We start from the raw sequence: 222358 nt of genomic DNA, 5'->3' as shown, positions 1-222358 counted from the left end.
AATCCAAGAGAGCCAGTCTCACAGATTAATCAGAGTTCAGGAGAGGCGGAATAATCCAAGAGAGCCAGTCTCACAGATTAATCAGAGTTCAGGAGAGGCGGAATAATCCAAGAGAGCCAGTCTCACAGATTAATCAGAGTTCGGGAGTGGCGGATTAATCTGAGAGAGCCGGTTTCACAGATTAATCAGAGTTTGGGAGTAGCGGAATAATCCAAGAGAGCCGGTCTAATACAATAATCAGTGTCTAGGAGAGGCGAAATTTTCCTTAGTTGAATGTCCCAAATTTAATAGTTGCTAAAACTAATGATGTTAGTTAAAATAAAACTAATGATATTAGTTTTAGGGGGCGTGGAAATGAGAATAATTCATGAGGGCGAGTTGTATCAATTAACGACAATGCCAAGAGTTTTTCCAGTCAATTGTTACCTTGTAGAAGAAAAAAACGGGCTGACACTGGTTGATGCCGCAATGCCATTTTCCGCAAAGGGAATAATAAAAGCTGCAGAAACCATCGGTAAGCCGATCACAAGCATCGTTCTTACTCATGCCCATGAAGATCATGTTGGGGCGCTGGATAGTATCAAAGCTGCGTTTCCCGATGCATTGGTCCATGTATCCGAGAGAGACTCAAGGATCATGGAAGGGGACCGATCACTTGATGTGCATGAAGAGCAAACCCCAATCAAAGGCGGTATTCCCAAAAGTCTCAAGACTAGGGCGGATGTACGTTTGAAAGAAGGAGACAGGATTGGTTCGCTGCTTGCTGTAGAGTCACCGGGACACACACCAGGCTCAATGTCATTTTTGGACACCCGCAGCAATGCATTAATTGCTGGCGATGCATTTCAAACAAGAGCCGGCCTGGCGGTAGCTGGCGACAAAAGATTGCTATTTCCATTCCCAGCCTTTGGAACCTGGAGCAAGGCAACGGCTTTAAAAAGCGCAAAAAAGTTAGCCGAACTAAAACCGTCAATCCTTGCCACCGGCCATGGAGAAATGATAAAAAACCCCGTGGAGCGGATGGAAGAAGTTATTCGGAGATTCGAAAATAGTATGTAGGAGAGATCGTATGTCACCCAGACCGAAACAAGCGCTGGAGCTAAAAACCATTCTAGAAACAGCCGCAAAAATTGCAGATGAATCAGGGCTGACTGAAGTCACCCTTGCCAACCTCGCCAAAGAACTGAATATCCGCCCTCCATCTTTATACAATCATTTTGATGGGTTATCAGGGCTGCATGAAAATATAGCATTGTACGGGATCAAGCAGCTATATAACTCCCTTGTAAATGAAGCTGTAGGCCTTGCCGGGGAAGAAGCGGTAATGAATTTAGCAAAAGCGTATGTTGATTTTGTCCGAAGGCATCCAGGTTTATATGAGGCAACAATTTCAACACCAAACGTAATGAACGAAGAATTTCACGAGGTTGGGAACAACATAGTTGACCTTACTAAACGTGTCCTTAAAGCATATGGCATGGAGGGGGAAAGTGCAATTCATGCTGTCCGGGGGCTCCGCAGTATCCTTCATGGATTTTCCTCGCTCGAACAAAAAGGCGGCTTTGGACTTGACTTGGACACAGACCTTAGCCTAAACGTCATCATCAAAACCTATCTAAAAGGCATCGATAAGATGAACGCAAACTAGGAAAAAAATTGCGTGCTCGGGAGTTTAGTGAAACACCAATAGACCTATCAACCTTTCTTATAAGAGTGACATATAAAAAGAAACTGTGTTAAGGTTAAATTGTCTAAAAATTGCAATATAATTTGCAGGCAATATTTATTTGGGAGGTAGATAGCATGATTAACAAAAAATACGAAGGTACCAAAAATTCAAAGGGGAATACGCCTAAATAAATTTTCATAAAGCGTTCCCCACTTTTGAAAGGGGAAAAACATGAATCAAACATTATTAATCATTGATGCCCAACAAGAATTAATTGATGGGAACCAAGAAGAAAGTAAAGTCTTTAATAAACAACAACTGATTATGAATATCAATATCGCAATTGAAAAAGCGGCAAAAGCTAAAGTTCCAATTGTCTTTGTTAGAGATTTGGATGTAGCTGAAGGTAAGGGAAAAGGCTTTGAAGTTCACGAAGAAATTAATGTCCCGAAGGATGCTAAGATTTTTGATAAAGCTGCAACTAATTCCTTTCATGGGACTGGACTTCTGAATTTTTTAAAAACCCAAGAAATCGAGCATGTTGTTATTATGGGCTGTAAAACCCAGCACTGTATAGATAGTGCAGTCAGAACAGCAACGATCAGTGGATTTGATGTCACATTAGTCGGTGATGGACATTCAACCACGGACAATGATAGTTTAACCGCGGAACAGATTATAAACCATCATAATGAAACTCTTCATGGACATTACAATGTTGACCATTTTTCAATTGTCAGGAAGGCAGAGGAAGACCTGTTTCTTCCGACCCATAATTCGTATAAGTAATTTTTAAATACTGCCCAGAATGTTATACCACGGACAATCCAATCTACTGACACAATGGCAAATCAGGGAAGGTTCTCGTTGCCAGACAAAGAGTTTCGGACTTACACATAATTATTCTATTCCGTGCTGCCTGAATTTTATTTCAGGCAGCCTTTTTGAGATTATCCGAATTGCCCCGCTCTCAAACCATTTACCTACTATTAGCAAAACCAACATAGAAATTTTACCAAAAATTAATATCCCGAATGTAGTTCTTCGCTATGGTAAAGGTAACAAATAGAGAGTAGGGGGAATTTAGTTGAACAAGAAAAGTAAGTATAGCCTGTTTAGTAAAGCATTTATGGCGGGGAGTATCCTGCTTCTAGGCACCCCAGCCAACGTACATACTGTCAGTGCGGAAACTGCCATTCCAAATTCATTTGACGTCAAGAAAATTGCCGGATATAGCATGGGCTTGAGCAATGAAGATGGCGGAGTCGCAGAAATCGTTAAATACAACGCGGACAATAAGAAGTTTTACGTAATTAACGGGTATGGGCAAACAATCGATATCGTAAGTCTCAAAAACCTGAAAAAGTCCTCAAAAGAACAACAGCAACTTCAAAAGGAAAAATCGATTCAAATTGCAGAAGCAGTAAATTCGGATACCTTTACATACGGAGACGTAACCAGCATTGAAATTGATAGAAAAAGGGATGTCATTGTTGCAGCGGTTCAAGAAGCTGATTATACAAAAAACGGCAAAATCGTCGTAATGAATTACGATGGCAAAATCCTCAAAACATACGACGCAGGTGTACAGCCTGATATGGTAAAACTAACAGAAGACGGAAAGTATATTTTATCCGCTGATGAAGGGGAGCCTAGGGCCGGTTTTGATGGCGAGGACCCTCAAGGTTCAGTAACAATTATCGAAGCGAAATCAGGAAAAACCACTCGTGTGCTATTTAATGACCAGAACGCAATTGCTGACGATGTTCATATTCGCAACCACGGAACCAAAGCGGATGCTGTTAAAGACTTTGAACCTGAATATATTGCGGTTTCAGCTGATGGGAAAAAGGCATTTGTTACCCTGCAGGAGAATAATGCAATTGCAACAATTGATATTAAAAATGGAAAGATTCTTTCTGTAAAATCTCTTGGCTATAAAGATCATTCTTTACCTGGAAACGAACTGGATGCAGCGAGAAATGGAAAAATTGAACTCGAACGCCTTCCGATTCTGGGGGCATATATGCCGGACTCTGTTGCCTATGTGAAAATTAAGGGTGATGAATATCTTGTCACTGCAAATGAAGGGGATGCCACTGAGTGGCCTGAAGAGGATCCTGCATTTATAAACGTAGCTGATTTTAAAGATATAAAGAATACCATTAGACTAAATCCGGACCGAATTAAAGGTATGACAGCTGAAGAAGCACAAGCAGCCTTTGATAAAATGAAAAATTCTGATGCGTATAAGAAACTCGAAGTACTAACCGATCGCGGCAACGATGCAATTTACACATTAGGAGGACGTTCCTTCTCAATTTGGAAGGCCGATACAATGGAGCTTGTCTACGACAGCGGCAGCGACTTCGAAACCATTACTGCTCAACGGCTGCCAGATGTGTTCAACTGGTCAAATGATGATGACGAATTCGAAAAACGCAGCGCGAAAAAAGGACCTGAGCCAGAAGATGTGAAAATCGGCATAGTCGGCGGCGAAGTTTTTGCCTTTGTCGGACTCGAGAGAATTGGCGGCGTGATGACCTATAACATTACAAATCCCGAAAATGCCCAATTTGCCAACTACTTTAACAGCAGAGACTTCTCACAGGCAATTGCAGGTGATGTTTCGCCAGAAGGCATTGAGTTTATTGATGCGAAAGACAGTCCAACAAAACGCCCGCTTATTTTAGTAGGCAATGAGGTAAGCGGGACCGTTTCTGTAAATGAACTTTATGTCCAGCCTGGGAAGGAAAAAAGCACACCGGCAAAATTTAATTAAATCGAAAGAAAATCTAAATAGAATAGTGAACTGACCATATTCAATGAACTGATTCTTTAGAAACGGCATAAACCTGGAATAGTATAATGTTTCTAAAATATGGTAACAGGCTTCGATAATAGCGATTAAAATTTGAATTTGAAATGCATTTCCAAGTTGCAAGGGTACAATGGCTGTTGTACCCCTGCAATTTAACCCACAATTTAATAGATAAATCTTCGGCTCTTTTCGCAAAAAATGTTACTTTTGAATAATAAAAGAAAATCATAGAGTTATGATTACATACAAAATAGATTAAGAGAGAAATTTTTGTTATTTTGCAAGGGGGCGTAGGAATGATTGAATGGGTTCAACAAGCAAATGGGATTTGGCAATACATTACCTTATTTTTAATATCAATATTGCCATTATTGGATGTTTTTTATATTATTCCAGTTGGTATTGTGTTGGAGATGTCACCTGTAGCTGTTGGAATAATTGCTTTCTTAGGAAATTTTATTATGGTATTAGTCTTTGCACTGTTCTTTAAACAAATTTCCGAATGGAGAAACAAACGGAGAGAAAAAAAGGGTAAATTAAAGGCTTCAAAAAGAGAAACCAGAGCAAGACATATTTGGGAGAAGTATGGTCTTCCGGTATTTGCATTGCTTTCACCCTCGTTACTAGGAACAGATATAGCTGCATTAACCGCTCTATTGCTAGGGTCATCTAAAGTTAAAGTAATTACTTGGATGGGAGCCAGTTTAGTCATTTGGTCGATTCTAATGACAGTTGGCTCTGTATATGGACTTAAATACATTAATTGGATATAAAAATTTAGACACCAAAATAAAACTAGCTTAGTTCCTCACGGAGCTGGGCTATTTTTATTGAAAACAAAGGAATTGTTGACTTCCAAACCCTCCCATTTCGCACTCCAAAACAACTAGTTTGGTCACCACACCAAGGTCCCGGTTCAAGATGGGAATCTATGCCTTTTTATTCATTTCTCACTATTTCAATGGATATGGTTAGACTTTAGCAAGCTAGTTTCCTATTTTGATAGTAGTTGCAAGATTCGACAAATGCTTGCAAAAATCTTGCTTTGGAGGGAGAAGAATATGGTAAATAAGAGAAGGAATGAGATAAAAAAAAGACCGGTACTAGGGATTGTATCCAAAGGGGTTATTGCGTCTGCCATCTTTGCCAGTTCTTTGGCTTCAACTGGTGTTCCATTTAGCAGTCCACCTGTTGCAGAAGCGGCGGCTCCAGCCTATACAGTTAATGCGTCGAGCTTAAACGTCAGGTCAGGCCCAGGTACCGAATATGCCAGGATTGGCGGATTGCCGAGGGGCAGCAGCATTAACGTCATTGAGAAAGTAAGCAACGGCTGGTACAAAATTAAGTATAATGGCAAAACTGGCTATGTTGCAGGGCAATATGTAGCAGTCAACGGCCCTTCAGTGAAAAGTACATATCGGGTCACAGCTACAGCTTTAAACGTAAGGACTGGGCCGAGCACAAAATACGCGAGAATCGGCCTTCTAAAGAACGGAGCCACGGTGAATGTAGTCAAGAAGGAAAGTAATGGCTGGTTCAAAATTAACTACAATGGCAAAACTGGCTATATTTCAGGGCAGTATGTAGCAGTCAACGGCACTTCAGTGAAAAGTACATATCGGGTCACAGCTACAGCTTTAAACGTTAGGACTGGGCCGAGCACAAAATACGCGAGAATCGGCCTGCTAAAGAATGGCGCGACAGTGAATGTAGTCAAGAAGGAAAGCAATGGCTGGTACCGGATTACATATAACGGAAGGACCGCCTATGTTGCCGGCCAGTACGTTGCAGCCGGAACAGCCACTATCCTCAATGTTCCATTGATCGCCCAGCGCCCTGTGCTTCCGGCCGGCTGTGAAGTAACAGCCCTGGCGATGGCGCTCAATTATCATGGCGTAAACGTAAGCAAAACAACCCTCGCAGATAAAATGCCGTATGATAAAACGCCTCTTACAAGGAACTCAAACGGCTCGATCAAGACGTGGGGGGATCCGGATGTTGGATATGTCGGCACACCATATGGCAACGGGCATACGATTAACCCGGGTCCACTGAAGAAACTCCTCGATCAGTACCGTCCGGGAGGAGTGAACCTTCACGGCAAGGATTTTTCTCAGGTTGAAGCGCACGTCAAAAACGGGGCACCGGTGCTTGTCTGGTTTACAATTAACCATGAAATGCCGAATAAGCGCACATGGAAGACTCCTACCGGAAAAACAATATCAGCCCCAACTCCGCTTCACTGCATCGTTGTTACAGGTGTAGATGGAAAGTATGTATACTTTAACGACAGTGAAGCTGTAAAAAAGAATATAAAAATGGAAAAATCGAAGTTTATAAGCATTTACAATGCAATGGGAAAACGAGCATTGGCTGTAAAATAACATTAAGCTGCAGCAGCTCCTTTTAAAAGGGGATGTCTTTGCTCATACAAAAAGGAGATTGGGTCTAATTCTCTCTGCCAGGAAGGTAGTTTAGTTGGCTATTAATACTATACTTTCTTAATAAGTGGGGAAGTAATTTTTATTAGGGATGAAGATTGGAATTCAAAGATGTTAACTTCCCACCTAAATCAATATGGGTAAATATGGATAGTTAAGTAAGCAGGAGTTGCTGGATTAAATTCTTGGATGCGGGAATCTTTTTCTTAAAAAGACTGCTGGCAAACTCATTTTCTTTTGAGTTTGTCAACAGTCTGAAGAGTTCTTTTGCTTAAACAAAGTTAAGCCTTTGACACCATTTCGTAATCCTGCACTGTTACATTTCGTTGAGCAAAAACTCTTTTAACAACGGCAAGAGCGTTCAAAACACGAGGGAAGCCTGCATATGGAAGCATGTGCATAACAGCTCCAACAATTTGTTTTGAAGTCAATCCAATATTAAGTCCATTGTTGATATGCAATTCCAATTGCGGTTCTGTACCTAGAGTTGTAAGACCAGAAAGTGTGACAAGGGTACGTTCTTTATCCGATAACCCTTCACGTGAATAAATATCCCCAAAGCCAAATGAAACAACAAGTTCTTCTAAATCTGGTGCAAGATCTCTATATGCGTCTCGTATTTGTTGTACTGATGAGATTTCATCATTTCCTTCTAAAGAATACTTTTTGATAATATCCAAACCTCTTTGGTATCGATTTGTTTCCATGTTTGTTTTCCTCCTAAAAAGTCATTTAGGAATAACTATAACGCAGCTTTTACTATTCGTAAAATACATATAACTCATGAAATGTATTCCTATTTTTCATAATTTGATAGGCAATTGTGCTGAAATGTACTGAATAAATTCTCGAACTGCTGGTGAAGCATGTTTCCTCTTTTTTGATATCATTCCTAAATTCCAGGGAAGGCTTGGATTATCGATGGAAATGACCTTGATTAAATCTTGATCCATTTTTTTAGCAATCGGTTGTGGACAAATTGATATCCCAATGTTTTCGCCAATCATTTCACTAATAAAACCCCACTCAGAAATTTCATAAGCAGTGTTCGGACGAAAACCAGCTCGTAGGCATTCTTGGATAATGAGGTCATGAATCAGTTCTTGCTTAAATAGAATAAAGTTTTCGTTTTCCAACTCTATCAATTCAACTTTTTCCCTTTCTGCAAATGGATGGGTATGATGGACGAACACCGCAAGTTCTTCATAAACAAAGGGAATAACATCAAACTCCTTTTCATCCACCGGTTGCATAACCACACCAAAATCCAATAATCCGTCTTTGACTTGTTGTTTAACTTTATTTGAATCATCTTCGGAGATCGTAATTTTTATATCCGGATACAGATTATTGAACCCTTTAATGATTTTTGGAAAAAATAAAAACCCAATGATCGGCGGTATGCCGATTTTTATTTTTCCTTTTTTTAAGTTCAATAAATCATATAGGTTGAGGGATAAATCATTTAACGATTCCATAATCATTTCCCCTTCAGCCAAAACGATTTCACCAGCTTCGGTTAAATCAATTTTCTTTGCGGAACGGTCAATCAATTCTACATTTAATCCTTCTTCCAAGCTCTTGACTGCTTTACTCAGTGTAGGTTGTGACAGGTGGAGAGACTCGGAAGCTTTTGTAAAACTTTTGTATTTCGCTACTTCTATAAAATAAGTGAGGTGACGTATATCCATGAATGTACTCTCCAATCTATGAAAAAAATACATACTTTAAATTCTTATTATTCATTTTACTCATTTTGAGAATGGTAGTATACTCTAAATGTGAACAAATTGTGAACTAAAAATAAAAGGAAGGAGTGAAATCAAAATACAAAGTTTTAGAAACAGTGATTACGTAGTAGCGGGTGAAAGGATTATTTTTTTATTATATATCATTAATTCGAGACAAATTAATTAAAAATTTATTAATTAATAATATATAAAAATAAATTTAGGATGCTGGTGTATTCATTATATCTTGGATTCAAAAATTAGTGTTTCAGTGAGATATATATTGTTTAGTATGGATTGCTAAACGAGAAGGTTCTAAGGAAGTATGAATTATCCAGGATAAAAGTTGCCTACTTAATATACTTAACAACTAGAGAATAAGGGGTAGGATCAAAATGGATATATTAGGAATAGTCGGGATATTGTTAGGTATCCTAACAATCATTCTCTTTATTATTAAAAAGTTCAATATCATCATAGCTGCACCAATCGCGACGATTGTCGTGCTGCTGTTTAACGATGTACCTATACTAGAAACCGTATTTGGCAAAGAAAATTCTTATATGACGGCGCTTGCCGGATTCGTTGCTTCCAATTTCGCAATCTTCTTATTAGGTTCTGTACTCGCGAAATACATGGATAAAAGCGGGGCAACGGTTTCAATAGCAAACAAAGTACTGTCGGTAGTAGGAACCAAGAACCCGTACAACGCATTAGTTGCACTATTTATTATTTCAGCCATTCTTACTTACGGTGGTATTAATGTATTCGTCATCATATTCGCATTAATTCCGATGGCTAAACCGATCTTCAGACAACTTAATATTTCGTGGAAATTAGTTACCATTCCTGTGTTTGGTGGTACTTCAACGTTCACGATGACGATGTTGCCAGGGGCACCTTCATTACACAATGTTGTGCCATCAACGGCTTTGGGAACGACATTAACTGCTGCTCCGTTAATCGGGATTGTCACTTCCATCGCAGCAATTGTCTTCATACTAGTATTTATGAAATTCTCATTGTCCAAAAGCTTGCGTAAAAACGAGACGTTTAATGTGAATGAAAAGGTTGAAAGTAGTGATGCGACTTCAAAACTTGAACTCCCATCATTCATAATCAGTTTACTGCCTATCATCGTGTTATTAGCCATAATCCTGCTATTTAGTTCTGTAAGTAACATCATTATTGTAGCTTTAATAGTTGCTATTCTTTTGAGTGCTTTGTTATTCCGTAAACAAATTGCACAGCAAAAAGAGGTATTGAATCAAGGTGCTAACGAATCGTTAATATCAACAATCACAACTGGCAGTACAATTGCATTTGGTAGCATTGCAACAGGTGTTCCTGCGTTTAAGGGTGTATTTCAATTGATTCAATCCATTCCTGGACCTCCCGTACTCTCATTAATGGTTGGTACAGGTCTGATTGGCGGTATTACTGCATCAGCTGTTGGAGCAATTGGCATTTCAGTTGCGAATTTTGCCCCAATTTATTTGGAAATGGGACTAAATCCTGAAACGGTTCACCGCGCAATCGCAATTGGATCTGGAGCTCTATCAATTGTTCCTTACTCTGGATTCTTAATTATATTTAACAATTTAACAGGATTAACGATGAAGGATACCTTCAAAAATGGTTTTATCAGTATAAGTGTTACCCACTGGCTCGCAATGGCCGTAATCGTTGTTATGGCTCTATTAGATTTAGCTTAACATTCATTAAATAATAAAAAATAACAAAGTATACGTTTAGTAAAAGGATGTCGGGTTGCTTAAAACTAGGATGTTGGCTTGGAAGCAGCCACCATTTAAAGAGTGCGTAATAGCTCACTGGTTTGACCGACTCGCACCAAAATTATATATAGGAGGAATTCATTGTGAGTAAAAAAATTGGATTTATAGGTCTAGGAACAATGGGTTTCCCAATGGCTGTCAATTTAAAGAAAGCTGGTTTTGAAGTAATCGGCTATGATGCCTTTAAAGGTGTTTATGAAAAGGCAGCAGCTGCTGGAATCACAATGGTAGATACCCAAAAAGAAGTGGCGGAACAAGCTGACGAAGCAATTATCTCAATGGTTCGTGACTATGCTCAAAATGTTGACGTTATTTTTGGTGAGGATGGTTTATTAAGTGCACAACCTAAAAATAAAACCATTATTGTTATGAGTACACTTGACCCTGAAACAATGAATGGATTAGGCAAAAAAGTTGAAGAAGAAAGTGATTTGAGATTAATTAGCGCTGCGGTAAGTGGTGGTGCTTCAGGTGCTCAAGCTGGAACATTGTCAATCATGACATCTGGTTCAGAAGAAATCGTGAAATCATTCCAACCATACTTTGATGCGATTGGATCAAATGTATTCTACTATGGCGCGGAGCCAGGCAACAGCCAAGTAGCAAAATTGGTTAATAACATGATTCTAGGTGTTAACATGAACGCGGTGGCTGAAGGACTTAAATTAGGAAAACACTATTACTTACCTGAAGAAGAGATATTAAACCTGTTGAAAGTAAGTACTGGTGATAGCTGGGTAGTTAGAAACTGGAGCGATGTTTCTGAGTGGACAGCAGAAACTGCTCTATCCGTTCTACTTAAAGACCTAATCGCAACTTACAACCAAGGGATTAAACATAATGTATCTATGCCATTTAATGCCCTATCATCTACACAATTGTTTAACTCTATGGGAAAAGAGAAACCAAAAGCTTAAATTATACAATATAGTGCAATATATCCAATAGTGCAATATATCCAAACTATCTAATGAAAAGTGTTCTGTGTTGAACAGAATGCTTTTCTTTTTTGTTATAGCTGCCTGATTATTTTAGCGGCGTTGAACGTGTGTGGAAGGAAGCACTAGAAGAATGAAAAGATAAATAACTTAATAAGAAAGCCCAAATGATTTGCCTGCCTTCGGGACATCATAAGAATCGCTTTAGCGATTTTGTTTTGATACGATAATAATCAATTCTATTGAAATTCCGATTGTGTACCAAATGGAAATCAACTAAATGGTTACTGGAAAAGGAGCATTCAGTGTATGAGACAAACACCTAACTCTGTCTCTCCCAAATTCCCATCCATTATAAAACAGGCATTAACTGTTAATAGGAGGCCTTTTCCGTGGGTAAAGGCGTTTTCTGCAGGATTGGCAGCATTTTTGCCAGTCTTTATTGGATTATTATTTGGGAGTCTGGAATATGGACTGATATCTGGTATGGGGGGCTTTGCTTATCTTTATGTATTCAATATCCCCTATGCTCAAAGAGCTAAAAAGATATTTTTTGTCGTCCTTGGGATGACTTTGGCCTCTGCTTTAGGGACTCTTGCTGCCCCTTACCCACTTGCGGTAGCTATTTTGATGGGGATTATTGGAGCTGCAGCTATTTTTATTTTTGGAGCTTTAAAAATTAAGGGGCCATCAGCGATCTTTTTTGTTTTAGTTTTTGCTATGACAACTGGTATGCCTGTTCAACCAGAACTTGTCTGGCTTCGTGCGGGTCTTGTATTTGTAGGAGGGGCACTATCGTGGGTGATTGCCATGATTGGGTGGTTTTTTAATCCCCATGGCCCGGAAACAGGTGTTGTAAAAAATGTATATTTAGAATTGGCTAAGTTTCTTGATTCAGTGGGTACAGAGAAATTTAATGAGGCAAGACACAGAGTCATGTCAGGCTTGAGGGAAGCAGATGGAACACTGGCAGCAGGTTATATACCTTGGAGAAACACGGACAGATTTAATCGATTAGTCATCATAAACGATCATGCAAACACGATATTTTTGTATGTAGTTGAAAATTTTTCAAAGATTAACGTAAAATTGCCGCCAGTACTAGGGGAAAGTATCCGGGAAATTGCAAATTCGCTTGATCAGAAAAATAGGAAGGAAAGTGTTTCTGAAAAAATCCTTCTGCCGGAAGAAATGGATGAATCAGTTCTAAAGTTATTCAAAATAATTACCGATGCGGATGCCATCATGAATGAACCAACTTCAAAGATTAATCAAGTGATTCACATTTCCAAACCATCACTCAAGACTATTTTTTTGGGGGCTTTTGATAAAAACTCCATTGTGTTTATTACTTCTGTACGATTCGGTATTTTTACCATTATTGCTGCTATTATAGCGTATCAGTTTGACTTCATACGGCCCTTTTGGGTACCGTTATCGTGTGTAGCAGTTATGTCAGGCTTTACGATTGTCGCTACCTATCATCGTGCGATTCAAAGAGCAATTGGTACAATTCTCGGTATATTGATAGCAAGTGTAATTCTTATGGCTCAACCTAATGGATTCATCATCGCTGTCTTTATTCTGCTTTTGACCTTTATTACAGAGCTGTTTATTGTAAAAAATTATGGTCTTGCTGCGTTGTTCTTTACACCGAGTGCTTTGCTTATGGCCGAAAGTACGAGTCATGGAAGCTTTACCTTTACTTATTTTGCATCCGCCAGAATAATTGATATTTTAATCGGCAGTGTCATTGGCCTGATAGGAGTATTCTTCGTAGGAAGACGGTCGGCCTCTAGTCGAATACCGCATTTAACAACTAAAACAATCCGAAGTCAGGCGCAATTTTTATTGGTTCTTTTCTCTGACAAAGGGAATGGTTTTAATGCGAGAACAAGCAGAGAAAGAATGAAAATGCGAACAAATTTAAATAATTTAAAAACACTATATGATACAGCTGCAGGTGAGATCCCAGTCGATAAAAAAGCACTTGAATATTACTGGCCAGTCATATTTTCTATAGAGAATTTAGGATATTTGCTGGAAAATTGCTCTAAAATTGAAAATCGACCTATTTTATCAGATGCAGCCCTTTCGCAATTGCTTTATGTTTGTGAAACGATGGCTAATGCGGCCGATCGACAACAGTCACCCTCAATAAAAAACGTCCCTGAAATTGAAGAGTTCCCAAGTATACAGAATGAGATTATACACTTGCAAAAATCTCTTCAAATAGATAAAAGAGTTTCTTAAAAAATTGGGTAGTGACACGCACTTGCGGCGATGCGGTTATAGGTTCCGGAATGGGATGGGGCGCCGTTGAAGAGAAATCAACTAAAAGGCTCCTTATGTACAATATTCCTTTAAACTGAAAGCTCGGAGTTTGTAAATCTCCGAGCTGTTTCCGGTACTGTTTATTGTATAGATTAGCTTGTAATTTTATCACGTTTTTAGCCGCGAACTGTCCAAGACAGACTTCGTTATGAAAACGATTATTCGCAGCGCTTCCGATTAATAACCATTAAAGCAAACTGCGCCGATAATGATTAAAAGAATGAACAAGACAACGATTAAAGCGAAACCGCCGCCGTAACCGCCATATCCACCGAAAAAGCCCATAGAAACACCTCCATTCAAAGAAAAATTATTTACTCTTAATACCTGCTGCCAACAAATGAAGATCCTATAATGATCAATAAGATAAACAAGACTACGACTAAAGCAAATCCGCCACCATAACCTGCTCCATCACCAGACATATCAACCCCTCCTTCGGTGCACTTAATAACAGAGTATGTGAAACTGAAAAATTGGGAAGGGCACAAGTAAATGAGGACTAGACAAAGATGTAGTAAAGTCCAGATAATGCTTTTACTCAAAAAATAAAAAAACCCTGGGTAGGGGCATTCTTTGGCATTACATATGGCCTCAGACTAAAGTTGTTAAATAAAATTCGCTCACTACTGGCTGGTAGTGGGCACCTGTAAGCTTAAAATAGAAAAAACCGACAACTAGACATTGTCGGTCGACTCTTCTTTATCAACTGTCTTAATCCCTTGTTCACCATTTTCCACAATATGCTTAAGAACAGAAAGCCTGTTTTCCCAAAACCTTTCGTAAAAGGACAGCCATTGCTTCAGCTCTGTCAAAGGCTCCGGGCGAAGCTGGTAAATCTTTTCCCTGCCAACTTTCCGGCCGCTGACTAACTCTGCCTCTGAAAGAACTTGGAGGTGTTTAGCAATCGCAGTTCTGCTCATTGGAAAGTGGGAGGTAATTTCGGAAATTGGACGTTCCTTTTCTGCCAGTAATCGTAGAACCTCTCTACGTGTTGGATCGGCTATGGCCTGAAAAACATCATGCTTTTGAGCAGAGGATGACACCTTACTTCTCCACAATACCGCGTAGATTTTCTACAATGCCAGTCCAACCATGAGACATTCTGTCGCGAATAACGGAGGATTTTTCGCCAGCCTTACCAATAATTTCATCTGCCTGCTTCCAACCGCCATGGATTAAGGTGAATTCGGTCTGATCGCCGAGTTCCTTTAATTCAAAGGTTAAATACCACCCGTCAGTGTCCCAATCAAATGAAAGACGGTGGGGTGGTTCATATTCGGTAACCTTACATGGCGACGGACCAAAGGGTGACTGTATGGTAAATTCATATCCTACTTCTGGTTTAAAATCATTAGGCATAAACCATTCTGAGATGCCCTCTGCAGTTGACACATGATCCCAGACTTTTTGAATCGGTGCATTAAAGACAACGGTTTGTTTAATATCCTGCAATCTGTTTTCCATAAAAAATCCCTGTTTTCCTTTTAAAAATAACACCTTTTAGTTTCACTTTTTCAGTATACGAAACCAAATGGTTTCATGTCAACCACCTATAGAATATCCTCTAGTTTTCCTTTTTCACAAATTAAAAAACCTTTCCTAAGATGGTATAAAATTATTTCAGAATATTCTCATCAAATGATATAGTTTTTTTATAAGGAGTGATGGATTTGGAATTCAATGATGTTATCCACGGACATAGATCAATACGCGAATATGAGGACAGGGAAGTTAGCCAGGAGCTGCTGGATCAAATACTGGATGCGGGCATTCGCGCCTCATCAAGCGGCAATATGCAGACATATTCGATCATCGTCACGAGAGACAAAGAACTTAGGGAAAAATTATACACCGCACATATGGAGCAGTCGATGGTTGTCGATGCACCTGTGTTACTAACATTTTGTGCTGATTTTAATCGGATGAGGAGATGGCTTGAGCTTAATGATGCGCCTATCCATTTTGATAACTTCATGAGCTTTATGATAGGTGCGATTGATGCAACGCTGGCAGCGCAAAACTGTGCCTTGGCAGCGGAAAATGCGGGGCTTGGCATCTGTTACATGGGCTCAACGCTAGCAAACTGTGATCAAATCGGCGAGCTGCTAAATCTGCCGCCCAACGTCGTGCCAGTTGTGGGATATTCATTAGGATATCCAGCCGAAAACCCGTCACCACGTGATCGGCTGCCACGGCATGGACTGGTTCACTACGACCAGTACCATGATTACTCAGATGAAGATATCCTCGAAATCTATAAAGACCGAAACGAAAAAGGATGGGACCGCTATATGGCCAACCCTAGGCTAAAGGAAATGACCGAGCAATTGGGATTAAAAAACCTGGCGCAAATCTATACAATCGCCAAGTATACGAAAGAATTCCATACGGAATTCTCCCAGACAGTGCTGAACTACCTTGAGAAGCAGAACTTTATGGAGAATTGGTGAGGATTGTATTTGATTGGCATCGTTCCAGGATAATGGAGCAACTACTTGGAGGTACTTTTGGGCTAAACTGCATAAGCTCCAGTCATCTTCTTGGTAAAGGATATAAACCCAATAAAAAGGAGACTGTATCAATTTTTTAAAACAGCAGTACAAAAAGGAAACATACCCCTTTCCCCAATAACAGCCTAGACACATAGGCAGACGCCTATTCCCCTTCCAACATGGACACATACACTGTCTTTGTAATGATTTGAGGAGGGAACTTAAAATGGATAGACAATTCTTTGGAAGTGGTATGGGTTATGGCGGTTATCCAGGTTACGGTATGGGCCATGGAGGCTATGGCGGTTATCCAGGTTATGGCATGGGTTATGGAGGCTATGGCGGTTATCCAGGTTATGGCATGGGCCATGGCGGTTATGGCGGTTACCCAGGTTACGGTATGGGCCATGGAGGCTATGGCGGTTATCCAGGTTACGGTATGGGCCATGGAGGTTATGGCGGTCATCATGGCTATGGTATGGGCCATGGAGGCTATGGCGGACATCATGGCTACGGTATGGGTCATGGGGGCTATGGCGGTCATCGTGGAGAACAATATTAATCAACTAACGGACTCTTATGTTAATCTTAGGTATGCTAAAAGCTCGGAGTAGATCCGAGCTTTTTCAGTGACTTCATAGTTGCTGTCATATCCTAGCCCAGAAGTAGTGCTTCCTTTTAGCATTTGTAGCGGTGACCACCTGAATAAGGATAACTCCCCATAGTGGAAACCCGCCCAGCTGAAAGTAGCCCCCGTCCATATTATTTGCAACTACGATTGGCCGCTTCCAGGACCATCTCCGCCGGGAGTGGTAAAATATGTGTCAGTTTTTGCTAAGTCTTGCTCAATACGATAGTTATCTGTATCTAATTTAGGGTCGCCGGCACCTTTCTTTTTGTCTAAATATATAACGACAGGAATTAAAATAATAAGCGGTGATAATAGTAATAACCACATCATATAAGTACACCTCCAAATTTTAATAGTGATTTCCGTAAAAGAGCCTAATCGAAAAGAAGAGCAGTTTGTATGAATTTACAATATAGAAAGGTTCTGAAGTGAAAGCCGTTTTTGATCTGCATGTGTGGGTGTTTAATGGATGAGTTGACCAGAAAGGATGAGTACACTCCTTATTTAGCAATCATACAGGGTGGTTAAGGAGCATGTTTCTCTGTAGCGTTGTAAAGAACAACCGACTACTTTTAGTGGAGAAATGCGTACAAAAATACTGTCAGTAAAAACAAGCTGGATCCTGCATTAAAAAAGTTGACTTGTACTGATTCCATGGTATAGGGCTCAAGATAGATTATAAAGTGTTTGAGATTGCTAAAAAAATACACAGATAATAAGGTTGAAAATACTCCAACAAAAAACATTACATCAATCAGTGGTAATTCGTACTTTATTGATAAAAGGTAACTGATTCCCAGTAGAAAGGCATTTGTCATAACGGTAAGGATGCTAAATCGTACTATTTTCACGTTACCAACCCTCCTTTATACAATTATACAAAATTATGTTAAAATTGGGAATAGCAAGCTAATTCTCTTTTATGTATGTAGGAATACTAATTAAAGTAAAGGTCCGTATTGGGGTACCTTTTGTGGAAAAGCCCCCTGGTGATTACTGAGACTTCTTGAAGCGGATGGGGGGACGAGGCTTTTACAGTCATCATTGTTACAATTGCTCACGATTTAGGGCATTATGATCAGTTGGGCAGAGGGTGTAAGAAGGATATCTTATCCTTGTAGAAAAAAATAAATAACATCAAAACAAACGGGTTGTTCCACAGTTAGATTGATCGAAAGGGGGGCGGTTTCTTGGTTACAGAGATTGTGATTTTCGGGATTGTTTGGGGTGTATTATTGATTTACTTCTTAACACCGTTTAAAAGCATGATGATTTTTGAATCTCAAAAAGATACTAAACTAGCATTCATAAACGTTTTTAAAGATAGTTTAATTAAAATTATCAAGCATAAAAAAGCTATTCTTGCTCTAATAATGTTGATAATCACTTTAATTTATATCTGGTATTATCACTCACAACTTGAATGGTATAATCAAGCTCATGGTGTGGAAGAATTGTCCACTAAACCAAAACAACACGCAATATATTACATAGTCAGTGTAATAGTATATTCGGTAATACTATATATTTTTGTAGCGCTAAGAAGAACACTTATATTAATAAAAAAGTTTTAGTAAGCGAATTGTTGTGATGTTTCAATAACGAATACCGCAGGGGAAGGTAAAAGGAAAAACGAATCAAGGGCACAAGGGAACTCTCTAGTTTCAGCCAATACAGGTTAGCGAAAATAGATAAATAAAAGCGTGCCGGAGTTAATAGTTCCAACACGCTTTTTTAGACTATTTTTTTTATCGGGTTTTATCGTTTTCATAAAGCGGTTCTTTCCCAAGGACCAGTAAAGTATAAAGCTCATTGAAAATTTCGGTTTGATTATTGGTGAATTTATAGGTGTCAGCATCTTCAATAACTAAATAGCCCAGTTCATTGACACCCACTCTATAGTGTTGCAACCCATCATAAAAGATTCGAAATGATAAATATCTGCCTTCATTTCTTATATTTTTATGTGAGACCCTGGTATATTCATTTTTGGAGACTGCATCCAATAGTTTGTTTATTTCTGTCGTATCTTCAATTTCATAATTGTAGATATTATCCCATTTCTCATCTATATACTCACCGTAATTAACTTTTTCCACACTGTCCATTCCTTTTAATACACTTTCAGCAGATAAAGGGAGCTTAAAATACCATAATAAAAATAAGGCTGAAATGACAATGGCAGCAAACGTCCCAATGTAATAACTCTTCCTTTTATTCTTCATTTACTTAGGTGAGCCCCCTTTCTGTAAATATTTTATCAACAATCCCCAATATGGTATATATGTAAATTTATGGTCGCGGTTTCTTCTTTCTTTTTATGAAAGAAAAACGCAAATGTCTGCGAAGAAAGCTCTTAATGCAAAGGGCACGGAATAGGTATCTATTTGTGTAATCCTATTAAGCGAAACCGCCAGTTGGTTATTAAATGAAAAGTAGGATTAAAGTTAAGAAGTCATATTCGTTTTGACACACAATACAGTATAATGACAATATATGGAACTATATAATTAAAAGGGGTAATGAAAATGGACGTCAATTTTGGCGATATTATTTTTCAACTGTTAACCTTACTGATTGCAATTATCTTTATATTGTTGATATTTTCCGTATCCCGCTCTGTAAAAAGAAACAGAGAGCAATTAAATCGGATAGAGGCTAAATTGGACGCAATTTCTAATGAAAAAAATAAATAAAACAATAAATATATAGATAAGGAACGAATTGAATAGGGGAAGTTTATATTTATAAGAAAAATATGATGTTGGTAATTGTGGTTTTAGTCCTTACAAATTTAATCACACTGTCTTTCTTGTGGCTAAAAAAGACGGATGAAACTCAATATGCTTTTCTTGTTTTAAATGGAAAAACTTCAAATTGGATATGAAGTGTACTATATGCCAGATGGCTCCTCCTATAGTTATGGTGGTGGAAGTTAGACTTATATAGGACCTGATAAAGATCCTAATCCAATTGATGTGGAAGTTGATTATTATAACCATAAAAACAAAAAAGTCAGCTCCGACAAAACAGAGGGTATCTCAAAATACTTAAGCATTCGGTTAGGGAAAAATAGTGGTAACACTATAAAACCTCCCTCTTTCCACAATGGGTTCAAAAAATACAAACCGGACTAAATAAATCACTTTACTACTTTGAAGGAATTGCCACTCGTTTTAGTGAATTTCTATTAACTTGACCAGGTCAAATGAAAAAGTTTCGGAGGGGAAAGATGGTAAAATATTTGGATGATATTCGTAGGCCAATAAAAATGTCATTATCAAATAAACTTCTATATTCTACTTTAATTTTTATCGCAGGGGTTTTTTTAGGGGTAACTTCCAAGGTATTTGATGAAACTCCCAGCAATATATTGCCATACTTTGTTGAAGTATTGGATTTAAGGAACTTCTTTTCTCGGATTGGAGTTTGGGTTTTCTTTGCGGTGCTAATTTCTGTTTATAGTAAAACACCGGTTAGGTCTGCCATAAATGTTTTTTTATTTTTTATAGGAATGGTAAGTAGCTATTATCTTTATACTGTTGTGGCAGCTGGTTTTTTCCCTAGATCATATATGATGATTTGGATTATTATGACTGTTATATCTCCATTTTTGGCATTTGTATGCTGGTATGCAAAGGGGAAGGGAATAATTGCACTTTCTATTTCAACAATTATATTTATAGTAATTTCAAGACAGGCTTTTGCATTTGGAGTTTGGTATTTTTACATAAAATATAATTTGGAAATATTACTCTGGATAGCAACAATTTTTGTTTTATATCAGTCTCCAAAGCAAATAATTAAAGTGGTTTCCATAGGTTTGATTCTTTGCTTTATGGCCGGTGAAATCAATATAATTTGGGAATTGTAGCAAGGTTGCTTAACTATGATCGAGGATCAGTTCAATTTCGGTTTCGATGCAGGAGTATGGGTTGATGGCGGCTTTTGAACCTTGCAGCATATTGCGAGAACAGCGGCAGAACAGGTGGGGCTTAAATGTATTGCACCTTTTAGCAGGCCCTTTAGCAGCAGCTAAAACAGGCACATAAAAAGCTCAAACCTTTGTCTGAGCTTCTTATTATAGTACTGTATATAATCACCTGTTTTAGCTACCCATATTTCTTTGCATTTTCAGCTTTTCAATTACAATGGTTGCTCCAAGCAGGATGAGGGCGAAAATGACTAAAAATGGTGGAAATAGATTCATGCTGAAACCTTGAAACAGTACTCCTGCTAACGGAGGTAAGACGGTTATTCCAACATAACCGAAAGCCACTTGAAGCCCAATTATTGCTCTCGAATTGCGCTTTCCAAACCTTCTTGGGGTTTCGTGAATCATCGTTGGAAAAATTGCAGCGCACCCGAGGCCCACGAGTGTAAATCCGACATACATAACGCTGCCTTTTCCAAAAGCAACTGTAAGAATCCCTAATAGTAGGGTAATTTCGCTATACAACAGCAGCTTTTGATTCGAAAGCCAAAATGTGATAAATCCGGATACAATCCTTCCCATCGTTAAACTTGCAAAAAACATCGATATGATAAAACTTGCAGTTGCTACGGATAAGGATTTTACTTCAATTAAGTAGCTACTCCCCCACAGAAAAATAATTCCTTCTAATCCAACATAAAACACAAAGGATAAAAGAGAAAAGACCACTCCTCGTTGTTTCAATACTTCCACAAAAGGGGCTGTGGTTTCTTCAGTTTCAGTGGATACTTTTTGTTCGCTTTGCCTCCAAAGGGGGAGAGAAAGGAACAGTATCATAGCTAGCATCAATTGAATGCCGCCAATTATCAAATAACCGTTTCTCCACGAAACATCATTATTTAAAACAATCCCCATAATAATGGGTCCAAGCGTTGCTCCTACTCCCCAAAAAGCATGTAGCCAATTCATATGGTGTGCCTTGAGGTTGACAGACACGTAGTCATTTAAAGAGGTATCAATAGCACCAGCTCCTAGACCTAAAGGGAGAGCCGCAACAATTAATAAAAAGAAATTTTGTGTAAATGCAAATCCGATCAAGCCACTTGCAGTAAGCAATACACTGCCTAAAACGAGTTTGCCTGTCCCAAATTTTTTTGTAAATCGTACAGTCTGCAAGCTAGCAATAACTGTACAAATAGCAATGGTCATTGAAATGATCCCAGCCGCACTGTGTGCAACATGAAATTCTCCCACCATCTTCGGCCATGCCACTCCTAAAAGAGAATCAGGTAGTCCTAAACTTATAAACGAGGTGTAAATTATGAACAAAAAAATTAGCTGGCGCACAGAGCTTTCCCCCATTTTTGCATATGTATAAACTTAATAATAGAAATCACAGTCTTTGTCTTCTTTTGTCTAACATTATTAAAGTATAACAAAAGGGGAGGGAAGATTGGTGATAAGCCAAAGATCTATTTATCATGTTGAAAAGAAATTATTCCTAAAGAGGCACGCCGCCAAACGGAGGCTGCCAGAGCAGCTGAATATAAAATAGAGTGGTTAGTTTCAGACCAGAAAGCCGTTGAACAATTGACGAGGTAATTCCAAAGTGAAGGGCTTCCTATTACAGTAAAATTCTATCCTGAATAAGGTGGTCAAATGAATATTATCACGAAAGAACAACTTGAAAATTTGTTTAACACAGTGAATCCTAAACTGGATTTATCTGCTATTATCACCGTTGACGATAAAGAAATAGAAAAGGTGCTTCATTATTTTCTATTCTTACAGGAATACAAGGATGAGATAGTAGCCGGTTCCTCTTTTACCAACGAACAGGTACTATACAGCCAGTACTATTGGTTTGTTTATTTTAAAAATCATTACTTTGCTAATTATGGGTATGATGGTGGCATGGATCAAAAGGCTTTTCAACTAATAGAAGAGCTAACGTATAAATTAGATGGGGAACTAGATTGGAATTTACTCGAACGAATCACGAATGAGCTAAATATTGATTAGCAGGCTCAATCTAAATTAAACTATGGAATTTGAGCAGGCCTTCTATAAAAAGTTCTAAAAACGCTTGTTGAGATCTCATAAGTGAATAAGGTCATTTATTTTCTACTTGGAAACAGTCTAATTAGTGTGATTAGGCTGTTTTTTTATTGCTGTTGTAAAGGAAATTGAGGTTAATTTATTTGGTTTTATAGGGAACGGCGAGATTTAAATTATTTAAATATAACAATTACTGTTTATTTCTTTTTGAAGATGAGATATAATCGTTCGTAAATAACAAAAAATTAACCTAGTATTTAATAAAAATAATAGTTTTATTAAATCAAATTCGAACTTACCTTTTAATTATTGGTTAAATGTTCGTGTTTTAGGTTAGTGATATTGGAGGGAGTAAATAGATGAACAAGTTTGAAAATAAATGGATTCGTGCTGTACTTCCAGCTTTATTGATTCACTGCAGTATTGGGACGGTTTACTGCTGGTCATTGTTTAAGGGCGATATTGCCTCTTACATTGGGAAACCAGTAGGGGAAGTGGAATGGGCATTTAGTATAGCCATTTTTGTTCTTGGTATGTCTGCAGCATTCGGTGGTAAATTTGTCGAAAAGGATATACATAAGTCGTCCCTGCTTGCAGCGATATTTTTTGTAGCCGGGATGGCAGGAACAGGTTTCTTTATTTATCAAAAGTCATTGATCGGTATTTACTTTTCTTATGGAATTGTAATGGGCATTGGACTCGGAATCGGTTATTTAACACCGGTGAAAACATTAATGCTTTGGTTTAAGGAGCAAAAAGGGTTAGCGACAGGCCTCGCTGTTGCAGGCTTTGGCTTAGCGAAGGTAATTGCGAGTCCTTTAATGGAGGAGCTGCTCGGAGAAAGAACCAGTGAAGGAAATTTAGTAAATGCCGCAAATATATATACAATGTTTTATATTTTAGCAGGCATATATTTAGTAATGATGGTTGTGGGGCATTTATTTTTGAAAAAACCAGCTGGTTATGAAGAAGAAAGTGTACAAAACAAGAGCTTTAGTTATAGAAAAGTGTTAACAAATAAAACATTTATCGGTATTTGGTTCATGTTCTATATTAATATTACATGTGGATTGGCTTTAATTTCACAAGAAAAAGGGATTTTGGCATTCATCGGATTTGGGGCGATTGGTATAGTCAGTTCGTTAACAGCTGTTTTCAATGCAGGCGGGCGGATCGTTTTCTCTTCATGGGGAGACCGTTTAAAAGATCGTAACTCAATCTATAAAATGATATTTATATCATCAATTACAGCCATTCTATTAACCGTTGTGTTTGATGGTATTAATAATTCTATCGCCATCTTGATTATCGCAATGCTTTGTATCGTTAATGCAGGTTACGGCGGCGGATTTTCCTCTTTACCGCCATTATTATCTGACCGCTTTGGTATAAATAGTATTTCAACAGTGCATGGATTAGCTTTATCTGCCTGGGCATGGGCAGGGCTGACAGGGAATCAGCTAAGTGCACTTGTCCTGGAAAAGACACAATCCTATGACATGGTGTTATATGTCATTATGGGCTTGTTCACGATTGCGACTTTAATTAGTATTTTCGTTGTTAAACCTGAGAAAGTAAACTTGGAAAGTGAAGAATTCAATAGAAAAGAAGAAGTGGTAATAGGATAAGTAGTTATTTTTGAAAAGTAAAAGGGATGCCTTGTTATATAGAAGGCATCCCTTTTTATAATGATTTATTACTTGATTTATCACTTTGGATGAAGACAATAGGAACCGGAAACTTGACTTTTATATTGATAGGATTAAATTTAATATGTAAACGCTTTATAAAAACTAAAACATTTTCGAGAATTATATAAAAACAACTTTTTAATTTTTTTGTCGCAAAACTAAAACGGTGGAAAGCGAAGCGCCTCGTGACAGGCAAAGAGCGCCTCGCGACAGGCAAAGAGCGCCTCGCGACAGGCAAAATGCGCCTGTCTCTGCGATGTTAATTCTCAGGAGCTCCCCTTTGTGCAGCGGAAATCGACATACTTTTTTAATAAGCCTTTTATTAAGAAATCTCTTTGAAAAGAAAGGAAACGACAATGAAACAAAATCCGAAAGCTTTCATATTTGATTTAGATGGGGTTATCACAGATACTGCTGAATTTCATTATTTGGCATGGAAAAAGCTTGCCGAACAACTTGGCATAACGATCGATAGAGAGTTTAATGAGCAGCTTAAAGGGATTAGCCGGATGGATTCCTTAGAACGGATCCTGGCATTAAATCCAGCTTTAAACGATATGCCTCAGGAAGAAAAAGAAAAACTCGCGGATCAAAAGAATGAACATTATAAGAATTTGATTAAGCTGATTAAACCAGAGGACGTTTTACCGGGTATTGAAGAACTCTTTAATAAACTGAAGGAAAATCATATTAAAATTGCCATCGGGTCGGCCAGCAAGAATGCCCCAGTGGTAGTGGAACAGCTTGGTCTCACCGATTACATTGATTATATTGTGGATGCTGCGAAGGTAAAGAAAGGGAAACCAGACCCGGAAACATTTACAACCGCTGCCGATTATCTTAACATTCCTTATGATGAATGTGTTGGTCTGGAAGATGCAGCTGCCGGGATTCAAGCTATAAATCAGGCAGGTATGTTTTCGGTAGGGATTGGAGACAAGGAACATTTGTCGGCTGCTGATTATTTAGTGAGCGATACTACTCAATTAGACCTGGAAGAAATTTTAAAACAATATCACTTAAAATAACTTACTACAGTGAACGGAGCCGCAGGCGGTGACGGCTATAAAGAGAAAGCCTATCGTTATTTTAATGAAACGTCCCGCCTAGATTTAGATAATACTCATGGAAATACAATAGATGGTCTCCACCTGGCAAATATGGGTGGAACGTGGATGGCGATTGTATTTGGATTTGCTGGTTAGAGAGTGAAGGAAAGCGGTTTGTCGCTTTCTCCATCTCTTCCTGAGGAATGGACTTCGCTCCAGTTCCAACTTCAATACCAGAACAGAGTCCTTCGTGTACATATTGAAAAGGATGCTGTCACTCATCAGATTTTAGAAGGGGAAGATTTGGCCATTACCCATAATGGCGAGGTAATTTCTCTTGTGGAAGGGAAAGAAGTTAGGTCTGTATAGGTGCCTTCACTCCCCGGTTATTGCCGAATTTATGACATAGGCGAAGTCTTACTATTCAAAATACAATCAGTTAAATGAAAACGGAGTGCCAAAGAATTGGCGCTCCGTTTTTTGTTCATGTTCTATAATTACATTTTAGTAAGGAGAGTACGGAATGTTATAATTTGGATATTATGAGTATGGATATGGATATGTTGGTTAATAATGCTCCATATCCCAGACTTGGGGTTAATAGTGCGGTATTCGTTGATCATTGACACCAATTATTTCCTGACTAAATGCATTATTCAAGGCAAATCCCTTTTTTTATAAACTAAGGGATATGCAAAACAGCCTGTTGGGGTTGGGCAAAGGGCTTAAAATAAGAAATTTAAGCAAATGATTATAGAAGCGCGGTCTTTTCTTCTTATGAACGAAATACAATTGTTACGAATCAATAAGACATAACTTTATGGAGCCATACAATACATTTATGGTGCGTGATTTTTTCAACACATAACAATAATTTTATAGGGAGTGGTTTGGGCTGGTATGCTCATTGTGGTAGGGCCATATACAACAAGTAAATTTCGGTTTGCAGGATTTAAGTTGAAGGGTTGATCGTTCGGTAAAAATATCGGGGTAAAATTGGAAAGATTTAATTGTAACTGATTATCGCTGCTCACCAGTTGACTGTCAAAATAGTCTACTTTTACATTTTGATAAGGATTCTCTTTTGAGATAATGAGAGCTTGATATTGTGGAGGGTAAATAAGAATAACAGGTACATTAATATCATAAAAACCAGTTACTCGGTCTCCGATTGAAACCGTCACATGGTCAAGAAAATAAGTTGTTGGACTAATAACGAAATTTACTATCGAACCATCTCCTATTAATAAGGACATTAATTTAAAACACCCATTTAATTCCTCATCAGAACCTACTGAATAATCTTGTATCATGGTAACCGTACCATAAAAAGAACTGAATTTTTTCATTTCGTCCCCTCCATTTTAGTTAACTATTATTTAAATTGAATTCTTTATCAACTGTGGTGTAGAAGCTTTACAATGTCTAATAAATTTCAGTTAGACTTATAAATTTTATGTATTAAACGAATTGATATTACTTTATAAATAGCTAATTTAAAAACAGGAATAATTCTATTTTAACGTAAGGAAATGATAGATAGTCAACGTGAAAAGGAGTATGTAATGTATAATTATTATTCTATGACTACTATGAATCAGCCAAGAATTGTTTCCTTTGCACAGGGGGATGTTACAGGGGATAAAGTACCTGATAATGTCTATTTAACCGGAACAATGACTTCTGCGAGTCCATTTATCCAAAATATTACCCTGCTCGTTCAAGATGGAAGAACTGGAGAGTTAACAAGTATCCCAATTCGTGAAAATTCAGGCTACAATCCTACTATATTATTGGGGGATTTTACTGGGAATGGAGCAGATGATATTTTTATAAGTATTGCTACAGGTGGCAGTGGCGGAATTATGTATCATTATATTTATTCCTTTATGAATAATACAGCACAATTATTATTTGATTTTAATGTATATAATGAGCAGTACCAATATGAGGTTACTTATCAAGATTTTTACAAAGTGGAAGTTGTCAGCATGGTAAATAGTAAAAAGTATATTATCGACATTTCTACAAAAGGCATCGATTATCTAAATGAAATATATGATGCAAACGGCAAACTGAAGACTGCCATTACTGGTTTTGTTAATCCTCTTAGTGGCTTATATCCTGTAGATTTTGATTTAAATAAGCGGTATGAGTTATTGGCCTATCAGAAAATTGCGGGGAGATATAATGCTGATTCATTAGGGTTTGTTTTAAATACTTTGGCATGGTTGGATAATAGGTTTGTTTTGCAGAATCAGTATGTCGCTATATTGGGATCATAGGAATTACCTCATTTAGATACATGACGGTGAATCGTATCATAAATAAGGATTTAACTCATAAGGGGTTCTCAGCAAAGGTAAAACCCATGAAACTCCGAAAAATCATCATGGATTGTAGGTACAGCATATATATTGATGGCGGATAATCTAGGATGAATTTTTGAGACACTGATTCAAGAAAGCCATGAGATTAAATGAGGAATGGCATAGCTAGTAAAGTAACGCACAACAGATCTTCATGCCTTTTTTATATGCAAATAGTTACCCATTGTTAATCTTATTTCATCACTTTCAATTAAGTCCAGCTGCCAGCTGGGCCTTTTTTTTTGCAAAAATAAAACATTTGTTAAGTTTTGGTATCATTTACGTTTTATAGTTCTAAAGTCATGGGTGATTAGGTATAATCTTCCTGGACTGGAAGGAAAATGAATTAGGGGGATGTTTATGACATGGTTCACAAAATGGGCATTGCGGAATAGGGCGGCGGTTGTTTTTTCCGTAATTGTCTCGATGCTTTTCGGTGTTTTTAGCTATACCACTATTCCGATGGAGCTTATGCCGTCAGCAGATCAACCATACATAACGGTATCAGCAGTGGGCAATGGCTTGGACGCCGTCACGATGGATGAACAGGTAACACAGCCTATTGAAAAAGCATTAACCGGCATTAAAGGGAAACGCAATGTGGTCGCTGAAACAGGGAATAATTTTACTCAGATGACCATCACGTTTGAATCCGACACAGATTTAAGAGAAGCAAAGCAACAGATTCAAGAAAACCTCTCGATGGTCAATTTACCGCCTGGAGTCATGAAACCGTACGTGGTACTGCTAAATACCTCACAGATCCCGGTTGTCTATCTTGGGCTTACCTTTGATAAGGAAATTGAGAACAAAGAAGTAAATCTCGTAGAAAACGAGATTCTCCCGAAGCTAAAGTCTATCAAGGGTGTTGGAAATGTCATGGCTTACGGAGCAAAAAACCAGCAGGTCATGATAAAGGTCGATCCGGCAAAACTTGCTGCTGCTGGGATCTCACTTGAAAAAATGTATACGCTCCTTCAGGGGAAAAATGCAACGGTCGCTGTAGGAGAACAGACCCTGGATAACGAGGCAACGAGCCTCATTGTAACCGGAAAAATACAGAGCATTGAAGAAATGAAAAACCTTCAGTTAAACTCTTCCATTAAACTGAAGGACGTGGCTCAAGTAACAATGGAGAAGGATACAAAGAGCATTACGCACATGAATGGAAAGAATTTCATTCAACTCATTGTGCAGAAAGATTCAACGAGTAATGCGGTCACAATGGGTAAACAGGTAGAGGAAGTAGCCAAGAAGATTAACGAGGACTATAAAGGAACACTGGAAGCTACGGTATTCATTAATTTGGCAGATACCATACTTGATTCTATCAATGCAATGACAAGAGAAGTACTTACTGGTGCTTTATTTGCCGCCTTGATTATCTGGCTGTTCCTAAAAAGCTTCCGTATGACCCTGATCACGATTGTCAGCATTCCCCTTTCGCTGTGCATAACGATGATTTTACTTTCCTTTTTTGGGGTAACGCTAAACATTCTCACATTAGGCGGAATCGCGGTATCGGTCGGAAGGCTTGTAGATGATAGCATAGTGGTTGTTGAGAACATTTACCGGAGAAAAAGGGAAAAGGAACTCACTCCTGCTTTTATTGTCGAAGCAGTTAAAGAAGTCTCGGCAGCGATTACCTCATCCACACTAACGACTGTCGCAGTATTTCTTCCAATGCTGCTTGCTTCCGGTGGTTTAAGAGATTTAATCGGGCCGTTTGCAATTACCATTACCTGTTCACTGCTTGCATCCCTGTTAGTATCTCTGACCGTTGTACCGATGCTCAGCCAGCGTATGATGAAAAAAGTGAAGGTGAAAAAGCATAAAAATGGATCGTTTTATCCGAAAGTACTGAGCTGGTCCTTGAATCATAAATGGCTTCCCATCCTGATATCCGTTATGGTAATTGTTGGCTCGATTGTGCTGTTTGTGACGATGCCAAAAGGTTCAGTCGACCAAAAGGACAGCGCATATCTTTCTATTTGGCTGCGCTATGAAAGTGGAACGCAATTCGAGGATATTGAAAACGGGATTAAAAGGATGGAAGACATTCTTTCTGAACAGGAAGACGTTGTCAACCATATTGTCCAAGTCGGGAATAATGCCGAAGCAGCGCAGTTTGGAGAGCTTCAGGATCCAAATCAAGTCCAGTTCATGGCATTCGTGAAAGAAGGAGCCGATTCTGTTAAAATAGTTCAGAAACTGAGGGACGAAAAAGACCAATTCCCTGGGGCGGAACTAACCGCCAATACATCCGGACTAATGGGAGAGAATAAAACAACCGTATCTGTTGATGTCATCGGCAATAATGAGGGGGACATACAACAAGCAGCGGATGAAATCAAGAAAACGTTCGAAGGTATTGATGGTGTCCAAAAAGTAGAAACAAATGAAGAAAATCAAAAGCCGACAGTGACGGTAACTGTAAACCCAACCATCGCAAATGCTCAGGAAATATCCCAGTCAATCCGTGGAATGATCAGGCCTGCTATGATCGGCAGTGTGGAAATCGACGGCCGTACCACAATGGTGCAGCTTGGCGCGCTCCAAGAAGTCAACACGGCAGACGATTTGAAGGATCTTCAATTGATGACACCCGAAGGACCGGTTGTCTTGTCAAGCATCGCAACAATAAGTGCGTCCGACGAACCGGGAACCATCTTTTCAAAAGATGGGCACCATTACCTTCAAGTCAACGCTGTTGTCGATGCAAAGAAAATGGTCGATGTAGCGGCAGAAATCAATAAGCATTTGGCTGTCTGGAAAAAAGACAACTCGTTTGGCGCCGATACCACTGCTGAAATCACCGGATCCGCCATGCAGTCATCCGATGATTTAATGGAGCTCGGGAAACTCGCTCTATTCTCGATCGGAATTGTGTTCATGATCCTACTTATCACTTTGAAATCATTCCGGGCGAGTGTTGCGATTTTATTGACTCTGCCACTTGCGGCGATTGGTTCGCTTTTAGGGCTTGTTGTATCAAAATCAAGCATTGATATTTCATCCGGAATTGGAATGCTGATGCTTGTGGGAATCGTTGTAACCAATGCAATCGTGCTTGTCGACCGCATACGCCACAATGAAAAGACGATGAACATCAGGGAAGCAATAATGGAAGCGGGAACCGTTCGCTTAAGGCCAATCTTGATGACCGCGCTTGCCACCGTTTTTGCAATGGTTCCGCTCCTATTTGCGCACGAATCCGCGATGAGCTTGAATCTTGTGGGCAAGGGGCTTGCGGTCGTGGTTATTTTCGGTCTGCTTGTATCTACTTTCCTGACACTGATTGTGATTCCAACATTCTATGAATTGTTCCATTTCCGAAAGGCAAAAAAACAAGTACAAAATATAAGTCCTGTATCCATTGACTTAACATGATGTAAAACTTCTTACAGTGTAAATGAAAATGGCAGTGAAGCAGCCCAATTATTCTGGGCTGCTTCTTTGCGTTCTCTGATGGACCGTTTTGCAGCGGGCGAATATGCTTATTTTGCGCTTTATTTTTTTAAACAGGTGATACGTATGATGTTTTGGTAGGTTCCATTTAGGGAGAATGGGTTAGGCTTGGGAAACAAGATATATTGAATGGTTTCATTTAGTTAGGTAGAATTATATTAAGCAATTACGGAATGGAGATAAGTTATGGCTGATAAGAGAAGAGAGAATGAAGAGGTTAATCAATTTATTTTGGAATTACCTGAAGACATTCAAAACATTGCATCTGCTTTAAGAAAAATAATCCTCAATTCTTCGGGAGAACTTCAAGAAGAGTTTAAATGGTCTATGCCTAATTATTCTTATAACGGATTAGTATGTTATATCCAAACTGCCAAAAGCCATGTTAATCTTGGCTTTCATAGAGGTAATATACTCCAGGAAAAAGATACTAATAAGTTATTACAGGGTTCGGGTAAAGCATTGAGATACATTAGAGTGAAAAAGATGGAAGAAATTCAACCAGAAGCGATAGTAGCACTAATTCAAGAAGCAGTGAGTTTGAATGAGGAATTGCACAACGAGTAAGGGTACGAGGTCCTGTTCTTCGGGCCTTTTTGTTTTGGCTGATATTCTAAGGCAGAGTCCCGTTTAATTATTTATACAGTTGGGAATCTTTATGGAATCATGAACTTGCCTTACAATCAAAAGAAGTCATTGATGCAAAAATACAACCAGTAATTCGCTGGGCGATTTAAAAAATCTTAAGTATAATTGGTAAAAATGGCTAATAGGACGTGAATGATAAGTTGAAAAAAATTACGGTTGAAGATTTGGCTAAAAAATTCTCACTTAAAGTGCTGGCTGGTGAAGGCCAGTTACAAAAAAAGATTACCCAATCACGGGTACATCGTCCGGGGCTGGAATTCGTTGGCCACTTTGACTTTTTTCCAACAGAACGAGTTCAAATATTAGGAAGAAAAGAAATTACCTATTTACATAAATTAAGTGAAGAAGAACGTAAAATCCGTATCGGAAATATTGTCCACTATCATCCTCCATGCTTTATCGTAACAGCTGGTGAACAAGGACTTACTTACTTGATTCACCATTGTACAGAGCAGGGCATTCCTCTGTTAGTCGCAAATGTACCTGAGACGACTTCAGAGTTTATCACCAAATTGGATACATATTTAGTGAAAGAATTAGCACCAGAAATGACGCTGCACGGAGTTTGTATGAATGTATCAGGCATTGGAATTTTACTTCGCGGAGCTTCCGGAGTAGGGAAAAGCGAAACGGCGCACACTTTAATTCGCAGGGGTCACCGGCTTGTTTCGGATGATATTGTTGTTCTAAAGAAACTTAGTCACCAAACCATTCTCGGGACCCATGAAGGAAAAAATAAAGAGTTTTTGGCTCTGCGCAGCATTGGCTTGTTGAATGTGGTCCGCTTATACGGCCGCAAGGCTTTTCAAGAAGAAACAAGAATTACCCTGGATATCCATTTAACGAAATGGGAAAAGGATGCTTTGTATAATGATTTAGAACAGGAATTTCACTATACGGATTATATGGGAGTAAAAGTACCTTCCATTGAGATTCAACTCCAGCCTGGGCGTGATGTTGCAGGGTTAATAGAGGCAGCAGCAAATAACTGGTTTTTAAAGCAGCAGGGATACAGTGCAGCAGAGGAATTCATGAGCAGGATTGAGACTGATATGATGACAAAATCCGGGAAGAAATACTTTTAGGCACTGCTGTCTGTGGTTTGTTGCAGAACGTTGGACTCCGATACAAGTTGTTGTACTCGAAGACGGTATCATGAACCTAGTTATAGTTGAAAGGAAGTAAGTACAATGGATTTGCTTTTACAAGGGAAAAATATACTCATTACTGGCGGCTCAAAGGGAATTGGAAAGGCGATTGCTGCGGCGTTTGTGGCGGAAGGGGCGAATGTTGCCATTTCGGCCAGGGGGATGGATGCACTGGAAAAAACAAATGAAGAACTAGAGGGCAAAGCCACCATTTTTCAAGCAGATATCACCAACCCGGAAGAACGAGAGAAACTGATCATGTCCTTTGTTGAAAAATATGGAACCATTGATGTGCTCATTAATAATGCAGGCGGAAGCAATGGCGGGAACGCAACAGAAACAGAAATGGATTTATATTACGAGGCGATGGAGTTGAATTACTTTTCAGCTGTCCATTTAAGTAAATTGGCTGTTGAGCATATGAAAAAGCAACAGTCAGGTTCGATTATTAATATCACCTCCATTTTCGGCAGAGAAAGCGGAGGAAAGGTTACCTATAACAATGCAAAATCCGCCTTGATCAGTTTCACCAAGTCACTGGCTGATGAGGTCATTTCAAGTGGAATTCGAGTCAATAGCATCGCACCCGGAAGTATACTTCACGAAACAGGTAATTGGAAAAAGCGTCTAGAGGCTGACCCGGAAGGCATAAAGGACTTTGTAAAGAAGGAGATACCAGCCGGACGCTTCGGCACCCCTGAAGAAATCGCAAATGTTGCCGTATTTCTCGCCTCCGAAAAAGCATCCTGGATTGTTGGTGCCAGTATAAATGTAGATGGCGGACAATCCAGAATGAATTTCTAACCAAATCATCTTACTATGAATCTAGCAGGTTTAAATGAATAGTGTCACTTGGGTTCTCCCCGGAATACGTTAAATGGAGAGAGGAGGACCCATGTATGACCCTTTTTACAAAGGATTCCGTGCTTCAATCTGGAGTTGATACATGGAAAAAAGATGCTGTCGCCCTATTCTCTGCAAAAATGCAGGACCGGACAAAACCTTTCCCCTGCATCCCGGCGACCCTGGGCCATCAGCTTGACCATTTCCAATACGGCTTCCTTCCTGATCCCTTCGACGTTTCGGCAGCGTCTGAACTTGCCCGTGCATTGGAAGAGTATTCAACTCACTATAGGGAACTGGGGAGGTATACATCCCTTGTCCTTTTTTATAAAAAAACGGGAAAGGATTCTCTTACGGTTGAGGAGTATGAGCAGATTTTTTGGGAGCAACTAAGCCGAAGCAGTCTTCTTGATAAGCTGGATTGGCCCGAGCCTATTCCTGCTGAACCAGAAAATACGTTATGGGAATTCTGTTTTCACGGAGAACAGTATTTCGTCTATTGCGGTACTCCGGCACATAAAAACCGGCAGAGCAGATATTTTCCATATCTTATGCTGGCTATAACCCCGAGGTCGGTGCTGGTAGAGTTCAATAAATCACCGGACAGGGCGGCAAAAATCAAATCATCCATTCGGGAACGCCTTGCCAATTATGACAAGGCCCCGATTCACCCAGATTTAAATATGTATGGAAAAGAAGACAATTATGAATGGAAGCAATATTTTCTAAGAGATGATGAAACAACCATCTCCAAATGTCCTTTTCATCACTATCTGAAAAAAACAAGTAAAAATGAGTAAAAAAGCATGCCTAATCCGGCATGCTTTTTTTACTCTTAAGGGTCAGTAAACGTCTGGTGAAATAAGATTTTCTTTACGCTTCAATCTTAGAATCAATTTGGGTTAATGCTCAATTAAAATACCAAACTCCCACCTGATCGAAGGTTAATTTTATACGGATAAACGAGTGAACTGTGGGAAAAATAAGGAAATAATCTGGATGGAGGGGTAAGTTTGATACAATTGATTAACCTGCCAGCATTGCTGATTTTAGACGTCCAAAACGGGTTTGATGACACTTATTGGGGGGAGCGGAACAACCCTCAGGCAGAGGAAAACATTTACCGCCTGCTGACAGAATGGAGAAAGCGAAAAGGAATTATCATCTATTCTCAGCATTTATCGCTGCTGCCGCATTCTCCATTAAATTATAAAGACGCCAAAAAAGTTCGAATCAAGGATGTAGTTAGTCCAAAAGAAGGCGAGGAAGTGTTCACCAAGAACGTAAACTCAGCATTCATAGGCACCCCGCTTGAAAGCTTTTTAAAAGAAAAACAGGTAAAATCGCTGATTATCACGGGCTTATCAACACAGCACTGCGTCTCGACGACAGTACGAATGGCAGGCAATCTTGGTTATTCAAATTTCCTCGTGTCTGATGCGACAGCTGCCTTTGAAATCACTGACCACAAAAATAAACGGCACATGCCAGAAGTGGTGCATGAATTGGAATTGGCTGCCCTGCATAAGGAATTTGCTACAATCGTTACAACGAACCAAGTGCTTGACTCCCTATCAAAAACGCCATAAAAGGTGTAAAGGATGTCCCTTTACACCTTTTTATTTCAGGCCGCGCTTATTAACGGCCTTTTTAGCTGTGCAATCAATTTTAATTTTAGCCCCATCCACCCTCAGTTGTATAAAGCAGAACCTAAAAGGACCTCATTTGTACGCGTCATTCCAATCAATTTCGTCAAATCTTATAACCGGACTTCCCATATGGTTTTATCTCAATTTATTTGTATTACTAAGATAAAACTGAAGACCGAGTTAAACAGGACATTTACTTACATTTATTTTTCTTTAAGGCTCTGTTAGTATTTATTGTTGATTTTTGTTGAGGTATGAGAATAATTAGGGGGAGAATTTCCGGCTATTGTACGCATGGGCACCTGAATAAGAAGAAATAAGCGGATAAATTCCCCTTAACTTCTCAAAATAAGTCAAAATTTATAGATTCCGGGATGATAAGCGGAAAAACTCCCCTTAGGTTTACGGGGAATATGGGTATTTCCCGACTTAATCGGAATTTCTCCCCTTATTTTTTAATCAACATTCAGCTATAACAGAGCCTTCTTTAAAAGGAAGAGCGAAACTATTTTTTACAACACCATCACCTTTTTTAAGGGGTGAAACAGAGCCATTGAAGTAAAACGATGCTTTTTCGTTTATAAGCGGGTAAAGGTGGAATATTGCAATGAGGGATAGAAAGTTTGAATTTTTAGTATTTTTTTAAAGAGGATGCGGAATCAAGGTGTCTTGGTTAAGTGAATAAGGTGTAAGCAACAAACATAGTTAGGAGGAATAGGATGAGAGTGCTTGTAATCGGAACGGATGATTTGGCAGGGGAACACGTTGTTAAGCTTCTTGCTGAAAAGCAGCATGAGGCAGTTGTGATGGCAAGCTCTGAAAACCGGGCCGAAGAATTGAAGCGGCTTGGTGCGACAGAGGTTGTCCTAATAGATGAGAAGGAGATTTCTGGCGCTTTCTCAAGCTGCCAAGCTGTCATCTATTTAGGAGGGGCAAGCCCGAGGACCGGGGAGAGCAAGCCGATATTGATTGACCATCAACTTGTTGTTGGTTCGATTCAGTCAGCTGTGAAGCACGGGGTTGAGCGCTTTGTGCTGCTTAGTGCATTAAAGGGCGAGGAAAGTGACACGAGCGGAACTGGTACAATCGGAGCGAAACAAATGCCGGAAGAACTATTGAGGCAGGAAGACCTTGCCTATACGATTATTAGGCCGAGCACGCCTGTGGACAAGCCGGGGAAGGGGAAAGTGGCCGTTTCGGAAACACTCACCACTGAAGAAGGTGAAATTCCAAAAGAAGATCTCGCATCGGTACTTGTCCAAGCGCTGGAAGTGGAAAAAACGATTGGTAAAACGATCACCGTGACAGAGGGTGAAACACCAATCGGCCAGGCGCTGACAGAATTATAGAATCATAGAAAATAAACGAAGGGTGATACGATGGCAGAGAAGAAAAAGTTTCTTCCGGCATTTTTAAAAGGAACGGCCGTACTGGGAGCAGCAGCGGCAGCGACGTATCTCTATCGGAAGGACGACACACAAAAGCAGCATTCAATTCTCAGGAATTTCCCGCTTCTTGGCAGAATCCGCTATATGACCGAGCAAATCGGCCCCGAGCTCCGGCAGTATTTGTTCCAGAGTAATCTTGAAGGCACGCCTTTCCCAAGAAAGGAATTCGAGGATATCGTCAAGGCGGGCAAATATAAGGAGCGTTTGATTGGCTTCGGATCGGAACGCGATTTTTCAAAAAGCGGCTATTATATTCGGAATAGCATGTTCCCGAAACAGCGGGAAGAACTGCGAATCGATAACAGCCAGAAAATCAATACAATGGTTTATAAAGTCGATGAAGAAGGCCTGGTAACCCGGAAGGAGCACCGGGAAGAAAGACAGGTAGATCCTTTTTTCCTGACAGATGAGGATGCTGTTGTGATTGGCGCTGATTCATGCAGGAAACCGTTCAAGGTAAAGGGGTTAGTCGGGCAGTCGGCGATGAGCTACGGCGCGCTCGGGAAAAATGCGATTACCGCCTTATCTAAAGGGCTTGCCCTGGCAGGCGGTACATGGATGAATACAGGGGAGGGCGGGCTGTCTGATTATCATTTGGCAGGGAATCCCGATATTATCATGCAGATTGGACCGGGGTTGTTTGGAGTACGGACACCGGGTGGGGAATTTTCCTGGGAAGAGTTCAAGCGGAAGAGTGAAATTAAACAGGTAAAAGCGTTTGAACTTAAACTTGCCCAAGGCGCGAAAATCCGCGGCGGCCACCTTGAAGGCGATAAGGTAACCGAGGAAATCGCGCGAATCCGCCTCGTCGAACCAGGGAAAACGATCAACAGCCCGAACAGATTCTATGAATTCAACGACTACCATGAATTGTTTGAGTTTGTGGAGAAAATGAGGGACCTGGGTGGAAAGCCAGTCGGGATCAAAATCGTTGTCGGCGACCTTGATTCGCTTGAAGAGATGGCTTCAATTATAAAGGATACTGGAATGGGGCCTGATTTTATAAGCGTTGATGGCGGGGAAGGCGGAACCGGCGCCACCTACCAGGAACTTGCCGATGCAGTCGGGCTTCCAATTCAATCGGCGCTGCCGGTCGTTGATGAAATGCTGAAAAAGTATGGTGTGCGGGACAGGGTGAAGCTGATTGCCTCCGGGAAACTGATTACACCGGACAAGATCGCAATTGCACTCGCGATGGGCGCGGACCTTGTCAACATCGCACGCGGCTTCATGATTAGCGTCGGCTGCATTATGGCGGGCAAATGCCACACAAACGCCTGCCCGGCGGGAGTCGCAACGACTGATCCGAAGCTTCAGGACGGCCTGGTGATTGAGGAAAAAATGTACCGGGTGGCCAACTATGTCATTTCACTGCGCGAAGGCCTGTTCAATCTTGCAGCCGCGGCGGGCATTGATTCCCCTGTTAAATTTGAGCGGAAGCACCTCGTCTTTAAAGACGAATGGGGCAGGGTAGCTTCGGTGGGAGACATTATCCTCACGCCTGAGAAAGTCGATGCTATCAGGGAGAAGGAAAGAGCGTGAAGGTAAGAAGAAGCAGGGGATGCCCCTGCTTCATTTTTTGTTTTCGTTCAGTTAACAAGTGTATGTGCGACTTGAATTCGCACCTATTTTGCCAAAATGGTAGAAGTTATTATAATAGTGCAAATACATATGCTATGCTTTTAGTTATGATGTTAGTGAAAAAATAAAGATCGTAAAATAACTTCAAAAGGGAGTGGAGAATATATGAAATTAAAAATTATAGATTCAACTTTTTCCGTTGTGAAATTTCCTCCAGCAGAAACAATACCATTATGGGCATTGAACTGCGAGGTGTTTTCTATTACTCGCACCGATGAGGAACTTTCAGTCGTATGTCCTTCCGAATGTTTACCGAGTAGTGATCAGCTTAAGGAAGTTGAAAATGATTGGAAATGTATAAAAGTAGAGGGCGTTTTAGACTTTAGCTTAACTGGAATATTATCTTCGTTAGCTACTACATTAGCAGAAAATAAAATTAGTATCTTTGCTATTTCCACTTTTAATACGGATTACCTACTCGTTAAAAGTCAATCAATTGAAAAGGCAAGAATTGTATTAGAGAATAATGGTCACTCTTTTTGCAATATTTAACGGAGTTTATGCACAACGAAGTAGGAATGTAATTAACTTTGATTCTCTGTGGTGAGTTCTGCTACATAGCTAGCGGTGCAGGTTTGTTGAATAAGATCCTACGGATTATAAAGAAATGAGGAGAAAAGTTGTTTCCAACATTAGAAACAGATAGGTTGGTTTTAAGAGAAATATCCAAAGATGATGCTAAGGGAATATTTGCTTGTTTTTCTAATGAAAATGTAACGAGATATTATGGCCAAGAAACTTTAAAAAGTATAGAACAAGCAGAAGGATTTGTTGATTTCTTTGCAAACAGTTATAAGGAGAAAAGGGGAATACGTTGGGGTATTGAAAGGAAAGGAACTCAGGGGATAATTGGAACCATTGGTTTTAATGCTTGGTCTCCAAAACATAAACGAGCAGAAATAGGATATGAAATCCATCCCGAATATTGGAGAAAGGGTTATACTTCTGAGGCAGTATTAAAGGTAATTCAGTATGGTTTTGGTGACTTGGGACTTACTCGTATAGGAGCCGTCGTTTTTATAGATAATGAAGCTTCTACTAATTTGCTCTCCAAAATGGGATTTCAAAAAGAAGGCGTTCTAAGGGATTATATGTACCAAAATGGACAGGCTTTTGATACATATGTTTATTCGTTACTTAAAAATAAGAGATAATGTTGTTATTCATGCGGGTGCTTTGATCCAAAAGGATTAACCGCCTTTTTTATTGAATTCCACATTAAACTCACAAAGAGTTGGCAAAACAGGATTTTTACATTTCTCCGGACCTCTTCATTTTAAAAGTGGAGGTCCTATCTACTCAAAAATGTCCCAACTAATGAAATGAAAAGGTTCTGTTAAACGATATGGTTTATTTTTCTATTAAAAACTAGTATGTTGCTATTGTATAATTATAAAAATAAGTTTATTAATATGAAGTATTTCGTATAGTGGTGTTCGCTTTTAAATCAGCTTAAGATTTACTTGTTGGAGCCATGATTAGTGGTTTTCCACAAGGGATTTTGGTGATATTCAATACAGCACGCTTAATAGATGCCATTATGACCATGCGTCAAAAAGCAATTTGTATGTGTTTATAGTAGCTATTTTAATATGAACCGTTTTAAAAAAGAAGGGGATTTTACATCGTGAATGAACTATTAGTAAAACAAGCAATAGAAGACCGCCGTTATCTTCACCAGCATCCAGAGTTATCCGGGGAAGAATATGAAACGTGTAAATTTATACGCAGCCGCCTGGAAGCGTTAAATATTGAAATCTTGGATTTCCAGCCGCCAAGTCTAGTTGGTTTTGTCAAAGGAACAAAAGGAGACAAGACAATTGCCTTACGGGCCGATATTGATGCTCTCCCAATTATGGAAGAAGGCGATAAGCCGTTTAGTTCGAAAAATCCTGGTGTTGCACATATGTGTGGACATGATGGCCATACGGCTATTCTTTTAGCTGTATCAGAATGGATAGCAAAAAACACAAAAGACATCGAACCGAATATTGTACTTATTTTTCAATCAGCTGAAGAAATTTCACCGAGTGGAGCTGATAAACTTGTACAACAAGGGGTTTTGAAAAATGTCGATGCAATTTTCGGTATTCACCTATGGCAAGGAATGGATAAGGGGAAAATCGGTTTAAAACCTGGTCCGATGATGGCTTCGGTTGATGACTTTGAAATAACAATACAAGGGTATGGGGGCCATGGATCCATGCCTCATGAAACAGTCGACCCAATTTATGTAGCAACACATGTTATTCAATCCTTACAAAGCATCATAAGCCGCAAAGTGAATCCAATGGATCCAAGTGTTATTTCAGTTGGAAAAATAGAATCAGGAACAACTTATAATATTATACCTGATTCTGCTAAGATCATAGGTACTATTAGGACGTTATCACCGGACGCTGTTCGGACCATTCAAAGTCAAATGGTTCAATTGACGGAAGGCATTTGCAAGGCATTCGGCGCGACAGCCAAAGTCGATTTTATAATTGGAACGCCTCCGCTAGTTAATGATCCTAAAGAATCCGAATTTGTTGAATCGATTATTAGAAGAACATTTGGCAATGACGTATTTGAGTTAGTCGAGCCAGTAATGGGTTCGGAGGACTTTTCCTATTATCTGAAAGAAAAACCTGGGGCTTTTATTTATGTAGGCATGAATGGAAAGAAGAGTATGTATCCTCATCATCATCCCAAATTCGAAATTGATGAAGAGGTTTTTCCAGACGCCATCCAATTGTTTATTGAGATCATCAAAAACTATAGGTAAAGAAATGTCTTCAAAAAAGCTGTCTTTAGACCAAATCTTGGTGGATATTTGGGATATCAAGGAGCATGAGAACGAAATAGTACTAAATTGAGAAAAGCAATAAACAAATTAAAACCCGCACCCATCTCGGTGAGAGAAAGGAGCGGGTTCTTTTTTATAATCCAGGCAAGGCAAGCTTGTTTATTAGATGTCCAATCTAATTCTCGAAAATTAGTTAGTGCTTAACTTTTTAATTTCTTTAGTATTAAAATCAATAGTATACCTAGCTCTTACTTTAATTTCTCCATCAACCGTCTCATAAATTCTAAGATAATATTTGGTGCCAGATTCTTTCTCGTAATCGACCGTATATTTTTCTTTTTCCTCTTTGCTAAGGGTATCCCAAATCATTACTTCCGCTTCATCCTGAGATAGTATTCCTTTTTTTTCTGCCTCAATATCGCTTAATGTTTTACCTGAACAAGCAATGGTAATAATAGAAAAACTTAAAATTAATAGAAAAAGATAGAACTTTTTCAATCAAACTACCTCCCCAAAATCCTTTTATCATAAAAGGTATACAAAGTGGAAATACTAATTTAAAAACCCATAGCTTTATAGTTTCAGAATAACATAGCTTACTTGAATGAACACTGCCGGCGGACTGGTTTGTCCTGAATATCTGAAAGTCTGTCCTGTATCGTTTGGGAAATGTCCTGAAAAATCCGGGAAATGTCATGAAAATCTAAAAAGGTGTCCTGTATATAGAAAAAGTTGTCCTGAATGGTTTAGCTACCTGCGTGTTTCAGGTGGGGATTCACTCATCTCGATGACAGAATGACAGAATCAAGTTTTTATGGATTAATTTTTCTAATCAAAGTCACTTTTCATTCAAAAAGCCGAAGCCAGACTAAATTTTATATTTTTAATAGGTAGCTAAATGACAACGATTTCACTTTAGTAGAAAAACGTTTACATTGTATGTTAGTATACTAGTATACCTAAAAAATAAAAAGTTAAGAGGAGACTTCGACCATGACTAAAGAACAGCTAGACTCAGAACTGAAAGAGTCGGATACAAATTCGTTCCCATGGATGGATCAATCATTGTCGCCGCGTGAACGTGCTGAAAAGCTCGTAGCTGCGATGACTCTGGAACAGAAGATTGCCCAGCTTCACGGCGCAATGGAGACAATCAATATCTATGCCTTACCGACTGCTGATGAAATGAATGCAATGGATGCGGAGGAACAAGAAAAACTAATGGCTCAGCTTCAAGTACAGCGCCATGTGAAGGGTATTGAAGAGCTGGGTATCCCGCGTTTCCGAATCACCAACGGCCCTGTTGGTGTCGGTATGGGCGATGGACATCCGAGTCCGCCTGCTACCGCATTGCCAATGACCATTGCCCTCGCTGCCGGATTTGATCCAGAGCTAGCGCATGACTACGGCGACATTATTGGGTCTGAAACAGCCACACTCGGCCAGCACGTACTGGAAGGTCCAGGAGTTTGCTTGCACAGGACTCCGATTGCCGGCCGTAACTTCGAGTACTTCTCTGAAGATCCGTACCTTTCCGGGGTCATGGGTGTCGAAGTAACGAAGGCGATTCAGGCACATAATGTGATTGCCATGGGTAAGCATTTTGTGGTTAACGATCAGGAATATGAGCGCTTCCGCACCAGTGTAGAGGTGGATGAGCACGTTCTTCGGGAATTGTACCTGATGCCGTTTGAAATGCTGGTTAAAGACGCTAAGATTGCTGCAATCATGAGCGCCTACAACCGAGTCCGCGGCGTTTATGCAACTGAGAACCGCTATCTTCTTAATGACGTTCTCCGCAAAGAGTGGGGTTTCGAAGGTTATGTGCAATCCGATTTCTGGTCAACGCGCTCTGCTGCTCCGTCGCTGAATGCAGGCTTAGATCATGAAATGCCGGACGCTAAGTGGTTAAACGAAACGAACGTCAAGAATGCACTCGAGGACACGAGTCTTGAAATCCAAACTGTAGATCGCGCCCTTGTCCGCCGTTTCACCCAGATGTTCCGTTTCGAACAATTCGAGCGTCCTTACAACCCAGGTGTCATTGATGCGAAGGCCCATGGAGATATTTCTCGAAAAATTGGCGCCCAGACAGCCGTTCTTCTGAAAAATGATGGCGGTATCCTGCCGCTTGACCCCAATGCTTATAAATCCATCGTGATTATCGGCCAGTCAGAATACGTCGATGATGCGTGCAATGGCGGTGGAGGCTCTTCCAAGGTCGACCCGCTTTATACAGTACCGCCGGTAGAGGGGATGCAGGATGTCCTGCAAGGACTTGGATCTGACGCAAAGGTAAGCAAGGTTACCGTAGCCAAAGACTTGTCGAACCTGGAAGAGGCCAAGTCTGCAGCTGCCGGTGCAAATCTTGTCATCTTGATGGCTGGTTTGGTCGCATCCGAGGGTGCGGATTTACCAACTCCAAACATGCTGAATGACCAGGACCGGATGGTTGACGAACTACTCGATGTCAATCCGGACACAGTTGTCGTTTTGAAAAATAGCAGCCCAGTCTTGATGCCGTGGATTAACAAGGCACACGCAGTACTGGAAGCGTGGAACCAGGGAACAGAAGATGGCCATGTTGTTGCAGATTTGCTCTTTGGTGTTGTCAATCCTTCCGGCAAAGTGCCTACAACCTACACGGCATCAGAGGAAGATCTTTTGTACGCTGGCAACCCTGAGCGCTATCCTGGAATCGACGAAGGTGAAGGCTTCCCGGTTATCCGTTATTCCGAGGGCCTTAACATGGGTTACCGCTGGTACCAGTCGCAAGGAAAAAAGCCGCTATTCCCGTTCGGTTTCGGCCTGTCTTATACAACGTTTGAGCTTTCCGGCTTCTCGGTAACACCGTCCCAGTCAGACGGCAAGGCTCCGATCTTGGCAAAAGTGACCGTAACCAACACAGGGAAAGTTGCAGGTGCAGAGGTCGTCCAAGTTTATCTTGGTATTCCTGTCAAAGGTCAGCCGCCTAAACGCCTCGTCGGATTCCAAAAGGTATTCCTTGAGCCTGGGCAATCAAAAGAAGTTACCATCACAATCGATCCGGGTGCCACGAATCATCCAATGAGTGTGTGGGACTACTACGAACATGACTTTGTAGTAAAGCCAGGCGAATACAAGGTATACCTTGGCACCTCCAGCGAAGATACACCGTTCGAAGCTACAGTAGTTGTTGACTGAAGGGAAGTATAAACGAGTAAACATTTCTACTATCTTTAGGGTTATAACGTAGAACAAGTAGCAGTCCAATTCACATTGGGCTGCTTCTTTTTGTTGATAAAGTTTTTATCGTAGTAAAGGTGAATTAGTATGATAATTCGTGTTCCAATTTTTATAAGAGCTAATTGGATATTTATGTTAAAGTGGAAGAAGGACTTATCCAACACAAGGAGGGGGCATTATCGTGTTAAAAGTAAGACCTTTACAAGATAAAGATTATAAATTGATTAAAGAAGCAGAAAAAGTTACGGAATTCGCATTATAAGCACAAAAACCTCTAAGTTTTTTTAAAAAATATGGCTTGAGGAAAGTTCCCCAAGCCCTTAGATTGTTTTTTATTTTTAAAGATGCTAAACACTTCGAAGCATTGAAGTTAGCATTTGCTATAGCCGTAACAACTTGCACCTATAATGATTAGTAAAATAAACAATACTACAATTAGAACAAAATCATTATGATAAGTAGGACAGCCATAACTATAAGCAGGAGCTGCACATCCATAATCATAAACAGGAGCTGTATAGGTAGGCATTGGGGCAGCAATAGGGGCAATATTTGGGGCGACATTTGGAGCAACATTCGGACCAATATTTGGAGCGACATTAGCACCAAGAGTCGGTGGTGCGTTAAGGTTTGGATACATTATCACACTTCCCTTCATGTAAGGAATTTCTCTATATAGTACTCTGGGAGATGTGTTTTGAGCCCGTCTATTAAAAAATGGGTAAATGTCATGGGGTGTGAAATGACCAGATATTACAGTGAATAATAAAGATAGTGAGCATATGAAATGGAATTTTTGTTATGGTGCACGATCGGACGCTGCGGTTTGTATGCTCTGCCGTTTCTAGACCAGCTTGCCACTCTGAATAAATACTTAAAAGAAGGCCTTGTCACCAATTTTGTTAGATAAGCTGATTGCTGGCTGTTCGGGTTTCTTTTTTCATTTAGAATTTGAATCATTTCTTGTGATGTCCGTATATCAAATCCATGTCCAAACAATCGGCCATCATGAAGGACAACAGCATTAATGCCTCTGTACTGTGGCTTTTTTCGATCAAAGTCAGGATTATTAAAGTACAAAACATCTCCGGGTATAAAATGATTGGAATAAAAGGTAATGATACCTACGTCTGTATCCGTATGCCAGCTGTAAAGATATAGATTTTGAAACAGTGAATTAAATAAATTGCTGCCAATACTATTCAATATGGCATGGTAATAGATGATTGGAATAGCTGTTGCACATTCAAATGCATAGAGTGAACTGTTCCGATAAATATCGAGAATTGCATCAGCCGGTTGCACATCGGGTCTTAAAAAGAACCCGCCTGCCCTAGTTAATTGCCAGTACCTGGGGTTGCAGCGGGCATATTCAAAGTAGGTAAACTCTGCTTGACTATTGTTCATTTTTTCCGCACTTTGGATAATGTTCTTCCGCACTTTAAGTTCAAACAATAATTCATACTCGGAATTATAAGAATACAAGACGGGAGCACTCTGCATCTGTTGAATAATTGTTTTTTCAATACTCCCAAGCTGCCAATTTTCCTTCTGTTGAAACGGGACCCCTGATAGTTGGATCATACAATCCCCCATTCCTACACGACTTTTCATTTGCATTCATATCTATCGTATTCTCGTTTTTTTTAATCATGTTTACATGAAGTAATAAAGGTGTGCAAATCAACTATCGTTATTTGTAAAAAAATAGGCTCTGCCTTGGTTTGAGCATCCAAAGAGGCAGTGCGAGTCATTTCCAAAGTGGCAACAATAACTTTCGGACGCCAAGGAGTGTGTGTCAATCCTTTGTTCCCAGGAATCATAGAAACTCCAATGAAACAAAGTTTGTGAACATCGAAAAAATTGCTTGACCAGCTCGTAGCTAAACGCATTTGCAGCCTCGGTGAAATAGGATAGACTTTATCCTGCTTTCTTTTTGAATGAAAGGTTTTACAAACCTTTTACTTTAACCTCATGGAAAATTAATATGATCACTCTATTATAAAAATGTCTTACAACTACTTATATCCGAGGGGGAAGATTTGGACATGAATCGCAATTTGAAAAAGAAATTAGCTGGAATCTCAGTGGCCGCTGCCGTCGCTGTTTCATCTTTAGGTTTTGCTGGTTACAACAATTTAACTGAAGCAAAGGACACAAAGAAACAACCGACCAACGTCATTATGATGGTTATGGATGGAACAAGTGCTGGTGCTACTTCTCTGGCAAGGTGGTACAAAGGCGAAAACCTGGCAATGGATGAAATCGTCATTGGCGGAGTACGTACCCATTCTGCAGAATCTGCGATTACCGATTCTGCACCAGCTGGTACAGCATTAGCAACAGGTAATAAGAGCAACGATAAAATTGTTGGGCTTCTCCCTCGGATTGTGAATACACCTGGTGTGGATCCAGTCGACCCAGAAGATGCATTAAGACCGGTTGCTAACGTTTTAGAGGGCGCAAAATTAGAGGATAAGGCAACTGGAATCATTTCTACTTCAGAAATCCAGCATGCTACACCTGCAGGATTTTCAGCTCACGCATCCCACCGCAGCAATTACCAGGACATTGCTGAGCAGCAAGTTTACCAGGGAATTGATGTTGTCCTCGGAGGAGGAAAAGAATCGCTCGTACCTGGAACAACCAAGAATGCACGTGTTGATGGAGAAAATCTAGTAAACGTGTTAAATCAAAATGGATATGATTTGGTAGAGACAAGGGACCAATTATTAAATTCAAATTCTGATAAAATTTGGGGTTCGTTTGCTCCTTCCGCACTTGCATACGACTTCGATCGTAAGAAAGCAAACAATAGCGAACCATCCCTTGCTGAAATGACCAATAAAGCAATCAATACACTATCCAAGGATGAGGATGGCTTCTTCCTATTTGTGGAAGGAAGTAAAGTTGACTGGGCTGCTCACGCAAATGATACAATCGGTATGATCAGTGATGTATTGGCTTTTGATGACGCGGTAAAAGAAGCATTGGAATTTGCTAAAAAAGATGGAAACACAATGGTTATTGCGGTCAGTGACCACGGAAACAGCGGAATAACAATGGGTAACCAGAACACGAATAGCAACTATCCTGAAATTCCAGTTTCAAGTTACATTGACCCATTGAAGAAAGCATCAATGACAGTTGAAGGTGCATTGAAGCAACTAAAAGCTGACCGCTCGAATATGAAAGAAGTAGCAGAATTATATGGTCTGGATAACCTGACAGCTGCAGAAATTGAAGCTTTAAAAGCATCAAAAACTTTGCAAGCGGATATGGTTAAAATGCTGGCTAACCGTGCAAATATTGGTTTCACTACCGGCGGCCATACTGGTGAGGATGTCTTCCTTTACGCTTACGGTCCATCAAAACCATATGGATTGATTGACAACACAGACATCGCGAAAACAATGGCTAAATTCATGGGCTTTGACCTGAAAAAAACAACCGATAAGCTCTTTGTCAATGCTAGGGAATCATTTGAGAATAAAGGCTACACAACTCGCATTGATGTAACTGATAAAAATAACCCTGTATTCATTGCAGAAAAACAAAATAAAAAGATTGAAATCCCTGTTAACAAAAACATTGCCAATGTAACCCAAAACAAAAAAACGTTCACCAAGACACTTGACGGTGTAACTGTATACAACGGGAAAGATTTTTATGTATCCCAAAACGCATTAAATATGTCTAAATAATAGCTTGAAAAAAGTGCTTCCCCCAGATCATCAGGGGAAGCACTTTTTTATTTTGAAATCCGCCGATTCGGACCATTTTTCCCATTCTTTATTTAATAATCAATGCAAAAAGGCTTGTAGTGGATATGTTCCCTACAGGCCTTTTCTACAAGGTTACGTTAAACAACAATGTTGTTGATTTCCGCTCCAGGCGCTTCGCTTTCCACGGGCGGCCTGGGAGCCTCCTCGGCGCAAGCTCCTGCGGGGTCTCCCACTGACCTTTTCTCCCGTAGGAGTCTTCGCGCCTTCCGCTCCAATCAACAATACTAATAAATCAACAATATCCATTAACACAGCTTTCTATAAAAAGAGAAGGTGGCAAAAATCATGTGTTTCCGAGATGTAAGTTTAGATATTATTTAGTACATAAAAATACTTTATAATCTAAAACCCCCAGATATTTTGCTGTTAAGTTCATATGCTGGTGCATAATCTCATAGAGTTCACGTTCAATATTCTTTGAGTATTGAAATTCGGGCATTGACTGGTTTTCAAGGAGAGGGGGTGCTTTTAAGAAAGTTTCTATTTTTTTAAACCCAGTCTGTTTAAATAAGGTTATCCATTCCTTTTCGGTATGAATAGAATCAAACCCATAAAATTGTTTAATTTCCTCTTCGGAATGCCTCCCAATTCTCCTGCTAAGGGAAAGCTCATTTGCAATAAACCGCCCGTCATTCTTTAATAATCTAATTATTTCCTTAAGTGCCTTAGGCATGTTGACAAAAGACAAAACAGATTCGGAAAGTATAAAGTCATATTTAATGCCCTTAATCGGAAATTTCTCGATAGAGCCCTGAATGATTTTCACTGGTAATCGAGATTTTTTCATTCTGTTTTTGGCTTTTTCCACCATGATCGGATTAACATCCAACCCTGTAATTTTTGCCCCATAATGTGCCGCTAAGTAGGCGGCGGTTTGGCCGGTACCACATCCTACATCTAACACCTGGGAAAATTTGTCAATCTTTTCATACTCGAAAATTTTCTTCGTTAGCTCAATACCACCTGGATGTGCACCACTTACACCAAATTTGGACAGAAAATCTAAATACTTGGAAGCCCCAATTAGAACCACCTGCTTCAACCATTTATTCGCCATAATATGAATATCGAAATAGGATGGTTCCTTTCAAATCTTGTTGGCGACCTGAAGAAAAACCGATTCTTTCAATGATATAAGCATTAGCTGTGTCCACTTTTGCCAAATTAAAAGTCCAATTTCCAAAGAGCATAAAAAGGAAACTGGACTTCTTAAATATATATTTTATGTGAGACAGTTTCTTAAAAATGAAAAGCCCACACAACAATTGGTCCTATAAAAGTACCGATGATTGCACATAATGCCATTGCAACGGAACTCATTGAAAAAGTGAGTTCACTGTATTCGGCAGCTTTAGATGTTCCCATTGCATGTGAGGCACTGCCAAGAGCGATTCCTCTGCCAATAGGGCTATGCACTCGCATAAATTTAAAGATAGCAGGGGCTGCTATTGCACCAAGTATCCCTGCCATGATAACACTAAAAATGGCTATTGAGGCATTGCCTCCCAATCCTTCAGCGACCTCCATGGCAACAGGTGTAGTAAGGGACTTGGGAATGATCGACAGAATTAATGTGTGATTTATCCCCAGTATCTTAGCGAGGAGGCCAATACTGACCATTCCTGAAATCGTCGCAATTAGAACCCCGCTTAAAATGGTGAATAAATGATTTTTTAAAAAGTAGCGTTGTTTATACAAAGGATAAGCAAGTGCTACAACCGCCGGCCCTAAAAGGGAATTAACCCATTTCCCGCCAGCCATATACTGTTTATATGGAATATCAAAGAATAAAAGGATGACGATCAGCAGGAGTGTCGTTGTTACAATCGGAAGTAAATAAAAATAGGAATACCGCTTATATAATTTGGCCATTGCAAAATAAACAACAACGGTTAGGAACATCATGAAGAATGCGAGAAGGGCTTGCTGCATCCTTTATCATCCTTTCTTTTTTGTGCTTTTTTCTCAAAAAATTGAATTGCTGTTCCTGCAATGGCAATTGAAATGATTGTACTTACTAATATGGCTACAACGAGTAATGCGCCATGAATGGAAAGTAACGAAGGATAGTTCATGAGACCAACGGTTGTTGGAATAAATAAAAACATTAATATACCAAGTAAAAAGACTGATCCATTTTCAATCCACTTCACTGGTACAATTTTTAAACATAGGAAAATAAATAGCAATAAAAGCCCTATAATACTCCCCGGAATGACCAGGTTAAACATGTTCTGGATAAAAGTCCCGATGAAGGAAAACAGATATAAAATACCAATTTGTAAAACAATCGCAAGAATTTTCATGTTTTGTTGTCCCTCTATTTGGAACTAATTTTCCCTTCTTTCTAATAAAATGATAGATAATTCTTTTCAATCCACAAGATTTGCTATGATTGCACGATGCGCGTGTTCAAGATGGTTTAAAACAGCATCCGTTGTTTGGTGTAAATTCCTTGCTTTAAGCCCCTCAATTATGAATTTATGTTCGGCATAAACCTCATCTAAGTCTACGCCGGATTTTAGTGCAACGAGGCCATACCAATTAACATGGTCTGTGAGGTTTTGGATTAATTGATGCAGGCGATAGTTTTGGCTTAACTCTGCAAGAAATAAGTGAAAGGATGAATCAGCATACATAAATTGTATGGGGTCTTCCTTAATGTCCAATAACTGTTTATTTACGTTCTCAATTTTATTGATCGTTTCATCATCGAGAAGAGGAATGAGTAGTTCAATGGCCAGAACATCATTTGCCTTTCGCAGTTGAAAAACTTCATCGACATCGTGTTTATTAATCGATTTGACGACAATTCCTTTTCTTGGTACAGATTGAATCCAGCCTTCCAGTTCCAGCTGCTGCAAAGCCAATTTTAATGGGGTGCGGCTAATTCCAAGGTTTTCACTAAGAGAACGCTTGAAGGTAGTTTTGAATGATTATTTTCCCCAACGAAGAACCACTGATCCCCAACCGAGGCCTGCCCCATAACCTACAAGAACAACTAAATCCCCGTCTTTTATCTTACCTTCCTTTACTTCCTCATATAGTCCGATTGCTATGGTGGGTGCTGAGGAGTTTCCGTAATATTGAATGGTTTTGGTGTGTACGTTTTCCATTGGGTACCCTAGTTACTCAATGCCCTTTTCGATGATACGTAGATTGGATTGGTGCGGCACTATAAAATTTATATCTGACAGACTGAGACCTGATACTTCCAACACTTTATACACCGCTTTTGGAAATCTATCGACAGCAAATTCATAAACGGCTCTTCCGTCCATCTTAATGTACTTATTTTCATCAAGGTGTAGGTATTTTCCTCCGCTTCCGTCCATCTGCATATTAATGCCGAGGATACCTCTGTCTTTTCCTACTCGTCCTAGGACAACAGCCGCAGCACCATCAGCAAACAAAAGGGCTGTCTTTTTGTCCATTGGGTTTAAGAGGGAAGAGCATTTGTCGACGGCAATTACTAACACATTTTTGTATAACCCTGTCTGGACGAACTGCGCCCCTGTCACCAAGGCTGTGATAAAGCTAGAACATCCCGAATGAAGGTCTAGACCTGCGCATTGTGTTGCCCCAATTCTATCCTGCACTAACGCAGCCGTGATATGGGTGTCATGAGTGTTTGTCCCGATAATAACCATGTCTATTTCACTAGAGTCGACACCAGCATCTTGTATCGCACGCATACCCGCGATTTCACACATATCCGTAAGAGAAGCAAAAGGAGATTCGTAGCGTCTCTCCAAAATGCCTGTCTTCATAAAAATCCCTTCTTCCGTAATACCGAACCGCTGTGCTAACACTTCATTTGTTATGACTATTTCTGGGATGTTTACTCCAATACCAAGTATGCCTGCACTGTACATTTACCAAAACCCCTAAATAAGTTAACTTTTACCATCATTTTAACACAATATTCGATATTTTGTGAATATTTCTCTCTTTTGGTAAAGAGGTGTAAAAGGGGGTGCTTATTTTGTCAGAGTTGAAACCATTGGACTCTTTATAACTGGGGATATAAAAAGTTTGAAATTAAAAGGGACATGCCTATTGAATGTGCAGATTAGCTAAAGAAAAGAAAAAACTGAATCTTCTCTAATCAAAATGCGTAATAAGATATAATGGAAGAAATTCAGTTATTTTCCTATAGGAAGGAGGACTGTAGGTTTGCGTGAAATTCAAGAGGTAGAGAGGACATTTAAGAACTACCTGAATTATGGTAATGTTATCGGCCCTATCACTATGTATCTAATCATAACTCCTATGGTTAGTTTAATAGTATCCTCAGCATTGCTTTTTATTTTTTTTACTATTCTTCTTTTCATGGAGTTATTCGCTGGCTGGCGTAGTTGGCGAAGCGGAGTGGATAGGCAATCCCACCAGCGAGTGATGGGGTTTTTCATGTTATTTAACTTTGGGCTTCATGCCGTAATGCCATTATTTTTCTTTACCTTTGGTACGATCTTCTTTTATATTTCATTAGCCATTTACTTAATACTTTTAGTATTCCTTTTCACAAAAACAAAAGTCATTGCGGAAGGTATCCATAATCCAGCAGAATCGTGGATCGGAAAAGCGTTTTTAATTGCAGCCGTGATCATTGTTTTCTTTGCGATCCCTGGTGATGCACGTCCAACGGAAGGACTGATTATGCGGCTAATGGATAATAAAGTTAAAGCGATTTATCTACCAACTGCTATGTATTTACTTGGGCTGCTAATCACATTCATATTGCCTGTTTTCTTTCACCCAGTACAATTTGAAGCAGCAGAAGAGCTTCCAAAAGGCCGGCGGAAATTATCAAGAGCAGAGCGAAAAGCACTTAAAGCCAAAAAGGTAAATAAGAAAGCTGAAACAGATGTGTCTTAATACCAAGGAGGGGTAGAGATGAAGCAGCTTTTTATAAAGCAGAAGGTATTCAGCCTAAGCGGCAAATTTACTGTAAAAGATCAGCAGGAGAGGGATGTGTATTATGTAGAGGGCAGTTTTATGAAAATACCCAAGACTTTCTCCATAATGAATACCGCAAGAGATGAAGTTGCACTTATTACAAAAAAGATGTTCAGCTTTTTGCCTCAGTTTCTTGTCGAAGTGAATGGCCGAGAGGTGTTAACAATAAGGAAGGAGTTTTCTTTCTTTAAGGCACGCTATACGATTGATGCAGCAGGAATTGAAGTTGATGGTAATTGGTGGGATATGGATTTTCAAATCATTCAGCATGGCGAGGTCGTCGGCCAAGTAAGCAAAGAGTGGTTTACCTGGGGTGATAGCTACAAGGTCCAGATCGTGAATGAAGAAATGGAAGCCGTCATAATTGCCCTCGTTGTCGCAATTGATTGTGTGAAGGCTGACCAGGCAGCTGCTTCATCAGCAGTGACCACTTAGGTGGGGTTGTAATATCTACAAGCATGGTGATTTATAGAACTTCACTAGGTGCAGCTTAAAGATTGCATATGTTTTTAAAAAAATCTGCTTATCAACTATTAAGGGAAGTTAGTTGAATATGCCTTCGTTGTCACTTATTAGGATTGGAGGGGATAATAATGAAACACGCACTAGTTGTGGGTGGTACTGGTATGTTATCAAGAGTGTCACTTTGGTTAGTAGAGAACGGCTATCATGTGTCAATTATTGCAAGAAGTGCCGAACGAATGAAGCAATTAATAGAAAAGACCAGTTCGTATAGTAATATAACTCCATTATTAGTTGATTATAGAAATAATGACCAATTAAAGGAGAAAATAAATTTAACAATTAAGCAAAATGGAGAAATTGATATTGTTGTTGCATGGATCCATTCAACTGCAGAAAAGGCTCTCCCAATTATTGTGAATGAGGTTTCGAAAGGTAAGTATCATTGGCAATTATTTCATATATTGGGGAGCAGTTCAGACTTAGAGGATATTAAAAATAAGATTCCAGCACCCTCCAGTTGTGGATATTATCAAGTTCAACTAGGGTTTATATCTGAAGGTTCCCAGTCAAGATGGTTAACAAATAACGAAATTTCTGAAGGTGTAATCGAAGCTATTAAGCAGAAAAAGAAATTGCTGACTATTGGTCAAATTCAGCCTTGGGAAAAGCGTCCTAAGTGATCGTTTATAAAGTTGTGAAGGGAAGTGCTTATTTGAATGACTACCATTTCCTAACAAAGTAAGGAAGCACCTAATCTAGTGCCTCCAAACAGGATAATGAACTTGGTGGTACATTGCTAGGAGTTTAATAGCCTCCGCCCATAAATGAAGCACCAATAATGATTAAAAGGATAAATAGAACAACAAGCAGGGCAAAGCTAGTGCCCATTCCTCCCCCACATTGCATTGAATAGCTCATGGTCTCACCACCTATTTATAGTTATTAGCAAGATATGAGAAACATAATTTGATTGAACTGGACAAGAGTGGATTTTTAACCACAAATATATTTATGTCTATGTATCCACAATCTAATGCTAGTGCGCATTACTATGCGACTTGCATTGTTAATTCGCATTTTGTACTTGAAAAGAAGTTCGTGAATCAGGGGTAAGTCTATATAAATGATTAAGGCCAAAGAAACACCCGTCGTATTTGAGGGTGTTCTTTTTTGCGAAAAAAGGAGGAGAACCTAAACAAACCCACCTGTATTTCATATAAACACTTATGAAATACAGGTGGGTCTTTTAATTGTTGGCATATATCTCAACTTTATCATTTTTGTGAATATCTTCTGTACCGGCTTCCAATGCAGTTTTATAGTAATAGCATTTATGGTCGATAAGTTCCATTGTCTTTTTTAATTCTTCCATCTGAGCTTCTACACTGGCTTTCCGTTCCATGAACATGTCAAATCTCTGCTGCAGTGTTGCATCCCCTTCTAAGCACCAATCAATAAAATGTTTAATTTCCTTAATTGGCATTCCGGTGGCTTTCAAACATTCAATCACCTTTAAAGCCTCGATATCAGATTCTTTAAACAAGCGTATTCCACTCGGTGTCCTTTCTACAAAAGGCAAAAGTCCCTCCTTGTCGTAGTAACGCAACGTATATGGTGTAAGATTCAATTCTTTCGCAACTTCACTAATCGAATAGGACTTCATCTTTTATTATCTCCCTTTCTGACTTCATAGACTTCGAGTTAACTCTAGGTATGTGAAATACTAACACCGTATTTTAATGATGTCAAAGCAACTTAAGGAAAAGATGGACACTTAATAAAAATCTTAATCCAGTGCTTGACTTAGAGTTAACTCTAAGGAATACGATTGTTTTTGCAAGAGAGAGCTGGAGGGTTTATTTCATAATCGTATATGCTCATTCTCTTGAAAAAATAAAGTTTATTGGAGGTTTTTTTATGATAACTGTTAAAGCGCGTGCCGTCGATGGTCCTGACAAGCCTTTCCGGGCTGCTGAAATTAAAAGGCGCGACCTTGATTTGCATGATGTTCTAATTGAAATTAAATATGCAGGCATTTGCCATTCGGATATCCATACTGCTCATGGGGAGTGGGGTCCGGTCAATTATCCGCTCGTACCTGGTCATGAGATTGCCGGAATTGTCACGCAGGTTGGCCCCGAAGTGACAAAGTACAAGGTTGGTGATAGGGTAGGAGTCGGTTGTATGGTCGATTCATGCGGGGAATGCGAGAACTGCCGTAAAGGGGAAGAACAGTACTGTCTCAAAGGAAATGTCCCTACCTATGCAGGCGTTGACAAATACGGCGAGCCTACCCAGGGCGGCTATTCAACCCACATTGTCGTTACGGAGAATTTCGTCGTTCGTATTCCTGATAACATTGAGCTTGACGCCGCAGCGCCATTGCTTTGCGCAGGCATTACTACCTATTCGCCGCTAAAACATTGGGGAGCCGGCCCTGGCAAGAAAGTAGCCGTTGTCGGCATGGGCGGCCTTGGCCATATGGCAGTCAAAATCGCAAGTGCAATGGGTGCTGAAGTGACTGTATTATCCCAATCACTAAATAAAAAAGAAGACGGCCTGCAATTCGGAGCAAAGCATTACTATGCCACAAGCAATTCAGAAACGTTCGAAAAACTGGCAAGATCCTTTGATTTAATCATTAACACGGTTAGTGCTAAAATTGACCTGAATGCTTATTTATCACTGCTAACGTTGGATGGAACCTTAGTAAACGTCGGTGCGCCCGCAGAGCCGTTGTCACTGCACGTGATGTCACTAATTGGCCATCGCCGTTCATTTGCCGGGTCCATGATTGGAGGAATCCGCGAAACCCAGGAAATGCTCAATTTCTGTGCAGAGCATTCTATTGTTCCTAAAATCGAGATTGTTACGGCAGACCAAATTGATGAAGCCTATAAACGCGTATTGGCCTCCGATGTGAAGTACCGGTTCGTCATCGATATCAGCACCATATAGTTCAAGTATTAAATAATGAAATCTAAAAAACAATAAACTGAATAAGTATGGTGAGATTGACGGGCAATGCTTTCAGTCTCACCTTTTTTAGCAAATGGAATGTACTTGGTATGGTCCTTCTGGGGACTCGTACCTCTTTGCAAAGAAAGGTGGGTATGAAAAATGAACATGGAAGAGTTTCTGGATTTTTGCAGGAAAGGCAACCCAATTTCAGGTGAGGATAAAGAATTACATGGGTTATTAACTCAATGCAGTTATGAAGCCCAAAGGATCACAATGGAATTGAATAGTTCCTTTCATTCAAAGGAAGAAATAGTAAAGATATTCAGTGAACTGACTGGCACCAAAGTCGACTCTTCTTTTATGTGTTTCCCGCCATTTCATACTGACTTTGGTAAAAATATCACGATCGGAAAAAACGTATTTTTCAACACAGGGTGTTCATTCCAAGACAGAGGTGGTATTACAATCGGTGACGGTTCAATGATCGGTATGAATGTTACGATTGCTACACTTAACCATGGATTGCCTCTAGAAACAAGAAACACAACATACCCCTTTCCCGTTAACATTGGCAAGAACGTCTGGATTGGATCAAATGCAACCATCCTGCCTGGTGTAACGATTGGTGACAATTCAGTTGTGGCGGCGGGAGCAGTTGTTACGAAGGATGTCCCAGCTAATACAGTAGTTGCAGGAGTCCCGGCAAAATTTTTAAAAGAAATAGAATAAATGTAGAGCCCATGAAATCCACTCCGGACCATGGGCTTTTTGAGTGATTCTATAAACTTTTAGCTGCAGCGATGATATCTTGCTGAGCATCGCGATACGTTTTGGAACTATACTGTAAAAACTCGGCATACTCCTTCATTGTAGATTGCATTTTGTGAAGGTCATCGAGGGGGCCTTTTATTTGGGCAACGAAGGCAAGACTATCTTCACCTTCCCAGGCGGTTCCCGTACTTCCAGTTAGAGTAATCAATTGGTTATAAATAGCTTCGCAATCCTTTGCTTGCTGATTAAGTTTGGATGCTGCTTTTTCCAACTGTGCAACGTCTACCATTAACTTGTTCATCTCATACCACCACTTAGTTTCATCTTTGCTTCCAATTCCTCTTGTTTCCTCTCTTCTTCTTCCTGTTTCCTCTTTTCCTCTAATTCTTCTTCTCTCCTAATCGCTTCAGCCGCATCTATGATAGACGTCTCCAACTGATTTAGCGTAACGGCTATAGAAGACAACTCCTGCTGGATTCGGTTGAAAGCCCGATTAACATAGGTCATTTCCTCAGCCTGCCAGTGGCTATTTAAATTGTATTGGAAAGACTCCAATTGATTGGAAATCGCCTTTACTTCATCAGCATTATTGCCCAGAGCCCGCGCCTGCTGCCTGGCCGCACTTACATTCAAACTCAAATCAGCACCTGCTTTCTTAAAAGTTACAAATAAAAGATAGTTAGTTAGTTAACATTTTATCGAAAAAATCAGTAAATGTAAATTTATGGGACAGTGTTTTTAGAAAGAATCTTTACCCTGAGAATAAAGCTAAAAGGAACAGAGATCACGGCCAGGGATTAAATCCATTGTAACCGAAAAAGAAAATACCGCATCAATGATTTTCCGACGAAGTGTATTACTTCAACCTTCAACCTCTCTTTTGGAAAAAGCCAGCCCTTCCGGCTGGCGGTCGACGCCCCAATAAGCATCCAACAACCAGTCGAGCAACGCCCACAGTGGGTACGTACGTAATCAGCAAATAAAGGAGTATAATGAAAACCAAAAAATTCATGATTTAAAATTGGTTCCATCTTCCAATTCATTACAATATAATCAACATTATAACTAGAGTATTCAGAATATTCTTCAGTTCATAGGTGGGGGTAGTTCAAAGAATTATTGAGGCTTATGCAGAGTGTCTAGGCATATTATTTTGATTATAGCAATGAAATGAATACCGTTTGGCGATGAATTATTTTACTTTGTTTTTAATGTTTTTACTTGCTTATATATGCAAGGTTAGCAGTACACTAATAAAGTAATAAGGTTTACTTCAGTAAAATAAGGTATATTATATTTGTTGGATAGATTCTCTTTAAGGACAAGAAAAGTAGGTGAACAAAGTGGGAAAATATCAATTGGATACCAAAGGTAAGGTAGCTGTGACAAAATTTCATGAAAAACAGACTCCTGACAAATTTGATAAAAAGCAGCAACTTGAAAAATTGCGTGCAGAGTATTTGAAAAAGAAGCAAAAACAAACAGATAAATAATATGAATGAAAACATAGGAAGACTAAAATCTCCCTATGTTTTTTTTATTCGAAGTTCTTTTTCCAATTTATGATAAAGTATATTTTCCCATAAATTTCAGATCCGGTGACAAAAAACTCGTCATCAAATATCCATTCCTCACTAAAAATTTTAGTAGCAGAATCAATAGACCAGCGGTTATTTGGATACACCATTAATATCCAGCAAAATTTTCAAAACAATTAGGCGCCTTTTTGTTAATTTTCTTATTAAGCTAAAAGGGCAGGTTTATAGAAAATCATCCACAGCCTTTTTTCGGTAAACTTACATCTGAGCAATGGGGAAAGGGGAATTACAAGCACCTTGACTTCATTTAATACAGTTTGGTGTTTAGTAAACCAAAGTGGATACTTTTTACTAACAAGTGCGACCCAAGAAGGATTTCCATCTTTTTTTAAATTCCTTACTGAACAAACGGGGCAGGTTAGTTTAATAACGTAAATTTTTTAGTCAGCTGGTTTTTATCAAGGTTATTATAAAAGGTGGAAATAGCTGGGCATAAAATTCTCCTTTCCTTCATATACCGTAGTGATATGGAGAGGAAAGGACGGAGATTATGGTAAAACCTTTAGATCCAAAAAGTATTCCTAAATATATAAATCAACTGTTCATCCCACCGGTATATATGCCTACGATTCTAAGACAACCTAACACTGGTCAGGTTATTGGCCATGAATATAAAATTAATGTTAGTGAGTTCCAGCAACAACTCTTACCACCTGGATTCGGTACAACGAAAGTTTATGGTTACGGCGGTATGATACAGGACTCAAACACAGGAAGAGCGGTTTACTTTAGAAGCACTCCAGGCCCTACATTTGAAGCTATTCGAGGAATTCCTGTACATGTTCAATGGATAAACAACCTTACTAGCCCCCTTTTTCTCCCGGTGGATCCGACAATCGTTTGGGCAAATCCAAATTCCCTGGCAATTCCCCGACCACCATTTCCATCATTTCCACCAGGATTCCCCCTAGCACAGAAACCTGTACCTATTGTCACTCATTTGCACGGTGGAGAAACTCCATCTTATTTTGATGGTCATCCTAATGCTTGGTTTACAGCAGATGGAAGGACAGGTATGGCATTTACAACTGATAAGTACACCTACCTAAATTTACAGCATCCTACAACCCTTTGGTACCATGACCATACCATGGGAATAAATCGTTTGACTTTATACGCTGGACTTGCAGGGGGTTATATGCTTCGTGATATGAATGACCCAAATGCCTCGTTTCTTCCTGGTAGAGAAAATGAGATTCCGCTCATCATTCAGGACCGATCTTTTAATACAGATGGTTCTCTTTTCTATGAGCAAGTGGGGGTTAACCCAAGTATTCATCCTTATTGGGTACCAGAGTTTTTTGGAAACACAATAACGGTGAATGGAAAGGTCTGGCCGAACCTTAATGTCAAGCCTCAACAATACCGTTTCCGTATTGTAAATGGCTCAAACGCACGTTTTTATGATTTAAAGCTATCAAATCAACAAAAATTTATCCAGATTGGCAGCGATGGAGGTTACTTACCTCAACCTGTAGAACTGTCCTCACTTTTGATTTCACCGGCAGAACGAGCAGATATCCTTATTGATTTCTCTACTCTGGCTCCGGGTACGACCGTTATTTTAATGAACACTGCAAATGCCCCTTTCCCGGGTGGAACACCAGCCGATCCACAAACAGTTGGTCAAATTATGCAATTTACAGTCACTAATGAAACCGTCCTACCGCCAAAGAAATTACCACCTATTCTCAACAATATGCCGCAATTAAAGCCAACGATAACCAGAACTTTAACTTTATTCGAATTCGAGGGTCCTAATGGCCCGTTGGCAGTTACGTTAGATGGACAAATGATGCGAAATCCCGTTTCTGAGCTTCCACGGGCAGGAACGACAGAAGATTGGCAAGTTGTAAATCTTACCGATGATACTCATCCAATCCATCTTCATCTTGTTCAGTACCAGCTCGTTAGCCGCCACAAAGTCCGATCAGACGATTATTTAAGAGAATGGAAGAAACTAAATCAAACGACACCTCCGGGCACCCCGCCATATTTTACTAAGCCCAAGATTCTGCCGATCAGCCCATATTTGCAAGGTCAGCCTATTCCTCCTCCACTCAATGAGAAAGGCTGGAAGGATACTATACAAATGAATCCAGGAGAAGTAACGACTATAAGAGTTCGGTTTGCATCCCAGGATGGCAGACCGTATCAATTTGATCCTAGCCTTGGTCCTGGATATGTATGGCATTGCCATATTCTTGAACATGCAGGTAATGAAATGATGAGACCGTATAAGGTATTGCCTTAAATATCTACGAAAAATAACTATGGAAAAAATCAATTTTGTTCTTTGGCAAAGTAAGGTGGACTCTTAACATTAGTTATTCCGCTAACAGGTGCGATTCTTCAATAATGAGGGATCGCTTTTTCTATATTCAAGTAACGGGGCAGAATAGTTGAAAAAGAGATTGCATAGAACCGTTTTATAATGTTTATGTAAACCAAGATGACGGAAAACATACTTAGTTTTACTTAAATCCCTTGCTCCCAATATCAGAAAAAGTAAACAAAGCTAATGTTAATCCGATGTTTACCTTTCTGATACGTCAATTTCATTATCCTCTTCTTTTATTTGTCCAATCAATGAAATTACAGAACCAATTGCTTGTATCCAACTGCCACTAACTTCTAATGATTCAGGATTTTTATGTATTTTATAGCCTTTTTGCTCATTTTTTAATTCATAAGTTCCTGCTATAGCCTGTAATGAATTACCTATAGATTGTAACAGATTACCTATAATGTTATATAATTGACCTGAAGCTGTAGGATCCTCTAATTCATCTGCTAGTGAAACAAGTCCACCTAAAGCTTGTATCAAGTTTCCAGAAATTATCAACTTCTGTTCGATTTCTTTTTCAAAGTTACTAATTAGCCCAGAAATTACAGTAACATTTCCAATTGATTGTATTTCATTTCCAAGCTTTTCGAGAGAAACTGCCCCTTGTCCATCCGCTTCTAGAGCATTTCCGGTTGCTTGCAAAACATTCCCCCATAAATCTAGATTTTTTCGCAAATCACTATTTATGAAATGTGATGGTGTACTTCCGATAGCCGAGCTAATTGTTCCGATTGCTGCTATCCATGAACCGAGGATTTCTTTAGATTGATTATTCATGAAATCTACTCTATCTCCCTTCGTAAATACACATATCTACTCGTCCTAGTCCTATATAATATTCACTATGAGCAAGAGATGCTACAAGGAAAAATATGTACTCCGACAATGTCGATTATGCTAACCTCCTCTTGTTTTAAGGGAGGTTTTTTATGGACTGTCTTGTTTAAAAAATATTGGCACATTCTTTTTCAGTTTTAAGTAGTTATCCAGTTCGATAAATATAATAAATATAAAAACGTTAGAAGGAGATTCTTACTTGAACCCATAATTAAAGGGATTCTTCGGAGATGGTGAAGTATTGTACTTAAAGTAACGGGTGCTTTGATCCAAGAAGGATTAAGGCCCTTTTTGTTGAATTCCTTATTAAACAAACGGGGCAGGTTAGTCCAATAAGGTAATGAATTATTAGGGAGAGTATAGAGGGGGATTTTGAATGGATTGGTTATGGGCCTGGTTTGCGTTTTCGCTTGCCGCAGGGGCGTTTTATAACTCCTATGAAGTAAAAAAAGAGAATAAAAAGTTGAGAGACAGAATTGAAAAATTAGAAGAGGAAGTTTATTAATAATTTCAGTTAACAGGTGCGTTGAGGAAAGTAATACTGGAGGCATTATGGACAAAGAAAAATTAATTGAGTATTTACTTGATGAAAACATTGACGATGCAACCAGAGATGACTGTGCCATAGACCTTTCGAATTTTCCAGAAGAGGATGTTATTGCAGCACTTATTAAGGTTGCAAATAATTTAAACGGTGAAGAAATGATACGGGCTAGTTGCGGGGAATCAATAGCTTCTATATGGCTCAAAATTGATAAAATTGATTTTGAAGCTCTCAAGAGCCTTGAGAAACCAGCTTATAGCGAAGCAATAGGACTAATTAGAAACAATAAGCCACATTGGTATTTTGCATACGAAAAATACAATAGAAAACAATAATAACGTTTTAAGTACGGTGCATATGAAGTTACCGTGTTTTTTTGTTAAATTCCTTATTGAACATTCGGGGCAGTTTAGTTGAATAAGAAATGTTAATATTTATGATTAAAAAGGGGGAGAAAAGTTGAAATTTTATATTGCATCTAGTTTTAAGAATATAGATAAGGTTAGGTATGTTAGTGAAATGTTGAAAGAAAAAGGATTCATCCATACATATGATTGGACTCTAAATGAAAACGTTACAACCTTAGAAGAACTAAAGGGGATAGGTCAAAAGGAGACAAATGCCGTAATAGAAGCTGATTTTGTTGTAGTGTTATTACCAGCAGGAAAAGGCAGCCACGTTGAACTTGGTATTGCTATTGGGAATAGTAAGAAAATCTATCTTTATTCATCGAATAATGAAGTAGATAACCTTGAAACAACAAGTACTTTTTATCAATTGCCTGAAATCAATAAGTGCATTGGAACCTTAGATGAATTAGTAAACATAATAGATGTAAATGAGAAAAGTTTATTAAGCTAACGGGGCAGAATAGTTGAAGAAATTTTCCTATTGGAAAAATTCAAAGGCTTTAACTCGATTAATTTTTACATCTAGGGGAGAAATAAGGAAGGGGAAAGCTATATATGGAATATAGGGGAGCAAGCGTGTACGACCAAAAAGATTTCTTTTCAAATTATATGAAGAGAAGGGGAAGAAAGGATAGTCCCAACAATGCTATAGAGAATCCTATCATTTTTGAACTTATCGGTGACATTAAAGATAAAAGTATCTTAGACTTAGGTTGCGGTGATGCATCATTTGGAAAGGAATTGCTAAACCAAGGTGCAGGCTTTTACACTGGAATAGAGGGTTCTAAACAAATGATAGCTTATGCAAATCATAATTTGACTAAAGATAACGGTACTATTCATCACGAGACAATGGAATCATACAGTTATCCAACAAATAGTTTTGATATTGTTACTTCTCGCTTTGCAATACATTACGTCTCAGATATTAACTTACTGTTTCAAAAGGTGCATAATACATTAAAAGATAATGGAAAGTTTGTGTTTAGTGTCCAACATCCACTTACTACTTCGTCCTTTATAAGCAAACAATCAGGAAATAAACGTGGTAACTGGATAGTTGATGATTATTTTATCGAGGGAGAAAGAAAAGAACCTTGGATTGAACAAATAGTAGTGAAATATCATCGGACAACTGAACATTATTTTAAGGCTCTTACTAAATGTGGTTTTTCAGTAGTTGAATTACGTGAAGGGACACCTATACGTGAACATTTTAGCAATGATGAAGAGTTCGCAAGAAGACTAAGAATCCCAGTAGTATTAGCTTTTTCTTGTACAAAGTGAGTAACTGAATATAACAAGGGAACTTTCTACTAAGTGTTTGCTTTTATTTCGTTTTAGGGGTTTCCCTACAGTGAATTTAGTGATTTTGATTTTTACTTAACCTTACCGTAATAGAAACATATTGAACTAAAGGGTGCGTTGATCCAGGAGGATTAACGCTTTTTTTGTTGAACTCTTTATTAAACAAACGGGGCAGGTTTGTTGAACAATAATAAAAGGTTGTTGGAGTAACTAATGACTTTGGAGATGAGGAAAATGCTATTCACAAACGGGCAATGAAATACACTTGTTCTTATTCAACTGGGTGCTTAAGTTGAAGAAGATACCGCTATAAAAAGAGCTCGTATAGGAGTTGTTTTTTTGATGGATTATCAACATTATTGCGTACCAAGGGATAAAAAAGCCGCTTTAAGAAGCGAATTATATTTTTATTTCTGCGAATTTTTTGTAACAGGGTCTATTGGCTGTGGCGGTGAAATACGTTCTAAAGCATCCGCAATCCTTCCTAATTGCTTAATCATTTCTTCGGATTGTTGATCGTTCATATCGATTCACTTCCTCCCCAAGTCGTTTAGACTTAAAGTAAATATAACATAAACCTACTTATTATAAAGGCTCTATAATTGATGTGAACTTCCTTATTTAACTAAGGGTCATTTACTTTAAAAAGGAATTTGTATTTTATATATAGAATTAGTTTTATTACGATCTGGTTAATTTAGGAAAATAGAGGCCCAAGGGATTTTTGGCTTTGTGGGTTATGACGGTTCATAATTTCTAAATCTCATAAAAATATTATGCCCATCTTGGCTTACTGTATAATTTGAAGATCCCGATGGTGATTCACCCCAATAAAAAAGCATCCGATTATTCAGATGCATACTTAATTATTCCATGTAAATAAACGGAGTATTCTCTCTGTACATATTCTCTTAATTTAATTCTTACTTCTGTTTCTAATACTCTAATCAACTCTTGAATCTTTTTTTGATTTTCTTTTGTAGTAGGAATTTCTAATGAAAACATATTACCCCGACTGCTATTTAGTAATTTTTTTAATAACTCAACTTTATTCATTGGATCATCCCCTTTATCTCCTATATTCGACATAAAGGCGACTTTTTCCTTGGAAAATCTTATGATTGTTTCTAGTATTATCTCCTTTCCGCTAAACAATCTGATTACAGGTACTATGACAGGAATGGGGTAGCTTTTTTATTAGCTTTTTTTATAACTACCTTCCACCAATCTAATCATATCACGCCCTGATATTTTTTCTGTTTCATGATAACCTTCTTCATCACGCAAACTTAAGTACCAGCTGCTATCGTTATCTTCATTTAACCTATATAACTTATTGGTAAAAACATTTGTATAAAAATCTCCATTTCTTAGCCTCATACTATACCCCCACTCTAATGTATATAAACCGTATTATGCCCAAGATACTGACCTGGAGCCATTAGACTTTTTCCTTATTCAGCTAACGGGTGCGTTGATCCAGGAGGATTAACGCTTTTTTTGTTGAACTCTTTATTAAACAAACGGGGCAGGATAGTTAAAAAAGGGGTAGCGTCAGGAAAACGCAGATTTACGCCGATAAATAATTCTGAATTTAGGAGCTGTTGTACTTGCAGTTCCTTCTGAGAAGTAAGGTATTATTAATCGAATAAGTAGTATTATAAGCCATCTAACCTACATACAACATTCTGGAACAATCCGATAAGAGGTTGTTCCTTTTTCCATTTATACCTTAGATTATAGAAGGTCATAAAAATCCAATATTTTTTCAAACCAGATGAAGGTTAGCTACGTCTATTATATGTGAGAGGGTGATAACAAGATGAATGGACTAAAACAACTGGCGGTGACAGATGAAAGTATGTTGCTTGAGAGAGAGGAAATAATTGATCAATTAATGCAAGAATATAGCGATGATATCCTGCATCTCGTATATACATATGTTAAAAATCGAACGACAGCAGAAGATTTAACGCAGGAGATATTTTTAAAATGTTATGAAAAGTTAAATCAGTTTAATCAGCAGGCAACACTAAAAACATGGGTATATCGTATTGCTAGTAATCATTGTAAGGACTACTTAAGAAGCTGGCATTATCGCAAAATAACGCTTAGCGATAAAATTTTGGATTATATACCTTCGAAATCAAAACTGGTTGAAGAAGAGATTATCGCGAATAGTGAAGAAACCATCTTAACAAATGCTGTCATGAATTTACCTCTAAAGTACAGAGAAGTAGTATTTCTGCATTATTATGAAGAACTATCTTTAGCCGAAATAAGTAAGATTACGACAGTAAATATAAATACAATAAAAACTAGATTAAAGCGTGCGAAAGAATTATTAAAAGACAAGATGATCGAGGAGGTTTAGGAGATGAATGATCCATTTACTAACCTGAAGAGTTCGATGAAAAAATCAATTTTCAAGGATTTTTCTTTTTCCAATGAAAGAAAAAATGCGGTGAAAGAATCCATTCGTATGAGACAATCTCAATCACAATTTCATTCTTGGAAGATAGAAACCATCACAGCTATATTAGAATCGGTTCAGCATGAATCAAAGGATGGCTACAATATTTCTACCCAACTTTTTCAAAAAAATGAACGTACTTTCCAAAAAAATGAAGGGCAGCTTTATTCACTTCTACATCTACTAGAAAATAAAGAAATTCTTACTTCAAAATGGATAAACAAAAAGAAATATTACTCCTTAAATTCCAAAGGGGAAAAATACTTAGCTACCTATAAACAAGATAAATCAAAACAAGAGTTATCCCTTAAACACTTACTAGAGGAGGCGTCCTTATGAGTTCTCCCAAATTTGAAGAATTTTTAAGTAAAGTAACGTCCAAAGTGAAATCTAAGGATGCCCACAACATGATAAAAAAAGAGCTTATTCATCATCTGCAAGAGTTAAGTCAATCTTACAAAAAGAGAGGGTTTTCTAAAGAGGATGCAGAGGAAAAGGCGATTCAAGAAATGGGAAATCCATTTACCATTGGGGAGAGATTAAATCCCCTACATAAGCCGAAAATGGATTGGGTTCTAATTGTTTTATTTGTTCTTTTTGCTGGTATTAGTTTTCTCCCGTTAGTTGATGGGATTCCTGAATTTTCCCTATCAGGTACCTATTTTATGGGGAGACAGGCGATTTGGTACACCCTGGCTATTCTTGTAATCATTGGATTACTTTTCTTTGATTACCAAAAATTAAAGAACGGATGGATATACTTTTATGCGATAGGCCTATTGATCCATATATATCTTCATCTTTTTGGAATTATGACCAACGGAGCAAAGAAGTGGGTTTCCCTCCCAGGCCTGACGGTCGATGGAACCATGATGAGCTTATTTTTCTTTTTTCTTGCTTGGGTTGGTATTTTTAACAAGATTAATGAGTTTCAAAGTTGGAAGAAACAAGGTTTCCTTTTTGTTTTATTTTGGATTCCCATCTCGCTCTACATGATGGTGCCAGACTTTATGGTTAGTATTATTTACTTCTTCTGCATACTTGGGATGTTTGCTTTCGCTCGAATCCATAAGAAATTAGCTGTAAATCTGGCCATAACAAATCTATTGGCTGGTATCATTTTCATTATTATGTTCTACATGACCTCACGTCAAAGTTATTTGTTAACTAGATTATCTGCTTTTATAAACCCTGCTGCCGATTCAAATGGAGCAGGATATATGTATAAGGCGGTTAGGAATGTCCTATCAGAAGCGGGATGGTTCGGTAACGGACTTTCCAACGAGTTGGATTATCAATTGTTACCAGAAGCACATACAGATTTTGCTTTTCCCTTCCTCGTCTATTCTCTTGGCTGGGCTTTCGGATTAGTTCTATGTTTGATCCTACTGATATTTATTTTAAGGATCTCAAAAAATGCGTTTAAAACAAAGGACCTCTATGGGAGATTGATCGTAATTGGTGGTGCTACATTGTTTGCGGTTCCTACTACCTGGAACATCTTGATGAGCTTTGGTGTCGTGCCTATAATGGGGGTTTCTCTGCCTTTTATTAGTTATGGAGGCAGTGCAATACTCTTTTATGCTGCTGTTCTAGGACTCATTTTAAATGTTTATCGAAGAAAAGATCTTGTAGAACCCACGATTGCAGATGAAATTAAAAGTTAAAGTCGAACATGTAATTGCTGATAAAAAGGGCGACAGCTAAAGTAATAGTTGTCGCCCTTCCCTTATTGAACTATCGGGTGTGTTAATCCAGGAAGGATTAACCGCCTTTTTTATTGAATTCCTTATTAAACAAACGGGGCAGGTTTGTTCAATAAGAATCAAAACTCTATTGAAATTATTAGAAGGAGATAAAGCCAGTGGGTAATATTGATTTAGTTGACTACCAAATTTTGAATGAGGCTGAGGAAGATGGATATTTATCATTTTGGATACTAATTTACTACTTTTCTCAAGAAAACCCAGAATTGAAAATCTTTGAGGTCTATAGGAACACATATAAGAGGGGAAAAATTCGTTTATGGATAGATATGAAGAGTCTTATCACTTTCATGGTGAGGGAATGGTTCGTTTTGAAAATGGTGATTATCAGACATCTTTAAATTGCTTCCTAAAATCTTGTGAACTAAACGAGCATTTTAAAACTTATGCCAGGATTGGTGAGTGTCTTGCTAAATTGGGGAAGCAAAACGAAGCAGTAACCTATATGAAAAAAGCATATGAGTTAAACCCTAATAGCGACAAGGCGTCCTTGCAATATTCGGAAGCCTTGATTATGAGTGGAAATGAGGGCCAAAGAAATACTAATAAGACTATTAGACCGTAATCCATCATATAAACCTGCGAAATGAGTGCTTGATCAAATTAGTCGATCAGATAAGTAAGTGATTCAAGTTTATTATAAAGTGAATTGCCCAAAGCTTGGGTGGTTACTCGTTATTGGACTAACGGGGCAGGTTAGTTGAACAAGGAACTGAAGCCATTCTATCGAATAAAGATTAAATACATATAAAGACGGAAAATGGAGGGGCAAAAATGAAATTTTTCACCGATGATTTTAGTGATATAGACGGATATTTAGACCAATTAAAGCTGTTAAAGCCACGCTTAAATAATGAAGCATATACGTTTTTTTCTAATGATTCCTTTCACGATTCCCACATTTTTTCTCTAAAGGTTAAGAATATATTTAACCCAGATGTAGGAAACGATGAGGATGACCCTACTATAATTGAAGTTCATTTATTGCACAATAGCGGAGATAAGTACCTAGTTAAGTGGGTCGGTGTAAATAAATTTCTAATGGATTATGATATACAAAGAAATACTTGTGCTGATAGCAATGAAATAGTATTTGAAGGTAAAAGAGGTTTAGATGATTGGATATCTTATGAAGTAACATCTTATGATAGTGAATACCTCTGTCACGAAATATTGCTTGCTTCTGATACATTAATAATTCGTTGCAAGAATATAGAAGTGCTTAAATTATAAATACCTTTAACTCACATAATGGATATTGTTTCAAGAGGGATTAACCTGTTTTTTACTATATTTCCTTATTAAACAAACGGGGCAGTTTAGTTGAAGAAGGATTATCCAAAATAATCATTGAATAATAGTAATAGGCATAGTAATTACAGCAATATTAGCCCTAATTGTTCAGCAGGTAGTTAACTTGTTAATCAACTATAGAGGTGTTAGTTAACTTCCTAAAAGTGAAAGGTTGAATTTGAATGCTAAAAGCCAAAAACATAATTCCTAATTTCTGTGTTATTCTGGTCTTATTAATAATATATGTCTCTACTATACCTACATATATAAAATTGTTACTTGCCATATTTTCTGTCTCATTTCTAATACCTAATGCGAGAGAGATAATGTACGAAAATAGACTAAGAAAAGTTAAAGTCGCATTTTATACATCCTTTATTTTCTCTCTTGGATTTACTGTAGTGTCAATTATTGCAGCGTTACCTTCTTTTGATATTGCCAATATTGCAGGATTTCTACTTATTTTATTCTTTAGTTCTATAGGTGTATTTTGCTATGGAATACCCGCTTCCATCATCGCAGAGCTTGTTTCTAAAAGATACCTTGAATACCGTGCTTTGGTTTCGGGACTAATTCATATTGGTTTTGGTCTTTTTACTGCTATTTTTAGCCTAGTTGACTACCTAAACCCGAGCGTTTTTATATTACCAACTATATGTTCTATAATTTTTTATCTAATTGATGAGGTTACAAGAAGAAGATTAAAGGAAAGTCATTCAAATGTGAGTCAGTCTTGTAAAAATTAGATTACTGGATCCGTCATGTCTTTGGCAGGCACACTTATCAATTCTTCTGTTTGGTACTTCTGGTGGGATTAAGAAAGCAAGCAGTTGCCTTTTTTTGAAGACAATAACTTCTAGGAACAGCACCTTTCCAATGTGAAGGTGCTGTTTTTTTTTGTCGCAAAAATATTTATTGGTTGTTTCGATTGATAATCATCTAATGTATTGATAATTCAAATTGCTCCTCCGAAAAATAGCTAGTAAAGTTGGATTGGTATTGTTTGTACATTTAATAAATTGCTTTCTACTTCATCAAAGAAACCTATGTTGGAGGTTCAATTCATGAGTCTTTATCAAAAAATATTTAAGAATTACTGGAATCCTTACATTGCAATCAGCATTGCGGGTTTGGTCAGTGCTTTGTACTTTGGGATTACCGGGACGGTTTGGGCGGTTACCGGGGAATTTACCAGGTTTGGCGGCCATATGCTCGAATGGTTCGGAGCGGATGTTTCCGATTGGGCGTATTTCGGCCTGGTCGGTCTAGAAGGGACTCCGATAAGCCGGACCGACGGCTGGATTGTCATCGGGATGCTGGTTGGCGCGGCGATTACGATTTTGCTCAGCAACAGTTTCAAGATTCGTGTACCGAAACAAAAGCGTCGCCTCGTTCAAGGATTTACTGGCGGAATCATTGCTGGATTTGGAGCCCGGCTTGCACTTGGCTGTAATCTTGCTGCCTTTTTCACAGGAGTTCCTCAATTCTCGTTTCATTCCTGGATTTTTATGGTGACCACTGCCATCGGAACTTACTTTGGTGTGAAAGTCGTCAACACCAAATGGTGGCTCGGGAAACCGTCCTTAATGAAAGGGCCGATGAAACCTTCAAAACCAAAAGCACAAAACGAAAAGGTTCAGCCTGTCATCGGTCTGATTGTCGCGTTGCTTTATCTCGCACTTATCATTTATTTCTTTGCGGCGGGGAAAACCATGCTTGGAGTAGCCTGTATCGCAGGCGCTTTGTTCGGAATCCTGATTGAACGCGGGCAAATTTGTTTCACATCCGCTTTCCGCGACATGTGGATCAGCGGCCGCGCGATGATGTCTAAAGCAATTGCCGTTGGGATGCTGATCAGTGTTATCGTGACATTCTTCTATATTCAAAGCGGCTCACTTGCCCTGATTAAAGTAGCTGCGCCAAGTACAGCGATCGGCGGATTGCTGTTCGGTTTCGGGATCGTCCTTGCAGGAGGCTGTGAGACAGGCATGATGTACCGGGCAATGGAAGGCCAGCTGTTATACTGGGTAGTGTTCGCAGGCAATATCATCGGTGCAACCGCACTTGCATATGGCTGGGACCATCTTGGCATTTACAATGCCCTTGTGGAAAATTATCCGAAAGTAAATCTAATCGAAGAGTGGGGGCCAATGGGCGCGCTATTCGGAACCATTGCCATGCTTGTTGCCTGGTTCCTCCTATCCTCCTGGTGGGAAAAACGATTCCGTTACGGCTCAGGCATCAAGCTTCAGAAGTCCCAGAAGCTTACTCACGTTACAAAGGAGGCATAAACCGTGTCACAAATAATTGATGTTAACTATACACTCGACATTCGGGGCGAGCCTTGACCGTACCCCGTCATTTATGCGCTGGATGCGCTAAAAACTATGAAAATCGGAGAAGTGCTGCAAGTCATCGCAGACTGTCCGCAATCATTCCGCAGTGTTCCTGAAGAAGCCGTCAAGCACGGCTATCAGCTCATGGCAGAACCCGAGAAATACGGGCAGGATATATACTTTTACATTAAGGTAGTAAAATAAATCACTCGTACTCAACCCGGCTGCCATTGCAGCCGGGTTTATTTTCAATGAAATCCGAATCCAAAAATCCCATCCTGGCAATCGGTAATAAGACTATGTTCCCAATACTGAATCACAAATAAGCCCTATCCGTAACAAGGCAGATAGGGCTTTCGAGTATATGGAATAAGTTCAACTGAATGTATTCTTCATGATTCGGGTTTATTACGCATATTTTCTTTCAACCTTGGCTTCAATGACATCCCGATAGGACCATACAAGGGAAGCGAGTATCGTGTCCCACTTTTGGGTGAGGGCAAAGTTTCTTCCTTGCTGTCCCATCGAGCGAAGGAGGGAAGGGTTGTTCATCAATGTTAATAGTGCTTTCTTGAAACTTTCAGGATTGCCGGGCTCGCATAGAAATCCGCTTATCCCGTCTTTGACGAGGTGTTTCACTCCACCTGAATTCGCGCATACAACCGGGGTCCCGCTTGCTAGTGCCTCAAGGACGACATTTCCGAATGTTTCTGTCGGAGAAGGGAAAACAAACACATCTGATATCGAATATACCTCAGCCAGCTTTTCCCCTTTTAAATAACCGGTAAAAAGCATATTTCGGGGAGCCTGTGCTTCTAACTCCTCCCGCTCCGGGCCGTCGCCTACAATGATCCACTGGATTTTCTCCTGAATCGCCTTGGGCAGGGAGGTGGCAACACTCATGAGCGTATTGAGATCTTTCTCAGGCGCCAGCCGTCCGGCATAGCTGAAAATGACTTTATTGCCTGCGTGATATCGCATACGCCCCGACAATTTGTTATAGTTTGGATGGAAGAGGCTGCAATCAACGCCCCTTCCCCAAAGTTCCAGATTAGAGAAACCGCGCTGCTGCAACTGGTTCAATGTTTCTAATGAAGGGACATATAGTTTCTGGAAGGGTTTGTGGAACCAGGCCATATACCTCCATAAATAGTTTGATAAGAATTCAAGATTGTAATAGTTTAAATACTGGTCAAAGTCGGTATGATACGAACCAACCAAAGGGATATTCATTTTTTTTGAAAAATAAGCGCCGCAGAACCCAATATTGAATGGTGTGGCAACATGGATCAAGTCTGGTGAAAAACGCTCGAGTTCTGTCTTTACATTGATAAGATTGGGGAATGCCAGCCGGCACTCCGGATAAAGAAATAAAGAAAGGCTGGCGAACTGATGAAGATTGTCTGCCACATATTCAGATGGACTTTTTGGAGCGAAAATTTTACATGTAATATTTTGGCCCTCCAAATAATCGGAAAGACGCTTCAGTGTCCGCGCAACCCCATTCATATCCGGATGATACGTGTCCGTAAAAATAGCAATTTTCATACTGACCTCCTGGCATCAATCGAATTAGGACATCCTAAATCCAAGCAATACATTGGTGCCTTCAAGCAGGGTCTGGGTGTGAAAATACAGGATAAAATCAGTTAAAAGAAGCGCTTGATTTTTCCTTGAGCAGTGCCGGCCTGCCAATTGATATATACGTAATGGGTTCAAGTCTCATTCTTTCAGGCGAAAAGCAATTACGGCCATCGATAAGGATGGGCTCTTTCATATAAGAAGCAAATACGGATGGCTGAAGATGCCTGATTTGGTCCCAGTCCGTCGCGATGATCGCTGTTTCAGCATCAGATAATGCCTTACGGATATCAAGGGTATAATCGATTGCATCCCCGAACAACCTTTTGGCATTTGGGACTGCTGAAGGATCATAGGCTATCACTTTTGCGCCTTCATCCAGCAGCTCCTGGATAATCCTGATTGAAGCGGACTCTCTTATGTCATCTGTATCAGGCTTGTAAGATAAGCCAAGTACGGCAACCTTTTTTCCGGCAAGTGATCCGGCTGCCTTTTTTGCTTTTGCGACAGGAAGTGAATGCTGTTTGTTGTTAACTTCAATAACGGATTGAAGAAGCATGAAAGGGTGTTCCATATTTCCGGCGAGTTTAAGCAGGGCTTTGGTGTCTTTAGGGAAGCAGGAACCGCCATATCCGATTCCCGCCCGTAGGAAGTGTGGCCCAATTCTGCCATCCATTCCAATTCCGTTGGCTACTTCGTCAATATCGGCTTCGACTTTTTCGCACAGTGCCGCAATCTCATTAATGAAACTAATCTTTGTCGCAAGAAACGCGTTCGCTGCATACTTAATCATTTCGGCACTATTTCGGTCTGTTTTTGCAATAGGAATGTTTAATGGAAGAAAAAGTCCTTCAATCACGTCAGCAGCTTTCTCATTAGCCGCACCAATGATAACTCGGTCACCATTAAAGAAGTCAAAGATTGCAGAGCCTTCACGAAGAAACTCTGGCAGTGAAACTACATGTGCGCGAAGGGGTGGAGGTGTTAATCGAGCAATGATTTCCTCGATTTGTGCATTCGTGCCGACTGGGACAGTACTCCTTGTACAAATGACTGCATCCTTCTCCATATGTGCTGCAATTGTATAAGAGGCTGAAAAAATATATTCCAAATTTACTGATCCATCACTGTTCTCAGGTGTACCGACAGCAATGATGATGACGTCGGCATCGGAATAGGCTTCCCGCGGGTTTAGTGTAAAGCGGAGGCTGCCGGATTTGCTGTTTTTCTTGAGAAGTCCTTCAAGGCCAGGTTCATAAATCGTCGAAATCCCTTTTTGCAATGTGTTGATTTTTGTTTCGTCTGTATCAATGCAAACGACTTCGTATCCCATTTCCGCAAGGCAAACTCCATTTACCAGTCCTACATACCCAGTTCCAGCAACAGTAATTTTCATTCAGTCCCTCCCATAAGTTAGACTTGCTTACTTTCATTTTATGGGATGAATATCGATAGTATCTTGAGGTGGTGTAAAAGGTATGTAAAAAAACTGTAAGATTATTGAATATCGTTGAATACGTCATCGCATTCTGTCCGAGGCAGGCCAAAAAGGTTATCGTTTTCGGAAAGCGTTTCATTCGGAGAAAATATGGGTATCCTCCATGTCAAATTGGTGAAAAATAGAACCATTATCGTTAGTGGAGGAGGGGAAGGCATTGACTTTCAATGGACTCAATCAAACTTACATGAAAGTAGATAATATCAATTTATACTGCGAATACGATTTAAATGATAAACCACCACTTCTTCTAATCCATGGTTTTGCATCTTCGACTTATACATTCCGGAGGATCATTCCTCTTTTGCAAAAGCATTATTCAATTCTTGCCGTCGATCTTCCCGGCTTTGGGAAAAGCGAAAAGCCAACTGCGTATATCTATAGCTTTCAAAATTATGCGGGGTTGCTATTAGAATGCCTTCGCAAGTTTGGGTTTTCCAGCACGTCCATCGTCGCTCATTCAATGGGAGGCCAAATTGCCTTGAATATGGCGCTGATTGCCCCGGAAAAAATAAATAAATTGATTTTGCTCTGCAGCTCAGGTTATTTGAAGCCGGCAAGAAAGCCTCTCATTTATTGCTCCTACTTACCGTTCTTTGAAAAATTCGTTCATTATTATGTTCGAAGAAAGGATGTTAAACATCATTTAAGCAATGTGTTTTTCGATCAAACATTAATCAATGATGAACTGATTCAGGAATTTGGAAAACCGTTGGCGGAAAAAGGGTTTTATCAAGCTTTGATTCGGCTGCTCCGTCATCGCGAGGGTGATTTGCTTCCTCAGCAGCTTAATGAAATCAAAGTCCCGACATTATTGATCTGGGGGGAGGAAGACCGGGTCGTTCCTGTAGAAGTCGGTAAACGGCTTGTTCGGGATTTGCCAGATGCACAGTTGATTACGGTTGAAAAAACAGGCCATTTAATTACGGAAGAACGACCAGATCTTGTTTTTCAAAATATAGTGATGCATACCATCTGAACGTTGGATAGGACGAAAAAACGGGGTTAAATGTTCCTGTAAGAACCATTAGCAAGCCAGTTTAAAAATTGGAATCAGGAAAGTTTTACTTTTGCTTCTTCATAGTATGGCTCCGCAACTTCCAGGATGAACTGCAGAATGTCCTCTGCTGCATTTGTATTAATAAAATCTTGTTGGCTTTTTATGATGCCGTTCAGTTTTTCGCCGTCATTGTTAAGTAATTCGGTTACTGTTTCCTTAATGCCATTTGGATTCCTGCATACCACGGCCAAGTTGAAAGCCTCCGCAAAGGCTGGATTATCTTCCTCCTGGCCAGGCAAGGCTCCAGTAAGGATGAGTGGTGTATTGGTAGCGAATGCCTCGAACATCACATTCGGGCTCGCCCTGGTAAAAGCGATATCAGAAGTCAGCATCAAATCTTGGATATTCGGAGTGAAACCATAGACTTCCACTCTATCCCCATAGTTGGCCTTTAGGGACATCTCCAGCTTTGTTTTGAGTTTTACATTCTTTCCAGCAACAATTTTTACGTTGCAATCAAAATGATCCAGCAAGTTTTCGGCGATTTTCTTCATGTTCCCTACACCTTCACCGCCGCTCATGACCAGGCATGTTAATGATTGCTCCTTAGTATAGGTTTTTGGTTGATAATGATTATTTTGGAAAAACCGGGATCGGACAGGAAATCCGGAAACCTTTATTTTCTCATCGGGGATGCCAAATTCAATACACTTGTTTTGGGCAGCCAGGGTAGGGCTGATAATGCAATCAGCTCTCTTATCCGCCCAAAGGGGATAGATATTTACCAGGTCGGCAATCAGGGTGAAGAATGGGATAACGAGATTATTCTTTTCCAAAATGTTCAAGATTGAGCCATTAAAATTTGGATGAACTGATAAAATGAAATCCGGCTTCACATCGTCCACTAATTTTAGGAAGTTATCCGTTATTAGCAATTCGATAAAATTGTCCACTAAATGGGGCTTTAAAGCAGAAAGCTTCCAAATCATCTTCCAAAGATTTTCTGAATTTCTTGTGATCGGCCCATATGATTTTCCGATAGTTAAGAGCAATCGTTTTCCAAGCGAAAACCCATCTACCACATGAATTTCTACTCCTTTATAGGTTTCGACTTTCTCGCATAGTGATTCTGTTATACTCTTATGCCCATGCCCTGTAATATCGGATGAAATAATCAATAATTTCTTTACCATACAATCAGCCCCTTTTATGGAATAAAGACTTTGTTTACTTTTACTGTGCAGCAGCATCACGGAATGACCGAAACTTTTTTCTCATGCTGGCGTTTTTCAAGTAAAGCCGGGGTGTTTTTTAATTGTCTTATTACCTGCTTGTATTGTTTTAAGGAGTGTACTCTGCCGATAAAACAATTCTGGATTTGGAAATCAGACGATACAACCAGAATGGCAAGAGCGGGGAAAAACTTATTTACACGGAAACGAAGGTCCTTCCAAAAGATTAAATAGCCATTTTTGCTTGAACGAACAAATGGGTAAGCATAATGAGTGCCAGCAAGAAAAGCTGAAACGGAAGGGTGGCTCTTACTGTCAGTAACCAGCTCCGGAAAGTCTATTTTTTTTGAAAAAGAATGTTCTATGGTTAAACTGTTGCGGCCAGAGAAATTGCCAAATAAAAAGTCTTCTTTCGTCTCAATGACGACGTGCCATGTAAACAAGGAAATCCGCGGAATCAGTTTAATATCGAGGGCTTTTCGGAAATGCAGGCTTAACGTTCTCTTTGCTGCGATTTGTGAAAGGGCCCGGACAGCAAGGTAAAGAAAAATGAACATATAAATGACAAGAAACGTTTTTCCGGGTTCATAAAATGGAAGAAGGCTAAAGCCCAGCACATGTACAAAAAGAATAAGGGGATCCACTAAAGGAATTGAATCAAACGCCATCCACTTTTTCGAAAAGGGAAGCAGAACTTGAGTCCCATGGACATTGAATAAATCGAAAAAAACATGCAGAATGACTGCAAGAAATGTCCAAAAGAACAAATGGGAAAACGATATGCCAGGAAAGAAATAATAAATACCACCTGAAACTGCGATACTCCATAAAGGCAAGGCTGGAAGTGAATGAGAAATACCTCGGTGATTACGGACATAGCTATTCTTACCTTTAATACGATAAAGAAAATCAAAATCGGGGGCATTCGAACCAATTACCGTACCGAGCATAACGGCCTGTGACAGGGCAGAATGGCCAGCGACCACTGGATCAAGCTGAGCCAAGGCAGCTACACCAAACCCCATTATGATGTGAGAACTCGTATCCATATCATCACTCCTCAATTAATAAGGAAATTCCACTTCATTATATTAGGAATAAGCATGTTCTTTCATACAGTTAATGTAAAGATTGTTTATAGTTTGTGTATAGAGCAACTAAAAAAGTATCCTTTTGGGAATTTCCTGAAGGATACTTTTTATGTTTACTGATTATTAAGCGTTCTCCATAGTGTACTTCTTGATATACCTAATTTTTCTGCTGCTTCTTGTCTGTTCCATCTATATTCAATTAAAACAGAAAGGATAATTTCTCGTTCCATGTTTTCTAATTTTGTCTTTCTTAATCGTGATACTGGAGTTATTTTCTGTGGGTTCCGTATAGGCATTGTTGTAATTAGTAATAAATTCACTTGTGAGAGTATTTTTATTCGCCGGGTTATATAAGGAATAAAGTTGAATGATTTTTAGAATCAAGTGTACGAGATAAAATTGGAGTAGAGCTTGCCACTAGAATAGCGAATTTATTTACAATTCTTTATATTATATTAACGATGAATTGATAAAGTTATCCTACAATAATAAAGTCCGCTTGCTTAATGAAAGAGGGTGATGATGAAAACAGAAGCAAGTGTGTCAAAAAATTTCACTACATACTTTTGAAAGGGGTAATTTTATGAAATTGAAATCATTAACCATGATTGCCATTGCTTTTGCTGTAATTTTTACAACTAGCTTCACCAGCACATCGGTGCAAGGTAAGACCAATGAGAATGAAAAGCTGCAGTTCAACTCTGATGGCAAGTATAAAATTGTACAGTTTAACGATATTCAGGATGATGAGGATATCGATCCCCGAACGATAGAACTGATGAATACAATACTTGATGAGGAGAAACCAGATTTAGCCATTTTAAATGGTGACATGCTTAATGCCGACATGGATACAGCGGAAGAGGTTAGACAAGCAATAGAAAACATTGCACAACCTATGGAAGATAGAGGCATCCACTGGGCAGTCACTTTTGGCAATCACGATGAAGACCATACACCAAAGACTGGTATGAATGAAGAAGATATGCTAGAAGTTTATATGTCCTTTGAGCACAATGTAAACAAACGAGGCCCTAAGGGCATTACTGGAACCGGAAACACAAACCTGGTTATCAATAACTCTAAAAATACAAAGCCGGCATTTAACATTTGGCTATTTGATAGTGGAAGATATGCACCAGAAAAAATCGCTGGACAGGATTTTGAAGGATACCAAACATGGGATTGGCTCCGCCATGATCAAGTCCAGTGGTATAATGAAACTTCGGAAAAATTGGAGCAAACAACCGGTCGTAAAGTTCCATCGCTAGCATTCATGCATATTCCTCTCCCGGAATTTGAATATATGTGGTACGCAAGTCCATCTGAAAGAACAGAAGAAAGTCATCAGAGAGCAGTTGAAAAACATAATATCATAGGTGAGAAGAATGAATGTGTATGCACTGGTCCTTTTAACAGCGGAATGTTTGCGGCTATGCTGGAGAGAGGCGATGTGAAAGGTGTGTTCTCAGGCCATGACCATATCAATACATATGTTGGAGACTATTACGGTATCAAATTAGGCTACGCAGGAAACGTTGGGTTTGGAGCCTATGGCCTTGGCGGCGAGGAAAACAACAGGCTGCGAGGTGCACGTGTATTCAACCTAGATGAAAATCATAAGGATGTCCTGGTGGAAACAAAAATGCTCTTCGCTAAGGACTATGGAATACAATAAACTAGTTTATGCAATTTTTAAAAATAATGTCGCTAAGCCACCCAAAAATGGGTGGCTTTGTTCTACAAAGAGATGGAGGAACTCTTACTATGAAGTTTAAAATGCTAAGGTTGAGTTAAAGTCGTGACTTACTAATATCTTACTAAAGAGTCCTATTTTATTATAGCTCAAAATTTACACTCTATAAGAATGCTATACTGCCCCGTTTGGTTCAATAACCACATTACTAGTTAGCCCTTTTTGGTTCAACTTCCTGTTAGTTCAAAAATGTGTGTTTTTTTTATCGGTTAATACCTTTTTTACGTCTTTTCCCATTCATCTTCCTTATTAACTCTTTCTCCCTAGCAGTTAACCTCCCCGTTTGTTGAAGAAGACCTAAAATAGCCTTCCGAGTAAGTTATAAGGATTTACTTCCCAAGTTTCATAAGTAATAATATTATCCGCGTTCATAGCATCCAATGTCCTAGATTTCATATGAGGACGGGTAATATATTGGTCAATATTATTTGCATTCAACTTTACAAATTTCGCTTCATTTATCTCTTCAGGCGGGATTTTAATTTCTGTACTAATACATCTGGCTTTAAAAACAACTGATAAAATCTGCTTGGTCGCATTATAATAAACGCCTGTGATACCATCAAGTTCAATGATAATACCTGTTTCTTCAAGTACCTCTCTTATGACTGGTTAATTATCTTCGTTATAAGGAGATTATTTAAATCTGATACCAGCAAAATTAGCTGCCTTTGGCGGCTTTCTTTTTAAAAGGGGTAGATAAACTTATAATTCTGAAAAAAGTTCCAAAATTTTAATTTTATCAAAGGAACTTTTGTATAATGGTAAAAAGAGGGGATGAAACCTATGAACCATTTAAAACCTATAAAAAGAAGCCCTATCAGAATATATTTTGGTAAAAAATATTACCGTACACAGAGATACTTTGAGTGGATTTTCGGTAAAAAGACATATAGCTTAAAAAGGGAAAAGACTGTATTAAATAATTTGGTCTTTTCACATAGAACTTTGCTTCTTAGAGAATTAAAAGACGTGGATATGTGGTTACAGCATAATAAAGTAATTAATTTAAAAATAGCATTAAATAGATTAAATAAAATAATAATTCGACCTGGGGAAACATTTTCTTACTGGCGTCTTTTAGGAAACACGACCCGAAGAAAGGGATATGTCGAGGGAATGGTGTTGCATTATGGTAAGGTTACGACAGGAATTGGTGGCGGCTTATGCCAATTATCTAATTTAATATACTGGATGACTTTGCATACTCCATTAACCGTTTCCGAGAGATACCGCCATAGTTATGATGTTTTTCCAGATAGCAAAAGGAGCCAACCTTTTGGAAGCGGTGCAACGTGTGCGTATAACTACTTAGATTTGCAAATAAAAAACGAAACTAACGATATATACCAGCTAGTTCTTTACTTAACGGAGACACACCTAGTTGGAGAATGGCGAACAGATATCTCACCACTTAATACTTACGAAGTTTATGAAAAAAATCATCGTATTACTTTTGAGTATTGGGGCGGTTATGTAAGACACAATGAAATACATCGGAAAATATTTAATAAAAATAATGATTTAATTGATGATGAATTCATTACTGAAAACCACGCTATTATGATGTATGAGCCATTGTTGGAAGAACCCAGCGAGTAATATATATACTATTCAGCTAACGGGGCAGGTTAGTTTAACAAAGTTTGTTCCTACAATATAAATTCTTGGTCAAAAGTGGTTTCAGCGAAACTTAATTTGGGTATAAGAATTTAATGCAAGTGGTTGGACACTAACTTAAGCATCTATTAGGAGGCAGCCCTATGGCTAATTTGTTGGGAAATCTTAAAGCCTCTTTAGAGCAAACCAAGGAACGTTTAAACCTTCTCAACGGACTGGGTATTGAAGCATTAAACATTCTTTATCCAGGACTAAACTATGGTGGAATGCTTTATTATCAGCTTTTAGATTCTCTACCCAAAGAAATCGAACAATTAGAGATGAGAATAAAGGAATTAGAGCAACAGATAAAGAAAACGAATGAGCTCCCCGATGTCATTTAAAGTTTTGTGAATTAAACTAACAGTGCTTTGATCTAGAATGGATTAAGGCACTTTTTGTTGAATTCCGAGATTAGGTGGTTATTAAATGCGTTTTTGGTGATGATTATGTCCAATATATTTCTTGTTCTTCTAAGGTGGGTAGAAAGATCAATAAAATTCAAAGAGACTTGATTTTTGATGAAAACAAAAATAAAAAGTATTGGACGTATGAAAAAGGAGAGAAGTATTGCCCGAATTACCATGCATTGGCAATTATAGATTGGTTGAATAATGTAAAATTCAAAATTCGGATAGCTAAAGCGAAATTGATTTCTACACCAAAATCAAAAGCAAAAAAACAATATACTTTTAGGTGGTTATTTATTAAGGCCAATTAATAGGCTCTTAAACTAAAGGGGCAGGTTAGTTTAAATTGCTATTTTATACATAATAAAAGACGGTGAAAAAAGCATCGTCAATATTTAGCTACTTATTATGTGTTATTTCTTTGTAATAAAGGTAATCGACTTTGTGTTTGGTAGCCATTAACTGTGAAGCCAAAATTGCCGTATAAACAGTGGTTAGTACAATTGCTCCCAAACCAAGACCTGAAAGGTTTAGTTTATTAGATGTACTCATTCCATTATTACTTGTGTTTGCTTCTTCCATTTTATAACCCCCTAATTTCTTATAGGAGTATTGTCTGTAACCGCATTTAAACTTATACCATAAATATAAATAACTGATAATCCAAAACGAATACAAAATTACTAATTGTTTTCTTATTAAGGAAACAGGCAGCATTCCTATAATCACTTTGTGAATAATTGTACTTAAACAAACGGTGCTTTAGTTCAATAAGCATCTCTACGTTGTTTAGCTTAAGTTTAATTGAATCTGGGTTATTTTTTCGCATACAAAAAGCACCGTAAATACGGTGCAAATTGAACTACTTTGCTTTACATATTTAGCTGTAAATTCACGTTTTGCGATAGGCCATGTAACATGCTGCCTCTTTTTGTATGGTTAAGAACTATTTAATTTCTTGTAGTGAAATGATTTTATGTTTTAATTCTGAATTCCTATCCAAAATACCTATGACAATTTGATTATCTTCGGTGATAGTTATGTATCTGAAATAAAATTCATCAGAAATCAACAAATCGGTTTCATTTGTCGTTTTTTCCATTTTGGCAAATACATCTACAGTGTATTCAAGGTGGAAAAAGTCATTCTCCAATCCTTTGCTTAAGCCCCCAACCCAGGTATACAGAAAATCTTTCAGTGTGATTTGTTCAATCATCGACAATTGTTTCTTGAATTTTAACTTATCGACTGTAATGCTTTTCATCTTCCATCACTCCTTAACAAGTATTAATTGTATACAATGAAGATTTCATCAACAATGTGTTTACTTAACAATCAGTTTACAGTTTAGTTACTAAACCTAGTATCGAACCATTAAACATTACTATTCTAGTCTTTAAATTGTAAGACTGAGAACTAACGGAGCGGTGATACAGGAAGAAAATCGCTTTATTGATGAATACGTTATTAAACAAACGGGGGAGTTAGTTGAATAAGTGAGGAGACATTTTGAATAATTCCTTTTTAATGGGAATGCGGATATCCGTTTGAGTTTGGTAGGGTGTTAATCACAGTACCTCTTATGTTCATTTTCTTTTGAAACATTATATAAGCTCAAAATCACCATACTCATATTTTAACACCTCTAAATTGAACTTAACCTTTGTTCATTTTTATCCAAAATAAAAAGTGTATGTTAAGAGAAATTTGAAATTATTAGCCCACTTTGACTTTACTTTGATGGAATCTGCAATTAGATAGAATTCGAGAATTAGTGGGTTTAAAGAGGGTAATAGGTCTGGAGCCGTTTAAAAAGATGCTCAAAGGGTATTCAAAAAATATAACAGGGTGCAGGTAATGCAACCGTGCAAAGTGTTTTAATAGCCATTCGGCCTTTTTTTTTGCACCTTAACAATGAAGAATTAACCAAGATAGGAGATGATTTTTGATGGGAAACCCACATTTAACCGATCCACGCAAGAAATTTTACACGGAAAAGTTCCCGGATCAAGAACAGGATACTCCAGCGTTACAAAATAAAATGAGCCCCAAACCTGACTGCGGAGAAGAATCATATAAAGGATACAATCGCCTGGAAGGACGCAATGCCCTGATTACCGGTGGCGATTCCGGGATTGGCCGTGCCGCCGCCATTGCCTATGCCCGAGAAGGCGCCAATGTGGCCATTCAATTCTTCCCTGGTGAAGAGGAAGATGCCAACGAAGTTAAAGATTTAATTGAAGAAGCAGGCAGAAAAGCATTGCTGCTGCCGTATGACTTGCGGGAAGATGGTGCAGCGACGGAGATTGTTGCAAAAACAGTGGAAGCTTTTGGCGGATTGGACACGCTGGTATTGAATGCCGCGCAGCAAATCGCGCAGCCATCCCTAAGTGAATTAACAATGAAGCAAGTGCATGACACCTTCAAAGTAAACATCATCAGCATGTTTGAGTCAGTAAAAGCGGCCGAAAAACATTTGGAACCAGGAAGCGCGATTATCACCACGACATCGGTTCAGTCTTTCAATCCATCCGAATCTTTAGCGGATTATGCCGCTACAAAAGGTGCGATAAGCAACTTTACGGTTGCCTTGTCCTCGTACTTTGCTTCGAAGGGTGTGCGTGTAAATGGTGTCGCGCCGGGGCCAATTTGGACGCCGTTGCAGTTGGATAACGGAAAACTGGATGGACAAATCCCTGAGTTTGGCCAAAACTATCCACTAGGCCGTGCAGGACAGCCAGTAGAGCTTGCACCTGTGTATGTTCTTCTGGCCTCCGATGAAGCAAGTTATATCACCGGCCAGATTTATGGGGTGACAGGCGGCAAACCGATAGACTTGTAATCATAAATTTGGGACAAATAGTATAAGCTTAATTAATGAAAACCGCATTAAATGATATGCCCCCTACAGTTGGTGTTTTATGTCCAACCTTAGGGGGCATATTTTTGAGAGTAGCTAAACGGATAACCAAAGTGTTCGGTGCAACTCACCCTCAGAATAACATCAAAAGATTGCGGTCACAGCGTCTATGTATAAGTTCTTGTATGTATCTTTTTCAACGTAAATCTACAATATACCTACGAAAGAGCTACACCCGTTCGTAAAGGATAAATCAGGCTATATCATATTATACCTCTCGAAAACCTATGTACTTCATCATTTAGGTTCATGGATTCCATTAAATCAATGATTAGGTTAAACATATTCTCTTCAAAGTCTGTTCTAACCACATAAATTACATCACGGATAAATGCAAGCTTTACAATGCTGTTACTCTCATTTAAATAATCTTTCATTCTGTTTAATTCGTGATCATCTAATGGTTTATTAAAATCAAATTGATAGTTTGTGCAGCTATTAGTCTGTTCCTTACCTCCTACTATTCCCAACCCATCCAATGTAGTAGTGAATATGAAATGAGCCCGTTTTTCCTGTACCCACTGTAAGTAAGATCCGATTTCTATGTTTTGTGTTGCGTATTTCTCCTTAAAACGTTCTGTAACCTTCCTGCGCTTTTCTTTCCAAGCAGAGGGGGTATCTTTAACAAACTCTGTGATAACTTGCTGGATTTGGCTCTCATCAGGATTTGCCCAAAAACTCTCTAACATTTCAGCATGTGGAACAGAAGATACTAAATTCAAGAAATCCTTTATGTTATTTGCTATATATCTAATTGGTGGATCGTTAGTGGGGCTTACACAGACTATGGATGCTTCTTTTATGCTAGGTACTTGCCCAAAATCAGTCAAAAAACCAAAATAAATACCATCACCTCCAGTGGTTGCAAAAGGGATTAGATCTGGAGGCGAAATTTGGTCGAAATAATCATCAAGGCAAGGTTGAAGCCCTATTATATTTAGTGACAAATCTATGTCGTTAAGCTCTCTTTCAAGTTCATAAAGCTTATAAATTTCTTCAGGTATCTCATATGAACCATAGATTCCTTTAAAACTATTGTCCATTTCACATTACACTCCTCAAAATAACTTTATACAAACTTCATTCGCTTTCTATTTCTTATTTACCTTTAACAGAAATTTGACCTCTTGAACTTACCACCAAATTTTGGACGACTCTTCTTCAACCTAAGAGTGCAAGATCCAGGAAGGTATCCGCACTTTTTTATAGAATTCTTTATTAAACATAGTTGAATTAGAATTCGGAAATATTTGTATTAAATAAATCACCCTTATGTTATAATTAGTGTAAATTTACACAATATGAGTTTTTGGAACGTAGGGGGATTCAATTTGAAAAAAATAGGCATTGGCATCTTTTTAGTTATTTTATACTGTTTTCCGTTTGTACACTTTTCGATGAAACAGGATTTTGCTAACCGTTCTATGATGGGGTATCTGATAATGATTGTGGTAACTTCCCTGCTTGCATTCCTTGCGATATATTATTGCAATTTCATTCCAATTATCATCGGAAATATGTTATCAATGATGATTTCATTTTATTTTAATGGAGGTATGTTAGATACAGAAATGTGGGAGGGTGGATACTTTAAACCATTTTCCTCTTCTCAACTAATAGTAGTAGTTAGTCTATTGAATCTAATTCCTCAGTTCATAGCAATCACTTTAGCGAAAAGGGTTCGTTCGAAGTATTAAAAAAGTATAAATTCAAAAGGAATCAGATTTCAAAAGATTTACTTAAAGGAACGGATGCGATGAATTAGGAAGGATTTCGCACCTTTTTTGCTGAATTCCTTAATGAACAAACGGGGCAGGTTAGTTGAAGAGGAATAACTTTTAAAATTGTAAATTTGCTACTTTATTATAAGAGGGTGAGACGATTGGTAGGAATTGACTTCATCATTGTTGATTCGACTAAGCGAGGTGTAAAACTTGAAGAGAAATTACACTCTTATCTTTCAAAAAGGCTGAACAATCAAGGGAACGGATATGACCTGTTACTAGGATTAGACCCGTATGGAAATAGGTTATTTACTGTTCAAGAAATAAATGAATTAATAAATATATGTGTTTCGCTGATGATCAAATACAATAAAGACGATTGGTATGAAAACAGGGTAAGGAAATTCAGTAAAAAGTTAATGGAGCTTTGTGAACTAGCATTGGAGCAAAACAACGTTATTGAGGCTATAGGAGATTAAGGTGGCAAACCAATCTTATTCAACTATCGGGTGTGTTGATCCAGCAGGATTAACGGCCTTTTTTGAATTCCCTTATTGAACAAACGGGGCAGGTTTGTTTAATAAGGATTTATGTAGTATTTTTAGGGTTTTAGTAAAAAGTGAACGAGTTGTGGAAGAAATTAATTCCACAACTCCTTACAAAGTATTTTTCCTATATATTGATTGTATTATAATTTCTCCAAATCCCTATCTAAAATAAATACTTCAATTCTTTCCCCTGTTTTGGTACTTATATCACTATGAGACGAAAGAACTTTGCAGCCAGTGAATTCCTCCACTATTTTTTCATATTCTTCGCTGTACATCTCCCTAAGCAGTTGCCGCATTTCTTTCACCAGACTTTTACCTGCTTTACAAGCGACAAGATGTTTTTCTTCCACAGTCAATACACCTTTAAATCGTGAAATAACCATATCACTTACAATGTATGTTTTTGCCTCTTGTGGCCCCCTGCCAATAAGTTCACGCTGAAATTTGATAAACGCAGCACTTATGTCAGCCTCCATCTTCTTTTTTGTATTAGGCATATTTCCTCCATTGAACCTTAGCAATTATGGAACTTATCATAAATTTGGTTTTTAGTGATGTCAACGAGTTTATAGCATTTTACAAACTAATTACAATAATATTTTTTTAACACTTTACAATTAAAGAAAACGGGAGTAGAATAACTTTTGAAATTAATCGAATATTTGCCTAATCTCATGAAAGTGTGAGAACGGAGGAACCAATCTATTTGGGGTTAATCCTGCATTTCAGGAGGGATGAATTCTCTTTCGCCATCCTACCCGTCAGCTAACTTCGTCGGCTATGCGAAGGAGGTCAAAGACCGCCTTTATTATGGAGGTTTTTTTGTTGTTTAACAGCAAAGAAACAGCCTGAAATACGCAGGTCTTTTTTATATGCGTATAAATGAAAATCATCTGGTGGACAGAATGCAAAGGGAGCCCTTTGGCTTGCTGGGCATTAAGTAGACCAATGAGTACTTTTCCAACATGGAAGTTATAGCATTGTCCTTGTAATTGTTGTTTAACAAATCAAGGAGTTCTATTTGCTACGGCTTCATTAGGGACAAGTGTTCATTGGTCTTTTTTTATTGGGCTAGAGGGATGTAACTAATTCAACCGTGGATACTAAAAGGGAAAAATAATACAGGAGGTTACTCTATGAATTCTGAAGCTGCAAACTTAATTGTAGCTGGTCGAGAAAGAGGGACACCCTATATCTTTTGCAAATATCTTGTTGTTGGATTCCAATAAAGATTGTTTCGATAATTATTTCTACTGTTTATATATACGCACGATTTCTAATGTGAAAATTTGAAAAGGATAAATGGAGGAGAGTATGAAAAAGAACAATTACTATCTTAACCCACCAAGAATACTGGTACTTGGTTTTGCAGTAGTCATTCTTATCGGGACTATATTACTTACACTGCCAATAGCAACTGTAAATAGAGAAGGTCTTCCTTTTCTTGAAGCTTTGTTCACTGCTACCTCGGCTACTTGTGTAACAGGACTTGTGGTTGTTGATACAGGGACTACTTTTACAAGGTTTGGACAAATCGTCATATTAAGCCTAATTCAAGTAGGCGGCCTTGGCTTTATGACATTCGCTACCTTTTTCTTCTTTCTACTGGGAAAAAGAATTTCACTAAAGGAACGGTTACTGCTGAAGGAGTCTTTAAATAACGTGTCAATTGAAGGAATTGTTAGATTAGTCCGAAGGGTACTGATTTTCACGATGGTCATAGAAGGAATTGGTGCTCTTCTATTATCATTTCGGTTTACATTTGATATGCCTTTAGCAAAAGCCATTTATTATGGGATTTTTCATTCAATATCAAATTTCAACAATGCCGGCTTCGACTTGATGGGCGAATTCAGGAGTTTAACTCCATATGTTGATGATCCTATTGTTACTCTAACTGTCTGTGCACTTATTACACTTGGCGGCATCGGGTTTATTGTCCTGAATGAACTATATGAATACCGATCCACACGACGGTTATCAATGCATACAAAAGTTGTATTAGTGACTAGTCTTATCCTAACAGTGGGCGGGACTATCCTAATCTTTTTACTTGAATTTAATAATGAAAAGACATTGCAGCCTCTATCATATACGGGCAAAGTACTGGCATCTCTTTTCCAGGCGGTCACCCCTAGAACGGCAGGAGCAAATACATTAAACATTCCTGACTTAACACAGTCCACTTTAATTTTGATTATTATCTTAATGTTTATTGGTGCATCTCCAGGGTCTACTGGTGGTGGTATTAAAACAACAACATTTGCCACCTTAATGGGTTCAGTATGGTCCCAGGTAAAAGGGAAGGATGATGTTGTATTTTTTGAAAGGCGTATTCTACTTGAAACGATACTAAAAGCCCTTACAGTTACAGTAAGCGGATTGTTCCTTGTTATCTCCATTACTATGCTGCTGACGATAACGGAAGGCGGCCACGATTTTATTATCTATTTATTTGAAGCAACTTCTGCTTTTGCTACGGTAGGACTTTCAATGGGGCTAACGCCAGAATTATCTCCTTTAGGCCGTATATTAATTATTTTTACTATGTTTGCAGGGAGGGTTGGCCCATTAACGGTAGCGTTTGCTATTACAATGAAGAGAAAGCCTGATCCTTTCCGTTATCCAAAAGGAAAAATTATGATTGGTTAATATTAATATTAATATTAATGGAGTGTATATAAAATGCCAAAACAAACTTATGCTGTCATTGGTCTTGGACGATTTGGAATGAGTATTGCCAAAAGATTGCATGCTGCTGACCAAGAAGTTCTTGGTCTCGATATTGATGAAGAGGTAGTAGAAGAGGCTGAAGGTAACTTAACTCATGCCGTTGTGGCGGATTCAACAGATAAACAAGCATTAGATTCGGTGGGAATTAGAAATGTCGATTGTGCTATTGTAGCCATTGGTGACGATATGGAGGCGAGTATTTTGACTACTTTGATTTTAAAGGAAGTTGGGATTAAGAAAGTAATTGCCAAAGCCTTAAATAACAATCATGGTCGTGTACTTGAAAAGATTGGTGCCGATTGGATCATATACCCAGAAAGGGACATGGGTGAGCGTGTAGCACACCAGTTACTCTCACCAAATGTTCTAAACTTTATTGAACTTTCACAGAAATACAGCATTGAAGAAATAAAAATTCCTACCACTATGTATGGTAAGAGTCTTCGTGACATGGATTTACGGGCAAAATTCAATTTGAGTGCCATAGCTATTGTTCGGGACGGAGATATTATAATTTCTCCATCTCCAGAGCAAATAATATATGGTGACGATTTATTGGTGTTGTTGGGAACAAAAAGAGATCTAAAGGAATTCGCAAATATTGATTGATAAGGCGTGATTACCCTTTTAACATAGAGTTGCTTTAATTCAAGAAGGGATTAATGCCTCTCGGACAATTATTAGATTGTGAAATATTTTACTTAAACTATCGGGTGCTTTGATCCAAGAAGGATTAAGGCCCTTTTTGTTGAATTCCTTATTAAACAAACGGGGCAGTAATCTTTAATAAAGGGATTGGTTTTTAAAAATGAATTTAATAATGGAATTGGAGATGAGAATAATGGATTTTCTAGGTTGGTATGATTGGATTACACCTACTAATCCTTTCGCTTCATTATTTTTTGGTATCATATTTACAGTCATTATTGGAATTACTGTTTGGATAGATACTAAAAAAGTTAGAACTACAACCTTAGCTATGGCAGTGGGGGTTTTTGTAACTATTTTCGGGGTGACATTATTAAATTTAATTGGATTTTATGGTTAATTGAATGAAAGAGTGCTTTGATTCGAGAAGGGTTAAGGCACCTTTTTTTGAATTCCTTATTAAGCTAAAGGGGCAATAGAGTTGAAAAAGGAATTTATACTTTTAGTCTAATTATTTTATACAGACGTATTAAAAGGAGGGCTTTATATGAATATTACCATTCGTAAGATGCACTACGAAGATACAAAACAAGTTCAAACCATAGCGAAAACAACTTGGAATGCAACATATGAGGGCATAATTCCCTTAGAAGTACAAAATAACTTCTTAAAATCAAATTACAGTGATGAAAGTATGAAACAACGTATAGAACGTTCTATTGTTTATGTTGCAGAAGTTGAGGGGAAAGTTGTCGGTTTTGCAAACTATTCCACAGTAAGGAATGGTGGAAAGGTGGAATTGGCGGCTATTTATCTTTATCCAGATTTCCAAGGTAAAGGGATAGGTACTGCTTTGATACAACAAGCGGTTAAAGAATTAAAAGGTATAAAAGAAATTTATATAAACGTCGAAAAAGATAATAAGATTGGTATGAACTTTTATGAAGCTAAAGGGTTCGAAATAGTTAAAGAGTCTGATTTAGAGTTCGATGGACATATCTTAAAACAAGTACGAATGGTAAAAAAAGTTTAATTATTAAGCTAACGGGTGCGTTGATTCAGCAGGATTGAGGCTGATTTTGTTGAATGCCTTATTTAACAAAAGGGGCAGATTAGTTGAGGAAGGAATCAGTGAGAGCAGGGTTTGTGTTGCACCAAAAGGAGACGATAATAACAATACACCAAACCTCGCTCTTCAACTTTATAGTTACCTTCATTTAAGTGAATATACACATAATAAGACCTCTTAATAAGCCAACGTAATAATCAGTCATTAGTTCACTTAATAATGATATAGTTAACTCCCCCATAATCTTTTCACATTAAGAGGAACAATTCGCGTCCCTTAATTTACTTATGAATCAAAAGGTTTTTAAAAGGGTCAGAAATCATATTATCTTCATTAACAATTCGTGTACGTACATGTACATCAACTCCAACGTATTCGATTTTTTTGTAGTAAATCATTTACTAAGACGGTTCGTTGGTCCCAAGAAGGATTAGCCGCCATTTTTGAAAATCCTTATTGAACAAACAGGGCAGGTTATTGGAAGAAGGAATATAGAGTGCTGAGAAGTAACTGAATAAATAATTTTAGCATTATTCTCTAGGATTACCTGTTGCTTAATAGGGAATTCTATCGTTAGAGAAACGAAACTTTCACATGACATATTAGTTATAGATAGGGGAGAAATAGATGGAGTCAATATGGCTAGAATATGCTTGGGCATTGTTAATTCTAATTGGATTGGAAGGGTTGTTATCGGCTGACAATGCCCTTGTATTAGCAGTTATGGCCAAGCATTTACCCGAAGAACAGAAAAGAAGAGCTATAACTTACGGAATCATTATGGCCTTTGCTTTCAGATTTGCTGCACTTTTTGTCATTTCATTTATTGCGAACGTCTGGCAGATTCAAGCGATAGGAGCGGCTTATCTTCTTTACCTTGGATTAAAGCATGTCATTAAGGCAAAGTTCGGGAAAGACAATAAGAATATTCATAAGGACGATGAAAAGGAAGCCGCTGGGAAAGGTTTTTGGCCTACTGTAGGGAAGATTGCATTAGCGGACCTCGCTTTTGCCATTGATTCGATTCTAGCGGCAGTTGCTATTGCCCTTGGTCTTCCAGATTCACCGCTAGACAATTTCGGTGGTATGGATGGAGGGCAGTTTATTGTTGTTCTACTTGGAGGTATTGCTGGCCTTGTCTTGATTAAGTTTGCAGCAACCTGGTTTGTGCAGCTTCTTCAAAAACGTCCAGCATTGGAAACAACAGCCTATGCCATTGTTGCCTGGGTCGGTGTCAAATTGGCTGTAGTTACCCTTGCTCATGAAGATATTGGTGTTTTAAATCATTATTTTCCTCACAGTACCGCCTGGACTCTGATCTTTTATGGAGTATTAGTCGGTATTGCCTTAATCGGATGGTTTGCACCTGGAAATAAGTCATTGCAACAAGATAGATCCTAAAATAACAAGGCAATTTTTAATTTTCGGCAAATTTTTCCTTTTAGGTGGTAGCGGTAAATTAATTCAGGAGGATTAACTAACATATTTTTGAAGTTATTGTATTAACCTGGGGAGAAAAGGTAATAAGGGTTTTTATGATAATTATCACATTTTATCCACAGACATATCACTGTATTGGAAATAAAATGGTTTTAAAAGCGATGGATGTGATAATATGATGGAAAACCTTCCTGTAATATATCAAGGAAAAGAATACTTTTTAGTCGTTCAATACGCATCTGGATTTTGTGAAGTGATTGAAAAAGGGGATTTATCCAACAAAGTTGAACTAGTCCATTTTACCGAGCTTAGATATAATGGCAGAACCGTTAAGTAATTTACGTTTGCTCCTGATACCATTTTTAATAGAAATCTTATTATAGGCATTTAATCTAATAGGGATTAATGCCTCTTTTTTTGAACTCTTTATTTAACAAACGGGGCAGGATAGTTTTATAAAATTATTGGTCTTTATGGTAAAAAGTATATAGGAGAGGTGTTAAAAATGAGAAGATTAATAATTGCTTCTATTGCTCATTTGACAACAGGAATTGGTGTTTATCATACATTTTTTGGTGGTTTCGAGCTTTATGGTATGCTCATTTTAATGATTGGTTTATTAGGTATTCTCTCTGATATTTTTTATAAAAAGTTGAACACAGAATGAGTTTTAAATTTTAAATTTTTTTCTCGACAAACGGGTGCTTTGATCCAGGAAGGATTAAGGCACCTTTTTGTTGAATTCCTTCTTGTGCTAAAGGGGCAGGTTTATTTAAGAAGGAAGTTAAAGGATTGGCATTAAAGTATATATTCATATAATGGTTATAGGAGAAGAATTAAAGGAGGGCAAATATGGACTTCTATTGGGTTGGTTTTATTTTTTGGTTATTGATTGGAGCTTCAATGCTATTATTTTTATGGGGTTTAAAGAAAAAATCTTGGAAATCATTATTTGTTAGTGGAATTGTACTAATACTACCCTCACTCTATTTCTTAGGTGCAGAAAATTGGTTTAGGATACTTGCTTTTTTACCTCTGATTTCTTTTCTTCTCGCCTATTACTCAAGAAAAAGTGTTATGTAATTATTCAAGTTCTTATTGTACTTAGGGGGTGCTTTGTTCCAAATAAGCATTAAAGCACCTTTTTGTTGAATTCCTTATTAAACAAACGGGGCAGGTTAGTTTAACAAAGTTTGTTCCTACAATATAAATTCTTGGTCAAAAGTGGTTTCAGCGAAACTTAATTTGGGTATAAGAATTTAATGCAAGTGGTTGGACACTAACTTAAGCATCTATTAGGAGGCAGCCCTATGGCTAATTTGTTGGGAAATCTTAAAGCCTCTTTAGAGCAAACCAAGGAACGTTTAAACCTTCTCAACGAACTTGGTGTTGAAGCATTAAACATTCTTTATCCAGGACTAAACTATGGTGGAATGCTTTATTATCAGCTTATAGATTCTCTACCCAAAGAAATCGAACAATTAGAGATGAGAATAAAGGAATTAGAGCAACAGATGTCATTTAAAGTTTTGTAAATTAAACTAACAGTGCTTTGATCTAGAATGGATTAAGGCACTTTTTGTTGAATTCCTTATTAAACAAACGGGGCAGATTAGTTGAAGAAGGAATAAACTTACATTTATCGAATTAAATTAATAAGTCAATTAATCATAAAGGAGAAAATATGAAGATTTGAGGGAGAGGTTCTACAAGTTAATGAAAATAGTGTAACAACTCCCTGATATCAATACTATACGGGTCAAGGAATTTACGTTAACGATTAAAAAGAGGCCAGGCACCCTCCTATTGGAGATGGCGCCTGGCCCCTAATCATTAGCTTAGGATTTGTTCGATTTCGTTTAGTGCTTGTTCGAAGGCTTTGCAGGCATTGTCGACTGGTTCCGGACTGGTCATGTCGACGCCGGCTTTTTTGAGTACCTCAATTGGGTAGTCGGAGCTACCGGCTTTCAGAAAGTCGATGTAGCGGTTGACTGCCGGCTGTCCTTCTTCAAGGATTTGCCTGCTTAATGCGGTTGCTGCGCTGTAGCCTGTCGCATATTGGTAAACATAGTAGTTGTGATAGAAATGCGGAATTCTTGACCACTCGAGGCCGATTTCTTCATCAATGGTAATATCCTGGCCGCCGAAGTATTTTTTGTTCAGCTCATAATAATCCTTGGTCAAAGAATCTGCCGTAAGTGTTTCGTTGTTCTGGGACTTCTTGTGGATTTGGTGCTCGAACTCCGCGAACATCGTCTGGCGGAATACAGTCGCCCTGAATCCTTCAAGGAAGTGATTGAGCAAGTACAGACGCTTTTGCTCGTCATCAATTGTTTTTAGCAGGTAATCATTCAAAAGCGCTTCATTGCAGGTTGATGCGACTTCGGCAACGAAAACGCTGAAATTGGCATACGGATATGGCTGGGTTTTATTTGTATAATATCTATGGACCGAGTGTCCGAATTCATGGGCAAGCGTAAACAGGTTGTGCACATTGTTTTGCCAGTTCATCAGGATATACGGATTCGTACGGTAAGCACCCGAAGAATACGCCCCGCTCCGCTTCCCTCTGTTTTCGTGGACGTCGACCCATCGGTTATCAAAGCCCTCTTTCAGGATGTTCTGATACTCCTCACCAAGCGGTGCAAGGCCCTTCAACACGAGGTCGCGGGCTTCATCGTACGAAATCTCCATCTTGACATCCTTCACAAGCGGAGTATACAAATCATACATATGAAGCTCGTTGACGCCAAGCACTTTTTTGCGAAGCTTTACATAACGGTGCAGCAAATGCAAATTGTTACTGATTGAATGAACAAGATTGTCATAGACGGTTTCCGGGATATTGTTCGCGGCCAGCGCGGCTTGACGGGCAGAATCGTAGTTGCGGACACGGGCATTGAAGTTGTCCTTCTTCACCTGGCCGCTAAGTGTGCTCGCAAATGTGTTCCTGAAATTTCCGTACGTATCAAAAACTGACTTGAACGCGTCATGGCGCACCCTTGCATCCGCGCTCTCAAGGAATCTAGAGTAGCGGCCATGGGTCACTTCGACCTCTTCCCCGTTTTCATCCTTAATTGGTGGGAACTCCAGGTCCGCGTTATTCAGCATACCGAACGTGTTTGATGACGCAGCCATCACTTCACCGGCTTCAGCCAGGAGCGCCTCCTTTTCAGCGGATAAAATATGCGGGCGTTGGAGGTTGATTTCTTCTAGGGCATGCTCGTACAGCTTAAGCTCAGGTTTTTCCTCCAAAAATCCTTTGATTTTTTGCTCATCAATTGAAAGAATTTCCGGCACGATAAAAGCAAGCTGGCTTGCCGCCTGGGAATAAAATGCCTTCATTCTGCCATCCATTCCTTGATAAAAGGAATTTCCGGTATCTTGGTCGTACCTCAGGTGGGAATACGTATACAAACTGCCAATCCGATCAAGGAGCTGGTCGTGTTCCTGCAAAGCGGTGTAAAGGCTATCTGCGCTTTCACCGAGTTTTCCGCGATGGGCGCTTACTCCTGGAATAAGCTCTTTCACTTCCTGGAATTCCTTCTCCCAGTCATCATCGGACGCAAAGAGATCTTCAAGGCGCCACGTTTCCTCAACCGGAACCTCGCTTCTTGCAGGTAATTTTTTTACTGCAGTTTCATTCGACATATTGATCCTCCTTTCTAGCTATCGTTTTACGAAGCAATACCATTAATAGTATTCTTCTTTCTTTTTGAAAATTCCTTCATTCCGTTAAACTGTCGATTTTCCCTATTTAGGAAAATCTACATAAAATGCTTCGGCTCCAGTCATCTGTTCTGCCACAGTTTCAGGAAGATACAGTTTCTTTTTACCAGCAAATGTTCCATATTCCATTGGAGAAAGAATTCTGCATCCCGCAAGCAATTAGAGGTATTCAGACGCGGCATTATGCAGGGATAGGTCTGCATTCTTTCACTACATATTTTTCTAAAGGGGACGAAATTAATGAACGAATAAAACACAGTAAAAGACCTATCTTTATTAAACAAACGGGGCAGGTTAGTTGAAGAAGGAATTGTTATTTTTTGGTCGAATATGTTATTAAAATATATGCAGATTTGGATTATTAATTATCTAAAAGGGAGTGGATATAATGTTATTGAAGTTTCTAAATTTAGGCTTTATAGTATTATTTCCTTTATTTTTAATAATCTTATCTTTTGGTTTATATATTAGTATTTCAATTCCAGAGGATTTAAGTCCGCAAAGATTATGGGTATTTATTACACCCATAGTTGCACTTGTAGGATACCTTTTACAATTTAAATGGAAAGTAATTGGTTTTGTGGTTATCTTATTTTCTTTAGTTTACCATCTATTCTTATTAGAATTTTTAGTTTAAAAAGGCTTTCTACGGGTGGGTTTATCCAGAAGGATTGACCGCCTTTTTTGTTGATTTCCTTATTAAACAAACGGGGCAGGTTAGTAAAATAATTAGGGAGGTGCGTTCCAATAAATCCAAAGAAATTGTTTATAGCATTCATATGTCTTGTAGGAATAGTTGGCTTAGCAGCTTGGTATTCCATTCCAAAAGGTATCAATCAGGAATTTGATGGATTCGTGTACGGAGTTGGAGGGAAAAGCAATCAAATAAATGAAAAGGTTACAATAACAATTAAAGGGAGTTACCATAAAAAAATATTTAACCAAGACCGTTTTAAAGGAACCATTGATATAAAAGGTGATGTGCCAAAAGATATAATAATTGATAATAAGGAAGTTGAAGTTGTTTTTTTGGGAAACAACGGTACATTATCCTTCAGGGATTATTCCCACCCAACTGATCGTAACACCTATGGCAATCTCTATATAAATAATGATTTTAGCGAACTAACTATTATCGTTTATGATCTTGTTGAATCTGGAAGCGATAATGCTACTTACGAGTGGGATCCTGAAGGCGGGCTATTAATATCCGGACCAGCAACAACTAGAAAAGAAGCAATAAGCATATCAAACAAATTAAATGGGGACTTACTAAAGCCACTAGAATAAAAGCAAATTTATATAAGTTTATCTCAGAAATCGGGTGCTTTGTTCCAAAACGGATTAAGGAACCTTGATGTTGAATTCCTCATTAAGCTAATGGGGCAGGATTGTTGAAGAGGTGTTTATGAATTATTTGTAGAAAATATAAATTATTTTATAGGAGGGGGAATTAGAGTGTCAGAAAAAACAATGCAAAATAAGACTATTAAAGAACTTGATGAATTAAGGTTAGTAGGTTTTCGAGTTTTGTGTTCTGGTAAACAATATTTAATTGAAATACCAAAAGCGTCATTAAGATTGAGCGAGCGTATAAGCGAAATTAAACAGGTTGTTAATCCAATTGAACAATTTGGTGCATTTGTTGTGGAAAATGAAACTTCTGATGAAGATGGCTATTGGGTTTGTGTTGAAGTAAAAGAGTACGAGGATATTCCAACTGATATGGTAACTCTAACCATACCACCTCAAAGATATGCTGTTATGAGACATAAAGGTTCAAATTATAAAATAATGGATGCATATAATGACTTGCACAAGTGGATTGAAGATAACAACTATGTAAGGCTAAAAAATAAATGGCATATAGAAAGGTTTTATGATTGGAAGGATACCGAAAAAGTAGATGTAGAGTTGTTAGACACGATTAAGTAAAATCTATTCAGCTAAAATGATTGGTTAGGGGCGGTATATACAAGGTTACCGTACTTTTTTGTTGAATTCCTTATTAAACAAACGGGGCAGGTTAGTTGAAGAAGAATAAGCTATAATTTAGATATTACTCAAGGAGTGATTGACCTTCATTTTAATTGCAATTAACGGAGGGGATTTTAAGACTTGCTGACATTAATATTCGATGCATCCAAAAAAATACAATATATTGCTTCTTCCGAATGATAATTCATTTGGATTCTCTCCCTAAAAATAAACACAGAGCAATACTGTTTTTTACCTTGGCTTTATCCTATTGGATTTATAGCTGTATTTAAAATCCTTGCTAACTACCAATAAAGAAAAAGTATCTTTTTATCACTTTAATCACTTCAAAGGTATTTGGTCAATAATCAAGATAGTATTAAACTACTTATTTTATGAGTGTTTGTGAATAGTTGTACTTAAACTATGGGGTGCGTTGATCCAAGAAGGATTGAGGCACCTTTTTCTAGAATTCTTAATTATACAAACGGGGCAGGTTTGTTGAAGAAGAAGGAGTTTCTTGACTAGTAGATGAATATATAAAAACATATTCATTTAATACCAAAGGGAGAAATCATTTTATGTGGAAAGAATTTGTCACTTCTATTTCTAAAGAATATCAACTTAAAGAACCAGCAACCAAATTTGAAATTGATCAAATAATTAAAGAATTAAATGTTGAATTACCCAAAGAATTAGCCGATTTATTTAGTGAAACAAATGGTGTATTCGACAATTGGAATTGCCCCTTAATTTGGTCAACTTCTCAAATCGTAAAGGACAACCTATTTTTTAGAAACTATGAAGATTATGAAGATATATATATGCCGTTTGATAATCTTTTCTTTTTCTCAGATGCAGGTAATGGAGATTTATTTTGCTACTCGATAACGAAAAAAGGGACAATTGAAAAAAACGATATATATGTTTGGAATCATGAAGATGATAGTCGGACTTGGGTAGCGGCTTCTTTAAAACATTTTATTAAAGGCTGGATTAAAGGTGAGATTAGCGTTTAGTTGGTCTGATAATAAAATCGTTTAAAATAAAAAATTATAATGGGTTCAGTAATAACATATGAGCTGCCAAATGGCAGCTTCTCTAATTTAACTAAAGGGGCAGGTTTCTTCAATAACTGTTACGTTTTTTCTATATGAACAAGTTAATAAGAGAAGAGCAAGAGGCTAGCCATCTAAAGCAACTTGTTCTTCTCAATCTATTTTGTTAATAAATAATCCATCAAACAATTTAAGGCTATTATGGTTTAACAGGAACACATATTTCGCAATAAGGATTGCTAATCATATCACCAATGTATTTTTCCATAATGGGCTTGTTATCTATTTTATATCCATTATGTTGTAGTGATTGAAATACATCAGAATATGCTTTTTGAATATCATCTGGTGTATGTTTAACTTCGTAAATAAGATACTTTCCACCAGAAAGTTCCCCTTCAAGAACTAAATCATCAACTTGATAATCATTTGGAATTACAATGCAAGCATCAAATCTACAGTTGTCAGGAAGCGTTGATTCTGGGTTATCTTGTGGAATTGCAAATAGAATTGCAGATTCAAGAAGATTTTTCTCCTTAGCCCATTTTTTTACCTTCTCCATTACTTCAATATTGGCAGGACCATATTGACCAACTCGTCGGATATAAGCAATACGATAATTTGGAAATGTTTCGACTTTAAATTTCATTAGTTTTAACTTCCTTTCTTCTTATCTAAGTATCTTTACTACATTTCGAATGTAGCACGCTTTAAAATTATATACACTTTAATTTTTAAAATTTTTGAAATTGAATAGATTAATGGATGGTTCTTATTGAACGGGGGTTTTGATCCAAGAAGGATTAAGGTACTCTTTTGTTGAATTCCTTATTGTGCTAAAGGTGCAGGATAGTTAAAGAAGTTTTTCTTTTCTGGATAGGTGCAAACTGTCGGAGGACCTTATGAATGAATTGTATAAGTTGTTAGACTTATTAATAAAAAGAGAGATTTCCATTGGATACAATGGTTTTACCATCTTTGCAAATTCACAACTAGAGAATGAACAATCAGGTTACAGAGTTGATATTGAAGAGCAATCACTAGTTGGCTCTAATAACGGAGAATGGAATGAAACTTGGTTAGTTATCGGGCAAGATGATATAGTTGGAGATCCTATTTTTAAAGAAAGCTATCGGAAAGGAACAGTTGATGAGTTATACCAAAAATCGGAAATATATAATAGAAAATAAATTTCATATAGAGGTGGAATTATATGCCTAAGATTGACAATATGTTAGCAATTCTATGGATGCTTCGTTCAGGTAAAAAAATTACTGCAAAACAAATTTCAGAAAAGTTAGAGATGAATATTAGGACTGTGTATCGTTATATTGATACAATTTCAACAAGTGGCGTACCTATAATTTCAGAACCAGGACATAACGGTGGATACACTTTATTGAACAATTTTATTGAGGCTCCTCTTTTTTTTGATTTTGAGGAGCAAACTTCACTATTTCACGCTGCTGTTTTTGCAGAAGAAGCTGGATATTATGGAGGTGAAGCACTAAATAGGGCCATTTCAAAACTAAGTAAATACTCAAATCAAGAGCAGGAAACAAAGATAAACCAACATTTAACTAGTCTTGAAGTAATAAGTCGATTAAGTTCACTCTCTATGGAACCTTTTTTGAAGGAGTTGGAGCAGGCCGTAGCTGACGGGTACTCAGTAAAAATTCTTTACCATAAAAGTGGCGAAAAGCAATTAAATTATAGATTGGTCGATCCGTACAGAATTATCTATTGGAATCATAAGTGGTATGTGATTGGATTTTGTCATCTTAGGAATGATATCCGTAGTTTTAGAGTAGATCGAATTGAAAGTCTAATGCTAACCGAAAATAAGTTTAACCTGCCAGAAAATTTTTCAGCACGTGACTTTTTTATAAAAAGTCTTCTTCCAACTATAGAAGATAAGGAAGGGATTATTTCTTTGGTTATTAATGGGGATAAAAGTGTATTGGCTGATATTTGCCAACATTGGTTTTTAGGACATTATTTACAAGAACGGACTTCAAATCAAGCAGTTTTTCTTCTTGAAAAAGATATGATACATACATATGTACCTTATTTACTTTTACCGTACAATAAATCTATTAAAGTTATTGAGCCAATAAGTCTTAAGAAAAGACTTATTGAAGTTCTGTCGGAATTAATAAAATTTTATCAAGTATGATAACTTCCCTGACGTTAACTGTCAGGGAAGTTATCTTATAATTGCTATATAAATTGTGATTGGGAGTGTTATTGGATGCAAACAAAAAAAGTTTTTCTATATGTATTTAATACAATGTCGGACTGGGAATATGGATATTTAATTGCTGAACTAAACTCAGGAAGATATTTCAAAAAAGATTTAGCACCTTTAAAAGTAACTACAGTAGGAGCTAATAAAGAAATGATTACTACTATGGGAGGACTGAGCATAAAACCAGATATTTCACTTGATGAATGTACTCTTGAGAGTAAAGATCTTTTAATTTTACCAGGAGGGACTACTTGGAGTGAAGAAATTCATCAACCTATCTTGGGAAGAATTGGCCAAACTTTAAAGCTTGGCACTATTGTTGCTGCAATTTGTGGTGCAACTGAGGCCCTTGCGAATATGGGATACTTAGATACTAGAAAGCATACAAGTAATAATTTAGAATACACTAAAATGGTATGTCCTAACTATAAAGGAGAAAAGTTCTATGAGGTGGGATCTGCGGTATCTGATGCGAATTTAGTTACTGCATCAGGAATAGCTCCTCTGGAATTTGCGATGGAAGTACTGAAAAAATTAGATGTATTTGCACCAGATACATTACATTCATGGTATAACCTAAATAAGACTCATAAACCTGAATACTACTTCCAGTTAATGAATTCAATAAATAGCTGAGCTAAAAAATCAACTTGGCAGTTTTATATTAGTTCAAATAAAAATAATCAAGTAACTGAAAAGCTCACTTTCTCTATTTTGTTTTGCAGAGAAGTTGGGCTTTTTAATTTGGAATTTCCTTATCGTTGTAAATCCGCATTTTCCTGACGCTACCCCTTATTGAAGATACGTGCAACATTCCTGAAAGAAGTTTGTGAACAAATGCACTTAAACTAATGGGTGCGAGTGTATATGAGCAACGCTTGAGGGACGTTGCTCTTTGCTTAGAAATATTTTTGATAAAATTCCTGCCTTAGCCTACCGCTTAGCTGGGCATATATTCGAGTGGTCTCACTCTTCTCGTGACCCAAAAGACTTTGTATGACTTCAACAGGGGCTCCGTTATTCAACAAATGGGTTGCATAACTGTGTCTGAGTTGATGAGGGTAAATTTCCTTATTGATGGTGGCACGAGCTGAGATTCGTTTTATGACATATCTCATTTGGGCAATACTCATCCTATGTGGCAGCCGCTCTGTTACAAATATAGCAGGGTCAGTATCCTGGCGACCATCGATATATCGCTTAAGCCAGATTTCCGCTCTAATATTAAAGTATACCTCACGTTCCTTATCCCCTTTTCCCTTAACAATTGCTGAGCGGTTGGACCAATTAATACAGTTACGTTCAAGAGAAACAATTTCGCCGATCCTGCATCCAGTTGAGAACATAAATTCAAACAAAGCTTTTTCCATCGGACTTTTGCACGCCTCTCGAAGGAGTTCTATTTCCATTTCGGTTAAGAACTTAGGTATGCGTTTTCTGACCCTGGGTTCCTTTATCTTTGATGCAGGGTTATGGTGTATATGACCTTCTTCGTGGCACCAGCGGAATAGGGATTCCATAAACCGTATCCTGTGTGCCATACTGGCTGGCTTTAGGGCCGCCGCTGAAGTATTAAGGTATTCCTTCAAATTTTCTGTGTTAAGGGTAGCTATTTCCGCATCCTTGAAATACAGAACAAGCAACTTAGCTTGAATACCATATGCTTTTATTGTATACGGTGAAAAGCCCTCAATTCGTTTATCTGTTTCATATGCCTTCCACGCTTCAGAAAGTAGTAACATATAAATTCCTCCCATTAATTAGCTTTCAAGAGGAATTATTGCCTGTTTTCTAGAAGCAAAGACTTAGGAAAAGGTTTGTTAAGCTAACGGGGCAGGATAGTTGAAGAAGAAAGAGTTTAGAGGGAATGGTTTTGTAAAATTGAAAATAAAGGTATGTTAATTCCTTTCCTTTGATATGAACGAAACTGTATAGTGGTGCCTTGGGTTGAATAGATAAAATCAATCCACTCTCCCTTTTCTGTACAGTTTAACGGTATCATACATTTCTTTGTTTTTTAGATATTGGAAAATTTTAATACTAGGTGTGAGATTCGCTTCAATTATCCCAATATGCCCATTTTGATCGAGGGCAATATCTAGACCTATATTTCGATACTTTGGATAGTATTTCTCTAGCCGAGAAGCAACCCTTAACGCTAGCCGTTCTATATCAAGTAGTAGAGTGGAAGTAATATTGCTTTTGACAGGAGAATCATCTATTGCTTCTTGAATGGGGGCAACGGTTGCGACGTTCGTAATAAAATATCCGACAGCTGCTACTTTTGCCAAATGTCCTGTTATTACCCAATTTGGACTTTCCTCCATACGTTGAACCATAATTCGCAATTCAAAAGGTCTTTCCCATTTAGTCGTTGTTGCATGAGGGATCCATTGTTGAACAATATACCTTTTCTTTGGAAGGCGAATTTTATTAATATACTCTAGAGCTTGCTCTTTATTAGGGAAAACCTTGATTTGATTTTCAAAGTGGATTTCGTACGACTTCTTCACCAATAAGGAAACCTTGATTACTCCACGCCCGAGAGATCCACGGGAAGGCTTTAAAACGACACAACGATACCGCTCTATCATTTTCCATAATGATTTATCCGTTAGAATTCTAGTATCTGGTAAATGTTTGGAAATCTCTTCATCTTTCTTCATAATATTGTATTTCTTCCATTTTCCTTTGGAAACTTTCACGACCTTCCCTCCTTTTCCCACAAACCCTTTCATTTTAAATTATTCAGAGGTTTCTAAATTTCTTGTATAATATATCCATTAAATTAAAAATGTGCTTATCCATTATTTCGACTTCCTTATTTCTATTTCAGGGTAAGGAATAGATATAATAAGAGCAAGATTAAATGTAGAGAAGTTTTAAATAAGATTGGTGATTTAAGAATATAACAGGATTAAGCCGCTCTTTTGATGCAATAACATCTTTATCGCACTAACGTGGCTGGTTAGTCCAAGAATGACTGAAGGAAATAATTGCATTGATAATGAAATTTAATTATATAGGGGGAGTGATAATAAATGAAAAAAATTATTTTAATTTTGTTTTTTATGTATATTTTAGTCGGTATATTTGGTTGTCAGCAAAACAATGAAAAGAAGATTTCTAACACCGAAAGGATAACCTTTTCTGGTGAGGCAGAATACTGGAAAGCCACGATAGTTAATGAAATTTTACAAGGCTCAGATGGATTAGATTTCACTTTGAGCATTGAGTACAAAGGTGATTTAGAAGATTTAAAAGATGTACGTCAAATAAGTTACAATTATAAATACGGTACAGAAGAAATAAAACGTTCTGAGAATACACCAGAGGGGTTGCCTACAAACAAAGCTATTGTATATGTAGACAACGAAAGGAATTATACCACTTCTATTGATAAACAGACGGTTGTCCCATTTAAAATCGAGTGGAATGATAAGATTGAAGAATTTGAATTGAAATTTAGTAAGTAATTGAACTTTAAATTAATTTATTGTACTTCTAAAAATTGATTTGATACTTTTTTGTTCCACTAATGGATACATTGGTCCAGCAGGATTAATGCCTTTTTTATTGAATTCCTTATTGAACAAACGGGGCAGGATAGTTTAATAAGTCCAAGCAATGTAAAATTTATTTTCATATATCAATATTAGAATGGTATATGAAAGGAGATTTTTATGGGAATACGTTGTGGATGTCGAGGTACAGCAACCGGTAGCTTTGGTACAGAACTTTTAGTTGATGGTCAAACATCAAATGGAAATATGATAACAAATATTAATATTTGTCCAATCTGTAATCCGAACAGTAGTTCAATATTGATTGAGTATACGAGTGTAGATGGCTCGAATGTTAATTTTACATTCAATTCAACACTTGGAGAAGTTGGTTTTCCTGAATGTGAGGGTGGTAATTCACTGAATGTAGAAGCTCAAGGAACTCTAACAGGAAATATCAGGGACGATTTTTATCTAACCCCTACTAGTGCCACTTTACAGTTATCACTAGATGATTCGACAAACGAAATGTGTATCACTCTTCTAGTGGATGAACATATTATTACAGGATGTAGAATTGGAGGACCAATAATTGAAGTAGATAATTGTTGAGTAACCAAAATGTCTACCTTAATCGCACTTCACCTTTTCCTAAATTAATTTAAGTTCTTTGCAAAGAAAAAACAAACATTATTAAGCTAACGGGTGCGATAGTTTAGGTAGTAATAAATTAAGACCGCACATTTTAGACATATCTAACATGTGCGGTCCTTTTAATATCAACTATTTCACTTGACTACCCATATATGGACGACCGTGATAATGATGGTTTGGTAGGTGAGTAAGCCCCTAGAGCTTTGAGGAAAAACAAATAAACGAAAGAACGTTTTCCTCCTTGGTATTGGTTTTTGGACCAAATTGCTATGTCGGCGATTTGGTCCTTTGGTTTTGTAAGACATATATAAACATTATTGCTTTGAGGATTTACGCTACTTTTTGTTGAATTTCTTATTAAACTAACGGGGCAGGTTAGTGGAAGAAGTTATAATGAAATACTTGGAATTTAGGGGGAAGTAATGAAAAAGTATTACATTTTACTGATTGTTGTTCTTTTAGTTGTTTGTGTTGTTATAGTATATTTCTTTAATTCACTTTCTGCTGAGAAGGTTTTTCCAGATGCAAAAAACATAGAAAAAATTTATATTGATGGTTTAAGAGGAGATGATGGCGAGTATTATTCATATGAAAATACCGCAATAAAGGATTCTAATGAACTTAAAAGGCTTTCGGACATACTTAATGAGGTCGAATACACAAGAATCCCAAAATCGGTTGATATATTAAATCCCTATCAATTTATTGGCTTAACTGTTTTTTATAGGACAAACACAGATGAAATTGGGTATTTTAAAATTGAGGTGAATGAAAATGGCTATTTAATAGTCTACACCCTCGAAAAAAGGAAATATAAAATTGCTAATAGTCAAGGGCCGGAAGCATTTAATCAAATTAAACAATTTGTAGACGATTCAAAAATTGATGTAAAAGATAACAATCAATAAAAAAACGAACGGGTGCCTTGATTCAGGAAGGATCAAGGCACCTTTTTGTTGAATTCCTTATTAAGCTAACGGGGCAGGTTAGTTGAAGAAAGGTTTGAAATTCAGCAAGGAAAATAATAAAAATTCTTAGAGCCAAGAGAATAGGTTGACATTTTTTGAAACTATGGAAATTAATGGTGACAAAGAGATGGAGGAGGTGTAAAATTACACTAAAAGGGAGTTGGTTTAGTTGTTAAAGAAAACAATTATTGTTGGAATTGTAACTGGTTTTTTTGTATTGGCTCCTCTGGCAGGATTTTATATCTTGAACTATGTTAATCCGATTTATGAATATATTGCAAAAAGATATGTTCCTGAATATTTAAATAAACAAGGATATGGTGATGTTGAAATTAGTGATGCCCATTACATAGAACCAAAACATCGAATAAACAATGATTATTATCACGGTCATTATTCTGTTGTTTTCAAGGATGAACCATTTATGTATTATTATTATGGAGTGTCAAAAAAAGGGAAAAAAGTGGTGCAGTTTTGTGAAAGACATTGGGACGGACCAACGAATCACAGTATGATTGATTATTTTGATAAAAATAACCCATCAAAACATCTGGAAGAGGATTGCGTGAATTCCCTAGATAACAGATAGAAATACTGCTGGAACGATTGTTATGTTGAACCAGGAAGCATTTACACCCTTATTGGGAGGTCCTTATAGTGCTAACGGGGCAGGTTAGTTGAAGAAGGAAGAACAAAAGGAAAGATATAACTTTGTGGGAATCATTCTGTAAAATTACAGGATGATTTTTTTAAGTAATGAAAGCCAAACGATATTATTGTCCGTCTAATAGATGAAAGAAAGTTAAGGAGGTGGCCGATTGTTAAATTTAATCAAAAAAGCACAAAAAGGAAATGATAAAGCATTTTTGACCTTATTTCAGCAATATGAACAAGATATTTATCGAACAGCATTTGTATATGTGAAAAATCAAAGCGATGCACTTGATGTTGTTCAAGAGACAGCATATCGTTCATTTAAATCAATTAAGAACCTCAAGGAACCTAAATATTTTAAAACTTGGTTAATAAGAATTGCTATTAGTTGTGCTATTGATTTACTTCGAAAGAAAAAAAATGTTGTTCAATTGAAACCGGAATATGTGGATTTTATTCCCGTGGATGTCAACGAAGACATTGATTTAGAAATAACAATTAGAGAGCTAATTGAACGACTAAACGAAGATGAGAAAAGTGTAGTTATTTTAAGGTTTTACGAAGGTTTGACCATTAAAGAAGTTGCAGAAGCACTTAATATCCCCTTGGGCACGACAAAGACGACTTTATATAGAGCTTTGGGCAAACTCCGTAAAAATTTGAAAGGAGAGGGTGTTTGTGAGCAGTAAGATTAGACAAGAGATAATTAACATTGAAATACCAAAGGAATTAAGTGAAAGAAGTAAAATTGGTGTTTTAAAAGCGAAAGCAGAAATGAAGAATACAGGGCGTAGGAGGTCTTATATTATAGGACCAATCCTAGCAGCTTCGTTGGTTTTGGGGATATTTGGACCTAAGTTTTTTAATGAAAATACCCCGGAAAACCCTCTTATTAGTACGATTGAATATAGTCACGCTTTTGATGTATCTGATACCCGCAAACTTGTTGGTTGGGCTGATAATGTATTTATTGGGAAAGTGATAAAGCAGTCAGGAACTAAATCAATAGATGGAATTCCAGAAACACAGTTTAAAGTGGAAGTATCCGAAAATATCAAGGGAAGCCTAGACGAAACGGTTATTGTAAATCAACAAGGTGGTTACAGTGAAGATCAATTAATATTGGTTGAAAATGACCAACTGCTTCAAGAAGGGAAACAATATTTATTTGTCACCAAACATTTGAAAGAAGAAAATTGGAATACCTTAGTACCTGTTTATGGGGATATCAAAATAAATACAGAGGAAGAAAGGGTAAAACTTATTGAAAAATTCAGGAAGGCCATTAAGGAAGAAATACCATTCAAATAAATTAAAGATAAAATATATCAACTTCTAACAATTGGTCTAAATCCATTAAATTGAATTGGCCTTCTTCAACTAAAGGGTGCTTATCTTCAATAAAAATTTAAAACAAGGGCCCAATCAAAGGTCCTTGTTTTATTGTCATTTATCAACAAAATTATTAAACATGCATTTAAATTAAAGGATTTCTATTGGATTGAAGCACCTGGAGAAAAATCCAATAAAAATATAACTTTTAATCTATATTTTATTTAACCACAAACCTTCCTTCAATTATATAAATACTGGGTTTGTATGTAGGTTTCCAATTCTGTTATTGCCTTAGCCACTGCATCTGCAGTCATTTCACCAGCCATTACATGAATGGATTCTCCTGGAACAACCGATTTTTCAGCTACAGAGGAGATGGTTTCTTCATTTATATCTTGAACTCCTAAATCCGACAGTGACAAAGGCAATTGGAGTTTTTGATAAAAGCCGATAAGTTCTTTTATTTCTTCCCACTTATTCTCTAAAACAAGTTGAACAAGAATGCCATAAGCAACTTTTTCTCCATGTAAAGCATGATGGGTTTCCTTAAGAACAGTCAGCCCGTTATGAATTGAATGTGCGCCTGCGACTCTTCCATAATGATCGCCAAATCCGCCCACCATTCCGGCAAGCATGATGATGGTTTCTGTAACTTTAATAAAATCATCATTGAGAACGCCACTTTTTGCTGCTTGTATTGCTCCTTCGGAATGCTGAAGTAATACATCTTTGCAACGCTTAGCTGTGTAATAACAAATTTCAAGAGGAAGAGATTTGTTTGTGATGCCTGCCAGTTGAACATCCGCTTCATACCATTTGGCAAGGGTATCAGCAATGCCGGCAATCAACATATTCACCGGTGCATGAAGTAAGATTTTTGGTTCTACCAGGACAAGGCTAGGGCCGACAGGGTAGACATCAAAGCGAATAAATGTACCTTTATCATCATACACAACGCTGACAGGAGTCCAGGGTGAACAGTTGGATGGAAGGGTAGGAATTAGCACAGCCTGTGTATGGGTCACATGGCAGACGGATTTTGCCAGGTCCAATACTTTTCCGCCGCCAACACCAATCACGGCATCAAAATGTCCGTTGGTTACAATCGTTGAAATGGCCTGGATTTCAGACAGCGAATTTTCTCCATGATACTGAAAGTGTTTATACTCAACTTCTGTGAGTTCTGGCCAGAAGGGGGCTGCTGCCTGCCACGATTCCTCACCATGGACAATGAGAACTTTTTTGATACCGCGCTCCAATAATTTTGCTTCAAGCTGGTCTAAAATTCCCTCCTGTAAAATATATTCACTCGGTGCTCCATGTACAGATATCGTTTCCATTTTTGATTCTCCTCCAATTAAATAAAAATACTCTGGATAGTAATGAAGCTGACCCATAAAAGGTCAGCCTAATTACACTATTTTTTCATCCATTCAGGCTTTCCAAATCCCTTGAATTCTTCATCAATCACTTTTTCAAATTCCTCTGATTCAACTACTTCTTTAATATCTTTAGCAAGTTGGGAATCAGCATTATCCGTTTTGACTGCAACAATATTACGGTATGGATCGAGCATATTTTCTAAAGCTAATGCACTTAGTAAATTCATTTTTGCAGCTAAAGCAAAGTTTCCAGGAACTGCAGACAAATCGGCACTTTCAACCGCACGAGGGAGCTGGCCTGCTTCAATTGGCTGGAATTTCAGGTTTTTCTTGTTTTCTGTAATATCTTTTTCAGATACTTTTAGCGGATCTGCATCCTCGCTAACTTGAATCAAACCTTCTTCTTGAAGAGTATTGAAGGCACGGGCAGCATTGGTCGGATCATTCGGAATCGCTACTGTAGCACCGTCTTTCACATCATCCAATGACTTATAAGTATTAGAGTAAATGCCCATAGGAGCCGTTGGAACTGAAATCAAAGCCGTCAGGTCCATATTGTTTTCTTTTGCAAAGTTTTCAAGATAAATCGTGTGTTGGAATAGGTTTGCATCAATGTCGCCGCTATCAAGGGCATTATTCGGTTGAATATAGTCACTGAATTCTACTAATTCTACTTTATAACCTTTTTCCTCCAGTGCTGGTTTGATTGCCTTTGTTACCATATCGCTGTATGGGCCAGCTGTTGCACCGAATTTAACTTCTTTTGTTTCTCCTGCTTTGCCGCTTTCTTCACTTGCTTTGTCTGCACCGCAAGCAGCAAGAGCTGCCACTGCAATAAGTAAAATCAAACTGACTAGCCATTTCTTCATGTTGTGAACCTGCTTTCATTTATAGTATTTTAGTTGAACCCATTAGGAATCTGCTTATCTTTTATCAACTGCTTTGGAGAGGAAATCACCAAGAAGCTGGACCACTTGAACTAATACAATCAGGATGATAACTGTTGCGATCATGATTGTGTCGTCATAGCGATAATATCCAAAGCGAATTGCTAAATCTCCAATACCACCGCCGCCTACTGTTCCAGCCATAGCGGAAAAACCAATTAAACTAATGATTGTAAGTGTAATGCCAGAGATAATTCCTGACTTTGCTTCCAATAAAAGAACATCTTTTATGATCATCCATGGAGTAGCCCCTGCTGCAATAGCAGCTTCAATCACACCTTTATCAATTTCGCGAAGTGCGTTCTCGACAATCCGAGCAAAGAAGGGGATAGCTGCTACTGACAAGGAAACACTAGCTGCAGTTGGGCCTATCAATGTCCCAACTATCGCTTTTGTCAAGGGAATCAAGGCAACTAACAGGATGATAAATGGAATCGATCGGACCATATTTACGACAAAACCCAGTATGTTCTGGATGAATTTATTTTCCATAAATAAACCTTTGTCAGTTACATATAAAATAATTCCGACTGGCAAGCCAACCACAACAGCTACAAATAGCGAGATGGCGATCATGTAAATGGTTTGGACAAACGCCTTATTGATATCTGGAATCATCTCAATTAAATGGGGGATATCAAAGCCCATCTCGCACCACCTCCACATGGGATGTACGATTCTCAATAAATTGAATCGCCTGTTTTATTTCCTCTTTTTGGCCGCTGAGTTCCATCACAAAGACACCCAGCGGGGAGCCGCCGATATATTCAATCGACCCATGAAGGAAATTTCCTTTAGCGTTATATGTCTTTAGCGTTTCAGAAATGACGCCTTCGCCAGCCACATGGCCTTTAAACATGACCTTTATAATGGTTCCTTCACATTTTTGTAAAATTGCTTCAGGAACATCGTACGAAACAACGCTGCTGATAAATTCTTTGGCGAGATCGGTTTGCGGGTCGGAGAAGACATCATATACAGAGCCTTCCTCGATGATTTTCCCGTCCTGCATAATCGCCATTCGGTCGCAAATTTCCTTTACGACATTCATCTCATGGGTAATCAAAACAATCGTGATATTCAGTTCTTCATTGATTTTTTTTAATAGACTGAGAATCGAACGTGTTGTTGTTGGATCCAATGCCGAAGTCGCCTCATCGCAAAGCAGAACACTTGGATTATTGGCCAATGCCCTTGCAATGCCGACCCGCTGCTTTTGCCCGCCGCTCAACTGTGCTGGATACACATCCCGTTTATCTGAAAGGCCGACCATGTCGAGCAATTCTTCTACCCGGGAGGGAATCTGTTTAGCTGGCGTATTGGCTGCCTTTAAGGAAAAAATGATATTCTCATAGACTGTTTTCTGGCTGATTAAGTAGAAGTGCTGGAATATCATCCCTATTTTCAGGCGGGCCTGCCTGAGTTGTTCACTGTTTAATGAAGTTAAATTTGTTCCGTTTACCGTGATTTCGCCAGAAGAAGGACGCTCCAATAAATTGATACAGCGAAGCAGTGAGCTTTTTCCGGCCCCGGAATAACCGACAATTCCATAGATTTCGCCCTTTTCAATCGTAAGGGACACATCATCGACACCTTTTACAGGTCCGCTTTTTGTCTGGTACGTTTTCGTTAAATTACGAATAGTAATCATGCAAGCTTCTCTCCAATTAACCGGATTTAGTGAATCAGTGAACAGGGTGAAACTGATGACTGTTCATGACCGGCTTGTTTCTATTTTTCTTGAAAAAAGTATTGTTGATTTCCGTGGAATACATAAGCGGAGAAATTCCCCCTAATGTAAATAGAGGCAGCTTATGAAGCAGGTATAAGAGGAGATATTCCCCTTAACTACTCTCAATACGGCCAAAATTCAATGGTTTGAATCAAATAACAGGAAAAACTCCCCTTATTTTTCGGGAAATATGGCTATTTCCCGATTTAGAGGGAATTTCTCCGTTTATTTTTCAGCCAATGCATTCAGTTATAATTAACCGCCAAAAAATAAAAAATGCTTCTCTCAAACTGAAAGAAGCATCGAAGACTATATTCGACTTATCTTCCAGAATGAAAATCATTCTGAAGGAATTAGCACCTTCCCTTTAAGGAGGTTGCCGGACGTCATAGGGCCTTTCCCTCGGTCACTCTTGATAAGTAATCTATTCAATTATCATATTAGAATAGTATAAATCTTCGTAACATTTGTCAATGGTATTGTTTTAATTTTTTTGTAATTATGAATTCTTTATCTGTTTGCATATAAATCCGCTCTCCGATCCTGGAAAACAGGGATTGTTTTTCGAACCCGATCGACTTCTTGCAAATCTATATCGACATAATAGATTCCTTCTTCTGTTTTTCGGCTGAGGAGCAGTTCTCCCCATGGGGCAATGACCATTGAATGACCGTTAAATTGATTGTTGGGATCCGATCCGACGCGGTTTACAGCGACAATGAAGCACTGGTTCTCAATGGCGCGCGCCTGGAGCAGGATTTGCCAATGATCAATTCTTGTTGAAGGCCATTCAGCTGGTACAAACATAATCTTTGCACCTAGTAGGACATGGGCAAGAATCCATTCCGGGAAACGGATATCATAGCAGATCACGCCGCCGCAAGTGATGCCATCCAGTTCAAACGTATTCATCTTATCGCCTGCATTTAAAAAATGATGCTCATCCATCAGTTTAAAAAGATGGGCCTTATCATATTGGGCCACGATTTCTCCGCTTCGATTGGCAACATACATCGTATTATAAAAACTTCCGTCCCGTTTCGTTGCAACAGATCCGCCAACAATATTCACATTGAATTTCGAAGCAAGTTCACTAAGTAATTTCTGTGTTCTCTGCCCGTTTTCGTCGGCTAACTGATCCAGTTGGTTCAGTGCGTACCCTGTATTCCACATCTCAGGAAAAACGATGATATCTGCTTTTTCTGCAGCAGTTTTTTTTATATAGTTCTCAACACTGGCAAAGTTCTGTTCAATATCTCCAAATTCAATATTCATCTGCACACAAGCAATTTTCATTCTCTCACCCGCTAGAATAGTTTATATTAAACTTATAGAATTTAAACTAAATTCGCAATATTTATGTTTTATAAATAAGTGCAAGAAGAGAGGATTATCATGCGATATTCACAGAGATTGAAGAAGCTGCCGCAGCAATTTTTTGCTTCTCTTGTCAATAAAGTCAACAAAGCAGTAGCCGAGGGAAGAGATATTATCAATTTAGGGCAAGGAAATCCTGACCAGCCCACACCTCCCCATATTGTAAAAGCACTGCAGGTGGCTGCAGAAGATCCAGGAACCCATAAATATTCGCCTTTTCGAGGCATTCCGGAATTAAAGGAAGCTGCAGTAGAGTATTACGAAAAACAATACGGTGTCAAATTGGATCCCGAAACAGAAGTGGCGATTTTATTTGGAACAAAAGCCGGATTAGTAGAATTGCCATTATGTTTATTAAATGACGGAGACACGATGTTATTACCGGATCCAGGTTATCCAGATTATTTATCAGGCGTGGCTCTTGCCAATGTTGAATATGAAACATTCCCTCTGAAGGCGGAAGATCAATTCTTGCCAGATTATGAGGAGTTCACCCCTGACCAAAAGGAAAAAGCGAAGTTAATGTACTTAAACTATCCGAACAATCCAACTGGTGCAACTGCAGATCATGCCTTTTTTGAAAAAACAGTGCAGTTTGCAAAAGAAAATCAGATTACAGTTGTACATGACTTTGCCTACGGTGCAATTGGCTATAATGGAAAAAAACCGGTTAGTTTCCTTGAAATAGAGGGAGCGAAGGATGTTGGCATTGAGATGTACACTCTGTCAAAAACGTACAATATGGCGGGCTGGCGCGTTGGATTTGCAGTTGGAAATGCAGAAATCATTGAAGCGATTAATCTCATCCAGGATCATTTATATTGCAGCCTTTTTCCTGCTGTCCAAAAAGCGGCAGTTGCAGCCTTAACGGGAGATCAAACATCTGTAGACGAACTTGTTCAACGCTATGAAAGACGCCGTGATACATTCATTTCCGCATGCCGTGAAATAGGCTGGGATGTTAAAGCACCCCAGGGCTCGTTTTTTGCCTGGCTTCCAGTGCCGGAAGGATTCACTAGTGAGGAATTTGCCGATCTGCTACTCGAAAAAGCCGACGTAGCAGTGGCAGCAGGAAACGGCTTTGGTGAATATGGCGAAGGATATGTTCGCGTTGGATTGCTGGTTGATGAGGATCGGCTTAAAGAAGCAGTGCATAGAATTGATAAGCTAAATCTGTTTTAAATCAAAGCTTTCATTCAAAATGGTTTAGACATTATCGAATATTACTATTTTAAGAATGGATACGAAATGGGGACAGAAATATTAAACAAAAGGGGTGATGGGTACTTTCTTTCCCATCACCCCTTTTTCCAATATTTAAATCTCAAGTGTTAATAAGCTAACTGGCAGGTTAATTAAAGAAAGAGGTTTGTAGATTCTTTTTTGGAGTTTCATTTTTTCTTTTTGCTCTTAGCGGCGAAAATTGCGATAAAAGTACCTGACAAAATTGTAATCCATAAAATTAACTCCATTTTTTCAGCTCCTGTCGTTAGTTTTATATATACGTCGGAGATAGATAAAAGAACCATAAAAAGTGCGGTGGGTGAAAATTTGCAGTAAGTGACAAGGTTAATTAACTAAAAGATCAGCTGCTAAACAAAGTGAAATCTTTTTTATTTGATAAACAGGGCACCAATCATGTATAAAACTAAGTTTGCGAAAATATGGATCCTTAATTATTAGGTGCGTTCATTCAAAAAGGGTTAACCGCATTCTTTTTGAATTCTTTAATCAACAAACAGGGCAGGGAAGTGTAAAAAGGATTTGTTTTATTCCGTAGCGGATTTTGTAATTTTAAAAGTTAAGGATGCTATAGTTTTGAAGCCCTTAGAAATGGCTCAAATAATTTATTTAGATGAGATAATGAAGATAGATGAAGAAGTTATCGGTAACAATAGCAGACGTGAATACATTTTGAAAGCCATTGAAGAAGAGCGATGTATTGTTGCTAATGATAATAATCTTATCGTTGGTTTTTTAATTTATGATACTCATTTCTTTGATTGTAGCTTCATTTCACTCATAATCGTAAGGCACACTGAAAGAAGAAAAGGATACGCAACATCGCTTATTAAGTGTTTTATAAATATTTCGCCAACAAAGAAAATTTTCTCTTCAACCAATAAATCAAATGAAAGAATGCAAGAAGTTTTTAAAGCAAATGGATTCATACAAAGTGGATTTATTGAAAATTTAGATGAAGGAGACCCTGAGATAATTTACTTTAAATCTAAATAAGTTCTTGGTTCAGCAAAAATGGCTTTTAGAAAAAGGAATAGAACAACCAATAGGAACACAGTAAAGGAATGATATTTATTCCATACAAATTGAAGATAAATAAACATACTATGTGTATTAACATTGAGTAAATGAACCGAAGCATTCGATGCGACATCGCAACAGTGCTTTTTTCTTTCCTCGTTTTGAGGCGGTTGACCAAAATTTAGTTGCTAGCCAACGTTTCTTGCATTTTGAGACAGCCCAGGCAGCTTCACACATCGCGGTTATTATATGGGGGTTACCCTTTGTTGACGCAATCCGTTATGCGTAAAACCCACTCTCTTCGGCGATGAAGGGGAGTGGGTATTTTTTTTGGAGGGAATTGTTTTTGTTCTTAAAAATCTCTTTAAATAATTGGTATGCCGCTAATGCCTATATTTAAGCAGAAGCATTGAAACAATTATCGGATTCTTCCGTCTATCCCTTTGATGAAGAGGGAATAAATGGTACAATTGGAACCTATTATTCTACAAATATGGAAAAAAGAACTTCCGGTAAATGAATAGTTAGCTGCTCTGTAGTATGGGGATGCGCAGAGGGTTCTTTTGTAAGGGGGAAAGGAAAGTGGGTTTTCGCAAGTTTCATCGCAATATTAAAATTAGAATTACAGAATCGTTCCTTAGTTCATTGATAGGGGGAATGATTTTCCCATTTGCAGCGATCTATCTGGCTCAGCATTTTGGGACCAAGACGGCTGGAATTCTCTTGCTTGTCAACGTTGGGATTGGATTGGCGATCAACTTTTTTGGCGGGTATTTTTCCGATGCCTTTGGCCGGAAAAAGGTGATGGTTGCGGCAGAGTTCATGCGATTTATTGCATTTAGTTTGATGATGGTAAGTAATTCACCATGGTTTACATCACCGGAAATTACATTCTTGATGATGACGATAAACAGTATTTGTTGGGGTCTGGCGGGCCCAGCTGGGCAAGCAATGCTCATTGATGTCAGTAAGCCTGAAGAACGTAAGGAAATGTTCACTATCATGTATTGGGCGAACAATTTATCCATTGCTCTCGGGGGACTGTTAGGCGGGTTCTTATTCAAAGAATACCTCTTTGAACTTCTGGTGGCCTTGTCTGTGGCAGCATTATTTACTTGGGTAATGATTACTTTCTTTATTGAAGAAACCTATTTTCCTGCCGATCAACAGGGAAAATCATTGGCTTCCCATGGAAGAACAATGGTTTTCGGCTACAAGCAGGTTCTTGCTGACAAGCTGTTTATCCTTTATGTACTGGCAGGAATTTTGGTCCTCTCGATGGAGTTTCAGCTGACCAACTATATTTCTATCCGCCTGGCAAAAGAGATGCCTATTACCGAATGGTTCGGCTGGTCATTTGGCGGAATTGAAATGCTGGGTTTCCTGCGCACCGAGAACACGATACTCGTTGTTGTATTGGCACTATTTGCTGCAAAGTTCGCAGAACGCTTCAAAGATCAAGCTGTCCTGCTTGGCAGCTGCATTGTGTTTGTCATTGGGTATGCCTTTATATCCTATTCAAACAATGTTTGGGTTCTGTTAATTGCGATGGTCATTGCAACCATTGCAGAAGTGATGAGGGTACCCGTTCAGCAGCAATACATGGCCGAATTGCCGCCCGAGAACGCAAGAAGCTCATATATGGCTGTGTCAGGCATGTCGTATAATATTACCATGCTCATCTGCTCGGTTACTGTTACAGTTGGAGCGTTCCTATCAAGCTTCGCAACGACGATTTTTATAACGGGGATTGGACTATCGGGAGTTGCGATCCTGTATTGGATCCTTCCTGCCTTAGACCAAAGGACGAAAACAAGCCAGGTTATTGAAGAAAGAGGGCAAGCAACAACTGTATAGGACTCTGTTTGGCGCCAATCCAAGCTGATCGGCGCCAACCTTTTTCCTTTATAATATCCCGAAGAAGAAGAGTTGCATATCTATAGATTGGGTAAAGCAAGATTGATATTTTGATATAAAAAAAGAAACCAATGCTATAATGGCAAAGTATAGTAAGTGAGATTTCATTATAAAGGGGAGAAACAAATGAAACGTATACTATCTACTATAATGATACTGAGTCTTATCCTGACAATGCCAATTATGACGTTTGCCGATGCTGCAGAAGGTGATGTACTCGTCACCCTCGGGGCAAATCTGACACCAAAACAAAAAGAGGACTTACTGGCCGAAATGAAAGTGGATGAAAAGAGTGCCATGATAGTAGAAGTAACAAACGAGGAGGAACACAAATACCTCGGTTCGTATATGCCAAAAGCACAAATTGGCACAAGAGCCATCTCCTCCGCAAAGATTACAATCGGTGCCAAAGACTCCGGAATTGAGGTAGAGTCGAAAAACATCAATTATGTATCAAACGAAATGTACATGAATGCATTGACTACTGCCGGTGTAAAAGATGCCAGTGTGTATGTAACAGCGCCTTTCACTGTTTCGGGAACAGGTGCTTTGACCGGGCTTATCAAAGTATATGAAAAAGCCTCCGGTGAAAAAATCCCCGAGGAGCAGAAACAAGTTGCCAACGAAGAAATGGTAGCAACAGCAGAACTAGGTGAAAAGGTCGGCCAGGAAAAGGCGGGAGAACTTGTCACTGTCATCAAAGATAAGCTCGCCGGGACTGAACCAAAGAACGACGAAGAGCGTAGAGCCCTTGTAGAGGAAGCCGCAAAGCAAATTAATATTACTCTCACAGATCAGGACATCAACCTGTTCGTGTCTTTGATCGAAAAGTGGCAAAACCTTGATATGAACTGGAATGCCGTAGGCGATCAACTCACGAAAGCAAAAGAAAAATGGGATAGCTTCGCAGAAAGTGAAGAAGGAAAGAATTTTTTTGAAAAGCTTGGCGATTTCTTGAAAGCCATTGTGGATGCGATTGCTTCGTGGTTTAAATAATTGTGATTACCGCTTTTCAATCTAACTAGCGCTTTTTGTAACAGTATCATAAATTAGAGGGCTTCGATTTCTTAAACTTTGTGGTAATTAACATACTTAAGGAGAATGAACATGCCGGATAACTTTCATGCGTTAACAGTAAACAAGACAGAGGAAGATTTTTCAGTCGAAATAAAGGAAATCACTTTTGACGATCTTCCTGAAGGGGATGTAACCATTAAGGTTAGTTACTCGAGTGTCAATTATAAAGATGGACTAGCATCCATTCCAAAGGGCGGGATTGTAACAAACTATCCGTTCATCCCGGGAATTGACCTGTCAGGTGTAGTTGTCGATTCAAAGGATGACCGGTTCAAGGAAGGTCAGGAGGTTATTGTAACAAGCTATGAGCTCGGTGTTTCGCATTTTGGCGGCTTCAGCCAATATGCACGGGTTCCCGGCGACTGGATCGTACCGCTTCCTGACGGCTTTACTGTAAAGGAAGCAATGGCAGTTGGAACAGCAGGTTTTACAGCCGCCTTATCCATCCATAAATTAGAAGCAAATGGCTTAACGCCTGAACAGGGGCTTGTCCTTGTTACCGGAGCGACCGGCGGGGTCGGCAGCATGGCAGTCGCAATGCTTGCGAAAAAGGGTTATCACGTTATCGCCAGCACCGGCAAAGCCGACGAGCATCAATATTTGCTGGATTTGGGCGCAAAAGAAATCCTCGCTAGGGAAGAGCTCACACCGGAAAAAATCAGGCCAATGGACAAGCAACGCTGGGCGGCCGTGGTCGATTCGGTTGGCGGAAAAACGCTGGCCTATTGCCTTAGCACAACCCAATATGGCGGTTCTGTAGCAGCAAGCGGTTTAACCGGCGGGACAGACCTCCCGACAACTGTCTTTCCATTCATCCTTCGCGGTGTTTCTCTCCTCGGTGTTGATTCCGTGTATTGCCCGATGGACCTGCGCCTGCAGGTTTGGAACAAAATTGCCGCCGAATGGAAGCCCGAGGGCTTGCTCGAAACCATCGGCCAGGAAGTTAGCATCGATGAACTGCCTGAAGTATTATCCACCATCCTAAAGGGACAAATTAAAGGCAGGACGATTGTGAAATTGTAATGAAAAAAAAACGCGACATATACTTGAGCGAAAAAGACACCAAAGATGGCAAGGACAGCACCTTTCGAAAAGTGGAAAGGTGCTGTTTTTTTTGAAAGCTTTCTAAAATGTTTTCTAACACGAATATGGTATTTTATTTCCACTAGTTCCATTCCTTGGTATATAATAAAACTAAGAAAATAACTAGAAATGATAGGATAGCGGGGGAAAACGTTGGGCAAAAAACTAGGTCTTTTATGTCTATGTATGATGCTATGTCTGCCTGGTGTTGGATTGGCCACTACAACCACAACAAACAACAATGTGACAATCGTAAATGGACTAGAGATGATTGAAACCAATATAGGGGCAGGGAATCTCGAAAATCAGATTGGGCAGGTAGCGCCAAATAGCAACACAACTGCCAGCGGGGAGGATGAACCAAAAAGGCCAACCATCTCAAGTACGATTATCAGCCATTCTACTGCTCGGGTTGGGGATACGGTCACGATAACAGCTACAGTTGATTCACCGGATTATAAGATTAACAGAGTCGAAGCATTCCTTTATAATCATGAAATTGAGCTGGCCTATAACAGCAACACGGGTACATGGATTGGTACATACCAAATACAGGAATATGACCATCAAGGAAATTGGTATCTCAATTTTCGCCTTCATGGTGAATATTCCTGGTGGAAACATGATACCCTGCAGTTTGTAAGTGTCATTAACCCAAATGAAGACCGCGTGCTCCCAGAGGTGACCTTTATTGGACTTGACCCACAGACGATCGAGGCGGGTAAAGCTTTCACCATATCCGTAAAAGCAACCGATCAGTATGGAATTAAAACAGCAAGAGTAGATTTTGTGAGATTGGATGGATCTACACGGGTTGGTAAGCAATTAACGTATGACAATGTCCGCGGCGAATGGACGGCTTCCTATTTATTTGAGAAAAATATGGAGCCAGGCGAGTGGAAGGTCCAGATAAGGGTCAAAGACCGTGCCACCAATGAGCTAACGGTGATGAAGGAGTTCGAATTAGTCAATTCGGAATACGACATTATTCCGCCGGCAGCCGATCAAATCACGCTAAGCAAACAATCCGCAACATACGGCGAGAACATACACCTAACCGCTAAAATAACAGACAACAAAACTGGCGTAAAATCAGCTGCTTTACGGCTTTGTGATGAAAAATATAATTGCTACACATGGAATTTGCAGAAAAATGGCAGTACAGGTTTATGGGAAGTGACTTTTTGGATTGATGCTTATATAAAACCTGGGATGTACACAGTAACTATTCACATGTATGACAATGCGGATAATAATATTCACCAGACTACTACCCATAATGTGGAAGTCATTGATGACAAGAGTCCACCTGCAAAACCTCTAATCTATGATGTTACAAATCGCAGCAAGGCTATAGGCGGGGTGACAGAACCTTTTGCAGTCGTCAAGATTAAAATAGGAACAACGGGTACACAGCAAATCAGTGCCGATGAAAATGGATTTTTTCTGATGAGCATTCCGCTTCAGCCCGCAGGAACGAAGATTACTGTAACGGCAATGGACATTCGCGGAAACGTTAGCTTCCCTGCAACTATTACGGTTAAAGATGTCATCCCTCCAGCTGTTCCCGTTGTCAACGCAGTCACCAACAAGGCGACACTCATCACGGGAAAAACCGAAAAGTCGATTACCGTATCAACGAAAATCGGGACAAAAACGTATACCTCCAAATCCGACACATACGGAAATTATAAAATTATAATTCCTGTCCAAAATGCAGGAACTAAAATTGCGGTTTCCGCTAAGGATGTAGCAGGGAACATTAGTCCGGCTAGAACCATAAGTGTCACAAAGATCGCTCCGAATGTCCCGGTGACCAATACAGTGACCAACAAATCAAATGCCGTCATAGGGAAGACGGAAGCCTATGCCACGATTTATGTAAAAATCGGTTCAAAGACCTACTCAAGCAAAGCAAATTCAAAGGGAAGCTTCAAAGTGTCGATACCGGTTTCGAATTATGGCACCGTGCTTTCAATAACAGCCAAAGACCGCTCGGGAAGAATTAGTTACCCGGGTAAAGCGACTGTGTTGAGGGTTGCTCCGAATATCCCGACTGTCAACTCAGTGCGATATTACTCAACCACCGTCACAGGAAAAACCGAAAAGAACGCAACCGTCACGGCGAAAATCGGCAGCAGAACCTATTCAGCCAAGGCAAATGCCTATGGAAACTTCTCAATCAAAATTCCAAAACAACGAAAAGGCACAACCATCTATGTGAACGCGAAAGATTCCAAAGGGCTTATAAGTACGACTAGGAGTATTAAGGTGTACTAATTACTCCATTGTTTATAGGTTTTATATTTCGTATTAAAAAACAGCACCTTTCAAATCGGAGGTGCTGTTTTTGTTTGGCCACAGCGAACAAATCGAGCCATCCAGAAGTGCAAAAGCAAGAGTGCTATTTTTATATAAAAAAACAAGTGCCATAATGTCGAGGTATAATAGTGGATTTCATTATATGTATCAAACGAATTGTACATGAATGCAGGATAAGTTCAGTACTATTTTATAAAAACAGCAATAAATTACAGTTGACCGGTCGGAATAATTGGTTTAAACTGAAAGTGTAATTATTATCCAAATAACTATATTACTTATCCAGAGAGGTGGAGGGACTGGCCCGAAGAAACCTCAGCAACAGTTTCAAACTACTGTGCTAAATCCTGCAAGTCATGTGCTTGGAAGATAAGTTGAGGCATCCTATTGAATAAATCCTCCTCTTCTTATCGTTTAAAATGGTATCCCATTTGAACAAAGTTAAAAAAGGAGGGTTTTTATTTTGGGTAAATTAAAGGATATGGTTGAGCAAAAAAGAAGTGAGTTAATTAGTAAACTTATAGGCTTAGACAACTATAAAAAAAATAAAAAACATCTTTATGAATTAACATTGTCAGAATTAGAATACGAATATTTTAAAACGCAATATAGCGAGCATCCGCACGCTGGGTTTGGATCTATAAGGTGGAAGAATTAATAATTTTATTGAATAACAAAAGACTACAGTTTCTCTTTTTTTTAAAAGAGATTGATTGTAGTCTTTTTTGTAATTTATGAAAGTGTATCTTTTTCCACCTGACGGGTGTTATCCGGCTTTTCTATTTTTTACTCCTAGTTTACCAATTTCATTATTTTATTGGAATGTGTTGGGTAAAGAATTGACCACTAACATAGAGTTGAATTCATTTTACATGAATGAAGTCTTTATAAAATTAGGCAGAAAAATCTTTCTCTGCTTTTTTAATCAATATAAAAATGTAAGACCTTTACATAATAAAAAACAATGAAAGGGGGAGAAAATGAATTACACATATACATGGATAGTAGTATTAAATGATAGGGCCTGATCACTAGTGCATTAAAGCATTACCGTACTGGGGGTCAGGCTCTAAATATTTTCTTCTTTCACAAGGTATTTCTGCCATCTGTATTATTATTAATGCTGTAATAAAAAGTTTGAAACAGCGAGACTGCATGCTGCTAGAGCTCCATTTATATCATTATATTTTTTAAATACAATGTCCCATTTGTTATCGATGGGAAGGAGAATTTTATTTTGTATTAAATAAGTGCTGAGGATATTTGTCAATTCAGGTTCACTAAATAACTCTCCATGTAAAATAATTTTATTTGTATCAATCACCATTGGTAAATTATTAATTGTAATCGAGAGATATTTAATGGCGTTATTAAGAATGTTGATAACGCCTTCGTCTCCCATTTTATAAGCTCTTAAAATCGTTTCAATTGTGATGCAATGTTTGTCCGGTGACAATTGGCGTAAGAAAGTTGTATTCGAATTTTCAAAAAGGATCCGAGATTTTTTTATAATCCATGCTTCACTTGCGTAAGTTTGCAAGCAGCCCATTTTTCCACACTCACATAATTCTCCGCCCGGTTGAACAACCGTATGACCGACTTCTCCCACTAAAAAATTGCCTTTTCCATAAGTGTTTCCTTCGTACATATAAGAACAAAACATCCCTCTACCAACATGAAAGAAAATAAAGTTATGATCTTTATAATTCCCGCCAAATATTCTCTCTGAATTGGCCATACAATGAACATTATTTTGAAAATAAATCGGTAAATCAAAACTGTTCAACACAGCACCTAGATTGAACTTCTTCCAAAGTGCTTTGTTACTGTATATCGTTTTAGCTTTTTCATTGAAATGTCCTGGTAACGCTATACCTATAGCTCTGGGCTGGTAGGAGTTATAAATAAGAATAAACTGTTTTAATTCATTTATAAAATATTCCTCTGTTAACAAATCACTATGGTTTCCAGCATCCAATTTTATAATTTTTTTTTCATGGATTTTTCCAGTATTGTCACTTAAACAGAAGGATAAATATTTTTCAGATAATTCACATCCAATATAAAAACTGTGATCTTTTGATATATCTAAGAAAATCCTCTTGCGTCCTGATCCTTTGTGATCAGAAGAGTCTTCTCCAAGTTCGTAAATCAACTTATCTTCTAATAAATGTCCGGTAAGTTCGCTAACGGTGGCAGGAGTTATGCCTGTTTGTTTGGAAATTTCTATACGTGAAATAGGTCCTTTTACATAAATTGTATCTAAAATTTTCGAAAGTAATATCATTTGTTTGTTTGTTAATTGCACAGTGGTCTTACTCCTTCCCAACCTAATAAAGAGATTTTATCCTATTAATTATAAATTATAATAATATAATGAGTACAAATCAATCCATATTAATGGTAATCGAAAACAATTCATTTTGCTCTAAGGATTGAAGAGCCCTGATATTAAGTGAGCAGGCAATAAGCGAAATAAATATTTATAAAATTCAAAAATATTCGTATTGACAAAAGCGCTTACATAAACTATTGTTTAATTATAAATTATTATTAATTAAAGTGATTATAAGGGTATTTACTTTATTTTTAATAATAAATAATAATAAATAATAATAAGGAGGCCTAGCCGAAGAGTATCCATTGTTTTTGATAGATTGATTCTTCTCGCAACAAGACTGGCTCCGTATTTTATGAATTTTCACTCTGTAATGGTTGCGGTTCTATCGATTTAGAATAGGGATCGTGAATACAAAAAATAGTAAACAATTAGAAATGAAAGGGCATTATTTAATTGAGTCATCGCAATGATAATTTACTTTCAAACAAATTGAGGGGGAAGAAAAGTGAGTAGAGTGAATGAGTTTTTGGAAGAAAAATTGATGCCAGTTGCTTCTAAAGTAGGTAACAACAAGTTTCTAATTGCAATCCGGGATGGAATTACGCTAGCCATGCCGTTAATTATTATTGGCTCTCTTTTTATGATTATAGCTAGTTTTCCGGTTGCAAGTTGGGAAGCATGGTTAGGTGAAATTGGTGTTGCGGATTATTTATGGAAAGGAACGGATAGTAGCTTCGGATTAATTGGTTTAGTCGCCAGTTTCGGTATTGCTTATAGTTTAACAAGGCAGTTTAAAGTAGATGGGATTGGTTCAGGTATTATATCTATATCAGCTTTTATCATTGCAACCCCATTTATTTCCTCTGATGCTGGCGCAGGAATGCCTGTTGCTTATATGGGAGCTAAAGGTTTGTTTATTGCAATCATTATGGGTTTGATTAATGGCTATATTTTTCAGTGGTTTATTAATAAAAATATTCAAATTAAACTACCTGAAAGTGTTCCACAAGCCGTTTCAAGAAGTTTTAGTGCAATTATTCCGGGTGCAGTAATTATTACAATGTGGTTAACGATTTACGGAGTTTTAACCTCATTAAATCTACCTAACGTTCATGATATTGCACAAGTAATCCTAGGTAAACCATTAGGACTATTGGGAAATAATGTTTTCGGAACAATTATCGTGGTTGGTCTGAACAGTTTATTCTGGTTTGTGGGAATTCATGGAGGAAATGTTGTCAACTCTGTGATGCAGCCAGTTTGGATCGCTAACTTAGATGCTAACCGTTTGGCTTATCAAGCAGGCCAGGAATTACAACATATTATTACTGTGTCCTTCATGGATAACTTCGTCTATATTGGCGGTGGTGGTGCGACGATTGGTTTAGTTCTGGTTTTAGGATATCTAGCTCGTAAAAAGCATACAAGCAAACAAACAAAAGCGTTAGCACCGATTACTGTTACACCTGGCTTGTTTAACATTAATGAACCAACCATGTTCGGTGTTCCGGTTGTTTTAAACGTTATGTTAGTTGTTCCATTTATTCTAGCTCCGATCGTAAACGTTATTGTTGCATATTCAGCACTAGCGATGGGACTTGTACCATTAACTAAAGCCGCAGCCTCTTGGACAATGCCGCCAATCATTAGTGGCTTTTTAATTACAGGTAGTATAAGTGGTTCAATATTACAAATTGTATTAATTATTTTGGATATCTTACTTTACTTGCCATTTGTACTAGCGATTGAAAAACGCTATAAAGCACTAGAACGAAAAGACGCATTAACAGAAAAAAATGTATCTTAAGGTGAGGCAGTTTTTTAAGAAATCGCCAGCTTTTACTTTAATCAAATTAGTTCTTTTAAAATAAGCAACAATCCTTATAGAAAAATTCCTAATAACAACCTCTATAGAAAAACTCCTAAGATGGATTGGTTAAATCATCATTATTATCTTTGTTAGTTCTATCTAAATAGAACATTATTGATTGAACTAAAAGATAAATTGGACCCGAGATAACTATAATAAGCAAGTGAAGGGATATGAATTAAAGTTGGTAAAACGATTGATTAGTGCTAATACATCAGAAATATTAGAAATGACGGCAGCAGAATTGAAGCAAAGTATCAAAGCAAGTGCGGGACGCGTTATTATGTCTGAAAATGTTGCTGTCCGTGAATCATATATTGGAGATATTACCAATGCAGAAATCGCTCGTGCGTTTGGTGCAGACTTGATTCTATTGAATGGGGTTGATGTGTTTTCTCCGCAGATTGCAGGACTAGAAATGGAAGAAGACTCTTTCGTAGAGGAACTTCGCCGGTTGGTCGGTCGTCCGATTGGTATAAATTTAGAGCCAGTGGATAATGCAGCAAATATGGAGGAAGAAAGACTAATCATTTCAAAAGGTCGCCAAGCCAATTTAGAAACCATTCAAGAAGTTGAAAGATTGGGTCTTGATTTTGTGTGTTTAACGGGGAACCCTGGTACTGGTGTAACAAATGAGCAAATTCAAAGGACTATCCAACTTACAAAGAAACATTATACTGGACTGATTATCGCCGGAAAAATGCATGGAGCAGGAGTAGATGAACCCGTTGCGGATGCAGATGTGGTAGAAGGATTTATTGAGGCCGGTGCAGATATCATTTTAGTTCCTGCAGTGGGGACTGTCCCAGGTTTTGATGAAGAGGAATTGAAAAAAATTGTAAAAAAAGCTCATCTACATGGTGCTTTGGTTTTATCTGCCATTGGTACGAGCCAAGAAAGTTCCGATGAAGATACGATTAAGCAAATGGCAATTCGAAATAAAATTTGTGGGGTAGATATTCAACATATTGGTGATGCAGGGTACTCCGGACTTGCGCCTGTAGAAAATATTTTTGCGATGAGCAAAGCAATCCGTGGCATTCGGCATACCGTCTCTATGGTATCTCGCTCGATTAATAGATAATATATCTAGCCAGTTTATTGGCAGCGATAAATACACTGAATAACAATAAAAAACGTACAGGATTCAAATTAGTCAATTATAGTTAAATGACTGTTTGAAAAATAAGGCAGAAAATATCATAACGAGTGAGACATAAGATAGAGCGATTCGGCTGCTGTCTCACTCTTACTTCAAAGGGGGAGTATATTATGAAAACGATAATGTTAGTATGTGTGGCGGGAATGAGTACGAGTTTACTAGTTACAAAGATGCAAAAGGCAGCTGAAGACCAAGGCATTAAAGCTAATATCTTCGCCAGATCAGCGCAAGAAATTGAATTTGCTCTCGAACAAAATAATGTAGATGTTTTATTACTAGGACCCCAAGTAAGATACATGAAAAAACAAATTGAAGAGAAATTAATAGGTAAGAATATTCCTCTTGCAGCAATTAATATGCAGGACTACGGTATGATGAACGGTCAAAAAGTTCTTGAACAAGCATTACAAATAATTGAAAGTAAATAAGTTTTAGAATTTAAACCATATAAGATATGGGGAGATAGATATCATGACAAAAGATAAAAACGATTATTATGAAGTGTCGTTTCAAATAATTAGTAACGTAGGAATGGCAAAAAGCCTAGTGATGGAGGCGCTTTATGCAGCAAAAGAAGGCAAATTTGAATTAGCTGAGGAAAAATTGACCGAATCCAAACAGTTTTTTATAGAAGGTCATAAAACGCATGCTTCACTCATTCAAAAAGAGGCTAGTGGAGAAAAGCTAGAGTTCTCGCTAATATTTATGCATGCGGAAGATCAGCTGATGAATCTAGATACGATTACGCTTTTAGTTACAGAAATGATTGAATTGTATGCGCTTAAATTTAAATAGACTCATTGGGTTGCCGATGGGAAGCTTGCTAAGCATGAAAAATGCAGGCACCGTTTTTTGTTTTTTTAAAACAGAAAATACAAGAGCTGGTCACTATGTAGGGAATTTGAACATCTTGTTTTTTGATTAAAAGATAATGGGAGCCAGCGAATAATCAGTTGGGAAATTGAAAAAAGTATTCCAATGAATCTTTTCGAGGTTTATATCGAGAAACTGGTGGGCAATTACGGTTTCATTAGTTTCATTTAATCATTTTTGAATTAGACAAGTCCGTACGAATTTATAAAAAACTATGGAGGTGCTTTTCTTGAAGAATAGTAGATTTCTTGCCACTCTATTTACTCTCGTTTTATTCAGTTGCATATTTTCAATTGCGGTATCTGCGGAAGAAAATGTTAACTTGATAAAAAATGGTGACTTTGAATTGGAGGACAATAGCTGGAATAGTCGAAATCAAGGTGTTATTGCTACAGGCGTAAGCTATGGAGATGGAAATAGATCAGGTAGTGTGCCGAAAACGGCGCTATCAGGGAGTTTTGGCAGTGGTTATATTGGACAAATCGTGAACGTAGAACCTAACACGACATATCGTGTAACTGCCAAGGGTAAAGTAGACATTGAAGGTGCAATAGGAATTTTCACGGGTAGATGGTGGAATAATGGTACTCAGGGTTCTGTTATTACTAAAGAAGGAATAGACCAAAACCAAGGTGGAACTGTCGTCGATCAAGCAATTACCAGTTTGGATTGGGAAGAAGTTTCCTATGAATTCAACTCTGGAAATCATACGCAAGTTTTAATCCAATTAGTAAAATGGTCTGATCAACAAGCTACAAAAAGTGCAAATCTTTATATCGATAATGTGACAATGGTCAAGCTTGATGGAAATTCTGGAGATGATGAAAGTCTTGAATATAATTTGGTTTGGGAAGACAACTTCAATCAAGATGAATTAAATATGGAAGATTGGGGTTATGAGCTTGGATCTATTCGTGGTTGGGAACAGCAGCATTATGTTAATAATCAGGAAAATGTGTATCTGAATGACGGGAAACTAATTCTACAAGCAACTGATCGACCAGTAGAAGATCAATATAATAACCCTCGTAATCCTGATAGAAAAGTTATCTATAACTCGGGGAGTATTCGTACACACGGTAAGCGTGAATACTTATATGGAAAAATTGAAATTCGTGCTAAAATCCCAAAGGGCCAAGGTGTGTTTCCTGCTTTCTGGACCTTAGGAGCAGATTTTACACTTGATGGCAAAATTAATCCGTTGCAAGGGCGTGGTTGGCCAAGAACGGGTGAAATCGATATTATGGAGTTAATCGGCTCAGCTGCAGACGGTTCCTGGAATAACCGTACTGTTTGGCAGACCATTCATTATGGTGCAGGTACAGATAATAACGGTAAATATGCAGGTAATGGAACAGGATACACAATTCCTGCAGGTAACTTCAACGATGATTTTCATATTTTTGGTATCGAATGGTCAGAGGGAATAATCAAATGGTACGTAGATGAAAGAGTTGTAAGAGTGGTTAATTACTCAGATGATCCATTAGCAATGGCAGTCTTTAATAAGCCCCATTATATTCAACTTAATTTAGCAATGGGGGGAGCTTGGCCAGGTCCAGTTGGGCCAGACTTAGCAGGAACCAAATTTGAGATTGATTATGTGAAATATATGAGAACTGCTGAACAAGAAGAAGATGCGATAAAATATTACGCAACTGCCCCAACGCTTGATGGTATTAAGGATGTTACAATTAAACAAGGTGAAAGTATTGATTTATTAGCAGGATTAAATACAGAGGAGAATAACGAAATAGACTTTTCGATTGAAGATGAATATATGTTTTCTTCAACAGGTGGCAACACAAATGTTAAGCTATTGGTTAAAGGTAAACATGAAATGGAGAAAATTTCGGAGCTTCCTGCTGGTCAATACAACATTCATTATAGTGCTTTTCCTAAAAATGTAGATCTCAATATGGATCTTTCTGCTAAAGTGACTCGAAAAACTGTAAAATTAACCGTAGAACCTAAACCACCATTAGACCTAACTGAACTGAGAAGTTTAATAGAAGAAGCTAAAAATTATTCAAATGATGACGGAAAATATACCGAAGTGTCATTTAATACTTTACAGGATTCAATCGTGGCGGCAGAAACAGCACTTGTAAAAGTAGAAACCGAGGAACAACTACAGGCAGCGATTGAAGCTCTTCAATTAGGTATAAACGGGTTGGAATTTCAACCTGCTACGGTCGTGGTTAAACCGGAGCGGAAGGGTAACAAATATACCGTGAATGCAAATGCATTTGATGAATTAGACAAAGATGCAACTGTAGTTGTCGAGATTGCTGAACAAAAAAATGCCAAAATCGTCCTAACTGCAGAAGCAATTTCAAAATTGAAAGAAGCAAATGCAACTTTAGTTATTTCAAACGGAGTAGTAGAGCTTCAATTCCCAGCATCCGCCATGCCTGACAGTGAAACAGAATTTAAAGTTAATGAAGAACAAGTAAAAGATAAATCCGCTTTAGTTGGATATGACTTTACAATCAAATCAAGAGCTAATCATAAGTTTAGTGGGAAAGTCACATTAACATTTAATATAGATTCTACACTTGTGAAAAATCCAGAGAATGTGAAGGTCTCCTATTACAGCGAAACAACGAAGAAATGGGAGGTCATTGGTGGGGAGTACAAGGACGGGAAAATAACTGTCGAAACAGACTATATTAGTAGATTTGGTGTATTTGAAATTGAATAGATGTTAATTACGTGAAGCAAGAGTATATAGGCAAAATATAAGGTTACCTATAAAGGTTAAAGGTGTTGATTGGGGGTTCTAACTGATCAACACCTTTTTTACTTTGGTTTTACTCTATCGTGTGGAGGACAAACTGGATCATGTGTATAACGTATTTCTAGCGCAGCGGCTCTGTAGTATGGGGATGCGCAGAGGGTTCTTTTGTAAGGGGGAAAGGAAAGTGGGTTTTCGCAAGTTTCATCGCAATATTAAAATTAGGATTACAGAATCGTTCCTTAGTTTATTAGAAGAATTAAGCAGAATTGGTCGTTGTGGGAAGTGGCATGTTACGCGAGCGTCTTGAAAGGTGCTGCGATAAAGTCCCGGATTCTATTTAGTTATGTTATTAACAGGGCTTTTCGGTCTGGCTTCAACCGTTAGTTTCCCCGTACCGAACTTTGTATAATCAGTAGGGTTCACAGCCACAATGGCTGCCAGGTGTAACTTGTGTAACGATTGGCCAAAAAGGTGGTTAATTCTTGCTTAGTGCAATTAATGATAAATTTTGTATTAAAGCAGCTCTATTTTGTGCCAATTTTAACAGGATGTAAAAAATAGCTTGCGCTTGATCCATCAAGAGTTTATGATGTGGAGCGCAAAACTGTGCTATGGCAGCAGAGAATGCGGGGCTTGGCTTTTATTATATGGATTTGCGGATGATAAATATCCGGGTTGGGTTGCGGAATGGTAGTTAGCAGCAACAAATCATCTCGATTAAGAAAACCCAGTGTTAAAAGGCTCGATTAGCTGGTATGGCTTGATACGGGCTTTAGCAATTCATCTAAGTTAAATTTTCAATTTGATTGACTTTATTAAAAAGCGTGTGTAATGTAAAGATTATCATATTAATAGGAAGACCACTAGGGGAGCCATTACTGGCTGAGACAGAGTTGATCTGGACCCTTTGAACCTGATCTAGTTCATACTAGCGTAGGAAAGTGGAGTTCGTGCAAGGATATAGTGTCATATATATTCGGCCGCTCCATTTTTGGAGCGGTTTTTTTCATTTCTGCTCCATAATGACCCCATTTTAAGTCTTCCTATTAAAACTAAAGGAGGAAATAACATGAGTTTTTCGGCTGAATTGAGAAAAGAGGCAAATCCGATTTTCGAGGCTATCTTTGAACATCCTTTTGTACGAGGCATTGCCAGTGGTGAATTAAAAAAGGAACAGCTTATCCATTATGTCAAACAAGATTTTGAGTATTTGAATTCCTTTATCAGAGTCTATGCGGCAGCGATTATGAAATGTGAGGATCGTGAAGATATGGAGATGTTCAATAGGCAAATATCCTTCATATTAAACAGCGAAATACATCCGCATCAAAACTTTTGTCAGGTAGCAGGTGTTCAATATGAGGAACTGCAAGGATTTCCTTTATCACCGTCTGCACTTCATTACATACGTCATATGCTTACAGTTGCTCATGAAGGAACATTAGGTGAAATTTTGGCTGTTTTATTGCCATGTCCATGGACATATTGGGAAATTGGAAAAAGGTTGTTAAATGAGGTTGAACCGGATTCCTCACACCCCTATTATGACTGGATTCATTTTTATGGGAATCGGACGGATTCGATTACCCCAAAATTTTGTGCACGGATAGATCAATGGGCAAAGGAAACAACAGAGAAAGAAAAAGCAAAAATGAAAGAACACTTCTTAATCAGCTGCCAGCTTGAATATATGTTTTGGGATATGGCCTATAAACTTGAGGAATGGCCAGTGAAAATGGAGGCGGTAAACAGATGAATTGGAAAATGAAGGAGGTAGTCCTTACAGTCATTCTCTCTGTTACTTGTGGAGTTATTTATTTGGGATGGTCAACTCTATGGATTCCGGTTTCGGCTATCGTGGGGCCAGTTGGTGCAGGCTTTATGTTTGGGATATGGGTGATTGCCAGTCCACTAGTTGCATATATCATTCGAAAACCAGGTGCGGCTTTTATTGCGGAGGTTACGGCAGCGGCTGTGGAACTCTTAACGGGAAGCCATTTCGGTCTTTCTGCGTTGTTAGTAGGAGTGTTTCAAGGGATTGGGGCTGAGATGGCTTTCGCAATAGTTAGATACAAGCGCTACCGCCTCGGTACGTTGATGCTATCGGGTGCTCTGGCTGCAATAATGGGCATGGTCTATAACGTATTGGCTAATGGTTTTGGATTTTACACGACAGAAGTATTTTTTACCACGTTAGCAATTCATATAATTAGCGGAATCATTCTTGGAGGATGGCTGGCGAAGGTAGTAGCGGATGCACTAGCTAAGACTGGTGTTTTAGACCAATATGAATTGATAAAGGAAAAAAGAAAAACAGGTGAGATTCATGTTTCTGGGCTGTAGAAATCTTTCCATTCGTTTCTATAATCGTTCTACTAGTATCCTTAATAATATTAGTTTGTCGATAAATAAGGGAGAGAAGGTATTAATACTTGGTCCGAGCGGGAGTGGAAAATCAACATTGATTTCTGCTCTTGCAGGTATCATTCCTGAGCATGTTGAAGCAGAAGTAAGCGGTGAAGTATTTCTAAGAAGTCGCGCCGGTGTCATGCTTCAAGACCCTGACTCTCAATTTTGTATGCTTCGTGTTGATGAAGAAATTGCGTTTAGTCTCGAAAATCAATCGATTCCTCGAAGTGAAATGGAACCAATCATTTTAGATTTAATGAATAAAGTAGGATTAAAGGTTGATAGAAAAACTTCCATTGAAACACTGTCGGGGGGAATGAAACAAAGGCTGGCATTAGCCTGTTTGCTAGGATTAGAACCTGAAGTATTGTTTTTTGATGAACCAACAGCCCAATTAGACCCAGCAGGCAGGATGGAGATATTTGATTTATTGAAACAGTTATCACAAACTACAAATAAAACGATGGTTATTGTCGAACATGTGCTAGATGGATGCATTGATTGGATGGATCGGGTCATTATGATTAATGAGAGCGGAAGCATTATCGCGGATGGGGAGCCGGAAGAGATTTTTCGGAATTATAATCATGAGATGGAAGAAGCAGGAATTTGGCGCCCTAAACTATTCCCTTATAAGTGGATGGATGTTGTCGAAAATACCTCACACCCTCTATCTATCAAATTGACAAACAAGCTTAAAACCAACCATCAAGCAAGGGTCTATGCGGATACTTTGATTAGAACAGAACATGTTGAATTTTGGTATGGAAAGAAGACCATCGTGAAGAACATTAATATAGATATTCATAAAGGTGAGTGGATTTCGATCGTTGGAGCGAATGGAAGTGGAAAAAGCACTTTCTTAAAAAGTTTGATCCGTTTAGCGCCAATAAAAAATGGCAGTATTCATTTTCAAAATAAGGAAATTGAAAAATGGCCGGATAAAGAATTATATGAAAAAGCAGGTTTTGTTTTTCAAAATCCCGAGCTTCAATTTATAACAGATACAGTATTTGACGAAATTGCTTTTGGTGGCCGACAACGAAATTGGCAAGAAGAGCAGATTCATGCCAAAACTGTTCAACTATTAAGGGAGTTTAAATTGGAGTCGCTTTACAATTCTCACCCTTTTACTCTCAGTATGGGACAAAAACGGCGGTTAAGTGTTGCAACCATGTTATTGTTTGATCAACCTTTATTATTGCTTGATGAACCAACCTACGGTCAAGATGAAAAAACAGCAAATGAACTTATTAAGCGATTAAAGGAGAGACAGGAAAAGGGAACCACCATTGTGATGGTTACTCACGATATGGAGTTGGTTGATACTTATTCCGATCAAGTCATTCTCTTAAATAAAGGAAGAGTTGCCTATCAAGGGACACCATACGGGTTATTTTCTAATCAAACTATTTTAAGTGAGACGGAGATCATTCCGCCACTTCATTACCAGCTAGCTCATGCAAGAGGGGAGCGTGTACTTGTATGAAATCAAACGATTCCTTCCTGGCTTACCTAAATCCAACTATTAAATTTCTCTCTCATTTGTTAGTTATGTTTCTGTTGATGACCACAACAAATCCACTAGTAACTTTTTGGATTTGGGTACTCGGCATATTGATTGGAGTTGTGTTTGGAGGATGGAAAATGACATTCATTTTAACAAGGCTGCTTCCGTACTTGGGATTTTTTATCTTTGTATTTTGGATGATGGCAGCTTTTGGGGAAGGGGAAAAAACCATTTGGAGATGGGCCTGGTTTCATATTACTGTGGAGAGTATGAATCATGGCTTAACGATTGCATTAAGGATGCTGGGGTTTGTTACATATGGTTTATTATTTACCTCAACAACAGACTTAACCTTACTTATTATGAGCTTTATTCATCAATGCAAACTTTCGCCAAAGTGGGCGTACGGTCTATTAGCAGGGTTTCGTTTCATCCCGTTATTCCAAACTGAATTTAACCAAATGAAAATCGCCCATAAGGTGAGAGGCTACAAGCAAAAGAATAGTTGGAAAGCTTTCATAAGGTACTCATTACCACTGTTTACGCAAGGAATACGAAAATCAGAACGAATTGCTATTGCGATGGAAGTACGAGGATTTACGGGTGGAAGGGATAGAACTTATTATCAAACTACTAGAGTGGTAACAAAAGACTGGGCTTATTTACTTTCTTTATTTTTTGCTGTAGTAGGTATTATCTTATTTATCGGTTGAATTTAAAGGAGGCTAATGACTATCCCGAATTCGTGTTGAGACAAATGGATATTATTGAAAAAAAAAGAGATGTACCTGGGGCAAACAAATAAATTGGAACCATTGAATTACGTTGTTCCCCTTACAATACGTAACAAGGTAGATACATGAGGTCTGATACCTCATGTATCTACTGTAAGCGTCTAAGCTGTATTAGATTCATAGCATGCAAATGGGGAATCAAAAACGTTACTTTCATCATAAATAATAGGTAATGTAAGCTCAAAGATTTCCTTTATGCCCTTCGACAAAGCCAATTGTTTCTGCAAGAGAAGGCTATTCTACTTTAACCTTAATTTTATCAATGGCATTATACCCATAGCCCTTCCGGTTCCAAAAAGGGGTGGTTGGCTGGGTACGTCCTGATGAATCGGTTGCTTTTGACAGAATCACATATTCACCTTTTTTCGCTAAATCCCATTCATAAGACCAGGATTGCCAGCCATAACCTTCATTTTTAGCAGGCTCTAATGTTGCAGTCAGCCAGCTGCTCCCGCCGTCTACACTTATTTCTACCTGAGAAATAGACCCGTTACCTGTCCAGGCAATCCCTTTAATCAAATGTTTCCCAGTATTTAAGATTTGCTTATCCAGAGGCTTTTGAATAGTCGAGTTTACATTGATTTCCGTAACAGGAAAGGCATCTTTATTATTTTCTTTATTAGGGTAATACATATAATCGATTACTTGAAAGGGACCTGTAAAATTAGAATCGATCACCCGAATCTGTTTGATCCATTTTACGGAGGCCATTCCATACCACTGTGGCACAATCAATCTCAGTGGATAACCGTGCTTAAACGGAATCGGCTTGTTATTGTATTCATATGCAATGATCGTGTCAGGATGGAGCGCCTTCTCTATAGGCAAACTTCTGGCATAGGGGAAAACCTCATCTAAATCAGTTCTTTCCCCAAAATCATGACCTTCAAAAACAACTTCTCTCGCTCCTTCTCTTATTCCAGAACGTTCAAGCAGGAAGCGTAATGGTACGCCCTTCCAAATACCCTGACTTATCGCTCCCTTTTCCATTTGTTCTCCAAATACTTTAGGTTCGAAAAAGCTTCGTTTGTCGCCTGAACATTCAAGGACAACGTGTAATGTTTTTGAAGGCATTTGAAGAAGATCTTGCATGGAAAAAACTGTTGGCTTTGTTACACTCCCGTTGATCGGAAGCCAATAATTCGAGTATGAAAGAGCTGGATAAGAAAAGTGATTCCGCCTATAAAATAACTTAGCAGGGATAATGTCAGTATTTATAAATTGAATCGGCGTCTCCTGGTTTTCCGGGAACAAACTACGTGTCAGTAAATAGGGCTTCACTTTAGGCTTGTTTGAACGGTCCATAATTTCCTCCTAATTAGAAAGGTTCATAAAGTATGTTTATGAACAATAGAATCTGATTAGATGTTTAATTTCTTGGCATTAAAGGGTTTCCAGCAAAATTATAGAATTAATAAACACAAAGGGGAGGAATGTGGCTATGACAAATGAGAGCAAGACAACTGAAATTAGACGGTATACGCTTGAACAGTTTTATGGTTCCGAATCGATAGCGGGCAATTTTATTTCTTTTGACGGAAAAAAGATATTGTTTTCAGGGGATAAAACGGGCATCTATAATGCTTATTCTGTTTCGACTGAAGACGGAACACGGACTCAGTTTACCCATTCCGAAGAAGATGCAGTGCAAGTAGTGTCCTTCTTTCCGGAAGATGACCGCTTTCTATTTTTAAGTGATAAAGGCGGGAATGAAATCTTACATATCTATATGCAAAATGAAAACGGGGAAACGGTTGACCTGACTCCAGGGGAGCAGGAGCGGGCAGAGTTTTATCATTGGAGCAAGGATGGAAAGAGCTTCTTCTACGGTTCCAATAAACGGAATCCAGGGTTTATGGATGTGTATGAATTGGATATTGCCAGCTTTGAATCAACGTGTATTTTTACAAATGATGAAGGGTATGAATTCGGGTCGGTTTCTCCTAACAAACGCTTTATTTCACTTGGGAAATTAACCAATGCAAATGATGCAAATGTATACATTTTTGACCGCGAAACAGAGAACTTCATTCATGTCACCCCGCATGATGGAGACGTCCAGAACATTCCTCAAAGGTTTAGCGGAAACTCCGAGAGCCTTTATTACTTAACGGATGAAAATGACGAGTTCCTTTATTTGAAAAAGTATCATATTGAATCTGAAACTGCTGAGGAATTTCTCAAGGAGAAATGGGATATCGTTGCCTCCCACATCTCGAAACAGGGTAACTATCTGGTTTATAGCGTGAATGCTGATGCAAGAACAGTGGTTAAGGTCTTGAATGTGAACTCCGGCCGGTACTTGGACTTTCCTGAACTGCCTGAAGGGCAAATCATTGATTTAAAGTTTTCGGCAAATGAGGAACTGATCTCTTTCTTGTTTAGCAGCCCGACTTCACCAACCAATTTATATACCTATACTCTTGAGACAGCTGAACTGAAAAAGCTCACAGAGACCCTTAATCCAGAAATCAGCCAGGCTGATTTAACGGATGCGAAGGTGATTCGATATCCATCCTTTGACGGGCTGGACATTCCAGCTATCTATTACAAGCCAAGTGTAAAAGCTGGTGAGAAAGCCCCAGCCCTAGTTTATGTTCACGGCGGTCCTGGAGGGCAATCAAGAACCGATTATAACCCGCTATTCCAATATCTCGCCAATCATGGATATGCTGTCCTGGCAGTGAATAACCGCGGCAGCTCCGGATATGGGAAAACATTTTTTAGCGCTGCTGACCTGAAACATGGCGAAATTGATCTGGAGGATTGCATCCAGGCAAAAACCTTCTTGAAGGAACAAGAAGAAATCGATGGCGAAAAAATCGGCATCATCGGGGGAAGTTATGGCGGATATATGGTCCTGGCCGCATTGGCCTTCAGACCAGACGAGTTTAATGTAGGGGTAGACATTTTTGGAGTATCCAACTGGGAACGCACACTAAAGAGCATTCCAGCCTGGTGGGAAAGCTCCCGTGATGCACTGTATAAAAAACTCGGAAATCCATACACCCAAACAGACTACATCCGGAGCATCTCACCATTGTTCCATGCCAATAAGATTAACAAGCCGCTCATTGTCCTTCAGGGAGCCAATGACCCGCGTGTCCTCCAAGTGGAATCCGACGAAATCGTCGAGGCCCTCAAAAAGAACAATATTCCGGTTGAGTATATCGTCTTTCCGGATGAAGGGCACGGATTTATGAAAAAAGAAAACCGGATAAAAGGATATGGGGCTGTACTTGAGTTTCTGGATACCTATTTAAAACAATAATAAATGTTTATAAAAGGGATTCGCATATAATAACTGGTTCCGTTCACTTTCGTAAACATTATAAAAATAATTCTAAATGAGTGCCAATTTGCATATGAAATTGACACTCATTTTTTTGGTGAAAGCCATTTGTGCGCATAAATTTTTGTAAGGAAAGGGTACCACATATCTTATCAATAATGAAGGGTGTAAGCAATGTGGGAAAGCAACAGAAGCTAGCATGGAATTATACTACGAGGAAATGGAGTTGTTTTTCTGCTGTTTATTTGAGCAAATTATCTGTAGAGCATATGAAAAACCAACAGTCAGGTTCGATTATTCTATACATTTTCAGTAGAGAAAGCAGGGGGGAACGTTACCTATAACAATGAAAAATCTCCCCTGTTCAGTTTCACGAAGTCATTGGCAGACGAGGTGATATCGAATGGATTCAGGGTTAATAGCATCCCACTTGGAAGTATACTGTACGGAACAGGTAATTGGAAAAAGCGGACCCGGAAGGCAATAAGGATTTCGTAAAGAGGGAAATACCAGCCTGTGCTTCGGTACCCCTGAATAGATTCCGAATGTTGCAGTATTTTTGGCCTCCCAAAAACCATCTGATTGTTGGGGTCATTATGAATGTGAATGGTAGTCAATCTAGAATGAATTTTTGAGAATGGAGATTTTTTTTGAATAAGAACAAATAGAGACGAAAATAAATTCCTGCTCTATTTGTTCTTAGGTAGAATAACCAAATTCCCCGTTAATGTACCTTAACCTTGATTTTATCAATGGCATTATATCCATACCCCTTCCTATTCCAATAAGAGTTGGTAGGGTGCGACATATAAGCCTTAGCCTAAGTTATTAGGGCACCTTCTTTAGGATAAGGAGGAAAAGAATTTGCTTAAAAGGGATGTTTGAACCCCTATCGGTTCAAAAATAATGAAAATATAAATACGAACTGGAAAATGTCTAAACTTCTAACTTGTATCGTTTTGCCCGAAGTGTAAAGGCTTCTTTTCCACCTTCCATAATATTGCATATGGCTTCTTTTATACCCTGTTTCTCAATAGAACCCTCACATAGAACTTCTATATTCTTACTTTCCGAATTCATTGCTATTACCCACTCAGAGTCCCCATTAACAGGGATGTTAGCATTATGGGTAACAGCTATTATTTGGCGAGTATTTTTGGAATGGCATAAGCGGTCTACAATTAATTCATAAATAAGTTGGTTATCTAAATCATCCTCAGGTTGGTCCAATAAAAGTGGAGAATCTCCATAAGATAAAAGGAAGGTGAGGATGGCTGATGTTTTTTGGCCAGCTGAAGCATTAGATATAGATTTAAACCCAGAGGCAGCATTTGCTTTATATTGAACTTCAATTTTATCTTCTGGATATAATAGTCTAATCTTATCCATTTGTTCATCATTAAGACCCTTTATTAAGGTATTGAATCTGCCAGTAAACCTTCCATTATTTTGGCCAGTATCTTTAATAGTTGTTATCATATCACGTAACTCCGTAATATTTCGCTCTACTGGACCATTAAAAACTAAAGAATTAATGACCTGAAAATCATCTGTAAATGTATCAGGTCTTTGAAGAATTTTTCTTAGTTCAGCTTCAAAATTTTCGGAATCACGAAATGGCTTTACTTCAATTTTTATATTTGGAGTATCAGCAAGTACTGATCCTAAAAAATCTCTTCGAAGTGTAGTGATATGTTTTCTTATTTCCAAATAGGAATCTGAAATTCCTTTTAATTCATCCGATAGAGTGTTTAATTTATCTTCATCTTTTGCAATATCTTCAAGCTCCGTTCCTTTGCGATTTAACTCAGTTGAAAGCGCCTCTATATTATCTAAATCTTTTAATTCATCTGGAGTTAACTCGTCTTGTAAGGTTTGAAATTCAAATATTGCCTTTTGGAAATGTTGATTCCAAGTAGATTCCCTAATTGCCTGAATTAAAGATGCCTTTGCTTCGGTTAAAACTTTTCTGGAATCTGTTAGTTTTGTAATAACTGCGTGGAATTCTGTAGAATTCCTAGCTAATATCATTCTTAACTCTTCCTCACCATCTTGTAAGAATTCGAATTTATCAAAGTCCGGATAACAAAAGGTATCTATCATATCACTGAGTTTACTTTCTTTATCCTCAAAATCCTTAGTAACTTTTTGAAGATTAGCATTATCGGCTTCAAATTCTTGCTGTTTCTTTAAAATATTTTGATAGCCTTTTTCTTTAAACTCCAATAGCCTTTCTTGAACATCTTTTATTTCAAATTCAAGTCTAGATTTTTTTCTAATTCGATCTCGTATGGATCTTATTTGTACTGACGTAACAAAATAAGTATTTTGAGTATCTTTTAGTTCTTTTAACTTGTCATCCAAATTAATGATAGATTGGTCTATCTTCTCTCTTAGAGCATTTGGACGAGTAGCTATTTGATAAATTTGCTTCTGGGAGTATATTTCTGCACTAAACAAGTCTAAAATAGGATCTGGAGTCTCTTGGTATATACCGTTTTCATTCATTTTATAAAAAGTTTTAGAGAATTGTTCTCCATGAAAATTGGTGTAAATTATCTTGTAAGTATGTCCTAATCTTTCTATATATAATTCTATAACTGTATCATTTGTTAGGATTCCCTTTTTTTCTTCTTCGGACCTAGTATCGCATTGTTTAAAGAAATTTTTTTGTTCTTGAAGTAACTCACCAAAATCACTTATGTCAGAGTTATTTTCTAAAAGTCCTCTTATAATCCTATGAATCGCAGATTTGCCGGTTCCACGCCCCCCAATAATGGTATTTAATTGAGGGCTTAATTGTATTTTGATAGTATCTCGAGGATTTAAAACAGTATTTTTCACGACTAAACCTTTAATAAGTAGATTTGGTTTAGTGTATGGAGAAGATGGACAATCAAAGTCATTCCTTATTTTCTGAGAGGGCATTAATAAAGCGTGTCTCAGACTCTCCAAGGATATATCTTCCTCCATTTTAATCCAAGTATATCTGTTTCCTATCCCCCAAAGACCGTGTGTTGTTTTTCCGTGAGCACTAGGATTGTCAGAAAATGTAAGCATCGCCTTATCTCTCTTTTTGGCAAGCTTTACTGCATTGCTCCATTTTCTTACAAGGTCTTCATTTATCCTCGGATATCTTTCGATTAGTGCATCAAGACGTTCTTGAGAAGAGAAACTCTCTTGGTAATAAATTTCTCTATTAACCACTTGAACACCAGTAATATATGGTTTATCCATGAAATTTTGCATTGTTTGGTAACTGGTTTCACAAATACCATTATACTCATCAATATGTGCTGGAATTACAACTGCACCACGGCTAACTGCCTTTTCTGCAATTGAAAATATAGTTTCTGTTTCCTCGGTGGTCGCATCTTGTTCTGCGAACTTATGGTCCTGAATTCCACAATAATGAAGAAATCCATTAATATCACTTGTTCGCTTGTCTATATCAAATAAAATTAATAAGTGTACTTTAGATGTATCACAAGTAATTTCTACACCCGGAAAAACAGTTAATTTTGTACCTTTGGCAGCTTCAATAATTCTATCAATATAATTACCACTATTATGATCCGTAACGGCTACTACTTCTAATCCCTTAGCTATACATGATTGAACCCATTCCTCTGGAGTCACTTCCTTACTTGAGAAACATTTGCTTTCAGGTGTATGTAAATGTAAATCACATTTATACCATTGATTGCCTCTGAAATTCATCCTATACCAACTCTCATAAAATTATATTAATTTATTCAGTATTTTCTAGAGCATTAATTCCCTAGTATTAATACTTTAGTAATAAAACAAGTAATATATCTTCTTATTCTTATATGCTATGCCCTCCTAGTGCAATTTTATTTTCCATATTTATCTTCTATCATACAATAATCGACAAAGAAAATATGAAAATCTTGGCAAATAAGATAAAAATACGTAGTTAGATAATATAAAGATGATTATAATAAAATAAATGCATGATAAAAATAGGGCTAAAAAAAGTCAAGCGGGTTACTTCAAAGGGAATCAGTCAATTCAGATATATCAAAGAGGGGGAAAATATGGAACTTCAGTATATATTTATTCAGGAATATAACAATTTTATAATTGAACAAGGTTTTAATTTTAGCGGTAAATTTAATTTCCGTTACAATAAACCTACCGAAGGCAATATTCCTGTAAGATTATTTATCACAAAAAACCCCAATTATATTAATAACTTTTATTCATTAGAAAGCGAGACTGATAATACAAAAATAAGTAATATTACTGCCATTGTTGGGGAAAACGGATCGGGCAAATCAACATTATTAGATTTTATAAAAGAGCACTTAAGTAGGGGGAAGTTTAAAAGTAATGTAATAATAGCATTTTATGATCAAAGCATATTAAAGATATACAAGCCAGAAAATATGGAATTAGAAATACATTCGAAGGATATAGACTATAATATAATACCAATAAAAATTGGATCAAAGTTTAAACCTACACCATTAGAAGGATTAGAAAACACAAATTTTATATTTTTTTCAAATATATTTGACTTAAAAATGAGAGAAATACAACATAGTAAATTGCTAAATATCTCAACTAATTATTTGTTAGAAACAGCAGTTAAACAATCGGGATATTTAAATCAAAATGAAATTTCGGTTCATCGATTTAGAGAAATGGATCGACAGTTAAAAATGATTAATGAAGAAAAAAATGAATTATTAAAAATTCCTTTTTCATTACCTAAATATGTAAAGGTATCTTTCTTAAATACAGACTTAGAGAACCAAGAGGATTTCACGTCGGAAATCTTAGACATGATGGATGAATTTCAGAAGGACCGAGATAAACAGAAGACGAGAAATAGGTTAGAGATTTTTGAATTAAATATATTATTATGCTTAATATATCATTATTTAATAGAAATGCACTACCAGAATTCAGGTTTTGACGTTTATAAGTTATTTATGGATCATTATCTAAATCAAAAAGGTACTTTTAAAGAAAAAGTCACTACATTATTGGATAAAGCGTCAGAAAAATTTCAAAATAGTGAAGTTAACAAAATTAATTTAGCAAAGAACTTGGTTTCTTTTTTTGAATTTATTATTGAAAATGGGATGAACAATGTTATTAATGTGAAGCGGATGACTTTTGAATTTAGTGTAAATGATAACGCTTTATTTAAAGAACTAAACTCGTTATATATTGACACAATTGATGTGCATGAATATTTATCGTATGGGTGGCGAGATCTGAGTTCGGGAGAAAAAGCCTTATTAAATATATATTCAAGATTTTATTCAGTAAAGAAACAAATTATAGAGGATAATATAATTGTCTTGATTGATGAAGGTGAAATTTACTTACATCCTGAATGGCAAAGACGATTAGTTTATAATTTAATTCAATTTCTTACATCACTTTTCAAGAATAAAAACATCCAAATTATCATTACTTCTAATTCGCCATTTATAATTTCCGATCTACCAAGTTCTAGTATCATTTTTTTAAAAAGAACAGAGGATTCTAGCAAAATAATTAGTGGCTTAGAAGAACAACATCACACTTTTGCAGCAAATATTCATAATTTATTATCTCATTCTTTTTTTATGGGGGATGGTCTTATAGGTGACTTTGCCAAATATAAAATAAACAAAATAATTGATTTATTAATGAATAGTAAAGCAGCAGAAATATATAGATATAAAGAAGATATTGAAAAAACAATTAATATAATTGGAGAACCAATTATAAAAAATAAGTTGTTAAGTATTTTAAATGAAAAGATGAGTGTTAATATGATGAATATTGATGAAAAAATAGGTATGTTGGAAAAACAAATTGACGAATTAAGGAAATCAAAATGATAGGGCTAAATAATATATTAAACCATGGGCTAGACAGCTTAAGTATACGTCATTATGATTATTTTCAACCAAAAATTTCCAGAAAAATACAAGGAATATTGCAGAAAAGAATAAGAAAAGAGCAGAAAAAGTTTTTTGACTACATTATTAATAATTTAACAAAAATACTTGTAGGGAACCCTAAAATACTTCAAGATATTATATATGAAATTGAAAGAGAGTTTCCTGATATTTCCGAGGATATAAAAAATAAAAAAACAATACATAAAAAACTTACAGATATTTTCAATTACAACAATTTTGTTAATACGTATGATTCCTCAAAGTGGGGGGCATATGCTTTAGCTGAAAACGTAAAGATTTCAGTTTGTCCCTATTGTAATAGAAATTATATTCACACTTTAAACACTGAAGACGGTAGAACCCGCCCGCATTTTGACCATTTTTTTGATAAAGCTACTTATCCATATTTAGCATTGTCCTTTTATAATCTGATACCTTGTTGCTATATTTGTAACAGTAGTTTAAAGCGAACCAAGAAATTTTCATTAGGCACTCATATTAATCCTTATATTGAAGATTTCGGGGATAATGTAAGGTTTTCGGTTCAGTTCAGAAAGAGCCACGATAAAATTGACTATGTTAAACTCTGGGATGGTTCAATAGATGTATTCGATATTAAGTTGAAAATTAATAAAGATATAAAGATGGATTATTCAACCTTAAGGAAGATTGCTAGAAATGCAAAAACTTTTAAAATTAATGAATTATACAACTTTCACAAAGATTATGTCTCGGAGTTAATAATTAAATCAAAAATATATGATGAGACCTTAATAAAATCTATTGTCACTAATTTCCCGAGTATCTTTGACGATGATGATATGGGGAGACTAATTTATGGAAATTACATTAAATCCGATGATATACACAAAAGGCCTCTAGCCAAATTAACTAGGGATATTGTAAAGGAGTTCGGATTAAATAAATCTATTTGAACTGCTTTATAAAAATTTATTAAGACGTTGTCCAATTGGCAGCGTTTTATTTGTATATCTTGTATTAACGTATTAAATTTTATGCTTACTACACTTTAATAAAGTATGTTTCCAATAACATATAGTTTGTCCCTACCATTCAAAATTATAAAAGTAATATTGGGTAATAAGAAATTATAATTCGAAAATTAAAATAGGATAAAGGATAGGATTTATAACACTGTTAAATTAACCGCGAGAAACACGGATGAGGCCATACTTTATATCTAGAATTTTGCAATTATATACTATTACTTGATCACGATATAGGAGAAGATGAAAAAGGAAATCTATTACCGACTGGCTATGATTTAGTGAAATATTTTTGTGAAAAGGGATTGCGGACCAATAAGATATACCTGCATACCGATAATGGCGTTGGCCGTGATAACATGTATCATACCCTTAAGGCTGCCCAAAGAAGAAGGTTTATTGATCCTGATATAGAAATTTACCACTACTCCATTACTCCAAATAGATACACTGAAGTTTGAAAAACCAAGAAAAAGACTTATCTTTATTCCTTATAGTTGAAATAATATTATATTTTAAATTCCAAAGTAAATCCCTATACTAATTAGTTTGGGATTTACATCTCTTAATACACCACCGTTAGGATTCCCTGCCAAGCCCAAATTGAGTTGTCCAATGTAGCACTTTCAACAATTGGTTGCATTCAACCTGACCCGCTCATACCATAGAGTACTTCATAGATTACAACAAAGATATATACATCCCCGGTTGCTATCGCAGCCGGGTTATTTTTTGTGTCAAAAATTGTTCATATTTGACCATGTCCTTTTTGGGGGGCTCATCTATATATAAAGGGTGAGAGGCTGGAGTGATATTGTTTGACGCGATGCAGTGGTGACTACTAGAAACGGAGGTTTTTGTATGAGCAATTTGTTGATTAATGAACGGCCGATGATGGTGATCCCGGCTTTGGCAGTGAAGATTGGCTTGAATGAAGCGATTGTGCTGCAGCAAATCCATTATTGGCTGAAAAAGAAGCTTCATGTGATTGAGGGGAGAAGCTGGGTGTATAACACCTATAAGGAGTGGAACCAGCAGCTCCCGTTTTGGTCGGAGAGTACAATCAAGCGAGTGTTTAAAACACTGGAGGACCTGGGCTATGTTCTATCGGGCAATTTCAACAGATCCAAACTGGATCAGACTAAGTGGTACACAATTGATTATGAAAAATTGAAGGAGCTTGATGAAAGGGAAACCATTACAGAAGAAATTCTGCCGGAGTCTGAGATTCCAGAGAAACTGGAATCAATTGAGGAGATTCCGGTTGCTGAAGTGGTGGAGTACTTGAATGAAAAAACCAACTCGTCCTATAAGGTTGGGACAGGGAAGACCCGGAAGCTAATCACTTCCCGGTGGAAGGAAGGATTCAGGCTGTCTGATTTCATGACTGTCATTGATAAAAAAGCGGATGAGTGGCTCGAACATCCGAAGTGGAGCCGATACCTGAGGCCAGAGACGCTTTTTGGTCCAAAGTTTGAATCATATTTAAACCAGAAGACTGCCAAAACAAAGCTGCGTGAGGAGGATTTCCGCTTTGATGACGAAACGTGAAGTGTTTTTACTATTAAAGATGATCACGACTTATTATGAGCATTTTGTGGTTGACCAGGAGAAGGTCGACAATTGGCACAAGCTTTTGAAAGAATCCTCCTTTGAACAGTGTAAGCAGCGGCTTTTAGCCCATGCCGCTGTTTCTCCCTACCCGCCTAGAATTTGTGATTTTGCTTCTAAACCGGCTGCTGTAGGGAGAGCGATACCTAACTGCAATGAGACAAACTATGTTCTTTTTCAGCGGGAAAGGCCAGCAAGTGCGGAGGTAGCCGAGGCACATATGGCTAAAATCAGGGAAATTCTTGGGATCGAAAGGAGGAATTCATAATGTCTGTTGTAGCAATGAGCTATAAAGAGGGTGATGGACGGCTGGTAAACTATGAGGCTGAAGAGGCATTTGTCGGGTCGTTCTTTCTAGATGGAACGCTGATGCAAGAATGCACAGTCCAGCCGATTCAACTGTATACCTATAAATTAAGAAGTCTATTCTCAGTTATTTGCCGGCTGTATGAAAAAGGTAAGCCGATTGACATCATCACGGTTGCAGAGGAAGCTGGCATTCAGGAGCTTGAGAGCCTTGGAGGTATTGGCTATCTCACCGATATCGCAATCAGTGTTCCAACCACCGAAAATTTTCAATTCTATCAAAACACAGTCATGGAATATCACCAAAAAAGAAAAACAATTGAAATTGCCGGAAAAATTAGGGATAGGGCACGGGATGGAGATATCAAGGATGTCCTTAACGAAGGCATCAAACAACTAAGGCTGATTGAAGAGGTGCAAGGAACCGATGATGCTGGGGACATCAGAACTGGGCTCGTGGACTTGTATATCGACTGTGAAAAGGACATAGGGGAAATCACCGGAGTTCCTTCAGGATTTTACAAACTGGACAAGCTGACCGGCGGTTTTCAGGAGTCAGACCTAGTGGTCGTTGGTGCACGCCCAAGTATGGGGAAGACAGCCTTTGCACTGAACATTGCATTGAATGCAGCTAAAGAGGATGTGACAGCTATTTTTTCTTTAGAAATGCCAAAAAGACAATTGCTGCGAAGGGCCGCAAGCTCTATCGGCAACATCAGCAGCATTAAGATGAGAAACCCAAAGCAAACCTTTAATCAAGAGGAATGGAATAACTTCCAGTATGCCATAAGTATCCTTTCGAGATTAAACATGAGAATATTCGACCAAGCAGGAATGGACATTAGCTATATTTGGACAAAGGTCAGGCAGTTGAGAAAGGAATTTGGTGAAGAAAAAAGGATTCTAGTGGTAATTGATTATCTCCAACTGATTACCGGCAACCCCAGACATCAAGCAAATCGCCAGGCAGAAGTCAGCGAAATCAGCCGATTACTCAAACAAATGGCCAGGGAAACGAATGCAGTGGTCATTGCGCTATCCCAGCTGAGTCGAGGAGTAGAAAACCGTCAGGACAAACGGCCAATGTTATCGGATCTGCGAGAGAGCGGACAGATTGAACAGGATGCAGATGTGATTGCGTTTCTGTATCGCGAGGGATATTACGAGAAAAAAGAAGAAGAGAGAGCTATGAAGGAAACTCAAACACACCAAGGGACAACCGGCAGAAAGCCAGGTAATTGAGGTGATCGTCGCCAAGCAGCGGAACGGACCAATCGGGACAGTTGAATTGGCATTCATGATGGAAGTGGGTAGGTTTGGGTGAGGAGGGGTTGGTCTTAATCTACGGTATTGAACTTCAAAAGAGATGAAGAAACAAAATTGATAAATAATGTTAAATATAAATGATGAAGGTTGGGGGAGGTTACATGGAAAATTGGGAATATAAATATAAAAATATTCATCTTACTCCTACTATAAGTAGAGATCTTATTCTAGAAATATTTAATAGAAGCACAGTAGAGAGAAAAACAATAATTCAAGAAATTATAAAAATCCATATAGAGAGAGGTGGAAAAGAACCCAGAGCGAAAGATAGGCCCAGAATGGTGAAAAAGGCGTTAGAACGTTTAGTGAAGGAAGGGTACGCCACAAAACGTTCACTGGGATATTGGCAAATAAATAACGAAAACAAAAGTGACATTATTGACATTGTGCCAACTCCTGATGAAAGAGAACATCAACCAGAAAAAACAAAAGATGATGATGAAGCGGATATTATTTTGGGAAGGGGTCCAAGTGCAGTTTATTTATATTATTTTCCTAGTTACAAGAAAAATAGGGTTAAGGATACATGGGAATGTAAAATCGGGAAAACGGATAAGGATCCAATGCAAAGAATAAGTTCTCAAGCTTCAACAGCTTTGCCCGAAAAACCTAAAGTAGCAATCATAATAAAAACAGACAACGCACATGCTTTGGAGCTGGCTATTCACAATATCCTTACTTATAGAAAGAAAAATTTAGACACTGCTTTAGGAAAAGAATGGTTTGATACCAATCCTGATGAGTTTCTTACTATTGTCCTATTCATCTCACAATCAACTCTACTCTTTAATGAAAAAGCATGCTAACTCTGAGCATGCTTATTCCTATTAAACTCCATATGATCAATAACTCTTCCGATAATACTCCAACTGATTCTCCAGTATCCCGAATGGAACTAAAACTGTTAGAAGCCGGAGAAGTATAGCAAACTTTTTTCTGCTTTCATACATTACTACATACGTCTATGAGAGTTTAGAAACGTATGCCTCCAATAAAAAAATGACTTTGATGCTACAGGCACAATTCGATAGCCAGCCCTCTCTCTGCGAACTTTCCTTACGATAAATCCTTTTTATATTGGATGGCCAAGTATAATCCACCTGCTAAAATTGCTAACGCATATTTGAACAAGAAAAAGATGGTCCACATATAGTCTTTGGGAAAAATCATGTCACATAGAAGAATTGCCAACAACACACAGTAAGCGCTTTTCAAATAGATAATATTTGTCCGTTCATCTGCTGGCCCAATCTTCTTATGAAAAATATAGGTGAAAATCACACTACCCATAAGGAGTAAAAAACCAACTCCAATGAGAATATTCCAGTTTCCCGTAGATTGTTCAGCCCAGGACTTTAAAGGGTGAAAAATTGCGTTATGGATATCTGAGAAAAAATTAGTTATCATTTTGATCATTTCCTTTCTCATAAGTAAATATCTCGTTTACATCAACATTAAAAAAATCGGCAATGCGAAAAGCCAGCAGCAGAGTGGGAACATAATTTCCTTTTTCCATTACGAAGATAGTTTGTTTGGAAACCCCAACTTTTTCTGCTAATTCTTGCTGAGACATTCTAGCAAGTACACGATGTTCATAAACCTTATTTGATATCGAATCACCAAAATCTTTCTTCATGACCTTCACCTCTTGAATAAAACTATAAACTTATCTTTTATAAAAGTAAAGTAAACTTATACAAAATAATAAAATATCTTTATGTTTGCTTAAATTAGTTTATTTAACAAGGGCTAGAATGCAGAAAAAACCTGACGATATTCATGATTCCGTCAGGTTTATATATCGGTCTGGTGTATTTTATGTTTTTTGGTAGTGCATATTATGATATTCCGTGGTGAAAAGAACGGTTAGAGTGGTGCAGTCGGATGACAATATTCTCAATCATGGTATAAGTTTTATGGAGAATTTGTGTGATTATTTTATTTGCGGAAGGATAAGGTAAATAAATTATCTAAGTCTATTGCTTTAGAAAGTTCCCTTTATATGGTATATTATAGGTAAAAAGAACTTGTGTTCGCTTTGGAGAGTGGTACCATGCCAAAAATGTTCAGAGATACCCGTCGCCAAGGAAATGTAAAAAAGAACATAGAAATAAATAAGAGGAAAAAAGAAGCTCTTAATGAAAAGTTTCTAACTCGCGTTCAAATAAAAGATAAAGCGATAAAACTAAACGATAAATCAGAGGATCTAAAGCAAATAAAAGAAATCCATAAAAAGTTGAAAAAGGCACAAAAAGAGATTGAAGCCCAAAAGAAACTTATCCATGAATTAAGAGAAGAGAACAGGCTAGAAAAACAAAAGAATGAGTCATTGAAAAGGGAAAAGTGGGAGTTGCAAAAGGAGTTGAATCTGGAAACCAAGCGGCTTGAAATAAAAACCATGGAGTTACATACATCTCTGCAAAAAGAAATAAAACAGACAAAAGAACTGGAGTTGCAGCTCGACCTGCTCAAAAAGGAAAAACGTAGAAAACGAGTCTCTGATAAACAAAAAAATTTGGCCAATCAGGTGAAGCAGCTGCGAGAACAAAATACGGCTTTAAAACAAAAGTTGGACAATTTTGATTCAATCGTTATCCAGGAACACGGCGACTTAAGGGAGGAGCTAGCAAAGTTACAAAGAGAACTTGATACATACAAAGTTTTTGAAAATAACCTTAGAAGCAATCCTGAATTGCTAATTAGTTATTTCCAGGGGCGGTTTGGTGCCAAGTACTTACCTCAATTATTACTATTGCTGGAGCAGTACATTTCCAAGGAGAATCTAAAGTATTTTTACCTTGAGGGTCAGAATGTTTTTTATACCTTTATGAGGAGAGTTGGGTTACTAGGCCATTTATCAAAAAAGCGAGCAAGTCCTTATATACTAAGGAATCCAAAGTATTTCCAAGAAAGTGAACGCCTCGGCTATCTTGCCTTTGAAGACGGGGAGTGGATGTTCACGGATTTAACCACCACCGCAGAAATTAACTCTTTCCCGGTTAAGGATAGTTCAGTTATTCCCTCTGATTCAACAGATTTACCTGCAAGGGCCAGGGTACAGGAAGGCGTAGCGGAAATAACCCGCCTTTACTCCTGGTTTGAATTTAATCCAACCAGTAATGTACAAAAAGTTAGTAGAAAAGCTTCAAAGCAAAAGGAATATAAAACATTTGGCAACTTCAAAATTTTAATTGTTGGATCCAGACTGATGAATAATTACATGTCTCGTCTTGAAAAGCATGGTTGTTTGGTTCAAGTTCACAATCCCTATGAAGACGGATTTGAATTATTAAAAGGACGGGTTGGAAGAGCGGAAATCATTCTCGTGTGTGAGCGGCATGTACCGCATAATGTATGGGATTATATTGATAGGCGACAGCCCTACGTAAGCGTACTCAAAAAGGATAGTGCAGACTTAATTTCAACTTACACTTATTTAACTCTGCAGAGATGCGAATTAATCTGATATCAGAAATGAGACACGTTTAAATACATAATATGTGAAATGTAAGAGAGGGGTATGAGATTTTTTAAAAATCTCATATTCCTCTTGACTGTTATATAAAATCCTAGTATAGTAATAAATGTCCTCATCAAGAGGCATAACAAAATAACGATTCCGTAGCTCAGCTGGGAGAGCACTACCTTGACAGGGTAGGGGTCGCTGGTTCGAACCCAGTCGGAATCATAACTAGTCCTGATACTTATTGTATTAGGGCTTTTTTTATTTAAAAATTTCCTCTTACCTAACAAATGATGTGTCATCTTCCGTACGAATTTGATAGAGAGCCTCTCTCCGCTTCTTGTATGAAAATGAGGACTGTGGCTGCCGGCCAGAAAGAAAGTGATCGATTCAGTCCCTTGCTGGATTTACCTTACGAGTACCAAAATGAAGAAAAATGGAAACTCAATACAACTTTTTTCGTCTATAATGAAGGAGTCTGCAACTTCCATAATATTTCCTATCTTCTAGGCTTTTCGCATTTTATTGAAAGGAGACAGAATGATAAATTTCCCACTCAAATTTAACACGTACATATTGTCAAAAGCCCTTAAAATTTGCTTAAAAGCTCTACTGCTTTTTTTTAGTGTGCTTATTCTGGCTTGCCTGAAATTCTTATTCCTTAAGGAAAATTCTTTCGGATTTTACCCGTCTGAGTTTGTCCAGGCCGTTGCAGCGACGGTTAAAAATTTATATGGATTAAAAAATGGATCGATCATGCTTCCTTATACATTTGACCCTGTGCCCATCCTTACTTATTTGCCAAACGCCTATCGCTACTCGCTTACATTATTGTTCGGTGCTTTATTTCTTGGTGTAGGATTGGCTTTCATTTTTCTGTATCTCTACCTTTGGCTACCGCTCGGGGTAAGGAGGCGGGTAAGAAAGCTTGTTTCGATCCTTGAGACGCTGCCGGATCTTTTCATCATTATGAGCTTTCAATTTGCAGTTATTTATTTGTATAAACAGACGGGTCTGAAGATATTGCAGCTATACAGTTTGGACACGGAAGTATATATCATGCCGATCATTTGTTTAATGCTCGTGCCGTTTTTTATGCTGCTCCGAATCATGATTACTGTATTTGAAGAGGAATATGAAAAACTCTATGTGGAATTTGCAAAGGCGAAGGGGCTCAGCCGACTGGAAGTATTTACGAAGCATGTCCTCAGAAATATCGTGTACTCTTTTACTCAATATCTCGGAGTCATTTATTGGATGATGATTACGAGTTTGATTTTAGTAGAATACCTTTCTTTGATTAATGGTTTTACTTTTATGCTATATCGATTTGTGTCAGGGGAAATTTTTATTCTTGGAGTCGGCTTGATTCTGCTTCCTTATGGCTTCATTCTACTTGCGGTAAAGCTTCTTCTTCGTAATAGGAGTGCAGCATGATGAATAATTTTAGAAAAACATTGCTATTGGTCGCTGGTTTGCTTCTTTTCTTGTTGGCTGTAAGTATTGTCTATTCTTCTTTTTTTAAAACAGATAAAGAACCAGAGCGCTTTATCTATAATGACAAAGGCGAAATTATTGAGAAAGCGCCATTTCCGCCATCGCTTTCGCATCCACTGGGAACAGATGAGGTAGGGAATGACCTTGCACTAAGAATGGTTGAAGGCGCCAAGTTTACACTCGTTTTTATTACCAGTGTATCTTTACTGAGAATACTGATAAGCATGATTCTCGCATATCTTCTAGTTTTTCCTTTGAGAAGGATAAGTGAATGGGTTGAAACCGTATTTACTCCCTTCCGGTATATTCCGGGCATGATTTTGGTGTTGCTGCTATCGCCGGATTTGCATCCCTTGTCTTACCAAAATAGCATTTGGCAGCTGGTCCTGTTTCAATTCATTCTGTTTGTATTAATAGGAATACCGATTTTATCTACCCTTCTAGTAAAAGAATCCCGGTATATATTAAACAATGAATATATCATAGCTTCCCGGCAGCTGGGTGCAAGCAGCTGGCATATCTATACGAAACAAATTCTTCCCGTTTTAAAAAACAGGCTGATTGTGGTATTCCTGCAGCAACTGTCTATCAATATGCTGCTTCTCATCCAACTTGGCGTTTTTCAATACTATATTGGAGGAAGAAAACCGGGAAACATTGCGGGAGATGGAGAGGTAGTCCCGAAGTTTTTATCAAGATCCGGAGAATGGGCAGGCTTGATTGGTTCCGGTATTGATGAATTCATTAGGGCACCTTGGATCTTTTTCGGCCCTTTGTTAGTCACCGTCAGTTTTTTAATCATCATCAAGATACTGGCAAACCGGGTTGAAGATCAACGATAAAGTCACACTGTTTTCGTATAGATTGTTGCTTTGATTGAAGAAAATGTATCTATATATAAATAAGAAAGAAAATGAAAGGGTGATAGTATGAACCAAAGCAAAGAAGAAAAAGAATTATTCGATAAGTGCAAAGATAGATTAAATACACCAAAAGAAGAGTGGATGAAATACGAAGGTCCTGAACAGCTTAAGAATTTGATAATGGAAGACAAAAAGAAAAGAGGATGGAAATTCAAAGGCGAAAAATAAGAAGGATTTACGCCTTTCTTACCGCAACTTTAAACCGTTAAGAGTCTTACACCATATTTAGCACAGGCCTCCACAATGTAGGATAGGCCAAACATTCTTTTAACCTTTAAAATTTTATTAATAACAAAACCGGCAGGCGGCTTGTGTCCGCCTGTTTTATTTCCCATCATAAAGAATTGTATTTCCCTTCAATGAGTTCAATCAGCTTTTTGCTCGGCAGTTGCAGCAGTTCTTGATCATATACCATATAGAAACTCCGGAGCATGCGAATGTCCTTGATTTCGATTTGTTTTAATGTGTTTAATTCCAGCTCTTTTTTTACAGCTGATTTGGATAAGATCGAGATTCCCAGGCCTGCTTCGACGGCAGATTTGATTGCTTCGGTGTGATTTAGCTCGATAACAACCTTAAGTTTAGATGGATTAATATGATTTTTTCGCAGAGTATCCTCCATAACTTGTCTAGTTCCAGAGCCTTTTTCCCTAATAATAAAAGGAAAGGTAAGCAGCTGATCAATGGTGATCGTTTCTGTATCAACCAAGTAGTAGTCAGGGGATGCAACAACAATCAGCTCATCTTCAGCAAAGGGCTTTTGTTTTACAACCGGATAAGAGAGCATAGATTCAATAAATCCTAAATTAATTTCCTGATTATTTAACTTATCCACTATTTGATCTGAATTAAAAATATTAAATTGGATATTTACCAACGGGTACAGTTTACTAAAATCAGCTAAAATAAAGGGAAGGATGTGCTCTCCAATCGTTAAACTGGCGCCAACCTTTAAGTCTCCGTGGACAATTCCTTTTAGCTCTTCCAACGCATTAGTCGTTTCGTTCATTAGTGTAAGTATTTTTTTTACTTGAATATATAGAATCTCCCCGGCAGGAGTCAGGGAGACTTTTTTTGTGGTTCGTTCAAATAATTTGCAGTCCCATTTTTCCTCAAGATACTTAATTTGCAGACTGACAGAAGATTGAGAGAGGTGGAGGTCCTTTGCTGTTTGAGAGAAACTTTTATTGTTAGCTGCTACATAAAATACCTTTAAATAATCAAGATTCATTGCCTTCCTCCTAGTACCTGTCTTCTGCTATTGTACCAAAAGGGGGGATGAATTTCCTTAGGAAAAGTGGTGATAGATTAATAAGAGAATAGGAGTTAACGCGAGCACGCCAAGAAACCCAATTCCTGCAACTGCAATTGGTTTTATGCCTACTTTTACAAAATCAGCCCATTTAATATTCATCCCAAGCCCAACCATTCCCATTGCCAGAAAGTACGTACTGAGAACGAGCAGATAGCTGATGAGTTTCTCGGGAATCAATTGGAATGTGTTGATGATGCTGATAAAAAGGAATCCAAAGATGAACCATGGAATAGGTAAGGTCTTATCACTTTTTTTATCTTTTTGAGACCCCTTAGTCATAAAGAAGCTGATGATTAATGCAACCGGAATGAGTAATAGGACTCTTCCAAGTTTAACAAGTATCGCCATATCACTGGCTACATCTCCGCCAGGAACCGATGCCGCGACGACATGAGCCAGTTCATGAAGAGTTGCTCCAACTACTATCCCAAACTGACTTTCGTTTAATGGTAAATAAGGAAAAAGGAAGATATAAAAAAGGGCTCCTATTGTTCCAAAAACGGCTATGCACGAGACCGCAATCGCTGTATGTTCCTTCTTATTGTTAATGATGGGAGCAACAGCAACAATGGCAGCAGCACCACAAATAGCTGTCCCAGCAGCGAGCAGAATGGTTAACTTATTATTAATGCGAAAAGCTTTTCCTAAATATAGGATAAAAATCATCGTGAAGAGGATAACGAGTGCATCAATGATGAATATGGAGGGCCCAGCGTTACTTATATCAGCAAAACTTAATCTGAAACCTAGAAGGATAATCCCCGCACGCAGAAGGAATTTACTGCTGAAATTTGTACCTAAACTTACATTTACTGTAGTGGGCATTGAAACCGAATTTCTCCATATTGCCCCAAGTAAAATCGAAATGATCATAATCCCCATAATCGAAAAAAATGGCAGCCTGGCAATCTGTCCAGCTACCAATGCAAAGATTAATGTTAAAAGAATTCCAAATCCATATCCTTTATAATCTGGCCTTTTTTTCGGTTCAATCAACTCTAATTCCTGAATTCTTTCAGCGCCCATCAGCTTCACTCCACTCAACTCATTTGACTCTACGTTAACATAAATTCTTATCAACATTATTTCGAATGTATAAAGTGATTTATTAGATATTTTCATAACTGATTAAGTTTATAGGTAACAGGGGACAAGGGGACTATCGAAAGTTTTACAAGTAAAAAGACACAACTAGCGGTTCAATCGCGCTGGTTGTGACTTTAATTACCTTATAACTTATGAAAATGAGTGATTCATTGCAATTTTCCTCTGCACTCTACTAATAGTTCTTCCACGATTTCGCCTTCTGAGATTAAAAAGGCTTTCTCATGTAAATTACAAACAGGGCAAATATGATTAGGGATGATTTGCACTTTATCCCCTACATTCACCTGATTGCTGAAATCCTCATTGTAGATGATAGCATGTTCGTCGAAAACACCAAATAAATAGACATCGTCAAATTCTTTAATACGACCAAGTCCTTTTGTTTTTGTAAGACCTTTAGTTCTAGTTTGGGCTGTAATTCCTTTCGCCCCTACGTCTGTAATAACCCGCTCCTTAGTAGGTTTACTAATGATGGTCGTAAGAACTGATGCTGCACAGCGATCATATGTACCGATTACATTTGCCTGTGAGGAATCCATAAAAATATAAGTCCCAGGCCTGATTTCTGTTATACCATCTGGTATTTCAAATTTTAACATGAAAGGGGGGGTAGAACCGATACTTACGACTTGTGGTTTGAGATCCATCTCTTCTGCTATTTTCGCAAAATGCAGTGTCCTTTTTACACTTTCAACATATAGCTCTCGGCATTCATCTATACTTTCTGCCTTATATGTATGTCCATCATGGGAAAAAACACCTTTAAATTCAACATTTTTACATGACTTTACCGCTTTCAATAAAGTGCGAAAATCACTTTCTTCTATAATCCCGGAGCGTTCCTCTCCTACCTCAATTTCTACTAGCACTTGAGCTTTTTTCTTTGCTCCTTCGAAAACTTCTTCAATTTCAGTTACTTGGTAGATACTATCAATGCCAAAAGAGATATCAATGTGCTCTGATAGTTTTCTAATTCGTTCAATTTTTGATTTACCGACAATCTCATTGGCAATAAAAATGTCCTTTAAACCATTTTCAGCCATCACCTCGGCTTCGCCGACTTTTGCTACCGTAATACCTACAGCGCCTAACTCCTCTTGTAATTGGGCTAGCTTCGGCATTTTATGAGTTTTGGTATGCGGCCGTAAATTCACTTTGTATTTGTCAGCATAATGTTGCATCGAATAAAGATTATCCATCATTATGTTTCTATCAACTAAAAGTGCTGGTGTTTCTAACTCGAAATAGTTCATTTGTTTCTCTCCTTTATAGTGTTATAGCTTTATTGGATTATAGTAGCAAAGCTAGAGACTCGCATTTAACCGAATGTTCCGTTAATTTGACTTAATTCCCGCCCCACATAAAGGAATAATAATCTTTTCAGAAGATGAGTGTTTGTATTTTAAGTATCCAGCGTAGTTCGCAGCCGTTGTCGGTTCTACATAAAAACCTTTCCCAGCCAGCGTGATACGCGCTTGGATAATTTCTTCTTCAGTTGTTGTAATTATTTTCCCATCCGTAGCACGAATTTTTTCTAAAATTTGAGCGGCTCGAGCTGGTGCCGCTATTGCGATTCCTTCCGCGATTGTGCCTTTATTTTCGACAGGTTCAAACGGACCCTGGCTCATAAAGCCTTTCGCTAAAGGGGCACAATTTTCTGCTTGAATCGCAATTAACTTCGGCATTTTCTTTATAAGTCCACTCTCTAGTAATTCCTTAAATCCATAATAGGCGCCTAACAATAATGTACCGTTTCCAACAGGAATAATAAGGGCATCTGGTGCACATTTCATCTGTTCCCAAATTTCATAAGCATATGTTTTTGTTCCCTCATAAAAAAACGGGTTATAAACATGACTTGCATAAAATATATTCTCTTCATTTACAGCTGTTTGCGCAGCTTTAGCTACATCTTCCCGTGTACCTTTAATTGACCGAACGTTAGCACCATGAGCTTTAACCTGTGCGATTTTTTTCGGTGACGTTCCTTCTCTGAGGAAAATATCACAAGCTATAGCAGCACGTGCAGCATATGCCGCAATCGATGTTCCCGCGTTCCCGCTACTATCTGCAATGACTTTCGTAACACCAATTTCTTTTGCTTTAGCAATTAATACTGCTGCACCACGATCTTTAAAAGATAATGTAGGCATCATATAGTCTACTTTGACAAAGGTATTCGGCTCCGTATGGTCTAATTTGATTAACGGAGTGTATCCTTCACCCATTGTAATCTCCTGCCAAGTCGTTGAGCTCTTTTTAAATGGCAAAGCATCTATGTACCGCCACATTGTTGGAGGCCCTTCTTGCAGCCTCGAAATATCAAAGGTTGTCTTATCTTTTACTAAATCCAACAAACCTCCACATTTGCACTTCCAAATCTTTTCTGTCACATCATATGTAGTTGCACATGAATAACATACATATTGTTCCTTAATTTCTCTCACTCCTTTTTTGACATTATTATATGTTTAACTTTGGGATTAATAGATTCACAATTTAATTTAAATAAATGCAATGGCTTCAATTTCTATTTTAAAACCAAAATGCAGCTCATTCGTTGGTACAACTGATCGTGCTGGTTTATGGTTTTCGAAGAATTCTTTATAGACACGGTCAACACGATCCCATAATTGTATATCTGGGATATAAAGTGTCATTCGTAAAATTTGATTCTTTTGGCTGCCTGCCTCATTTAAAATAAACTCAATATTTTTCAGTGCTTGTAGCGTTTCTTCTTCAATTGTGCCAAACTTCTTTTGTTGTGTTATCGGGTCAATGGCAAATTGGCCAGAAACGTAAACAATATCATTATGAATTGTTGCTAATGCATAATGGCCGTTAGACTTCAAATTGCCTACCTGAAAAATACTCTCCATTTAGAACACCTCTAAATCTATTGATTTAATTTTCTATCCCATAAATAGCTCTCTCTGATAAATTGAAAAGTGCTTGAAATTCTGCATGTGTTTTTTCGAGGAATTTAATAAATAATTCAGCAGCTTTAGTTTGAATTTGTGTATCCCTAGTCGCGTAGAAGAACTGTTGAGTTGAATCAAATCCCTTAATGTTTAATGCGCAAAGCGTTCCTAGTGCTAATTCCTTTCTAATCGCACCTTTAGAAATATAGGAAATCCCTAGGCCAACTTCTACAGACTCCTTAATAATTTGGAGGCTGCCAAATTCCATTATTTCTTTAGGACTAATACCTGTCTGCTGAAACATATGTTCTGTTAATTCTCTTGTACCAGAGCCAGATTCGCGAATTACCCATGTTTCAGATTTCAATTCTTCTGTAGTGACTAATTTCTCACATCCCAACCGATGATTAATTGGGACAATCACCACCATTTCGTCAAGGGCAAAAGGTTTGATTAGTAAGTTAGGATGTTGAATTCGGCCATTAATGATCCCGATGTCTAATTCGCGTCGAAGTAGTTGTTCAATAATACGGTGTGTATTCTTAATCGTTATTTTTGGTTTGATATTTGGATAATTGGTTTTAAACTCACTCATAATTTTTGGAAGTGAGTATTCACCGAACGTGTAGCTTGCCCCAATCCATAATGCACCACTTGCTGTCGTATGTATATCTTCAATGAATTTGTCCACAAGTGCATATTGCTCCATAATTTCTTTGCCGTGATAATATAAAATTTTTCCTGCTTTCGTTAACCCAATATATTTGTTGCTTCGCTCCAAAAGCTCCATTCCATACTCTTTTTCTAAGGATTTTATCGCCTGGCTAACAGCTGATTGCGTGATGTATAGTTTATCGGCAGTTTTAGAAAAGCTATGTTGTTCAGCAACGGTTAAAAAGATGTTTAGCCGATGGTCCACCGTCAACTCACCCCCTTACCATTAGAAAAACTTATAATCGCTATTAAAAATAATCGATTTACTAACTAAGTTTAGCATATTATTATGAATATTAGTAATATTCTTACAAATGTTAAAAGGGGGTTTTCTAAAATGGATTTAACTCGCTTTCCACGAAGACGCTATACCGAATACGTTACTCCGATTGAAAAGTTGTCTAATCTTTCAAATGCCTTGAATGGTCCAACTATTTATGTAAAAAGAGATGATTTACTTGGATTAGCCGCTGGGGGTAATAAAACAAGGAAATTGGAGTTTCTTGTTGCCGATGCCATTAAGCAGGGAGCGGACACGTTAATTACATGTGGTGCTGTACAATCCAATCATTGCAGACTTACTCTTGGTGCGGCTGTTAAAGAGCAGCTCAAGTGTCACCTTGTTCTTGAAGAACGAGTCCCTAATAGCTATTCACCAGAAGCGAATGGCAATAATTTTTTATTTAAATTATTAGGAGCTGAAGGGATTAGCGTAGTTCCGGGTGGAACCAATATGATGCAAGCGATGGAGGAGGTGAAAAGTAAGTTAGCTGAGGAAGGAAGAAAAGCCTATATAATCCCGGGAGGTGGATCAAATGAGGTTGGTGCAACAGGCTATGTAGCTTGTGCACAGGAGTTGTTAACACAGACATTAGATATGGGGCTTAATTTAAATTATATTGTTACCGCCAGCGGAAGTGCAGGAACACACGCTGGCCTTGTGACAGGGTTTTATGGCACAAATACGCCTACTCAAATTTTAGGTATTAATGTCAGCCGAAAAAAGGACGAGCAAGAGGAACTGGTTTATCGCTTAGTCCAAAAAACTGCTAAGTATGTTGGCATAACAAGTGATGTCCCTAAAGAACTCGTTAATTGTTTTGATCAATATGTTGGCCAGGGCTATTCGCTTCCTACAACTGGGATGATTGAAGCAGTAAGGTTATTTGCTGAGCATGAAGGCATTTTGCTTGATCCCGTCTATACAGGTAAAGTGGCCAGTGGTTTGATTGATCTGATACGAAATGGATTTTTTAAAAAGGAAGATCGGGTTCTTTTTCTTCATACTGGCGGTTCACCAGCGTTATATGCATATGATTCTATTTTTTTCGCTAAGTCATCAAAAGCAATCTTATCTATCTAAATAGGACTTTTTTAGACATGAATTAGAACGGTGATAGAAAAAATTTAAAGGAGGCTTACTTAATGGCAGAAAAGAAAAAATCATTATATAAAAGGTTACCACTATGGGCTCTGATTATAATTGGATTAATCTTAGGTACGATTATTGGTTTATTATGGCCTAATGTTGGGGAAAACCTCCAACCTATTGGGACTCTATTTATTAAAGCCATTAAAATGATTGTTATACCGCTTGTGTTTTCAGCTGTTACTTTAGGAATCTACAAGATGGGCTCTAATCGGAAAGAGTTAGGGCGTCTTGGGGGACTTGCTTTTGTCTGGTTTTATTTAGCTACTGGGTTTTGTATTATTTTAGGTATCACACTAAACGCTATTTTTCATCCGGCAGCGGGAGTGACCTTACAGGCAACAGGCGCAATTCCAGAAAATCTTGCAACATCAATTGATTGGGTTAAATTTATAACGGATCTTATTCCCGACAATATTGTGAATGCAATGGCCGAGCAAAAAATTATTCCGACGCTCTTTTTTGCTATCTGTTTCGGTCTAGCATTATCTTCTATTGGTGATAAAGCCAAGGCTGTCGTTAACTTTCTAGAAGGCATTCTTGATGCTATGTTCAAACTGACTCAAGGAGTTGTAGCAACGGCTCCAATTGCTGTAGCAGCTATCATGGCATGGGTCTTTGCTACTCAAGGCGGAAGCGTTATTTTAGGATTGGCAAAATTGATTGGTGTCATGTATATTGGCTTGCTCGTTATTATGGTATTATTCTGGATTATCCTCGCCTCACTTAAGATCAATCCTTTCTCATATACTAAAAAGGTAATGGAACCATTGCTTTTAGGCTTTACTACGACCTCCTCTGAAGTAACTTTACCTGTACACATGAAAATTCTCGAAAAGGCGGGTATACCAAACAAGGTTGTTTCTTTCGTCCTCCCACTAGGTTACAGTTTCAACCTTGATGGTGCTGCACTTTATCAGTCTCTCGCCGTTTGTTTTATAGCGGAAGCATATGGTATGCATTTGAGTTTGCCGACTATATTAACGATTCTTGTAACAACCTTAATCGCTAACAAAGGAACAGCAAATGTACCGGCAGCTTCATTGGTAGTTTTGTCAGTTATTCTAACATCACTTAATCTACCATTAGAAGCCATCGCTTTAATAACAGGAGTTGACCGATTTATGGACATGGGTCGGACGGCTGTCAATGTTTTCGGGAATACGATTGCCGCTGTATTACTCTATAAAGTGGGTGGCAAGAACCTTGCTGAAACAGTGGATGAACCAAGTGCCGTTAGTGTGTAGGAAGGTCCGTTTATAGTACCCATCGTATCAAAGAGAGTGATAAAGTTAATGCCTCACGATTTTGATAAGGAGAGCTTTTAAATGAGTAAAAAAATTGGCATTCTAGGTGGCATGGGTCCAATGGCAACAGCCGATTTATTTGCTGAAATTGTGAGAAATACCCCTGCTAAAACTGATCAAGAGCATATTCATATTATTGTAGATAATTATCCGCAAATACCACCTAGGGTTCCAGCCATTTTGCAAGGAACTGAAAGCCCATTACCAATGTTGGTTGAATCTGCGCAACGATTGGAAGCGGCGGGAGCTGATTTTATTATTATTGCTTGTAACACAGCTCATTTTTGGTTAGACCAACTACAAAAGACTGTAAAAGTCCCTATCTACAGTATGATTAAATATACAGCAACATACATCCAAAGACATTATTCCTATTTTTCTGGTAAAATGATACTCCTGGCCTCCAGCGCTACGATCCAAACAAATTTATATCAAAAGGATTTTTATTCCTTAGGCCTTCATTTGAGTTTGCCAAGAGAGCAAGATCAAGAAGTTATTGATCTAGCTATTAAAAATGTAAAGGCAGGTCACGCTGAAACCAATGATTATATTCAGCAACTCAGTACAATTTTAAATCGATACGAAATAGAGGAAGGGATAGTAGCCTGTATTGGAGGCTGTACAGAAATCCCTCTTTTATTTCCTTATTTAAAGACTGATATTGTCAAAATAAACCCCACACAATTACTCGCTATAATGGCTGTTGAACAGGCAAAAGGGATTATATTAACAAATAAATATCCAATTCCAAAAGGGATTAGTGGTAACGTATCATAAAGTGTTCTTAATCTAATAGAAGTTTAAGAGATACTGGAGTCTGCGTTCATACAAACATTGCAACGTAAAGGTGGTCTATATTCTAGGCCGCCTTTTTTTGTATTTGAATTCACCATGAGAAGACTTTATGTATTGAAAGAGCTACTATCTTTTCAACTAGGGACATCATAGCATAGTAATCAAATTCAGAACCCTGCTGGTTTACCTCTACCTTTGGCTCCCGCTTGGAGTAAGGAGGAGAGTAAGAAAGCTTGTTTCTATCCTTGAGACGCTGCCCGACCTTTTCATCATTATCTTTCAATTCGCAGTTATTTATTTGTACAAAAAGACGGGCCTGAAGATATTACAGCTATACAGTTTTAACACCGAAGTATATATCATGCCGCTCATTTGTTTAATGCTCGTGCCGTTTTTTATGTTGCTCCGAATCATGATTACCGTATCTGAAGAGGAGTACGAAAAACTCTATGTCGAATTTGCAAAGACGAAGGGGCTCAGCCAACTGAAATTATTTACGAAGCATGTCCTCAGAAATATCGTTTTTCACTTGTCACTCGTAGTCGTTACAGCGACACGTATTTAATTGTTTACCAATAAGCTTGGTTCGGGGTATAATGAACGATGTTAAATTTCGATACTCGAAACTTTAGTGTTTTAGGTATTTAGCATAAGAAAATTAAAGGAAAGGGGAGAGCGACTTGAATCCAAGTGTTGCAAAGAAACGCCTGCAGCTTGCGGTACTATTGGGATCACTTGGAATTTTGGGTCCTTTTACAATTGATACGTATTTGCCGTCCTTTCCGACCATTGTGAAGGATTTTGATACAACGGCTTCACTTGTCCAGATTAGTTTGACTTCCTGCTTATTGGGTCTTGGGTTAGGGCAATTGGTGATTGGCCCTTTAAGTGATGTGAAGGGGCGAAGGAACCCGTTGTTGGTCTTCCTGTTCTTATACATCCTGGCATCCATTGCATGCTCATTTTCACCAAATATATATTTCCTTATTGCAAGCCGATTTGTGCAAGGTTTCGCAGCGTCGGGTGGAATCGTCATATCAAGGGCAATCGTACGGGATCTCTATAGTGGAAAGGAACTGACAAAGTTCTTTTCTTTAATGGTGTTGGTAGGGAACCTCGGCCCGATCATCGCCCCGATTGCCGGAGGAGCGATCCTTGCTTTTAATGAATGGCATTGGGTTTTTATCGCACTGGCCATTCTTGGAATCATCCTAGTCTTCACTGTTTCACTTAAGTTGGAAGAGACGCTGCCAACGGAAAAGCGGGTCCCAAGCAATTTGCCTTATGTACTGGGCAATTTCGGTACATTATTTAAAAATAAGGAGTTCATGGGTTACGCATTAACTTCAGGGTTCATCACTGCCGGTATTTTTGCCTATGTTTCTGGTATTCCGTTTGTCTATCAGAATGTTTACGGAGTGAGCCCTCAACAATTTAGTCTTCTATTTGGCGTCAATGGGCTGGCTTTAATCATTGGAAGCCAGTTGGTTGGCCGCATGACAGACACCATTTCAGAACGGACTTTCTTGCAAATAGGCCTCACCCTTGCGAATGTGTCAGGTCTTTGGTTATTGATTGCACTATTATTAAATGCCCCGCTCATCGGGGTCGCAATCCCGGTTTTCTTTTTCTTAACTTCGATCAGTATGATTGGAACGACGTCCTTCACCCTGGCCATTCAGTCACAAGGACATATGGCAGGCAGCGGTTCTGCCTTATTGGGGGTATTGCCCTTTGTCATGGGCTCTCTATCTGCCCCGCTTGTAGGGATTGGCGGAGCCTACACAGGAGTTCCGATGGCCGCGGTCATTTTTGGTGCTAGCGTTTTGGCTTTCGTATGTTATTCCATCATGGTAAGGAAAACAAAAGCCCAGGAGCCGGTTTTGGTAGCGGAGCGGAAGGCTTGATAGTAAAAAAATTATTTACATGGGTCACTCGTTTGAGTGCCCTTTTTTTATTTGAATGATTGTTGCTCATCAGGCCAAACTAGTAGCAATCACCAACATGAAGGAGTATGAACGATGCTGGATGAGCAGAACAACTGCCATAACATTACCAAACGAAAACACATTCATAAGGATGAATTAAACCACTATCTCGAAGAGGGCTGGTCGCTTATCAAAGTCACCGTTGGTGAAGAACGTCCATATACCATCGGCTGGGATGAAACAAGACGATAATAAAAAAGGATAGACAGAGCATCCAGGATGCTGCTTGTCTATCCTTTTTATTTTAGCCTGTACCAAGTATGTTGATTTTCGCTTTATGCGCTTCGCTTTCCGCGAGGCATGCAGGACAATGAAGGCATCATTGAATTTGCCCACGAGTCATCGCGCCTTCCGCGACGACCTGAAATTGAACGGCTCAATGAATAAACACCCCAAGTTTCGGTGTCTTGGAGTGTTTTGTTATCCCGCTAAGTTCAATGGCATACAACTTTAACTCTTCGGTATCTCCCGGCAGCGTCACATAGCCTTTGTGCCCCATCCCGATTTTCTCAAGCAAATATATAAGCCAAACCTAGCCCCGTTAATTCATCGATAAGGGGGTTTTTTTATATACCTCATTTTGAACACTTACCAACGTGTTTGTAGGAGAAATAGAATGTATGAGCCTGTCTCTTAATATAGTAAAAGTAAACGGATGGATATGCTTTTATTGAAAAAGAGGGAGGGGTTTTATGCATATTGTAGCTTGCATTAAGCAAGTGCCTGACACCAAAATCATCAAGATGAATCCGAAAACAAATACGATGGACCGCAGGACGGCGCCTGCAATATTGAATCCGTATGATGAACATGCAGTGGAAGAGGCGGTTCGGCTGAAAAAGAGGTATGGAGGGACTGTGTCCGTTTTAACGATGGGGCCTCCTCCAGCGGTCAATGCGATTAAAAAGTGCATTGAAATAGGCGCTGATGAGGGGTATTTAATCACAGACCGGCGATTTGCAGGCGCAGATACATTGGCAACAAGCTATGCGTTGGCAAAGGCGCTTGAAAAAATCGCTAAAGATAAACCAGTCGACTTGATCATTTGCGGGAAAATGTCTATCGATGGAGATACCGGACAAGTCGGACCGGGCATCGCAAGAAGGCTTGATATCCCGCCTCTGACCTCTGTGAACAAAGTCGTGGAGATTAATCAGGAAGAGGGATATGCCATTGTCCATCGCAAACTGGAGGACGGATATGAAGTCGTCCGGTCCGCTTTGCCGTGTTTGTTTTCAGTTGAAAAAACGATCAATGAAGTGCCGTATTCCCCGCTTCCCAACGTGATAAAAGCTGCCAGATACAAACCCCATGTCTGGTCTGTTGATGACCTGGAAGGGGTGGATATTAAACAGCTTGGATTGAAAGGATCACCAACAATCGTATCAAAAGTGTGGGCGCCGCCGAAACCGGCCGGTGGAACATTCCTTGAGGGAAGCCCAGTGTCACAAGCAGAGCAAATACTCTCTCTCCTGCTTGAAAAAAAGGAACTGTTCGCGGCAAAGGAGGAAGTCTAATTGGATTTTCAGGACTATAAAGGCGTATGGGTGTTCATTGAAGAAAATGACGGACAGGTTGCACAAGTTTCCCTTGAACTTCTTGGTGCCGGAAGGAAGCTGGCGGACAAACGGGGGGTGGAATTGGCCGGTTTTTTGGTTGGGGAAAATGTGAAGCATTTAGCGCAGGACGCGTTTGAATATGGGGCCGATATCGTGTATGTATATGACCAGCCGATATTTAAGCATTACCGGACGGAAACCTACATGAAGGCGCTGCTCGACTGCGCCGCTAAACACAAACCGGAAATTATCCTGTTTGGGGCAACTTCAACCGGGAAAGACCTGGCCAGCGCGGTTGCGACTGATTTGCCGACAGGGCTGACGGCCGATACGACCGAACTTGATGTTGAAGAAGAGACAGGACTACTATTGGCGAGCAGGCCCGCTTTTGGCGGAAATATCATGGCCACCATCCTGTGTAAAAAATACAGGCCGCAAATGGCGACAGTACGAGCCAAAGTCATGAAGGCCCTCGAGCCGGAGCCTGGGAGAACAGGAAAGGTAGTTGAGGAAACAATTTCCCTGAGGGAAGAAGATGTCCGAACGAAAGTCTTGGAAATAGTAAAGGAAACCGTAAAGAAAGTCAGAATCGACGAGGCAGACATCATTGTTGCCGGCGGAAAAGGAATGGGCAGCTTCGAGGGATTCCAGTTGATTCACCACTTGGCTGAAACCCTTGGAGGAGCAGTTGGTGCGAGCAGGGACGTGGTTGAAGCTGGCTGGATCGGCCACCCCCATCAAGTGGGTCAGACTGGGGTAACGGTCACACCGAAAATTTATTTTGCGATTGGTATTTCTGGGGCAATTCAACATGTTGTCGGAATGAAAAATTCCGGTCTAATCATTGCTATTAATAAGGACAAAGAAGCACCCATTTTCCAGAACTGCCATTATGGCATCGTCGGTGATGCATTTGAGATCGTTCCAATCCTGATTGAACAGTTTAAACAAGTTTTATCTAAAGAAAAAGTGGGCAATGCCAGCGGAAGTTGAGATAGTACCGAAAGGGTTACCCGCATAAGTCAATCGATTAAAAACAGAATAATATTTTTAGAGGACTAAATGGGTGCGCCCGTTAGTCCTTTTATTTTGCTGTGATTCATGGTTTTCTCAAAAATTTAGCAACTGAATTAGTTAAATAACAAATGATATATGGCTCTTGTTACTACTGTGGGTATATTATAAAGTTAATACAATTAGACTCAGCTATTTTATTGAGCCAAATTAACGTTTAGGAAGGGAAAAGAAAAATGCTTTATATATGGGATATCGAGAAGATAATTTATGAAACATTACAAGAACACAGACTAAATATAAATGTTGAATTCAGTAATAAACTCACCGCACCAATAAGTTATAACGCATCGTCCAATACGATTAAGTTTAACTACATACAAATTAACGGATATAACGCTAAAATAAATTTTAAAATTAAAGAGACAGATGAAAACTTTGTGAAAATTATTCTATATCGTGAGCTCGGTTATTATTTGGCGTTTAGGAAAAATCCACAAGTTTTAAGAATTCTCATTTATGGTGGAGAAGATGAAAAGGTAGAGCTTTTAGCAGAAATCGAAGAGGATTCCTGGAAGTTTGGAAGAACACTTGTACCTGAAAATCTAGTAAAGGCATATGATCAAGTACGTGAATTGGATAAATATCTGATAAAGGTCTGATAAGATACTGAAAAAGAGGTAGCCAGCCACTCACTTAATGAGGTTGGAAGTTGTGCAAAAAACCTTCTTTCAGTATGAAGGATTAATAAGTCCATCATTTAAATGTATTGTAGGTACAAGCCAAAACCCTCCAAATCTTCACTTTGGAGGGTTTTGCATGACTATTAAAGTTCAGTACCATACAACTTCAACACATTATAAACACAAATGAAAGTAACCGGATATATAATCAACCCATAAGGTTTATATTGCAGGGATATTTTAAAGTCGTAAAAAAAAGAGGTAAAAAAATTTACATGTTGAAGGGCTGCTAAGCAGTCCTTCATTTTTTTGTTTTCCAATTTTGCTTTACAAAAGCAATAGGCTTTACCTTATTGTACAAAGACAAGTTATCTGAAATAATTGAAAAAAATAGAAAAATGGATTTACTAATTGAGGTGATTTATATGCCATTCATGAGCATTGGATGGATAAATAAATCAAACCATTCGAGAAAGTTCGTGTGATGCCAGTTAAATAGTGTCCACTGAACCATCTTATCTGGAAGACACAACTAGGAATCGGATTGTTTGATCTGTATGGTTGTACCAATAATGTGTTTCGCTGGCTGAAAAAAACCAGGAGTTTCCTTGCTGCAGTTCGATCATCTTTGTTTCTATTTGGAGTGTTAGGGTTCCTTCTATTACATATATGAATTCATGTCCGCTGTGTGAAAACGGTTGTCCGTCGCTTTGGTTTGCTGGGAGTGTGACGAGTATTGGATGAAAGTCCGGATTTGGGACTTGTTGTGTCAGGTCTTGATAATGAAATGAAGGTTCACTCATGCGCTCGTTGTTACTGGAGAAAAAAACACTTGGATTGACGCCTAGGACTTCAGAGATTTTTCGGAGTGACTCTAATGTGACACTGGACTTTCCACGTTCGACTTGTGATAGAAAACTGATGGAAACATCGGCTCCTTCTGCAAGTTCTTTTAAAGTCATTTTTTTCTCCTTTCGAATTTCTTTAAGCCGCACACCAATCATAGTATCCAACCTTCCTATTACCATTTTTCTCATTAATAAAGATTATAGCAAATTAATCATATTTGACAGAATATTAACCATTGTCTAAAATCTAATTGAAGTGCCACTTCAATTTTAAAAGGGGATGAAGAGAAAATGCAACAATTGGATAAAAAAACGACTTGGCGTGTTTTGATTGCCAGCCTTGTTGGCAGTTCTATAGAATGGTTTGACTATTTCTTATATGGAACAATGGCCGCACTTGTATTTAACCAACTATTCTTTGTCAACGAGGACCCAACAGTAGGTTTGTTACTTGCGTATGCATCGTTTGCACTTTCGTTCTTTATCCGGCCATTTGGAGGAATTATTTTTAGTCATATCGGGGATAGAATCGGCCGGAAAAAAACACTCGTATTAACATTAAGTTTAATGGGTGCGGCAACATTTGCAATGGGGATTCTGCCTACATATCAAGCTATTGGTGTAGCTGCACCGGTCATTTTGATTACACTTCGTCTAATCCAGGGTCTTGGAATCGGCGGGGAATGGGGAGGAGCTTTATTGCTTGCAACTGAATATGCTCCGCCAGAACGCAGAGGATTCTTCGGTTCTATTCCACAAATGGGTGTTACGATCGGAATGGTGATGGGTACACTCGCACTTTGGATTATGAGCTTATTGCCTGAGCAACAATTCATGACGTGGGGCTGGCGTGTGCCATTCATCTTCAGTGCATTACTCGTAGTCTTTGGTTTATGGATCCGAAAAGGAATCGATGAAACACCGGAATTCAAGGAAGTCCAGCAAAAAGGTGAGATTCCAAAGCTGCCAATCGTCGAGACACTTCGCTATTACTGGAAAGAAGTGCTGATTACAATTGGCGCGAAAGTGGTTGAGACAGCTCCATTCTATATTTTCAGTACGTTCATTGTTTCGTATGGGACAAGCAATCTTGGATTCAGCCGCTCTGCTGTATTAGGCGCTGTTATGGTTTCAACGGTTATTACAACCATTCTTATTCCTTTCATGGGAAGTTTATCGGACCGCGTTGGTCGTAAAAAAATGTATATCGTCGGTACATTCGCGATGATGGCGTTCGCTTTCCCATATTTCTGGATGATTCATCAAGGCAGTGTAGTCATGTTGGTTTTGGCGACGATTATCGGCCTGGGGATTATTTGGGCTCCGATTACGGCTGTTCTTGGAACAATGTTCTCCGAAATCTTTGATGCCAAGGTTCGGTATACCGGTGTCTCACTAGGTTACCAAATTGGTGCCGCAGTCGCGGGTGGTACAGCGCCTCTCGTTGCCACAGCGCTGCTCGCATCATTTGACAATTCCTACGTACCAGTTGCACTCTACATTATATTTACGTCTGTTGTATCACTGATTGCCATTTGGGCAGTGAAAAGCCGTGTTGAACAAAAACAAACTTCGATTTCAGCTTAACAATCACTCGGCCAGATGTTTTGGCCGAGTTTTTACATAAAAAGGAGAGATTCCATGCTTATACTTAACGAACAACTGATTCAATCCATTTATAAAATGGAAGATGCCATTCGGGATGTCGAAGCCATGTTAGTGGCTATTCATGAAGGACGTGCTGAAAATCCTCATCGGACGGTACTAAATGTCCCAGAACGCAACGGCTCTGTGCTCTATATGCCAAGTTCAGATGGAGCGGAAATGGCAGCTACCAAAATTGTATCCATCTTTCCTGAAAACAGCTCAGCGGATCTTCCAACCACACAAGGAGCCATTTTACTAACAGAACTCCAAACAGGAAGACATATAAGCTTAGTGGCCGCTTCTTATCTGACACGATTGAGAACTGGCGCATTAAGTGCAATATCAGCACGCCATCTCGCGAGGCCCGACAGTCACGTGTTGACCGTCATTGGTACAGGTGGAATGGCTTTTGAGCAAGTACTGGGAATAGTGAACGTGCTGCCGATCCAAGACATCTATTTGATCAATCGTTCCACCGATAAGACATATACATTCAGCGAAAAGCTCAAAGAGGCCGGTGTGACCGCAACGATTCATACCGGTGTCGACCGGAACGAAGCCGTCGCCCAGTCTGATGTCATTTGTTGTGCAACTCGGTCAACTGAAGAAGTGTTTGATCCACATTATTTAAAAGCAGGAACTCATATCATCGGCGTAGGAAGTTACTTACCTGAAATGCGCGAAATCCCGTTAGGGGCTATTGAACAGGCAGCCTTTATTTATGCTGATGATCATGAGGGGATGAAAGCGGAGGCTGGAGAATTCATAGATGCAGCCCAAAGAGGGAAATGGTCCTTTGATCAGCTTTCCGGTACATTAGCTGAACTTCACGTGAATAAGGTTGAACGAAATTTTAAGGATATCACGATCTTCAAATCTGTAGGGGCAGCTCATTTTGACCTCGCTGTGGCGAAGGGCGTTTTCGACAAGGCGAAGGAACTGAATGTAGGTGAGGAAATTTTTTTGTAGGATGGATAGGGCATGGGGGTCCCTTTCACGAATTTTAGTTTGCCTTGACAGGGGCAAGACCAGTCTGCCCCGATTTTTCTTATTGGTATAGCATGTTTATTCTTTTTCTACGACAACTTAATGAATTGTTTAAAATAGTTGACAAAACATTTAACTCCTACTAAAATTAACAATTATTCAAAGATAACATTGAAGATTTAAAAAATTTAATAAAAAGCAGCTATGAATGTCATGGAATCACAACTATGGCAGGAGCAGCTTCTGGAGAGACCGCGGGAATTGCGCGGCGCCGAAGGGTTCACAATCTCAGGCAAAAGGACAGAAGAGTACAGAATAGTATATTTGTTATATTGATAATTCTTATTATTTTTATATCAAAATTATTCTTATTCTTTTAACTAAGAGATTGGAGGACATCCAATCTCTTTTTTTATTGGTTAATTATTTTGTAAGGAGGAGTTAGGATTGGCGCAACAAGAATTAAAGAGAGACTTAGCAAATCGGCATGTTCAACTCATAGCAATTGGTGGCACCATTGGTACTGGATTATTCTTGGGATCTGGTAAAGCGATACAACTGGCAGGCCCATCCATCATCCTTGCCTATTTACTCGTGGGAATTGCCCTGTTTTTTGTTATGAGGGCATTGGGGGAGCTGCTGTTGTCCAAAGCAGGTTATCAATCGTTTACAGACATTGCCCAGGATTATCTTGGACCAAGGGCAGCCTTCGTAACCGGATGGACATATTGGTTTTGCTGGATTGTGACCGCGATGGCTGATATTATTGCCGTCGGTGTCTATGTGCGCTATTGGTTTGATATCCCTCAATGGGTGCCTGCCATCATCTGTTTGATCATTTTATTAGGACTTAATCTATTAACTGTGAAGCTTTTTGGAGAATTGGAGTTTTGGTTTGCTTTAATAAAGGTCATTACAATTCTCGGTTTAATTGTCATGGGAGTTATCTTGCTGGTGATAGGATTCGATACAAATGCAGGGACGGTTACAGTTAAAAATCTTTGGGAACATGGAGGGATGTTTCCAAACGGTATTTCTGGTTTCCTACTTTCATTCCAATTGGTTGTATTCGCCTTTGTTGGAATGGAATTGGTCGGTGTATCTGCAGCGGAAACATCCAACCCGGAAAAAAACATACCATCGGCCATTAATAAAATTCCTTTAAGAATTCTTTTTTTCTACGTTGGGGCACTTATCATCCTTCTTTCCGTTAACCCTTGGACGGAACTTAATGCATCGGAAAGCCCTTTTGTTAAAACGTTCAGTTTAGTCGGAATTCCAATTGCCGCAGGGATTATTAACTTTGTCGTATTAACATCAGCCGCTTCTGCTGGCAACAGCGGGATGTTTTCAACAAGCCGAATGCTATATAACTTAAGCAAGAATAACCAGGCACCATCCAGTTTTTCAAAATTGAATAAAAATCATGTACCAGCCAACGGGTTATGGGTATCTACACTTGTCGTATCAATAGGGGCCCTTTTGAGTAAGCTCCTGCCGGAACAGGCTTTTGGGCTTGTGACTTCCATTAGTGCAATTTGTTTCATTTGGGTCTGGAGTGTCATTCTGCTTTCTCATTTAAAATATAAGAAGACACGTCCTGAATTACATGCAAAATCAAAATTCAAGGCACCACTGACGCCATTTATTAATTACGCGGTACTAGCGTTGTTTGCTGTAGTCCTCATTATTATGCTGATTGCCGATGAAACAAGGCCGGCATTATTACTGACACCTGCATGGTTTATACTATTATATGCTTTATATTCCTATCGAAAAAAGAAGGAAGAAAATGAAAATATAAATATCACCATAGAATCCACAATCAAGTAATTTCTGGCGCGTTATGCTATTAGCAGAAACCTGTAAAATCACACCTTTCTGAGGTATGGCGAACCGACCAAAAGTTTAAATCTAAAAAAGGGTGATTGCTTTTTTGTAAGCAATCACCCTTTATGTTTTTTATTAAATTTCTCTCTGTGCCACCATGGCATTAGCTACTTTTAAAGATCCAGCGTTATTGGCGCCTTCAACCAGGTTGCCTGGATAGCCATGCTCCTGCCTTCAAACAATCCGTAGTTGATGTGGTGATTTCTGCATCTTGAAAGAACTTTATAATGAGTTTTGCACAGAACTCGAAACAGGAAGACATATTAGCTTACTGTCAGCTTCTTATCTGACACGATTGAGAACTGGCGCACTTAGTGCAATTTCAGCACGCCATCTCGCCAGGCCTGACAGTCACGTGTTGACCGTCAATGGTACAGGTGGAATGGCTTTTGAGCAAGTACTAGGAATAGTGAACGTACTGCCGATTCAAGACATCTATTTAATCAATCATTCCACCTATAAGACATATACATTCAGTGATAAACTCAAAGAGGCCGGTGTGACCGCTATGATTCACACCGGTGTTGACCGGAACGAAGCCGTCTCCCAGTCTGATGTCATTTGTTGTGCAACTCGTTCAACTGAAGAAGTGTTTGATCCATATTATTTAAAAGAAGGAACACATATCATTGGCGTAGGAAGTTATTTACCGGAAATGCGTGAAATCCCGTTAGGGGAATTGAACAAGCAGCTTTGATTTATGCTGATGATATTGAAGGGATGAAAGCGGAGGCTGGAGAATTCATCGATGCAGCCCAAAAAGGGAAATGGTCCTTTGATCAGCTTTCCGGTACATTAGCAGAACTTCACGTGAATCCAGTCAAACGTGGAATTTTTGATATTACTATTTTTAAATCGGTAGGGGCGGCTCATTTTGATTTGGCTGTGGCGAAGGGGGTATTTGAGAAGGCGAAGGAAATAGAGATGGGGGAGGAGATTTTTTTGTAGGATGGATAGGATATGGGCCAAAACTTATGTTTAGGCAGGTATACAAAAATTGAGCCCTGATTTTCTCTTGATCTACAACGTTCTCCGTTCAACTCAAACTTATACATGATTAAGGAGGAAGACGTCCTACTAAGGTCCCTTGCAATTTCTCCTGTTCGGAGTTATGATAAGGAAGAATTATTTTTGACCGGTGTAAAGATCGACTTTTCGTTCTAATGATCACTTTGGGCAGGGATAGTAACAAACAATGTGCATTAGCACGAGGAGGCAACACACATGGAACAAGGTACAGTGAAATGGTTTAACGCAGAAAAAGGCTTCGGATTCATCGAGCGCGAAGGTGGAGAAGACGTATTCGTACATTTCTCCGCAATCCAATCTGATGGCTTCAAATCTTTAGACGAAGGTCAAAAAGTAACTTTTGACGTTGAGCAAGGCGCACGCGGACCTCAAGCTGCAAACGTTCAAAAAGCTTAATTTTGACTAACATACCGAAACAGACTCCAAAAGAGTCTGTTTTTTTATTTTCAAAAAAAGTGCAATAAAAAACCCTGCTCAACGAACGAGCAGGGTAATGGAACCGGTAAAGAAAAAAATTTAAAGCTAAAAGGTTATTTACATTATAACACAACAAATTCATAATTAAATGATTAACCAAAATTTAGCAAGTGCATGATAATGACAACATAGAAGGACACAAATGGAGGAATGGATGATGAAATTTCCAAACGACGCGGATGGAGAAGCATTGCGCAGTTTGTTCAATGAAGGTGTGAGTTTTAAAAAGCCGCAGGCAGTCGAGTTTTTTATCACGGTACCTGATCAGAAGACCGGCGAAAAGCTTCTGCCCGTTTTGAAGGAAGAAGGCTTTCATGGCTTACTTGAGCAGGATGATGAAACAGATGAGTGGGCTTGCAGCTGCTCGAAAAGAATGCTCCTTAACCATAGCGAATTAAAAAAGGTGCAGGAAAAGCTGGATAAAATAAGCAAGCCTTACGGCGGCCATGCTGATGGATGGGGCGTATTTATAGATTAAAATGCAGGTGATGACATGCTTCATACTTTTTCGGGGGAAACAATTCGGTTTGATGTGATTTATAAGAAACGATCCACGATCGGCATTTATATCGATCTGTATGGAAATATCGAAGTACAGGCTCCAAAGGGGACTTCTGATGCAAGTGTGCTTCTAATAATAGAAGACAGATGGGACCTCATCCTGCAAAGGGCGAAGGAAATGAAAGAGCGGGCCGCAGGCAGCATGGAAAAAGAGTACGGTCAGGGTGGGCCCTATCCGATTTTGATTTCCCAGGATGCAGATATTGGGAAAGACAATGCAGTGTTCGAGGGAGATAAGCTGCACGTATACGTGAAAGAACAAAATGATGAGAGCATCAAACAGGCTTTAAAACGGTTCTACTATCAGCAATGCAAGTCTTTGGTCGAGAAACGGGATAAATTTTATCAAAGCGAATTCAAAACAAAGCCGCGTTCCATTCGAATCACGGACAGTAAGACGAACTGGGGCACATGCGATTCCATGAGGAATTTGACATTCAATTGGAAGCTGTCCATGGCACCAATGGAAGTGATTGATTATGTGGTCGTCCATGAAATGTGCCATATGATGCATATGAATCATGACCGTTCATTTTGGCGGCTTGTCGGTAAAATCATGCCGGAATATGAACAGCATGAGCGCTGGCTCGCAGTGTCTGGGTGGAGGATGGAGGTTTAATTCACGTTTGTAAAAAAGGGTGGCAGTGCCTAATGCCGAGGATAGCGTGGATACTATTCCGAAAACACTACCCAATATCGGAACATGACCCAAAATAATTATTTTACCGGGAATTGTTTAATGGATTATCTGATTATCCAGGCTTCTCTTATGGTAAAATAATTCCAATCAAAATAAAAGTGGTGAATATAGTGGAAAAGGTACTAGAAGAAATACTAAGCTTCAGAAAAGAAAGGGATTGGGAGCAATTCCACAATCCAAAGGATCTTGCTATCTCCATCTCCCTTGAGGCAAGCGAGCTGCTCGAAAATTTTCAATGGAAAGACAGTCAAGAGGCACTCAAGGAAAACATGGATAATATTAAAGATGAACTGGCCGATGTTCTCATATATTCCCTAATGCTTGCCCATGATCTGGATTTGGATGTTTCGAAAATCATACATAATAAGGTTCAAAAGAACGCAAAGAAGTACCCGGTAGAAAAGGCATTGGGATCAAACAAGAAATATACAGAGCTGTAGATAAGAGAAAATGAAAAGGGAGAAGGTGAATTCCATTGATTATTTATGAAGCAACAAAATCAGAATTTGTTTCGGACGTAACAAATGAATTACTGGTCGAACGATTGTACCATTCCTATCAGGAAAAAATAGGACGGACTTCTAAACAGGAAATTATATCATGGGAGAACTCGCTCCAACGAATGTCCAATGTGATGCAAGACAGGGACATTCCAAATGATGCGGGTGTCGCCATTGAATTTAAAATTCCAAACACATCTAAAAGAGTGGATTTTATTGTCACTGGTAATGATGGAAGGAATGACCATGTTGTTATTGTTGAGCTAAAGCAATGGTCTGAGGTTGAGAAAATAACGACCAAGGACGCACTGGTAAAAACATATGTCGGCGGGGGTCTGCGTCCGCATACACATCCATCCTATCAAGCATGGACATATGCAGCCTTAATAAAGGATTTTAATAAAAGCGTACAGGATCAACAAATAGTACTTCAGCCATGCGCTTACTTACATAATTATAGGAAAACAGACAATGACCCTTTAGTAGATGAACATTACAAGGAACATTTAGTGAAAGCGCCTGTTTTTACAAAAGGGGAAATACAAAAGTTAAGGGACTTTATTAAAAAGTACGTTCGACAAGGTGATAACAATAATTTGATTTATCAAATAGAACACGGGAAAATTCGCCCGTCAAAATCACTGCAGGATTCCCTGACAAATATGTTAAAGGGTAATCAGGAATTCATCATGATTGACGAACAAAAGGTGTTTTATGAGGAAGCTTTTCATCTAGCCTTAGAGTGTGTCAAACACAACAAAAAACAAGTAATGATTATTGAAGGCGGGCCTGGAACTGGAAAATCAGTCATGGCTGTGAATCTCTTAGTCAATTTGATAAATAAGGGACTAATGACCCTATATGTATCCAAAAATTCAGCACCTAGAGAGGTTTATGCATCTAAATTAAAAGGCACCGTCCGAAAGACGACAATCGATAATTTATTTAAAGGGTCTGGAAGTTTTACTGAGTCAGAATTAAATGAGTTCGATGTAATTGTTGTTGATGAGGCACATAGGCTTAACGAAAAATCAGGTTTTTACAGCAACCAGGGAGAGAATCAAGTAAAGGAGCTAATTAAGGCAGCAAAATTTACAATCTTTTTCATTGACGAAAATCAAAAAGTTACCCTAAAGGATATCGGAAGTATAGATTTAATTAAAAGGTATGCTGAAGAGTTTGAGGCAGAAGTGATTTCAGGTCAATTGGTTTCCCAATTTCGCTGTGATGGATCAGATGCCTATATTGCCTGGCTAGACGATGTCCTTCAGATTCGGGAAACGGCTAACAGCCATTATTATGGGGTTGATTATGATTTTCGTGTGTATAATAATCCCCATAAAATGCTCCGCAAAATTGAAAAATTAAATAGGAAAAACAATAAATCTCGCATGCTAGCAGGATATTGCTGGGAATGGCCAACGAAAGAGCGGAGCAATACGATGTATAAGGACATTGTCATTCCTGAGCATGATTTCGCAATAAGCTGGAATCTATCGGACAGCATTTGGGCCATTGACGAAGACTCAGTAAGCGAAGCGGGATGTATTCATACTGCCCAAGGGTTAGAGTTTGATTATGTCGGTGTGATTATCGGCGACGATCTGCGCTGCGAAAATGGGCAAGTCATCACAGACTATACGAAAAGAGCGAAATCAGACCAATCTTTAAAAGGTATTAAAAAAATGGCTCAGGAAAGTCCTGAAGAGGCACATAAAATTGCAGATCAAATTATCCGGAACACTTACCGGACACTAATGACACGAGGACAAAAAGGATGTTTTATATTTTGTACGGATCCGGATTTGTATAATTACTTTAAAGACCGCCTCTACAGGACAAATTCCCATAATGATTTATCACCAAAATGGGAGATTAGGGTTGCTGAGGATAGGACGAATTATTGAAGCATATGGCTTTGGAATGTAAGAGCTGACCGGAAAAGATTAATAATATATCTTTTTCACATTCCATTGGACTTAGGTAAAAATGGCGTTTTGTGAATTTATTGAGACTCATTTCCTGGATCTGGACCGGTTTTGTGTAAAATACATAACTTTAATACATCACATTACTTTATTTCTAAACTTGGATGAGAAGAGGAAAATCTCAAATTATGTCGAATGTAAGTAGAATAGAAGAAATTTACATTTGTTCAGGTGATTCTATGAAAATGTATGTGGGGATAACTGACTATGACTGGTTTAAGACATTAAAGCAAAACAATTGCGAAGAAGTTAACTTTTGGAAACCTGGTGGTAAAGCAAATTTTAGGGCATTAAATGAGGGTGATTTGTTTCTTTTCAAGTTGCATAGTCCAAGGGATTATATTGTTGGTGGCGGCATATTTTTAAAGTTTTCTATATTGCCATCTTCCCTTGCATGGGAAGCATTCGGTATCGGTAATGGAGCTAATAGTCTTCTTGAATTGAAAACTCGGGTTTATAAGTATAAGAAGAGTGATAGGTCATCAGATCCTGATCCCTATATAGGGTGCATTATTCTATCCATGCCTTTTTATTTTGAGGAAGAAGATTGGATACCTGTGCCTTCAAACTGGAGCATGAACATTGTCCAAGGTAAAACTTATAAAACTGAGGATTCTTTTGGTAGGGAACTTTATGAACAGGTCCAAAACAGGATGGAAATGCAAAATTTCAAACATTTTAAAGCCATGGAAGAAACCTATATGAACCAATATGGAGAGCAAATAATAAAGCCGAGAGTAGGACAGGGAACTTTTAAAGTGTTAATTACGGATGCTTACCACAGGAGATGTGCAATTACAGGAGAGAAGACATTGCCTGTATTAGAGGCTGCCCATATCAAACCTTATAGCTTAAATGGTCCGCACGAAATTAAGAATGGCCTCTTGCTAAGACGCGACTTCCATACCTTGTTCGATAGAGGTTACTTAACAATTGATAAAGACTACCATGTAGAGGTCAGCCACCGGATAAAAGAAGATTTCGGAAATGGAAAAGAATATTACGCTCACCATGGAAGTAAATTACTCATTTTGCCCGAGAGGCGGGACCAGCTGCCAGATCCATATTATTTGGAATGGCACAATGAGAATATTTACTTGGGGTAAATAAACGGAGAAGCAGGGGGGGCATGAAGTGTTTTCTAAAGTGTTCTCAGCTCACAGTCCGGCACCTGAGTTCAGATCTAATAATCATTGCATTCCCAACACCTCCCCTATACAATTAACCTAAAATTAACAATAAATGGTGATCGAATGTCGAGTTTTGTTAAGAGTTTAGAGGAGTCGCTTTATAAAGGGTTTATTGATCAGAAGCTGATGAAGTCTGAGAGCTATAAACCTAAGCTGCTGGTTAATAACTCCAAAAATAAAGAGAATGTGTTAAATGCACTTATCGAGGAGCTTGACCTTTGCAGCAGCTTTTTGTTTTCTGTTGCGTTCATTACTGAAAGTGGGCTGGCGACGCTTAAGTCTCATTTTCTCGACCTGGAAGAGAAGGGGATTAAAGGGCGGATTTTAACGTCGACATTCCTGAATTTTAATCAGCCAAAGGTTTTCAGGGAACTGTTGAAAATTCGCAATGTTGAAGTGCGGCTCTCTGATTTAAAAGGCTTCCATTCAAAAGGCTATATTTTCAGTCATGATACGCATTATTCCTTGATTGTTGGGAGTTCGAATCTGACTGCGCATGCATTAAAGGTCAATTATGAGTGGAACGTGAAGTTGACTTCGCATGAAAACGGGGAAATTGTCCATCATTTTAAAAATCAGTTTGAGGATGTATGGAATGATTCCCAGCCCCTTTCAGAAACGTGGATAGAGGATTACGAAAAAAACTACACCGATAGTCTCCAAACAAGGATGCTGGAGCAGGTTGTTGAACTTCCTGATAACTATCGATTGAATTCAATAGAAGAAGCGCTGAAAATTGAGCCAAATAAAATGCAACTGCAGGCGTTGAAACAAATTCAGGCAGTCCGCGATGCCGGGAACACAAAGGGCCTGGTTATATCGGCAACTGGAACAGGGAAAACCTATTTATCTGCATTCGATGTGCGCCGATATGGCCCGACTCGAATGTTGTTTGTTGTTCACCGGGAGCAGATTTTGAAAAAAGCAAAATCTGATTTTCAAAGGCTGCTTGGCGGTCCTGATTCTGATTTTGGGATTCTCTCAAGTTCTTCGAAGCAAAAGAATGTGAAATATTTATTTGCCACGATCCAGACCCTTTCAAAGGATGACTATTTGCAGCAATTTGCGTCGGAGGAATTTGATTATATTTTAATAGATGAGGTACATAAGGCTGGAGCGAACACCTATCAGAAGGTAATCAATTATTTTCGGCCAAAGTTTCTAATGGGCATGACGGCAACACCGGAGCGTACTGACGATTTTAATATTTTTGCATTGTTTGATTATAATATTGCCTACGAAATCAGGCTGCAGGAAGCATTGGAGGAGGATATGCTTTGTCCTTTCCATTACTTTGGGGTTACCGATCTTGAATATAACGGCGAGTTAATCGAGGATGCCACGGTTTTAAACAAGCTGATTACCGATGAACGGGTCGACCATATCAACAAGAAAATGGCCTACTACGGCCATTCTGGTAAAGAAGTGAAAGGCTTGATTTTTTGCAGCCGGAAGGAAGAGGCGAAAGCTCTATCAGTCCAACTTAATCTTCGCGGATACCGGACTGTTGCCCTGACGGGGGATGATTCCCAGGAGGAGAGGGAGCGCCGCGTTACTCAGCTTGAAGAAGGCTTGCTGGACTATATTATAACGGTGGAAATCTTTAATGAAGGCATTGATATCCCCTGTATCAATCAAGTCATCATGCTGAGACAAACGCAATCGAGCATTATTTTTATTCAACAATTAGGACGCGGACTTAGGAAGCATGAGTCAAAGGAGTATGTCACGATCATTGATTTTATAGGCAATTATAAAAACAATTATCTCATTCCAGTGGCTTTGTCTGGTGATAAAACACAAAATAAAGATAATATCCGGAGACATACAAAAGATACAAGTTATTTCCAAGGTGTTTCCACAATTAATTTCGAGGAAGTTGCGAAAAAACTGATCTTCAAGTCGATCTCTGCAAGTAATTTGACAGCATTAAAATTGTTAAGGGAAGCGTATATCGAACTGAAAAACAGGATAGGAAGAGTGCCGTACCTTTATGACTTCATCGTCAACCATTCGATTGATCCAGTCGTTATTGCGGAGGAGCATTCCAACTACCATCAGTTCCTGCTGAAACTGAAAGAGGATGTTCCGACGCTTAGTATTTATGAAAATAGCGTATTAACGATGTTTTCATTGGAGTTTTTGAATGGTAAGCGAAAGCATGAGATTGTTTTGTTGGATAAGCTGTTGAGACAAGGCAGAGTTGAACGGGAAGACTTCCTTCGTGCTTTGGAGGAAGCGGATTGCACGACAGACGAAGCAACATTATCATCCCTTCAGAGAATGTTTGATTTGTCTTTTTTTACCCAAAGCAATCAGAAGAAATATGGAGGGCTGCCGATTGTTCATTTTGGGGATAGTGTGGAATTTAATTCCAGAATCCTGACAAGTCTCGAAACGAACCCATATTTTAAAAGATTGATTGAAGACTTAATCCAAACTGCCCTTGCCAAAAGTAACAAATATAGCTGCGAAAAACCGTTGACCTTGTATGAAAAATATACGAGGAAGGATGCCTGCAGACTTTTAAATTGGATGAACGATGAAAGTTCCACGATTTATGGCTATAAAACAAAGAATGGAACGTGTCCAATATTTGTGACGTATCATAAACGAGATGATATTGAAGCAAGCACGAACTATTCAGAAGGATTTATCAGCCAGGAAGTATTAAAATGGTCGACCAGGAGTAACCGTACTCTGCAATCTGAGGAAGTAAAAACGATTATCCATGCGAAAGAAAACGAGATTGACCTTCATGTCTTTGTTAAAAAAGATGATGACGAAGGGACCGATTTTTATTATCTCGGAAAGGCAACCCCAGATCATAATCATATCGAACAGGACATTATGAAAGATAAAAATGGCAAGGAGCTTCCTGTTGTTCATATGAACCTAATTATGGAACAGCCAATAGAGTATAAACTGTATCAGTATATACAGGCTGAAAAGCTGTAAAAGAAAACATTCCTGTCCAGTCACTTGATCGGCAAGTGGCTTGGGGAATGTTTTCTCTTTTTTATATTTAAAATCTTTACTGTTCCTTGAGCAGATTTTCCACAGCTGGTACATCCGCAGTCGCCCACACGAGCGAATTGAGATTCTCGCGCTTTAACCAGATTAATTTCGAGTGCTCGGTAGGAGTTGGGATCCCCTCAATAATTCGGCACTTAATAGCAATCAGATTTATAATGAACGGTTCGTATTCATGGATAATATCATTTTGTATTTCCAAAGGTTTCCTACAGTGCAACTCTTCCTCAATTTCCCTGCTTAGTGCCCAGAAACTCCCACATATTAGGAATAGACATCTCCGGAGACCTCAGAGCACAGAGAACTTCGTTTTGTTCATTGTCAATTATTGCTGTTACAACCTTAACTGTCTTCTTCATCATGACCTCCAGTACAATGACCTATTGATTATAATGGCATGATTAGTGGGCCAGGGGGACAGATCTTGTGGTTTTTTCGGCTGGCATAAGTGGTACTCGGAGTTTGTGTTTCAACAGAGAAAGTCCCAATGGTTCTAAAGGATTTTTAAAAAACTCAAACCCGACAAATTGAGCTTTGATTGGGCTAATCTTGATAAGTTATCAGATCGGCCAGATAGTCAATCTATAGATGAGAAAATCATAAAGCAGGAAAAAAATGATATACATTAATTAACGTCTTTCCTTGGTAATGAGCAATCACTAGTTTTTTAACTTGCTTACTAGTGGAAAGTGCTAATGAACGAAAGCTTTTCATATTGCCTGCATCTCCTTGGGGAGGGAATAGGCATTAGTGAAATAATTTCTCCATTTTCACCCAATTTATCCTAATAATTGTTATACTATTGGCAATATAACATCAAAAAAGACAAAAGTAAGGAGGGAATTTTGTTGAACCCTGCTATAGAATGCCACTATGAATATGATAAGAAAGTTAGTTTTGCTCTTCAACAGAATCATGTCCCCGTTATAAAGTTTCTTTCTATAAAAAACACCACTGGCCATTCTTTAACCAAAATAAAGATTGAAATCAATGCAATTCCGGATTTTACCGAACCTTATTCATTAAATATTGAAAAGTTGGAAACGGATGAACTCTTAGAAATCCGCCCTGACCTGCAACTATCCTCTCAATTCCTCAGTGTTCTTGATGAAAGCATAGCTGGGACTCTTCAAGTTAAAATTACAGATGAAGAACGGGAACTTTATAAAGAAACATGCTCCATTGATGTTATGTCATATGATTCTTGGCCAGGTTCTTCTGTACTCCCAGAGATTATTTCTAGTTTCATAACGCCTAATCGTCCATTTATTAATGAAATTGTCAGGCATGCAGCTTCAATTATGGAAAATAGCACGGGATCAAATGCCATGGATGGTTATCAAAGTGGTGACCCAAACCGTGTTCTTGCCCAGCTGTCAGCCATTTTTTCAGCTATCCAATCACACGGTATTGCTTATGCAAATCCACCTGCGAGCTTTGAAGACGAGGGCCAGAAAATTCGTTTTCCTGATTTAATAAAGGAGTTTAAATTAGGTACTTGCCTTGATTTAACGTTGCTTTATGCGGCATGTGCAGAAGCAGTAGGAATTTTTCCGCTGGTTGTGTTTCTTAAAGGCCATGCTCTTCCTGCATTTTGGTTGAAGGAGCAGACAGCTTCTGAAAGTTTTCAAGACGATAGAAGCATTTTAACGAAACACATAGCAAATGGCATTAATGAATTGGTAGTTGTAGAATCTACATTTCTTACGAGTAAAATGGCCACATTTACTGAAGCTATAAGATCGGCGGAAGCAAGTGTTGATAAACTGAATCAGTTTCATTTTTTTATAGACGTCCAAAGAAGCAGAATTGGCCAGATCAAGCCGATAGCCTTAAAGAAGGTAAGTGGAGATATCGCAGTAGAAGTCGAATCGGAAGAAGCGTTAAAAATGACCCCGGGAATGGTTTTTGACCGGGTCGAAGTCATCGCGGAGACTGAAGAAGGTAATCAGCAAAACCATCAGGAGAGCAAGATTATCTATTGGCAAAATAAACTTATTGATATGAGCCTGCGTAACAATCTGTTGAATTATCGTTTACATACTCAAGGGATTCCATTAATAACCTCAGACTTATCAAAAACTGAAGACATATTGGCCATGGGCAATAAAGTATTCATTAATCCTCTGCCGGTCGAGTGGAAAAATAAGGCGCGTGATTTTAGAGAGCAAAAAGAACTATTGCAATCAAAAATCTTACAGGCTGATATAGAAAATAACCGTTTGCGCTCAATGTTGTCCGATGTGAACCTCGATAGAGAACTGGTGAAACTTTACCGGAAAGCAAAAAACACATTAGAAGAAAGTGGTGCAAATTCACTTTTTGTAGCGCTGGGATTTTTGAAATGGTTTGAAGAAAAGTCGTATACAAAAGAACGTTATGCACCTCTCTTATTGTTGCCAGTAGATCTGATAAGGATGTCTGCGAAAAAAGGTTATTTTATTCGTGTACGCGATGAAGAAATTCAAATTAACATCTCACTAATTGAGTTTTTAAAACAGAAATTCGGTGTGGATGCTTCGAAGCTTTATCAAATACCAAAAGATGAACATGGTGCCGATGTAAAAAAAGTATTAACGATGATGCGGCGGCTTATTATGCAAATGAAAAACTGGGATGTTTTTGAGACAGCCAGTATCGGGTTATTTTCTTTTTCGAAATTCGTTATGTGGAATGACCTTGTAAACAACACGAAAGAATTAAAGAAAAATAAAGTTGTAAATAGTCTCATGGAAGGCAATTACTCAAGTGAAACCACGGGAACAATTCATGATCCTGTTTCTGCTGAAGCCGATGAAAATGAGACAATTTATGCTCCACTTAGTTTTGATGGTACTCAAAAAGAGGCGATTCTGGCAACCGATACAAATAATAGCTTCGTACTGCATGGACCTCCGGGTTCAGGAAAGTCCCAAACAATTACAAATATGATTTCTCATGCTCTTGGTAACGGCAAAACAGTATTATTTGTTGCTGAAAAAATGGCAGCATTAAGTGTTGTGCAAAAAAGGCTATCAGATATCGGCTTAGGAAACTTCTGTCTTGAGATTTATTCAAATAAGGGACAGAAAAAGGACATTCTCAATCAGTTGGATACTTCCATTAACGCCCAGTATAAAACACTCGGTACTAACTGGAAGGAAAAATTAGAGGAAATCAGTATATTAAAAAAAGAGCTAAATAAGTATGTCAAAGAACTCCATTCACCAACATCAGTTGGCCAGAGTATCTATGAAATGATCGAAGAATATACCAGACTGGAATTAAATAACAGTGTTATAAATTTTAACAGAGACAAAGTGAAGAAAATGGACGAAGGAGCTTTCAAACAAGCAAAACAGCTTCTTGAAAGTATTGCAGTGGTCGGGGAGACCTGTGGTGATATGGCAAATAACCCATGGGCTGGTATTAAACAGACCAACTTTTCCTTGCAGCTCCAAGACACTTTAAGAGAGGAATTATCAGCTATTGAGGCTGCTATTCCAGCGCTGAAACAGTTGGAGGAGCAGTTGCTGGAAATTGGGTTCCAGGATACAAAGCAAACTTTTAAATGGTATAGTCTGATCCATAATCTTATTCCTTATTTGCAAAATCAGCCTGCGGCAAACTTTAGTTTAATAGGGGAAGACAATTTTGAACAACTGACATCACAATTAACAAATATCATATTGACCGGCAAAAAACGCGATGAAGGGACTGCAAAAATAAAAGAACGTTTCGACTTAGCGATTTTAAAAATTGAAACAGAACCATTGTTGCAGGAATTAAGACTTGCAGAAAATAGCTGGTTTCTAAAGAAAATCCTCGGAAAGAACAAAGTGGCAAATGAGTTGAAAAAATACCTTAAAACAAAAAACAAGATCAATTCCGGGGAACTTGAAGAAATTCTTCTTTCCGTCCAGGAGTTAAGAAGAAATCAGGAAGAATTAAATCGTTCTGAAATAACTATGAAACTCTATTTCCCTGATTTGTGGAATGATACCAATGGTAAGTGGACTGAGATGGAAGAGGCCATACAATGGATGACATCAGTACGGTCATACCTTGAAGAGTTTACAGAAACAAAAGGCTACTTTATGGAAACCGCTAAGGCCTTGCAGAATAACAAACAATCATTCACCTCGCAAACCATGACGGAAATGATGAGCAATTATCAAACAAGTTATGAAGACTTGTTGGAACGGATAACAAGGATTCAGGATGAGTTGCTTATTTATAAATTCCATGAACCTGCCAATCCGGACTGGCTAACTTCTGTGAAAAATAAAGCTTCGACACTAATCGGCACTTTATCACTACTGAAAGACAATTGCCAACTGGCACGAGCGATTTCCGAAGCTGAATCATTTGGGCTGGATAATGTCACGAAGCCGTATCTTAGCGGACAACTAAAGCATATGGAACTGCTTTCAGCTTATTTGTATGGATTTTATCGTATCAGAATAGATGAAGCAATTACGAGCAGCAGTACTTTATCCCATTTTACGAAAGCAGAGTTTGAGAACAAGCTAGAGAAATTTAAAAGCCTGGATGATGAGATCAGTGAACTGACGAAGCTCGAAGTGTATTTAAAACTCATGAAACAAGTCCCAGATTTATATTCGAACGTGATTCAAAATTCTGAACCGGGAATACTTTTAAAAGCAATAAAAAGTAAAGGAAGAGGTATTGCGATTAGGCAGTTATTCGAGCGGATTCCCAACTTATTGCCCAAACTAAAGCCGTGCATGCTGATGAGCCCGCTGTCAGTAGCACAGTATTTGGATCCTGCATCACCAAAATTCGATCTTGTCATATTTGATGAAGCTTCTCAATTGCCAACAAGTGAAGCTATAGGAGCGATGGCCAGGGGGAAAAATGTTATCGTCGTAGGAGACCCGAAACAATTGCCGCCGGCGAGTTTCTTTAGTGCACAGCAAACAGAGGAAAACTTTGATATTCAAGATTTGGAAAGTGTTCTTGATGATTGCTTATCAGTTAGATTGCCACAAAAACATCTTAGATGGCATTATCGCAGCGAGCACGAAAGCCTAATTTCATTTTCCAACAATCATTTTTATGAAAATAAACTAATTACCTTTCCCTCAGTTGATGATGTTAAATCCCGTGTTTCTTTTCAAAAAGTAAACGGTATCTACGACAGAGGAAAATTAAAGAACAATCAAGTTGAAGCAAAAGCAGTTGTTGACGAAATCTTTTTAAGATTGAGTAATCCTAAGCAACAACACGAAAGCATCGGTGTTGTAACATTTAATCAGGCTCAACAAACATTGATAGAAGACATGATTGATGAAAGGTTAAAAGAAGACACAGGTTTGGAAAAATACTTTACCGATGAAGTGCATGAACCTGTCTTTGTTAAAAACCTTGAAAATGTTCAGGGGGATGAGCGTGATACCATTTTATTCTCAGTAGGTTATGGACCAGATGAGACAGGTAGTATGACATTGAATTTTGGTCCGCTAAATCGGGATGGAGGCTGGCGACGCCTGAACGTGGCTGTCTCACGTGCGAAGAAAGAGATGATGATTTTTGCTTCCATGGAACCTGATCAAATTAACTTATCTCGAACAAAAGCTGAAGGTGTTCATGCTTTACGAGCATTTATGGAATTTGCGAAGCGAGGGAATGAACCACTGCTGCTGGAGAATCGGAGATCAGAAATAAGCAGCAATTCTAAAGCTATTATTCCGAAGCTTCAAAAGGCCCTGGAAATACATGGCTATGAAACGAAACTGAATGTTGGAAGCAGTGAGTTTAAAATCGATCTGGCGGTAGTAGATAAGAATTCAAATGAAAAGTATATTGCAGCTATACAGATCGATGGTCCACGATACTCAAATCGCAAGTCTGCACGAGATCGGAATAAATTGAGCGATCTTATTTTAGAAAGATTAGGTTGGAAAATCATTAAGGTTTGGTCCATTGAATGGTGGCATAACGAACCAAAACAAATAGATAATATTTTAGCACAGCTAAAGGAAATTCAGAATAACCCAAACCGAAAAGAAGAATTACGAACTGACAACATTGTTAAAACTCAACCAACGTTCCAACAAAAAATAAGCCAGCTGGTCATACCTGTAGAAAACAATAAAGATAAAGTAACTTATTATAAAACGGTTATGCTGGAACCTGTTAATCTCCAGAGCGAATTTTTCTATACAATAGAAGGAAGGAAGATTATTCAGCAACAAATTAAACAGATTATTGAAATTGAAGCACCTGTAAGTTTCTCGCATTTGACTAGATTAATCACATCGGCATGGGGTTTCACAAGAAGCGGTGCCAAGATCGAGAATATTATAGATGCAGTCATTACAAAGATGAAAATCTTTCAATCCACAGATTCTAAAGGTAGATTTTTATGGAAAGACAAAACTCAATATAAGGACTACCAGGAATTCAGATTATGTGCTGAGGATCGAAGGGCATTGCAAGATATCAGTAAAGAAGAATACGGAAACGGCGTTGTGAAAATCATGAATGCAGCTCTTCGAATCCCTAAGGCAGATTTGGTTCGAGAGGTGTTAAAACAACTGGGCTACAGCCGGACCAGCACGCAAGGAGAAAAGTTCGTTCAAGAGGCGATCAAGTTTAAAATGAAGAAAGGAATCATTTCTGAGGATACCAAGGGGTTTGTGGAAGTGAAGTGATTCTTATTGATTTCTCGTACCCTTGTAAAGTAATTGGTGCAGACTGACCTTGGTGAATTTTCTGTAAAGAAAATGTGCATGTTTAAAGAGTTCCCATGAAAAATCCTAAAGCTGCCGAGGCTTTAGGATTTCTTTAAATTAAGAATTTGATTTAGGGTCTTCAAACATACTTCTTAGCAACTTCAATAAGTCTGTCTTTATAAAAAGCAATGTCTGCTACTTTCTCCAGTTTCTCTGAAGATCTGGTTTCATCATTGAACTGGATATATTTATTAGAGTTATTAAAGCCTAACCGGCAGACCCATTTTCTAATGTTGTTGTCTATCAGGATATTAAAATAACTTAAATTGTCTCTATACGATATCCTGTCTGCAGGAACTGTTTCATTTAACAGGAACTTCACTGTTACATAACTTTCTAATTCTTCCTCGGTTGTGACAATTTGCGGCTCAACTTTGGTTTCAACAGGTTCTATTTCGGCGGACAACTCTTGAGAAGGAACATCCTCTTTATTAGTGTTTTTCAATGCAGCATTTAATTTGTCATTTACCAATTCGTTTATGAATTGCTTGTACCCTTTTTTAATTAAGGGTTCGAATTTTTCAATAGTACTCTTAGTCTTAATACCATCATAAATCTGGGAAATAAGAAACCGTACATAGTCTTCTGAAGGGTTTTCCCTTTGCTCATTTAAGAAGACTTTTAGCTTACTTAGGTATTTGAGTTCTGATGCTGTTGTAAAGATACTCTCCAGGTCGAAACTATCTTTTCTGAACTTAGCCAACTCGCTCAATGAGCTATCTTTAATATCCAAAAGATTGAATTCGAAGAAAGGGGAAGCATCCATCTTATTTTGTTCTTCAAGGTCTGTATAAAATCTATAGATCAAGCCGTTTGTCAAAATACCAAACTTTGCGGCAGTAGTGCCAAAATACCGGAATAGCTGAGAATCATGTTTTTGGAGTTGCTCGCTTACCGATTTTGCCTCAATTAAAATTACAGGCTTACTATCTGCCATGATGGCATAATCCACTTTTTCTCCCTTTTTTATGCCAACATCCGCAACAAACTCTGGTGTAAACTCATCGGGATTAAAAATGTCATATCCTAATACTTGAAAGAATGGCATAACTAATGATGTTTTAGTAGCTTCTTCAGTAGCAATTGAATTCCTTACCTTCTGTGCTCTAGCTGAAAGTGTTTTTATCTGCTCAATAAAACTATCCAAAATACTCATCCTCCTTAATGGAACAAGGTTCAATCTTTTGGCCTTTGACATTTATAATTCTATCAGAGATACCATAATTTTACTATAAATAACCTAGTTCTTACCTGAGGTTACGATAGAGGTAACGATGGTCGGGACAAGGGTTAAGGTCATTATTTTAAACACCGGGACGGTTCCAATGGCTATTCTGCATTCTAACTACAGTGGTGGTGTGGGAAGCAGTAATTTATCAAAATCAATAAGATGATTAAACTGGAACTGAAATAAGTTATGAATAATAACTTTCAGTTGTATAGCTCCAATAAAAATCCTAAATTACCCAAACAGAAAGCATTAATAATGGTAAAATTTAATAGAAATTAAAGGAAAAGTTTGGTTCAACTATTGAGGTGGATTTAGGTGTGGATATAAAAAGATATCTTATCCTTGTCAAAGGCGAGGATAAAACTGATCAAATCGACTGGATGAAATATGGAAATCGGATATGGGTTATAAAGTTTATAAATTCACAAAGGGCCTTTTCTTACAACTATTTGAATGTTGTAAAATTGGAGAATCCTGAGCGTAAAAATCCTGATACGCATGTGGTGTATGAACAGAACCGGCCCATATCGGGTGTTGTTGAAATAATAGTGTTTGGTGAATATGTTAGATTGATTTTTAAATCCGGCTATAAAAGAGTTTACAAGCGATCGAGTCTAATTATTGAAGAAACATCCCTTACCAGGACCCCAGTTTCTAACTGTTTCGATTATTTCAAAAGAGTGGCGTCCTTGGTAAGTGTGATAGATGAAAAGGAGCAAAGTTTTTTAAGCAGGCAATTTGAAAATCTAACTGCTATAAGTCCCCGTAGTGTTTTATCCTCTTATCTGGAAGGGGCTCCATTTGAAAAGGCAAAAATGCAAAGGCAGGTTTTTTTTCCTTTTGGGTTTAATTTAAGTCAAAAGACTGCTGCAGAAAAGGCACTGACTGAGCAGGTAAGTGTTATTGAGGGACCACCGGGAACTGGGAAGACTCAAACAATTTTGAATATCATTGCCAATGCAGTACTGAATGGCCAAACAGTTGCGGTGGTGTCTAATAATAACTCTGCAACAGCTAATGTTCTTGAAAAAATGCAAAAGTATGAAGTTGACTTTATAGCTGCCTATCTAGGAAACAAGGAAAACAGAGGGAACTTTTTCATAAATCAACTTAAAGATTACCCTGATATGACCTCTTGGAACTCTCTAGAATCAGTATTAAGATCAACGGCGGAGGCACTTAGTGAATCACAGAAGAAACTTAACGAAATGTTAAAGTATAAAAATGAACAGGCAGAGATAAAGCGGGAACTGTCCCAATATCAAACTGAACATGAATATTTCAAGCAGTATTTAAGTGAGTCGAACTATACTCCAATTGATATAAAGTGGAAGAGGCGGCTTAAAGCTGATAAGATAATGAAATTAATTTTAGAATATAAGATCTCCAGTAAAGAGGGAAAACTATCGTTCAGAAAAAAACTATACAATATGTTTGCATACAGGATATACAATTTTAAGCTTTACAAATATCCGTCGGATTCTGTTATCTCTTTTTTACAGCAAGCTTATTATGAGGTTAAAATTAGTGACCTTCAGGCTAAAGTCAGTGAGTTGTCTGGAAGGCTTAGTGCGTATAATTTTGAAAAAGCGATGGAGGACTTTTCGGAGAAATCTATGAAATTATTCAAAGCAAATTTGGCCAAGAGGTACACGAACGCTTCCAGAAAGGAATTACCGACGAAGCATTATGGAAGGAACAAGAATTTGAAGAATTTATAAGAGAATACCCAGTCGTTTTGAGCACAACTCATTCTTTGCGGAACTGTGCAGCAAAAAATTACTTATTCGATTATGTATTAATTGATGAGGCATCCCAGGTTGATTTAGTTACAGGTGCCCTTGCGTTATCCTGTGCAAAAAAGGTTGTGATTGTTGGTGATACGAAACAGCTTCCAAATGTCATTCCTGAGGAAGACAAAGAAATAGCGAATAAAATCTTTAAGAACTCAGGGTTGAGAGATGCTTATAATTACGCTGAGCATAGCCTGCTCTCTTCGATTCTTGCCTTATACAAAGATCTTCCAAAAACACTCTTGAAGGAACACTATCGTTGCCATCCAAAAATCATTGAATTCTGCAACCAGAAATTTTATAATAATGAGCTTATTATATTGACCAGTGAAGATAAAAAGGAACCCCAACCGCTCGTTCTTTATAAAACAGCAAAAGGAAATCATGCAAGAGGAAGGCAGAATGAACGACAGCGGGACATGATATTCAATGAGATTTTACTTGAACAAAAGATTGATGAAGAAAATAATTCGGTGGGCATTATTACTCCCTTCCGCCTGCAGGCAAATGCACTTCAGCAAACAATTGGCCAACGAAACCTTGAAGCAGACACAGTGCATAAATACCAGGGTAGGGAAAGAGATGTTATTATCCTTTCAACTGTAGCCAACGAAATCAAAGTAAATGATTTCGCTGATACCTCCAATCTCATAAATGTAGCTGTTTCTCGTGCGGTGGACCAGTTAATAGTCGTTGCTGCTGAAGGGGCAGAGGACTGGAAAGGGACAAACATTGGAGATTTGGTTAGATATATTAAATATAACAACTTTGAAGTTATAGAAAGCCAGATATACTCAGTTTTTGATTTTCTTTATACCAGCTATTCAGAAAAGTTGCTTGATGTTGTCAGAAGCGGCAAAGTGGTTTCTTCACATAAATCAGAAAATATTATGAATGCTGTTATTGAGAAAATCCTTAAGGAACCTGAGTTTCAAATTCTGGATCATGTCCTTCACCAACCATTACGAATGCTTATAAAAGACACTGTTCTACTTAATGAAGAAGAAAACCAATATGCGATGAATATTCTGACCCATACTGATTTCGTGATATTTAACATGCTCGATAAAATGCCATTGCTGGTGGTAGAAGTGGATGGGCATGCCTATCATGCGAACAACCCAGTCCAATTAAAACGCGATGAACTTAAGGACAGCATTTTGGAGAAGTATGGGATACCGATTATTAGAATGAAGACAACTGGCAGTGGTGAGGAATCGAAACTTAGACAAAGGTTGAAGGAGTTACTGGGCAATAAAAGCTGAAATATACAGAACCGGTCTGGACATTCCAGGGCCGGTTTTGTTTTGGGTGCAAGGCACTATCCAATTTTATTCGTAATTTATGTGTTTGAAACTTGCAAATGATGTTCTTTGTGCTCGTGGCGAGGTCATTGGGGTTGTAATGCCCGCTACTTTTCTAAAATAAGTATGATGACTGGCACTGCCCGTGTTTGTCGAATGGCTCCTATTCGAGCATTACTTGGGTAGAGCAAGGTTTTATTATACGTTTTTCTTTTGCTAATCGTATCCTCATCGGAAGAGAGTAAAACCATCACACGAAGCAGCTTCTCTACTTTTATAAAAAAGCCATAGGGAACGTCCCTATGGCTTCACCTATGTATCCTTTCCCTAAATGCCGAGCGTATAAAGGTGCGTCTGTATCCTGCCCGGCTAGGAAGATGGCTATGGATTCAGACCCCGCGGGGATGTTCGTTCAGGATACCGGAAATCATGTAGGGGATGATGTAGCCCCATTCCCACCTTTGGCGCATGTCGAGTATATGCTTTTCAATTAGCCAAGGACAGGCTTAATCTCATAGCTTATTTTTGTATATAGCTGACGAGTAGATCTGTATGACAGCTACCGGCGGCTCGGGATCGGTGTAAATGCAGTACTATCCTTCATCGCCTTTTCTTTCTTAATTTATAGTTCTAGCTTCCTTTTTATATTTTTTATCAAACCTGAAAAAAGAAGTTCCTATCATGACACATGGCCGGTAGTATTCCCGTCTAATCTTTCAGGGGGGATAAAGATGAAAAAGTGGATAATTTTAGGCGGGGTTTCGTTATTATTTATAGCCGGGCTTTCTTATTACTTCTTAACGCAGTTCAAGCTGGTCAATGCCTGGGAAGGGAACGAAGAAGCCATTGTTATGGCCAATAAAGTGTGGAATATTCAGTTTACCGAAAAAATCTCGACAGAAAGTCTTCGTTCTGATTCAATCTTTGTTTTGGATGATCAAGGAAAGAAAATTAAAACTGCGCTTTCCCTTAGTGATGATCAAAAAACCGTTTATATTGACCCTCCAAAAGAAGGGTATCAACTTGACGCAAAATTTTACACCCTCCATTTTAAACATTATCTTGAATCTACCGTCGGGAGAAACTTGGGAAGGGATAAATCCTGGAAGTTTGTTGTAAAAGAAGACCTTCCTGTCATAGGCTCGAAGGAAAAATTGAATGGTTATTATAAAAATCTATTAAAAGAAGAAGAAAGAACTTCATCAGGCGGCTGGTTTTCAAGTGATACCAGTGAGTCGGGCATGAGCGAGGAAAAATCCTCCGCAGATAAAGCTGCCAATGCTGAATACTCCCAAACAAATAATCAGGTTCAGGGAGTAGATGAGGCGGACATCGTCAAAACGGACGGGAAGCATATTTTCCAGGCAGAAGAGAATGAAATCCGAATCATTAAGGCTATGCCGGAGGATGGTATGAAACTTTTGTCCAAGATTTCTTATCCCGGAGAGTTTACGCCCAACCAGCTTTTTTTACACGAAGGAAAATTGGCTGTCATCGGCAATCAGTATCACTATAATTCAAAACCGTATGAACAAATGGAGAAGGATTCGAAGATTTTACCTATGATGATGTCAACGAAGGCTGTTATATATGATGTGAAAAATCCAGCCAAACCTGTGATGATCCGGGAGGTTGAGCTGGAGGGAGGCTATATGTCAGCGCGGAAAGTGGAAAGCATGGTCTATCTGGTCACCATGCATCACCCGGAGTATTGGCTGCTCCGGGAAAACGAAGCACTCGATATCCGTCCAAAGTATTCGGATACAGCATCCGATACTGGCGAAAAAATAGTCAGTTATGATGAAATCAAATATTTCCCCGAATCGAAGGAGCCCAATTATACAATGATTGCGGCGTTCGACCTCAATCAGCCAGGGAAAAAGGCCGCTGTCACCACCTATCTGGGCAGCGGGGAGCAAATGTACATGTCGAAGGAAAACCTCTATCTCGCAATTGCGAATTGGACTGGGCACCCGCGCGGGAATTGGACAGAGATGCCAGCACCGGATACAACGATCCACAAGTTTTCGATTAAAGGGATGGATGTGGACTTCCAGGGGTCTGCGTTAGTGCAGGGCACCGTGCTGAATCAGTTTTCCATGGATGAGCATGATGGTCATTTCCGGGTCGTGACGACAAAGGGATATGCCTGGGATGAAAGCAGGCCATCCTCCAATGCGCTCTATATACTGGATAAAAATCTGAAACCGACCGGAAAGCTTGAATCGCTGGCGCGGGGAGAGCGAATTTATTCAGCGAGATTCATGGGCGATCGCATCTACATGGTCACCTTCAAAGAAACGGATCCTCTGTTTGTCATTGAAGCTAGCAATCCGGCAAAACCAAAGGTGCTGGGTGAATTGAAGATTCCGGGGTTTAGCAATTACTTGCATCCTTATGATGAGAACCATCTGATTGGATTCGGGCATGATACAAAAATTGTTGCGGAGAAAGAAGCGGGCGCACAGCCGCGCATCTTAACCGATGGAGTCAAAATATCACTGTTCGATGTCAGTGACATGCACAATCCAAAAGAGAAATTTACAGAAATCATCGGCGGCAGAGGGACGTATTCACCGTTGAATGATGACCATAAAGCACTGTTATTCAACAAAGATAAGGATGTATTTGCCTTCCCGATTTCCGTTTATCAAAACAGCAAGGAAAACGAATATGATCAAATCTTTGAGTTCCAGGGGGCATATGTATACAGCATCGATCCCGATAAGGGGTTTGAACTTAAGTCGAAAATCAACCATAACACCAACGGACAACCATCCATTTATGAAGAATATGATCCAGCAATCAAGCGTCTCCTGTATATCGGCAATACGATGTACGCACTGTCCCCGGGCAAGATAACAAGCCATGATCTGAAATCCTACAGAAATATAGGAACACTTGGTCTAAGATAATGAGGCTATCCTAAAAAAAACAAAAGCATGGGCGCCTGAGTGACAACCGATCATTCTTGCCATCAATGAAAAAGGATGTATCAATACTGATATTAAAATGGATGAGGGGTTTGAGAAGGCCGCTGAGGCACTAGATAAAATTCGTAAAGAAGCCATCTCTATTGGTTTACTAGATACTGCAGAGAAAAATGCAGAAAAAGTGTTAAAGGAATTTTTTAAGAATATTGGTTATACGGTAAATGTCACGTTTAACTATTTGGACGGCCTGCCCATGCTGCTTGGGACAGGTCTTTCTGTTATTTACTGGGGGAACCATAGAGATTTGGCGTATTCTCCTTATTGTAGAAAATGCCAATCATTAACCAAACACCCGCATTCGGAAAGTCACCGGGACCGTCCCGGTGGCTTTTCCTGTCGGCGAATCTAGATTACATGACAGACTTTAATATCAATTAGTTCTTGTACCCTTACTCCTGTATCAATAAGATCACGAAGGCCTTCAGACAGTTCCAGTCGGGCTGCTTCAGAAGTAGTACTAGTCAGTTAGTTTTATTATTTCGGTAAAAATAGACTTGAGATTCTAACTACTTCGTCTGAGTAAAATAATCTAAAAATGCTTCCAATTTTAAATAATTGTAATTTCCTATATAATAAGGGAATAGAGGTACTTGGGGGTATATGAATGAGTTCATCACAAAAGTCCTTAAAATCAATAATAAGTAATTCCAAGCTAACAAAAAAAGAAGAAGAAATAGCTGAATATATATTAAATAATTTAACAAATGCGTGTCTTGTAACGTCAATAGAATTGGCGAATCGATTACATGTTAGCAATGCAACGATTATCCGATTCTCTAAAAAGTTGGGTTTTTCTGGTTATAGTGATTTTCAAAAGTATTTAAGAGAACAGTGTTATGAAGGAAGTCTGGCAATATCTGATGATGTTACCATACCTTCTGAAAGATTGAAGCTGAGTTATGATAAAGTTAAACAATCAGATTTATTAAATGATAATTTGAAAATACTTGAAAAAAATATTTTCTCTATATCAGAGAAAAACTCATCTGAAGAATTCAATAAGGCAATAAATTATATCATTGATGCCAGAAGAGTATTTGTTTTAGGTAGTAGAGCTAGAGTTCCTTTGACGGAGATAATGGGATTATTCCTTAACCAAATTATTGATAATGTAGTTGTTAATAGTACTAATTCATTTACACCGTTTGATACCTTGGTTTCCTGTAGCAAGGATGATTGTGTCATTATTTTTTCTTTTCCAAGATACTCTGAAGTAGACATTGCAGCAGCCAAAATGGCAAATGAGGCTAATGCAAAAGTTGTCATCATTACTGATAAAGCTACAGCACCCATAGCACATTTTGCTGATGTACTACTTTTAGTTTCAGTTGATAGTAATGCTTTCTTCAATTCATACACTCCCGTATTATTTTTAGCTGAATTGATACTTACACATGTAAGTAGGACTTCAGTTATTCAAAGTGAAGAAAAATTAGAAAGAATTAATAAACATATCACCCAGTTTGGAATGTACTAATAAAAGGGACTTCAGAAAGTCGATATAACTTACGACTTTCTGGCCAGCCCATTTATCCACAATTTCGTTCATTTCTTTTTAAGAGCACCTTCAATGTATCTAGATCTTTTGCAACACTTCACAGGTAATTTCCCCCTTCGCTATGTTGACCACGTTTCAAATCTTCATTTTCAGAATTTGCTTCTAATCCACCTTTATTCGTAATTTGTAAAGCATAAGGAACGGTTACATTAGTCAGGCTATTGTAAACGTAATTAGAATAGTTCCAGGCATGATGCTGCGGCATAATGACTGCTGCAGGTGGTAAATCGAAGTCCCGCCAATCCTTTTTTATTTTTACCTTGGCGTTTTATCCTTTACCTCCTTAGTCTCGGATCATTATCTAGATTTAATTAACAGGCCTAAAGCTCCTAAATAATTGCTTATTCCTCCAATTACAAACATAGCAGATTAATAAAGCCAGCCAACCAATCCCTTATTTTGTCCAATACGCATACAATCGCGTTCTAATTTATTAACAAAAACCTGTCACTTGGACTGATAAATTGTTATCACTTCCAACAAAAAACAAGCTTTACATAAAGAATTTGTATTTTTAATTAATTTATCTGAATATTTATTTTTCTTATTGTAATCAGTAAATTGATTTGATAAAATAAAAATGAAGAAAAATCTTCATTTATTTTTTTTTATGAAGAAATGAAAGCGCTTTTAAATTATGGAGGAGGCTGAAAATTGAAGGGGTACAAAGTTGGAAAACTCATGGATCAGGAACTATTAGACACACTACGTGACAAATTTGCTTTTCTTGACCACGATCCAGACTATGGAGAAAGACTGTTTTTTGATAATTCAGGTGGTTCTTTAAGATTAAAAGAGGCTATCAAGGTAAAGGAAAAAAATGATTTATTGCCAGATTGTCCTGAAAGGTATCATCAAAGAGCAATAGATTTTAATAGCCTCAGGGACAGATGTACTAATGATGTAGTAAATGTAATGTTCGGGGCAAAGACCGGTTCCCTCATCACCGATTTAACTGCATCCCAAGTAATGTTTAAAATGGTTTCAACTGTTATTGAGAATGTTGAAGGAACCAATGCTGTGACTACTAATATCGAACATCCTTCTGCTTATGACGCAGTAAAATTCTATTGTGAAAAGAACAATAAAGAATTTAGGGTTGCTGAAGCAAATGTTCATACAGGGTTTGTTGACCCTGAATCGATCGCCGAACAAATTGATAAGAATACTATTTTGTTAAGCGTAATAGCATCGAGTAATATATCGGGAAATATTATGGATCTCGAGAATATTATAAAGCTGGCTAGAGCCAAAAACCCGGATTTATATATCATTGTCGATGCCGTGCAGCATATGCCACATGGGACTCTTGATGTAGAAAAACTGGGCATAGATGGAGCAAACTTTGCACCATATAAATTTATGGCCTCAAGAGGAATTGGTTTTGCCTATGTTTCTGACAGATTATCAAAACTTCCACATCAAAAACTAATTGCAAAGGATGACAGTGTTTGGGAACTTGGCTCCCCTGCACCTGCTTTATTTGCATCCATGTCGGCCGTTATCGATTATGTATGCTGGTTAGGTTCGTCTGACAGTATAGGAGACATGTCTAGAAGAGATTTGTACCTTAACGGTATGGAAAAAATTGTTTTACATGAAAGGGCACTCCTGCATAGGCTCCTTGAAGGTAGTGAAAAAATTGAAGGATTGAGGCACATGGATAACGTAAAAGTTTTTGCGGATTACCCGGATTTAACGAAAAGGGATCTCATTGTTGCAATAGGAATTGAAGGTAAAGATTATGAACAACTTAGAAAAGATTATCAGGATAGAGGAGTTACAGTATTTGAACGTGTGAATACTAGTGTTTATTCCAAACGTATACTAGAAGCTATTGGCTTAACAGGCACTATCAGAGTTTCACCTTTTCATTGTCATACAGTGGATGATATCGATAAATTTTTACTTGTAACAAAAGAATTATCTGTCACAAGAGAATTGGCAAGTTCATAAATAGCATGGCGGGCTATCAAGAGGTAGTATTCTGACATCCGACAAATAGGTGGATTGAACCAAGTATTGTAGGAGCATGTACTCTATGAGACATGGGAGAGTACCCCGCGATGAGTCATGTGGAGAGATTCACGTGCGTCCATAAGGGAAAATTACTATTCTACAAAAAGAAATAGTACTCTATTTCCAAACCTCTTACTATCTATTTATTTTAATTAAATTCTAAGCATTTCTCTTTTGCCGTTAATTTTTATAATTTTTGAATATTTCATAAAACAGAAGTATTTTAAAAAAACATTAGTTTAGAGAGGGAGAGCGTATGATATGAGATGGTGGTTTAGCAGAGAATTATACGTTAAAATTTTAATCGGAATTATTCTTGGCGTTATCATTGGATTGACAATGGGAAATGCGTTAGATGTGGTTCTTAATCCGATAGGCGAAGTATTTCTAAGGTTATTAAAAATGTTAATCGCGCCAGTCATATTTTTTACTATAGTTAGTGGCATTACGACAATGGATAGTGTTAAATCTTTAAGATCTATAGGTGGGAAATTATTACTGTATTATTTATCTACTTCTGTATTAGCAGTAATTATTGGTTTGGGAATCGGATGGATCATTCAACCAGGTAATCAAGGAATGACCTTTTCCGAAGCAGACAAACCAACTGAAGAAATAGCAAAATTTAATTTTATCGATTCCTTAGTTAGTTATGTACCCACTAATCCTTTTCAAGCTTTAGTTGAAGGGAATGTTTTACAAATTCTTTTCTTTTCAATATTCTTCGGCATCGTGTTATTACTGTTAGGTGACAAAGTCAAAACGCTGACAGCTGTAATGCGTCAAGGCGCTGATGCCACGATAAAAATTACGGATATCGTTATGAAGTTTTCACCTTATGGTATTTTAGCTTTAGTAGTTCAAATGGTAAACAGTTTAAGTATTTCAACTTTAGCGGAAGTAGGCAAATTTATTATCGCTGATTATATAGCTTTAATTATTGTTTTGCTTATCGTTTATCCATTGCAGCTGAAATTTTTGGCAAAAATAAAAACATTGCCATTCTTCAAAGCCATATCACCTGCTATCATGATAGCGGCGAGTACGACTTCTTCCGCAGCTACATTACCAGTAAATTTAAGGGTTGCTGACAAGAACCTGAAGATACCGGAAAAGATATATGGGTTCGGCCTAACTATAGGAGCTACAGTAAATACAAATGGTATGGCCGTAGCTATAGGAGTAATCGCTATATTTGCATGTAATATTTATGGAGTGCCTCTAACACTGCCTCTATTGTTCCAGTTTGTGTTTTTGGGGCTTCTCTTATCTGCCGGAGCCGCAGGAGTGAAGGGGGCAGGAATCGTATTATCGGCAACACTGTTATCAACAATGGGTTTACCTTTAGAGTTGATTCCTATATTGGCAGCTATTTGGCCACTGATCGATATTGGACATACTACTGTTAATGTAGTTGGTGATTTAGTTGGCGTTTCAGTAATAGCAGCCCGCGATGATGAGATGGATGTTGAAGCGTTTAATAATCCAGTATTGGTGACAAACAATGATATGCACCAGGGGAAATTCTAAAAAGGTAGAAACCTTGTCAATTGCTTGGTTAAAACTTAAATTTTCGTAAAGCAGGGGATAAAATTCCTCTGCTTTTCCCGAATAGAATAATAGATTCGTATAGTATAAAAAATCAATACTTAATAAGGAAGAGAGGGAGAATAATGAATTTAATAGAAGAAAAGTTTATAAAACTTGGTGCTGAATTCGCACCTGGACAAGAAGTACGGCAAAACACGGAGGAAGTTAACCTGCGTGGGGAGAAAATTCCTGGTACGCCGGTTGACTTTTCCCATGGTGATGTTGATGCTTTTGAACCAATTCCAGGTACTCTAGATGACTTCGTCGAAGGTGTTCATCTTGGCGGCAGGCAGGCCTACACCGAGTACCGTGGAAGTAAAACAATCAGGGAGAATGTAGCCGAAAAGCTTTCTGGTTTTACAGGTACAACGATTAATGCAGACCGAAATTTAATCATCACACCAGGAACACAAGGGGCACTTTTCCTTGCGATGGGAGCTACTATTGCTAGAGGTGACAAGGTTGCTATTGTTGTGCCAGACTATTTTGCCAACCGGAAACTCGTCGAATTTTTTGACGGTATCGTCGTTCCTATCCAGATGGACTATTTAGAAACAAACACAGGCGCAGGCCTGGATTTAACTCAGCTAGAGGACGCTTTTAAATCCGGGGTAAAACTCTTTTTGTTCTCTAATCCTAATAATCCTACAGGTGTCGTTTATTCACCGGATGAAATTCGCGGGATTGCGGATCTAGCCCAGCAGTATGGGGCAACAGTTATCGTTGATGAACTGTACTCGCGTCAGATTTTTGAGGAACGGACTTATACGCACCTATGCGCGCAAAATATTTTGGATCCCGAGAATGTAATTACCATCATGGGTCCATCTAAAACAGAGTCGCTAAGCGGATACAGGCTAGGGGTAGCATTCGGATCAGCTAAAATTATTGACCGTATGGAAAAGCTGCAGGCTATTGTGTCCCTGCGTGCAGGCGGCTATAGCCAAGCCGTATTGAAATCTTGGTTTGCCGAACCGGAAGGATGGATGGAGGGGAGGATAGCACAGCACCAGGCTATCCGTGATGACCTGATTGGCACGCTGCAAGCAGCTGAGGGTTTTAAGGTGAGGGCCACAGAAGCAGGCAGCTATCTTTTCCCAAGACTACCTGAATTAGAAGTTTCAATAGAAGAATTCGTGAAGATTCTTCGTCTCCAAGCTGATGTCACAGTGACACCTGGAACAGAATTTGGTCCACAGTTCACTGATAGCTTCCGCATCAACTTTTCACAAGATCATCAAGCGGCAGTTTCTGCCATTGAGCGTGTCATTAAGGTAGTGGAGCAGTATCGTAAATGAGTGGGCTAAGGGGAGAAGCTAATCCTATTCCACAGGGAAAATATGTCCCGGCATCACGATATGAAAACCTTATCTATACCGCTGGGATGACTCCGAGGAATAATGGCGTACTGATTCAAGAGGGAAAAGTCAGCGCAGGGCTCCCGGTTGGCACCTATAATGCAGCAGTCAGGCAAGCAGCGGCCAATGCACTTACTGCAGCTAAGAACATGATTAATGAACAAGAACGGCTGGAGCAGATCCTTGCGCTCACTGTCTACATTAATGCAGAAGACACATTCCAAGCGCACTCCAGTCTGGCAGACTTTGCTTCTGAATACCTTTTTGAAGAATTGGGCCATGCAGGTATAGGGAGCCGAGCTGCGATAGGTGTTGCATCATTGCCGGGTAATGCACCGATAGAGATTCAATTGATTGCTTCAGTTTGTTCAGCAAAATGAAGAAGTTGTTGAATTAAAAGGCGAAGTGGATGAAAGAGCAATCCTGGATATGCAAGTGTACTCACCTTGGTACGAGTTCACTGGCGTTACAAACACCAAAAGGGCAGAAAAAAGAGAGGCGGAAATCCTGGAATATCTAGGAGAACGGAAAAACCAATATGTCAGTATGGAAACATTGCAGGATATATGGGAGAAAACCAGGTGCCTGGCCCAGTAACAATTAAAGCATATATTTCAAAAATCAGAAGAAAGATAAAAACCTGTATGCCGGCAGTATTATGAAGACATCAATGTAAATAAGTGTGGCGTTGGCTACAAATGGGAATGTCCTGTTCCTTTGAATGTTATAGACAAATTTGACTGAAGAAAGGTTGGGGGCTCCCCAACCTTTTTTATTTATACTCACTTTATCAAAACAAAAGGAGTGAGTAAGTATGGTGGACGTTTTTGTATACGGAACATTGTGGAAAGGAGAGGCAAATCACGATTTGGTTAAAGGCGCTGCCTGGCTGCCTGTATCGCGGAACAGTGCTGGATGAGCGGAGGTCTCTTTGACACTCCCTCTTTAGAATGAGGGGCTTTCTTTTTATCTAACCTATAATACTTTTTTTAGATTTTCCCTGAACTCATCCGAGAAAACTCCTTTTGAAATTCCATCCTTAAGAACGATTAAAAGTTCCTCTTCCGTTAAATCTAGCGGACGCAGCTGAAACTTCTCCACACCATCCTTTACTTTATACCAGGCAAATCTAATTTCATTCCGTTTTATGTCTTTGATGTAAATTTTCTCAACCGTAGCAATATGTTCTCCCTCTTGGGATCTGCCTTGAGCAAGTAGATTACAATATTTTGTGCTTTTTAACATTTGAATTCCTCCCTGTATTTTTATACTCTAGAAGAATTGTTTTTATGTAATTCGATTCTACTATATTCTTCATAACATTTGGAAGGAGATGTTAAATTACTGGAGAATAAGATTAGTAAAGAATATCGGAGGATTACCATAGGAGGAAGATATGCATGAATGTTATGGGAAAGAAATGTGTAGAGTGTAACAGCGTACATAGCAATTCAGCAAGGTTTTGTTCAGAATGTGGCAGTGACAAATTCAAGATAGGTCAATTTTCATATCATAGTATTTACAAAAAAAAGGTACCGACACCACGCTTTCTAGTAATCTATGTCCTCCTTGTAATGCACCTATACCGAAGGGAACCAGTGAATGCAGGTCCTGTGGTGATGAATTAATAATTATAGATGGGGTTTCATTTAGTAGTTATTTCGGAGAATAAAGCACCATGGGAGGGACAAATGAACCACTACGAAGCTATTATTGAAGCGTTGACTGCAATAGGTGGAGAGGCAACCATAAGAGAAGTTGATAATTGGATAGGAAATAAATACCCGAACTCTTGGAAAACCGCGGGAACTGCTCTTGCTGATATGGTTCCGAGACAGAATGGTGGTAATAATTCCTCTAATGTAAGGGAGGAATATCAAGTAATCGAGCGTGTGGCTCCTGGACGATACCGATTGCTGGATAAAGGGGGAGTGGCAGTTGGTGGTAAATCATTCGGCTTCTTCAACAAAAATAAAGATATTTTGGAACAGGCAATGAAGACTAAAAAAGATTTCTTTATAGCTTCATTGCTTGGTGGTGCTGTTGGAGATGGGCTTGGCTATTCGGTTGAGTTTATGACGCTTAATGAAATCAAATCCAGGTTTGGAGTACAGGGCATAACTGATTTGGATATTGATAAACGAACAGGCAGGGCGATCATATCCGATGACACGCAGATGACTTTATTTACTGCGGACGGGATCTTATGGTCTTATAAGCGAATGAGCGAAAGAGGTATCGGTTCCTATGCAGGTAGCGGCACTTACCAATCGTATCTTCGATGGTATTATACGCAGACAAGAAAGCTGCCTAATGACGGGGCTGAGTGGTTGCTTGAAAGGCAGCCTCATGAAGAAAGTGAGAGTATTTTAACTTATAAAGAATTGTTTTTTCAGAGAGCGCCAGGAAATACCTGCCTGTCAGCACTTGAAAGTGGCAAAATGGGGCAAATTGAACAGCCGATCAATAACAGTAAAGGTTGTGGAGGAGTGATGCGAGTTGCTCCAGTCGGTTTGTTTCTCCATCGAGAACCGGATCATGCATTCAGGGTAGGGGCTGAGTTTGCGGCAATCACACATGGCCATCCAACAGGATACCTTTCAGCGGGAGCCCTTTCGGCGATTATTGCAGAGCTTATAAATGGGAAGAGTATCATCAACAGCGCTGAAACTGCCATGCATATATTAAAGGGAAATCCTAACCATCAGGAAACCCTTGCGGCAATCGAGAAGGCAGTAGAATTATCAACTAGCCATCTAACCGTAGAAAAAGCAATTTCAAAGCTTGGTGAAGGCTGGATTGCTGAGGAGGCATTGGCGATTGCCTTATACTGCGCTTTAAAAGAAACCGATTTTAGGAAAGCTTTAATCATGGCTGTTAATCACGATGGAGATAGTGATTCTACCGGCTCTATATGTGGCAATATCCTTGGTGCGTGTTACGGAATGCAAGGTGTTCCAAAAGAATGGGCGAGCAGAATTGAACTGAAGGATTTCATTATTAACATGGGCTTGAAACTATATGAACTGTCTGAAAGGGCGTTTGCCAGACATTAATACAACCAATAATGGCCACGCCTAAAATTATAGGCAGGGTCATTTTTTTTTAACAGAAAAGCCCCTAGGTTTGCGAATTGGTAAATACACTTAGGAAGTCATGGTTTTATATGGATAATAAAATAAGAAAATGATCATTGCCAGTTTTATAACAGCGTATGATGTAAGAGACTTTAAACTAATCATGGAAGTGAATGGTAAAAAGAAATTAGGAATCGGTATACCCGTCTTGGATATTGGGATTGGATTGTTGGTGCATTGGGAATGATTGAGGTTTAACCCAGGGCAACCCTGGTTTAGATAACAAAAATATAGGGGGAAAACAATCATGAAGAATACACCATTTACTACCCTGCTTTTTTCTTTGCTATTCTTACTTTCTGCTTGTGGGGATGAAGTATCGAAAGAACTCGAACAATATGTCAATGAGGATATAAAATCCCTTTCCTCAGTAGAACTTGAAGCACTAGAAATGTACCAAAGCGTTACTGGCGCAAACTATACGGATGATTTAACCACATTCGAAACAATGAACGAACTGGTTCCTATGTACAATGAATTCATCACAGATGTGGAAGCCATCAGACCAAAGTCCAAAGAGATTCGTGAGGTCCACGATATTTATATCGAGGCTGTCAATACACAGCAGAAAGCATTTGTTGGCATTTTGGACGCCATACAGAATCAGGATTATCAAGGAGTTCAATTGGCCAATGAGCAGCTGGCGGATGCCAGGAAACTCTTTCGTGACTATCAGGATGCGCTTAGTGATTTACTGGCAGAACATGATATGGAACTGAAATGATCCTCAATACGTTTTATGTAAAAATGCCACCGGGACGGTTCCGGTGGCTTAAGGTGCTGGTTTAAAATCAATTTGTCTTTGTTATTTCGTATTCTTGGTCATTTAGGTGAGACTTTTATATAGTTAAAGTACAACCTGGTCAAAAACTACTATCTTTGAAAAATTGCAAATAAGGTGGAATGAAGATGGGAGAAACAATCGAAAAAGCAATACAGGATATCTATCCTGAAGATTTCGCCTGGTGTTATGGGTGTGGCCGATTGAATAAAGATGGCCATCATCTTCGCACTGGCTGGCAAGGCGATCAGACGGTTACAATCTATACGCCCCAACCCAAGTACATGGGAATTCCCGGGTTTATATATGGCGGGATGATCGCTTCGCTAATTGATTGCCACGGAACGGGTTCTGCCTCACTTGCACTGCACCGCAAGAATGGAAACGAAATAGGAGATGGCGTAGAGCCTCCTAGATTTGTAACTGCCAGCCTCAATGTGGAATTCCTTAAACCAACTCCGCAAGACGTTCCATTAAAAGCAATTGGAACTGTTGAAGAAATTCATCCTAAAAGATGGAAAGTACATATAGAAGTATTTGCAAATGATGTTCTTTGTGCCCGTGGCGAGGTCGTTGCGGTTGTAATGCCTGCTACTTTTACAAAATGAAGCTAGTTGCGGATCACGGCAAATTGAGAAAAGTCTCCCGCAGGCTGGAAATTGGCTTTTTGGTATATCTGCTTAATCTCTCTTTTTTTTTGATTGTGTCCCTGACATGGGTACCATTGTATGCATTGGCGTTCTTTTTTTCGATATATGATATTATAGATGAGCAAAAGGAAGGGAGATTTTTTCAATGACAGAACAGAACAATGCTTTGCCGCCAAAAACATGTGAGGTTGAGCGTCTTGTCACAATGGAAGACGACGTCAATAAAGTGTTGGCAGGCAAGAAAACTGCTACGCGCCGTAACGGCCGTTATGCCGATGTAGGCGAAATCATGGAGTTAAAAGGAAAGAAATTCGTCGTGGACAGTGTCTATTCCCAATCACTTGGAGAATTGACTGATGCAGATGCTCAGCGCGAGGGCTTCGAAAATGTTGAAGCGTACAAGCAGTCGATCCTCTCGTATCACCCGGGAATGCCATGGCTTCCGAAAATGCGCGTCTGGGTGCATGAATTTAGTCCTGTTAAAGAATAAGTAATGGATTTATTGTACAGAATCATTATTTATCTTCACGTCGCAAGCGTGATTGCGTCAATTGGGCCCTTCTTCATTTTGATGCCCATTGTGAAAAATCTGCCTGATGCTGTGGAGAAAGAGCTGGATGCCCATTTGGCTTTGCTGAAGTCAGTCGTGCGGCTGTCAAAACACGCCGGCCATGTGCTGATTGGAACAGGAGTGCTGCTCGTCATCCTCGGACCATGGACATGGAAAACGCCGTGGATTGTCGGAACCCTGGCACTGCTGTTCGCCTCCCTCTTTTTCCTGGCACGGGCATTCTCTCCAACACTTCGGGAATTTTCCGAAGAAGGCGCAAATAAAATAGCACTCACCGCAAAATTGGAGCGCACGATCTGGACCTACATCATTTTATTGATGTCGATGCTCTGGTTCATGGTCGTGAAACCGAATTTGTGGTGAAGATGTTTCCAGCATTGAACCCGAAGAACTCAATTTCGCCAATACTTCTTGGGAAGAGCGGCGGACTTTGACCTTGTTTGCTTTTGTATTTTATAATCACCTTCCGGGTATTTGTGAGTGACAGCAGCTTTTCTACTTTTATAAAAAAGCCATAGGGAAACGTCCCTATGGCTTCGCTTATGTATCCTGTCTCTAAATGCCGAGCGTATAAAGATGCGGCTGTGGCCTGCCGGCTAGGAAGATTGGTATGGATTTAGACCCCGCGGGTTCAGCCATGGGAGTATCAGTACGGAACTGGTGCTATTGAGGCTTCAGGCGTCGTTACTTTGTCATAGAAATCGACAAATTTATCCCGGTTGGCACTGTCACGGTAGGACATGGCGACGCGGGGATGCTCGTTCAGGACACCGGAAATCATGTAGGGGATGATGTAGCCCCATTCCCACCTTTGGCGCATGTCGAGCATATGCTTTTCAATCACGCCAAGGACAGGCTTAAGCTCATAGCTTGTTTTTTGTATATAGCTGACGAGTAGTTCTGTATGACAGTTACCGGCGGCTCGGCCCATTCCATAGACGGATGAATCGAGGAAGGTTACCCCATTGCGTAAGGCAGACAGCGTATTGGCGAATGCGAGCTGCATGTTGTTATGGGTATGAATTCCAAGCTGTTTGTTTGGAAGCATGGCTTTGAACTTGTTCACCTGATGCTCAATGTCTGCAGGATCAAGGCTGCCGAATGAGTCGACGATATAGACCACATCCACAGGGCTTGCTTTCACCAATTCGAATGCTTTAATAAGTTGATTCTCTGGGACGCTTGATAAAGCCATGATGTTGAGTGAAGTCTCATACCCCAAATCATGGAACATTTGCACAAGCTCGAGGCCCTTGTCCACTTCGCGAATATAGCAGGCAACCCGAATCATATCTAATAAGCTTTCTTCGCGCGGCAGGATGTCATTTGGGTCGACTCTCCCAATATCCACGAGTGCCGATAGTTTCGTGAATTTTTTCTCAGGGATAATTTCTTTCAGGAAGTTATCGTCAAGAAATCTCCATGGGTTGGGCTCAGTCGCGTTTAAGAGTTTAGGAGAATTTTTGTATCCAATCTCCATATATTCAACGCCTGCTTCACTTAGGCCATTATACAAGTCTTGAACAAATTCGACGCTGAAGTCCCAATTGTTGACTAGACCTCCATCTCGAATTGTACAATCCAAAATTTTACAGTTATTTTTCATCTCCATACCCTCCACCTCTTAGTTGTAGCCATCTTTGTTATTAGCTTTTATATCATTATCTCACAAAAACGTCAAACTATTTTTAAAATTATGACGGGAGCTTTCTATGGTTTAGAAAGCGGAAGTATTAGATAGGAAAACGAAAAGATTGGTTTTGCAAGGGATTCGAATTGCCCTTTGATGACGATTTATTTTTAGAAGAGTTGAACAAGAGAATAGAAGCGGAAAAAGGAAGTAGGTAAGGGATCCGCAATGGTCGTAAAGGTTGTTTTCGTTATTGATCAAAACGAAGCGAATGCAGTGGGGAACGAAGACTATTACGAATAAACTTATTACAAATAATCAAGAGCCTGTTCCTTTGTGCCTAAAGGGTTCTGTTTTCGGGTGCTTTATTAATAAATGGCATAAAGAATGACGTGAATTGGCACACGTCATTTTCCTTATTTATTAAGGTTCTTTAGCTTCTTTAATCGCTTTTGACATAGCAATTGACATTATATAAGCATTGTACCATTAAAATGTAGTGTCAAAATGACTGTTAAAATCAATGTCACTTGCGCTGCCGGCAATATGTTTTTCTTATTCAACTAACGGGGCAGTTTAGTTAAAGAAGCGAAAAATATGGTGCATGATCCGGGAAGGATTTATGCACCTTTTTATCCACTGCAATAACAAGGGTTCTCTACAATCTTAAAGCTCCAAGGAATAATTCCTGGGAGCTTTTTAATACATATGTTTAGCTTGGGACTTTGATTGTTTTGATCATCTGTCGTATCGAACCGAGGTGGTAGGCGGAGTGAGCAATCGCTCCCAACAGACCATTCGATATCTGTTCATCTAAGGAGTCTAGTGAATCAATCTTTTTAAGTAGTGTTGTGTATTCTTGTTGAAGTTCGTCATTAAATTGTGGCCATGTGATTTTATCAACGTTTGTGATTTTCCAGGATGCTTCCCAGTCCTTACTGGGTTCTTCTCCATTTAAATAGGAATTCGCAACCCATAAGTAATAGCGGGTATGATCCGTTTGTGCGGCGATTGTCGTACCATTGACAGGTATCGAAGCATCTTCTGCCGATAATTTTTCAAGCGTTCCGAATAATCCACTACCGGGTTTCGCTTCTGTGTACCAGCTTGCGTTTTCTTCAGGTCCATCAAATGTTTCCTTCAACAATGTTCTAACAGCTACCAACATCGGATTGTCCATATCAGTACCTCCTGAAGTTGTTTTTAACCACCAAAAACACTTTAGATGGTTATAGTTTAATCGAGTTGTTTCTAACTGTCAATATGTATTATGATGGTTATGGTAAAGGAGTTTTGATTATGCCGGAAACGAACCCTTATATGATGGTCGGAGAACGTTTGTGTATAAATTTCATCAATACCGTCAGTTGGCGGGAAAGTAGTGAGAAAAGGCGGGAATGGTTTACGGGTTACGCCAAATTGGTCGACTGGTGCATCCATGCTGAGGTCTTGACTGGACAACAAGCAAATGACCTTCTTTTAAAAGCGCAGGAGAAACCGTCTGAAGCGGGAGGTGTTCTGAAGAAGGCAATTGAAATGCGGGAAGTCATGTATCGAATCTTCAAGTCCATTTCAAAGGAAACAACGCCACACGGGCCAGACTTGGAACGTTTCAATGAATTTGTAAGCCATTTCTATCAAACTTTGCAAGTAATCCATGAAAATGATCATTACACTTTGGTGTTCAAGCATACCGAGCAAAACTTGGATACTATGCTCCCTCCGATTTTGCAATCTGCTGTTGATTTACTCGTTTCCAAAAACGACCTGGAACGAGTCAAACAATGTGAGGGAGATCCTTGTGGATGGTTATTCTTCGATACGAGCCGGAACCGGAGCCGCCGCTGGTGTTCAATGGCCGATTGCGGAAATCGTGCCAAAGCACGACGATTTTACCAAAAAGAAAAGTGACCATTTTCGGTCACTTCCCCTCTGTATGTTGTTCCATTTTTGGAAAGACTTTGAGATGTAGTTTTTGGAAGAGCTGTACTTAGACTAATGGGGCAGGTTAGTTAAAGAAGAAAAAGGGACTAACGGGTGCTAATCTTCAATAAGGTTTTAAAACGAGGACTCTAACCGGGTCCTTGTTTTATGGTCATTTATCAAAAATATTATTTAACATAGCTTTTTGCAAAAATGATGTACTTTCATTAGTAAAACATGTTTTTTTTTCTCAAGACTTGCAAGGCTAATAAGACAGACCTCATTTTCTATGAAGGTTCCTATTCTAGTTCAGGCGCTTTTCGATGGTTAGTTCCTTCTTGATAAGCATAGGCTAGTTTAATCAATGTTGGCTCGTCGAATTCTTTTCCTAGCAGCTCGAGCCCTACTGGAAGGCCGTTGTCACTGAAGCCAGCAGGAACCGAGATTGCAGGGAAACCTGAATAAGGACTTAAGCGATTAGCATTTCCTGCACCTTGGCTTTTGCCCACTTGTGCCGGTAAAGCACTCGAAGTTGGATAGAGTAGTGCATCAAGGTCATGTTCATTAAATGTTACCATTAAGCTTTCCCTTGCCATTTTAGGACGATTGGTAATAATGTTTTGGTATTCTGTATCATTTTCTAATGATTCTCTTTCATTCCGCGATTTTAATCCGCTTTCCAAACTTGGATGGAATTTCCCGCTTTCGATAATATCTGATAAGGTTCTTACAGGTGCATTCGGCCCAAGGCTAGCCAAATAATCATTTAACTGAAATTTAAATTCGTATCCGCTTAAGCTTGGATAAGAAAGAATTTGACTAAGATTGGGAACTGTTACCTCGAACACTTCTGCTCCAAGTACTTCCATGTCCGCAATCACTTGATCCATCACTTTATTGACTTGAGGATCATTCCCAAACAGGTCGCGAATAACGCCTATCCGAGCTTTCTTTAATCCATTTTTCTTAAGATAATGAGTATAGGTTTTTGGGACTTTTCCGATACTGGCTTCAGTAACTGGATCTGCAGGGTCATAGCCAGCAATTGCATCGAGAACGACAGCCACATCTTCAACCGTGCGTCCTATCGGTCCGCCGACATCCTGTGATAGTGCAAGTGGAATGATTCCATCACGGCTGGCAAGTCCCATAGTAGGGCGAAGTCCAACCAAGTTATTAAAGGACGAAGGTATTCGGATGGACCCACCAGTGTCTGTCCCTAATCCGACAGTGGCAAAGTTGGAAGCAACCGCTGCTGCCGTTCCACCGCTTGAACCGCCTGGATATCTGGTTAAATCATATGGATTATAGGTTTGTCCACCAAGGGAACTAATTGTTTGGAATCCGAAAGCAAATTCATGCAGGTTTGCTTTCCCTAAGATGATTGCCCCTTCATCTCTTAATCTTTTTGTTTGATAGGCATCCTTTAGAGGGATGGAACCTTCAAGTGACAGAGATCCTGCAGTAGTTTCCATATCGTATGTATCATAGTTGTCTTTTAAAATAACCGGAATTCCATGCAAGGGACCGCGAACTTTTCCTGCTTTGCGCTCTTTATCTAGTTGTTTCGCTTCTTCTACTACATTTTCGTCAACCGTAATGATAGAGTTAATGCTATCATCGTACTCCTCAATTCGATTGAGATAGAATTCAACCAATTCCTCAGAGGTTAACATACTACTCTGCATAGCATGCTGCAATTCAAATATCGTCGCTTCCTCAATTTCAACAGATAAAGCTCTTTCAGCGACGGAGCTCGCTGAATTAGAAACAGCACCTGCTGGAGCTGCGTAAGTCCCCAAAGCCATTACTAGAGCAGTGAAGAAAAATATAAATTTGTTATGCCACTTTCCCATTTGAAACCCCTTTCATTTATTAGAATAATTAGAATATATCAATCTATATTTATATTGTATATAAGAGGAAGGTAATGAAATACTAGGTTATATAGGTAAAATTGTCCATTTAGGGGGTTCATTTTATCCCACTTTTAGGCAGTATAAATTCCGGTGTCTGGAACCACCTTATACCAGCTAGTTCTTTACTTAACGGAGACACACCTAGTTGGAGAATGGCGAACAGACAGCTCACCACTTAATACTTACGAAGTTTATGAAAAAAATCACCGTATTACTTTTGAGTATTGGGGCGGTTGAAATACATCGGAAAATATTTAATAAAAATAATGATTTAATTGATAATGAATTCATTACTGAAAACCACGCTATTATGATGTATGAGCCATTGTTAGAGGAACCGAGTGAGTGATAAATATACTATTAAGTCAACGTGGCAGTTTAGTTGAATATAATGTTAGAGACAAATTATATATAGAGCAGCTCAAAAACTATAAACTGAGCTGCTTTTTTGCAATTTTATTGGAAAATTACGGTGACAAAAAGGTATATAAGGTGTAAAATTACACTATAAATTCATTTAGGGGTGATAAATTGAGACAATTCCTAACAATTCTATTGGGTTTAGTAGGTGTGATAGTTATCGTTATTGGCTATGTTCAATATAAGTTTATTTCTACCGAAAAGGCAGTTTTTGAATATTTAACGGTTAACAAAAAACTTCCAGAGGAAACCATTACAACACATCCCTTTATAGCAAATTTATCAGGTGATAAAAATTGGATGGTTTCTGTTACGATTAAGGGACATTCCAATACATACTATTACTTCTTGAACGGTCAAAACAAAATAGTTTTGGAATCTTATGTGGACGAGAATGGTGAAGGAGATGTTCTAAACCAAATAATGAATTAAAAGTTCTTATTCAACTAACGGGTGCGTTGATCCAGCAGGATTAACGGCCTTTTTTGTTGAATTCTTTATTGTACAAACGGGGCAGGTTAGTCTAACAAGGAATTTATTTCCACATTTAATTAAGTGATGTATACTCAAACAAGGGAAGAATTTTTTTCAGGGAGGGAAAAATATATGAAGAAAAAAGGGATAATGTTGTTTTTTACAATTTTAATTGCCGCATTCCTTCTTTTGCATTCAAATCCAAATACGGCTTTAAGGACTAAGGTTTTCTTTATGGGTTATCCAATAAAAGCTATTTCAACAGAAATTACTGACGACCAATTTCATAATGAAACTAATAAAGAGGAATATGCTAAGTTGAATGCGAAAGCATATACGTTAACAAACCCCCCAATCGAAAGAGCAACTCAAGGAGAATTAAGTAATTATCTTGTTAAGAAAATTGGCTTCTTATATTTCGCTAAACACATTGGAAATTTATAATAAATAGATGCGTTAATCAAGGAAGGATTAACGCTATTTTTGTTGGATTTTTGTTTCTTATTGCACTAACGGGGCAGGTTAGTTTAAGAAGGATTAAATGGAATTTGGATAATTATGTTATTATAAAAAGAGATATTGGGGGATAAAATGAAGTTTTTCATAAATTTCTTGCCTTTGATTTTGGTATTTTAGGGGTTCTAAATTATGTGTATTTTGCTAAAGACATTGTTTTCAACAGTTGTACTTCTATCTCTAAATATGATTGCTTTATTAAGCATTGCAATTGTAATATGTTTAAAGGAACAATTTCATTATTCTTAAAGAAAGACTATTAAAGTAAAAGAATAGGAGGATGAATGAAATGGCTAGAGAATGTTATGAGTGCGGGAACACAAACGAGGAAGAGATTGAGTATAAGACGGTAACTACTGACGAAGGTGACGGAAACGAAAAAAAGATAAAACTTTGGTTATGCATAGATAACGATGATTGTGAGATGAGAGTGTATAACAAGTACTACGCTAATAAGTAAAGAAGGAACAATTCGAGCAAGGACACAGTGGAAGAAGTGTAATTTTGATTTGTGAGTCGTTCTCTTGCAGAAACCTGACGGCAGATGGTCGGATCATTTTACGCATCTGGTCAATTTGGGGATATAAAATAATTTACCTTCTTATAAGTAACGAGGTGCTTTACTTCAATTTGGAGTGAAGCCTTTTTCTTTTTCAAGTAACGGAGCAGTTTAGTTCAACAAGAATACCTAGCCGATGTTTTTGGCTCTGTTTAAGAATAATGGTGATTTTTGATAACTCTTCGAAATCTTACTTTCAGTTACCTGTCAGATGGTAAGAGATATAGGAATAGTATATTACTGGATTAATAAAATTGAAACAGGAAGAAAAATGAGGTGATTTTATTTTAGAAAAACTCAGGAAAATTAATATGAAAACTGCTGTATTTATGGGAATTATTTTTTACTCTTTGACTATCTTAATCCACTTTCTTATTATAAGCAAAAGTATTCCATTCACATGGGTTAATGGTGGAAGGTCTGAATCATTCGCTGAACAGCTACCAATATCTGTTATAAATATCGTTATTTCTATTATTGGAGTAGTTTTTACGTTGATTGTTGGTAGAATTAAACTATATAAATACAAAAGAGGAATAACCGTTATATGTTGGTTTTTTGTTGTACTTTGGTCTTTTGGATTTATACAACAATTGTTTGGAACACCTTTTGAAAAAATGGTTTGTTCGTTAGTATTGCTTATTGGAGTTATCTCGAACTTGCGTATGGCGATTGAAAAAAAATAGATGTAACTATTTAATTAATAAGTTTGTGAACAATTAGGTGCTTATCTTAAAAAGTATAGCGCCATTTCTCTATATGGCAGATTAGGTAAAGTTGAGAATTCTCAAACATAATAAGAAAGACTCACTTCATTTATAAGAAAGTTGGGTATAAATAACCCCCCACTTGAAATTGACTTTATACACAACAGCAAAAAAGGAGATTGTTTTTAAAACAATCTCTCTTTTTTATTTAATTAGTTGTTTTGTTGAAGGAAATCCTCGGTCGAAATGACATTGGCATACATACCGTTAAGTGCGCTGATAAACGCATAATGAACCTGGTCAGCTGGGACTTTCTTATCTTGATAAGATAACTCTCTTGTCGCACACGCATCTTCAATTAGTGTCGTTTCAAAGCCTAGATCCACTGCCGCTCTAACGGTTGCATCAATACACATATGAGTCATCATACCAACAACAACCACCTTGGTTACACCTTTTTCTCTTAATTTACTTTCTAAATCTGTTTTCAGAAAGCTGTTAGCGAAATTTTTTACAATAATGTTCTCGTGCTCTAATGGCAGAACAACTTCATGTATTTCAGCCCCCTCTGTATTTGGAAAAAAGAAGCCTAACTCTGGACTACTTGCGATATGCTGAACATGGAAAATATTACCTTTGTTATTATGTCTAAACCAATCAAGAACTTTAGCAGCGTTTGTGGCTGCTTTTTCGGGGTTGCTTAACTCCATCTTTCCATTTGGAAAATAGTCATTTTGTATATCAACGATAATTAAAGCTGTGCTCATTTTCTTTCACCTCATTAAAATATTTAGTATAGTACAATGATAAATAATTTCTTGGTTTATATCGATACATTGATGAAAGACTTTTATATCAAATGATTTCACGGTGAAAGGAGTTTATTATGCATATTGATCAAATTGATTTTCAGATCCTCAAGTTATTATCGGAAAATTCTCGTATTCAATGGAAGGACTTAGGAAAACAAATTCATATGACGGGACAGGCAGTAGGGAATCGGATTAAGAAACTTGAGGAGAGTGGTGTCATTAAGGCGTACTCTCTACTAGTAGATGAAATGAAATTAGGACTCATTTTTACAGCGTTTGTCATTATCTATATGAAAACACCTGATCATGATACTTTTATCCGTTTTATTAAGGATCGAAAAGAGGTAGTTGAAGCTCATCGAGTATCAGGGGAAGGCTGTTACCATTTAAAAATTAAAGTGAAATATCAAGATCAATTGAATCTTTTCCTTAATAGCCTTCTCGATCATGGGAACTATAGTTTATATCTATCCATACAAGAAATAAAACAGAAAAATCCTTTGGTTAGTACATTGGAATAAATGTTTGCGATTACCCGTTAATAAGTAAAGTAACCATAGAGAAGTTGATAAAAAACATAAAACAGCAAAAAGGTATAATCTTCTCTGATATTTAGAGAATTATACCTTTTTTGTTTTGCAGCAGAGTACAGTTTTTTGGGGGTGAGTTTTGCTTTTTTATATGCCAATTGAGATGTCAAAAGGACTGTCACTTTGGTGCTTATTTTTAGAAAAGCACC

At 38.4% G+C, this 222358-nt stretch carries 214 protein-coding genes, 1 tRNA gene, 6 pseudogenes, 5 riboswitches and 1 other annotated feature; of the genes and pseudogenes, 155 read left to right on the top strand and 66 right to left on the bottom strand.

Features of this window, described 5'->3' with window-relative positions; all coding sequences use genetic code 11:
- The first annotated feature begins 354 nt into the window (after positions 1 to 354).
- From TY16_RS14910 to TY16_RS25780, 6 genes are all read left to right on the top strand, one after another.
- Positions 355 to 1059, top strand: coding sequence for an MBL fold metallo-hydrolase (locus TY16_RS14910; protein ID WP_043932655.1), 705 nt, complete (start codon positions 355 to 357; stop codon positions 1057 to 1059).
- A 10-nt stretch (positions 1060 to 1069) separates the two neighbouring features.
- Positions 1070 to 1648, top strand: coding sequence for a TetR/AcrR family transcriptional regulator (locus TY16_RS14905; protein WP_043932654.1), 579 nt, complete (start codon positions 1070 to 1072; stop codon positions 1646 to 1648).
- A gap of 252 nt (positions 1649 to 1900) precedes the next feature.
- Positions 1901 to 2458, top strand: a complete 558-nt coding sequence (locus TY16_RS14900; protein WP_043932653.1) for an isochorismatase family protein — start codon at positions 1901 to 1903, stop codon at positions 2456 to 2458.
- A gap of 298 nt (positions 2459 to 2756) precedes the next feature.
- Positions 2757 to 4451 carry a choice-of-anchor I family protein gene (locus tag TY16_RS14895; RefSeq protein WP_043932652.1) on the top strand — a complete coding sequence of 565 codons (1695 nt, stop codon included), beginning with the start codon at positions 2757 to 2759 and terminating at the stop codon, positions 4449 to 4451.
- A 335-nt stretch (positions 4452 to 4786) separates the two neighbouring features.
- Positions 4787 to 5263, top strand: coding sequence for a small multi-drug export protein (locus TY16_RS14890; protein WP_043932651.1), 477 nt, complete (start codon positions 4787 to 4789; stop codon positions 5261 to 5263).
- Positions 5264 to 5551: 288 nt separating this feature from the next.
- Positions 5552 to 6874 carry an SH3 domain-containing protein gene (locus TY16_RS25780; RefSeq protein ID WP_231505630.1) on the top strand — a complete coding sequence of 441 codons (1323 nt, stop codon included), beginning with the start codon at positions 5552 to 5554 and terminating at the stop codon, positions 6872 to 6874.
- A 338-nt stretch (positions 6875 to 7212) separates the two neighbouring features.
- Here the strand turns inward: TY16_RS25780 and TY16_RS14875 are convergent, their stop codons facing one another.
- Together TY16_RS14875 and TY16_RS14870 are read right to left on the bottom strand one after the other, a co-directional pair.
- Positions 7213 to 7638: a carboxymuconolactone decarboxylase family protein gene (locus TY16_RS14875; protein ID WP_043932650.1), complete on the bottom strand. Its 426-nt coding sequence runs from the start codon at positions 7636 to 7638 to the stop codon at positions 7213 to 7215.
- A 96-nt stretch (positions 7639 to 7734) separates the two neighbouring features.
- A complete protein-coding gene (locus TY16_RS14870; protein WP_043932649.1) occupies positions 7735 to 8622 on the bottom strand; it encodes a LysR family transcriptional regulator in 888 nt (295 codons plus the stop codon).
- 434 nt (positions 8623 to 9056) lie between these two features.
- Between TY16_RS14870 and TY16_RS14865 the strand changes: the two genes are divergently transcribed.
- The 3 genes from TY16_RS14865 (at position 9057) to TY16_RS14855 (ending at position 13648) form a co-directional block, all read left to right on the top strand.
- Complete coding sequence (locus TY16_RS14865) at positions 9057 to 10376, top strand: GntP family permease (protein ID WP_043932648.1); 1320 nt, start codon at positions 9057 to 9059, stop codon at positions 10374 to 10376.
- Positions 10377 to 10415: 39 nt separating this feature from the next.
- Positions 10416 to 10534: a sequence feature (23S ribosomal RNA rRNA prediction is too short), on the top strand.
- A 6-nt stretch (positions 10535 to 10540) separates the two neighbouring features.
- Positions 10541 to 11374 (top strand): NAD(P)-dependent oxidoreductase, encoded by an 834-nt coding sequence (locus tag TY16_RS14860; RefSeq protein ID WP_043932647.1) that lies wholly within the window; start codon positions 10541 to 10543, stop codon positions 11372 to 11374.
- 330 nt (positions 11375 to 11704) lie between these two features.
- Positions 11705 to 13648 (top strand): FUSC family protein, encoded by a 1944-nt coding sequence (locus TY16_RS14855; RefSeq protein WP_043932646.1) that lies wholly within the window; start codon positions 11705 to 11707, stop codon positions 13646 to 13648.
- Positions 13649 to 13906: 258 nt separating this feature from the next.
- On the opposite strand, the gene TY16_RS25775 is transcribed toward TY16_RS14855, so the two are convergent.
- The 4 genes from TY16_RS25775 to TY16_RS14845 all read right to left on the bottom strand — a co-directional run bounded on the left by TY16_RS25775 (position 13907) and on the right by TY16_RS14845 (position 15196).
- Positions 13907 to 14014 (bottom strand): YjcZ family sporulation protein, encoded by a 108-nt coding sequence (locus TY16_RS25775; RefSeq protein ID WP_081772997.1) that lies wholly within the window; start codon positions 14012 to 14014, stop codon positions 13907 to 13909.
- 35 nt (positions 14015 to 14049) lie between these two features.
- On the bottom strand, positions 14050 to 14154 hold the full coding sequence (locus TY16_RS25770) for a YjcZ family sporulation protein (RefSeq protein WP_081772996.1): 105 nt from the start codon (positions 14152 to 14154) through the stop codon (positions 14050 to 14052).
- 252 nt (positions 14155 to 14406) lie between these two features.
- Positions 14407 to 14775, bottom strand: coding sequence for an ArsR/SmtB family transcription factor (locus TY16_RS14850; RefSeq protein ID WP_043932645.1), 369 nt, complete (start codon positions 14773 to 14775; stop codon positions 14407 to 14409).
- A 1-nt stretch (position 14776) separates the two neighbouring features.
- Entirely contained in the window at positions 14777 to 15196 is a 420-nt protein-coding gene (locus TY16_RS14845; RefSeq protein ID WP_043934758.1) for an SRPBCC family protein, read from the bottom strand.
- A 206-nt stretch (positions 15197 to 15402) separates the two neighbouring features.
- On the opposite strand from TY16_RS14845, the gene TY16_RS14840 reads away from it, so the two are divergent.
- The gene (locus TY16_RS14840) at positions 15403 to 16182 is read left to right on the top strand and encodes a nitroreductase family protein (protein ID WP_081772995.1); all 780 of its coding nucleotides are present in this window, start codon (positions 15403 to 15405) and stop codon (positions 16180 to 16182) included.
- A 268-nt stretch (positions 16183 to 16450) separates the two neighbouring features.
- Positions 16451 to 16786, top strand: coding sequence for a hypothetical protein (locus TY16_RS14835; RefSeq protein ID WP_081772994.1), 336 nt, complete (start codon positions 16451 to 16453; stop codon positions 16784 to 16786).
- Positions 16787 to 16996: 210 nt separating this feature from the next.
- Here TY16_RS14835 and TY16_RS14830 read toward each other — a convergent pair whose 3' ends face one another.
- Positions 16997 to 17185: a hypothetical protein gene (locus TY16_RS14830; protein WP_043932642.1), complete on the bottom strand. Its 189-nt coding sequence runs from the start codon at positions 17183 to 17185 to the stop codon at positions 16997 to 16999.
- 860 nt (positions 17186 to 18045) lie between these two features.
- On the opposite strand from TY16_RS14830, the gene TY16_RS14820 reads away from it, so the two are divergent.
- A complete protein-coding gene (locus TY16_RS14820; protein WP_043932640.1) occupies positions 18046 to 18429 on the top strand; it encodes a hypothetical protein in 384 nt (127 codons plus the stop codon).
- Positions 18430 to 18603: 174 nt separating this feature from the next.
- On the opposite strand, the gene TY16_RS14815 is transcribed toward TY16_RS14820, so the two are convergent.
- Positions 18604 to 19080 carry a hypothetical protein gene (locus TY16_RS14815; protein ID WP_043932639.1) on the bottom strand — a complete coding sequence of 159 codons (477 nt, stop codon included), beginning with the start codon at positions 19078 to 19080 and terminating at the stop codon, positions 18604 to 18606.
- A gap of 1007 nt (positions 19081 to 20087) precedes the next feature.
- Here TY16_RS14815 and TY16_RS14810 point away from each other — a divergent pair.
- Complete coding sequence (locus TY16_RS14810; protein ID WP_043932638.1) at positions 20088 to 20729, top strand: hypothetical protein; 642 nt, start codon at positions 20088 to 20090, stop codon at positions 20727 to 20729.
- 234 nt (positions 20730 to 20963) lie between these two features.
- On the opposite strand, the gene TY16_RS14805 is transcribed toward TY16_RS14810, so the two are convergent.
- Positions 20964 to 22136: an MFS transporter gene (locus TY16_RS14805; protein WP_231505629.1), complete on the bottom strand. Its 1173-nt coding sequence runs from the start codon at positions 22134 to 22136 to the stop codon at positions 20964 to 20966.
- A 312-nt stretch (positions 22137 to 22448) separates the two neighbouring features.
- Between TY16_RS14805 and TY16_RS14800 the strand changes: the two genes are divergently transcribed.
- The 5 genes from TY16_RS14800 to TY16_RS27210 all read left to right on the top strand — a co-directional run bounded on the left by TY16_RS14800 (position 22449) and on the right by TY16_RS27210 (position 25956).
- A complete protein-coding gene (locus tag TY16_RS14800) occupies positions 22449 to 22811 on the top strand; it encodes a hypothetical protein (RefSeq protein WP_043932636.1) in 363 nt (120 codons plus the stop codon).
- Between the two features lie 395 nt (positions 22812 to 23206).
- Complete coding sequence (locus tag TY16_RS14795; RefSeq protein ID WP_043932635.1) at positions 23207 to 24475, top strand: OFA family MFS transporter; 1269 nt, start codon at positions 23207 to 23209, stop codon at positions 24473 to 24475.
- Positions 24476 to 24894: 419 nt separating this feature from the next.
- Positions 24895 to 25566 carry a beta-phosphoglucomutase gene (gene pgmB / locus TY16_RS14790; protein WP_043932634.1) on the top strand — a complete coding sequence of 224 codons (672 nt, stop codon included), beginning with the start codon at positions 24895 to 24897 and terminating at the stop codon, positions 25564 to 25566.
- Positions 25567 to 25575: 9 nt separating this feature from the next.
- The gene (locus TY16_RS27215) at positions 25576 to 25743 is read left to right on the top strand and encodes a hypothetical protein (protein WP_081772993.1); all 168 of its coding nucleotides are present in this window, start codon (positions 25576 to 25578) and stop codon (positions 25741 to 25743) included.
- Positions 25744 to 25746: 3 nt separating this feature from the next.
- Positions 25747 to 25956, top strand: a complete 210-nt coding sequence (locus TY16_RS27210; RefSeq protein ID WP_081772992.1) for a glycosyl hydrolase family 65 protein — start codon at positions 25747 to 25749, stop codon at positions 25954 to 25956.
- A 488-nt stretch (positions 25957 to 26444) separates the two neighbouring features.
- On the opposite strand, the gene TY16_RS14780 is transcribed toward TY16_RS27210, so the two are convergent.
- Positions 26445 to 26936 carry a hypothetical protein gene (locus tag TY16_RS14780; protein ID WP_043932632.1) on the bottom strand — a complete coding sequence of 164 codons (492 nt, stop codon included), beginning with the start codon at positions 26934 to 26936 and terminating at the stop codon, positions 26445 to 26447.
- A 216-nt stretch (positions 26937 to 27152) separates the two neighbouring features.
- On the opposite strand from TY16_RS14780, the gene TY16_RS14775 reads away from it, so the two are divergent.
- The 12 genes from TY16_RS14775 (at position 27153) to TY16_RS14720 (ending at position 41568) form a co-directional block, all read left to right on the top strand.
- On the top strand, positions 27153 to 27872 hold the full coding sequence (locus TY16_RS14775; RefSeq protein WP_043932631.1) for a hypothetical protein: 720 nt from the start codon (positions 27153 to 27155) through the stop codon (positions 27870 to 27872).
- A gap of 444 nt (positions 27873 to 28316) precedes the next feature.
- On the top strand, positions 28317 to 31346 hold the full coding sequence (locus TY16_RS14770) for an efflux RND transporter permease subunit (protein WP_043932630.1): 3030 nt from the start codon (positions 28317 to 28319) through the stop codon (positions 31344 to 31346).
- Positions 31347 to 31610: 264 nt separating this feature from the next.
- Complete coding sequence (locus TY16_RS14765) at positions 31611 to 31991, top strand: DUF1801 domain-containing protein (RefSeq protein ID WP_043932629.1); 381 nt, start codon at positions 31611 to 31613, stop codon at positions 31989 to 31991.
- A 221-nt stretch (positions 31992 to 32212) separates the two neighbouring features.
- Entirely contained in the window at positions 32213 to 33157 is a 945-nt protein-coding gene (gene hprK, locus TY16_RS14760; RefSeq protein WP_043932628.1) for an HPr(Ser) kinase/phosphatase, read from the top strand.
- Positions 33158 to 33262: 105 nt separating this feature from the next.
- Positions 33263 to 34024: an SDR family NAD(P)-dependent oxidoreductase gene (locus TY16_RS14755; protein WP_043932627.1), complete on the top strand. Its 762-nt coding sequence runs from the start codon at positions 33263 to 33265 to the stop codon at positions 34022 to 34024.
- 95 nt (positions 34025 to 34119) lie between these two features.
- A complete protein-coding gene (locus tag TY16_RS14750) occupies positions 34120 to 34863 on the top strand; it encodes a YqcI/YcgG family protein (protein ID WP_043932626.1) in 744 nt (247 codons plus the stop codon).
- A 213-nt stretch (positions 34864 to 35076) separates the two neighbouring features.
- Positions 35077 to 35652 (top strand): cysteine hydrolase family protein, encoded by a 576-nt coding sequence (locus TY16_RS14745; protein ID WP_442853222.1) that lies wholly within the window; start codon positions 35077 to 35079, stop codon positions 35650 to 35652.
- Positions 35653 to 36431: 779 nt separating this feature from the next.
- Positions 36432 to 37061 (top strand): NAD(P)H-binding protein, encoded by a 630-nt coding sequence (locus TY16_RS14740; RefSeq protein ID WP_043932625.1) that lies wholly within the window; start codon positions 36432 to 36434, stop codon positions 37059 to 37061.
- A 30-nt stretch (positions 37062 to 37091) separates the two neighbouring features.
- Entirely contained in the window at positions 37092 to 38702 is a 1611-nt protein-coding gene (locus TY16_RS14735) for an FMN-binding glutamate synthase family protein (RefSeq protein WP_081772990.1), read from the top strand.
- A gap of 204 nt (positions 38703 to 38906) precedes the next feature.
- Positions 38907 to 39293 carry an ACT domain-containing protein gene (locus TY16_RS14730; protein ID WP_043932624.1) on the top strand — a complete coding sequence of 129 codons (387 nt, stop codon included), beginning with the start codon at positions 38907 to 38909 and terminating at the stop codon, positions 39291 to 39293.
- 128 nt (positions 39294 to 39421) lie between these two features.
- Positions 39422 to 39955 (top strand): GNAT family N-acetyltransferase, encoded by a 534-nt coding sequence (locus TY16_RS14725; RefSeq protein WP_043932623.1) that lies wholly within the window; start codon positions 39422 to 39424, stop codon positions 39953 to 39955.
- Positions 39956 to 40428: 473 nt separating this feature from the next.
- The gene (locus TY16_RS14720; protein ID WP_442853221.1) at positions 40429 to 41568 is read left to right on the top strand and encodes a M20 metallopeptidase family protein; all 1140 of its coding nucleotides are present in this window, start codon (positions 40429 to 40431) and stop codon (positions 41566 to 41568) included.
- A gap of 210 nt (positions 41569 to 41778) precedes the next feature.
- Here the strand turns inward: TY16_RS14720 and TY16_RS14715 are convergent, their stop codons facing one another.
- On the bottom strand, positions 41779 to 42087 hold the full coding sequence (locus TY16_RS14715) for a hypothetical protein (RefSeq protein WP_043932621.1): 309 nt from the start codon (positions 42085 to 42087) through the stop codon (positions 41779 to 41781).
- Between the two features lie 495 nt (positions 42088 to 42582).
- Here TY16_RS14715 and TY16_RS14710 point away from each other — a divergent pair, with 495 nt between their 5' ends.
- The gene (locus TY16_RS14710) at positions 42583 to 44772 is read left to right on the top strand and encodes a beta-glucosidase family protein (protein ID WP_043932620.1); all 2190 of its coding nucleotides are present in this window, start codon (positions 42583 to 42585) and stop codon (positions 44770 to 44772) included.
- Between the two features lie 412 nt (positions 44773 to 45184).
- Here TY16_RS14710 and TY16_RS27205 read toward each other — a convergent pair whose 3' ends face one another.
- Both TY16_RS27205 and TY16_RS14700 read right to left on the bottom strand, forming a co-directional pair.
- Positions 45185 to 45343, bottom strand: a complete 159-nt coding sequence (locus tag TY16_RS27205) for a YjcZ family sporulation protein (RefSeq protein ID WP_155922341.1) — start codon at positions 45341 to 45343, stop codon at positions 45185 to 45187.
- Positions 45344 to 45567: 224 nt separating this feature from the next.
- Positions 45568 to 46398, bottom strand: a complete 831-nt coding sequence (locus TY16_RS14700) for a protein-glutamine gamma-glutamyltransferase (RefSeq protein WP_043932618.1) — start codon at positions 46396 to 46398, stop codon at positions 45568 to 45570.
- A gap of 464 nt (positions 46399 to 46862) precedes the next feature.
- Between TY16_RS14700 and TY16_RS14695 the strand changes: the two genes are divergently transcribed.
- A complete protein-coding gene (locus TY16_RS14695; RefSeq protein WP_043932617.1) occupies positions 46863 to 48518 on the top strand; it encodes an alkaline phosphatase in 1656 nt (551 codons plus the stop codon).
- A 394-nt stretch (positions 48519 to 48912) separates the two neighbouring features.
- On the opposite strand, the gene TY16_RS14690 is transcribed toward TY16_RS14695, so the two are convergent.
- The 7 genes and pseudogenes from TY16_RS14690 to TY16_RS14670 all read right to left on the bottom strand — a co-directional run bounded on the left by TY16_RS14690 (position 48913) and on the right by TY16_RS14670 (position 52474).
- Positions 48913 to 49632, bottom strand: coding sequence for a class I SAM-dependent methyltransferase (locus TY16_RS14690; RefSeq protein ID WP_052342874.1), 720 nt, complete (start codon positions 49630 to 49632; stop codon positions 48913 to 48915).
- Positions 49633 to 49838: 206 nt separating this feature from the next.
- On the bottom strand, positions 49839 to 50531 hold the full coding sequence (locus tag TY16_RS14685) for an LrgB family protein (protein WP_043932616.1): 693 nt from the start codon (positions 50529 to 50531) through the stop codon (positions 49839 to 49841).
- Complete coding sequence (locus TY16_RS14680) at positions 50501 to 50905, bottom strand: CidA/LrgA family protein (RefSeq protein ID WP_043932615.1); 405 nt, start codon at positions 50903 to 50905, stop codon at positions 50501 to 50503. The genes TY16_RS14685 and TY16_RS14680 overlap by 31 nt, the downstream gene beginning before the upstream one ends.
- A gap of 66 nt (positions 50906 to 50971) precedes the next feature.
- Positions 50972 to 51364 carry a GntR family transcriptional regulator gene (locus TY16_RS14675; protein ID WP_269320347.1) on the bottom strand — a complete coding sequence of 131 codons (393 nt, stop codon included), beginning with the start codon at positions 51362 to 51364 and terminating at the stop codon, positions 50972 to 50974.
- Between the two features lie 51 nt (positions 51365 to 51415).
- Positions 51416 to 51502, bottom strand: a pseudogene (locus tag TY16_RS27115) (GntR family transcriptional regulator); the annotation flags it as partial.
- Between the two features lie 33 nt (positions 51503 to 51535).
- On the bottom strand, positions 51536 to 51715 hold the full coding sequence (locus TY16_RS26945; protein WP_231505628.1) for a 3-oxoacyl-[acyl-carrier-protein] synthase III C-terminal domain-containing protein: 180 nt from the start codon (positions 51713 to 51715) through the stop codon (positions 51536 to 51538).
- A gap of 12 nt (positions 51716 to 51727) precedes the next feature.
- Complete coding sequence (locus TY16_RS14670) at positions 51728 to 52474, bottom strand: 3-oxoacyl-ACP synthase III family protein (protein WP_231505627.1); 747 nt, start codon at positions 52472 to 52474, stop codon at positions 51728 to 51730.
- A 301-nt stretch (positions 52475 to 52775) separates the two neighbouring features.
- On the opposite strand from TY16_RS14670, the gene TY16_RS14665 reads away from it, so the two are divergent.
- The 3 genes from TY16_RS14665 (at position 52776) to TY16_RS14655 (ending at position 54703) form a co-directional block, all read left to right on the top strand.
- A complete protein-coding gene (locus tag TY16_RS14665; protein ID WP_043932614.1) occupies positions 52776 to 53477 on the top strand; it encodes a hypothetical protein in 702 nt (233 codons plus the stop codon).
- 18 nt (positions 53478 to 53495) lie between these two features.
- Positions 53496 to 53993: an LURP-one-related/scramblase family protein gene (locus tag TY16_RS14660; RefSeq protein WP_043932613.1), complete on the top strand. Its 498-nt coding sequence runs from the start codon at positions 53496 to 53498 to the stop codon at positions 53991 to 53993.
- A gap of 158 nt (positions 53994 to 54151) precedes the next feature.
- On the top strand, positions 54152 to 54703 hold the full coding sequence (locus TY16_RS14655) for a short-chain dehydrogenase (RefSeq protein ID WP_043932612.1): 552 nt from the start codon (positions 54152 to 54154) through the stop codon (positions 54701 to 54703).
- A 124-nt stretch (positions 54704 to 54827) separates the two neighbouring features.
- Here the strand turns inward: TY16_RS14655 and TY16_RS25760 are convergent, their stop codons facing one another.
- Positions 54828 to 54941, bottom strand: coding sequence for a YjcZ family sporulation protein (locus TY16_RS25760; RefSeq protein WP_081772987.1), 114 nt, complete (start codon positions 54939 to 54941; stop codon positions 54828 to 54830).
- A 328-nt stretch (positions 54942 to 55269) separates the two neighbouring features.
- On the bottom strand, positions 55270 to 55686 hold the full coding sequence (locus TY16_RS14650; RefSeq protein WP_043932611.1) for a MerR family transcriptional regulator: 417 nt from the start codon (positions 55684 to 55686) through the stop codon (positions 55270 to 55272).
- Between the two features lie 254 nt (positions 55687 to 55940).
- On the opposite strand from TY16_RS14650, the gene TY16_RS14645 reads away from it, so the two are divergent.
- Positions 55941 to 56981, top strand: coding sequence for an NAD(P)-dependent alcohol dehydrogenase (locus TY16_RS14645; protein ID WP_043932610.1), 1041 nt, complete (start codon positions 55941 to 55943; stop codon positions 56979 to 56981).
- A gap of 162 nt (positions 56982 to 57143) precedes the next feature.
- Positions 57144 to 57713 (top strand): sugar O-acetyltransferase, encoded by a 570-nt coding sequence (locus TY16_RS14640; RefSeq protein ID WP_043932609.1) that lies wholly within the window; start codon positions 57144 to 57146, stop codon positions 57711 to 57713.
- Between the two features lie 49 nt (positions 57714 to 57762).
- On the opposite strand, the gene TY16_RS14635 is transcribed toward TY16_RS14640, so the two are convergent.
- Positions 57763 to 58056: a WXG100 family type VII secretion target gene (locus TY16_RS14635; protein ID WP_043932608.1), complete on the bottom strand. Its 294-nt coding sequence runs from the start codon at positions 58054 to 58056 to the stop codon at positions 57763 to 57765.
- The gene (locus tag TY16_RS14630; RefSeq protein WP_043932607.1) at positions 58053 to 58394 is read right to left on the bottom strand and encodes a hypothetical protein; all 342 of its coding nucleotides are present in this window, start codon (positions 58392 to 58394) and stop codon (positions 58053 to 58055) included. The genes TY16_RS14635 and TY16_RS14630 overlap by 4 nt, the downstream gene beginning before the upstream one ends.
- A 704-nt stretch (positions 58395 to 59098) precedes the next feature.
- Between TY16_RS14630 and TY16_RS26630 the strand changes: the two genes are divergently transcribed.
- The 3 genes and pseudogenes from TY16_RS26630 to TY16_RS14620 all read left to right on the top strand — a co-directional run bounded on the left by TY16_RS26630 (position 59099) and on the right by TY16_RS14620 (position 61607).
- Positions 59099 to 59248: a hypothetical protein gene (locus TY16_RS26630; protein ID WP_043932606.1), complete on the top strand. Its 150-nt coding sequence runs from the start codon at positions 59099 to 59101 to the stop codon at positions 59246 to 59248.
- A 278-nt stretch (positions 59249 to 59526) separates the two neighbouring features.
- Positions 59527 to 59621: pseudogene (locus tag TY16_RS27300) on the top strand (DUF1569 domain-containing protein); the annotation flags it as partial.
- A gap of 222 nt (positions 59622 to 59843) precedes the next feature.
- Complete coding sequence (locus TY16_RS14620; RefSeq protein ID WP_043932605.1) at positions 59844 to 61607, top strand: multicopper oxidase family protein; 1764 nt, start codon at positions 59844 to 59846, stop codon at positions 61605 to 61607.
- Between the two features lie 282 nt (positions 61608 to 61889).
- Here the strand turns inward: TY16_RS14620 and TY16_RS14615 are convergent, their stop codons facing one another.
- A complete protein-coding gene (locus TY16_RS14615) occupies positions 61890 to 62477 on the bottom strand; it encodes a DUF6944 family repetitive protein (protein WP_043932604.1) in 588 nt (195 codons plus the stop codon).
- Positions 62478 to 62913: 436 nt separating this feature from the next.
- Here TY16_RS14615 and TY16_RS27110 point away from each other — a divergent pair, with 436 nt between their 5' ends.
- The 4 genes from TY16_RS27110 (at position 62914) to TY16_RS14600 (ending at position 64778) form a co-directional block, all read left to right on the top strand.
- Positions 62914 to 63042 carry a hypothetical protein gene (locus tag TY16_RS27110; protein WP_269320304.1) on the top strand — a complete coding sequence of 43 codons (129 nt, stop codon included), beginning with the start codon at positions 62914 to 62916 and terminating at the stop codon, positions 63040 to 63042.
- Between the two features lie 47 nt (positions 63043 to 63089).
- Positions 63090 to 63416: a hypothetical protein gene (locus tag TY16_RS14610; RefSeq protein WP_043932603.1), complete on the top strand. Its 327-nt coding sequence runs from the start codon at positions 63090 to 63092 to the stop codon at positions 63414 to 63416.
- 124 nt (positions 63417 to 63540) lie between these two features.
- On the top strand, positions 63541 to 63942 hold the full coding sequence (locus TY16_RS14605; RefSeq protein WP_043932602.1) for a nucleoside 2-deoxyribosyltransferase: 402 nt from the start codon (positions 63541 to 63543) through the stop codon (positions 63940 to 63942).
- A 104-nt stretch (positions 63943 to 64046) separates the two neighbouring features.
- Positions 64047 to 64778, top strand: coding sequence for a class I SAM-dependent methyltransferase (locus TY16_RS14600; protein WP_043932601.1), 732 nt, complete (start codon positions 64047 to 64049; stop codon positions 64776 to 64778).
- 867 nt (positions 64779 to 65645) lie between these two features.
- Here the strand turns inward: TY16_RS14600 and TY16_RS14595 are convergent.
- Both TY16_RS14595 and TY16_RS14590 read right to left on the bottom strand, forming a co-directional pair.
- A complete protein-coding gene (locus tag TY16_RS14595) occupies positions 65646 to 65855 on the bottom strand; it encodes a hypothetical protein (protein ID WP_043932600.1) in 210 nt (69 codons plus the stop codon).
- 141 nt (positions 65856 to 65996) lie between these two features.
- On the bottom strand, positions 65997 to 66179 hold the full coding sequence (locus TY16_RS14590) for a hypothetical protein (RefSeq protein ID WP_043932599.1): 183 nt from the start codon (positions 66177 to 66179) through the stop codon (positions 65997 to 65999).
- 442 nt (positions 66180 to 66621) lie between these two features.
- On the opposite strand from TY16_RS14590, the gene TY16_RS14585 reads away from it, so the two are divergent.
- The 8 genes from TY16_RS14585 (at position 66622) to TY16_RS25755 (ending at position 72871) form a co-directional block, all read left to right on the top strand.
- On the top strand, positions 66622 to 67173 hold the full coding sequence (locus TY16_RS14585; protein ID WP_043932598.1) for a sigma-70 family RNA polymerase sigma factor: 552 nt from the start codon (positions 66622 to 66624) through the stop codon (positions 67171 to 67173).
- Between the two features lie 3 nt (positions 67174 to 67176).
- A complete protein-coding gene (locus TY16_RS14580; protein WP_043932597.1) occupies positions 67177 to 67611 on the top strand; it encodes a PadR family transcriptional regulator in 435 nt (144 codons plus the stop codon).
- A complete protein-coding gene (locus tag TY16_RS14575) occupies positions 67608 to 68939 on the top strand; it encodes an FtsW/RodA/SpoVE family cell cycle protein (RefSeq protein WP_043932596.1) in 1332 nt (443 codons plus the stop codon). Before TY16_RS14580 ends, TY16_RS14575 begins: the two co-directional genes overlap by 4 nt.
- 358 nt (positions 68940 to 69297) lie before the next feature.
- On the top strand, positions 69298 to 69603 hold the full coding sequence (locus TY16_RS14570; protein ID WP_043932595.1) for a tetratricopeptide repeat protein: 306 nt from the start codon (positions 69298 to 69300) through the stop codon (positions 69601 to 69603).
- Positions 69604 to 69812: 209 nt separating this feature from the next.
- Positions 69813 to 70271: a hypothetical protein gene (locus TY16_RS14565; RefSeq protein ID WP_043932594.1), complete on the top strand. Its 459-nt coding sequence runs from the start codon at positions 69813 to 69815 to the stop codon at positions 70269 to 70271.
- A gap of 242 nt (positions 70272 to 70513) precedes the next feature.
- On the top strand, positions 70514 to 71077 hold the full coding sequence (locus TY16_RS14560; RefSeq protein WP_043932593.1) for a hypothetical protein: 564 nt from the start codon (positions 70514 to 70516) through the stop codon (positions 71075 to 71077).
- A gap of 300 nt (positions 71078 to 71377) precedes the next feature.
- Entirely contained in the window at positions 71378 to 72622 is a 1245-nt protein-coding gene (gene yedE, locus TY16_RS14555; RefSeq protein ID WP_442853220.1) for a selenium metabolism membrane protein YedE/FdhT, read from the top strand.
- A 69-nt stretch (positions 72623 to 72691) separates the two neighbouring features.
- Positions 72692 to 72871, top strand: coding sequence for a sulfurtransferase TusA family protein (locus TY16_RS25755; RefSeq protein ID WP_269320346.1), 180 nt, complete (start codon positions 72692 to 72694; stop codon positions 72869 to 72871).
- 204 nt (positions 72872 to 73075) lie between these two features.
- Here the strand turns inward: TY16_RS25755 and TY16_RS14550 are convergent, their stop codons facing one another.
- Both TY16_RS14550 and TY16_RS14545 read right to left on the bottom strand, forming a co-directional pair.
- The gene (locus TY16_RS14550; protein ID WP_043932591.1) at positions 73076 to 74215 is read right to left on the bottom strand and encodes a glycosyltransferase family 4 protein; all 1140 of its coding nucleotides are present in this window, start codon (positions 74213 to 74215) and stop codon (positions 73076 to 73078) included.
- A 97-nt stretch (positions 74216 to 74312) separates the two neighbouring features.
- Complete coding sequence (locus TY16_RS14545) at positions 74313 to 75644, bottom strand: UDP-glucose dehydrogenase family protein (RefSeq protein WP_043932590.1); 1332 nt, start codon at positions 75642 to 75644, stop codon at positions 74313 to 74315.
- 259 nt (positions 75645 to 75903) lie between these two features.
- Between TY16_RS14545 and TY16_RS14540 the strand changes: the two genes are divergently transcribed.
- Complete coding sequence (locus TY16_RS14540) at positions 75904 to 76725, top strand: alpha/beta fold hydrolase (protein ID WP_231505626.1); 822 nt, start codon at positions 75904 to 75906, stop codon at positions 76723 to 76725.
- A gap of 74 nt (positions 76726 to 76799) precedes the next feature.
- Here the strand turns inward: TY16_RS14540 and TY16_RS14535 are convergent, their stop codons facing one another.
- From TY16_RS14535 to TY16_RS26940, 3 genes are all read right to left on the bottom strand, one after another.
- Entirely contained in the window at positions 76800 to 77939 is a 1140-nt protein-coding gene (locus tag TY16_RS14535; protein WP_043932589.1) for an MGDG synthase family glycosyltransferase, read from the bottom strand.
- A gap of 56 nt (positions 77940 to 77995) precedes the next feature.
- A complete protein-coding gene (locus TY16_RS14530) occupies positions 77996 to 79027 on the bottom strand; it encodes a metal-dependent hydrolase (RefSeq protein WP_052342746.1) in 1032 nt (343 codons plus the stop codon).
- A gap of 155 nt (positions 79028 to 79182) precedes the next feature.
- Entirely contained in the window at positions 79183 to 79299 is a 117-nt protein-coding gene (locus tag TY16_RS26940; protein ID WP_231505625.1) for a helix-turn-helix domain-containing protein, read from the bottom strand.
- A gap of 353 nt (positions 79300 to 79652) precedes the next feature.
- On the opposite strand from TY16_RS26940, the gene TY16_RS14520 reads away from it, so the two are divergent.
- The gene (locus TY16_RS14520; RefSeq protein ID WP_043932587.1) at positions 79653 to 80747 is read left to right on the top strand and encodes a metallophosphoesterase family protein; all 1095 of its coding nucleotides are present in this window, start codon (positions 79653 to 79655) and stop codon (positions 80745 to 80747) included.
- Between the two features lie 375 nt (positions 80748 to 81122).
- On the opposite strand, the pseudogene TY16_RS26935 reads toward TY16_RS14520, so the two are convergent.
- Positions 81123 to 81434, bottom strand: a pseudogene (locus TY16_RS26935) (NUDIX hydrolase); the annotation flags it as partial.
- Between the two features lie 177 nt (positions 81435 to 81611).
- Between TY16_RS26935 and TY16_RS14515 the strand changes: the two are divergent.
- Together TY16_RS14515 and TY16_RS14510 are read left to right on the top strand one after the other, a co-directional pair.
- Positions 81612 to 82427 (top strand): VanW family protein, encoded by an 816-nt coding sequence (locus TY16_RS14515; RefSeq protein WP_043932586.1) that lies wholly within the window; start codon positions 81612 to 81614, stop codon positions 82425 to 82427.
- A 161-nt stretch (positions 82428 to 82588) separates the two neighbouring features.
- Positions 82589 to 82828 (top strand): hypothetical protein, encoded by a 240-nt coding sequence (locus tag TY16_RS14510; protein ID WP_043932585.1) that lies wholly within the window; start codon positions 82589 to 82591, stop codon positions 82826 to 82828.
- A gap of 465 nt (positions 82829 to 83293) precedes the next feature.
- Here TY16_RS14510 and TY16_RS14500 read toward each other — a convergent pair whose 3' ends face one another.
- The gene (locus TY16_RS14500; protein WP_043932583.1) at positions 83294 to 83476 is read right to left on the bottom strand and encodes a hypothetical protein; all 183 of its coding nucleotides are present in this window, start codon (positions 83474 to 83476) and stop codon (positions 83294 to 83296) included.
- Positions 83477 to 83840: 364 nt separating this feature from the next.
- A complete protein-coding gene (locus tag TY16_RS14495) occupies positions 83841 to 84158 on the bottom strand; it encodes a hypothetical protein (RefSeq protein WP_043932582.1) in 318 nt (105 codons plus the stop codon).
- A gap of 684 nt (positions 84159 to 84842) precedes the next feature.
- Here TY16_RS14495 and TY16_RS14490 point away from each other — a divergent pair.
- Positions 84843 to 85736, top strand: a complete 894-nt coding sequence (locus TY16_RS14490; RefSeq protein WP_043932581.1) for an SDR family oxidoreductase — start codon at positions 84843 to 84845, stop codon at positions 85734 to 85736.
- A gap of 281 nt (positions 85737 to 86017) precedes the next feature.
- Here the strand turns inward: TY16_RS14490 and TY16_RS14485 are convergent, their stop codons facing one another.
- Complete coding sequence (locus TY16_RS14485; RefSeq protein WP_043932580.1) at positions 86018 to 86857, bottom strand: SMI1/KNR4 family protein; 840 nt, start codon at positions 86855 to 86857, stop codon at positions 86018 to 86020.
- A gap of 399 nt (positions 86858 to 87256) precedes the next feature.
- On the opposite strand from TY16_RS14485, the gene TY16_RS26930 reads away from it, so the two are divergent.
- Together TY16_RS26930 and TY16_RS14475 are read left to right on the top strand one after the other, a co-directional pair.
- The gene (locus TY16_RS26930) at positions 87257 to 87511 is read left to right on the top strand and encodes a hypothetical protein (protein ID WP_231505624.1); all 255 of its coding nucleotides are present in this window, start codon (positions 87257 to 87259) and stop codon (positions 87509 to 87511) included.
- Positions 87512 to 87687: 176 nt separating this feature from the next.
- Positions 87688 to 88017 (top strand): hypothetical protein, encoded by a 330-nt coding sequence (locus tag TY16_RS14475; RefSeq protein WP_155922257.1) that lies wholly within the window; start codon positions 87688 to 87690, stop codon positions 88015 to 88017.
- A 209-nt stretch (positions 88018 to 88226) separates the two neighbouring features.
- Here TY16_RS14475 and TY16_RS14470 read toward each other — a convergent pair whose 3' ends face one another.
- Positions 88227 to 88586 (bottom strand): DUF2294 domain-containing protein, encoded by a 360-nt coding sequence (locus tag TY16_RS14470; protein WP_043932577.1) that lies wholly within the window; start codon positions 88584 to 88586, stop codon positions 88227 to 88229.
- Between the two features lie 156 nt (positions 88587 to 88742).
- Positions 88743 to 88884, top strand: a riboswitch (cyclic di-AMP (ydaO/yuaA leader).
- Between the two features lie 519 nt (positions 88885 to 89403).
- Here TY16_RS14470 and TY16_RS14465 point away from each other — a divergent pair.
- From TY16_RS14465 to TY16_RS14435, 9 genes are all read left to right on the top strand, one after another.
- Complete coding sequence (locus TY16_RS14465; RefSeq protein ID WP_043932576.1) at positions 89404 to 90741, top strand: TrkH family potassium uptake protein; 1338 nt, start codon at positions 89404 to 89406, stop codon at positions 90739 to 90741.
- A gap of 33 nt (positions 90742 to 90774) precedes the next feature.
- Positions 90775 to 91431 carry a potassium channel family protein gene (locus TY16_RS14460; protein WP_043932575.1) on the top strand — a complete coding sequence of 219 codons (657 nt, stop codon included), beginning with the start codon at positions 90775 to 90777 and terminating at the stop codon, positions 91429 to 91431.
- 232 nt (positions 91432 to 91663) lie between these two features.
- Positions 91664 to 91870, top strand: coding sequence for a hypothetical protein (locus TY16_RS14455; protein WP_043932574.1), 207 nt, complete (start codon positions 91664 to 91666; stop codon positions 91868 to 91870).
- 147 nt (positions 91871 to 92017) lie between these two features.
- Complete coding sequence (locus tag TY16_RS14450; RefSeq protein WP_043932573.1) at positions 92018 to 92503, top strand: GNAT family N-acetyltransferase; 486 nt, start codon at positions 92018 to 92020, stop codon at positions 92501 to 92503.
- A 663-nt stretch (positions 92504 to 93166) separates the two neighbouring features.
- Positions 93167 to 93940: a TerC family protein gene (locus TY16_RS14445; protein ID WP_043932572.1), complete on the top strand. Its 774-nt coding sequence runs from the start codon at positions 93167 to 93169 to the stop codon at positions 93938 to 93940.
- A 214-nt stretch (positions 93941 to 94154) separates the two neighbouring features.
- The gene (locus TY16_RS26625; protein WP_197028403.1) at positions 94155 to 94316 is read left to right on the top strand and encodes a hypothetical protein; all 162 of its coding nucleotides are present in this window, start codon (positions 94155 to 94157) and stop codon (positions 94314 to 94316) included.
- A 168-nt stretch (positions 94317 to 94484) separates the two neighbouring features.
- A complete protein-coding gene (locus tag TY16_RS26300; protein ID WP_155922256.1) occupies positions 94485 to 94646 on the top strand; it encodes a hypothetical protein in 162 nt (53 codons plus the stop codon).
- Positions 94647 to 94831: 185 nt separating this feature from the next.
- Positions 94832 to 95062: a hypothetical protein gene (locus tag TY16_RS14440; RefSeq protein ID WP_043932571.1), complete on the top strand. Its 231-nt coding sequence runs from the start codon at positions 94832 to 94834 to the stop codon at positions 95060 to 95062.
- A gap of 227 nt (positions 95063 to 95289) precedes the next feature.
- Positions 95290 to 95514, top strand: coding sequence for a hypothetical protein (locus TY16_RS14435; protein ID WP_043932570.1), 225 nt, complete (start codon positions 95290 to 95292; stop codon positions 95512 to 95514).
- 298 nt (positions 95515 to 95812) lie between these two features.
- On the opposite strand, the gene pepF is transcribed toward TY16_RS14435, so the two are convergent.
- Complete coding sequence (pepF, locus tag TY16_RS14430; protein WP_043932569.1) at positions 95813 to 97630, bottom strand: oligoendopeptidase F; 1818 nt, start codon at positions 97628 to 97630, stop codon at positions 95813 to 95815.
- Between the two features lie 466 nt (positions 97631 to 98096).
- On the opposite strand from pepF, the gene TY16_RS14425 reads away from it, so the two are divergent.
- From TY16_RS14425 to TY16_RS14410, 4 genes are all read left to right on the top strand, one after another.
- The gene (locus TY16_RS14425; RefSeq protein WP_043932568.1) at positions 98097 to 98345 is read left to right on the top strand and encodes a hypothetical protein; all 249 of its coding nucleotides are present in this window, start codon (positions 98097 to 98099) and stop codon (positions 98343 to 98345) included.
- A gap of 125 nt (positions 98346 to 98470) precedes the next feature.
- Positions 98471 to 98998, top strand: coding sequence for a hypothetical protein (locus TY16_RS14420; protein ID WP_043932567.1), 528 nt, complete (start codon positions 98471 to 98473; stop codon positions 98996 to 98998).
- A gap of 183 nt (positions 98999 to 99181) precedes the next feature.
- Complete coding sequence (locus TY16_RS14415; RefSeq protein WP_043934751.1) at positions 99182 to 99643, top strand: GyrI-like domain-containing protein; 462 nt, start codon at positions 99182 to 99184, stop codon at positions 99641 to 99643.
- Between the two features lie 623 nt (positions 99644 to 100266).
- On the top strand, positions 100267 to 100704 hold the full coding sequence (locus TY16_RS14410) for an SMI1/KNR4 family protein (RefSeq protein ID WP_043932566.1): 438 nt from the start codon (positions 100267 to 100269) through the stop codon (positions 100702 to 100704).
- A 238-nt stretch (positions 100705 to 100942) separates the two neighbouring features.
- Here TY16_RS14410 and TY16_RS14405 read toward each other — a convergent pair whose 3' ends face one another.
- Positions 100943 to 101392, bottom strand: a complete 450-nt coding sequence (locus tag TY16_RS14405) for an AraC family transcriptional regulator (RefSeq protein ID WP_043932565.1) — start codon at positions 101390 to 101392, stop codon at positions 100943 to 100945.
- Positions 101393 to 101645: 253 nt separating this feature from the next.
- Here TY16_RS14405 and TY16_RS14400 point away from each other — a divergent pair, with 253 nt between their 5' ends.
- The 3 genes from TY16_RS14400 (at position 101646) to TY16_RS14390 (ending at position 103627) form a co-directional block, all read left to right on the top strand.
- Positions 101646 to 101933, top strand: a complete 288-nt coding sequence (locus TY16_RS14400; protein ID WP_052342745.1) for a hypothetical protein — start codon at positions 101646 to 101648, stop codon at positions 101931 to 101933.
- Positions 101934 to 101956: 23 nt separating this feature from the next.
- Positions 101957 to 102919 carry a helix-turn-helix transcriptional regulator gene (locus TY16_RS14395; protein ID WP_043932564.1) on the top strand — a complete coding sequence of 321 codons (963 nt, stop codon included), beginning with the start codon at positions 101957 to 101959 and terminating at the stop codon, positions 102917 to 102919.
- Between the two features lie 75 nt (positions 102920 to 102994).
- A complete protein-coding gene (locus TY16_RS14390; RefSeq protein WP_043932563.1) occupies positions 102995 to 103627 on the top strand; it encodes a type 1 glutamine amidotransferase family protein in 633 nt (210 codons plus the stop codon).
- A gap of 263 nt (positions 103628 to 103890) precedes the next feature.
- Here TY16_RS14390 and TY16_RS14385 read toward each other — a convergent pair whose 3' ends face one another.
- Positions 103891 to 104733 carry a tyrosine-type recombinase/integrase gene (locus TY16_RS14385; RefSeq protein WP_043932562.1) on the bottom strand — a complete coding sequence of 281 codons (843 nt, stop codon included), beginning with the start codon at positions 104731 to 104733 and terminating at the stop codon, positions 103891 to 103893.
- Between the two features lie 219 nt (positions 104734 to 104952).
- Entirely contained in the window at positions 104953 to 105696 is a 744-nt protein-coding gene (locus tag TY16_RS14380) for a YheC/YheD family protein (RefSeq protein ID WP_052342744.1), read from the bottom strand.
- Positions 105697 to 106032: 336 nt separating this feature from the next.
- Between TY16_RS14380 and TY16_RS14375 the strand changes: the two genes are divergently transcribed.
- The 6 genes from TY16_RS14375 to TY16_RS25280 all read left to right on the top strand — a co-directional run bounded on the left by TY16_RS14375 (position 106033) and on the right by TY16_RS25280 (position 110081).
- Positions 106033 to 106467, top strand: coding sequence for a hypothetical protein (locus TY16_RS14375; RefSeq protein ID WP_043932560.1), 435 nt, complete (start codon positions 106033 to 106035; stop codon positions 106465 to 106467).
- A gap of 207 nt (positions 106468 to 106674) precedes the next feature.
- Positions 106675 to 107106 (top strand): hypothetical protein, encoded by a 432-nt coding sequence (locus TY16_RS14370; RefSeq protein ID WP_043932559.1) that lies wholly within the window; start codon positions 106675 to 106677, stop codon positions 107104 to 107106.
- 464 nt (positions 107107 to 107570) lie between these two features.
- On the top strand, positions 107571 to 108056 hold the full coding sequence (locus tag TY16_RS14365; protein WP_043932558.1) for a hypothetical protein: 486 nt from the start codon (positions 107571 to 107573) through the stop codon (positions 108054 to 108056).
- A gap of 229 nt (positions 108057 to 108285) precedes the next feature.
- Positions 108286 to 108705, top strand: a complete 420-nt coding sequence (locus TY16_RS14360; protein ID WP_043932557.1) for a DUF3139 domain-containing protein — start codon at positions 108286 to 108288, stop codon at positions 108703 to 108705.
- A gap of 229 nt (positions 108706 to 108934) precedes the next feature.
- Positions 108935 to 109459: a sigma-70 family RNA polymerase sigma factor gene (locus TY16_RS14355; RefSeq protein ID WP_043932556.1), complete on the top strand. Its 525-nt coding sequence runs from the start codon at positions 108935 to 108937 to the stop codon at positions 109457 to 109459.
- Positions 109449 to 110081, top strand: coding sequence for a hypothetical protein (locus TY16_RS25280; RefSeq protein WP_052342743.1), 633 nt, complete (start codon positions 109449 to 109451; stop codon positions 110079 to 110081). The genes TY16_RS14355 and TY16_RS25280 overlap by 11 nt, the downstream gene beginning before the upstream one ends.
- Positions 110082 to 110344: 263 nt before the next feature.
- Here TY16_RS25280 and TY16_RS14345 read toward each other — a convergent pair whose 3' ends face one another.
- The 5 genes from TY16_RS14345 to TY16_RS14325 form a co-directional block, all read right to left on the bottom strand.
- Positions 110345 to 111445 carry an iron-containing alcohol dehydrogenase family protein gene (locus TY16_RS14345; protein WP_043932555.1) on the bottom strand — a complete coding sequence of 367 codons (1101 nt, stop codon included), beginning with the start codon at positions 111443 to 111445 and terminating at the stop codon, positions 110345 to 110347.
- A 77-nt stretch (positions 111446 to 111522) separates the two neighbouring features.
- Positions 111523 to 112356 (bottom strand): MetQ/NlpA family ABC transporter substrate-binding protein, encoded by an 834-nt coding sequence (locus TY16_RS14340; protein WP_043932554.1) that lies wholly within the window; start codon positions 112354 to 112356, stop codon positions 111523 to 111525.
- A 54-nt stretch (positions 112357 to 112410) separates the two neighbouring features.
- Positions 112411 to 113082: a methionine ABC transporter permease gene (locus TY16_RS14335; RefSeq protein ID WP_043932553.1), complete on the bottom strand. Its 672-nt coding sequence runs from the start codon at positions 113080 to 113082 to the stop codon at positions 112411 to 112413.
- A complete protein-coding gene (locus tag TY16_RS14330; protein WP_043932552.1) occupies positions 113072 to 114085 on the bottom strand; it encodes a methionine ABC transporter ATP-binding protein in 1014 nt (337 codons plus the stop codon). Before TY16_RS14330 ends, TY16_RS14335 begins: the two co-directional genes overlap by 11 nt.
- 398 nt (positions 114086 to 114483) lie before the next feature.
- Positions 114484 to 114588, bottom strand: a riboswitch (SAM riboswitch).
- 88 nt (positions 114589 to 114676) lie between these two features.
- Entirely contained in the window at positions 114677 to 115462 is a 786-nt protein-coding gene (locus TY16_RS14325; protein ID WP_043932551.1) for a carbon-nitrogen family hydrolase, read from the bottom strand.
- Between the two features lie 99 nt (positions 115463 to 115561).
- On the opposite strand from TY16_RS14325, the gene TY16_RS14320 reads away from it, so the two are divergent.
- The 7 genes from TY16_RS14320 (at position 115562) to TY16_RS14290 (ending at position 124862) form a co-directional block, all read left to right on the top strand.
- Positions 115562 to 116725 carry a pyridoxal phosphate-dependent aminotransferase gene (locus TY16_RS14320; RefSeq protein ID WP_043932550.1) on the top strand — a complete coding sequence of 388 codons (1164 nt, stop codon included), beginning with the start codon at positions 115562 to 115564 and terminating at the stop codon, positions 116723 to 116725.
- A 651-nt stretch (positions 116726 to 117376) separates the two neighbouring features.
- Complete coding sequence (locus TY16_RS14315; protein ID WP_155922340.1) at positions 117377 to 117781, top strand: GNAT family N-acetyltransferase; 405 nt, start codon at positions 117377 to 117379, stop codon at positions 117779 to 117781.
- A gap of 606 nt (positions 117782 to 118387) precedes the next feature.
- Positions 118388 to 119662 carry an MFS transporter gene (locus TY16_RS14310; protein ID WP_043932549.1) on the top strand — a complete coding sequence of 425 codons (1275 nt, stop codon included), beginning with the start codon at positions 118388 to 118390 and terminating at the stop codon, positions 119660 to 119662.
- Positions 119663 to 119848: 186 nt separating this feature from the next.
- Entirely contained in the window at positions 119849 to 120718 is an 870-nt protein-coding gene (locus tag TY16_RS14305) for a DUF1002 domain-containing protein (RefSeq protein ID WP_043932548.1), read from the top strand.
- Between the two features lie 111 nt (positions 120719 to 120829).
- Complete coding sequence (locus TY16_RS14300) at positions 120830 to 121822, top strand: NADPH:quinone oxidoreductase family protein (protein WP_043932547.1); 993 nt, start codon at positions 120830 to 120832, stop codon at positions 121820 to 121822.
- Between the two features lie 213 nt (positions 121823 to 122035).
- Entirely contained in the window at positions 122036 to 124162 is a 2127-nt protein-coding gene (locus TY16_RS14295; RefSeq protein ID WP_043932546.1) for an Ig-like domain-containing protein, read from the top strand.
- A gap of 317 nt (positions 124163 to 124479) precedes the next feature.
- A riboswitch (SAM riboswitch) is annotated at positions 124480 to 124580 on the top strand.
- Between the two features lie 87 nt (positions 124581 to 124667).
- Positions 124668 to 124862, top strand: coding sequence for a Fur-regulated basic protein FbpA (locus TY16_RS14290; protein WP_043932545.1), 195 nt, complete (start codon positions 124668 to 124670; stop codon positions 124860 to 124862).
- A gap of 459 nt (positions 124863 to 125321) precedes the next feature.
- Here TY16_RS14290 and TY16_RS14285 read toward each other — a convergent pair whose 3' ends face one another.
- A complete protein-coding gene (locus TY16_RS14285) occupies positions 125322 to 126512 on the bottom strand; it encodes an ROK family transcriptional regulator (RefSeq protein WP_052342742.1) in 1191 nt (396 codons plus the stop codon).
- 538 nt (positions 126513 to 127050) lie between these two features.
- Between TY16_RS14285 and TY16_RS14280 the strand changes: the two genes are divergently transcribed.
- The 9 genes from TY16_RS14280 to TY16_RS14240 all read left to right on the top strand — a co-directional run bounded on the left by TY16_RS14280 (position 127051) and on the right by TY16_RS14240 (position 137822).
- Positions 127051 to 128352, top strand: a complete 1302-nt coding sequence (locus TY16_RS14280) for a PTS sugar transporter subunit IIC (RefSeq protein WP_043932544.1) — start codon at positions 127051 to 127053, stop codon at positions 128350 to 128352.
- A gap of 247 nt (positions 128353 to 128599) precedes the next feature.
- On the top strand, positions 128600 to 129499 hold the full coding sequence (locus TY16_RS14275) for a DUF7916 family protein (protein ID WP_043932543.1): 900 nt from the start codon (positions 128600 to 128602) through the stop codon (positions 129497 to 129499).
- 188 nt (positions 129500 to 129687) lie between these two features.
- Positions 129688 to 130005, top strand: coding sequence for a PTS sugar transporter subunit IIB (locus tag TY16_RS14270; protein WP_043932542.1), 318 nt, complete (start codon positions 129688 to 129690; stop codon positions 130003 to 130005).
- A 43-nt stretch (positions 130006 to 130048) separates the two neighbouring features.
- Positions 130049 to 130372: a PTS lactose/cellobiose transporter subunit IIA gene (locus TY16_RS14265; protein WP_043932541.1), complete on the top strand. Its 324-nt coding sequence runs from the start codon at positions 130049 to 130051 to the stop codon at positions 130370 to 130372.
- A 307-nt stretch (positions 130373 to 130679) separates the two neighbouring features.
- A complete protein-coding gene (locus TY16_RS14260; RefSeq protein WP_197028401.1) occupies positions 130680 to 133154 on the top strand; it encodes a family 16 glycosylhydrolase in 2475 nt (824 codons plus the stop codon).
- Positions 133155 to 134045: 891 nt separating this feature from the next.
- Positions 134046 to 134147, top strand: a riboswitch (TPP riboswitch).
- A gap of 112 nt (positions 134148 to 134259) precedes the next feature.
- A complete protein-coding gene (tenA, locus tag TY16_RS14255; RefSeq protein ID WP_043932540.1) occupies positions 134260 to 134946 on the top strand; it encodes a thiaminase II in 687 nt (228 codons plus the stop codon).
- Positions 134943 to 135533, top strand: a complete 591-nt coding sequence (locus TY16_RS14250; protein WP_043932539.1) for an ECF transporter S component — start codon at positions 134943 to 134945, stop codon at positions 135531 to 135533. The genes tenA and TY16_RS14250 overlap by 4 nt, the downstream gene beginning before the upstream one ends.
- A complete protein-coding gene (locus tag TY16_RS14245; RefSeq protein WP_043932538.1) occupies positions 135517 to 137088 on the top strand; it encodes an ABC transporter ATP-binding protein in 1572 nt (523 codons plus the stop codon). Before TY16_RS14250 ends, TY16_RS14245 begins: the two co-directional genes overlap by 17 nt.
- The gene (locus tag TY16_RS14240; protein WP_043932537.1) at positions 137085 to 137822 is read left to right on the top strand and encodes an energy-coupling factor transporter transmembrane component T family protein; all 738 of its coding nucleotides are present in this window, start codon (positions 137085 to 137087) and stop codon (positions 137820 to 137822) included. The genes TY16_RS14245 and TY16_RS14240 overlap by 4 nt, the downstream gene beginning before the upstream one ends.
- 315 nt (positions 137823 to 138137) lie before the next feature.
- Here the strand turns inward: TY16_RS14240 and TY16_RS14235 are convergent, their stop codons facing one another.
- Positions 138138 to 139208, bottom strand: coding sequence for a sulfite oxidase (locus TY16_RS14235; protein WP_043932536.1), 1071 nt, complete (start codon positions 139206 to 139208; stop codon positions 138138 to 138140).
- Positions 139209 to 139344: 136 nt separating this feature from the next.
- Between TY16_RS14235 and TY16_RS14230 the strand changes: the two genes are divergently transcribed.
- Positions 139345 to 141174, top strand: a complete 1830-nt coding sequence (locus TY16_RS14230; protein ID WP_052342741.1) for an alpha/beta hydrolase family protein — start codon at positions 139345 to 139347, stop codon at positions 141172 to 141174.
- 957 nt (positions 141175 to 142131) lie between these two features.
- Here the strand turns inward: TY16_RS14230 and TY16_RS14225 are convergent.
- Positions 142132 to 144915 carry a TrlF family AAA-like ATPase gene (locus tag TY16_RS14225; RefSeq protein WP_043932534.1) on the bottom strand — a complete coding sequence of 928 codons (2784 nt, stop codon included), beginning with the start codon at positions 144913 to 144915 and terminating at the stop codon, positions 142132 to 142134.
- A gap of 341 nt (positions 144916 to 145256) precedes the next feature.
- Between TY16_RS14225 and TY16_RS25275 the strand changes: the two genes are divergently transcribed.
- The 8 genes from TY16_RS25275 (at position 145257) to TY16_RS14195 (ending at position 152178) form a co-directional block, all read left to right on the top strand.
- On the top strand, positions 145257 to 147059 hold the full coding sequence (locus tag TY16_RS25275; protein WP_052342740.1) for an AAA family ATPase: 1803 nt from the start codon (positions 145257 to 145259) through the stop codon (positions 147057 to 147059).
- The gene (locus tag TY16_RS14215) at positions 147056 to 148057 is read left to right on the top strand and encodes a hypothetical protein (protein ID WP_052342739.1); all 1002 of its coding nucleotides are present in this window, start codon (positions 147056 to 147058) and stop codon (positions 148055 to 148057) included. The genes TY16_RS25275 and TY16_RS14215 overlap by 4 nt, the downstream gene beginning before the upstream one ends.
- Positions 148058 to 148341: 284 nt before the next feature.
- Positions 148342 to 148590 carry a cyclic-phosphate processing receiver domain-containing protein gene (locus tag TY16_RS26925; protein WP_331281080.1) on the top strand — a complete coding sequence of 83 codons (249 nt, stop codon included), beginning with the start codon at positions 148342 to 148344 and terminating at the stop codon, positions 148588 to 148590.
- 400 nt (positions 148591 to 148990) lie between these two features.
- Positions 148991 to 149680, top strand: a complete 690-nt coding sequence (locus tag TY16_RS14210) for a conserved phage C-terminal domain-containing protein (protein ID WP_043932533.1) — start codon at positions 148991 to 148993, stop codon at positions 149678 to 149680.
- The gene (locus TY16_RS14205; protein WP_052342738.1) at positions 149664 to 150008 is read left to right on the top strand and encodes a hypothetical protein; all 345 of its coding nucleotides are present in this window, start codon (positions 149664 to 149666) and stop codon (positions 150006 to 150008) included. Before TY16_RS14210 ends, TY16_RS14205 begins: the two co-directional genes overlap by 17 nt.
- On the top strand, positions 150008 to 151288 hold the full coding sequence (locus tag TY16_RS14200) for a replicative DNA helicase (protein WP_231505623.1): 1281 nt from the start codon (positions 150008 to 150010) through the stop codon (positions 151286 to 151288). Before TY16_RS14205 ends, TY16_RS14200 begins: the two co-directional genes overlap by 1 nt.
- Position 151289: 1 nt before the next feature.
- Positions 151290 to 151370 (top strand): DnaB-like helicase C-terminal domain-containing protein, encoded by an 81-nt coding sequence (locus TY16_RS27295; RefSeq protein ID WP_231505709.1) that lies wholly within the window; start codon positions 151290 to 151292, stop codon positions 151368 to 151370.
- 103 nt (positions 151371 to 151473) lie between these two features.
- Positions 151474 to 152178, top strand: a complete 705-nt coding sequence (locus TY16_RS14195) for a GIY-YIG nuclease family protein (RefSeq protein ID WP_043932532.1) — start codon at positions 151474 to 151476, stop codon at positions 152176 to 152178.
- 250 nt (positions 152179 to 152428) lie between these two features.
- Here TY16_RS14195 and TY16_RS14190 read toward each other — a convergent pair whose 3' ends face one another.
- Positions 152429 to 152779: a hypothetical protein gene (locus TY16_RS14190; RefSeq protein ID WP_043932531.1), complete on the bottom strand. Its 351-nt coding sequence runs from the start codon at positions 152777 to 152779 to the stop codon at positions 152429 to 152431.
- Positions 152769 to 153008, bottom strand: coding sequence for a helix-turn-helix transcriptional regulator (locus tag TY16_RS14185; protein ID WP_043932530.1), 240 nt, complete (start codon positions 153006 to 153008; stop codon positions 152769 to 152771). Before TY16_RS14185 ends, TY16_RS14190 begins: the two co-directional genes overlap by 11 nt.
- A gap of 417 nt (positions 153009 to 153425) precedes the next feature.
- Between TY16_RS14185 and TY16_RS14180 the strand changes: the two genes are divergently transcribed.
- The 5 genes from TY16_RS14180 to TY16_RS26295 all read left to right on the top strand — a co-directional run bounded on the left by TY16_RS14180 (position 153426) and on the right by TY16_RS26295 (position 157423).
- A complete protein-coding gene (locus tag TY16_RS14180; RefSeq protein ID WP_043932529.1) occupies positions 153426 to 154838 on the top strand; it encodes a hypothetical protein in 1413 nt (470 codons plus the stop codon).
- A gap of 149 nt (positions 154839 to 154987) precedes the next feature.
- Positions 154988 to 155060: transfer RNA gene (locus TY16_RS14175), tRNA-Val, on the top strand.
- 315 nt (positions 155061 to 155375) lie between these two features.
- The gene (locus tag TY16_RS14170; protein WP_043932528.1) at positions 155376 to 156272 is read left to right on the top strand and encodes an ABC transporter permease subunit; all 897 of its coding nucleotides are present in this window, start codon (positions 155376 to 155378) and stop codon (positions 156270 to 156272) included.
- A complete protein-coding gene (locus tag TY16_RS14165; RefSeq protein WP_043932527.1) occupies positions 156272 to 157174 on the top strand; it encodes an ABC transporter permease subunit in 903 nt (300 codons plus the stop codon). Before TY16_RS14170 ends, TY16_RS14165 begins: the two co-directional genes overlap by 1 nt.
- An 87-nt stretch (positions 157175 to 157261) precedes the next feature.
- Positions 157262 to 157423: a hypothetical protein gene (locus TY16_RS26295; RefSeq protein WP_155922254.1), complete on the top strand. Its 162-nt coding sequence runs from the start codon at positions 157262 to 157264 to the stop codon at positions 157421 to 157423.
- A 166-nt stretch (positions 157424 to 157589) separates the two neighbouring features.
- Here the strand turns inward: TY16_RS26295 and TY16_RS14160 are convergent, their stop codons facing one another.
- The 6 genes from TY16_RS14160 to TY16_RS14135 all read right to left on the bottom strand — a co-directional run bounded on the left by TY16_RS14160 (position 157590) and on the right by TY16_RS14135 (position 163517).
- Entirely contained in the window at positions 157590 to 158486 is an 897-nt protein-coding gene (locus TY16_RS14160; protein ID WP_043932526.1) for a selenium metabolism-associated LysR family transcriptional regulator, read from the bottom strand.
- A gap of 57 nt (positions 158487 to 158543) precedes the next feature.
- The gene (locus TY16_RS14155; RefSeq protein WP_043932525.1) at positions 158544 to 159596 is read right to left on the bottom strand and encodes a YeiH family protein; all 1053 of its coding nucleotides are present in this window, start codon (positions 159594 to 159596) and stop codon (positions 158544 to 158546) included.
- Between the two features lie 227 nt (positions 159597 to 159823).
- Positions 159824 to 160930, bottom strand: a complete 1107-nt coding sequence (locus TY16_RS14150; RefSeq protein ID WP_043932524.1) for a D-TA family PLP-dependent enzyme — start codon at positions 160928 to 160930, stop codon at positions 159824 to 159826.
- Positions 160931 to 161011: 81 nt separating this feature from the next.
- Positions 161012 to 162115: a threonine synthase gene (locus TY16_RS14145; protein WP_043934742.1), complete on the bottom strand. Its 1104-nt coding sequence runs from the start codon at positions 162113 to 162115 to the stop codon at positions 161012 to 161014.
- A gap of 66 nt (positions 162116 to 162181) precedes the next feature.
- Positions 162182 to 162556 (bottom strand): RidA family protein, encoded by a 375-nt coding sequence (locus TY16_RS14140; protein ID WP_043932523.1) that lies wholly within the window; start codon positions 162554 to 162556, stop codon positions 162182 to 162184.
- A gap of 25 nt (positions 162557 to 162581) precedes the next feature.
- A complete protein-coding gene (locus TY16_RS14135; protein WP_043932522.1) occupies positions 162582 to 163517 on the bottom strand; it encodes a LysR family transcriptional regulator in 936 nt (311 codons plus the stop codon).
- A gap of 132 nt (positions 163518 to 163649) precedes the next feature.
- Here TY16_RS14135 and TY16_RS14130 point away from each other — a divergent pair, with 132 nt between their 5' ends.
- The 9 genes from TY16_RS14130 to TY16_RS14100 all read left to right on the top strand — a co-directional run bounded on the left by TY16_RS14130 (position 163650) and on the right by TY16_RS14100 (position 172066).
- A complete protein-coding gene (locus tag TY16_RS14130) occupies positions 163650 to 164675 on the top strand; it encodes a D-cysteine desulfhydrase (protein WP_043932521.1) in 1026 nt (341 codons plus the stop codon).
- Between the two features lie 62 nt (positions 164676 to 164737).
- Positions 164738 to 165988 (top strand): dicarboxylate/amino acid:cation symporter, encoded by a 1251-nt coding sequence (locus TY16_RS14125; RefSeq protein ID WP_043932520.1) that lies wholly within the window; start codon positions 164738 to 164740, stop codon positions 165986 to 165988.
- A gap of 81 nt (positions 165989 to 166069) precedes the next feature.
- Positions 166070 to 166825 carry an aspartate/glutamate racemase family protein gene (locus TY16_RS14120; RefSeq protein ID WP_043932519.1) on the top strand — a complete coding sequence of 252 codons (756 nt, stop codon included), beginning with the start codon at positions 166070 to 166072 and terminating at the stop codon, positions 166823 to 166825.
- Positions 166826 to 166997: 172 nt separating this feature from the next.
- Complete coding sequence (locus TY16_RS25730) at positions 166998 to 167408, top strand: ABC transporter permease subunit (protein ID WP_081772980.1); 411 nt, start codon at positions 166998 to 167000, stop codon at positions 167406 to 167408.
- 115 nt (positions 167409 to 167523) lie between these two features.
- Positions 167524 to 168750, top strand: a complete 1227-nt coding sequence (locus tag TY16_RS14115; protein ID WP_043932518.1) for a Bcr/CflA family multidrug efflux MFS transporter — start codon at positions 167524 to 167526, stop codon at positions 168748 to 168750.
- Between the two features lie 114 nt (positions 168751 to 168864).
- Positions 168865 to 169023, top strand: coding sequence for a hypothetical protein (locus TY16_RS26290; RefSeq protein ID WP_155922253.1), 159 nt, complete (start codon positions 168865 to 168867; stop codon positions 169021 to 169023).
- Positions 169024 to 169523: 500 nt separating this feature from the next.
- The gene (locus TY16_RS14110; protein WP_043932517.1) at positions 169524 to 170348 is read left to right on the top strand and encodes an electron transfer flavoprotein subunit beta/FixA family protein; all 825 of its coding nucleotides are present in this window, start codon (positions 169524 to 169526) and stop codon (positions 170346 to 170348) included.
- On the top strand, positions 170349 to 171383 hold the full coding sequence (locus TY16_RS14105; protein ID WP_043932516.1) for an electron transfer flavoprotein subunit alpha/FixB family protein: 1035 nt from the start codon (positions 170349 to 170351) through the stop codon (positions 171381 to 171383).
- Positions 171384 to 171640: 257 nt separating this feature from the next.
- Entirely contained in the window at positions 171641 to 172066 is a 426-nt protein-coding gene (locus tag TY16_RS14100) for a hypothetical protein (RefSeq protein ID WP_043932515.1), read from the top strand.
- Between the two features lie 536 nt (positions 172067 to 172602).
- On the opposite strand, the gene TY16_RS14095 is transcribed toward TY16_RS14100, so the two are convergent.
- Complete coding sequence (locus TY16_RS14095; RefSeq protein ID WP_052342737.1) at positions 172603 to 173091, bottom strand: helix-turn-helix domain-containing protein; 489 nt, start codon at positions 173089 to 173091, stop codon at positions 172603 to 172605.
- Positions 173092 to 173235: 144 nt separating this feature from the next.
- Here TY16_RS14095 and TY16_RS14090 point away from each other — a divergent pair, with 144 nt between their 5' ends.
- The 12 genes from TY16_RS14090 to TY16_RS14040 all read left to right on the top strand — a co-directional run bounded on the left by TY16_RS14090 (position 173236) and on the right by TY16_RS14040 (position 186862).
- A complete protein-coding gene (locus TY16_RS14090; RefSeq protein ID WP_043934741.1) occupies positions 173236 to 174522 on the top strand; it encodes an MFS transporter in 1287 nt (428 codons plus the stop codon).
- 54 nt (positions 174523 to 174576) lie between these two features.
- Positions 174577 to 175551 (top strand): ornithine cyclodeaminase family protein, encoded by a 975-nt coding sequence (locus tag TY16_RS14085; RefSeq protein ID WP_043932513.1) that lies wholly within the window; start codon positions 174577 to 174579, stop codon positions 175549 to 175551.
- 251 nt (positions 175552 to 175802) lie between these two features.
- Positions 175803 to 175883, top strand: a riboswitch (glycine riboswitch).
- Positions 175884 to 176016: 133 nt separating this feature from the next.
- Positions 176017 to 177402, top strand: a complete 1386-nt coding sequence (locus TY16_RS14080) for an amino acid permease (protein ID WP_043932512.1) — start codon at positions 176017 to 176019, stop codon at positions 177400 to 177402.
- 268 nt (positions 177403 to 177670) lie between these two features.
- Positions 177671 to 178156 carry a hypothetical protein gene (locus TY16_RS25270; RefSeq protein ID WP_052342736.1) on the top strand — a complete coding sequence of 162 codons (486 nt, stop codon included), beginning with the start codon at positions 177671 to 177673 and terminating at the stop codon, positions 178154 to 178156.
- Complete coding sequence (locus tag TY16_RS25265; protein ID WP_052342735.1) at positions 178153 to 178407, top strand: hypothetical protein; 255 nt, start codon at positions 178153 to 178155, stop codon at positions 178405 to 178407. The genes TY16_RS25270 and TY16_RS25265 overlap by 4 nt, the downstream gene beginning before the upstream one ends.
- 276 nt (positions 178408 to 178683) lie before the next feature.
- Complete coding sequence (locus tag TY16_RS14070; protein WP_043932511.1) at positions 178684 to 178884, top strand: cold-shock protein; 201 nt, start codon at positions 178684 to 178686, stop codon at positions 178882 to 178884.
- A gap of 238 nt (positions 178885 to 179122) precedes the next feature.
- Positions 179123 to 179443, top strand: a complete 321-nt coding sequence (locus TY16_RS14065; protein WP_231505620.1) for a ribonuclease E inhibitor RraB — start codon at positions 179123 to 179125, stop codon at positions 179441 to 179443.
- A gap of 15 nt (positions 179444 to 179458) precedes the next feature.
- Positions 179459 to 180145: a M48 family metallopeptidase gene (locus TY16_RS14060; RefSeq protein ID WP_043932509.1), complete on the top strand. Its 687-nt coding sequence runs from the start codon at positions 179459 to 179461 to the stop codon at positions 180143 to 180145.
- Between the two features lie 188 nt (positions 180146 to 180333).
- The gene (locus TY16_RS14055; RefSeq protein WP_197028474.1) at positions 180334 to 180666 is read left to right on the top strand and encodes a nucleotide pyrophosphohydrolase; all 333 of its coding nucleotides are present in this window, start codon (positions 180334 to 180336) and stop codon (positions 180664 to 180666) included.
- A gap of 35 nt (positions 180667 to 180701) precedes the next feature.
- Entirely contained in the window at positions 180702 to 182633 is a 1932-nt protein-coding gene (locus tag TY16_RS14050; RefSeq protein ID WP_043932507.1) for a DUF2075 domain-containing protein, read from the top strand.
- Between the two features lie 260 nt (positions 182634 to 182893).
- Positions 182894 to 183820: an HNH endonuclease gene (locus TY16_RS14045; RefSeq protein ID WP_043932506.1), complete on the top strand. Its 927-nt coding sequence runs from the start codon at positions 182894 to 182896 to the stop codon at positions 183818 to 183820.
- 147 nt (positions 183821 to 183967) lie between these two features.
- The gene (locus TY16_RS14040; protein WP_043932505.1) at positions 183968 to 186862 is read left to right on the top strand and encodes a DUF3427 domain-containing protein; all 2895 of its coding nucleotides are present in this window, start codon (positions 183968 to 183970) and stop codon (positions 186860 to 186862) included.
- 76 nt (positions 186863 to 186938) lie between these two features.
- Here the strand turns inward: TY16_RS14040 and TY16_RS14035 are convergent.
- Positions 186939 to 187296 (bottom strand): annotated as a pseudogene (locus TY16_RS14035) (8-oxo-dGTP diphosphatase MutT).
- A gap of 489 nt (positions 187297 to 187785) precedes the next feature.
- On the opposite strand from TY16_RS14035, the gene TY16_RS14030 reads away from it, so the two are divergent.
- The gene (locus TY16_RS14030; protein WP_043932504.1) at positions 187786 to 193593 is read left to right on the top strand and encodes a DUF3320 domain-containing protein; all 5808 of its coding nucleotides are present in this window, start codon (positions 187786 to 187788) and stop codon (positions 193591 to 193593) included.
- Between the two features lie 160 nt (positions 193594 to 193753).
- On the opposite strand, the gene TY16_RS14025 is transcribed toward TY16_RS14030, so the two are convergent.
- The gene (locus TY16_RS14025) at positions 193754 to 194872 is read right to left on the bottom strand and encodes a type I restriction endonuclease (RefSeq protein WP_231505619.1); all 1119 of its coding nucleotides are present in this window, start codon (positions 194870 to 194872) and stop codon (positions 193754 to 193756) included.
- Positions 194873 to 195222: 350 nt separating this feature from the next.
- On the opposite strand from TY16_RS14025, the gene TY16_RS26620 reads away from it, so the two are divergent.
- Complete coding sequence (locus tag TY16_RS26620; RefSeq protein ID WP_197028400.1) at positions 195223 to 196626, top strand: AAA domain-containing protein; 1404 nt, start codon at positions 195223 to 195225, stop codon at positions 196624 to 196626.
- A gap of 17 nt (positions 196627 to 196643) precedes the next feature.
- Positions 196644 to 197963, top strand: a complete 1320-nt coding sequence (locus TY16_RS26615) for an AAA domain-containing protein (RefSeq protein ID WP_197028399.1) — start codon at positions 196644 to 196646, stop codon at positions 197961 to 197963.
- 437 nt (positions 197964 to 198400) lie between these two features.
- On the opposite strand, the pseudogene TY16_RS26915 reads toward TY16_RS26615, so the two are convergent.
- Positions 198401 to 198575 (bottom strand): annotated as a pseudogene (locus TY16_RS26915) (nucleoid-structuring protein H-NS); the annotation flags it as partial.
- Positions 198576 to 198733: 158 nt separating this feature from the next.
- Here TY16_RS26915 and TY16_RS14015 point away from each other — a divergent pair.
- The 8 genes from TY16_RS14015 to TY16_RS13980 all read left to right on the top strand — a co-directional run bounded on the left by TY16_RS14015 (position 198734) and on the right by TY16_RS13980 (position 208117).
- Positions 198734 to 200917, top strand: coding sequence for a beta-propeller domain-containing protein (locus TY16_RS14015; protein ID WP_043932502.1), 2184 nt, complete (start codon positions 198734 to 198736; stop codon positions 200915 to 200917).
- 97 nt (positions 200918 to 201014) lie between these two features.
- Complete coding sequence (locus TY16_RS14010) at positions 201015 to 201344, top strand: DUF4230 domain-containing protein (protein ID WP_043932501.1); 330 nt, start codon at positions 201015 to 201017, stop codon at positions 201342 to 201344.
- A gap of 255 nt (positions 201345 to 201599) precedes the next feature.
- Positions 201600 to 202472: a MurR/RpiR family transcriptional regulator gene (locus TY16_RS14005; RefSeq protein WP_043932500.1), complete on the top strand. Its 873-nt coding sequence runs from the start codon at positions 201600 to 201602 to the stop codon at positions 202470 to 202472.
- A gap of 735 nt (positions 202473 to 203207) precedes the next feature.
- The gene (locus TY16_RS14000; RefSeq protein ID WP_231505618.1) at positions 203208 to 204509 is read left to right on the top strand and encodes an aminotransferase class V-fold PLP-dependent enzyme; all 1302 of its coding nucleotides are present in this window, start codon (positions 203208 to 203210) and stop codon (positions 204507 to 204509) included.
- Between the two features lie 324 nt (positions 204510 to 204833).
- Positions 204834 to 206102 carry a dicarboxylate/amino acid:cation symporter gene (locus TY16_RS13995; protein WP_043932499.1) on the top strand — a complete coding sequence of 423 codons (1269 nt, stop codon included), beginning with the start codon at positions 204834 to 204836 and terminating at the stop codon, positions 206100 to 206102.
- A gap of 143 nt (positions 206103 to 206245) precedes the next feature.
- Positions 206246 to 207460, top strand: coding sequence for a pyridoxal phosphate-dependent aminotransferase (locus TY16_RS13990; protein WP_043932498.1), 1215 nt, complete (start codon positions 206246 to 206248; stop codon positions 207458 to 207460).
- The gene (locus tag TY16_RS13985) at positions 207457 to 207900 is read left to right on the top strand and encodes a RidA family protein (protein WP_043932497.1); all 444 of its coding nucleotides are present in this window, start codon (positions 207457 to 207459) and stop codon (positions 207898 to 207900) included. Before TY16_RS13990 ends, TY16_RS13985 begins: the two co-directional genes overlap by 4 nt.
- Positions 207875 to 208117 (top strand): hypothetical protein, encoded by a 243-nt coding sequence (locus tag TY16_RS13980; protein ID WP_043932496.1) that lies wholly within the window; start codon positions 207875 to 207877, stop codon positions 208115 to 208117. The genes TY16_RS13985 and TY16_RS13980 overlap by 26 nt, the downstream gene beginning before the upstream one ends.
- A 378-nt stretch (positions 208118 to 208495) precedes the next feature.
- Here the strand turns inward: TY16_RS13980 and TY16_RS13975 are convergent, their stop codons facing one another.
- A complete protein-coding gene (locus TY16_RS13975; protein ID WP_043932495.1) occupies positions 208496 to 208765 on the bottom strand; it encodes a hypothetical protein in 270 nt (89 codons plus the stop codon).
- Between the two features lie 446 nt (positions 208766 to 209211).
- Here TY16_RS13975 and TY16_RS13965 point away from each other — a divergent pair, with 446 nt between their 5' ends.
- The 5 genes from TY16_RS13965 (at position 209212) to TY16_RS13940 (ending at position 213022) form a co-directional block, all read left to right on the top strand.
- Complete coding sequence (locus TY16_RS13965) at positions 209212 to 210576, top strand: ADP-ribosylglycohydrolase family protein (RefSeq protein ID WP_231505617.1); 1365 nt, start codon at positions 209212 to 209214, stop codon at positions 210574 to 210576.
- A gap of 328 nt (positions 210577 to 210904) precedes the next feature.
- Complete coding sequence (locus TY16_RS13960; RefSeq protein WP_043932493.1) at positions 210905 to 211381, top strand: hypothetical protein; 477 nt, start codon at positions 210905 to 210907, stop codon at positions 211379 to 211381.
- Between the two features lie 185 nt (positions 211382 to 211566).
- The gene (locus tag TY16_RS13955) at positions 211567 to 212046 is read left to right on the top strand and encodes a PaaI family thioesterase (RefSeq protein WP_043932492.1); all 480 of its coding nucleotides are present in this window, start codon (positions 211567 to 211569) and stop codon (positions 212044 to 212046) included.
- A gap of 187 nt (positions 212047 to 212233) precedes the next feature.
- Positions 212234 to 212578, top strand: a complete 345-nt coding sequence (locus tag TY16_RS13945) for an ASCH domain-containing protein (protein ID WP_043932490.1) — start codon at positions 212234 to 212236, stop codon at positions 212576 to 212578.
- A 3-nt stretch (positions 212579 to 212581) separates the two neighbouring features.
- On the top strand, positions 212582 to 213022 hold the full coding sequence (locus TY16_RS13940; RefSeq protein ID WP_043932489.1) for a hypothetical protein: 441 nt from the start codon (positions 212582 to 212584) through the stop codon (positions 213020 to 213022).
- A gap of 283 nt (positions 213023 to 213305) precedes the next feature.
- Here the strand turns inward: TY16_RS13940 and TY16_RS13935 are convergent, their stop codons facing one another.
- Entirely contained in the window at positions 213306 to 214265 is a 960-nt protein-coding gene (locus TY16_RS13935; protein WP_043932488.1) for an aldolase catalytic domain-containing protein, read from the bottom strand.
- Between the two features lie 736 nt (positions 214266 to 215001).
- Positions 215002 to 215469, bottom strand: a complete 468-nt coding sequence (locus TY16_RS13930; RefSeq protein WP_043932487.1) for a hypothetical protein — start codon at positions 215467 to 215469, stop codon at positions 215002 to 215004.
- A 119-nt stretch (positions 215470 to 215588) separates the two neighbouring features.
- Here TY16_RS13930 and TY16_RS13925 point away from each other — a divergent pair, with 119 nt between their 5' ends.
- Positions 215589 to 216200, top strand: a complete 612-nt coding sequence (locus TY16_RS13925) for a CGNR zinc finger domain-containing protein (RefSeq protein WP_043932486.1) — start codon at positions 215589 to 215591, stop codon at positions 216198 to 216200.
- 311 nt (positions 216201 to 216511) lie between these two features.
- Here TY16_RS13925 and TY16_RS13920 read toward each other — a convergent pair whose 3' ends face one another.
- On the bottom strand, positions 216512 to 218068 hold the full coding sequence (locus tag TY16_RS13920) for an amidase family protein (protein WP_043932485.1): 1557 nt from the start codon (positions 218066 to 218068) through the stop codon (positions 216512 to 216514).
- A 168-nt stretch (positions 218069 to 218236) separates the two neighbouring features.
- Here TY16_RS13920 and TY16_RS13915 point away from each other — a divergent pair.
- The 5 genes and pseudogenes from TY16_RS13915 to TY16_RS13895 form a co-directional block, all read left to right on the top strand.
- A pseudogene (locus TY16_RS13915) lies at positions 218237 to 218480 on the top strand (VanW family protein); the annotation flags it as partial.
- Between the two features lie 182 nt (positions 218481 to 218662).
- Positions 218663 to 218983, top strand: coding sequence for a hypothetical protein (locus TY16_RS13910; protein WP_043932484.1), 321 nt, complete (start codon positions 218663 to 218665; stop codon positions 218981 to 218983).
- A 174-nt stretch (positions 218984 to 219157) separates the two neighbouring features.
- The gene (locus TY16_RS13905) at positions 219158 to 219469 is read left to right on the top strand and encodes a hypothetical protein (protein ID WP_043932483.1); all 312 of its coding nucleotides are present in this window, start codon (positions 219158 to 219160) and stop codon (positions 219467 to 219469) included.
- 361 nt (positions 219470 to 219830) lie between these two features.
- Positions 219831 to 220001, top strand: coding sequence for a hypothetical protein (locus TY16_RS26280; protein ID WP_197028398.1), 171 nt, complete (start codon positions 219831 to 219833; stop codon positions 219999 to 220001).
- A gap of 410 nt (positions 220002 to 220411) precedes the next feature.
- Positions 220412 to 220786 (top strand): hypothetical protein, encoded by a 375-nt coding sequence (locus tag TY16_RS13895; RefSeq protein ID WP_043932481.1) that lies wholly within the window; start codon positions 220412 to 220414, stop codon positions 220784 to 220786.
- A gap of 233 nt (positions 220787 to 221019) precedes the next feature.
- Here TY16_RS13895 and TY16_RS13890 read toward each other — a convergent pair whose 3' ends face one another.
- Positions 221020 to 221574 (bottom strand): cysteine hydrolase family protein, encoded by a 555-nt coding sequence (locus TY16_RS13890; RefSeq protein ID WP_043932480.1) that lies wholly within the window; start codon positions 221572 to 221574, stop codon positions 221020 to 221022.
- Between the two features lie 119 nt (positions 221575 to 221693).
- Here TY16_RS13890 and TY16_RS13885 point away from each other — a divergent pair, with 119 nt between their 5' ends.
- Entirely contained in the window at positions 221694 to 222140 is a 447-nt protein-coding gene (locus tag TY16_RS13885) for an Lrp/AsnC family transcriptional regulator (RefSeq protein WP_043932479.1), read from the top strand.
- The last annotated feature ends 218 nt before the right edge of the window (positions 222141 to 222358 follow it).

Source organism: Bacillus sp. EB01 (assembly GCF_000613125.1).
Lineage (GTDB): Bacteria > Bacillota > Bacilli > Bacillales > Cytobacillaceae > Bacillus_D.
The sequence above is the reverse complement of the archived record's forward strand: the minus strand, read 5'-3'. Positions and strand labels throughout refer to the sequence as shown.

What these genes read in the sequence shown, in the direction of transcription:
- TY16_RS14910 (WP_043932655.1), top strand. Translation starts at nt 355, where the DNA reads ATGAGAATAATTCATGAGGGCGAGTTGTATCAATTAACGACAATGCCA.
- TY16_RS14905 (WP_043932654.1), top strand. Translation starts at nt 1,070, where the DNA reads ATGTCACCCAGACCGAAACAAGCGCTGGAGCTAAAAACCATTCTAGAA.
- TY16_RS14900 (WP_043932653.1), top strand. Translation starts at nt 1,901, where the DNA reads ATGAATCAAACATTATTAATCATTGATGCCCAACAAGAATTAATTGAT.
- TY16_RS14890 (WP_043932651.1), top strand. Translation starts at nt 4,787, where the DNA reads ATGATTGAATGGGTTCAACAAGCAAATGGGATTTGGCAATACATTACC.
- TY16_RS25780 (WP_231505630.1), top strand. Translation starts at nt 5,552, where the DNA reads ATGGTAAATAAGAGAAGGAATGAGATAAAAAAAAGACCGGTACTAGGG.
- TY16_RS14875 (WP_043932650.1), bottom strand. Translation starts at nt 7,638, where the DNA reads ATGGAAACAAATCGATACCAAAGAGGTTTGGATATTATCAAAAAGTAT.
- TY16_RS14870 (WP_043932649.1), bottom strand. Translation starts at nt 8,622, where the DNA reads ATGGATATACGTCACCTCACTTATTTTATAGAAGTAGCGAAATACAAA.
- TY16_RS14865 (WP_043932648.1), top strand. Translation starts at nt 9,057, where the DNA reads ATGGATATATTAGGAATAGTCGGGATATTGTTAGGTATCCTAACAATC.
- TY16_RS14855 (WP_043932646.1), top strand. Translation starts at nt 11,705, where the DNA reads ATGAGACAAACACCTAACTCTGTCTCTCCCAAATTCCCATCCATTATA.
- TY16_RS25775 (WP_081772997.1), bottom strand. Translation starts at nt 14,014, where the DNA reads ATGGGCTTTTTCGGTGGATATGGCGGTTACGGCGGCGGTTTCGCTTTA.
- TY16_RS25770 (WP_081772996.1), bottom strand. Translation starts at nt 14,154, where the DNA reads ATGTCTGGTGATGGAGCAGGTTATGGTGGCGGATTTGCTTTAGTCGTA.
- TY16_RS14845 (WP_043934758.1), bottom strand. Translation starts at nt 15,196, where the DNA reads ATGGAAAACAGATTGCAGGATATTAAACAAACCGTTGTCTTTAATGCA.
- TY16_RS14835 (WP_081772994.1), top strand. Translation starts at nt 16,451, where the DNA reads ATGGATAGACAATTCTTTGGAAGTGGTATGGGTTATGGCGGTTATCCA.
- TY16_RS14830 (WP_043932642.1), bottom strand. Translation starts at nt 17,185, where the DNA reads ATGATGTGGTTATTACTATTATCACCGCTTATTATTTTAATTCCTGTC.
- TY16_RS14815 (WP_043932639.1), bottom strand. Translation starts at nt 19,080, where the DNA reads ATGAAGAATAAAAGGAAGAGTTATTACATTGGGACGTTTGCTGCCATT.
- TY16_RS14810 (WP_043932638.1), top strand. Translation starts at nt 20,088, where the DNA reads ATGGTAAAATATTTGGATGATATTCGTAGGCCAATAAAAATGTCATTA.
- TY16_RS14800 (WP_043932636.1), top strand. Translation starts at nt 22,449, where the DNA reads ATGAATATTATCACGAAAGAACAACTTGAAAATTTGTTTAACACAGTG.
- TY16_RS14795 (WP_043932635.1), top strand. Translation starts at nt 23,207, where the DNA reads ATGAACAAGTTTGAAAATAAATGGATTCGTGCTGTACTTCCAGCTTTA.
- pgmB (WP_043932634.1), top strand. Translation starts at nt 24,895, where the DNA reads ATGAAACAAAATCCGAAAGCTTTCATATTTGATTTAGATGGGGTTATC.
- TY16_RS14780 (WP_043932632.1), bottom strand. Translation starts at nt 26,936, where the DNA reads ATGAAAAAATTCAGTTCTTTTTATGGTACGGTTACCATGATACAAGAT.
- TY16_RS14775 (WP_043932631.1), top strand. Translation starts at nt 27,153, where the DNA reads ATGTATAATTATTATTCTATGACTACTATGAATCAGCCAAGAATTGTT.
- TY16_RS14770 (WP_043932630.1), top strand. Translation starts at nt 28,317, where the DNA reads ATGACATGGTTCACAAAATGGGCATTGCGGAATAGGGCGGCGGTTGTT.
- TY16_RS14765 (WP_043932629.1), top strand. Translation starts at nt 31,611, where the DNA reads ATGGCTGATAAGAGAAGAGAGAATGAAGAGGTTAATCAATTTATTTTG.
- TY16_RS14755 (WP_043932627.1), top strand. Translation starts at nt 33,263, where the DNA reads ATGGATTTGCTTTTACAAGGGAAAAATATACTCATTACTGGCGGCTCA.
- TY16_RS14750 (WP_043932626.1), top strand. Translation starts at nt 34,120, where the DNA reads ATGACCCTTTTTACAAAGGATTCCGTGCTTCAATCTGGAGTTGATACA.
- TY16_RS14740 (WP_043932625.1), top strand. Translation starts at nt 36,432, where the DNA reads ATGAGAGTGCTTGTAATCGGAACGGATGATTTGGCAGGGGAACACGTT.
- TY16_RS14735 (WP_081772990.1), top strand. Translation starts at nt 37,092, where the DNA reads ATGGCAGAGAAGAAAAAGTTTCTTCCGGCATTTTTAAAAGGAACGGCC.
- TY16_RS14730 (WP_043932624.1), top strand. Translation starts at nt 38,907, where the DNA reads ATGAAATTAAAAATTATAGATTCAACTTTTTCCGTTGTGAAATTTCCT.
- TY16_RS14710 (WP_043932620.1), top strand. Translation starts at nt 42,583, where the DNA reads ATGACTAAAGAACAGCTAGACTCAGAACTGAAAGAGTCGGATACAAAT.
- TY16_RS27205 (WP_155922341.1), bottom strand. Translation starts at nt 45,343, where the DNA reads ATGCCTACCTATACAGCTCCTGTTTATGATTATGGATGTGCAGCTCCT.
- TY16_RS14700 (WP_043932618.1), bottom strand. Translation starts at nt 46,398, where the DNA reads ATGATCCAACTATCAGGGGTCCCGTTTCAACAGAAGGAAAATTGGCAG.
- TY16_RS14695 (WP_043932617.1), top strand. Translation starts at nt 46,863, where the DNA reads ATGAATCGCAATTTGAAAAAGAAATTAGCTGGAATCTCAGTGGCCGCT.
- TY16_RS14685 (WP_043932616.1), bottom strand. Translation starts at nt 50,531, where the DNA reads ATGCAGCAAGCCCTTCTCGCATTCTTCATGATGTTCCTAACCGTTGTT.
- TY16_RS14680 (WP_043932615.1), bottom strand. Translation starts at nt 50,905, where the DNA reads ATGAAAATTCTTGCGATTGTTTTACAAATTGGTATTTTATATCTGTTT.
- TY16_RS26945 (WP_231505628.1), bottom strand. Translation starts at nt 51,715, where the DNA reads ATGGAAAACGTACACACCAAAACCATTCAATATTACGGAAACTCCTCA.
- TY16_RS14670 (WP_231505627.1), bottom strand. Translation starts at nt 52,474, where the DNA reads ATGTACAGTGCAGGCATACTTGGTATTGGAGTAAACATCCCAGAAATA.
- TY16_RS14660 (WP_043932613.1), top strand. Translation starts at nt 53,496, where the DNA reads ATGAAGCAGCTTTTTATAAAGCAGAAGGTATTCAGCCTAAGCGGCAAA.
- TY16_RS14655 (WP_043932612.1), top strand. Translation starts at nt 54,152, where the DNA reads ATGAAACACGCACTAGTTGTGGGTGGTACTGGTATGTTATCAAGAGTG.
- TY16_RS25760 (WP_081772987.1), bottom strand. Translation starts at nt 54,941, where the DNA reads ATGAGCTATTCAATGCAATGTGGGGGAGGAATGGGCACTAGCTTTGCC.
- TY16_RS14650 (WP_043932611.1), bottom strand. Translation starts at nt 55,686, where the DNA reads ATGAAGTCCTATTCGATTAGTGAAGTTGCGAAAGAATTGAATCTTACA.
- TY16_RS14645 (WP_043932610.1), top strand. Translation starts at nt 55,941, where the DNA reads ATGATAACTGTTAAAGCGCGTGCCGTCGATGGTCCTGACAAGCCTTTC.
- TY16_RS14640 (WP_043932609.1), top strand. Translation starts at nt 57,144, where the DNA reads ATGAACATGGAAGAGTTTCTGGATTTTTGCAGGAAAGGCAACCCAATT.
- TY16_RS14635 (WP_043932608.1), bottom strand. Translation starts at nt 58,056, where the DNA reads ATGAACAAGTTAATGGTAGACGTTGCACAGTTGGAAAAAGCAGCATCC.
- TY16_RS14620 (WP_043932605.1), top strand. Translation starts at nt 59,844, where the DNA reads ATGGTAAAACCTTTAGATCCAAAAAGTATTCCTAAATATATAAATCAA.
- TY16_RS14615 (WP_043932604.1), bottom strand. Translation starts at nt 62,477, where the DNA reads ATGAATAATCAATCTAAAGAAATCCTCGGTTCATGGATAGCAGCAATC.
- TY16_RS27110 (WP_269320304.1), top strand. Translation starts at nt 62,914, where the DNA reads ATGGATTGGTTATGGGCCTGGTTTGCGTTTTCGCTTGCCGCAGGGGCG.
- TY16_RS14610 (WP_043932603.1), top strand. Translation starts at nt 63,090, where the DNA reads ATGGACAAAGAAAAATTAATTGAGTATTTACTTGATGAAAACATTGAC.
- TY16_RS14600 (WP_043932601.1), top strand. Translation starts at nt 64,047, where the DNA reads ATGGAATATAGGGGAGCAAGCGTGTACGACCAAAAAGATTTCTTTTCA.
- TY16_RS14595 (WP_043932600.1), bottom strand. Translation starts at nt 65,855, where the DNA reads ATGAATAAAGTTGAGTTATTAAAAAAATTACTAAATAGCAGTCGGGGT.
- TY16_RS14590 (WP_043932599.1), bottom strand. Translation starts at nt 66,179, where the DNA reads ATGAGGCTAAGAAATGGAGATTTTTATACAAATGTTTTTACCAATAAG.
- TY16_RS14585 (WP_043932598.1), top strand. Translation starts at nt 66,622, where the DNA reads ATGAATGGACTAAAACAACTGGCGGTGACAGATGAAAGTATGTTGCTT.
- TY16_RS14580 (WP_043932597.1), top strand. Translation starts at nt 67,177, where the DNA reads ATGAATGATCCATTTACTAACCTGAAGAGTTCGATGAAAAAATCAATT.
- TY16_RS14575 (WP_043932596.1), top strand. Translation starts at nt 67,608, where the DNA reads ATGAGTTCTCCCAAATTTGAAGAATTTTTAAGTAAAGTAACGTCCAAA.
- TY16_RS14570 (WP_043932595.1), top strand. Translation starts at nt 69,298, where the DNA reads ATGGATAGATATGAAGAGTCTTATCACTTTCATGGTGAGGGAATGGTT.
- TY16_RS14565 (WP_043932594.1), top strand. Translation starts at nt 69,813, where the DNA reads ATGAAATTTTTCACCGATGATTTTAGTGATATAGACGGATATTTAGAC.
- TY16_RS14560 (WP_043932593.1), top strand. Translation starts at nt 70,514, where the DNA reads ATGCTAAAAGCCAAAAACATAATTCCTAATTTCTGTGTTATTCTGGTC.
- yedE (WP_442853220.1), top strand. Translation starts at nt 71,378, where the DNA reads ATGTTGGAGGTTCAATTCATGAGTCTTTATCAAAAAATATTTAAGAAT.
- TY16_RS14550 (WP_043932591.1), bottom strand. Translation starts at nt 74,215, where the DNA reads ATGAAAATTGCTATTTTTACGGACACGTATCATCCGGATATGAATGGG.
- TY16_RS14545 (WP_043932590.1), bottom strand. Translation starts at nt 75,644, where the DNA reads ATGAAAATTACTGTTGCTGGAACTGGGTATGTAGGACTGGTAAATGGA.
- TY16_RS14535 (WP_043932589.1), bottom strand. Translation starts at nt 77,939, where the DNA reads ATGGTAAAGAAATTATTGATTATTTCATCCGATATTACAGGGCATGGG.
- TY16_RS14530 (WP_052342746.1), bottom strand. Translation starts at nt 79,027, where the DNA reads ATGGATACGAGTTCTCACATCATAATGGGGTTTGGTGTAGCTGCCTTG.
- TY16_RS26940 (WP_231505625.1), bottom strand. Translation starts at nt 79,299, where the DNA reads ATGGAACGAGAAATTATCCTTTCTGTTTTAATTGAATATAGATGGAAC.
- TY16_RS14520 (WP_043932587.1), top strand. Translation starts at nt 79,653, where the DNA reads ATGAAATTGAAATCATTAACCATGATTGCCATTGCTTTTGCTGTAATT.
- TY16_RS14515 (WP_043932586.1), top strand. Translation starts at nt 81,612, where the DNA reads ATGAACCATTTAAAACCTATAAAAAGAAGCCCTATCAGAATATATTTT.
- TY16_RS14510 (WP_043932585.1), top strand. Translation starts at nt 82,589, where the DNA reads ATGGCTAATTTGTTGGGAAATCTTAAAGCCTCTTTAGAGCAAACCAAG.
- TY16_RS14500 (WP_043932583.1), bottom strand. Translation starts at nt 83,476, where the DNA reads ATGGAAGAAGCAAACACAAGTAATAATGGAATGAGTACATCTAATAAA.
- TY16_RS14495 (WP_043932582.1), bottom strand. Translation starts at nt 84,158, where the DNA reads ATGAAAAGCATTACAGTCGATAAGTTAAAATTCAAGAAACAATTGTCG.
- TY16_RS14490 (WP_043932581.1), top strand. Translation starts at nt 84,843, where the DNA reads ATGGGAAACCCACATTTAACCGATCCACGCAAGAAATTTTACACGGAA.
- TY16_RS14485 (WP_043932580.1), bottom strand. Translation starts at nt 86,857, where the DNA reads ATGGACAATAGTTTTAAAGGAATCTATGGTTCATATGAGATACCTGAA.
- TY16_RS26930 (WP_231505624.1), top strand. Translation starts at nt 87,257, where the DNA reads ATGATTGTGGTAACTTCCCTGCTTGCATTCCTTGCGATATATTATTGC.
- TY16_RS14470 (WP_043932577.1), bottom strand. Translation starts at nt 88,586, where the DNA reads ATGCCTAATACAAAAAAGAAGATGGAGGCTGACATAAGTGCTGCGTTT.
- TY16_RS14465 (WP_043932576.1), top strand. Translation starts at nt 89,404, where the DNA reads ATGAAAAAGAACAATTACTATCTTAACCCACCAAGAATACTGGTACTT.
- TY16_RS14460 (WP_043932575.1), top strand. Translation starts at nt 90,775, where the DNA reads ATGCCAAAACAAACTTATGCTGTCATTGGTCTTGGACGATTTGGAATG.
- TY16_RS14455 (WP_043932574.1), top strand. Translation starts at nt 91,664, where the DNA reads ATGGATTTTCTAGGTTGGTATGATTGGATTACACCTACTAATCCTTTC.
- TY16_RS14450 (WP_043932573.1), top strand. Translation starts at nt 92,018, where the DNA reads ATGAATATTACCATTCGTAAGATGCACTACGAAGATACAAAACAAGTT.
- TY16_RS14445 (WP_043932572.1), top strand. Translation starts at nt 93,167, where the DNA reads ATGGAGTCAATATGGCTAGAATATGCTTGGGCATTGTTAATTCTAATT.
- TY16_RS26625 (WP_197028403.1), top strand. Translation starts at nt 94,155, where the DNA reads ATGATGGAAAACCTTCCTGTAATATATCAAGGAAAAGAATACTTTTTA.
- TY16_RS26300 (WP_155922256.1), top strand. Translation starts at nt 94,485, where the DNA reads ATGAGAAGATTAATAATTGCTTCTATTGCTCATTTGACAACAGGAATT.
- TY16_RS14440 (WP_043932571.1), top strand. Translation starts at nt 94,832, where the DNA reads ATGGACTTCTATTGGGTTGGTTTTATTTTTTGGTTATTGATTGGAGCT.
- TY16_RS14435 (WP_043932570.1), top strand. Translation starts at nt 95,290, where the DNA reads ATGGCTAATTTGTTGGGAAATCTTAAAGCCTCTTTAGAGCAAACCAAG.
- pepF (WP_043932569.1), bottom strand. Translation starts at nt 97,630, where the DNA reads ATGTCGAATGAAACTGCAGTAAAAAAATTACCTGCAAGAAGCGAGGTT.
- TY16_RS14425 (WP_043932568.1), top strand. Translation starts at nt 98,097, where the DNA reads ATGTTATTGAAGTTTCTAAATTTAGGCTTTATAGTATTATTTCCTTTA.
- TY16_RS14415 (WP_043934751.1), top strand. Translation starts at nt 99,182, where the DNA reads ATGCAAAATAAGACTATTAAAGAACTTGATGAATTAAGGTTAGTAGGT.
- TY16_RS14410 (WP_043932566.1), top strand. Translation starts at nt 100,267, where the DNA reads ATGTGGAAAGAATTTGTCACTTCTATTTCTAAAGAATATCAACTTAAA.
- TY16_RS14405 (WP_043932565.1), bottom strand. Translation starts at nt 101,392, where the DNA reads ATGAAATTTAAAGTCGAAACATTTCCAAATTATCGTATTGCTTATATC.
- TY16_RS14400 (WP_052342745.1), top strand. Translation starts at nt 101,646, where the DNA reads ATGAATGAATTGTATAAGTTGTTAGACTTATTAATAAAAAGAGAGATT.
- TY16_RS14395 (WP_043932564.1), top strand. Translation starts at nt 101,957, where the DNA reads ATGCCTAAGATTGACAATATGTTAGCAATTCTATGGATGCTTCGTTCA.
- TY16_RS14390 (WP_043932563.1), top strand. Translation starts at nt 102,995, where the DNA reads ATGCAAACAAAAAAAGTTTTTCTATATGTATTTAATACAATGTCGGAC.
- TY16_RS14385 (WP_043932562.1), bottom strand. Translation starts at nt 104,733, where the DNA reads ATGTTACTACTTTCTGAAGCGTGGAAGGCATATGAAACAGATAAACGA.
- TY16_RS14375 (WP_043932560.1), top strand. Translation starts at nt 106,033, where the DNA reads ATGAAAAAAATTATTTTAATTTTGTTTTTTATGTATATTTTAGTCGGT.
- TY16_RS14370 (WP_043932559.1), top strand. Translation starts at nt 106,675, where the DNA reads ATGGGAATACGTTGTGGATGTCGAGGTACAGCAACCGGTAGCTTTGGT.
- TY16_RS14365 (WP_043932558.1), top strand. Translation starts at nt 107,571, where the DNA reads ATGAAAAAGTATTACATTTTACTGATTGTTGTTCTTTTAGTTGTTTGT.
- TY16_RS14345 (WP_043932555.1), bottom strand. Translation starts at nt 111,445, where the DNA reads ATGGAAACGATATCTGTACATGGAGCACCGAGTGAATATATTTTACAG.
- TY16_RS14340 (WP_043932554.1), bottom strand. Translation starts at nt 112,356, where the DNA reads ATGAAGAAATGGCTAGTCAGTTTGATTTTACTTATTGCAGTGGCAGCT.
- TY16_RS14335 (WP_043932553.1), bottom strand. Translation starts at nt 113,082, where the DNA reads ATGGGCTTTGATATCCCCCATTTAATTGAGATGATTCCAGATATCAAT.
- TY16_RS14330 (WP_043932552.1), bottom strand. Translation starts at nt 114,085, where the DNA reads ATGATTACTATTCGTAATTTAACGAAAACGTACCAGACAAAAAGCGGA.
- TY16_RS14325 (WP_043932551.1), bottom strand. Translation starts at nt 115,462, where the DNA reads ATGAAAATTGCTTGTGTGCAGATGAATATTGAATTTGGAGATATTGAA.
- TY16_RS14320 (WP_043932550.1), top strand. Translation starts at nt 115,562, where the DNA reads ATGCGATATTCACAGAGATTGAAGAAGCTGCCGCAGCAATTTTTTGCT.
- TY16_RS14315 (WP_155922340.1), top strand. Translation starts at nt 117,377, where the DNA reads ATGGCTCAAATAATTTATTTAGATGAGATAATGAAGATAGATGAAGAA.
- TY16_RS14305 (WP_043932548.1), top strand. Translation starts at nt 119,849, where the DNA reads ATGAAACGTATACTATCTACTATAATGATACTGAGTCTTATCCTGACA.
- TY16_RS14300 (WP_043932547.1), top strand. Translation starts at nt 120,830, where the DNA reads ATGCCGGATAACTTTCATGCGTTAACAGTAAACAAGACAGAGGAAGAT.
- TY16_RS14270 (WP_043932542.1), top strand. Translation starts at nt 129,688, where the DNA reads ATGAAAACGATAATGTTAGTATGTGTGGCGGGAATGAGTACGAGTTTA.
- TY16_RS14265 (WP_043932541.1), top strand. Translation starts at nt 130,049, where the DNA reads ATGACAAAAGATAAAAACGATTATTATGAAGTGTCGTTTCAAATAATT.
- tenA (WP_043932540.1), top strand. Translation starts at nt 134,260, where the DNA reads ATGAGTTTTTCGGCTGAATTGAGAAAAGAGGCAAATCCGATTTTCGAG.
- TY16_RS14250 (WP_043932539.1), top strand. Translation starts at nt 134,943, where the DNA reads ATGAATTGGAAAATGAAGGAGGTAGTCCTTACAGTCATTCTCTCTGTT.
- TY16_RS14245 (WP_043932538.1), top strand. Translation starts at nt 135,517, where the DNA reads ATGTTTCTGGGCTGTAGAAATCTTTCCATTCGTTTCTATAATCGTTCT.
- TY16_RS14240 (WP_043932537.1), top strand. Translation starts at nt 137,085, where the DNA reads ATGAAATCAAACGATTCCTTCCTGGCTTACCTAAATCCAACTATTAAA.
- TY16_RS14235 (WP_043932536.1), bottom strand. Translation starts at nt 139,208, where the DNA reads ATGGACCGTTCAAACAAGCCTAAAGTGAAGCCCTATTTACTGACACGT.
- TY16_RS14230 (WP_052342741.1), top strand. Translation starts at nt 139,345, where the DNA reads ATGACAAATGAGAGCAAGACAACTGAAATTAGACGGTATACGCTTGAA.
- TY16_RS14225 (WP_043932534.1), bottom strand. Translation starts at nt 144,915, where the DNA reads ATGAATTTCAGAGGCAATCAATGGTATAAATGTGATTTACATTTACAT.
- TY16_RS25275 (WP_052342740.1), top strand. Translation starts at nt 145,257, where the DNA reads ATGGAACTTCAGTATATATTTATTCAGGAATATAACAATTTTATAATT.
- TY16_RS14215 (WP_052342739.1), top strand. Translation starts at nt 147,056, where the DNA reads ATGATAGGGCTAAATAATATATTAAACCATGGGCTAGACAGCTTAAGT.
- TY16_RS14210 (WP_043932533.1), top strand. Translation starts at nt 148,991, where the DNA reads ATGAGCAATTTGTTGATTAATGAACGGCCGATGATGGTGATCCCGGCT.
- TY16_RS14200 (WP_231505623.1), top strand. Translation starts at nt 150,008, where the DNA reads ATGTCTGTTGTAGCAATGAGCTATAAAGAGGGTGATGGACGGCTGGTA.
- TY16_RS14195 (WP_043932532.1), top strand. Translation starts at nt 151,474, where the DNA reads ATGGAAAATTGGGAATATAAATATAAAAATATTCATCTTACTCCTACT.
- TY16_RS14190 (WP_043932531.1), bottom strand. Translation starts at nt 152,779, where the DNA reads ATGATAACTAATTTTTTCTCAGATATCCATAACGCAATTTTTCACCCT.
- TY16_RS14185 (WP_043932530.1), bottom strand. Translation starts at nt 153,008, where the DNA reads ATGAAGAAAGATTTTGGTGATTCGATATCAAATAAGGTTTATGAACAT.
- TY16_RS14180 (WP_043932529.1), top strand. Translation starts at nt 153,426, where the DNA reads ATGCCAAAAATGTTCAGAGATACCCGTCGCCAAGGAAATGTAAAAAAG.
- TY16_RS14170 (WP_043932528.1), top strand. Translation starts at nt 155,376, where the DNA reads ATGATAAATTTCCCACTCAAATTTAACACGTACATATTGTCAAAAGCC.
- TY16_RS14165 (WP_043932527.1), top strand. Translation starts at nt 156,272, where the DNA reads ATGAATAATTTTAGAAAAACATTGCTATTGGTCGCTGGTTTGCTTCTT.
- TY16_RS26295 (WP_155922254.1), top strand. Translation starts at nt 157,262, where the DNA reads ATGAACCAAAGCAAAGAAGAAAAAGAATTATTCGATAAGTGCAAAGAT.
- TY16_RS14160 (WP_043932526.1), bottom strand. Translation starts at nt 158,486, where the DNA reads ATGAATCTTGATTATTTAAAGGTATTTTATGTAGCAGCTAACAATAAA.
- TY16_RS14155 (WP_043932525.1), bottom strand. Translation starts at nt 159,596, where the DNA reads ATGGGCGCTGAAAGAATTCAGGAATTAGAGTTGATTGAACCGAAAAAA.
- TY16_RS14150 (WP_043932524.1), bottom strand. Translation starts at nt 160,930, where the DNA reads ATGAACTATTTCGAGTTAGAAACACCAGCACTTTTAGTTGATAGAAAC.
- TY16_RS14140 (WP_043932523.1), bottom strand. Translation starts at nt 162,556, where the DNA reads ATGGAGAGTATTTTTCAGGTAGGCAATTTGAAGTCTAACGGCCATTAT.
- TY16_RS14130 (WP_043932521.1), top strand. Translation starts at nt 163,650, where the DNA reads ATGGATTTAACTCGCTTTCCACGAAGACGCTATACCGAATACGTTACT.
- TY16_RS14125 (WP_043932520.1), top strand. Translation starts at nt 164,738, where the DNA reads ATGGCAGAAAAGAAAAAATCATTATATAAAAGGTTACCACTATGGGCT.
- TY16_RS14120 (WP_043932519.1), top strand. Translation starts at nt 166,070, where the DNA reads ATGAGTAAAAAAATTGGCATTCTAGGTGGCATGGGTCCAATGGCAACA.
- TY16_RS26290 (WP_155922253.1), top strand. Translation starts at nt 168,865, where the DNA reads ATGCTGGATGAGCAGAACAACTGCCATAACATTACCAAACGAAAACAC.
- TY16_RS14110 (WP_043932517.1), top strand. Translation starts at nt 169,524, where the DNA reads ATGCATATTGTAGCTTGCATTAAGCAAGTGCCTGACACCAAAATCATC.
- TY16_RS14100 (WP_043932515.1), top strand. Translation starts at nt 171,641, where the DNA reads ATGCTTTATATATGGGATATCGAGAAGATAATTTATGAAACATTACAA.
- TY16_RS14095 (WP_052342737.1), bottom strand. Translation starts at nt 173,091, where the DNA reads ATGATTGGTGTGCGGCTTAAAGAAATTCGAAAGGAGAAAAAAATGACT.
- TY16_RS14085 (WP_043932513.1), top strand. Translation starts at nt 174,577, where the DNA reads ATGCTTATACTTAACGAACAACTGATTCAATCCATTTATAAAATGGAA.
- TY16_RS14070 (WP_043932511.1), top strand. Translation starts at nt 178,684, where the DNA reads ATGGAACAAGGTACAGTGAAATGGTTTAACGCAGAAAAAGGCTTCGGA.
- TY16_RS14065 (WP_231505620.1), top strand. Translation starts at nt 179,123, where the DNA reads ATGAAATTTCCAAACGACGCGGATGGAGAAGCATTGCGCAGTTTGTTC.
- TY16_RS14060 (WP_043932509.1), top strand. Translation starts at nt 179,459, where the DNA reads ATGCTTCATACTTTTTCGGGGGAAACAATTCGGTTTGATGTGATTTAT.
- TY16_RS14045 (WP_043932506.1), top strand. Translation starts at nt 182,894, where the DNA reads ATGAAAATGTATGTGGGGATAACTGACTATGACTGGTTTAAGACATTA.
- TY16_RS14040 (WP_043932505.1), top strand. Translation starts at nt 183,968, where the DNA reads ATGTCGAGTTTTGTTAAGAGTTTAGAGGAGTCGCTTTATAAAGGGTTT.
- TY16_RS14025 (WP_231505619.1), bottom strand. Translation starts at nt 194,872, where the DNA reads ATGTCAAAGGCCAAAAGATTGAACCTTGTTCCATTAAGGAGGATGAGT.
- TY16_RS14015 (WP_043932502.1), top strand. Translation starts at nt 198,734, where the DNA reads ATGAAAAAGTGGATAATTTTAGGCGGGGTTTCGTTATTATTTATAGCC.
- TY16_RS14010 (WP_043932501.1), top strand. Translation starts at nt 201,015, where the DNA reads ATGGATGAGGGGTTTGAGAAGGCCGCTGAGGCACTAGATAAAATTCGT.
- TY16_RS14005 (WP_043932500.1), top strand. Translation starts at nt 201,600, where the DNA reads ATGAGTTCATCACAAAAGTCCTTAAAATCAATAATAAGTAATTCCAAG.
- TY16_RS13995 (WP_043932499.1), top strand. Translation starts at nt 204,834, where the DNA reads ATGAGATGGTGGTTTAGCAGAGAATTATACGTTAAAATTTTAATCGGA.
- TY16_RS13990 (WP_043932498.1), top strand. Translation starts at nt 206,246, where the DNA reads ATGAATTTAATAGAAGAAAAGTTTATAAAACTTGGTGCTGAATTCGCA.
- TY16_RS13985 (WP_043932497.1), top strand. Translation starts at nt 207,457, where the DNA reads ATGAGTGGGCTAAGGGGAGAAGCTAATCCTATTCCACAGGGAAAATAT.
- TY16_RS13975 (WP_043932495.1), bottom strand. Translation starts at nt 208,765, where the DNA reads ATGTTAAAAAGCACAAAATATTGTAATCTACTTGCTCAAGGCAGATCC.
- TY16_RS13965 (WP_231505617.1), top strand. Translation starts at nt 209,212, where the DNA reads ATGAACCACTACGAAGCTATTATTGAAGCGTTGACTGCAATAGGTGGA.
- TY16_RS13960 (WP_043932493.1), top strand. Translation starts at nt 210,905, where the DNA reads ATGAAGAATACACCATTTACTACCCTGCTTTTTTCTTTGCTATTCTTA.
- TY16_RS13955 (WP_043932492.1), top strand. Translation starts at nt 211,567, where the DNA reads ATGGGAGAAACAATCGAAAAAGCAATACAGGATATCTATCCTGAAGAT.
- TY16_RS13945 (WP_043932490.1), top strand. Translation starts at nt 212,234, where the DNA reads ATGACAGAACAGAACAATGCTTTGCCGCCAAAAACATGTGAGGTTGAG.
- TY16_RS13940 (WP_043932489.1), top strand. Translation starts at nt 212,582, where the DNA reads ATGGATTTATTGTACAGAATCATTATTTATCTTCACGTCGCAAGCGTG.
- TY16_RS13935 (WP_043932488.1), bottom strand. Translation starts at nt 214,265, where the DNA reads ATGAAAAATAACTGTAAAATTTTGGATTGTACAATTCGAGATGGAGGT.
- TY16_RS13930 (WP_043932487.1), bottom strand. Translation starts at nt 215,469, where the DNA reads ATGGACAATCCGATGTTGGTAGCTGTTAGAACATTGTTGAAGGAAACA.
- TY16_RS13925 (WP_043932486.1), top strand. Translation starts at nt 215,589, where the DNA reads ATGCCGGAAACGAACCCTTATATGATGGTCGGAGAACGTTTGTGTATA.
- TY16_RS13920 (WP_043932485.1), bottom strand. Translation starts at nt 218,068, where the DNA reads ATGGGAAAGTGGCATAACAAATTTATATTTTTCTTCACTGCTCTAGTA.
- TY16_RS13905 (WP_043932483.1), top strand. Translation starts at nt 219,158, where the DNA reads ATGAAGAAAAAAGGGATAATGTTGTTTTTTACAATTTTAATTGCCGCA.
- TY16_RS26280 (WP_197028398.1), top strand. Translation starts at nt 219,831, where the DNA reads ATGGCTAGAGAATGTTATGAGTGCGGGAACACAAACGAGGAAGAGATT.
- TY16_RS13895 (WP_043932481.1), top strand. Translation starts at nt 220,412, where the DNA reads ATGAAAACTGCTGTATTTATGGGAATTATTTTTTACTCTTTGACTATC.
- TY16_RS13890 (WP_043932480.1), bottom strand. Translation starts at nt 221,574, where the DNA reads ATGAGCACAGCTTTAATTATCGTTGATATACAAAATGACTATTTTCCA.
- TY16_RS13885 (WP_043932479.1), top strand. Translation starts at nt 221,694, where the DNA reads ATGCATATTGATCAAATTGATTTTCAGATCCTCAAGTTATTATCGGAA.